Source organism: Metallosphaera yellowstonensis MK1 (assembly GCF_000243315.1).
GTDB lineage: Archaea > Thermoproteota > Thermoprotei_A > Sulfolobales > Sulfolobaceae > Metallosphaera > Metallosphaera yellowstonensis.
This window is the reverse complement of sequence record NZ_JH597770.1, coordinates 471281-691333: the sequence shown is the minus strand read 5'-3', so window position 1 is coordinate 691333 and position 220053 is coordinate 471281. Positions and strand designations below refer to the sequence as shown.

The following is a 220053-nucleotide window of genomic DNA, read 5'->3' as shown; positions in this document are numbered from 1 at the left end:
GACCCACACTACTCTATCCTTCTTCGGCGTGCTGAACATCTTAGGTCTCCCTCCTACTGTGGGCTTGGTGAGCGAGGCACTCCTATTGTTCTCTACTGGTCAGCTCATACAGACCGTCGGCCTGGGTTGGTTCTCGTTGCTGGCCTTAGGACTCTTCATAGCCATAGGCCTATCCTCAGCGTACGCCACCTACCTGTTCAAGAACGTGTACGCAGGTAGGCCTAAGGGAGAGACTGACCTGGATAAGGCGAAGGAATACACCCTACCCATGCTGTCTATCGCTGTCGTCAGCGTACTGCTGTTCCTTTTCCCCCAGGCTGCCGTGAGCTCCCTGAACAACTTCATCACCGTAGTCACAGGACACGCCCTACTCCTCCCCCTCATAGTCCTATTGCCCGCCCTCGGCTCACTGGTGACTTTGGCGACTCCCAGCAAATTGAATCAAGACGTTAGGGGAGGAATATTGGTGGGAACCTTGGCCTTGAGTATGCTCCTATCCTGGCTCAACCTATCACAATCTCTGTCTCAGCCTTCAAGGCTTTTCTTCATTCCATCATACACTTACCAACTCTTCACGTATTTTTCCTTCAGTTCCTCTCTGTTGCAAGCTATCCTGGCAGTTTTCGTCTCGACACTCTCCTTCTTCATCGGTTTGTACAGCGTGGGCTACATGAAGGAGGACAACGTCCTGAGGAGGTATTGGGGTTTCTTCGGATTCTTCGTGAGTTCCATGTTGGCAGTAGTGTTGGCAGACAATGCCCTTCTCTTCATAAGCGGGTGGGAGGGAACTAGCCTGGCGTCATACGGTTTGATAAGCTACTGGCTAGACGATAACGAGAGAAACGTTGTGGGCGATTTCGGGAGGAGGATCTTGGGTGTGGAGTTCCTATCTAAGCCTACGACCTCCGGAATAAGGGCCATGGTGTTCACCAGGGTGGGAGACGTCGGTCTCCTCTTGGGAATGGGCTATCTAATATATCTCACCACAGGAACTCAATATTTTGGTTCCACCCTCCTCTACTCTGGACACGGAGTCTTCGGAGCCCTTCCCTTCATGGTGTCCTCGCCCTTCGGCCTAGCCATGCTCATCCTCTTCTTCCTGGGGGGACTATCCAAGAGCGCTCAGTTCCCCTTCACCCAATGGTTGGTCACGGCCATGACTGGTCCAACTCCAGTGAGCGCCCTGATCCACGCCGCCACGATGGTTAACCTAGGAGCCATGTTGACATTCCTGACCTATCCTTACATCTTCATCCAGATGAATAGTCTCTCCTCGGACGTGTTCTCAGCGAGCTACGGAACCACCCTAATAGCCTTCTTTTCGGTGATGGTCGGCGTGACAATCCTCACAGCCCTCTTTACGAGCCTGAACGCGTTGGTCTCCAACGAGCAAAAGGTGATCTTGGCTAACTCCACTGCTGATCAAATATCGCTCATGATACTCTCTTCATCTTTAGGTGGGCTGTTGGCCATAATAGACGGGAACCTTATCTACCTCTTTTCAGGCATAGCAATAGGCCTCTTCCAGATGGTAGCCCACGGCATATACAAGGCGAGCCTCTTCATGAATGCCGGCTCAGTTATACACTACACCGAGAATAGATACGTAGGCTCCACTCCATGGCTTTACAGGAAGCTATGGTTAGTGTTCGTCCTCCAGTTAATAGCTGCACTCAACCTAGCTAACGTTCCTCCGCTCATAGGCTTCTGGGCCCACTCCTTCATATCCTATCTCACCTCTTGGAACCTCTCCCTAGACTACCTTTACCTGGTGTTGGAATTCCTCGGAGCTATTTACATCGTCAGGTACGTGGTCAAGACGTTCCTCTGGGGATCCAAGGGAGAGGAAGGGGAGCACGGACACGGAGTTCACCCCCTGATGTATCTATCTCCCTTGGTGTTAGTACTGGCCTCAGTCCTAATGGGCGTCGTGAGCCCAAGTTTAGTAGTCTTCCTCTCCACTCACTTCTTTGCCAAGGGATTCCAGTTCGACACCACAGAACTGATCCTCTCGGTGATAGGAATACTCATAGCCTTCGCAGTCTTTCTCAGGGGGACAGACTTGGGGAAAGTTCAGGCACTCAGACCAGTCATAGATTTCCTGTACTACGGGTGGTATATCTATCCACTCCTAGATAGGCTAGGCGTCGAGCTGTATAACGGTTCCTGGGCAGTTTATAGGGGGTTTGAGCACGGAGTCATAGATGTGGGACTCAACGTGAAGTTACCCTCCGCGTTAATAAACGGCGGAACCAAGTTCTTCAAGGACGTCCAGACAGGCCTCCTGAGGGATTACGTGGGGCTCTACGTTGTTGGGCTCATACTCCTCATGGTAATTGCCCTAGTGATAATAGGGGTGATCTGATGTTACCTCAGTTCTACTTACCTGTAGTAGTCCCCTCGCTCCTGTTGGTGTTTTCTTCCATTGCTGTGCTCTACATGGATAGAGGCACACAGTCCAGTTATAACCACGCCCTTTACCTCACTTACGCCTCCCTGTCCGTGTCACTCCTGTCCTCTGTGCTGTTCCTAACCTTGGGCTTCTACGGCTATTCGCTATTCTCCAACTCCCTGTACCTGGACAAGATAGGATACCTCCTGACGATAGTGGCCCTGGTCGGCTCGCTCATAGCCCTTAGGGGTATGAGCAATCACATGGAAACGTGGAGAACTAGGTCGTCTGTACTATCCCTTGTAATGCTTACAGACCTGGGAATAATGTATATGGCGTTTGCCCTCAACGTGCTGGTAATAATCACAGGCTGGGGAATTTCCTCAGCAGCTACGTACGCCATAACCATGCTCAGGAAGGACAGGAGATCAGTGGAAGCAGGCATTAAGTACCTGATATTGGGATTGATATCCTCTTCGTTCATGATCCTCGGCTTCGCCTCGTACGTCGTTGGAACTGGGTCACTCTCCCTGAGTTACTCCTCTCCGCTCTACCCTGACCTTTTGGTCCTAGGAGTGGCTCTGCTAGCCATAGCGTTCCTGTTCAAGCTGGGGGCATTCCCATTTCAGGGATGGTTACCTGACGTCTATACCATGGCCGACAGGGAGTCTATTTCCTTCGTCTCCAGCGTGGGCAAATTGATAGGCGCAGTGCCATTGCTGAGGATTCTAACTCTAGGGGATCCTACCACCCAGGAGGTCCTGAGCGTCCTAGCGGTATTTTCGATCATCTCCATTCTGAGCATGATAATCGGCAATATTGTTGCGTTCTCGAGGACGGATGTGAGTTCCATCCTATCCTTCAGTAGCATTGCTCAAGCAGGCTTCATCCTGATAGGTTTCGCCGTGATCCAGATAAACGTCAAGGTCGCTGAGGTAGGTATATTCACTCAACTGCTCGCCTACGTTCTGGCTCAAGCAGGCCTCTTCAACTTCCTGGGACACGTAGAGAAGGTATCAGGCACCACGGACCTCAAGGGGCTAAGGGGGATATCCAAGGCTGACAGGACGCTGGCCTTCTCATCCACCATTCTTCTCTTGAGTTTGTTGGGGTTACCCCCTATCCTGGGATTTTGGGGGAAGCTCTTCCTCTTTGAGGCGGCGTACTCCCTACCCTGGTTGGTGGTTATAGGCGTCATAAACAGTGCAGCCTCAGCAGGTTATTACATCCCGGTGATAAGGGAGATGTTCAGGGAGGGAGAGTTCACCAAGGTAGTGTCTGGTGAGAGGGACAGTGTTATATTCTCAGCGATACTCAGTATAATCGTGGGTGTCTTGGCTCCCCTGATACTGGTGATGTTCGGTTGATAAGGGTAGCAGTGGTAGGTGTAGGTAACGTAGCCTCTGCGTTGTTGCAGTCATTGGAGTACTTGAAACAGGGAGGAAAGATATCTGGTCTCCTCGACCTCCCCATCAGGCCTGAGGAGATAGAGGTCGTAGCCGCTTTCGATATTGACGAGAGGAAGGTGGGAAAGAAGCTATCCGACGCCATATTTGAGCCTCCTAATGTCGTGGAAAGGTATGTGAATGTTAAGTCAGACGTGAGGGTCCAGCGTGGCCCCACGAAGGACGGAATGAACGGCTTGCTGGGGACAGTGATTAGGGAGTCCAGAGAACCTCCAGTAGACGTTCCCTCGGTTTTGAGGTCCGAGGGGGTTGAAGTGCTAATTAACCTCTTACCCACGGGGGTAGAGGAGGCAAGCGAGTATTACGCTGAGAGCGCTCTAACGGCTAGGTCGTCTCTAATTAACGCCTCTCCTGCTCCGCTGGTTGAGAAGATGTCAAATAAGTTCGCCTCGTCTGGTCTCCCACTCCTGGGTGATGACCTCATAAGCCAGATAGGAGGGTCGGCCCTTCACGCTGGTCTCATAGACTTCCTCAATAGGAGAGGAGTGAAAGTCATCAGGTCCTATCAGGTCGACATCTCTGGAAGTACGGAAACCCTCATAACCTTAGAGGAGTGGAGGAAAGACCTGAAGAAGAGGATAAAGTCCTTCTATATCTCCAGTACAACGGACGGAATAGAGGTTGTCGCTGGAACCTCGGACTACGTTCCTTTCCTTGGAGACAGGAGGTTCAGTTACATAACAATAGAGGGTGAATACGCCATGGGGGCTAGAGTGAAGATAGATATATCCATGAAGAGCCTGGATGGTCCCAACGCAGTCCAGCCTTTACTCGATCTCATAAGGATAGCCAAACTCATGAGGGATAAGGGATTAGGAGGATCGCCCCAGGAGGTGTGCTCCCATTACTTTAAGGGTTATCCTAGAAGGTTATCTGGGGACACCAAGTCCCTCCTGTTTTCTTACTTAGAGGGGCTAAAGTGATGAGTGAACCCCGGCCTGATCTGTGATGGTTCCGTGTGAGGGCTGATTGCACTGCTTTCCTAGATCGAAAATTTGGGTAAATCCTTTTAAAAGGGGGTAAGTTAGGTGCCGTTAGATGTGATATGGACGGTAAGACAGTTGGATTCTCCGTGGCCATAATCATCCTATTGGTCGCATCAGTAGTAGGTTTTTATGAATATACAACAACCTCATCATCCCTTTCGTCAATACAGAGCTCATACATGAATCTTCAGTCACAGGTAGCTCAACAGAACAAGACCATACAGTCCCTAAACGCCACATTACAGATGTATAAAGCTCAGCTCTCTTCGGCAGAGGGCAATGCCTCAAACTACCAGAAGCTCTACAACATGTATCTAGCTATGTTCCAACAGGCAGAGCAGAATTATACCATGTACAAGGCACTGTATCAGGCTCTTCTGCAACAACAGGCAACTGGGGGAGCGTCCTATAAGGAAGGGGCTGCCCTGGACACGGTGTTCAAGTTCTGGGACGGTATAGCGATAGAAAACCCGAGTGACGTAACTCCGTTCCTTTCTACGAACTTCTCGGCCCAGGTCGAGGGAGTTCCCTTCCCTGGCTCGTACAGCTTTAGTACCTTCAACACCACGTGGTTAGCTCAGTTCTTCGGAAACTACGAGACGGTCTACTTCTATACCACTGCTCTTCCTACAGTGACTTCCGTGAACAACAACACCTATCAAGTCAACGCAGTCGTTCAGTACTTCGTTGCTCCCACTAACGATCCCATACTCCTGCAAGTTTTTAACGCATCAGTTACTCTAACTGTGCAGTTTATTCAAGGACAACCACTGATCACTAAGATGGTCTGGATGGGTAACGAGGTACCACCCTCTGCGGTGATAGCTGGGTATCCTTCACAACACTCGCTGGCCGAGTGGACAGTCCTCTCCGAGTTCCTATCTGAGGTTAACGGTATGGGCGCCGAGTTTCCTCCCTCTACCATAGCTCAGTACTTCTCTCCCTCCGCGACCCTCCAGATAGAGGGACAACTGCCGCCTGTGTTCAAGCCAGGGAACTACACTGGAATCTCTAATATAGAGAGCGTCTTCAACACCTGGGACAGCTACTTCATATTCGCATTGACCTATTCCCAGAACCTCTTGCCCAACGGAACTGCTGTGCCCCCAGGAGTGAAGGTAGTGATGAACCCCACCAGTCCAGGGACGGCTATGGTCGTAGCCAACGTAACTCCATTCTTCGGTTTCGTCAATCAAGGTCAGCCTGGTTTCCCCAACATATATGACCTACACATAGCCATGACGACCTATTTCACGTATAACGCTACCACAAGTATGTGGCAGATAACCAAACAGGTTTGGAACGTCAGCGAAGTCCCTACACTCAGCGACACCATGTTCTATAACCTCAACACCCCCACCTTCAAGGTCATAGGAGAGCAGACAGTGACCGTGAACGCGTCCAAGGGAGCTATCCTACAGGTAGGCCCGGTCACTACCATATTGAGGCCAGGCACGTATGCAGAGTTGCCCTCAGGCAACTTAAGCTCGCTGTACAACTTCTCCTTGATACTCTTCAGCGTACAGGCGGTCCCCTCGCCCGCTCCAGATTACAACAACTTGACCCCAACATACGCCTTCGCATTTGCCATAAATGGTCAAATATCTCCAGCCTACTCCCTCGTGAACAATTCCAAGGGCGCAGATCCGGCCATAACAGTCGTGTGGGCCCCTGACACATGGACGAGCTGGACCTGGTTCGGCGGGAGCTTCAACGGTACTACATACGTGGGTGGAAGCTACAAGTTCGTTGACCATTGGCTATACGGAAACGGTGTTATGGTCAACCTCCAATTCTTCAAGCCTGTGCTATGGGTGTTTGAGGCAGGGATGACTCCACAGGGGACTCCTGCTCCCGCCTCTACCGTAATGCAGTCCACAGTGTATGGACTGACCCCAGTTAATGCCTACTCTGAGGTCATAAATTCTCAACAGGGAGGTGTGATAGTTGCGGGAGACATGGTCGTAGTAGTTCAGCCTGGTACTACCATAAGCACCCCAGTGGGAATACTCAACCAGTACAACTTCTCGGTCGTGTTCTACGATCCGCAGAACGTGACCTCTCCAGCTCCTGGTCAGGTACCCTTCCTAGTCTTCGCCTATGCGGTCAATGGTAACGTTACCTTCTCCTACACTGCCTCCAAACCTTTCATTACTATCATCATGACACCTAGCCAGGGAGCACAGATGTGGACGTGGGGAAGCAGGAACGGTATGAACACCTACCTGTTCCATGATCCAATACTAGTGGGCAACGGGATAGTGATCAACCTGTCGTTCTTGAAGCCTGTGCCCTGGGTGTTAACTCTACCTGAGATGGTGAGCATACCCTCTTCTGGGACAAGTTCTGGAGGCTATGGAGGCTATTACTAGAGATAAGGGATTTTTTAGCCCTTTTCAAGTTACCTCATTTTTATTAACTAGTGTAAGAATCTCTAATTATGAGTTTTAGAGAGGAATCCGATAGTTTCCTGATTGAGGTACCTGGGTTCCCCTCTCCAGTGAAAGTTAGGAAATCGGACGTGGTGGAGATTAAGGAGGAGATGCCTCCTGGAGACCTGTGTAGGCTCGTGGAAGAGCTCCACTCCAAAGGTGTAATAGTTGCCGGTTCCACATTGGACGGCAAGGTCACCTTCTATAAGGTGAAGAGCGGCAAGAAGTGTATCAAGCTCACCTTGAGGGACGGTAGAGTAATGTATGTAGGGAAAGATTAGCGGAGCAAGGGAAACGGATGAGGGAAAGTGGTATAACTGATGACCAATAACCACTACCCTATGATTTCAATGAGGATAATGATCAGGAGCGGGCATTAGGTTACGTACCAGGAGTATCCTTACTATTCGGTGGATCCTTATCCCCGAACTAGGTACGGAACTGGGGCTAACGCTTTTTGTAGTAAGGTCTTATAGCTCTCTAGTAACATCCCGCTCTCCTCCCCCTTTTAGTTCTTCAGGGAGTACGTTAGGTAGACGTACTCCTCCTCTGGTGTAAAGTTTCTAAGTCTTAATTTCCTCGACGCACTTCCTCACCTTCTCATACTTGTGACTCCCCATTCCTTGCAATTTCTCGCTGAACGATACCAAGATGGAGGTTAGGTCCTCTATCAACTCTTGTTCTGGTGTTTTGTCTTCCTTGTTTAGCGCGACTATTTCACAATTGTGTGCTCTGCATACTTCCTCCACTATCTCGAAGCCGAACCTCACCAGCCTGTCCGGGTAGGCTATGATCACTTTTGATACCTCGTTGTTAAGTATCATTCTCAGCAACTTGAGGAACCCCCTCCTCTTCACGTTCAATCCAGATCCTACATCAGTTATCACTTGGTCGTATTCCTTTACTTGCTCCTCAAGGTACTTAACTTGGTTTGCCAACTCGTCCTTTTGCGATGACACTCTAGCGTATAATACTACTTTCCTCTTCCTAACAATCCCCATTAACTTTTCCACGTCCTCCTCCCTGAACCTCCACTTCCCAGTTTCTAGTACTACTGGTTTTATGTATCCCTTCTTAACATATTCTCTGAGTGTTGCATAGGATATTCCTAAGCGTTGGCAGACTTCCTTAGGTCTTAGCATCGTATAAAAGCTTGTGATGAAATAATATAAACTTTACGGTCTATCGGAAACTGTTGACAACGGCGTGAGTTTTTAGTTAGCGAAGAATTCCTCAAATCGCTTTGAATTTTTCGTATAAATGAGGAATCTTTGCCGTCTTATTTCAATTCGACATGAATCATGGCAAAAACTGACGGGTTGCCAACGCTTATAAACGCGTTTTGGCAACTATAATACTAAGCGGTAAAATGGGCGATAAGCAACGTAGATATAAGTTCGGAGATTATATATTGAGGGAAAGAAAAGGTCGGTATTATGTCTATAAGTTGGAAGCGATAAACGGTGAGGTAAAAGAGCGTTACGTAGGGCCTTTAGCTGACGTAGTCGAAACTTACGAAAAATTGAAAAATAGCAGTGGGGGTGTGGGGGTAACCCCCACTACGGACCCGCCGGGATTCGAACCCGGGACCACGGGCTCCGCAGGCCCGCACTCTATCCTGGCTGAGCCACGGGTCCTCTCCCTCTCTCGGCTACTCTGAATTTAAATTTAAGAGCTTCATCTGATAGTCCTTTCCCCGACTATAATCTTCTCTATATCAAGATAGCCTCAAGGTTTAAAGAATTTTACCCATAATCTATTGGTATATGGCCAGACAGCTAACCCTAGGCGACTTTTCAGCTTTAAAACTAGAGCATAGACAGGAGCAGGGGAGGGAAAAGGAAGAGGAGCAGCCTCAGAAGGGGAGCGTGGAGGTGAGGAGAGCTAAGCCCAGAGTGGAGCTCAGACAGGCCCAGGAGGGAAGGAGATATTTCCTGCTGGCAGTGGACTATGACGGGAAGGCCGGAAAGGCGGTGTGTAAACTTTACGATCCTGAGAATCAAGAGCTGGCCGTCCATTACGATAACACCGGACACAAGTCTTACTTCCTGGTGGATCTGGAGCCAGAGCAAGTTAGGAAGAACCCGAAGATCGTGAAGCACGAGTCCTTTGAGAGGATCGAGACCGTAATCAAGGTCGACCCTTATACTGGGAGGAAGATCAAGCTGACCAAGATAGTGGTGAAGGACCCTTTGGCGGTGAGGACTCTCAGGGAACTTGTCCCGAGAGCTTACGAGGCCCACATTAAGTACTTCAACAATTACATATACGACTTCAATCTGATCCCAGGGATGCCATATACCATCTCCAAGGGGAGACTCGTTCCCCTAAACCCACAGGTCGACGTGAAGGAGGTAACCGAGGCCTTCAATGATTCTGACGAGTTAACCCGTGAGATGGCCGTCGATTGGGCACCCCTCTTCGAGTCAGAGATACCCTCAGTTAAGAGGGTGGCCCTAGACATAGAGGTTTACACTCCCATGATGGGAAGAGTTCCAGATCCGATTAAAGCCGAGTTCCCCATAATCAGCGTCGCCCTCGCTGGAACTGATGGATTGAAAAAGGTCTTGGTCCTCACCAGGGAGGGTTTCTCCCACGGGAAGAACATGGGAGAAGTGGAGGTGGAATCGTTTGACTCCGAAAGGGAACTTCTCCGGAGGCTCTTTGAGATCATCTCCAATTACCCCCTCGTGTTGACCTTCAACGGAGACGATTTTGACGTGCCTTATCTATATTACAGGTCCCTCAAACTAGGCCTCATGCCCGAGGATGTTCCGTTCGACTTGGGGTCTAGGGACACCAAATTCCTGCACGGATTTCACGTAGATCTCTACAGGTTCTTCTTTAATAAGGCCGTGAGGAACTACGCCTTTGAGGGTAGGTACAGCGAGTATAACCTGGATACTGTGGCTCAGGCTCTCCTTGGGATCTCTAAGGTAAAGCTGGACGATTCCATAGGGGCAATAGACACCGCGAAGTTGATTGAGTATAACTTCAGGGACTCTGAGATAACGCTGAACCTCACTACTTTCCAAGGAGAACTTGTCTGGAAGTTAATAGTACTGTTTTCCAGGATATCCAAGTTGGGGATAGAGGAGCTAACCAGGACTGAGATATCAGCTTGGGTGAAGAACCTATACTATTGGGAACACAGAAAGAGGGGCTGGCTGATCCCCCTGAAGGAGGAGATAACGGAGAGGACCTCTAAACTGAAGACCTCAGCTGTCATAAAGGGGAAGGGGTACAAGGGGGCAATGGTAATAGACCCACCAGTCGGGGTTTTCTTCGACGTTACTGTCCTGGATTTCGCCTCCCTGTATCCCTCCATCATAAGGAACTGGAACCTGAGCTATGAGACCGTGGACGTAAAGGAGTGTAAAAAGTCGGACGAGGTGAAGGACGAGGAAGGTAACGTGCTCCACACCGTGTGCAAGGATAGGCCAGGAATAACGGCTGTCATCACTGGATTACTCAGGGACTTCAGAGTCAAGATATACAAAAAGAAGGCCAAGCAGAAAGGAATAGAGGAGGAAAGAAGGACGCTATACGACGTCGTTCAGAGGGGTATGAAGGTGTTCATCAATGCCACTTACGGAGTCTTCGGTGCCGAGACTTTCCCCCTCTACGCTCCTGCGGTCGCTGAGAGCGTAACGGCTCTAGGGAGGTTCGTCATCACCTCCACGGTTAAGAAGGCCGAGGAGATGGGGCTCAAGGTGTTGTACGGCGACACAGACTCGCTCTTCATTTATAAGCCGAGGAGTGAAGTGCTCAAGAAACTCGTGGATTGGGTCAAGGAAGCCTTCGGACTTGACCTGGAGGTGGACAAGAGCTATAGGTACATTGCATTCTCAGGACTGAAGAAGAACTATTTCGGTGTGTTGGAGAACGACAAGGTTGACATAAAGGGCATGTTGGCCAAGAAGAGGAATACACCGGAGTTCCTGAAGGAGGCCTTCAAGGAGGCGAGGGATCTCATGGCTAAGGTTAGGACACCTGAGGAGATGGAGAAGGCCAAGCAGGATCTGACTGTGAAGGTAAAGGAGGTCTACGCTAAGCTAAGGAACAAGGAGTATAACTTGGACGAACTGGCGTTCAGGGTGATGTTAGCCAAAGACCCGAACTCCTATGAAAAGAACACGCCTCAACACGTGAAAGCTGCTAGATTGCTCAGGGAGTTCAACGTACAAGTTCTACCCAGGGACGTGATAAGCTTCGTCAAGGTCAAGGGGAGGGAAGGAGTGAAACCCGTTCAACTGGCCAAGTTGCCTGAGGTGGACGTGGAGAAGTACTACGACAGCGTGAAGAGTACGTTCGAGCAACTCCTAAAGAGCCTTGGAGTGAGTTGGGAGAAAATAGAGTCCACGACGTCCATCGAGTCCTTCTTCTCCAGGTGAGCTCTTCACTCTTCCTCCTCCTCTTCCTCCTCCTCTTCCGTCTCCTCCAACTTTTCCTCCGATGTTACCTCAGAGGCGTAATCTATGAGTTCTTTCTTCAATTCCTCTGTCACGTAATAGGAGACAACGTACACTTTCTTGTCCTGAAAGTTCTCTTCCTTCCATTGATTGTCGAAACTGATGATGAACACTGGTAACTTCAGTATTGCGGACGTCTTGTCTTTTCCTGAGAGGAAGTTCTTTACCTTCTCATACAAGTCAGGTTTAAGGGGTAAAGGCAGCTTAGCCTCCTGTGAGTCCCTCATTATGATGAAGTCCGAGGAAAACTCGTTCCACTCCTTCAGGGCCTTCTCTGCAGTCTTCCTCACAACTTCCCCTATGTTCCCGTCTTCAAGGTAATCGGAGGTCACTTTTCCCGATTCGCTCTTGAGTACCAATACCTTCACGTGTGCTCACCTATCACGTATAGGTAGACTAAGTGATGCATGTTTCCGTCCTCCACCTTCACAACCTCCTTGGGTTTCCAACCGCGCATCTCGAACTCGTGGGAGACGACCCTGGTGCCTGGTTTAAGTTCCTTCTCGAACTTGGGTTTCAGTAGATCGTTGGCATTGGTCAAAAGGAACAGTGTGACAACCGTGGCCTCGGATACGTCTTCATCTAAGAAGTTGTTCTTCTTCAGTACTATCTTGTCTCTAACTCCCCTGGCTAAAGCGTTCTGTTCTGCCTCCTTGAGCCTCTCGTCACTTAAGTCCACTCCCACAGCCTTCTTGGCGTTGAAGTCAGCTACAGCAGATATTATTATCCTCCCATCTCCACATCCCAGGTCGTAAACCACATCCTCTTTGCCCACCTTCGCTATCTCCAGCATCTTCTTCACTACCTTATCTGGGGTAGGGACATACGGTACGTGAGGAACTTCACGATGAGGTATGCTCAATTATCCCACACTTGACTAGTTAAGAAACCAGATTTTTAATTTTGTTAAGGGCTTCCTGCTTCCCAGCATCAGGGTCTGGCTTCAGATCTTTCCCGAAAGGCATCTGGGTTAATATCGGATATATCCTCCCGTCCTCCAGTTGGAGCAGAAGTTGAGGGATCCAGCTCATTCCAAACTCGTCCTTCTCACCATAATCTGAGAGGAAGGCGTAATCTTCTATCTTGATCTCCTTCTCTACCCCAAGCTCCTTAGACAACGCCTCGGCGATATTGAGGAATCCCTTGTGGTTGGGATGGGATTCCGAGGTCACGAGGATGAGTTTTTTAGCCTTCACTGCCATTCACACCCAGACTCATCACATCCCTAAGGTTTAAAACGGTAGTGGTGTCCATGATCACCAACTTCAGGTCAGCTTCTAAGAAGGTTCTGAGGCCTCTCGCGTACGCCTTAGTTAGGGCGGGCCTCACAGGAAATCAGGTGACCGCTTTGGGACTGCTCACCTCCTTTATCTACCTGCTCGTGATCCTGCTCACCAAGAACGTCTTACTCTCTGCGGTGCTGTTGAGTATATCGTCCCTCCTGGACGCCCTCGACGGTGAGGTGGCCAGGATGAGAGGGTCAGCGGGACCTAGAGGAAGTTTCCTGGACTCGACCTTTGATAGGATTGAGGATACCGTCTTCATCTCCTCACTCGTCTTGTTGGGTTTCCACCCTCTTCTGACCTCCCTTTTGGTTGGAGTTACACTGACCATATCATATCTCAGGGCCAAGGCTGAGTCCCTGGGGATCAAGGCGGAAGGAAGGGGACTGGTGGAGAGGGGAGAGAGGTTGATATTAGTGTTTCTGATTCTGGTGCTCTACCCGTTCTTCTTTGATGCGTCGTTGGCGCTCTATTACCTCCTCTTGCTGGGTTCCCTAGCTACGGTGGTTCAGAGGTTTCACCTGATATTCTCGGCCGTTCCGAAATAATGCTGTAGGGGACTCTTAGTGCCACACTGTTCCACGCAGAGGCCCAGTTCCTTCATCTTGGAACAGGAGTAGACTACGAACTTCTTCCTGTAGATTTCCTTCACCGTTTCAACCGGTCTCTCGAAGCCCGCTCTCTCCAGGACCGACGCTATGGCGTCTAAACTGGACCCAACGTTGGCCATATACGTGGAGAGAACTACGGCCTCCTCCCTGCTCCAACTACCCTTAGCCTGAATGGCCCTAATGCAGGGTGGAGTTCGCCCTCCCCTGATGCCTATCACGTCCAAGAGGGTCTTGGGGACCTGATCCATGGGGACCGGCCTCACCATTCCTCTAAACGCGTTGAGTAAGGCGGACTTTAGCAGGACAATCAGGATACGCCTGCTCACGTACACGTAACCGGCCCTCAATATCATCCTGGACAGGGAAAGTTTCTCGTCATTGATCCCCTTCGCCACCCTCAAGTACTCTAGGAAGTGCAACCTGAAGTTCAGCGTGATAGTCCTCTTACCGTCGTGGTACTGAATGGGGGATCTCTCCACTCTCATTCCAGCCCACGAGGCCACGTGAATCAGGACATCTTCATCCTCGTCCTCTAGCTCCTTGAGGAATCCACTCACCTCCCCCCTTATGACCCTCTCGGTCACTCTAGGATCATTGATTATCCCCAGGATTAACAGCACGGAATAGAAGACTAGGCTAGGGTAAATGTACTCCATGTAGGAGGGCAACCTCTTTCCTGACAAGACGTCCTTTATTCTCTCCTTGGCTTGCGTGACTACGTTTCCCTCCGTCGTTATTATCGTGTAGAGATCCACCCCTTGATGTTTCTTCAGAACCTCTTCCAAGGGAGTTAGGAAAGGATATTTGTTGGGATTCAGAATCCCCATGAGATCTAATAATTACTAGATCCTCTCCTTTTATAAGTGAGCTTGAGCATTGCTGAAGAGGTGATCCCTTGAAGGTCTTTGTGGCCTCAGCCTGGCCTTACGTACAGTCAGTTCCTCACCTAGGAAACTTAATAGGTTCCATACTTTCAGCCGACGTTTTCGCCAGGTACGCCAGGCTCAAGTACGGCAAGGAGAACGTTATCCTGGTCAGCGGAAGCGACGAACATGGAACTCCCATCGAGGTTGAGGCCGTAAAAAGGGGGGTCAATCCTAAACTCCTAACAGATCAGGCCCACGAATACGACAGGAAGCTATTCCTTGATGTATGGGAGGCGAGTTTCGACAATTACACCAGGACTGAATCGGAGGTTCATAAGACCTTCGTCCGCGAGTTCATGCTCAAGGTCAGCAAGTATGTGAAGGTAGAGGAAGAGGAAATACCGTATTGTGAGAGGGATAAACTCTTCCTACCTGATAGGTTCGTCAAGGGGACCTGTCCTTACTGTGGGTTCGAGGACGCTAGGGGTGACCAATGCGACAGGTGCGGAAGGCTACTCACCCCTTCTTCCTTGATAAACCCCAAGTGTGCCATATGCGGTTCCACTCCTGTCATGAGGAAGACGAAGCACTGGTTCTTTGACCTGAGGGAGTTCTCGGAGCCTCTCAGGGAGTGGCTCACCTCTTCAGGGGACATGCCAGATAACGTTAAGTCCACCGCACTAGGCTGGATAAACGAGGGACTCAAGCCTAGGAGCTTGACCAGGGACAACTCTTGGGGTATACCTGCTCCGTTCCCGGGTGCAGAGGGAAAGACCATATACGTGTGGTTTGAGGCTCTACTAGGCTACCTCTCCGCTACAAAGGAGTACTTTAAACTCAAGGGAGAGGAGCACAAATGGAGGGAATTCTGGGAGGAGGGAAGGGTTAAGAGTTTCTACTTTATAGGGAAGGACAACATTCCGTTCCATGCCGTAATACTTCCAGCCATGTTGATGGCCTCTGGTGAGAACTACGCTCTGCCGACAGTTATAGCTGCTACGGAATACCTGCTCTATGAGGGACAGAAGTTCAGCAAGAGTAGGAGGATAGGCATATGGATAGATGAGGCCCCCAGGATAATGGACGTGGAGTACTGGAGGTTCGTCCTCATAAGGCTGAGGCCAGAGGAGAGGGATATGAACTTCCTGTGGAGAGAAGCGATTAGGATAGTGAACAATGAGCTCAACGATGACATAGGCAACTTAGTCAATAGGGTAGTAACCATGTTGAACAGGTACTTCCAGGGAGTTGTCCCCCAGTACAGTGATTTAAGGGAGGAGGATGTTAGACTGTTGGAGCTGGCCAAAACGTCAGCTGAGAGGATGTCTCAACAGTTTGAGAGGGGAAAACTGAAGGCAGGTTCAGAGGAAATTCTTAACTTAGCGAGGGAGGCCAACGCCTACATTAACTTGAAGGCCCCTTGGGATAGGATCAAGACTGATGTGAAGGATGTGGGCAATTCGTTGTATACGGCAGCTAACGTGGTGAGGACTATAGCCGTTCTCCTTTATCCCATAATGCCTAAGCACGCTCAGGTCATCTTCTCGCAGCTAAACTTAGGTAATATTGACGATGAGAGGTGGGACTCCGCAGGAGAGCCTAAGGTAAAACCAGGTCACAAGGTAGGTAAACCTAACCCAGTGTTCAAGAAGCTGCCTCAAGACTTTGAGGTCAAGATCGAGGAGATAGTGAGTAGGGTGAGGGAAGAAGTTGAGAAGGACAGGCCAGAGCTCCTGAAGTAAAGGCCTTTTAAAACTTCACGTCACAAAGTTACGTCACAAATCACCTCAGTTCTTGCAACCTGGAAATGGGAGGGATAAAAATTAGCTAGGGTTTTAATAGGAACAGATATTTCTCTAGTTAGCATACGAAAAATGAAAAATTATTACTTATAACTTCAGGTTAACTCCACAGATGCCATGAGTGGTTCGAACTTCTTTCCCCTACCTTCGTAGAATTTGCTGAACATTTCATAGAAGTGTAGCCTCATGTCCTGTATGAAGACCACTAGTCCTTCTAGGCCGATGGCCAGTAGGTTACCTATTATCAGGATCACAATGGACGCTGGATTTAGGGCTAGGGCCAGGAGGTCTGGTCTACCTACGGCTAAGTACGCCATATAGGAGAAGGCATATAGTAGGTAGTAGTGGGCGAGAGCGAACACTAAAATTCTTATGAAGGATATAGTGTTGGAGAGAAGCAGAATTGCCGCCTCAAATCCTCCTTCTATGAAACCCATGGCTAAGGCGCTACCGGTGGATAGGCTGTCGTGTCTCTTGAGCACTATTGCCTTGGCTATCCAATTGTAAATGAGACCGAGCTCTACCCAGAGGAGGAGGACGTAGGCTAGTATGGCGGTTGAAGAATTGAGGTCTGGGTGGAAGGAGTTCAGCAGGTTAACTAACAGGAAATTCAATAGTTCACCGACCTTCCCGAAGTAATCCTTAGGATCTACCATACCATAACCGAAAATGATCATGGGGACTGTGTAGAGGACCAGGAGAGGTAACTTCTCAAAAACCAAGAACTCTGGATCCCTCTTCTTCACGGCATTGATGACTCCCAACACTGTACTCACGAACAGGGCAATGGCCCCCAGGAAGACCGAGAGTATTATGGTGTTTTCGATGGAGGTACTTGTGCTGTACTGGCCGAAGGGGAGTAGTGGAGAAAGGGCCTGGGTTACGGATACTGGAACTGGCCACACGCTGTCCAGAGGTCCGGACACGTTAGCTATCCCCATCTCCTTCAGACCTCCCACCGGGAGAGGGCCGAAAAAGTCCCTAGCTAAGAAGCCAGTTACCATGGACACTACAGAGGAGTAGCCCAGGATCAGCGATAGGTTCTTGATGTTAGAGCTACCCTTCTTCTTGCCATATTTGTAAAAGAAGTATGCAAAGATTAGGAGTACCAGGGCATTACCTACGTCAGGGAACATGAGCCCAAAGAGGAGAGGGAAAGTAACTATCAGGAAAACCAGTGGCGAGATCTCCCAATAGGACGGTGTTCCGTATATCTCAACTACTGATTCTATAGGCTTTATGCTCCTAGGTAGCTTCACGTAGGTGGGAGGTTCCTCCCTTTCTCCAAACCTCCTGGGTGTTACCCCTACTACGTAAGCCAACCTGTTCAGTGAGGACTTCAACCTATTCAGAGACTTCTCAGGAACGTATCCCTCAACCTGGAAGAAGTGCTCCGATAACCTCCCCTTGGAGAGTATTGCCAATGCGTCCCTGACGGTGAGAAGTTTCCCGTAGAGTTCGCTGAACTCTGACTCGCTCTCCCTTATTTTCCTGGCCAACTCCCCCCTCGTCTCTTCAAGAACCTTCTTCAGTTCCTCGATTCTCCCCTGTAGGTAAGAATATAATTCGTGCGGGGATCGGCCGTCCGGTGTCTCGAACTTCTTGGCCCCAACTGATCTGAGGACATCATCAATTGTTCCCTTAGTCCCTGAGACGAGTAACGTGGCGTAAGTTCCCTTCCTCACCTCCCTGTGTACAACGACCAGGTTCCCCCTTTCCTTGATCTTACGTAATTGCTCCTCGTTAAGTATTGTCAGTCCCGCGTCTAAGGTGTCAAGTGAATACAACCTGCTGAGCTCAACAGCCACATCGCTGAACGGCTCAATATCTCTCAGTTGAAGGTTAAAGAGATCTATTTCACCCTTGAGCTTACCAATCTCCTCCAGTAGTTCCTTATACCTATTCTCGTTTCCCATAGCTTGCTCGCTTACCTTCTTTGCGACCTCTGTCCAGTTAGAGTCCACTCTCATTTTTCCCCTGGGCTCTATGACTACGCCAGCTATCTCCATGATCAGCCTTATCTTACTCGCGTGTTCTTGGACTGCCGTCAGTTCTCTCCTTGCCTCCTCAACCCTGTCATCAGAGATGGGATGCGATGGCTCCACAGGCTCCATCTCTCCAAACTTGAGTAGCTCTTTGACTACCTCATCCTTATCTTGGGCGGAGCTTATGACCTCAACCTTTACCATGTTTTCAGGGAAGATCAATACAGGCTCGCGGTAAGTATGAGCTATATCTTAAAAATATTTAATCTTCATAACAAATGGAGACGTCATGGGAAAAATACTTTTGCTGGGTGATAGGTACACAGTTTCTCTTTTCAAATTGATGGGGACGGAAGGAAAGAGCTTGGAGGATCCTTACCAACTAGAAAAGGAGTTGGAGGCTGTCAGGAGGAGGGAGGACATAGACCTGGTTCTAATAACCAGGGACCTCTACGAGCCAGTCAGGGAGAAGGTAGACGTTCTCATGGCCAACCAGGGAAAACCCCTCATTACGGTCATCCCATCACCCTTCTCCGAGTCGAAGCCTATCGATGTCAAGAAGATGGTTTTAAAGGCTTTGGGTTTCGGGTGATCACAACATGGTTTCCATGGATGAGCTTCTGGGTCAGGTTCTGGACAGGGAGTTCAACTACATAAGGGAGGAAATGAGCAAGGCATTGGAGGAGAGCCTCAGGTTGATCGAGCAGAGATACGACGAGGTACTAAGGACTTACAGTAGTAAGATTCAAGACCTAGTAACTAAGGCCAAGGAAGAGGTAGAAGGAGAGAAGGCAAAATTGGACATAGAGAACAAAAGGGCAGTCCTCGGTGAGAAGAACTATTGGATTAGCAAGGTATATGATCAGGTTCTGAGGCAGATCTCTAAGGTGAAGGAGTCTGCTTCCTATCAGCAGGGTATAGCGGCAGTACTCAAGAGGGAAGTGAAGGAGGGGGCGATAGTTTACTGCGCTCCTGACGAAGCGGACAAGATCTCTAAGATATTGAGGGGCCTCAAGGTTAAAGCTGAGATAAGGGAGGATCAGAGGATGATTGGAGGAGTTAGAATAGAGTACAAGGATGTAGGTCTAGTCAGGGACTACTCCCTCGATCTCGTCTTGGGTCAAGTTTTTGAGTCACTGAAGCCAAAGATAGCCGAGATTCTATTCGGTGAGATCTGATGGCAAAGGGGAAGGTTGCAAGGGTTAACGGCCCATTGGTCGTCGCGGAAGGGATGAAGGACGCACAGATGTTCGAAGTAGTAGAGGTAGGAGAGCCCAGACTAGTTGGGGAGATAACCAGGATAGAGGGAGACAGGGCCTACATCCAGGTCTACGAGGACACCAGCGGCATAAGACCGGGAGAACCTGTCATAGGTAGCGGAGCTCCCTTATCAGTGGAACTGGGACCAGGTTTGCTGGGGCAACTATTCGACGGCCTTTTGAGACCATTGGGCGAGATTTACAATCTAACTAAGTCACCGTTCGTCAAGAGGGGGGTGAAGCTCCCCTCCCTTAATAGGGAGAAGAAGTGGCACTTCGTCCCTAAGGTAAAGAAGGGAGATAAGGTGAGCCCTGGAGACATCTTAGGTACGGTTCAGGAGACCGGTCTGGTGGAACACAGGGTGATGGTTCCTCCCTATCATCACGGAACTATTAAGGAGGTTGTCCCTGAGGGAGACTACACAGTAGAAGACACCGTTGGAGTCCTTGACATGAACGGAGACGAAATACCTCTGAAGATGTTACAGAGGTGGCCCGTGAGGGTTCCAAGACCATTTAAGGAGAAGCTAGATCCCAGGGAACCTTTACTCACTGGTATAAGGATATTGGATACGATATTTCCCATAGCCAAGGGAGGTACTGCGGCCATCCCAGGCCCCTTCGGTAGTGGGAAGACAGTGACTCTACAGAGTTTGGCCAAGTGGAGCGAAGCTAAGATTGTCATCTTCGTGGGTTGTGGGGAGAGGGGAAACGAGATGACAGACGAGCTCAGGAGTTTCCCCAAGCTCAAGGATCCCTGGACAGGGAGACCTCTCCTGGAGAGGACAGTCTTGGTGGCCAACACCAGCAACATGCCAGTAGCTGCCAGAGAGGCGAGTATCTACGTGGGAGTGACCCTAGCTGAGTATTTCAGGGATCAGGGATACGACGTGTTAGCAGTGGCAGACTCCACGTCAAGGTGGGCTGAGGCTCTGAGGGATCTGGGAGGAAGGATGGAGGAGATGCCAGCTGAGGAGGGTTTCCCCAGTTACCTCTCCTCTAGAATCGCAGAATACTATGAGAGGGCGGGCAGGGTGAGGACTTTGGGCAACCCAGAGAGGTACGGCTCTGTGACACTAGCCTCCGCAGTCTCACCTCCAGGAGGAGACTTCACTGAGCCAGTGACCAGCACTACCCTAAGGTTCGTGAGGGTCTTCTGGCCCCTCGATGTGTCGCTGGCCCAGGCCAGGCACTACCCTGCCATAAACTGGCTACAGGGTTTCTCATCGTACGTGGACCTGGTAGCTGACTGGTGGACTAGGAACGTAGACCCTGATTGGAAGAGCATAAGGGACTTTATGGTCAGGACTCTCATAAGGGAGGACGAACTCAGGCAGATAGTCAGGCTTGTAGGTCCTGAATCTCTGGCTGAGAAGGACAAGCTGGCCCTCGAGACGGCTAGGTTGATAAAGGAGGCCTTCCTTAAGCAGAACGCATACGACGATGTTGACGCGTTCTCCTCCCCACAAAAACAGATGAGGATCATGAAACTCATCTACCACTTCTATCAATACGGCTACTCCGCAGTTGAGAAGGGAGTACTCGTCAAGAGGATAACCGAGAAAGTCACAGTGGTACCAGACATAATAAGATCAAAGGCAACGATCAAGAATAACGAATTGGAGAAGTATGACGAGCTGGAGAGCAAATTAAAGGCACAGTTTGACGAATTAATGAAGGAGGTAGGTGCATGATGGAGACGTCCATGAACGTGAGGGAGTACTCCAACATATCCATGATAAAGGGCCCCCTGGTGGTAGTTCAAGGGGTTGAGGATTCGGCCTACAACGAGCTGGTCGAGGTGGAGATGCCCAACGGCGAGAGGAGGAGGGGCATAGTCGTAGATACTCAGAGGGGCGTATCCATAGTTCAGGTTTTCGAAGGCACTAGGGGCATTTCTCCCACCGGAACTAGGATAAGGTATCTAGGAAGAGGCCTGGAGGTAAAGATCTCGGAGGAGATGTTGGGAAGGATCTTCAATCCCCTCGGAGACCCCCTCGACAACGGCCCCCCCATAATAAAGGGAGAGAAGAGGGACATAAACGGTGAGCCCATCAACCCGGCCACGAGGGACTACCCAGAGGAGTTCATCCAAACCGGTATCTCAGCCATAGATGGTTTGAACTCCCTGCTCAGAGGACAGAAGCTTCCCATCTTCAGTGGTAGTGGTCTGCCGGCTAACGTTCTAGCTGCCCAGATAGCCAAACAAGCGACCGTGAGAGGTGAGGAGAGTAATTTCGCTGTGGTGTTCGGGGCCATAGGTGTCAGATACGATGAAGCCCTGTTCTTCAAGAAGTTCTTCGAGGAGACCGGGGCGATCAACAGGGTGGGATTGATCATGAGTCTCGCCAACGAACCGCCGGTGATGAAGACCCTCACGCCGAAGACTGCCCTCACTCTCGCGGAGTACTTGGCCTTTGAACAGGACATGCACGTCCTTGCCATACTGATAGACATGACCAACTACTGTGAGGCACTCAGGGAGATCAGTGCCTCCAAGGAGGAGGTACCAGGCAGGGGAGGTTACCCAGGTTACATGTACACCGATCTGGCCCAGACCTACGAGAGGGCAGGAAAGGTCGTGGGGAAAAAGGGTTCCATAACCCAGATGCCTATCCTAACCATGCCCAACGACGACATCACACACCCAATCCCAGACCTGACAGGATACATCACAGAAGGGCAAATAACGTTAGACAGGAATCTGTACAATAAGGGTATCTATCCTCCCATCAATGTCCTCATGTCCCTGTCCAGGCTGGCTAAGGACGGCATAGGAGAGGGCAAGACCAGAGACGATCACAAGGAGGTATCGAACCAGCTTTTCGCAGCGTACGCTAAGGCTGTGGACACCAGGGGACTAGCAGCGATCATAGGTGAAGACAGCCTCTCCGACACTGACAAGAAATACCTCATGTTCGGCGACGCCTTCGAGAGGAGGTTTGTCAGTCAAGGGGTTAACGAGAACAGGGACATAGAGACTACGCTGGACATAGGGTGGGAAGTCCTATCGATCCTTCCAGAGAAGGAACTAACCAACATAAAGACCGACTTCATCAAGAAGTACCACCCAGCATATCGTGGTAAGAGATGAGCTCCAGAAAAGTACTTCCCACTAAGATCAACCTGATCAGCTTCAGAAATCAATTGAAGCTCATCAGAGTGATAAAGAGGCTCTTGGAGAACAAGAGGGAAGTACTCCTCATTTACCTGAGGACATATGTGAACGAATACGAAAAGATTTACAACGAGGTCAACAAGGAGCTGTCCGTCGTCTACGAAAGCTTCATGAAGGCCGTGGTGGATGAAGGGATAAGTTCCATCGAGATGATAGCTAACTCTCAATCCAGTTCCATGGAGCTCAAGAGCTTCACCAAGGTTATATTCGGAGTTAAAATACCCATCACGGAGATATCCGAGGACGCCATTCCGGCCAAGCCCTTCAGTGAAGTCGAGACATCACCCCACCTCTCCGAAGCCTATGAGGAAATGAGGAAGACAATGGTTAAGGTGATCAAATTAGTGGAACTGGAGTCAACCATCAGATCTCTAGTCTCAGAGCTGAGGAGGACCCAGAGATTGATTAACGCCATAGACACTTCGATTCTCCCCTTCTACAATAACTCAGTTAAGTACATCAGGTCCATCTTGAACGACAGGAGCAGGGAAGAGTTCGTAAGACTTAAAGTTACTAGGAGAATCCTTCAGAGGAGGAGGACAAGTGGAGTCTAACCCCTTCATTTCTAACCTGAGGGCCAAACTCGAAGAAAAGAAGAAGGAACTTACGGAGATCTTGAACAAGGAGTATCAGTCTATCCTTGAGCAGAAGAGGAAGGAGATGGAGGAGATAAAGAGAAAGGCTTTAAAGGAATTATCGAAGTAGAGTGTGGTGAAGTTTAACATGATCAATTTAAACAAGATAAAATATATAATTCTCCTCCTACCCCTTTTCTTAGGCTCGTTGACAGCCATAGGCCAGACAGCTGCTGAGACAGGCACCGGTTTTTCTGGGATAAACATAGGTGCGGGTTTGGCAGTGGGATTGGCTGCAATAGGTGCAGGAATGGCAGTGGGGATGGCAGCTGCTGCGGGAATAGGTGTCCTCACAGAGAAAAGGGAAATGTTCGGTACAGTGCTCATCTTCGTCGCCATAGGTGAAGGGATAGCTGTATACGGGATCCTGTTCGCTGTGCTGATGCTCTTCGGAAAGTTCTAAGTCCTAAACATTTTTTAGTTCCTCCTTTATTGCAATAACCCGTCATGAAGGTAAGTAGGCAGAAATGGTCGTCTAATTTTAGTGAGTGGTTTGACCGAGTCCTGTCTGAAGCAGAAATATACGATTACGGTCGTTATCCGGTCAAGGGAGTAGGGGTGTGGATGCCCTATGGTTTCAAGATAAGGCAGAACATCATCAACCTCATCAGGAGGCTCTTGGATGAGACCGGACACGAGGAAGTCCTCTTCCCGCTTCTCGTGCCCGAGGATCTATTGAGGAAGGAATCCGAGCACGTCAAGGGGTTCGAGAGAGAGGTCTTCTGGGTGACCAAGGGAGGGGAGGAGGAATTGGAACTTAAGTTGGCCCTGAGGCCCACGTCGGAGGTGGCAATAACCTTCATGGAGTCGCTCTGGTTGAAGGGATATTCACAGCTACCTAAGAAGTTCTATCAGATAGTGAGCGTCTTCAGATACGAGACCAAGGCCACAAGACCCATGATAAGGGTGAGGGAGCTGACCACCTTTAAGGAGGCACACACGGTTCACATGACCTACGAAGAGGCAGCAAAGCAGGTTGAGGAGGCAGTTCAGATATATAGCAAGTTCTTCGACACTCTCGGGATACCCTACCTCATCTCCAGGAGACCAGAGTGGGACAAATTCGCCGGGGCGGAGTATACCATCGCCTTCGACACACTGATGCCGGACGGGAGGGCCCTTCAAATAGGTACTGCTCACCACCTGGGTCAGCACTTCACCAAGGCTATGGACTACAAGGTAACTAAGGCCGACAACACCTCAGATTACCCCCATCAGACCAGTTACGGAATATCGGACAGGGTTGTAGCTACAGTGATCGCCTTGCACGGAGACGATCACGGCCCAGTCCTACCCCCCTCGATAGCGCCAGTGCTTGTTGTCATTATACCTATTCCAGCTAAGGACGAACAGACACAAGCTAAGTTGCTCGAGTTCGCTAGGCAGATCAACTCCACGTTAAACTCCGCTGGAATAAGCTCGGTATTGGACGGGAGCGATGAGAGGACTCCCGGGGAGAAGTATTACTATTGGGAGATGAGAGGAGTTCCCATCAGGGCAGAGATAGGCCCAAGAGAACTGGACAACGACACGGTCTTCCTCAAGAGGAGGGACACGCTGGAGGGTAAGTCGGTTAAGAGGGATGAGTTGGTGCCGGCAATTAGGGAGACACTCGCAACGATACAGAAGGATCTCGCCGAGAGGGCCTGGAGAGACTTCAAGGAGAGGGTGAAGAGGTTCGAGGACATTCAGGGGGTCAAGAAGTACCTCTCGGAGAGAGGGGGGATAGCTGAGGTTCCGTGGTGCGGTTCCGAGACTTGCGGACTTAAGGTGGAGGAAGAGGTCCAAGCTAGAGTACTGGGATCTCCCTTAATCCCAAACGGAGAGGGAAAATGTGTGATTTGTGGAAGGGGAGCTAAGAATTCTCTTAGAGTGGCAAAAACTTATTAGATATTGGTGGTAAGTGTCAGGAGGTGTAAAGTTATTGCCTAAGAAGAGAGAGAATAGGGGCAGGAGAAAGGGCGACAAAGGCCACGTAGGTACTATAATGTGCGACAACTGTGGTGCCAGGGTTCCAGAGGACAAGGCCATTTGTGTAACTAGGACGTACAGCCCAGTCGATGCAGCTCTAGCAAACGAGCTAGAGAAGAAGGGGGCAATAATAACGAGATATCCTGTCACGAAGTGCTATTGTGTGAACTGTGCAGTCCACTACGGACTCATTAAGATAAGGGCCGAGGATGAGAGGAAGTCTAGAGCAAGGATATACTGACGTTGAAGTCACTCGCCTCAGCCGTGGCCTTCGCTAATTTTGTCATCATTTCGTGTTACCTTTGGGGTTTAAGTTGAGGGCTCTTTTCTCAGCTTCGTTTTAGACCTCTGGTTCCATCCTGGAGGGAGTTCAATCATAACATTCGTGACATTTCCAAAAACTCTCAATTTCATCTGCTTGATTTTACCCTTCAACTGGTCCCTATATCTGTAAACTTGGTCAGTGATTTCGTAATACCCTGGCGTAAGCTTATAACTTAAATTTGTCTACGATTTACTTATGAGACTTTATGAGCTATCCTTTCACGAAATCGAGGAGTTCTTCTATAGGTTAGCCGAAGTGAGGGACGTACTTAAAGGAGATGGGTATCTCTCCTTCCTGCCTGAGCTTAGAACAGACCTTTCACCTATCCAAGGCACCACTTATGTAAAGCACGCCTTCCCCATATTCCAGAAGGGAGGGGTAGTTATGGACGTGACTAACGTGGAGCAGGCGGGGATAGCCGAGGAGGCTGGGGCAGTATCGGTGATGGTTCTCGACAAATTACCCTACGACGTTAGGAAGGCTGGAGGAGTGGCGAGAATGGCTGACCCTAAGGTGATAGAAGAGGTCATGAACTCCATCACCATACCAGTGATGGCCAAAGTCAGGATAGGCCACTATTATGAGGCCAAAGTCTTGGAGGCCTTAGGAGTGGATATGATAGATGAGAGCGAAGTCCTCACTCCAGCTGACGAGGAGCATCACATCAACAAGTGGGAGTTCAAAGTTCCCTTCGTCAACGGTGCAAGAAACCTGGGAGAAGCCCTAAGGAGGATATCGGAAGGAGGATCCATGATAAGGACTAAGGGGGAACCTGGAACCGGAAACGTCAGTGAGGCGGTAAAGCACATGAAGATAGTCAACTCGGAGATCAGGGCCGTCAAGTTCATGAGTGAGGAGGACAGGGTCAAGAAGGCCAGAGAGATGCAAGTGCCCTACCAGCTTCTGGAGCTAACAGCCAAGCTCAATAGGCTTCCCGTTGTGAACTTTGCAGCCGGAGGTATCGCTACTCCAGCAGACGCAGCACTCATGATGTGGCTCGGCTCGGATGGAATATTCGTCGGTTCTGGAATATTTAAGAGCCAAGATCCCTTGGAGAGAGCTAAGGCGATAGTCCTGGCCACCTCCTGTTGGGAGGACCCTGAGGTCGTACTAGAGGCGCAGAAAATGATAAGCGAACATAAGTCCATGATGGGGATGGACATAAGAACGCTTAAGCCAGAGGAGTTAATGCAGGTGAGGGGAGTATGAAGGTCGGTGTACTGGCGTACCAGGGAAGCTTTGAGGAGCACTACCTAATGATGAAGAGGGTCCTCCAGGAGAGGGGAGGAGGAGAGGTAATACAAGTGAAGAGAGCTAAGGACTTAGATGTTGACGCTATCATCATCCCTGGGGGAGAGAGTACAACGATTGGTATGATAGCCTCTAGGTTGGGATTGTTGGAACCACTTAAGGAGAAGATCACGCAAGGTCTTCCCGTGATGGGAACTTGTGCCGGTGCCATAATGCTCTCCAAGGACGTAGTTGATGCGAAGGTTGGAAAGAAGAATCAGCCTCTAATAGGCTCCATGAACTCCTCTGTGGTGAGAAACTACTATGGAAGGCAGAGGGAGAGTTTCGAGGCCACGGTGGATCTCTCAGAGATAGATGGAGAAAAGGAGAGGTTCGTATTCATCAGGGCCCCGGCAATAACTAAGGTTTGGGGAAAGGCGAGGGCCCTGGCTACACTCAACGATGTTATAGTCATGGCTCAGGAGGGAGGTATGCTAGCCACGACCTTCCATCCTGAACTCTCTGGGACCACTAAGGTTCACAGCTATTTCGTGGAGATAGCTAAGAAGTAGTTTTTTTACTTCCTAGAACGTAAATTGCTCAGAAGGGGAAAGATCTTTTGCCCAGTGAGTTCATGCTGGATAAGAGTTCCCTATTGCAGGGAATCTCTAGATACGTGGAAAGAAACATGATAAACGGGTCCTTCTTGATTCACAGGGCCTTGTTGAGACAACTGGAGGAGGAGTCTAGACAGGGGCTGGTGACCAGTGATATAGCCCTGGAAGAGATAAATAGGCTCAAGGAGCTCTCCGAGAGATATCTCTTCCCCGTGGAAATAGTAGGGTCTCCAGGAGGCTCTGTCGAGCAGGAGCTCAGGGACTACTGTGCCGAGAGGGGTTGTGAGCTCCTCACCGCCGACGAGGTGCAGAGGAAGGTGAGCGAGATATTGGGTATCAAAGTGAAATTTCTGGAACCCCTCATGGAGCCATTGACCATAGAGAAGTTCTTTGACGGAAGCACCATGAGCGTTCACCTTAAGGAAGATGCCGTACCGAAGGCCAAGAAGGGAAGACCTGGGGATTGGGAGTTCATAGTCCTTCAGGACTCTCCATTATCCAGTCAGGAGATAAAGAAGATAGTCTCAGAGATACTCAACTCCATAAGGTGGATGAAGGGTTCGTTCATAGAGATTGAGAGGAAGGGGTCCACTATAGTACAACTAAGTAACTACAGGATCGTCATAACCAGACCCCCGCTCTCTGACGGATGGGAGATCACCGCGACCAGGCCAGTGGCTAAGAAGAAACTGGAGGAGTACTCCCTAAACCCAGAACTCATCAGGAGACTTGAGTCGAGGGCAGAAGGTATACTGATAGCTGGCTCTCCAGGCATGGGTAAGACGACTTTTGCTCAGGCCTTAGCCGAACATTACATGAAGTTAGGCAAGATAGTCAAGACCATAGAGTCCCCTAGAGACATGCACCTTCCGCCTGATATTACGCAGTACTCCAAGAACTATGCGGAGATAGGCGAGCTTCACGACATACTCCTACTGAGTAGACCCGACTACACTGTCTATGACGAGATGAGAAATGACGAGGACTTCAGGCTTTACATAGACCTCAGGCTAGCCGGTATAGGCATGATCGGCGTAGTTCACGCCACAACTCCCATAGATGCTATCCACAGGTTCCTCAACAGGGTAGACCTAGGCACTATTCCAGGCATACTGGACACAGTCCTGTTCATAAATAAGGGATCGGTGGAGAAGGTTTACAGCCTGGAGATGACGGTTAAGGTTCCTGAGGGCCTCAGGGAAGCGGACTTGGCTAGACCAGTGGTTCAGATAAAGGATTTCCTTAACGACAAGGTTGAGTATGAGATCTACGTGTTCGGGGAGCAAACCATGATAGTACCTGTGGGAAGGTTGAGTTTGAACACGGTGGAGAACAGGATATCAAGGGCTATAACGAGCGTTATCCCAGGGGCCACTGTGAAGAGCGAGAGAGGCGAATATGTAGTAGAGATACCTAAGGGTGAAATCTCTAAGTTCAATAGGAAGGTAAACTCGAAGTTAAGGAGGATAGAGAAGAAACATGGGGTGAAGATAAGGATAAAGTTACAGGATGAGGAATCACAGGAATGAGTCCAAGGGTTTACTGAACTTGGACTCCACGTAACGAACTAGCGCGTCCAGGTCCAACCCGGCTCTAATGGCGTCCTCCGTGGCCACGAAGTTTCCTCCATCTGTTCTCCTGAGCTCTGAGAACTTAAGGAATCTGAGTTCCCTGGGTCTCTTCACTGCTAAGAAGAGCTCTCCCCCACTCTTGTGGGCGAACTCCAGTATTCCCTCCGCCTGATCCCTCTTCACATAAACCTGCTTTCCGTTTCTCCTGCTCTTGACTTCTATCAAGAGTATGACCCCGTCCTTCATCGCCACGATGTCGGGCACCGGATCTTTCCTTTTACTTCCGCTGGCAGGGGATCTTATAACTGCAAACCCCCTATCCCTCAGGAGGGTGAGGATCCTTCTCTCCTCTTCCGTTCCCCTTCTCTTCCTGTAATTCACGAGAGTTTTATACAAAGGGAGAGTTATAAAAATGAGTAGTTTTGTCCCTGCCCATAGAAGGGGGCAGGATTCTTCACGTCTAAACCTAGAACCGTATAAATCCCAATAATTTTACAATCCAAACTTAAAAAGTGTCAGGACTTAGGCTTGCCCCTCTCTATTATTTCCTTCAATCTTCTCCCAACTTGCTCCTCAAGGCTCTTCTCCGCTTCCTCCATTCCCTTCTTGAGGGTAGGACTTCCTCTCCCGTACTCCTCTATCCACTCCTCAGCGAATTTTCCGCTCCTCACTCTCTCTGCAGCCTCCCTAATCCTCTTCCTGGTCTCCTCATTGATAACCCTCTTGCCTACGGTGAAACCTCCGTATTTCGCGGTATCTGAGACAGCGTTAAGCATACCCGTGAATCCCTTCTCGTAGATCAAATCCACAATCATCTTAAGTTCGTTTATGGCCTCAAAGTACGCCACTTCGGGCTGATACCCTAGTTCAACTAGGGTCTCGAAAGCGGCCTTCATTAACTCCATGACTCCCCCAACTAAGATCGTCTGCTCTCCCACAAGGTCTGTCTCAGTTTCCTCCTTAAATGTCGTTTCTATGGCTCCAGCCCTGGTTCCTCCTAAGGCCTTAGCTATGGCCAGCGCCTTTTCCATGGCCCTTCCGGAATAGTTTTGATGAACTGCAACTAGAACTGGAACACCTCCACCTTTTACGAAGAAGTCCCTCACTATAGGCCCTGGTCCCTTAGGGGCTACCATGTAAACGTCTACGTTTTGGGGGGGCTCAATGAGTCTGTAGTGTATGTTGAAACCGTGGGCAAATACCAAGTCCATACCGGGCTTGAGGTTAGGCTGCACGTGCTCCCTATATATAAACCTCTGAACCATATCAGGAACCAAGAAGATCACGACGTCTGCTCCCTTCACGGCGTCCTCTGTTTTCTTCGGATGAAAACCATCGGCCTGAGCCTGTTGCCAGCTCTTGCCTTCCCTTTCGAGTCCCACGGTCACGTCGAGACCTGAATCCCTGAGGTTTAGGGCCCAAGCCCTACCTTGGCTTCCATATCCTAACACGGCGATCTTCTTTCCCTTTAAAGGATCGAGTCTTACTTCCGAATCAACGTATATCTTTGCTATACGACTCACCCCAACTGTAGCCAGTAACCTTAGAGAAAACTGGTACATAAATTATGATAACCCTCCCATCGTTTGAGTCAGACTGAGACGGATTTCCAGTATTGTCGAAAGAGTGAGAGATCACTTTAGCGTCCTCAAGAATCTCAACTCGGTCCACGTCCACCATTTTGCTCAGGTTTAGTATAGCCAGATAAGTGTTCTTGGTCTCCTTTAACTCCATGAGTACCTCATAAAGCCCATCATCGTTGACCCTCCTTGCCTGTATCCATTCGACGTCCACCCACAGCTTCCTCAGCGCCCCCATAACTCTCTCGAGGAACCCAGGATCCCTGTAGTAGCCGTACACTCTAACTACCTTTCCTTGGGTCACGCACTATCACCTGCTTCAGTTTTCCTCCTGGTGGAAGGGTTGGGAGAGCCAGCTCTTCCTTATCTATAGGTACCCTGATCACTGCAGGAACGTTCTCCTTAATGGCTATGTTTATGGATCTCGAGATCTCGTCGTAGCTAGTGGCGTTGAAGCCTAAAGCTCCGTAGGCCTCAGCTAACTTAACGAAGTCTGGAGATGGACCGTAGTCGACACCCACTACCCTCTTGCTCTGGAATAGATCTTGGACCTGTCTGACCAGTCCCAGTGTCCTGTTGTCGAATATCACAGCGATGACTGGGATGTGCTCATCCACAGCCGTGGCTAAGTTATTTCCTGTCATCAGGAAAGAACCATCTCCGTCCAGATCCACCACTACCTTGTCAGGCCTCGCCATCTTAGCTCCCATGGCGGCAGGTAAACCGAAACCCATGGTTCCCATCCCTGTGGAGGAAAGGAAGGTCCTAGGTTCTAAGACTTCCCAAAACACCTCTGACCACATCTGGTGCTGTCCCACGCCCGTGGTGACTATGGCGTCTCTCGGAATGGCGTTCCTTATGGTCTTGAGTATCTTCCACGGTTTCAGCTTTCCGTCCTCTTCGTGATAGTAATACTGAGAGTAATAATCCCTAAGCTCTTTGACTCTTCTGATCCACGCCGTGTTATCTTTCTTTCTGCCGACCAAGCGAACTGCACTTATTATCTCCCTCAGTAAGACCTTGGCATCTCCATACAGTGGGACGTCTATCTTAAAGGCCCTCTCTGAGTCCGTGGGATCTATGTTTATCATTATGAATTTCTTTCTAGTCTCCACCATCTCGTCGTAGGAGGTGAAAGTTCTATCGCTCAGCCTCGCCCCAACGATGAGCATGGCATCAGACTCCAGTGCCGCCATAGAGGCCTCTGCCCTCCCGTAGTAGCCCATGGCCCCAAGGAACAGGGGATGATCGTGAGGTATGGCCGACTTCCCAGGTAGAGTTGAGACCATGGGGATTCCCAGAAGCTCGGAGAGCTCTAGGATCTCTGGGGTCGAGTTAGACCAAACCGCACCGGTCCCGGCGAGAATTATGGGCCTCTCTGCCTCAATTAAAATCTCTGCTGCCCTCTTTATCTTAACCGTATCTATTATCGTTCTGAAAGGTCTATAGCCTTTGACGTTGGGCTTCTCTGGCCACTTCACATCATCTACCTTCTCCAACTGGACATCCCTCGGGATATCTACCACTACCGGTCCAGGTCTCCCTGTGGTGGCGATGAAGAAGGCGTTCTTGATCCAGAGAGGTATTTCGTGGATGTTCTTGACCTGGACCACATACTTCGTGGCGTTAGCGAATATACCTGGTGTGTCAGCCTCTTGGAACGCCATCTTTCCTATTACAGACCTAACTACTTGTCCGGTTATTGCAACGACCGGGGAACTGTCCCAATAAGCCGTGACCATCCCTGTCACGAGGTTAGTGGCACCGGGTCCAGAAGTCGCCGTACATACGCCGGGTTTCCCTGAGGCTCTAGCGTAACCGTCTGCAGCGTGAGCTGCTGCCTGTTCATGTCTCATTAGTACATGTCTCAACTCACCATTTTGAAGGTCCTCCAGGAAGGCGTCATAGATGGGCATATTCGTGAGTCCGGGGATACCGAATATGGTACTTACTCCTTCCCTTTTGAGAGCGTCAACTACTAGCCTAGCTCCGCTGGGCAACATAGAACACCTCTTCCATAGTGTATAGATGCCTGGTATAACTTGCCTTCATTTTTTGAAAAAGTTTCAGACTTGGAGGGTATAACCACCTATCATCCTTTTCACGAGCATAAAGGATTGAGAGGTGGTTTTTAAACTTTCTTATTTCATTTTAACCTAATGAAGGTTATAAAATGTTAAAACTCATATTTATTAGTGAGGATAAGTTGGGTCACAGGTATTCCTGGAAATATTTGCTACAGGATTTTTTCCTGGGGCATCCAGAGGCCCTATCGATCCGTGTCGATCCTCTTCAGGATCTCCAAGTGATCGTTCACTTCCCTCCACATCTCTAGGCATTTGACCTTTCCTAGATAAAGCCAGACGTTTCCGAAGTGAACCCTCCTGTCGTCCACAAAGAGTATCTCCTCCGGTCTGATCGTCTTTCCCCTCCTCCTCATTTCAAGGATAAAGTCACCCAACATGAGGAACTTATAGGGAAAGTCCCTCGAAACCACGACGTCGAAGAACTGCTCTAGCTCTAAGGCCTTGAGGACTAGGCTGGTCTTGTGGGAGAAATTCCATGTGGCCATCCCTATTATGATCCCCCTCTCCCTAAGCTCCTTGAGGGTTCTCCTCACGTTTTGGAACACCTTCAGTTTCCTGCCCTTCGCGTCCACCAGGCTGTTCCCTTCTATTACGGTAAAAGGCTCTTCAAACTCTGAGATGTTGTAGTGATCCCAGAGAGTCTTGTCAGCATCGAACACGACAGCCTTAATCATGCCCACAACCCTTCGGGAGTATATAGTATGTGATCTTCCCCTCATGATAGTCCCTTATAAGCTGAACTGCCGCCTGATCCACGATAGGTTCTCCATTACTCCTGTAGATCCACCCCCTCTTTCTGGCTATCTTCTCTAAGAGGTCTAGGGGAGAGGTGTAATCTACCTTGTAGACTTTCCCGAGGGAACCTCTACTGAACTCCTCTATTCTTTCAATGAGAGCTAGGGCAACCTTAACCGGATCCTCGAGATCCTCCGGTCTGCTCCCCCTTATGGCCCTCTCCAGCGGGTTACCGTCTGGGGGTATCAATCCTGGAGAGTCTATTGCGTAAAGCTTCGAGTCTATCCTGAACAGTTGCAGGGACTTAGTGTATCCAGGTGAGAAGGGGTGGGGAGACGTTGTGGCCGAATGTCTTCCCTTTAGGGCATTTATTATGGAAGATTTACCGGTCTTGGGATAGCCCACAAAACCGACTATGCCTCCCCTCCCTCTCATCGCCTCCTTAATGGAGGTTCTCAACAACTTTGTGCCCATGTGTTGTGTTGCCGCGATATAAACTGTGGGGTGTCCCTCGAGCTCAAAACACCTCTTCCAGGACTCCAGGACCCCTCTGGGAACCAAGTCTCCTTTGTTTAGAACCAGGAGCAGGGGCTTCCCCAACCTCTCCACGAGGCTCTCCATACTCCTGGACCTGGTCAGTCGAGGTTCCCTAGCATCCAGTACCTCTACTATTAGGTCGGCCCTGCGAATTACATCTTTCACCAGTTGTAACATTTATTTTATTTGGGATGTACCCCTCAATATAATATATGTCAGTACATCAGTTACATCAATTCGACCAAGGGAGCGTTGACGGCTTCCTCGACTATCAGAGTTCCACTAAGACAGTGGTGTTGGGACCCACGGTTAAGGAAACCGTATTTAACTTCTACGTAGAGGGAAGGCCGGAGAAAACTTTCATTCTGATAGTAAGTGAAACTCCCGCAAACTTCATTAAGTGGAGGCTTTGGCTAAACAATTTCTCTCTAACTAAGGAGTTTAAACCAAATGATTCCGCCAACCTCGAGGGTAGATCACTCCACATGCACCTTTTCGATATAACTCACATTGTAGCTAAAGGTAAGAACGAGTTCATGATAACATATTCAGGTGTTAGGCCCCTCAGTATACACCTGATAAACGTGGTGTCAATCTTTAAGGAAGAGGGGTTCAAGACCTTTTACTCCCTGAGGGCTGGATTAGCTCTCCTGAGACCTGGGGAGGAGATAGCCCTGGAGGGCAGCGGGAAGAACTATCTGGTAGTGAAGGGAGGAGGGAAGAACAGGTTGAGGATAGTCAACGGGAGGGAGATCGAGGAGACTGAACTTGGATACGAATGTGAGGAGTACGAGTACACGTCCCACGGGGTCCTCAGGTTGATCAATGAGATCTCTGGGAAGAACGCCTTGGTTTTCCTTCACTATCTCACCTCTACCGTCTCGCCGAAGATGGACTTTGACGTTGAACTCAAGCTTCAAGGAAACACCTTAGAGGTGAGGATAATCAACACCGGAGAGGTCACGCTCGACAAGGTGTCACTAAACGTTATGATCAACGGAGTTATAGTTAACTTCAAGTTACTTGGTTCACTGAAGCCGAGCGAGTCGATCAGCCACGTCGTCCAGTTACCTCCCAATAAGAAGGGGAACGTCCTGGTGAGGGCGGTTGGGATCAAGGCTGGTATCAGAAAGGTTGTGGACAGAAACCTAGAGGTGAAGTAGGGAGAGAGGTAGACTTCCCAGGGAGAAGGCCAGCATACCTATGAAGGCCGAGCCCTTAAGTAAGGCCCTAGCCTTCGACGCACCCTGTTCACTGGTTTCAGCCGTGATCGCACGTGCTGTGAAGTAGAGGAAGGGCACCAGAAGGACGCCGTAGAGGAGGTTGAAGCCCAGGAGCAGAGGTAGAGGTGAGATCAAGCTGGTCGAGATCAGGGACGCTCTGGCTATCGTCCAAGCCCTCTCTACCCCCATCCTAGTAGCGACAGTCCTGACGCCATGTATGAGATCACCCCTATAATCTTCGATCCCCTTTATCACCTCCCTGGAAAGGGTTAGGAGAAAGGTGTACACCACAGGTATCCATATCTTGTCCAACCACGTGCCAGACCCGTAGGATATCCCTCCGTAAAATATGGAGAGCGCTGTAGTGGTGGCTACGAGCAGGTTCCCGTAAAACCCTGTCTTCTTTAAATCCCTTGCGTACAGGACTAAGGCCGCGGCTGTTAGGAGGGCCACAGCGGCCTGGGCTCCTCCCTGAATTACCGCGATCATCACTCCTAAACCCATGAGCGAATACGAGAGATAAGTTGCCCTCCTCAACGATATGGCCCCGGAGGGGAGAGGACGATCTGGCTTATTGATCCTGTCTATCTCCAAATCGTAAACGTCGTTAATGGAATATCCTCCGGCGGCAACAAGGGAGACAACGAGTAACGCTTCTACTAGCGACAGAGGCCTTATTTCCCACCCTGCACCCACTACGTATCCGGTGAATGCCCCAAACGCTGCACCAAGGACGTTGTGTATCCTGACGAGTCTGAAGTAAGGATTCACGAAAGAATAAATTCCCTAAAATAAAATAAGGTTGCCGTGGACAAGGATCTGGAGATAGCCATTAAGTATTTCAAAACGAACATCTCGGTTGGAGAGATAATAGTCCTGAGGGACTTGAAGTCTCTCGGTATCAGGGAGCCCGAGAAAGTCATAGCCGAACTCCTGAGAGAGGGGATAATAACCAGAGGGGAAGGCTGTTATAACTTAGTAAGGGAGAAAAGAAGGGAGTGAAAATCGAACTCCTCTCTAACCCTCACGGTCTTTCCGTCCAGGAACCTAAAAGCCAGAAGGACTAACCTCCAGGACCTCTCTAGGAGTTCGGTGATCAAGTATTGCCTCCTTATTTCCCTCTCAAGTTTCTCACGGGGCGTGTCGGAGAGGATCTCCGCTATGCTGAACAGTCCACCACCTGTAAAAGTCTTTATCAAGCCGGTTCTATCTCCTATGGAGGGGACATTAGTTTTGATGGGCTTCACCCTAGGAATGGCTCCCCCATGCACCTTCAATATTCTCTTTCCAACGCGTGGGATGAAAGGCCTGGGATCCCCATAAGAGAGTGCCCCTACTAAGGCCCTGTCAGGCAGAGGGACTACCCAACCGAAGCCTGCCTTATTCCTTGAATCCAGCGTGACCAATATTTCCTCTTGTTCCAAGGGTTCTGTGACCAGCTCAACAGCCTTCACCCACTTGGCCCTCCCCTTCCACCCTGAGGCATCGAACACTTTTCCTGTAAACCTCTCCGTGCCCACTAATACCTCCTCCTCTCCCTTTATTACTGCATCCACTGGTCTCCTGGTCCTCAACTCCCTATCTAGCCAGACTTCCACTCTCTCCCTGTTCAATCTCAGCACGTTAGTCTCAATGACTACGTCATGTCTCCCGTCTGTGACCCTAATCACCTTGAACTCCCTGTCCACGAACTCCCTAGGCAAGGAGAGCTTGGTGAAGGTCGAGGTACTTACTATTCCAGTACACTCCTTCCCAGGGAACCTCCTCCTATCGAAGATTATAGGATCCCTGTCCTTCAGTTTTAAACCCAAAAGAAGACCTGCTATGCCGCCCCCTACTATTAAAACTCCGATGATCTATCAGCCTCTCTTACATTAAACCGCTTCGCCTTCAATTGCTCTACAATATAGTAGAAAGCCCTCTTGGGATCGGTGTGGCTTCCGCAGGAGTAAACATCAACTGTGGCGAAGTTGTGCTCTGGCCAGGTGTGGATTGTCACGTGGCTCTCCAATACTATGGCTACTACACTGACCCCTTCGCCAATCTTCCATGCCTTAACGTCCAAGAGAGTCATGTTCCCGACCTTGGTAGCTTCGACAGCTATCTCCTTTAACCTCTCGTCGTCTCTCAACACGTCAGCATCACAGTCGTAGAGGTTTCCAAAGACTTCCCTTCCTATTACTTTCGGGACTCCCCTTACTTCTGCCCCCATCATTTGTGACCCCCCGTTTATATACCCCTGTACGCAGTTATATTTAAGGTTATCCAGTCTATCTCCTTGATGTTAATAAAGGGTACTACGTGATTTTTAATAAACACTTATTAACCTCACAAAGTTTTTCACGGCAGTTCCTTCGACCTGTGAGGATTGTAGTCAGAAATTTAACGGTGAGTCTTTTGAATTAGTGTATTGATGCAATTTGACCATAAGGCGTATAGTTCTGGACGTTCTGAAACCCATCAGGGGTTCCTCCATAGTTGACTTGGCAAATAGGATAGATAAACTGGAAGGGATAGAGGGTGTCAACATAAGTGTTTCAGACATGGACGTGGAGACCATGGGACTCATAGTGGTCATTGAGGGTGAGGACATAAGGTTCGACGAGATTAAGAGGGTATTGGAAGAGGAGGGATGCGCCATACATAGTATCGATGAGGTCGTAGGAGGGAAAAGGGTGGTGGAGGGAAGACGGCCCAGGTGAAGTGTGACATCTGTGGTTCCAGAAATGCGAGAGTATATCAGAAACACACCGGGAGGAGGTTATGCGACAGCTGTTTCCTGGAGAACGTAAGGAATAGGGTGAGGCTCGAGGCCATCCGTTTGGGTCTCGGTAACGCTAAGAAGATATTGCTAGCAGTATCTGGAGGTAAGGACAGTCTAGTCCTGGCAGACACCATCTCCTCGTTTCTAGATCCAGGGAGGTTAGTAGCGTTCAACATAATGGAGGGTATAGAGGGATATAACAGGGAATCTCAGGTTAAGGAACTCGAGAGATATCTAAGGGATCTAGGAGTGGAACTCATCGGTACGTCCTTCAAGGACGGAGTCGGTTACTCCTTGGATGAGATTGTTAGGGCATCTCAGGGAAGGGGACTCAAGATCTCTGCCTGCACCTTCTGTGGAGGGTTCAGGAGAAAGCTCATAAACCAGGCAGGTAGGGATGTTGGGGCAGACCTCGTGGCTACTGGTCACAATCTGGACGACGAAGTTCAGACCATAATAATCAATTTGCTAAGGGGTGATGTGAAGAAATTGGTTAGGGTTGGGGACTTGCCTGTGAAACTCAGCGACAAGTTCGTCACGAGAGTTAAGCCACTTCGGAAGATTTACGAGTGGGAGACCACAATGTATGCCTATTTCAAGGGATTCAAGTTTCAAGAGACCGAGTGCCCCTACATCTCATCTAGACCTACCATGAGGTCTAAGGTTAGGGATCTCATGTACGCCATCGAGGACGAGTCACCAGGATCCCTCCTGAGAATATTGGAAACCTACGATAAGATAGCTGAGACCGTTAGGAGGTCCTCGTCCCTTGGAGAGCTACCAACCTGTAGGATATGTGGAGAGCCTACGAGTTTCGGCAGAGAAATATGTAAGAATTGCGAGTTACTGATCTCCTCTGGCCTGCTGAAGAGTGACCTTTGAACTCTCAAAAGAACTTACCTATCTCGTAGTATCTCTCCTGTCTACCCTTCCTTTTGTTGGCGACAACAGCCATGGCGAACAGGAGGGATGACAGTCTGTTTAAATACACTATGGTCCACTTGTTCTTAAGTTCCACCTCTTTGGAGTGCTTCACCGCGTTCCTCTCTAACCTCCGTACTATCGTTCTCGCTACGTGAAGGAACGCAGCCTCCTCGCTTCCCCCAGGGATGATGAACAGCTTCACTGGTCCGCTCTCCTTCCTGTATTCCACTGTTCTCGCTTCTAGCCACTTTACCCTGTCCTCCCCAATCCTTTCCTTCTCAGTGCTCCAATCTTCTCCAACAGCGAAGAGGTCCACTTGAACGACCTCCAAATCCCTTCTCATATCTTCCCAAGGGAGTTTAGTCAGAGCCAGCCCGATGAAGGAGTTGACCTCATCGATGTCCCCAAGAAGGTTCACCAAAGGTGAGTCCTTCCCAACTCTGCCTCGAGGAACTGTGGTTTCTCCCTTATCTCCCTCTCTTGTGAACATTTAAAAAACTTAAAAAAGGCACTCTTAAATTGGTTTTGGTGATTACAATTCCTTCTCAGGACTTCGTAGCGTTCCTCAATGAGATTTCTAAGAAATGGCAGGACGAGTGGAACAGGAACAAGTTATTCGAAGCGGAACCCAAGGAAGGTAAGAAGTTCTTCACCACGGTAGCTTTCCCTTATCCCAATAGTCCCTTCCATTTGGGCCACGGTAGGACATACGTGACAGGAGATGTTTACGCTAGGTTCATGAGGATGAGAGGATACAACGTCCTGTTCCCCATGGGTTTCCATTTCACAGGAACCCCCATTATAACGATGGCGGACGATGTGGCAAAGGGGGATAAGGACCTCTTGGACATTTTCCAAAACATTTACGAGATACCTTCGGACGTGATACCTAGACTCTCGGACCCACTTTTCATGGCTAATTATTTCAAGGAAGAGATAAAGATGGCCATGAGGGAGTTAGGTCTATCCATTGACTGGAGGAGGGAGTTTACAACCATCGATCCACAATTCTCGTCTTTCATAGTTTGGCAGTTCTCCAAGCTCCAGGAGAGAGGGTTCGTGGTAAAGGATACACACCCTGTGGGATGGTGTCCAGTCCATAACCTCCCCGTGGGCATGCATGACACTAAGGGAGACGTCGAGCCGGAGATTGGAGAGTATGTAGTGATATTCTTTGATACGCCCTTAGGTAGGTTAGCCGCTGCCACACTCAGGCCTGAGACCGTTTTTGGCGCCGTGGCCGTATGGGTCAACCCTAAGGCGAGTTACGTGATTGCGGAAGCGTGGGGTTCTAAGATTATCATTTCAGAGAAGGCCGCGGATAAACTGAAGTTCCAGATGGATGGAGTGAACGTGATCCAAAGGGTCAGCCCCTCTGACCTCCAGAAAATGAACGCAACGAACCCGGTCACTGGAAGAGAGATTCCAGTCCTACCTGCAGATTTCGTGGATCCAAACACGGCTACAGGTGTCGTGATGAGTGTCCCGGCCCACGCTCCCTTTGATTACTTTTACCTCAAGAGGAGCCGGGTAAACCTGGAGATAGTGCCAGTGATCTCCCTGGAAGGTTACTCAGACGCCCCAGCCAAGGAGCTGGTTGAAAGCACTCAAGTTAAGAACGACGCCGATCTCAAGAAGCTCACGGAACAGTTGTACAAGTCTGAGTATAATAAGGGAGTCATGAGGGCCGACATACTGTCCAGGGTCAGGGATCAGCTCAAGGAGTCCCTCTCAAAGGTTCCGGGCTCGTCAGTACCGGAGGCAAGGAAACTGGTAACTGAGGTTCTCTCTGAGAGGGGGATGGCCTCGAAGGTCCTTGAGATCCTGAACAAGCCCGTGTACTGCAGGTGTGGAAACGAGGTGGTAGTAAAGCTGTTGAAGGACCAGTGGTTCTTGGATTACGGTAACCCAGAATGGAAGAGGTTGGCCAAGAAGCTTCTGGCCAACATGAGGGTAGTGCCTGATGAGGTGAGGAAGGACTTCGAGTACTCGCTGGACTGGCTCCAGAAGAGGGCGTGTGCGAGAACTAGAGGCTTAGGTACCCCACTACCTTGGGATAAGAGGTGGATAATAGAGAGCCTGTCAGACTCCACAATTTACATGGCCTATTACACGGTCGCCCATAGGATAAAGGCTCTGAACCTCCACGCAACTCAGCTTAGCGAAGAGTTTTGGGACTATGTGTTATTAGGAAAGGGAGATCCAGCTAAGGTAGCCGAGAAATCGGGTGTCGCTCTCGAGACTCTTCAGGACTTGAGGCGAAACTTCACCTTTTGGTACCCATTGGACATGAGACACAGCGGTCCTGATTTAATACCGAACCATCTGAGCTTCTTCATCTTCAACCACGCCGGAATATTCCCAGAAGAACTGTGGCCTAAGGGAGTAGCCATTAACGGCTTCATCCTCTATGAAGGAAAGAAGATGAGTAAGTCGTTGAGGAACATAATTCCTCTGAGGAAGGCCGTTAAGAATTATGGGGCAGATGTAGTGAGAATTTCGCTCACCTCTCTTGTTGACATGGCTACAGATGTAAACTTCACAGACAGTGGAGCTAGGGCGATAGCGGAGACGCTCAAGAAGTTCTTCGACATGCTCGACATGAAGTCCGGGTCCAGAATAGTTGGGATTCCAGAGAGGTGGATACAATCAAAGCTCCACAGGATTGTGAAGGATTCGGTACCACTCATGACCGATATGAAGTTCAGGGAATTCATTAACGAGATCCTCTTCAATATGTCGTCCTACGTTAATGAGTACCTGGAAATGGTCAGGTCTGAATCGAGGGAGTATAATCCTGATGTCATAAGGGAGGTATTGGAAATATGGACCAGGCTCATAGCCCCCTTCGCTCCTCACTTGGCTGAGGAGATGTGGCATAGACTAGGCCACACCACATTCGTCTCCACAGAGGGTTGGCCATCACATGACGAATCAAAGATAAATGACGTGTTGGAACTGGAGCACGAGTATCATAAGCAACTGGTCGAAGACATAAGGGCCATCCTAAACGTCTACAAAGGCAAACCGTCCCTGGTTATGATATATGTTCATGATGGAACCCTCACACCTCTTCTTAGGGAGGCAGTGGAAATAGTGACCAAGGGAGGAAATCTCAAGGATTTCATGAGCTCTAAGAGGCCCTCCTCAAAGGAGGAGGCCAAGACGTACCAAAGGCTGTTCCAATACGTGACGGAGATGGGAGAGAATAACAAGAGGTTAGCTCTCCTTGGAGTGAACGAGTTGGAAGTCCTCAGGAAAGGAGTCTCGTATATAAGGTACAAATTGAACCTTGACGTTGAGGTCGAACCCTTCACCAATGAGGTAAAGACCAAGTTTAACAAGGAGGCCCTACCCCTCAGACCAGCCATAATCGTTCAGTAGCCTAACCTTACCCCCTCTTATCTCTATTTTTCCGAGCCTGGCCAAGAGACCCAACTCTTCCCTAACTTTTTCCCTCCCCTTTCCGCTCCTGTGTGAGTATATGTTCACTAAATCCTTGAGGGTAGCCTCTCCTCCGAGCTCCCTTAGGATATCCACCAGGAGGTCCCCTTGGGAGAGCTCGTAGTCCTCTACCCTACCCTGGTTAACTTTAAAGTAGTATGTCGCCTCTCCCTCCGCTCTGTAGATATTCCCTTGCACTTTTTTTATTTTATATCGTTTAACGCCCTCTAAATTCAGGTTCATAGTTGAGGTCACCAGTAAGTAATCCTGTGGTACTTCACTTTCACTCTCCGCATCAAAGACCAGTACTCTAGCTCCTGGCTCGCACTTCACCTCGACCCTTTCCCAAAATCTCATCTTCTCTAAGTTTACAATACATACCGAAAACCCTCTCCTGCTCAATTCCCTAGCTATCGATGAGATTATCGCTACGTTTACAGAGTAATAATAGGAGACGAGTAGATGTCTGCCCGTCAGCAGTTCCTCCAAGAACATGATAAGGAAAAACTTTTAGGAAAATATAAACGATGTAGGTGGAGGGATTCTTATTGCACCAACCGACTTGAAGGAAGTAATATATCCTTGGCTAAAGGGGGCCAAGGAGTACGATTTCACGGACATAAAGGAGGGATTGAGGCTTCATCTCAACGAGTCTCCTTACCCTCCACCTGATTTCGTGTTGGAGGCAGTCACCAGATATCTTAAGGCCGGAAACAGGTATCAGCACCCAGATCTGTCCAAGAGATTCAGGGAGCTCGCGGCTGAATATAATGGCGTTGAACCGGATGAGATATTCCCTACTACTGGAGGGGACGGTGCAATAAGGTCAGTGTTCTACAACTTCACCCAACCCGGTGATGTTGTCCTGTCCAATTACCCTGGATACAGCATGTACTCTGTTTACTCTTCCTTCAGGGGACTTAGGGAGGAGAGGGTGAATTTAAGGGAGGCTGGTGACTGGTGGCAGGAGGACATGGATTCCCTACTCAGCAAGGCTGATAGGTCTAGGCTGGTCGTGATCGACGACCCAAACAACCCGACTGGATCCCCTATGCTTCAGGCCAACGAGGATAAGATAAAGGCCTTGGCGGAGAGAGTCAAGGGTATAGTGTTATTGGATGAGGCATATTATGAATTCTCCGGCTACACGGCGTCGAAGTTAGTCAGCAAATACCCCAATCTCGTCATTGTGAGGACTTTGAGCAAGGCATTCTCTCTGGCCTCCTTTAGAGTGGGTTATCTAATAGCTGACAGAGAAATAGTGAAAGTCTTAGAGAAGGGATCCACTCCCTTCGACGTCCCCTTACCGTCCCTTATAGCCGGGATAACGGCGTTGGAGAGACCTTCCTATGCCAGGGAGATAGCGTCTGAAATATCTGGGAACAGGGAATATCTGTACAGGGCTTTAAAGTCCGTGGGACTCAAGGTGTATAAGTCTGTGACCAATTTCCTCTTCTTTAAATATGGGGGAGATCTGCTAAGCCCCTTGCTTAAGAGAGGGATAGCCATAAGGAACCCCATAAAAGACTTCTATAGGGTCACCGTGGGGACTAAGGAACAATGTGACATATTCGTGAAGGAATTGGGTGAGATAATTGAAGATAGCAATACCGAACAAAGGTAGGTTACAGACTCCTACTATTCAGTTCTTGAACTCCGTGGGAATCAAGCCCACCGCTAATGACGATAGGGCTCTGATGGTTCCAACGAGCTGGGACGGAGTGCAATTGGTGACCATAAGGACTGAGGACATACCCAACATAGTAGAGGCGGGAGCTGCTGAGTTGGGCATCACTGGGCTGGACTACGTCATGGAATCCGGGGCAGACGTAGAGGAATTAATAAAATTGGATTTCGGTAGATCGAGAATAGTGCTGGCCGTCCCTCAAGCTTGGAATATAGACGATCCTGAAGAGATAAAGGGGGAGATTAGGATTGCCACCAAGTACTTTAACCTTGCCACTAGATACCTGGAAAGGAAGGGAATAAGAGCTAAACTAGTAAAGATAAGCGGTGCAGCGGAGATCATGCCCTCGCTAGGTGCTGCAGACGCCATAATTGACGTCACGAGTACGGGAACGACTCTCAAGCTCCACGGGCTCAAACCCATAGACACTGTGGCTGAGAGCTATGCTTTGGTCATAGGTAATAAGGATTGGATGAGAAGCGAGGAAGCAGATAGGATAAACCTTGTGCTCACCATGATGAAGGGAGCTCTAAATGCAAGGGGGAAGAAAATGATATTCATGAACGTTGACGACAACTCCCTCAAGAACGTGATATCATCTCTCCCGGCCATGTTGGCTCCAGCCGTCTCCAGACTCAGCGGAACGGAGGCATGGGAAGTGGTGACAGTGGCCGACGAGGATGACCTACCGGAGGTGATAGCTAAGGCTAAGACTGCAGGGGCCAGAGACATAGTAGTAGTCAACATAGAGAAGGTGATAAAGTGAAGGTAGTTCCAAGCGTTGACATCAGTGGAGGAAAGGCTGTGAAGAGGATCAAAGGTAAGAGGGACACCGGGCTACAACTCGGGGACCCAGTTGCAGTAGCGTCAGAGCTCAGGAAGATGGGTTACGATTCGATCCATGTGGTGGATCTAGACGCTGCAGAGGGTATTGGGAACAATTGGAGGCATGTTCTTGACATAATAAAGGTGGGTTTCTTAAGAGTGACCGTGGGTGGAGGAATAAGGGATAGGGAAAGGCTAAACAGTATCTTGAAAGAGAGTTCAACAATAGCGGTCATGTCCACTCTACCCTTCACGGAACCGGAGAAATTCAGGGAAGCTGTTAGGGGAGTTGAGGACAGAGTCATGATATCAGTGGACTATTGCGGGGATCATATCTTCGTGAAGGGATGGAACGAGGGTGTCAAGGCATCGGTTGCGATTGATAAACTCAATGGATTCAAGGTTAGGGGGTTCATATTCACCTATGTGTGTAATGAGGGTACAAAAGGCGGAATAGACGAACGTATAGGAGGGTGGCTGAAGCTGATATGTGGGGAGAAGGGCTATGCCGGAGGGATAGCTTCAACTGAAGACTTGAGGAGGTTAAAGGAAATGGGCTTCGACTTCGCCATTGTAGGTATGGCTCTATACACTGGGGCCATAAGGGGGGTTCTAAATGTCTAGAAGCGTTAGGAAGGTCAGGGAGACTAAGGAGACGAAAGTCTTAGTGGAACTGAACTTGGACGAGAAGGGAGAAGTGAAAGTCAGAACTCCAGTACCTTTCTTCAATCATATGCTCAATACCATGTTATTCTATATGGGTATCTCGGCTGTAGTAGAGGCTGAGGATAAGCAGAATTACGATGATCATCACGTTGTCGAAGACGTGGGGATAACCTTAGGTCAGGCGTTGAGGGAAGCTTTGGGAGACAGAGCTGGTATAAAGAGGTTTGCACATGCCATCGTACCTATGGACGAAGCTTTGGTTCTGGTGGCTGTAGACATCTCTGGGAGAGGGATGGCAGAGATAGGCCTCAGGGTTAAGAGGGAATCTATAGGCGGTTTGTCGACAGAGAACGTACCCCACTTCTTCAAGACTTTCGCCATCAATTCTGGGATAACACTTCACGTGAGACAGCTCTCTGGGGAGAATGAGCATCACGTCATAGAGGCGTCGTTTAAGGGAGTCGGGCTGTCGCTTGAGGAGGCTGTTTCCGTGATTGGAAAGGACGTCAGGAGCACGAAGGGATCACTATGACGGCCAAAAGGATAATCGCCTGCCTTGACGTAAAGGACGGGAAAGTAGTCAAGGGTGTGAGATTCGTGAATTTGAAGGAAAAGGGAGATCCAGCCATACTGGCTAGCAAATACGAGGAGGAGGGGGCGGACGAAATAGTCTTCTTGGATATCTCGGCAACGGTGGAGGGGAGGAAGACTCTGTTACAGAAGGTCAGGGAGACGGCGGAGATCCTGTCGATTCCGTTGACTGTAGGAGGGGGAGTGAGGACAGTGGACGACGTCTCTAGACTACTCTCAAATGGTGCAGATAAGGTGAGTATCAACACAGCAGCCGTGGAGAACCCAGAGTTGATTGAACTTGCCTCAAGGGAGTTCGGTGCCCAGGCAGTGGTGGTAGCCATAGATGTCAAGAGACTCAATGATTCGTGGGCAGTGTTCATCAGGTCTGGTACAGAGAACACAGGGCTTGACGCACTGAGGTGGGCTAAGAAGGTGCAAGAATTAGGTGCGGGCGAGATCTTACTGACTAGCATTGACAGGGATGGAACTAGGGACGGTTATGACATTGAGGTGACGAAGTTTGTGTCGGAGAACGTCACAATACCGGTAATAGCGAGTGGCGGGGCAGGGAAACCAGAACATTTCTTAGAGGCCTTTCTGAAAGGTAAGGCTGATGCAGCTCTTGCAGCTGGCGTGTTTCATGATGGGGTGATCAGGATCAGAGCCCTGAAGGAATACTTGAGGGAAAACGGCGTTGAGGTGAGAACTTGATAAGGAGAGAAATACCTACAAGGAGACTCGAAACGTTAACTGACGTTTTGAGCAAAGTGGAGGAAATATTACGCAGGGTCAGGAATGAAGGAGATAATGCGCTCACTCAACTAGCCCTTCAGTTCGATGGAGTGGAGCTCAACAACCTTGAGGCAGAGAGATGGGAACTGGAAGAGGGCGCAGAGAGACTAGATCCTGAAGTCAGGAGATCCATAGATATGGTGTGGAATCAATTGGAGTCTTTTCACTCGCTCATGAAGCCCCCCAGCATGGGAGGTGGGAGAGGTGGAATCGAGTACGGAGTTAATTGGGTACCTATAGATAGGGTGGGGATTTACGTTCCAGGAGGGAGAAAGACGTATCCCTCAACACTCATGATGACCGGGATCCCCGCTAGAGTGGCAGGAGTTAAGGAGATCTACGTGTGTACTCCAGTCAAGACATCGGTGGATCCCGCCATAGCTTACATAGCCCTAAAGCTCAACGTCGACGGTGTCTACAAGGTCGGCGGAGCCCAGGCAATAGGAGCCCTAGCATACGGAACTCAGACAATTAAGAAGGTGGACAAGATAGTGGGACCTGGAAACGTCTTCGTCCAGGCAGCTAAATATTTGGTTAGCGCGGAAGTGGGGATCGACGGTGTAGAGGGGCCCACAGAGCTAGTTGTCATTGCAGATGAGATTGCGAATCCGACGAGAGTTGCCTTAGACTTAATGGCACAAGGTGAACATGGTCCTGGAAGTGTTCTAGTTCTCATCTCTCCCTCTGAGGCTCTCCTAAACAAGGTGGAGGAACTCCTACCTCAGGAGGGAACATTTTATTTGATTAAATCCAGTGACCTAGAGGAGGCAGTGAACGTAGCAAACGAGCTGGCTCCAGAGCACCTCTCACTCTACGTGAGGAACGCTGATGAATTGCTCAGGCAGGTGAGGAACGCAGGTGCTATTACCGTAGGAGACACACCACCAGCCCTACTGGACTACTCAGCCGGTCCGGATCACGTGTTGCCCACCAATGGATGGGCTAGGTTTAGGGGAGGTCTTACGGTATACGACTTCCTGAAAGGTATAGCATACGTGAGGTCTAAGAATCCAGATAGAGAGTTGATAAGGGCTGCCATGAAACTGGCAGAATATGAGGGATTTACCGTTCACTCCAGGAGTATGGGTGTGAGATATGAGTGAAGTCATGGATCAACTGTATAGGATAATAGACTCAAGGCTCAAGGAGATGCCGGAAGGGAGCTACACTGCCTCTCTAGCCAAGAGAGGAAAGGGGTACGTAGCTAGAAAGGTGGGAGAAGAGGCGGTTGAGGTAGTAGTTGCTTCCCTAACGGAGGGCAAGGAGAGGGTAATTAGCGAGACTGCGGATCTCATATACCACCTCTTGGTTCTCATGGCACTGGAGGGGGTAAAACCCGAGGAGGTGTACGAGGAGTTGAGGAGGAGAATGAAATGAAGGTAATAATACTCAATTATGGTGTAGGTAACCTCTTCAGCATCTCCTCCGCCTTCAAGAGGCTAGGTGCCGAAGTGGAGATAAGAGCCGAGCCGGCTGAGGCGGATCTTATAGTCCTACCTGGCGTGGGGGCCTTCTCTTCTGTCGGATCGTTTCTCGCAAAGTGGAGGGGAAGACTAGAGGAGTTGAGGAGGAGTGGGTCGAAGTTCTTAGGAGTCTGCCTAGGCATGCAACTGTTCTTCGAAGAGGGGTACGAAGGTGGGAGGACTAAGGGACTCGGGTGGCTGAAGGGTTACGTTGATCTCCTACGGGATGCCCCAAAGCTACCTCACATAGGATGGGACGTTCTCATGGAGAAGGGGTCCTGTGATCTAAGCGAGGGACTCAAAGGGAGGTATGCTTACTTCGTGCACAGCTATGTTGCCTATACTCCCATGAGGCCAGCGATGACTTCAGTCTATGGAATGGAGTTCCCAGCACTGGTGTGCACCGATGAATTGGTGGGCACGCAATTTCACCCTGAGAAGAGCGGGGAGACTGGGGGAATCTTCTTGAGGAATCTAATCGAGTGGGTGAAGAGATGAGGGTCGAAGAGGCTGAAGTCTTAGCTTCTAAACTTAACTTTCGCCATGAAGAGGGCACTGTGATTGCAGTGGTTCAACATTTTGAGACCAAGGAAGTACTCATGGTGGGGAACATGAACAAGGAGGCGTTCATCAAGACGTTAACCACAGGCCTTCTTCACTTCTGGTCCCTATCTAGGAAGAGAATATGGCTCAAGGGTGAGACCAGTGGAAATTTTCAAGAGGTAGTACAAGTGAAGGTGGACTGCGACGAGGATAGCGTAGTTGTGCTAGTGAGGCCCCGAGGACCCATATGCCATACCGGGAATAGGACCTGTTTTTATAGAGAACTCAGTGACTTGAAGGGACCGTAATTCCTCAAGTACATACAAAAGGATAAATTCTATCGTTGACAGAGTCATCTCCTGATAATAATGAGTTCTCAGGTTGTGAATAAGGAAGAGTGGTCGAGAAAATTAATGGAGGCCCTTAAGGACGTCTACGATCCCGAAATACCGGTAGATATCGTTAATTTGGGCTTAATTTACGATCTTAAGATATCAGACGACGGAGAGGTTTACGTGAGACTTGGACTCACTGCACCCGGTTGCCCAGTTGTGGATGATCTGGTCTATACCGTAGAGGAAGTGATCAAAGAGACCGTGCCTGCCAAGAAAGTTGAGGTTGACATTGACATGGAGACGCAATGGTCTCCCCTCAAGATGAGTCCAGAAGGGAGAGAGAAGTTCAAAAAACTCTACGGTTACGATATAGTGGAGATGTGGATCCAGACCTACGGTCTCCCCACCGAGGATCAGAAGGCATAAAATCCTGGAACTTTTTGTCTAGTTATGTCTTGGAGTCTACTTGAATTAATAAGGTCGAACCCTCAGAGACTGATGGATAGTCTGAGAAAGAGGGGCATAGACGCGTCTGTAGTTGACAAGGCTGTAGAGCTGGACAGAAAGTGGAGGAGCGTGCTGCAGGAGGTCGAGAAACTGAGACATGAGCACAACTTAGTGAGCTCCCAGATTCCGAAGCTCCAGCCTGAAGATAGAAAGAAAAAGATAGAGGAGGCTAGAAACCTCCTGAGGATAATCGATGCGAGAGAGAGGGAGTTAAAGGAGATAGAGGAAGAACGTGATAACCTCCTGAAAAGTCTCCCTAATTTAGTTCACGAGTCTGTACCTGAAGGTCCTGATGATTCTTATAACGTTCCCATAAGGGTTTGGGGCAAGTTCAGAGTCTATGAAAAGGATGTGCAGAGCTTCCTTGACCAAGTTAGGGGACTGGAGGCCCAATATGAAGTATTATCTTTCAAACCGATAGGGCATGCAGATGCCCTGGAACAGGTGTTAAGGCAAGGTAATACAACCAAGGCAGCGGAAGTTGCTGGTTCCAGGTTTTACTATTTATTCCAGGACGTAGCCTGGTTGGAGCTTGCCCTCATAATGTACGCAGTGGACGTAGTGACATCAAAGGGTTACACTCTCATCATCCCTCCCTACATGTTGAGGGGAGAGGTCATCAAGTCTGTGATAGATCTTGAAACATTTAAGGATGCGATCTACAAGATCGAGGAGGAAGACCTTTACCTCATAGCTACAGCTGAGCATGCCATAGCTGCCCTTTATTACAAGGAGGAGATCGATGCGACCAGATTACCTTTGAGATATGTTGGGCTTAGCCCTGCCTTCAGGAAAGAGGCTGGGGCCGCCAATAAGGACCTTAAGGGAATATTTAGAGTTCACCAGTTCAATAAGGTGGAACAATTCATTTTCTCCCTCCCTGAAGACAGTTGGAAACTTCACGAGGAGTTAATCAGTAACGCAGAGGAGATATTTAGGGGGCTTGAGTTACCATACAGAGTCGTCAATATAGCCTCTGGAGATCTAGGGGCCTGCGCAGCCAAGAAGTATGACCTTGAGGTATGGATGCCTGCCCAGGCCAAGTTCAGGGAAATGGTGAGTTGTAGTAACTGTACCGACTGGCAAGCCTTCAGAATGAGAATAAGATACGTGGATAGGAAGAACAACAGAAAGGGTTACGTTCACACCCTGAACAGTACCGCCATAGCCACAACCAGAGCCATAACGGCAATACTGGAGAATAACCAGATGGAGGACGGCACCGTAGTGATACCAAAAGTTCTCAGGAAGTACCTAGAACTATTCCCTTCAGCACCTAAGGACGTCATTTTGCCGAAAAAGGTCTAATTTTTCATCTGGGCCTGTAGCCAAGCCTCGACTTCCTTCATTCTCTTCTTGGCTACTCTAAGGAACAATTTCAGTAACATCCTCACGGGATAATATACAGGGCCCTTCATATAGAACCTGTTCAGTATATCCTCAGCCCAGTATACGTCATGCCAGAACACTTTCTTATATAGTTCTATGTGAGAGTCGCTCAACTTGATCTTGGTGAACCAATCCTTGTTCTTGAAGTAGCCCATAGGCACAAAGAACATCGGAACTAGTATACTCCTATAGGGCCTTAAGCTATCCACGAGATCTATAGTCCTTAGTACATCATCTTCCTTTTCTTCGGGGAGTCCCACGATCATAGTCCCGGCAGGTATTATGTTATGTTCGTGCATTATCTTAAACGCCTCCTCCACAGTTTCGGGATAGCTCTCTGGTTTGTACGGTGACGATTTGGCGGGCATTATCTCCTTTGCAAGCCTCGGAGAGCCAGTCTCGATTCCTACCTCCACTCCTAAATAGCTCTGAGACTCGTTTGCATATACGATCTCAGTAAGTTTAGATATAAGTCCGTACTTTTCCTGAGAGTATCTGATGGCAGCCAAGCTGGCGTGACTCCAGGCGATCGTCTTATAATATCTCTTCACGAGCTTGTGTAACTTTATTAGAGGTTCTGGACGGGGGAGGATACCAACAGCACCATAAAATAGCACGTCGTCACTGTGAATAACTCCGTGTCTGACTCCGGCCCTTACGTTGGCCTGGAGTTCTCTCTCGATCTTCTCGAGAGGATAGTACCTGGTGGGCCTCAAGGTGACGGAGCAAAACCTACAGGATCTGGCACACCCCCTCATTATCTCTATGAGGCCGTTGACACTGGCACCCTTGATGTCAGGTATGTCCTCTATACCTGGTACGTCCTCACCGCTGATGTAGTAATATCTGGGTAATTCCTCCCCATCCAATATCATTTGGGCGATCTTACCTATCACCTTCTCAGCCTCTCCGTCGATTAGGGAGTCTATTCCGACCTTCTCTATCATGTCCTCCCTCCAGAGCCACTGCCAGACTGATGGGCCTCCAGCGATCATCTTCACACCTCTCTTTCTGGCTTCCTGCACCTCGGGCTTATTCACGAGTTCCTGGAAGCTCTTGTAGTTGATAGGTTCCTTCTTCGTTATTCCCCACCAGGTCGATGAGGGAGGCCCGAAAGCAAAGTAGTCGTGGTGAGAGAACATCAGGGCCTTAGCGTTCTTGAGGTGTGGAGCTAAGTGGTCTGGATCTATTATTGCTGCCTTGAATCCTTCATCTATCAGTTTCGCTTCCACTTTCCTCATTCCGTAAGGCGCCTGGTGAGGCCTACCTACATTGTCAGTCTTTATTTTGGGACACGCTAACCACTTCCACGCGGACTCCGGTACTCCTATGGCCGGACCTGTTCCCAGAAAGCCTAAGAACTCCTTCCCGTGATGGTTGGTCATGAGGCACCGATCTGTTGTTATCACGAAGTCGAAGGTCTCCATGGAGATCACCTCAGATCCCGATAACCTTTAGGAACTTCTTCAGCTCAGGATCAAGGTTTTTCCTGTCCAAAGGTTTGACATTTGAGGTATCGGCCAACCACTCCTTATCATCTAGAGTGGTAGCATAGATGGTTTGAAGAATAGAGAATATTTTTTCGCCTCTCTCATTCTTCAATTCCTCTATCAACAGGTTCCTTCTTCCCACCTTCAGCGAATATCTGTTCGTGGTTTCGTTGATTCTCATAAGGGAATGATAATAGAACTGACAATATAATATTTGCGGTGTTAAAGACAATTTATTTAGAAGATCCTTACTCCTCCTCGTGTTCCTCTGTACCTTCCAACTCCTCCCTCAATAACTCAAGGCCTACCTCCTTGTAGTACTCCTCCCTCTCCTGTTGCCACTCATCGTCCTCCCTCCTCCTGCCCTCATTTTCGCTCACTATGGAAGTAGTGAGAACTTTACCCGACTTGCCCCTGTTCTCCTTTATCTCGTAGGCCTTCTTGGCTTTCTTGTCCAGGGGCATTTCGTACCCACACTTGTTACACTTCAGAATCTCCTTGTTCCCCTTCTTAGTGGGTACCATGAGACCTCCGTCTTTAGGACAAAACTGCATCCTAAAACACCATATATATGCTAAGCCCATGGTTTCATATATAAAGGTTTTGGATCAGAATTTAGATGTCAACGCAAAAATAATAGCAAAACGTTATATTTTAACTCTTGGATCCTCTTTGACCGCGTTAAGGACTATGCTGGTATACGTTCTCTCCACCTTGCTGTTTTTGAGCAATTGTTTCAGGAAAACGTCCAGATCTTCGACACTCCTGAACTTGGCAATGAGCACAACGTCATATTCTCCCACAACGTCGTAAACTGCCACGATGTTGTCCGTGTTGGCTATTTCCCTCTCGAACTCAACCAGGTATTTTCCATTCACCTTGACCATGATGATGGCTGAGAGGGAGTAACCCAACTTCGTATAATCCACGAGGGCTGTGAAACCCTTTATCACACCCTCTTGGACGAGTTTGGTGAGCCTGTTGTGAAGAGTGGCAGGAGAGACGTTCATTTCCTCTGAAAGTCTCCTTAGGCTCACCCTCGAGTCCCTGAGTAATTCTATGAGGAGTCTTCTGTCTATTGTGTCTAAATCTACCCTCCTTTTGCCATCACTTGTCATTTGTCCCGATATGACTTCTCCTTCGGGATTAAAAATTTTTTAGTTAGTCCTGGGATTCTCACGCCAATTTAACTTGAGATATTCCACTAATAATTAGCTGAACCCCGAAGGCTGCTATGATGATGGCTGTAAACCTTCCCGCTGCCACGGTTCCCGTCCTTCCTAGTACCTTGATCAGGAGAGGCCCACTCAGTAGAACGAGATAAGTGAGAAATGCTGCCACTAGGCTACCCAAAACTAGGTCTATAACACTGTTCTGAACCGATAGCGATATAAGCGCCGTCATGGTTCCAGGACCTACTATGAGGGGAGTAGCTATTGGTGTAACTACAGCCTCTTCAAGCCTCTTCGACACGAACTTCAGTTGCTGAAACCCTCCTAGGGTATCTATTCCTAGATAGAGAAGAAGTATCCCTCCCCCGATTTCAAGGGAGTATGGTTGCAACCCCAAGAAGTTTAGTAGTGGTCGCCCCATGAGGGAGAAGATTAGGACTAAAATGATTACTGCGACCTCAACCTTATTCACAAGGGCTGTCCACCTCATCTTTTCATCGCCCTGTGTGGCCTCCTCAAATATGGAGAGAATATACGGGATTATGGAGAACGGGTCCATGACCGCGAAAACTTTCACTGCTATTATTAATACAGACTCAAGACTCATTATCTAACACGGCAAGGATCTCCCTTAGTATTTTAGACTTTTCGGCCTGATCTGAGGCAGTCGACAGCCTAAGGGAGTGTTTCAGGAGTTCGTAAAGCGTCGAGATTTCTTTCCTGTACTTTTCGTTCTGCTCCTCGAGCTCTTGAACTCTGGCCTGAAGGTTCTGATAATTGGCGTAAAGTTCTCCTATTATTGACTCTAACTCTTCCTCACCGTGATGGTGATGTTCGTGCTCGTGGGAGTGTGTGGATTCTACCTCCCTCTGTATTTCCTCCAAGTCCTCGTCGCTCTTGGGAAGTTTATCGATCCTGAACTTCATCTTCTCCTCCCTCCGTATCCACGTTACCGCTGACCTTATCATTGGTGATTATATATTTTCCTACTCCCAACCTAAGGTAGTGTTTCATTACCGTGGAGATCTTCCCAGCTGCCCTGGTGGGGATACACTCCGTTTCGACCTCTTCCTCGGTGTCCAGTTTAGCCACAACCTTGGCCATAGTCTTGGAATCGTTACAGAACTCAACGTTCACGGCCTTAACCCTACCCAGGAACACTAAAGTCTCCATATCCCTGCCCTTCATGCTTATCCTCATCGTTTCACTGCCCTTCCTATAATGTCTTCGAGTTTTAATCCCTTCCTCTGTAGGTAAAGGGAGAGAGAGGCCCTTAACTTAGGAATTGCCTCAAATCCGCTCTCTATTATAAGACTAGCTATACCTACAGCCTTTGCACCCACAGATAAGAGCTCTAACGCATCGTCGAGGGTGAAAACTCCTCCAACACCTATTATATCTGGGTTGTACTCTCTGTACACCTCATAAATTATTCTCACAGCCAGGTTGTGTATACACCTACCTGAAATTCCTCCAGTACCGTAACTCAGGATTGGCTTGAATTCCTCTACATCTACTACCATTCCCTTCATCGTGTTGATTAACGTCAGCCCGTCTGCTCCCGCGTCTAGCGCTTTCCCTGCTAGGGAGAGGACATTGTCCCATGGTCCCAGTTTTACCAAGACCGGCCTCTTCACGCTCGACTTCACTGCAGAAACTATATCAGAAACTAGGCTGGCTGTGTCAGCTCCGTACCCTCTCCTATTTGGACTGCTCAGATTCAGCTCTATGGCATTGGCGTATCTCTCCCCCTCCAAGGAGGCCTGGACCATTTCCTCTAGGGAACTCCCACCTATGCTCACTATCTGGACGCACTCGTTGGGTTCCAACGCCCTGATTCCAGGATTCCCTAGACCTATGGCGTTGATGTAACAGCCTTCTCCAACTTTAACGATTGTGGGGGAGTGATGAGATTCTACGGGATACAGTGTGAAAGTCTTGGTCGTTATGGCTGCGGGTCTGTATTGGTGGCAAACTCTCCTCATGAGTCCAGGTACTTCTGGGATAACACCAGAAGCGATGACGAATGGGTCGTTCAAATTAAGTCCTGCCACTCTTGTCGAATACATTGGATCCCCTCACCGGGAAAACGTTTCCGTCCTGATAAGCTACCTTACCTTCCACTATGGTCGCATAAACTGTGGCATCCAAGGGAAAGCCGTCTAATGGTGTGTGTGTCATCTTGCTGAAGGTAGTGGAGTATCTCCATCTCTCCCTCCTTATGATCACGAAGTTTGCTAAGTTCCCCACAGCTATCTCCCCCGCGGGGATCCCAAGAATCCTGGAGGGGTTTGTGGAGATTAGTTCCACTGCCCTACCCAATGTTATAGCACCCCTGAGAGCTAGGGTGAAGATAAAGGGTAGGGTGAAGGACACGGCTGCAATCCCTGGAGGACATAACTCAATGGGGAAGGACTTCTCCTTTACTGAGTGAGGCGCGTGGTCACTAGCTACCGCATCAGCCTCGGTTAGAGCTATGAGGAGACTGTTCCTCTCACTCTTGCCCCTTATGGGCGGGTTGACCTTAGACAGGCAATCCGTCTCTCCTGGAACTAGAAGGTGATGGGGAGTGAAATCGGTCGAGAAGCCCATCCTTTTTGCTAGCTTAATGGTATCCAAACTAGTGGTGTGAGTCACGTGAAAGTTCCCTCTGACAAGGTAGAGGGACGCCAATTCCTGCCATAACCTCCTATTGTGTCTCCCAGGCCTCAGGGACATAGGTATCTCTGGGTGCAAGACCTTGACCATCGGAGATTCCAATATCCACTGTATGTCTCTCTCAAGGTCCTCTGGGAATACCTTGAATCCGGCTATGGGCATTTTAGCGACTCCCTTATCCTGAGTCACCCCGGAGTAAATTCCGTAGTCGCACCTGGAGTAGTTCCCTAACTCTGAGAGTCTCAATCTAATGGTCTCCACGCTGTTGATTATTGGAACAGTGTTAGGCATGTCCACCACCACCCCAATCCCCCCATAGACGGCCTCTGACGTCCCTGAGGCTATAGTCTCCTTATAGGAGAGCTCGAGTCCCCTGAGGTGAACGTGCATATCTACACCTGCTGGGAACACGTAAGAGTCTGAGGGAAGCTTAAGGTCTGGTCTGCACTCCTTCCTGATCTCCTTAATCCTCCTATCGAATGACACGCAGGCCTCCTCTAGACCCCTCAGGTAAATCTTACCCTTTATCCACAACTTTTTCCACCTCCATGAAGGGTCCCTCCACACAGGGAAGGAACCCCTTCACATTACAGACCCCACATACTCCCATCATACAGTTCATCTTGACCCACCTGACGTAAACTAACGTGTTACGGGGAAGAGTCTTAATGAACTCCAAGGGAACTGAGGCTAGGATTAGATCCCATCTCACCTCTTGACTGGGCCTCTGGAACTCGTCCGTGCAAGACTCGCAGTTCAAGGAGGCCTGGTACCCTTTCCTCTTGGCAATCCTCAGGGGATAGAGGAGGTCATGATATAACCTCCCTACAGCTATCCCCATGACGTTCCCTCGAATCTCAACTGGCTTTCCAAAAGGCCCTTCCACTATCACCCTGCTCATCTTACGAAGATACTGGACCAACCTCTCCGAATCCACGTACAGCTCCAACTCGCCTTCCTTGTAATCGGTTACCCCTAGCGGTATCTCACTCTCGCCTGGGAACACGAGCCCAACGAATTGGCCAGGTGACGGTTCCTTACCGTAATACTCCAGGAGAACTCTCGTACTTTCCCTGGTTGGCTCAACCCTGAGTACTTTAGAATACATCATTCCAAGATCTGCCTCAATACCTCCTGTTCGGTTATTCTGGTCTCGCAATACTCGCAGACGAGCTCTATTGGTGACTTCCTAAGTGTCTTGAATTTTGTGGCCGCTTCAGGATCGTTATTTGTTATACAGGAGGGGTTAGTACACCTTAGTAGACCTGTTATCTTATCTGGAACCTTCTGCTTTCTCTTCTCCACTACCTCATAATCCTTTACGATGTTTATAGTTGCCTCAGGGGCTATCAACGTTATGAGCTCAGCCTCCCTCTCCTCAATGGCCCTTTCCTCAATCTTGAGGATGTCCTTTCTCCCCATCTTGCTACTCTCCACATTCATGACCAACGCTATTCTATAGCCTTCCTGCCCCCTTATTCCTAAGACCCTCAGCACTGCCAACGCCCTACCTGCAGGTATGTGATCTATTACAGTGCCGTTCTTGATCTTGCTCACTATCAGTCCGTTCTTCAAGCCTCAACGCCTCCCACGACTTCGTGGAGCAGGACAGACCTTAAGGGCACAGCCAAGGATGCCTGGAGGAAGTATTTGGCTTGTGGATAGGAATCTATCCTTCTATCTATTTCCGTGACTCTAGGGAGTGGATGGAGGATTACGCTGTCCTTCCTCATCTCCTCTACTAGCCTTACGTCAACTCTGTAGCTTTCCTTCACCTTCTCGTATTCCGACTCGTCTGGAAACCTCTCCTTCTGAATTCTGGTGACGTAGAGTACGTCAATATCACCTATCACGTCTCTAGGATCGACTCTCTCCTCAGTCGGGTAGTCAAGTTCGTTTCTGATCTCCTCCCTGAGTCTCAGTTGTGGTGGGGAGATCAAATAGACCTTCTTAGGCCTAAAGAACTTCAGACCCCTTACTAGACTGTTCACTGTCCTGGCGTATCTCAGGTCCCCCAAGAGACCAAAGGTTAGACCTTCAGGAGTTCCAAAGATCCTCTTGATGGTGTAAAGATCTATGAGCGTTTGAGTGGGATGTTCATGCTTGCCATCTCCCGCGTTTATCACCGGCTTCTGTGCTATCTCTGATGCGAATTTCGCTGCTCCATCGAACTTGTGCCTTATCACTATGCAATCCGAGTAATTGTCTAGCATCCTCACAGTGTCTGCTAGATTTTCCCCTTTGGCCACTGATATAGATTCCTCTGAGGTGAAACCGAGGACTCGTCCTCCCATGGAGAGAGCAGCACTCTCGAAGCTCAAGGCGGTCCTCGTGCTCGGTTCGAAGAAGGCCAGTGACACTATCTTCCCGTCAAGCCTCAGCCTGATCTTCCCTCGAAGAAGAGCGTCGGTTTTCTCGAAAATTTCCAGGACCTCCTCCTTAGCGAGGTCGAGGATCGATATCAAGTCTTGCAATAAAGCCCTTCTACACCTTTAACGAAAACCGTATTTAAACTCTTTTCCGCTATTGAGGTTGTGAACAACATGAATATAGGAAGTGTACTCATGGAGAGAAAGCTCCTCATGATAGGGAACTTCGTCCTGACCTCTGGGAAGACTAGTCCCTATTACCTAGACCTGAGGAAACTGCCTAGCTATCCAGAATTCTTTAAGATCGTAGAGGAGGCAATGGAAAGAGTCAAGGATATCGATTATGACGTGATTTTAGGGGTAGCTACAGGAGGGGTTCCCTTGGCTTCCTTTATGGCGTGTAAGTTGGGGAAACCCATGGGTTATGTCAGGATAGAGAAGAAGGGTCACGGGACCGATAGGTTAATTGAGGCTGAAGTGTCAGACAAGAAGGTCCTAGTAGTGGACGACGTTGCCACAACCGGAGGCTCATTGGAGAGGGCGTCCTTGGAGGTATTTAGAAATGGGGGGAGGGTAGTAGGGGCTCTAGTCATAGTTGATAGAGAGGAAGGGGCCGAGAGGAAGTTAAGGGAGATGGGAATGGAGTTCAGGGCTATATATAGGATATCGGAGATCTTGAGATCGATCTTGGACAAGTTGAGCGAGACCGATAGAGCCCAGATTCTTGAGTATATGAGGGGAAACGTATGAGTAGGGTAATACTCTCCTTAGATGTGCCCATGGACAGGGAGAGACTTAAGGAGTTGTCCCATCACCTGGCGGGAGTTAAGGTAGGGTGGCCTCTCCTCTTGGATTTGGGTCCCTCTAAGGTCAGCGAGCTGACCAAGGGATTAGGCCTCAAGGTCATCCTGGACCTCAAGTTAGCCGACATCGACTCCACGATGGTCTCTATAGCCTCAAAGCTGAAGAGTCTGGGTGACGGTTTCATTGCTCACTCCTTCGTCGGTATCGATGGAGCCTTAGATTCTTTAAGAAGAGAGCTGAAGGACAGGGAACTCTATCTGGTCATTTCCATGTCCCATCCTGGGTGGAGCGATGAAGTGTACCAGTACCTCCTTCAAGTGACCAAGGGAGTGAATCCAGAGGGACTGGTCGCACCTGCCACTAGGCACTCAGTCGTGAGAAGAGCGCGAGCCGACTTTCCCGATAAGATCATCATCTCCCCAGGAGTAGGAGCCCAGGGAGCTAGACCGGGCTCTGCCCTTTGTGCTGGAGCTGATTTCGAGATAGTGGGAAGGTCTGTTTATTTATCACATTCACCCCTTGACTCGCTATTGAAAATCGTTAAAGAACAGGAGGTAGCTATCAATGAGTGCAAAGGAGGAATGGCTAGGGAGACATGAGAGCTCAGAGAGGATATCTAGGCTTTACTCACTCTTAATCAGGGCAGAGGAGATACACGAGGAGTATGAGGAACCCCCAACTACTGACCTGAAATACCTGTTCACTGTTGGAGGAATGGAGGGCACGGTTAAGGGGAGGGGACCTCAGCCATACACCCAGATTTACTTCGAAATAGCGAGAGAGCACTTACGTTTTCTAAAGGAGGTTCTCTTGCCCTTCTCCAGGAAGACCATGGAGACTGGGATCGAGTTCTTAGCGTTCACGACCGATGAGGGAGAGTACGCCATTTTTGAAGGGGAAGAGAATAGGGTTACACTTCCCATGCCTCACGGCGTTACCTCGGCTCACACCCACCCGGGTATATGTCTCTTCTCTAAGCCAGATTTAGAGACAGCCGACTCCCTGTTCATTAGGGGCTACGTTAGTGTGGCCGTGATGAATCCGACGTGCGCTCTCCTTTTGTTTAAGTCCGGTCCTTACACCCTGGAGGACAGGGAGGCCCTGAGCGATCTAGCTAAAAGGGTTAAAAAAGCGAAGGACGTAAGGGAATTGGCTCAGGCCTACGCGGACTTCAAGGCGGGTAACCTGCAGATTTGGTCAACTCCCCTGGATCGGTGAGTCCTTATTCTTAGCAAGGAGATTTATTGTAGTTTCAGCCAAGTCCACTGAGTACCTGCTAATTCGTCTGAAGGAGTCTAGAACGAACAGGATTGGTGCTCTAAGCTCTCCCAACTCCTTGAGCAGAGACGACATGACAGTCCTGTGTAACTCAGCTATCTCCCTGTCCTCCTCTATTATCCTGTTTGCTGTTTCCCTCTTGCCATTAATGAAAGAACTTGAGGCCTCCTTGTAGAGCTCGAGAACTCTTTCCCCCACCTTAACTACAGACTCCGGTACTGCACCGCCGATCTCAGGGATCAGACTCGAAATCCTATGGGCGTGATCTGCAATCCTCTCCACGGACTTCGCTGCCGAGTATATATCCACTATCTGCGTGGCGTTATATCCCTCTTCCTCAAGGATCTCAAAGGAGGTTATACTGAGGGTTAGCTGTCTAGCTACATAGAAGTAAAACCTGTCCACCTCATCGTCCCTCTCCTGGACCTCCCTAGCTACCTCTATATCCCCAGTCCTCAGGGCATCAAGGGTGTCCTTCAACATGTTCTGTGATATCGCGGCTGCCCTATTAATGGCCCTCGATATAGGTAGATCCTTCTCGTTCACTAAGAATTGAACCGTTAGGTTAGTGCTATCCTCTTCCACCACTTCAGCTCCAAGTAGTCTCTTCCTTACCGTGTCCTTAATTGCAGTCCTATCCTCAGCTTTCATCTTGGCACAGATCAGGGAAACTATTGTATAACCTGCCATGTAGTATGCAATGAACTCTCTAACGGCGAAGTTAGGTCTGAGGTTTTCACATGTTATTACAGCCCTGTTCTGTCTTCCGTCCTGGGATGTACCTTTTGGTACCAGCAATAGCCTTAGATTACTGTCCTGGATAACATCCACTTCGTCACCTGGCTTAAGGGACAGTTGTCTGACCCAGTTTTTGGGGAGAGAGATGATGTAAGTGGAGCCCCCTGTGAGCTGTATTCTCCTTGTTGTCTTTGACTGCACAAGTTATATAGGCTATATATTTTTTAAGTCTTTATACTACTCTTCCCTTCCTTTTCCCTAGCTCGTATGAGTTGGTCGGCCTCTTGAAGTACCTCAACCGCCTTCTCCCTCGCCTGTATTATCACCGGTTCGGGGACCTTGAAGGACGTATAAAAGCTTGTATATAGTTCATCTAAAAGCATTGTGAGTTCAGCACCCAGGAACGGAGTTTCCTTTTTGAACTCCCTGAGTGCCTCAACTACATTTACTAGCTCTTGAGCTATATAGTCAATATAGAGCGCGGTCTCGACTTTCATCTCTAACATCTCCAAGAGGACGTCCATCCTTTCAAGGTGTTGCGATATCTTCTCTAATTGTTCTGACTCCTTAGCGTACTGTTGTGCAATAGCGGAGAACCTGGTGGCGTTAACGGCAGAGAGGTTCCTGTAATGCTCTGCTCTGTTCCTTAGCTTACCCTGCCAAAGCCTTATCTTTCCCCTGAAAGTCCTAGTCTGCACTAGAAATCTATGTAGCTCTTTGTTCATACGAATGTTATTGGGAAAGAGACTTTAAGAGGGTTTAGGGTTCTCAACGTCAGGCTTTTTTTACAGGTTTGAAATTACCAACTATCTCTTGGTAGATGTCAAAGTGAAGCTTAAGGAAACTCGAGGGCCTATAAAGGGCACCATATCCTTCTCCCTCCTTGACTACCAAGGAGTTCTCCGTTAGCACTTCCAAGTGATGGATGACCGTTTTATAATCTAGGTTCAAGGCGCGACTGAGTTGATTAGCGTTCATGGGAGAGGACAAGAGTGCCGTGATGATCCTCACTCTGGTAATCCCTCCCCTTGACGTGAGGAAAAGGAGCTTGAATAGCTTCCTTATCTCCCTCCTCTCCCTCTCATTACTCATTTCATGTTAATGAGATGGGAAGCCTAATATAGTTCACCGTGAGTTAGCCTCTGTACTGCTTCCCCTACGATTTCAGAGACCGTTGGGTGGGCAAATGTAACAGCGTAGAGTTGTTGGATGCTAACTCCCAATTCCATGGCCATACTCACGGTATTCACGACTTCGGTAGCTCCCTCTCCTATCATGTGGGCCCCCTCTATCTTATCGTTTGCCACAACTAATTTTAAGAAACCTTCAGTCTCATTTGTAGTCCACGCCCTGGGGATAACTTTCATGGGCACGATTATTTCCCTGGCATCCAGTCCCAACTTCTTGGCATCATCTAAGGTCCTTCCTACTACTCCTATCTCTAGATCAGCAAATATTGAGGTGGGTATGAATCTTGGCATTTTAGATGCCCTTCCTCCTAGATTATCTCCAGCCACTACTCCTTGCCTCCAGGCCTTAGTGGCAGATAGGGGTATTCCGGCCACATCGCCTGCAGCGAATACCCTAGGGTTGCTAGTCCTTGCATTTTCATCTACCTTTATGTATCCCCTAGGATCCGTTTCCACGCTAATATCCCTGAGGTTCACGTATTCCGTGCTAGCTTTCCTCCCTATGGTGATCACTGCCATATCGCCTACCACTTCCTCTGACGAGTTGGGAAGATTGACTAAGAACCTCACCTTCCCCTCAGAGCTCACGATCTTAGACTTAGCGTTTAGATAGATCCTGATCCCCTTCTCCTCCATTCTCTTCTTTGTAGCTGACGCTATGTCCTTGTCAAACCCTGGAAGCAGTTGAGGCATGAGTTCAAGGATAGTTACCTCCTTCCCTAGTGCTCTAAAGAGCGTCGCGAGCTCCACACCAGCAACTCCTCCCCCTACTATCACTATTTCTTCTGGTAGTTCCCTCAGATTCATGGCTGTCCACGGATCCAGGACATTTTTTCCGTTCAGAGGGAAGTCAGGGAGAGATAGAGGTACTGATCCGGTAGCTAGAACTAACGAGTCGGTGGTTATCACGTTTCCTCCTACCTCAACTTCACCTGATGTTCTCACCTTAGCCTGACCCTTCACGATCTTCACTCCCTTGGAATTGAGGTTCGCCTCCATCCTTTCCTTTATTGACTTGATGATGATTGTTTTGTACTCGTTCAGCTTAGGGTAATCCAGCCTCGCTGCTGATTGTATCCACGGGGAACTCCTCGCTTTATTCACGACCTTTACGGCGTCAATTAGCGTCTTGGAAGGGATGCAGGCCCTATTTATGCATTCTCCTCCCATTTCATCTCTCTCAACTATAGCCACTCTCTTCCCTAATTCTGAAGCTCTTAGGGCCGCTGCGACCCCCGCGACTCCGCCTCCGATAACTACTACATCAAAGTCCATGGGCTTTACTCTCTCGAGAGAGTATATAGGTTTTGAGCTTCCGCATTGTAGCCTGTGCATCCTTATCCCTTATCATGTGGAGGCAATGAAGGGCTACGAACTCCAGTTCAGTGTAAACCCCGTGCCTTCTCTTAATCTCTTCTAGAGAGATGCTCATGTCCAAGTAATCCTTAGCGAACTCCGGACTGCACTCATAGGCGATCTTCAGGAAGCCCAGGAGGACAAGTCTGGCTCTCCCTTTGCTCCTCACAAGGATCCTGACTTCCAGGGGGACTTCCTGGAGTTCACCGAGACTATCGTACTCTATCTCCTCCTGGAGTTCCAGCTGGAACTCCTCCTCTTCCAGATACCTCCTCAGGACCTCTGAGGCTCTCACAAAACCCTTTTTAAGTTAGGGAAGTTAAAATCGGCGATGGACTCGTGGGAAGAGGCTAAGCGACAAGCCATGGAGAGGTTAATTAGGGATAGAGAAATAGGTTATCTGGATCCGGATATCTGGGATCTACTTTGGGCGTTCTTTAAGAGGGGGAAGTCGTTCACTTACAGTAGCTGTAGTGGAAGGATAACCGTGATTGACGCGGACTATCCTTGGTCGAGGAGGGGGTCGGCGGTGGTCTTCAAGAACCATTTGGGTATTACCGAAGAGGATCTGACTGGAGTACTGAGTAAAGGGGCGCTACACAGGTTGTGGTTAGTCGTTCAGGGGCCGATCCTTCACGTTTACACTAAGGACATGGGGGAAGCCTGGGAGATACTCAGGATAGCCAGGCTGGCCGGTTTCAAACACAGCGGGATAATGACAGTAAATTCCAAGGGAATCCTGGTGGAGCTGCGGACCGGGATAAAGTTGACTCACCTCCTCAAGGGAGAGGAAACTGAAGATCCTGAGGTGAGACCGCTAGTCAAGCTGGCCAATGAGGTACTGACCAGAGGAAAGGAAAAGATGGAGATGTTGAGAATCCAGGTTGAGTCATCTGTAAGAAATGATCCTGTGAAGTTGGGGCAAAACCCTAAAGGGTAGCCTCATCTCCATTACCTTGTCCGCTAGTTCCTTCAGAGCCTGAAGGTAATCTCTCCTGTTACCGTCAGGTTGGACTATGACCTTCTCTTTCCTTATTCCTTGAGACTCCACGAAGTCCTTAACTTCCCTGAGGTCTACCTCTGGGTTGACTATCACGAACTTGTAATATGTCGCCCAATCGTCGCTGAAGTCGTACCTCAGTTTATAGCCGGAGTTGGATAGCTTAGGAGACACGGAGAACACGTCAACTACCTTCCTCACCTCCTCTCTGGGCTTCACCGTACCGTTGGTTTCAACTGCCACCTTAAATCCCTTGTTCTTCAGAGCATCCGCAAGGGGGAAGATGTCCTGGAGTAGTGGCTCCCCTCCTGTCACGGTGGTCCATTGCGGAGTGGTGTCCAGGGAGTCCAGTATCTGCTCTAGAGTCATGGGTCTCCCGTCAGATCTTATCCAGGAATATTTGGTATCGCACCATGTGCACCTCAAATTACAACCGGCTAATCTGATGAAGTTGGAGGGCGAGCCTATTAGAAGTCCCTCCCCTTGTATGGAGGAGAATATTTCAACAATCCAGTAGATCACTTATATCAGGGGAAACTTCCTTCAAGCGAATAAAAATTTCCCTCTTGAGTTCTACCATACCCTCACCCTTTTCTGCGCTCAGCTTCAGCACTCTCTCCTGGTTCAACTTCTGGGCCAACGCGTCGAAGAGCTCCTGATTTACGTCGTCCACCTTGTTGAAGACCGTGACTACAGGTCTTCCCATCCCGGTGACTTCCCTGTATATGGAGAGCTGTTCCCCAGCATCGTAAAGGGATGAGTTGGAGACATCGAACATGAAGATCACTATCCCCCTAAGGTTCCTTATGGCGTTCACGGCCTTCCTCTCTATGACGTTCCTCTCACTGTCCGGTCTGTCCAATATACCTGGAGTATCTAACACTTGGATCTTGACCCCACAGTTCATGTGTCCCACATGTACTTCCTTGGTGGTGAACGGAAAACTGGCTATCCTGGGTTTGGCCGATGAGATCTTGGAGACCAATGTGGATTTTCCAACGTTAGGCGGACCTGCAATTATTATTGTGGGAAGGTCTGGGTCTACGGACTTTGCCTTAGAGAGTTCCCTCGTGACCTCGGCTAACCAAGTTATACACTCCCTACCGTCCCTCAGTACTGAGGCGGCCCTTCCGAAACCTGTCCTCATGAGGGTGTTCGCTCTCGCCTCTGGGCTCCTCTTGATTTGTTCCACGTAATTCTCCAGGAGCCTGCTCGCCACGTTCACCTTCCTCCTCACCTGTGCCAGGCACCTCTTGACCTTGTCCAATGACCCAGCGGTTATCTCAAGTGAGGTGAGATAAAAGGGATGGAGCCGGTCTAACTTGGGGAAAGAGTTCAGGAACCTATTGTATGTCTGTAAAGCGTCCCTGAAGTGTATCAGCCTCCTTATCTCCCTGTCCTTCACTGTTACTCCTTGAACGTCCCTAAGCCTCCTCAACTCCCTTCTTATCAGCTCCTCGGGATCGGGAGGTAGTGTGACGCCCTCAAAAGGATTTAACATACCCTAGTTCCCGGAGGTACTTCATCGTTAACCGTCAGGACGGAAGGTTTAACTCCCCTCTCCTCATCTTCCTTGCAACCTGCAGCCAATATCATCCCTTGACTTTCGTATCCCCTTATCACCCTAGGTTTGAGGTTGACCAAGACGATCACTCTCTTACCTACTAAGCTCTCCGGATTGTAATACGGAGCTATACCTGAGATTATTTGCCTAGTTCCCGACCCCACGTCTACCAGGAGCTTGAGGAGTTTGGTTCCCTCTATCCTCTCTGCCTGTTTGACTATCCCCACCCTCATCTCCACCTCTTGGAATTCGTCAATGGTGATCTCCATGGGCATTCAGGAGGAACCTCTAATTTAATATGTGTGTTTACTTAAACAAGTAAATGTTTCACGGAGATGAAGATGCATTTTTAAGCTAGTTGTGTTAACAAGCAATATGGAGAAGTTAGGGGAGGGAAAGACCAAGGAGGTCTACCTTCTGGACGGTCAACACGTTCTGTTGAGGTTCAAGGACTCAATAACTGCTGGGGACGGGGCTAAGTCTGACGTGTTACCAGGGAAGGGAGTCCTCAACGCTCAGACTTCAGCCATACTCTTCAGGTTGTTGGAGAGACACGGCGTGGAGACACACTACGTAGGGATGGAGGACGAGAGGACCATGATCGTAAAAAGGCTTAAAATGGTCCCTGTGGAGGTGGTGCTGAGGAACGTAGCTACGGGTAGCATAGTGAAGAGGCTACCCATAGGGGAGGGAGAGGTATTCCAACCCCCCATAGTGGAGTTCTTCCTGAAGGACGATACTAGACATGATCCTCTCCTCAATTATCATCACATGAGATACCTCAAGTTGTTCTCAGAGGAAGAGGCCAGAAAAGTGGAGGACTTAGCGGTCAAGGTAAACGAAGTCCTGAAGAAGGTGGTTGAAGAGGCAGGCTTTGTCCTCTACGACTTTAAGCTCGAGTTCGGGAGGCTGGACAACAGGTTGATATTGGGAGATGAACTGTCCCTGGACTCCATGAGAGTTAGGGACAGGAGCGGGAGGATCTTAGATAAGGACTTGTATAGGAGAGGCTTCCCTCTAGAGGTCGTGAGGGACTCCTACTCCGAGTTCCTGGATAAACTCAGGAGAGTGGTTTAGATGTACGCAGTGGAGCTAATAATAGTGAACAAGGACGGCGTCAGGGATCCGGAGGGGGAGACCATAAAGAGGTTCGTCATCGAGGAGCAGTACTCTGGGATTATAGGCGAGGTGAAGGCAGGAAAGTACGTGAGGTTCCTGGTGGAGGCTAAGTCCAAGGATGAGGCTGAATCCTTGGTCAAGAGGATAGCTGAAGAGAAGAGACTGTTCAACCCTATCGTTCACAAGATCATCGTGAGGAGTGAGAGGGTTGAGGACGGCAGTCCTTAAGTTTCCAGGCACGACCTGCGAGGAAGACGTAGTCAAGGCACTGAGGCTGGTGAAAGCTGAGGCCGAGGTGGTCAAGTTCAATTCCTTCGACCCAGACAGGTATCAGGGGGTGGTGATACCTGGTGGTTTCAGTTTCGGAGACTACCTCAGGGCCGGAACCATAGCAGCCAACAGCGAGGCCATGAAGGGGGTGAGGGAGATGGCAGACCAGGGCAAGTTGGTCCTCGGGATTTGTAACGGCTTCCAAATACTTGTAGAGTCTGGAATACTGAAGGGAGCCCTCCTCCCCAATCTGAAACTCAGGTTCATCACCAAATGGACTTACGTGAGGGTGAGCAGAAAGGACACGCCATTCACCAGAGGTATCAAGGACGTACTACTGATGCCCATAGCACACGCTGAGGGGAGATATTATCTGGAGGACGAAGAGGAGGCCAGAGAGCTGGCGGTCTTCCAGTACTCTAATCCCTCCGGGCTGGTGGTGGAGGAGGTGAACCCTAACGGTTCCGTGCAAAACGTGGCAGGCATCGCAAATCAAGCTGGGAACGTGATAGGGCTTATGCCACACCCAGAGAGAGCGTCTTTCTCTAAACTAACTCCAGACGGGTCTACAGATGGTCTAGAGATCCTCAGGGTGTTTGGGAAATGATGCTTACTTTGTCCTCAAAGGAAATGGAACTGGTTAGATCCACTCTGGACAGGGAACCCAACGAGGCTGAGTGGAAGGTCGTAGATGCGCTTTGGTCGGAACATTGTTCCTACAAGAGTTCCAAGACTTTCCTCAGGAGCTTGCCCACTACTGGGCAAGGAGTTATAATGAGCGTGGAGGATTGGCAAGACGCAGGTGCGGTGGACGTCGGTGACGGATGGGCTCTGGTCCTGAAGGTGGAGAGCCACAACCACCCTTCGGCTGTGGATCCTTACAACGGTGCAGCCACTGGTGTGGGCGGAATCTTGAGGGATATAATAAGCAAGGGAGCCAGGCCCATAGCACTGTTGGACATGATAAGGGTTGGAGGACTGGACGCCAAGGGGAAGTGGCTCCTAAAGAACATCATAGCTGGAATAGCTTCCTACGGTAATAGCGTGGGAGTTCCAGTGGTTGGAGGAGAACTATCCTTCGACCCCACCTACACCGATAACCCTTTGGTGGACGTGGCTTGTGTGGGCGTGGTGAAGGCTAGCGAGATCGTACCCAGCGTCGTGAGAACTCCTGGACTTAAGCTAGTGCTCGTGGGTTTCACTGGGTTAGATGGCATTGGAGGGGCGTCCTTCGCGTCAAGGAAACTCAGCGGGATGGATGAGATAGGGGCTGTCCAGATAGCAGACCCCTTTGCAGGTAAGATCCTGATCGACGCGACGCTGGAGGTTAGAGGAAAGGTGGAGGCCATGAAGGATCTGGGTGGGGGAGGTTTGGCCGTGGCCGTGACAGAAATGGCCAACGGTCTCGGGGCAAGGGTGCAACTGGAGAGGGTCCCCCTCAGAGTGAAGGGCATGAGCCCCGAAGAGATCATCATTTCAGAGACGCAGGAGAGGATGCTCTTCGCCGTTAAATCTGAGAATGTCCAAGAAGTGTGCAGAGCCTTTGAGGACTACAACTATCCATGTGAGGTCATCGGGGAGATCGTGAGTGAACCCAGAATTACCTTCACTTACGAGGGTAAAGTTGTAGTTGACCTTCCTTCCCAACTCTTACTGTCACCTCCCCTCTTCGTCTGGCCCATGAACAGGAAGGTCAGGACTGAGGAGGTGAAAGAGGTCTCCGTGAGGGAAGCCCTATCGACCATACTCCTTCATCCTGACTTGGGCAACAAGGAGTGGGCCTACTCGCAGTTTGACTATGAGGTCGGAGTATCTACACTGGTTAAGCCAGGCCAGGCTGACAGTGCGGTGATCGAGTTGCCCAACGGGAGGCAAATCGCCGTCAAAGGGGACGCCAATCAAGACCTTTGCGAAGTCGACGCGTACGAGTGCGGAAAGGCCATAGTCGCTGAGGCGTTCAGGAATTTAGCTTCAGTGGGAGCTAGAGGGATCGCCGCAGTGGATCACCTTCAGTTCGGGGATCCGAGGAAGCCGGAGGTCTACCAAGACTTCGTTGATAGTATCAGGGGGATATCAGAGGCAGCTAAGTTCTTCTCCGTCCCCATAGTTGGAGGGAAGGTATCGTTCCACAATGAGGACAAGAATGGGAACCCCATAAAACCTACACCTCTCATAGTAATGGCTGGACTGGTAGAGGGAAAGTACCTGAAACCACGAGTAGAAGAGGGATGGTTAGTCCTGCTGGGAATTACGAGGAATGAGCTGAGGGGTACGCTCTTCTCGAGACTCTTTGGAGGGAGAGGGGAGGTAGCCAGGGCCAGGCTCATGGAGGACCTCCTAGCAAGTGAGTTGATAATCAAGGCCATCAATGAGTCCAAGCTAACCTGGAATAAGGACATCAATAAGGGAGGTCTGGCAGGATCACTATTGCCCATTCTGGCGTCAGGGCACGCAGTACACATCAATACTAAAGCTGTTATTGGCACCAGGGACCTGCTCTCCATATTGTTCTCTGAGAGTGGGGGAAGATTCCTGGTGCTGACCGACGACCCACATTGGTTCCACATTCAGGCGTCCAGGAAGGGGATTGTGGCCTCTACCATAGGCAAGGTCACGAAGGGCAAGGCTTCACTGTTCCTTGACGACGTCGAACTTCCGTTGGAGAGGGAAGTAGAAAGATACCTGAACATGCTTGAGGAGGAGCTAAGTTGATCAGGGAGCATTGTGGGGTATTTGGCGCAGTAGGGGAGGGGTCAGTGAAGCTCACCTATGAAGGGCTGAAGCTACTTCAGCACAGGGGACAGGAGTCAGCTGGAATCTCCTGGACAAAGGATGGTAGGGTTAAGCTAGTGAAGGGGCTAGGTCTGGTGGGTGAGGCCATAGATCCGGAGAGGTTGGAGGAATCAGAGGCGTCCATAGGCCACGTCAGGTACTCCACCACCGGTTCAACCACACTGGAGGAGGCTCAGCCCTTGGGAAACGATAGAATCTCCGTGTCCTTTAACGGCACCATAACCAACTACTTCATGCATGGGGATTACCCCACTGACACTGAATTCATTCTGACCTTCCTGGAGAGGGAAATGAAGGGGGGAAAGCCCCTGAAGGAGTCGTTAAAGGGTTTCATGGACGTGGCAGACGGGGCGTACTCACTGCTCGTGCTAGCCCGTGACGGTACTGTGTTGGCTGTGAGGGACCCTAGAGGGTTCAGGCCTCTGGTGCTGGGAAAGATCAATGGGGCGTGGGTAGTCTCCTCCGAAGACTCGGTGATAAGACAACTCGGTGGACAGGTCATAGGTTCTGTTCATCCTGGAGAGTTGGTAGTAATTCAAAGGGGTGGAATTAAGAGGGAACAGGTATTTCACATGTTGGGAACCACGTGTGCCTTTGAGTACATCTATTTCGCAAGAAGTGACTCCGTGATAGACGGGGTGTCGGTCTACTCTGCCAGGATTAAGCTGGGCGAGATCCTTGCGGAGAGACATCCGGCCAGGGCCGACGTCGTAGTCCCTGTCCCTGAATCGTCTCGGCCAATTGCCTTGGGTTTCTCCAGGAGGAGTGGGATTCCACTGGAGGAAGCCTTGGTCAGGACCGTATATTCCAAGAGGTCTTTCATTATGCCCTCCAACGAGAAGAGAAACGAAGTCCTTAAGGAAAAGTTTGGCCTCGTGGACGTGGCGGTGAGGGACAAGAGGGTGGTACTGGTGGACGATTCCATAGTCAGAGGGAATACCATGAACAGGATAGTGAGCTCCTTGAGAGGTGCGGGAGCGAGGGAGATACACGTCAGAATAGGATCTCCCATGATAAGATATCCGTGTTATATGGGAATAGATTTCCCCAAGAGATCCGACCTGTTGGCCAGATCCGGAGACTTAAGACGAATAGCCGAGGAAATAGGTGCAGACAGCGTGGAGTACCTTACAGTTGAGGAAATGGAGCTGGCCATAGGCAAGAGAACCATCTGTGAGGCATGCTTCACCGGTGACTACCCCCTGAGGGGAAAATATGACCTCTCCTCACTGGAGAGGGTCTTCTCTAGGTGATAAATATGGCTGGAATAGTAGGCATATTAGCCTTCGATCAAGTATGGAACGTCTCTAAGTTCCTCTACTACTCCCTAGTGGGTCTTCAACACAGGGGATACGCGACCAGCGGAGTCGCTCTACTGGACGGAAAAATCAGAGAGAAAATCAATGACGTACCGCCGGAGGACTTGGAGGTGGACATAGGAGGATGGGCTGGACTGGGATACGCGGGAACCAGGAGAGGATACCCAGTGGTCACAGACGACGCTGCCCTCGTGATAGACGGCGTAATAAAGGTGGACTTGAACGAGTTCTCCAAGAGACTAGTCACCGATCCAGAGTCAGCCATACTTAGTGCCAAGGGAGCATTCTCGCTCATAGCCTTGACTAGGGATGGAAACCTGATAGCATATAGAGATGAGACCGGATTGAGGCCGTTGGCCTTAGGAGGCTTCGGCTTCGACATGGGTATTATTGCCTCGGAACCTGTGGCTATGTGGGTTATTGGGGGAGAGTTCAGGCGAGAGGTCAAACCTGGAGAGATGATCCTCATGTCAAGACTCAACGTTTCAACCAAGCAGTTGAGGGAGCCCAGGAAGGCCTACTGCTCCATAGAGTACGTATATCAGGCTAGAATTGACAGTTACGTTAACGAAAGTGAGGTGTATCAAGTTAGGGTGAGGATAGGAGAACTGCTGGCAGAGGAGAGGCCTCTTGAGGCCGACGTAGTGATAGGGGTTCCGGACACCGCGCTCCCCTTCGCCCTGGGATACTCGAGGAGGCTGAATATACCGCTAGAACTGGGTTTCACCAGGACAGGAAGTCCCATAAGGACCATGTTGGCCTCGGACGATTTCCTCAAAATTGTGGGAGTTCAATTGAAACTCAATCCGGTCAGAGGAGCAGTTCATAGTAAGAGAGTCGTCCTCATTGACGATTCCATGGTCACAGGTACTACATTAAAGAACACCATAGCTAGCCTGAGAAGATTGGGAGCCAAGGAGGTTCACGTTCTCATCGGGAGTCCGAAGTTGGTCTCCCCTTGTCCTTACGGGGTGGAGGTGCCAGAAGAGAAAGAGCTCATAGCAGCTAACCTGCGGGAGGAGGAGATAGCCAAGGTATTAGGCGCTGACTCGATACATTGGCTCTCCCTGGAGGGTTTAAGGAGAGCTCTGACCTCTTCCTCCCTTTGCATGGGATGCATGACCAGGAGTTACCCGAAGGTGATTCAATAATGAAGGTACTCTTAATAGGAGAAGGTGCCAGGGAACATGTCCTGGCTGAGTCCCTGGGTAACTCATCGGAGTCCTACAGGGTGTATGCCTTATCCTCTTACATTAACCCAGGTATCATGGAGGTGGTGAGGAAGACAGGCGGAGAGTACCTGAGAGGAAACGTAAGTTCCCAAGAGGACGTGAGAGAGGCCATAAGGACGGTGGGGCCGGATTTCGGAGTGGTGGGTCCTGAAGATCCATTATTTCACGGTGTAGCGGACGAGTTCAGGAAAGAGGGGCTTCCAGTCATAGGTCCCTCTAAGACTTGCTCCCAGATCGAGAAGTCAAAGGTATGGATGAGAGAACTGATGTGGAAGTACCAAATAGACGGGAGGCTGAGGTTTAGGGCATTCACCAGCCTGGAGGAGGCCTCAAAGTTCATCATGGAGTATGGCGGATCTGTGGCCGTGAAACCGTCAGAGCAGGTAGGGGGGAAGGGAGTCAAGGTAGTAGCTGATCTACAGGCCTATCTATCTAAAGAGAAAAGGAGTGCCCTGAGCAGGAGCGTGGACGAGATAGGTTCCCTGGTCAAAAGCGAGGTGAAGATAATCATAGAGGAGAAAGTGGATGGACCCGAGTATACTCTGCACGTGTTGACAGACGGGTATTCATACCTCCCTCTTCCCCTGGCTCAGGATTACAAACACGCATACCAGGACGGAATAGGTCCTGAGACTGGCGGGATGGGTTCAATATCAGGACCTGGTAACCTATTACCTTTCATCACGCGGGAGGAATATGAGAAGACCTTTGAGATAGTGAAGAGAACCGCTGAGTCCATATCGAAGGAGACCGGGGATACGTATAGAGGTTTCATCTCTGGACAGATGATGCTTACGGAGCTCTGGGGGCCTACAGTCATAGAGTTTTACTCCAGGATGGGGGATCCAGAGACCTCCGCCATAATTCCCAGGATAAGCTCGGACTTCGGCAGAATCCTTCAGTTAGCTGCTGAGGGAAGGTTAGCAAAAGCCATGTTAGAAGTCGTTCCAGAACCCGCTGTGGTGTGGGCAGTAGCTCCCCTGGGTTATCCCCTAAGGAGAGACCTGGCCTCTGGAAAGGAGTTTCAACTTGATCTAGAGAGAATGAGAGAGAAGGGTTGCAAGGTGTACTTCGGTTCCATCGCTTACGAAGGAGGGAAACTGATAAGCAAAGGCTCAAGAGCCTTAGAGTTAGTGTCCATAGGGGACTTCGAGGAGTCGAGCAGGAGACTGGAGTCCTGTGTCAAGCTGATCAACTCTAACACGGAGCTCATATATAGGACTGACATAGGGAGAGGGATCTGGGAACAGCAGGACAAAGCGGAGATAGTGAGGTACTCCTATCTTAATAGGGTGAAGAGAGGCACCTTGGGGGTCTCCAAGGATTGGTCGCCTAACGGTGGTCTCTGGTGAACGAGTACAGGGACTCCGGTGTCAATCTGGATAAATTGAGGGAATATCACGAGGGAATAAGGAGCCTGATATCCTCCACCTACAGGAGAACCATAGTGGGGGCAGGTCACTACGCCGGCGTAGTGAACATAAATGGGATAAACCTTGCAATACACACCGACGGTGTCGGCACCAAGACACTGTTGGCTCTGAGGACCAGGAAATTCAAACCCATAGGGATAGACTGCGTGGCCATGAACGTTAACGACCTAGTGTGTGTTGGAGCCAGACCAGTAGCTCTGGTGGACTACCTGGCCTTGGAGAGCGAGGACGATGAACTGGTGAAGGAAATCATTGAGGGTATCGTGGAGGGTGCCAAGGTCTCGGACTCCGAAGTTGTTGGGGGAGAGACCGCCATAATGAAGGGAGTGGTCAACGGTTTCGACGTCGCTTGCACTGCGTTGGGTGTAGTGGAGAAGACCAAATTAGGTAATGAGGTAAGACCTGGAGACGTCCTACTAGGTTTGGCCAGCGACGGGATACACGCGAATGGATATTCCCTCGTAAGGAAACTCATTGATGAAGGAAAACTGTCCCTCGAGGATTGGGAGGATGAGTTGATGAGACCGACCAGAATATACGTAAGAGAGGTGCTCTCGGTACTGGACTTGATAAAGGGCGCTGCCCACATAACCGGAGGAGCCTTCGCTAAGTTGAGGAGGATAACCGAGTACTCGTTAGAGATCAATCTTCCCGACCCTCCTGATGTCTTTAAGGAGATAGAGAGGGCTGGGGTGAGCCACAGAGAGATGCATAGAGTCTTCAATATGGGAATTGGGATGATACTCTTCGTCCCTGAGGATACCGTAGAGGAGGTTGAGAATAAACTGTCGAACAGAGTGAAGACCTACAGGTTAGGGAAAGTAAGGGGAGATCAAGGCAAGATAAAGCTGAGGTCGTACAAAAATCAAATTCTTGATATATAGAATTTTATCAATTCCTTTTAAACTCTAAATCTCTAAGCAGTGTTTAGTGGCTAGTATGAAGCCAGTTGATATAAAGTCTCTCGTAAATTACGTATCTCTAAAAATCCTAGGAGGTAGCGACTATCTATTGGACGCTCTAGAGGAGTACTTAGTGGACGGAGAAGGTCCAGCCATAGTGGCTCACAAGTACAACATCTCCAAACATCAGCTTAGGGGGTATGCACAGAGGATCATCGAGAAGAGCGGAAGCGAGATAAGAGCAAAGAAGGTCATTCCGATCCTCAAATACATTTCAAAAGGCGTCGAACCCATAATCACAAGAAATGACAGCGGCGCATACACATGCAAGATCTGCAACACCGTTGTTGCTAGAGAGGACACTGAAGAGCACGTTAGAAAATATCACAAGGATCAGCTGACGTTGGCAGTAAAATCCATGATGGAGAGATTGGAGGAGTATAGGGCCAAGAAGGAGAAGGCAGTGGCTGTGGCCACCACATAACTTTATAAGGTTTTCCCACCTTCTCCTGCCTATTCTGAATTTAATTTTAGTAGTGGCCTAAAGAGTTTCTTATCAATCTTTTCAACTTGGTTACAGGGTCTAAACGTTTTATATTACCTTTTACAAAGTATTACTGGATGACGCATGCGTAAGGTCGTAAGCGTAAGATTGAAAGAAGAAGTAATAAAGGAAATAGATGCTCACCTTCAGGATGTGGGTGCCGAAAACAGGACGGACTTCATCCTCAAGGCAATAGATTTCTTTCTCAACAAAGTGGGAAAGGTCTAAAGGATTCCTTCAACATACTATGTCTAGAGAAATACGTTAGTCTGATTTTCTCCATAGCTTATAACTCAGGTAGTTTCGCATTCAGTGAAATGAAAATAGTGCTCGCGTACTCTGGCGGTCTAGATACTACTGTGGCCATAAGGTGGTTAAAGGAAACCTATAGTGCAGAGGTCGTCAGCGTGAGTGTGGATGTGGGTCAAAGAGATGACTTCAAGAAGATAGAGGAGAGAGCGTACGTAGCTGGTGCCGTTAGGCATTACCTGGTTGACGCCAAAAGGGAGTTCGCTGAAAAGTTCGCGTTTAGGGACGTAATGATGAATGGCCTCTATGAGGAAGTATACCCGCTCTCAACTGCTCTGGCCAGGCCTCTAATTGCACAAAAGGTCATTGAGGTAGCAAAGAAAGAGGGAACAAACTATGTGGCTCACGGCTCAACGTCCAAGGGTAACGATCAGGTCAGATTCGATCTAACCCTAATGAGTCTCATGGAAGACGCGAAGATAATTGCACCTGCAAGAATATGGAAAATGACGAGGGAGGATGAGATCAAATACGCCAAGGAGAAGGGAATCCCCATAAAGACGGAAAGTAGTAAGTATAGCATAGACGAGAACCTCTGGGGAAGGAGTATAGAGGGTGACGTTATTTCCGACCCAGCAGTAGAGGTCCCAGAGGACGCTTTCGAGTGGACCGTCCCAAGAAAGAACGACAAGTTGAAGCTCGAGATAGAGTTTGAGAGGGGTATTCCGGTCAAGGTAAATGGGGAGAGGATGGATACAGTACAACTGATCTCCAGGTTGAACGAGGAAATTGGAGCTAGAGGTTTTGGAAGAGTAGAGCACTTGGAGAACAGGGTCGTAGGCTTTAAGTCCAGGGAAGTCTACGAGGCCCCAGCAGCGCTCACCTTAGTTTACGCTCATCGGGACCTGGAGAAGACAGTCCTGACCCCCGAGGAGTTTAGGTTTAAGAGAATGATAGATTCCCTTTGGTCGGATTTAGTCTATCGAGGCCTTTGGCTCGAGCCTTTGAGGGAAGTGTTAGATCATGCCGGCGACGATCTCAACAGGTGGGTTAATGGAGAGGTTAAGGTGGAGGTAGAGGGGAAGGCCATGAGGATCTTGGGTAGGAGCTCTCCCTACTCCCCATACTCTGAAAAAATTTCCAGTTACAATAGGGGGTGGTACCCCTCAGATGAGATGGCAAGAGGGTTCATCGAGATCTGGGGTATGCACTCCATCCTGGCCAGGAAGGCGAGGTACGGGTAGATGCTCTACAGGAAGTGGGGAACGGAAAAAGATCCAGTGCTTTGGTACACGTCGTCGTACCAAGACGATACCGAAATATTAGAACAAGTGAAGTTGGTGATGAAGGCACACGTCGTTGAGTTATTTCTCTCAGGTTACATATCGAGAGAGGCCTGCAGGATCCTCATTCAGGGGATAAACGCGTTTAAGGAGATCGGGAAGAACTACGAGGATATACATGAGGCACTGGAAGATCACCTCCTCAAGTTTGCCGGGGACTTTGGGGGTATGGTGGGATTTGGGAGGAGCAGGAACGACCATGTGGCAACAGCCCTGAGGTTGAAGATGAGGGAGGAACTCATCTCGCTACTTGAGGAACTGTTGCAACTGAGAGGGACTCTGATCAGGAGGGCCCAGGATGAGACCACTACGCTATTTCCTTCCTTCACACACTTCCAGCCTGCCCAACCCACGAGCTTTGGTCATTATCTCCTTTACGTAGAGGAGGAACTAGCTCAACGCTGGGAAATGATATTCTCAGCCCTCAGACTGGTGAACAGATCTCCCTTGGGGAGCGGTGCCGTTGTTGGCACCTCAGTGGCCTTAAACAGGGAGAGAGAGGCCAATATTCTGGGATTTGAGGGGGTCATAACTAACACGATCTCTGCCACGTCCTCGAGGGCTGACCTTATCTCTGCAAGCATGGAAGTAGGAGTGCTCATGTTGGTACTCAGCAGGGTTGCTGAGGACTTGATACTGCTATCCTCCAAGCTGACTAACATTATCCAGTTGCCTGACGAGCATGTAAGTACAAGTTCTTTGATGCCACAGAAGAGAAATGCCGTCACCATGGAGATACTCAGGGCTAAAACCTCAGAGGTGTTGGGGGCCTTGATGACCCTCTCCTCCATCTATAAGTCCCTACCCTCGGGGTACAATCTAGACCTCCAGGAGATGAACCCAGAATACTGGGCGATATTGAGCGAGGCCAGGAAGGCCGTCTATATTCTGCACGATTTGCTAAGTAAATTAAGGGTGAGGGACCCGAAGCTTGACGTCGAAACTTTATCCACGGATGAGGCTGAGTCTAGAGTTAAGGGGGATGTGAGTTATAGGACTGCCTACTTCGAAGTGGCGAAGTCCTTGAGGGAAGGGTCATTCCGTCCCTCCCTCACCTTCGAAGATTCCCTGGCCAGGAAAGCCGTGAAGGGTTCTCCCAATCCCTCCAAAATGAGGGAGAGTATTATGGAAGTGAAGAACAGACTGGAAACTCACGAAAGGGTGTTGAATGAGTATAAAAACCTGATTCTCAAAGGAATCGGGGAATTGAGGTCGATGGAAGATGACATACTGCAAGAGGGGTCTTGAGGGGTTCCTCTATACGGAGGACGGAACACTCCTCAGGGGGTGTGGCTTTGGGGCTAAGGGCATCAGATATGGGGAGGTGGTGTTCACTACCGCCATGAACGGCTATCCAGAGAGCCTCACCGACCCTTCATATAGGGGGCAGATACTGGTTATAACTCACCCGCTCGTGGGAAACTATGGTGTTCCGACCCCTCAGGTTGAGAACGGAATATTGAAGAACTTTGAGTCGGAGAGACTCCAAATTGAGGGCCTAGTGGTCACGGAAGAGACAGACCCTTACAAGTGGAATTCCTCCAGGAGTCTCCACCAGTGGTTGGAGGAAGGAGGCGTCCCAGGTGTGTCCAATGTGGACACAAGGATGATAGTGAAGAGGGTGAGGTCCTTGGGTTCCATGATGGGAGTCATTTCGTCGGGAGTGGAGGTAGAGGATCCAAGAAGTTACATACTCTCCAAGTACGACGAAATAGACTTCACCCAGTTCACCTCACCCAAATCCCCCATCGTGCATCATAACCAGGGAGATCTTCTGGTAGTCGTCGATTGCGGGATCAAACACGGCATCTTGGAGGAGATATACAAGAGGGGATTCACCGTGGTTAGGCTACCTTGCAAGTCCAGTGCAGACCAGATCATGGACTACTCGCCAAAGGGTGTAGTCTTCAGTAACGGTCCAGGGAATCCTAACCTGCTCACCGGGTTAGCCAAGACCTTCCTCGACGTAAAGGAGTACGGCATACCCATACTTGGAATCTGTTTAGGTCACCAGATAGCCACTGTGGCCCTTGGAGGCAAAGTTAAGAAGATGAAGTTTGGTCACAGGGCCATAAATAAGCCAGTCAAGGACCTGAGCGATGGAAGATGTTACATCTCCACTCACAATCACGGCTATGGGGTGTTCAAGGAGGATATACCCCCAGAGACACAGGTCTGGTTCGTAAACCCTGACGACGGAGTTGTGGAGGGATTACTTCATAGAAAACTTCCCATAATAACTACCCAGTTTCATCCAGAGGCTAGACCTGGTCCCATGGATACCACGTGGGTGTTTGACAAGTTCAAGAGGATGGTGAATAAGAATGCCTGACGTCAAGAAGGTCATCGTGGTGGGCTCCGGTCCCATCAAGATAGCTGAGGCTGCGGAGTTTGACTATAGCGGTTCTCAATCCCTAAAGGCCTTCAGGGAGGAGGGGATCGAGACCGTCCTAGTCAACTCTAATGTAGCCACAGTGCAGACCAGCTACAAAGTAGCTGACAAAATATACATGGTTCCCGTCACCTGGTGGGCCGTAGAGAAGGTGATAGAGCAGGAGAGACCTGACGCCATAGCCATAGGCTTCGGTGGACAGACCGCCCTAAACGTGGGAGTGGATCTCTTCAAGAAAGGAATCCTCCAGAAGTACGGGATCAAGGTATTGGGCACTCCCATAGAGGGAATAGAGAGGGCTCTGAGTAGAGAGAAGTTCAGAGAGACTATGATAGATGTCAAAATACCCGTCCCACCCAGCTTTTCTGCAAGATCGTCGGAGGAGGCCCTGGAGAAGGCAGAAAAGATAGGCTACCCAGTAATGGTGAGGGTCAGCTTCAACCTCGGAGGGAGAGGATCAACTGTAGCCTGGGATAGGGAGTCCCTGAGGAGTAGTATTGACAGGGCACTCTCCCAGAGCTATATAGGAGAGGTACTCGTCGAGAAATACCTCCACCATTGGAAGGAGTTGGAGTTCGAAGTGATGAGAGATTCAAAGGGCAACTCTGCAGTGATAGCCTGTGTGGAGAACCTAGACCCAATGGGAGTTCACACTGGGGAGTCCATAGTTATCACCCCGTGTCAGACCTTGGACAACAAAGAACTTCAGGAGATGAGGAGTCTTTCCACCATGGTCGCTAAGTCCATCGATCTCGTAGGGGAGTGCAACGTTCAGTTCGCCCTGAGTCCTAAGGATTACACGACCTACGTTATAGAGACTAACCCCAGGATGTCCAGGTCGAGTGCACTGGCCAGTAAGGCAACAGGTTATCCTCTCGCCTACGTCTCAGCAAAACTCGCCTTAGGCTACACGCTGGACGAAGTGTTAAACAAGGTGTCTGGTGCCACCTGTGCCTGCTTTGAGCCAAGCTTGGACTACGTGGTAATCAAAATACCCAGGTGGGACCTTCAGAAGTTTGAGGAAGTTGAGACCAGTCTTGGAACGGAAATGAAGAGCGTAGGCGAAGTCATGAGTATAGGCAGGTCCTTCGAGGAGGCTCTCCAGAAGGCAGTCAGGATGTTGGACTTGGGAGAACCGGGAGTAGTCGGAGGCAGAACATATCACTCGACCCTGAGCAAAGAACAGGCACTTGAGTTACTGAGGACAAGGAAACCCTACTGGCCTCTCTACGCAGCTAAGGCCTTTAAGGAGGGGGCGAGCTTGGAGGAAGTATATAACTCCACCGGGATAGATAAATTCTTCCTTAAGAAATTGGAAAACCTGGTCAAAACTTACGAAAGCCTGAAGGGCTCCAGGTTGGACAGCAGAAAGCTTCTCGAACTGAAAAAGTTGGGCTTCAGCGACGAGCAGATATCCAAGGGTATCGGAGTTTCGGAAGACAAAGTGTTTAAGACGAGGCTAGAACACGGTGTACTCCCGAAGGTCAAATTAATCGATACCTTAGCTGGGGAGTGGCCCGCTGTAACCAATTATCTCTACATGACTTACGTGGGCCAAGAGGACGACATAGAGCTCTCGTCTACGGGAAACAGGTTGCTAATAGTTGGTGCGGGGGGCTTCAGAATAGGGGTATCCGTGGAGTTCGACTGGGGAGTGGTATCGCTCATGCAGGCTGCCCTAAAGTACTTCGATGATGTGACGATCTTAAACTACAACCCAGAGACCGTCTCCACTGATTGGGACGTAGCCAGAAAGCTATACTTTGACGAAATATCTGTGGAGAGGGTCCTAGACATTGTAAACAAGGAGAGGTATACCTACGTGGCCACTTTCGCGGGTGGACAATTGGGAAATAACATTGCAAGGGAACTTGAGGAGAAAGGTGTGAGGCTCTTGGGATCCTCTGGCAAGAGTGTAGATAAGGCAGAGGATAGGGAGAAGTTCTCGTCACTCTTGGATTCCCTGGGAATAAAGCAACCGCCTTGGGTTTCAGCTACTGATATGGATCAGGTTAGGAAATTCGTGGAGAGCGTTGGGTTCCCTGTGTTACTGAGACCGAGCTATGTTCTCAGTGGGTCATCCATGAGGGTTATATGGAACTGGAAGGAGCTGGAGGAATTCGTAAAGGTCGCGAGACTCTCCACCAAGTATCCCATTGTGGTGAGCAAGTTCTTGGAGAACGCTTACGAGGCCGAGGTGGACGGAGTGAGTGACGGTAAAGGCGTTTTCGGGGTTGTCATAGAGCACGTGGAGGAAGCAGGGGTTCACAGCGGAGACAGCACCATGAGTATACCAACCAGGAAGATCCCCGAGTACACGGTTAGGGAGATGAGAAAGATCGCTCTATCCCTGGCAAGAGAAATAGAAATTAAAGGGCCCTTCAACTTGCAGTTCGTCGTGAAAGACGGTCTGCCATACGTCATCGAGCTCAACCTGAGGGCTAGCAGATCTATGCCCTTCACCAGCAAGGCCAAAGGTATAAACCTCATGGATGTGGCCATGAAGGCACTGATGGAGGGACTAGGGGTTGAGGATTTCGTGGAGCCAGAGAGCAAATCCTGGGCTGTTAAGTCGCCGCAGTTTTCCTGGACGCAGTTAAAGGGATCATATCCGTTTCTAGGGCCAGAGATGAGGAGTACTGGGGAGTCAGCGTCGCTGGGAGTCACTTTCCAGGACGCCCTACTGAAGAGTTGGCTCTCCTGCTCTCCCAACAGGATTCCTCAAAAGGGTAAGACAGCGTTGGTGTATGGGAAGGGCAACGAGGAGTACTTACAGATTGCAGCTAAGAACCTGGAGAACTTCGGCTTGACAGTGAAGACGCTGTCTGAGTATTCTGTCCCAGGGTACGACTGGGTGGAGCCCCAACTAGCACAAGAGCTCATTCACAAGGGTGAAATTGGGTTAGTGATAACCAATGGTTATCTGAAACGGTTGGATTATTCGGTGAGGAGGAGTGCGGTGGACTTTAACGTACCCCTAATCTTGAACGGTATATTAGGGGCAGAGATAGCTGCCGCCCTGGATACAGAGATGACATTTTTCGAGATGAGGAAATACGGGGGAGGGGTCTCGTGAAAGTAGCTCTGGTAGTAGACATAGTTAGACAAGAGGAGAAGTTACTGGTTAAGGCGCTAAATGATAGTGCCATCAGCTACGACGTCCTCAACGTCGCTCAGGAACCACTGCCCTTCAATAAGGCGCTCGCCCGATATGACGTGGCCATAATCAGGGCCGTGAGTATGTACAGGTCCCTGTATGCAGCTGCCGTGCTGGAGGGAGCGGGAGTACATACAATAAACTCTCCCGATGTCATAAGTGTGGCAGGAGACAAGATATTGACTTATTCCAAACTGTTTAAGGCAGGAATACAGATACCCCACTCTATCATAGCCATGTCTGCGGACTCGGTACTCAAGGCATATGAGCAGATGGGATTTCCAGTCATAGATAAGCCCCCCATAGGTAGTTGGGGGAGGATGGTCTCACTTATCAGAGACATCTTGGAGGGAAAAACTATAATCGAACATAGAGAGATGATGGGAAACTCTGCCCTCAAGGTTCACATCGTTCAGGAGTATATAACGGGGAAGAACAGGGACATAAGGTGTATAGTCTTGGGAGACGAGCTACTTGGATGTTACGCTAGGAATATACCCTCCAACGAGTGGAGGGCCAACGTAGCCCTAGGTGGAACGCCTTCCCCATTGGAGGTAGACGATAGCTTACGTGAAATAGCCCTCAAAGCAGTGAAAGTAGTAGGGGGAGAGTTTGTGTCCATAGACGTTTTAGAACATCAAACAAAAGGTTATGTAATAAATGAGCTCAACGACGTGCCTGAGTTCAAAGGCTTCATGCTAGCCACAGGGATAGACGTGGCGTCCAAGTTAGTGCAACACGTAAAGGAGAAGTTCTCCTAGTCCTCTTTTTCCCTTGTACCCATAACTTCAGCCAAGAACAGGTCGTGCCTGGTGTCCTCCACCAGCTTCCTGAGTGCGTCTATCTTCTGTCTAAGACCTGGGACCAGGGATTTAGGGTACTCCAACTTCCACAACTCCTCATATATCGTTTCCATCTCCTCCATGATCTCTCTTCCCTTGGCCTTATCGCCTTTTCGCAGGCTCTCAAGTACAGCTCTCCTCATCTCTCCCACGGCGTCAGCGATCCCAGTGATGTAATAGATGTCTGGTATTCCGAGCTCTTTGGGGAAGGACAACTGTACTCCAAAGTATAGGGAGAGGACTATTGTAGCCTCGCTCACCTCTTGGAACGCTGTCCCCACATCTCCTGCTAAGAGTTCCGGAAAGCTGTCCACTATGTTCCTGATCTCGGCTACCTTAGTTACAGCTTCAGAATATTTCCTCAGGGCCTCCTCTCTCCTCCCCCTGTGCGAAAGTGAGATAGTCTCGCCAGACAACCTGATTACCTCCCTTGCCATTAGGAGCAACTTCTCCCTACTCTCAAACCTAGATCTTAGCCTAGCTTCCACTGAAAGAATATACTCAGATATCTTATCTGACAGCATAAGAGGTAAGGTCTCGTCTCTTATAAAAGCCTTGTTAATGCTTATATTGTTTGAACTGTATAAGCACACATGATAAGACGAGCCGCAGTAGTGGGGGCTGGAGTGATAGGAGCCGGGTGGACAACCCTCCTGGCCTCAAAGGGATACGAAGTATCCTTCTACACCGAGAAGGAGGAGACTCTAACCAAGGGCTTAGCTAAGGTGAGAGGGTACCTGGAAGTGATGAAGACCAACTCCTTGATTCAGGAGGACGTAGAAAATGTGATGAAGAGGATTTCCACATTTAACGATCTTGAGAGCTCAGTTAAGGGCGCAGACATAGTAATAGAGGCTATCATAGAGGACTATGGAGCCAAAAAGGCCCTATTCTCGAAGTTAGATAAGATGTTGCACGGTGACGTAATACTAGCCAGCAGCACCTCTGGGCTCCTGATGACAGAAATTCAAAAGGCCATGGAGAGACATCCAGAGAGGGGGGTGATAGCCCATCCGTGGAATCCACCTCATCTCCTTCCCCTTGTGGAGGTAGTACCGGGTGAGAAGACGTCACAAGAGACGCTGGATAGAACTAAAGACTTCATGGAAAAACTAGACAGGGTAGTAGTGGTCCTCAAAAAGGAGGTTCCAGGATTTCTCGGGAACAGGCTAGCCTTCGCCTTGTTCAGGGAGGCCGTGCACCTGGTAGATGAAGGAGTAGCAACGGTGGAGGACATAGACAAGGTCATGACAGCGGCAATAGGCCTCAGGTGGGCTTTCATGGGTCCGTTCTTAACCTACCACCTGGGGGGTGGGGAGGGCGGATTAGAGTACTTCTTCAGTAGAGGCTTTGGGTACGGAGCTAACGAGTGGATGCACACTCTAGCTAAGTTCGATAAGTTTCCTTACACCGCAGTGAAGAAGGCAGTAGAACAGATGAAGGAGTATGCCTTCATCAAGGATAAGAGTTTCCAGGAACTGTCCCGTTGGAGGGACAAAAAACTTCTGGATGTATACCGCGTAGTATGGAGCAAGTGACCTAATTCTTCTCACGACTGAAGGAAGGTGAAAGTTTTTCCTGCATCGGGCTCACGTTTTCGCTACCAATTCACTTTCATGCTTTCATCTTTTGACACCTGAGACCCCGTCCATGAGGACGGGGAGCTAAGTATAAATGTGAATCAAAATATAAAAAAGATTGGGACGTTCCCTGAGGGCAGAAGTTAAAGTAGCAGTACAGGGGAAGATTCTGAACCCTAACAAAGAGAAGAGACACAAACTGAACGTCGTTCTAGAGAAGTACCTAAAAGCTGTGAAGTTCTTCGCTTCCTTTAAGATCAAGGATAAGAATCTTCTCCAACAGAAAGCGTACAAGGAGGCGAGAAGAAGGTTCGGTCTATCTTCCACTCTCACGCAGACTGCTAGGGACAAAGCAGTAGAACTGGTTAAGGCTAATGAGGGAAGAGAATTTCACGTGCATGAAGTATCAATGCGAGTGAACTACCGTGCTTTCAAGCTCGTGAGGAGGGACACTAAGTTAACACCTTATTGGTTGTACCTCAAGCTGGACGGTGATGGTGTGTGGTATCCAGTACAGTTCGGGGAAAGACAAAGACAGATGATAGTTGACGCCCTCTCTGACGACGGCGAGTGGTCTTTGCAACAGGTTGAACTCGTAAAGAGAGACGGAGAGTGGTACGCCTACTTCACCCTTGAAAAACCATTCAAGGATTTTGAACCACAAACACCTATAGGGATAGACCTGGGTGAAAAGAACTTAGCCACAGTAGTGGCACTAGTCGGTAAACCGACAAAGGGCACCTTCTTCAAGGGATCTAGAATCAAGGAAGTCAGGCACAGGCACTTCAACATCAGGAGGAAACTACAGGAAAAGAGAAGGTTGGACGTGTTCAAGAGGCTGAGAGGTAGAGAGAGAAGGATTGTGAACCACGAGCTTCACGTTATCTCCAAGGAGATTGTGGAATACGTAAAACAGTTCCCTTCTCCTGTGATAGTGATGGAGAAGCTCACGGGTATTAGAGAGAACTTCAAGAAGGGTAAGAAACTCAATAGGAGGTTTCACTCCTTACCCTTCAGGAAACTGCAGAAGATGGTGGAGTACAAGGCTAAGATACAAGGAATCAAGGTGGTATACATAGACCCTAAGAATACGTCCAAGACTTGCCACAGGTGTGGGTACGTTACCCACGTTGAAGGAAGGGAATATCGCTGTCCTAAGTGCGGTCTCAAGTACAACCGTGACCTGAACGCATCTATTAACGTAGCCCGTGCCTTAACGAGAGGTACGGGTCGGGGGTACGTAAACACCCCGAAGGGGACATGAAGGTGCGTCGTGAAGGCCACTGGAAACCCCAAAGCCCCGTCCGTGAGGGCGGGGTAGTTTACCTACATAGTAGGGATAGAGTGTTACAGAGAACTCCTCTCACTGGAGTCAGAACCCGCTGATCCTTCACATGAAAGGTTTAGGATAAGGGACAGCGGACACTAATCCTACGGTTCCTTTAAGCATCCATGAAGGAGTACCATTGATTTAACTAAAGAGTTTGGGAAAAAGTGTTTAAGCTCAGGTAGTCCATCTTTATCCTTTAAGGAACTTCTCCTCTCTAAAATGGAAAAATTGAAGCTCTCACGGCTCACCTGTAATGCCTTAAACCCCTTTTCCGTTCACTTCTTGACCTCACTCATCTCTTGCCTGAACTCCAATATCCCCATGTTCTCCAATAATCCTGAGTCTGTAACATCGAACAGTATAGCCTCCTCCTGCCCCTCATTCATATGACTATGCTCAATGTTGGCTGGGACTACAAAGACGTCTCCCTCACTCCAGCTGAAGACTTCTCCTCCTATTATGGAACTTCCCTCTCCTTTCACCACAATGTATATCGAGGCCATGTTATGAGAGTGAGGTTCAGTTCTTGCACCAGGGGCCAGATACTGGAAACCTGCCATCATGGTTGGTGTCAGTCCCCTAGACCTCCCCGTACTGGGGGAATAGAACATTACCTTTGCTACTCCTTTCTCAACTCTACCCATCTCAGCTAATCTCCTCAGTAACGGTAGCACATTAGAAAATTTGATGATCTTAGGCTTAACCGGAGGGGAAGGTTCGGTATATTCCATGAAAGTGACTACTCTTAAATCCTCGCCCTCTATCTCCTTTATCATGCCCTCTAATCCTTTTCTGATTTCCTCCTGTCTATCACGCCTGGATAGGAGTTTCGACATGGGTATAAATTGTTTAAGAAGTTTAAAAAGTGATCTCCAATGAATGTAGAATGCTACATCAAATTGAGCGACAGGACCTGTGTGGAAATATGTGGCTCTCTCGTATGTGACGAACTCACCGTGAGCGACTACGGCAGCTTATGTGAGAGATGTAAGTCTGGAGATGGGAGAGCATGTATGACGCTTTTCTCCAGGTATGGTTGCGATGGAGTAACACCGTGGTGACTTGAGAGCCGTTGTCAACTTCCGATAAACCGCGAGGTTTACGTACTCTATAGGCAAATAAAAATACAGTCACACCGGATGAGGTGGGAATATCCCGATAGGTGTGACGGCAAGTGCGTCAGGGATGTGCGGGTTTCCCAAAGGGCGGTAACACTGCGTTGAATGGGGTCATCCCGCTGGGGGGTAGGGTGAACGGGCCAGCCCTGACTCCGGTGAAGCTCAAGGCCTAGGATTGATACAAATTCATGAAAATTCAAAGAAGCCCAAACCCTATCGACGAGAACCAATGAGGGGAAGTGTCTCTATACTCGTCGAACTCAACTTTAGGATCTTCTGAGAGCGTCACATCATCATCACCTTGCCAACAGTACGGAGATGACTAGAGTCATGACTCCTCCAAGAGCTATGAATAGACCGGAACGTATCTTATCGCTGGTATTACCCTCGTAGGCGAACCCTAGCCCCAGGAGTTCCACTAGGGAGATCGCCGCACTGTATACTGTGCTCCCTGTTAAGTGGAAAGCTAAGAGCGATAACAGTCCTAGGAACGGCGAGACGCCGTGAGCCAGGACTGAGAGGACTACTGTCATCCTCATTCCGTAATCATAAATGGATCCCCTCAGACTCTTCATCATCTGCTTTTCCAGCCTGGCGAACTCCAGCCTTCTCTCCTTGAGTTCGACGATGAGTGAGTTCCAAGCGGAAGAGATGGCTACTGCCACCAGCGCGGTCACAATGGAGATGGTTATGACTTTGTCCGAAGCGCCAGCAAACGATGACGATACGAGTATGCCCAGTGAGACGAGTACTCCGTCGAAGGCCCCTAGAATCAGGTACCTCCTAAGTATGGGTCTCTCGTTCCTGAGGGAGTATCTTAGACCATCCAAGAACCTATCGAACACGTCCGATATATTGATTCAACTTAAATATTAGTCTTCTCAATTCCCCCTATCATGAGGAAAGGTCTCCTCCTAGTTGCCATGGCGGTCGTGCTCCTTCTGACGATAGGCGGAGTAGTGGTAGCCTCCTCCTACAAAACTCAAGTGGATGTCCAGCCACTCGGGGGAAGCAGTAATGGGGGGTACTACACCCTAAAGGTGAAGGTTCTCATCAATTACGGCTATTTTGGCGGGACGCAGCCCCTTGGAGACGCAGTAGTTTGGGTCTACGGTAACGGATTTCATCAAAACTTCACTGCACCTGACGGCGTAGCTATGTTCCTCTTACCCGCTGGTAATTACACCGTCTTCGTAACACAACTCCATTACAAGATACACGTCGAGGTTAACCAGAATGAGGAGATCGTGCTTAATTACGCTTACCTGGTCAGCTAAACTTTAATTTTGAAAATTTGTAACTGAGTGCATGGTAAAGCTTGACGTGGTTAGGATAGACATCCCTGAAGGAACTAACGTCATTCTTGGTCAGTCACACTTCATAAAGACGGTTGAAGACATATATGAGGCTCTAGCGTCCTCCTCTCCCGCGTTAAAGTTCGGGTTGGCCTTCTCCGAGGCCAGCGGTAAGAGACTCATCAGATACGATGGCAATGATAAGGAGCTCATAGATCTTGCAATAGAGGCGTGCAAGAGGATAGGAGCAGGTCACACATTCGTCATATACCTAAAACAAGGTTATCCCATAAACGTTCTGAACAGAGTTAAGGCTGTGGAGGAGGTAGTTAAAATTCATGCGGCCACAGCAAACCCACTTCAGGTCATAGTGGCGGAGACTGAACAGGGGAGGGGAGTACTGGGAGTGGTAGACGGAATGTCTCCCCTAGGTGTTGAGACCGAGGCGGACGTAAAGGAGAGGAAGGAGATCCTCAGGAAGTTCGGATATAAGAGATAGAGCTCTCTCTAGGATCTCGTCAGACACTCTCCAGCTTTTCCTGAACTTTATCATGGAGGCCATGAGAAGTATGAGAGCCTGGAGGTACTTCTTTTCGTAACCTTGAGACCTCCTCCACACTTCTTCCAGGAGCTCGTGTGCCTCCCAAAACCTGCATTGATTGAGGAGGTCCCAGAGCGATTCTTTAGTCTTCCCCACCTCTATCACGAACAGCGGATCCCCCAAAGACTTCTTCGCTTCCTCGAGGTCACCTATCACGTCCACTTCCTTGTACAGGCACTCCCTCACCTCCACTATCTTGAATCCTACTGAGGACTGGAGAGTGACCTGTTTGTCCAGGGGGTAGAACAACAGAAACCTGGTCATATAGCCTTTTATGTCACAAAGATAAGGTAAATATTTGATGTCAAAAGAAGCCGTACTTTACTCTGTACAGGGCAGTAGGATAAGGTGTGACGCATGTGCTAGGCGATGTTTAGTTGGGGAAGGCCAGACGGGATTCTGTGGAGTGAGGTCTGTCAGGAACGGGAAACTCTACCTCGACGTATATGGAAAGATAGCTGCAGCACACATAGATCCCATAGAGAAAAAACCACTAGTCCACTTCTACCCAGGATCTAGAGTCTTCTCCTTCTCCACCTTCGGATGTAACTGGATGTGCATGTACTGTCAGAACTTCGATATTAGTCAAAGGAGAAGAGCTGAAGGTGCTGAGGTATCGCCAGAGGAGGTAGTTGAGATGGCGAGGGCCTACGAGGTGGACGGCATCACGTACACCTATAACGAACCCGCAATATTTGCGGAATTTGCCCACGATACTGGAGTGATAGCCAAGAGGTACAATCTCTTCAACACGATGGTTACGAACGGTTATTGGACACAAGAACTAGTGGACTACGCCAAGAGTTTCCTGGACGCCGTGACTGTGGACTTTAAGGGTAATGGGGAGCCCAGGTTCATGAGAAGGTATACTGGAGCGAGCGGGCCGGAGCCCATATTTGAGACAATTGAGGGACTAATCAAGAGGGGAGTGCACGTAGAAATAACGGACTTAGTGATTCCCTCCATAGGCGACGATCTAGGTTGGGCTGAAGTGTTCTTGAAGAAGCTCTATGATGTGGTGGGACCTGAAGTTCCGATTCATTTCCTCAGGTTCCACCCCGACTATAAATTGAACAACCTACCCTGGACTCCAGTTGAGACTTTGGAGAAACATCACGCTCTCGCTAAGAAGATAGGTTTCAAGTATGCATACATAGGCAACGTTCCTGGGCATCCACTTGAGAACACCTACTGTCCAGCCTGCGGGAACGTAATTGTAGAGAGGGAGGGGTTCAGAATTCTCGACTGGAAGTTAACTGAGGATATGAGGTGCAGGTTCTGCGGATACAAGTTGCCCATAAAAGGAAGGCTTTCAAAGAACTTCAGAGAAGAGAGATTTCAGCCAGTGTTTATCTAATCTGTCTTGTAACAACTAGTTTGAAGGGGAGGAAAACTTTAGCCACTCACGAATGAGATCTCCTTAGACATTCCTATCAAGCTCTATTGTGAGCTACGGCCACTGACAGAGTTGCGTTACCAAAGAGTCTGGGTTAAACGGGGTACAAGAGCTTAACCGCTGATAGTCGAACCCCGTCAACTGTTGGAGTCGATGAGGTCACACCTAATCCCATTAATGGTTCGTATAGGCGCGAAAGTCCCATTACACTCCATATCCTCGGGGCGGGGCAACCGTCAGAACTCATGTTACCACACCCCCTCACTTCAAGCAGGGTGCAAGGAGGCCTCCTTCAAGAGGATGTGACTCGCTTAATAGGAGATAGACACTTTCATGTCCGCTATATCATTATTAGAGATTATCACTTCCACTGTAATATCTCCACAGCGTCTCCTTAATGTTATCTTGTTCTCAGATAGGTTTACCTTCAGGTTGGAACAGTTTCCCAACGACTTGAGCTTATAGTGATAGTAGGGGTTCCTTATCCTTCTCACAGCCTTATTGACCACCTTTTCGAACAGAGCGTTTGGGTCGATTACGTTATCGGTTAAAAGGGGAACCTTAAGTTTCACCTCGATGTAATACTCGTTGACATTAATTTGCATCGAGTCATATTTCTTAGAATAAATAAAGGTAAACAGGAGAGGGGAAACTAGGGAATAAATGAGTGCAATCATAAGCAAATTTTTCATATATATAGCTGTGAACGCTATAGTCGATGCGAAGGAGAGAGGTGTAATGTAAAGGAGATAGGGGGCTGAGTTCCAGAAGTCTCTCATTCTCCTAACTAGCAATAGTGTTGAGACACTGGGGCCGACCCAAGGGATCAGCACCGTCATCGTCTGAAGTGTTGTTCCCCTCTCAAAATTGACCATAACTTAATCTTGTGAGAACCGGAATTAAAGCATTAATATTACGTCTTTTAATGAGATACCGGCGTAAAAGCAATGGAATTTGAAACATTAGAATTAAAGAAGGAAGGCCACTTGGCGTGGATTATCCTAAACAGACCGGAAAGACTAAACTCCATAAATGGGAAGTTATTGGAGGAACTTCAACGAGCTCTCACTGAGCTGGAAGCCGACAGGAAAGTTAAGGTTTTGTTAATAACAGGTAAAGGTAAGGCATTCTGTGCAGGGGCGGACATAACCCAGTTCACCGAACTTAATCCCACTGAAGCCTGGAAGTTCGCCAAGATGGGGAGGGAAGTCATGACCAGAATTGAAAACTTAATGAAACCTGTGATAGCGGTGATAAACGGGTACGCCCTAGGAGGGGGATTGGAGCTCGCCCTGGCGTGTGATATTAGGATAGCATCTGAGGAGGCACAGTTAGGTCTCCCTGAGATTAACCTGGGAATCTTCCCTGGATTCGGGGGGACTCAAAGACTGACCAAGCTGGTTGGTAAGGGAAGAGCAGTAGAGATCATGATGACCGGTGATAGAATAGGCGCGAAAGACGCCGAGAAGATGGGACTAGTAAATAGAGTCGTTCCTGGCTCAGCTTTACAGGAGGAAGCAACCAAGCTCGCTGAGAAGATAGCCAAGAAGTCCGCAGTAGCCCTGGCCTTGATAAAGGAGGTAGTAAACAGGGGCGTGGACGCACCTTTACAGTCCGGCCTTGCCATGGAAAGCATAGGATGGGGAGTAGCGTTCTCCACAGAGGACAAACAGGAGGGTGTAAAGGCGTTCCTGGAGAAGAGGGAACCTAACTTCAAAGACAGGTAGGTTTTTCTTAACTAAGGTCAGCAGTTATGGGATTTTAACGTAACTTAAAGATTTTCATCAGCCCAGGTGGTCCGCCTAAATGACGTTCAAGAACATGAGGAACGCCTCCACGCTCCTCAGGTTCGGCTCCCCCACCAGCTCCCTGACGACGTTGTTGATGGTGAAGATCGTGAGGTAACCCTGAAGCCTCTCCCTCCTCCAGAATGAGGAGTCCTCCAGTCCCAGGGCCTTGACGTCCCTGTGGAGCTCCTCGATCTCCCACACAACAGGCCTCCTCGACTTCCTCGCTGAGCGAGAGGTCGGTGGTGTAGAGGTACCTGGCGTGTGTCCCAGAGTCACGTTTATGTTCCCGGACTAGCAACTTCACCGTAATGGGTCGGCCTCCCAGGGTCAGGTCGGCGTAGTAGACTCCAGGGGGTCTCCCACTCGGAGGTGTCCCTCCACCTCCTCGAGGGTCCCCCGGGCCGACCCTGAGTTCGGTTGGACTTGAGCTCAGACACCACGTTGTCCGTCACGAGCTTCTCGGACAGTACTGGGGTCGAAGACGACCCTGGCTACCGGAAGGGCTCCTTGAGCACGTCCAACATCTGGCCACGTCGATCTTGGTCTTGAACTCGGTGACCCTCACAAATTCAACATCTTCCTCACGGCGTAGGGGAAAGCTCCCACCATGAACGTCCTGCCCGAGGTCCACTATGGCGACCGTGAGGAGCTTGGCCCTCTCGAACCTCCCGTGGGTGTGGCAGTAGGTCCAGTAGTTCTCAGGGGCTCACGTCCTCCCGGAGCGTCGTGGTCCACTGTGTCGTCCACGATGACGACCTGACCCTTCACCAGCCTGACAGGACCTCCACGCGTCGTCAAGTTCTCCCAACGCCCCATCAATTCACGTTCCAACCCGAACGTCTCGGCCCCGTTCCTCACGCTGGCCCTCCCACCTACCAGGACCATGAGGACTAGCGCCAGTTAACCTTCCTGCTCCTCCCCTTCCCCCTCACCACGCCCAGCCTGTTGATCTCCCTGACAGCCTCTCCCTAGCGAACTCGATCTGTCTCTTTCCGCACCTTTTCAGCGGGACGACGTCGAAAAACTTCTCACCAATACCGGATTTTTCGTATTACCTCCCTAAGATTCCCATAACTGCTGTAAGGTTATCTCTTAACTAGGGCTACCGTGACGTTAAAACCCTAAAGAGAAAACCGGAAAGTGTCCCCAATGACCTGGGTCATATTATCCTACTGAGAACTATCAGGATAAGTAGGATAGCCAGATACGGTGAAGAGAACTTAAACGACCTCCAAGCTTCCTCTCCTGTGGGATTCCTCATGAGTCTTATACTGAAGTACATTTGGATGATAGATAGAAGCACAGCCACGACCATGTACATCGTCCCAGCGTAAAGGGATAGTACCAGTGCAAAGGGAATCATGAGGGCGTTGGAGAGTGCTATCATCTTGGCTGAGAAGTTTTCATTCATTATCACGGGTAGCATTGGAATTCCTGCCCTCCCGTAGTCCTCCTTAAATCTCAGGGCCAGTGCCCAGAAGTGGCCTGGAGTCCACATGAAGATGAGCAAACCCAAAAACAATGATGCCAAGGTGAAAGAGTTAGTGGAGGAAGCGTATCCAGCCCAAGCTGCAGCACTCCCAGCCAGCCCTCCGATCACTATGTTCAGTGGTGTCCTTGGTTTGAGCCAAACAGTGTACACTAGAATATAGACCAGCCCACCTAAGAGGATAAAGAAAGCTGTCCACACATTATCGACCAACCCGAAGAGCGTACCTGCGGTCAACATGACAGTCCCGACGTATATTGCCTCCTTCCTAGTGACATAGCCCATGACTGTGGGCCTCTTGGACGTCCTTCTCATAACTTTGTCTCTGTCTATCTCTATACCTTCGTTCACTATCATTGAACCAGCAGAGGCCAATGTACCACCGACTAATACTAAAAGTAAGTTCATGGGGAGAAACCTGCCTGACAGGAACGCCCCAGATAAGGCAGCTAAATCCAGTAACCAGATTATTCTGGGTTTACTCAGTTTGGCGTAATAGATCAATCTTGCCTTTATGTTAGTCTGCAAAATATCACTATTTTCTATGTTACCTCAGCGTTTATAAATATAAGAGAGAACGTTGGAGTTAGTATAGTCCCTTACTCATGAGTACAATATCGGAGAAGACCCCGAATGCTGCGTTCAGTGGACCTGCCCCAGGACCTATCACCGTGATCTCCTGAACGTCAGAGCTGATGTGCAGAGCGTTAGTTACCCCGTCGATATTATAGAGAGGATCTTCTGGCCCTATCTCCCTAGGCTCAACGGTTAGGGAGTTGCCGTAGGCCTCAGCTACCAGTTTCACCTTTTTGCCCTGTCTCTTAAGAGCAATTATCCTCTCCTGAGACAACTCCTTGATTCCCTTAAAATGTACAGAGTTTATGTTGGCCCTACTTCCCAGTCCGTAGTTAGCCAATATGACCAGTTTAGCCGCAGCATCGAAGCCGTTGACATCATGCTCTGGATTCGACTCAGCGTATCCGAGCTCTTGGGCCTCTTTAAGGGCCTCTTCGTAACTGAGCCCCTGGTACATTTTGCTCAGGATGTAGTTAGTGGTACCGTTGAGGATTCCCCTTATCCTCGTTATCTTGAGCCCAGGCATGACTCTAATTAAGTTAACAGAGGGCACGCCACTCATCACGGTTGCCTGGAAGCCCAACTTGCCTCCATGCCTTCTGGAGGTATCCATTATTTCCCAGAACTTAAGGGCCAAAGGTGCCTTATTGGAAGTCACTACGTGAACTCCTCTCCTGAGGGCCTCGATGTACAGGGAAAGAGATGGCTCTCCTGTCTGATAGTTTGCTGAGCTCACATCTATGACCAGGTCAGGTCCTATCAAATTGAGGGCGTCCATAGCTGTTCCGTCCCTAGTTTTTCTGAATTCTTCTCCGTCGCCTATCATGATCCCCCTCCTAGTCACAACAGCCTCTATCTCGACCTCGACGCCCAACTCCTTAGCCCTTCCCTGAAGGAGAGTCCTCAGGCTTCTCCCCACTTGCCCAAAACCAACCATGATGGCCTTCATTCTAGCGTCACCTCATGTGATACTCTGCCGCCTAGCCCCTCGAGTAAACTAGCTGTCATCTTCACCGCCTTCATAACTAAAGGAGGCTCTATACCTGGAACCCCTGCACCTACCACCAACACGTTCCTGGTATCGATCCTCACACTAGTGAGGACGGAGTCACGGTGAGGGAATATGTGCATCACTGTACCCAGTTCATCAACCATAATGGGGACTCCCCTCTGCAACTCCTCGATTTTATTTCCAAGTCCTTGGAACAGTTCTCCTCCCCGGCTCAAAACAATCCAAGGCTCTCCCTTAAACTTTTCCAAATCGTATAACCCGATCGATATAAGAGTCTCTAAGCTCACTAGATTTCCCGCGTCGACCACATCGTTTATCCTCGGTAGGCTGTCCCCCCTTACTACTCTTCTCCTCAAAGCCTCTCCAGACGGTCTGGTCTTCGTGGGATCTATCCCTATCTTCCAGTAGAAGTCTCTGTAGGCCCGCACCACGGGTTCAATCTTCAGAGATTCTGTGTCTCCCTTTCTGAACTTTTCCTCAGTCTCATTCATAAGTTCGTGAAACTTTCCTCTACCGTTAGTTACGCCAAGAACCTCAGTGTGAGCCACGAAGATTCCCAATTCCTTACACTCTTTGGCTATCTTGATCCTCATCCTCAATCTGTGTTGAAATAACGAGCTTGGACTTTTTAACTCCCCTAGTCTTGGACAGAAGGGATAGAAGTTCCACCAACTCCTTCCTCTTACCCCTGACTGCTATAGCCTCCATACAGACCTTCTCGTTCACGTGCACGTGGAGGGTGGAAATTATGAGGTGATGCAGGCTGTGCTGAAGTTCCGTCAACGCGTTTTTGGCTAGACTCTCCTCATAGACTATGCTTATTATGCCTAGGACGTCCTCCTCACCGAGGCCCCTTTCGTCGAGGAAGTCCCTTAGGGCCAGCTGTACCACCCTGGATCTGTCCCCTAACCCTGTGCGAGACATGTACTCCTCCAGTCTCTTGAGGAGTTCCTTGTCCACTGATACGCTAATCTTTTCAACGTTCATTGAGACAATTGTACCCAGGCGAGGTTTTATATCATGCTTGAACTTCTGAAGAGGGCCGAAGGCTTAGGAGCTATCTTCGCAGACCTCAGGACTTACGACGTTGATGAAACCTCAGTGTACGTAACTGAAACCACTAAACAAGTGACTTCGTTAGGGAGAGAAGCGGGGAGTTCGCTGAGAGTCCTAGTCAACGGGAATTGGGGGTATTACAGTTTCTCTAAAAGTACAGGCGATGAGGCGGAAAGGGCTGTGAACAGCGCTTACGGAGACGAGAGGATCAATATCGTTTTCCTTCCTCCAAAGAGAGACAGGGTGAAGGTACTCCCTAAGAAAGAGGTAAACAAGAGCGTGGAAGAAATCATGAGGGATGCCGAGAAAATTAAGGAAGCTGTGATGAGATCTCACCCCAGCGTGAAGAGCGTGAACGTTAGAATATTCATCTCAAAAATTAACAAGGGCTACTTCAGTACAGAAGAGAGGGAGATAGAGATGAGCTACAGCATCAGTGGAGTCTCCATTAGAGCGACAGCCAGAGAGGGGGAGGTGACAGCGTCAGCTAGTGCGTCCCTCTCCACGCACTTGGGTTACCCTTTGGAAGTCTTCGACGTGAACCAAACGGTGGAAGTTGTAAGGAAGAGGCTGGAGAACCAACTCAAGGGTAGGCCTCCAAGGGGGGGAGATGCAGACGTGGTTTTAGCCCCCGACGTCGTGGGCGTCTTCTCCCATGAGGCGTTGGGACATCTGGCTGAGGCAGACCTAGCCGTCAACGGCATCCTGGGCGAGCTCAGAGGAAAGAAGATAGCAGAAGACTTCGTGACAGTTGTGGATTCAGGTGTGCTGGACCATCCCATGGCTCACGGCTTCACCCCCTATGACGACGAAGGCGTAGAGTCCAGGGAAGTGAAAATAGTGGATAGGGGACTCGTATCGGAAATGTTAGTGGACAGGTTTTACTCAGCTTATCTTGGTGAGAGACCTACAGGGAATGGCAGAGCTGAGGATTTCAGGAGCCCCTTGCTCATAAGAATGAGGAATACCTACATGAAACCAGGTTCCTGGAGCAAAGAGGAGCTACTAAAGGACGTCAAGAGTGGTTACCTCTTGGTGTCCCCTCTGGGAGGACAAACTAGCCCTGACGGTACGTTTCAGTTTGGAATTCAGGAAGGTTATGTCATAGAGAATGGCGAAATTCAGGGTACTTTACGTAACACGGCCATCTCAGGTTACACCATAGAGACCTTGGGTAAGATCACTGCGGTCTCCAAGGACTTCGATGTGTGGCCCGGTCATTGCGGAAAGGGCGGTCAGAGTGTACCAGTGAGTACTGGGGGGCCTTATATCAGGGTGAAGGTGAAGGTGGGATGACCGACGTATTCAAGGTTTTAGAGAGAGCTAAGACTATGGGGGTCTCAGCGGAACTCTACTCGATAAGGAGAAGGGAAGGTGGTGTGAGGAGGGAGAACCAGTATTACGCCAGATCCTTACAGGAGGAAGGTTACGGACTCAGGGTTTTTAAGGACGGTAAGGTTGGTTTCGCCTTCTCGACGATACTTACTGACGATCTACTGGAGAAGGCTATGAGTTCCATAAGGGCCAGCGAGGAGGACGTGGATAATGTCCCGCCACCTCCCTCTAGACCTAGGCATCTTAACCTCCGTGACGAGCTCGATCTACAGGAACTGCCCAAGGAGTTGATGAGGACGTTGGAGGACTTGAGGGAAAAGGTCAACTTGGTCAGCATCGACGTTGACGTGGAGGAGAGCACCATTAAAATAGTGAGTACTGAGGGGGTAGACGCCGAGGAGACCAGGACGGGGATTTACGTTAGCGTGATGGCGAACTATAAGGAGTCAGGGACTGTGAGTCCTGAAGTCTGGGAGAGTGCCTCCTCGAGGTTCAGGAGAGGAATAGACGTAGATCTGATTAAGCGAGAGGTGATAGAGAAGGTAAAAATATCCGCAAAGAGGGAGAAGCTAGGGAGGAAACCCAAGGTTATAGCCTTCACTCCTAAGGCTGCAGCTGAACTCCTGGGTCCCATTATCTCCTCCGCCATTAACGGGGAGAACGTCTTTAGGGGAAGATCTCCGCTTAAGCTAAAGGAGAAGTACGGAAGTTTGACCGTTGTGGACAATCCTGAGGACGAGATGTCTCCTTACAGCAGATCATTCGACGGAGAGGGCCAACAAACTTCCAGGAAAGTCGTATTGGAAGAAGGAGTTTTCTCCAGGCCCCTCACCAACTGGTACTGGTCCAGAAAATTAAAGATAGAAAATTCATGCTCTGCAATCAGATCCTTCGCAAGCACACCGTCAATTGGGGTCTCAAACTTAGAACTAGAACATCCTGGGAGGGCAGAGGAGACCCCAGGAACGTTGGTGATAGACCAAGTCCAGGGCGTCCACACCAGTAACTGGGAGACAGGTGAGTTTGGCGTGGTAGCTCCAGTGAGCTGGTATGTAGAGAATAACCAAATCAAGGGTGTGAGAGAGGTAGTGATCTCTGGAAACTTGAGGTCTCTCCTTGAAGGGATAGTTGGAACATATGGAGAGAAACGGAGATACATGTACTTGAGAGCTGGACACCTAGTGACGGAGGGGCTCAACGTAGTTTACTGATCTTTTAACCTTGTTAACATACGGTTAGGGTATTGAAAGTGCTAATATTTAATTACTATCTTGATGAAGTGTATTTGAGAACCATGTTCAAACATATGCTTGTGGCGTTCGATGGTTCGGAGAACGCCAAAAGGGCCCTAAACGTAGCGATAGACTTAGCTAAGAGATATGAGGCTAAGTTGGACATTATAGAGGTCGTAGACACGTCAATAATCTTGGGAGCCGGAATAGGTCCGGTACCCCCAGATGTCATTGAGTCGCTCTATAATAAGGCCAAGGCCGACGTGGAGGGAGCTAAGAAACAGGCCAGCGATGCAGGTATCAAGGTGGAAGGTGTGATAGTTGAGGGGGATCCTGCTACCGCTGTTATGGATTATGCCTCAAAGAACGGCGTGGATCTGATAGTGACTGGTAGTAGAGGACTGTCTACCATAAAGAGGATGTTCCTAGGTAGCGTCTCTTCAAGGATAATCCATGAGGCAAAGATCCCAGTCCTAGTTGTGAAGTGAATTTTATTTTAGCTAGCCGAATAGAATTATCATGAAGGTCACCATTATAGGTTCTGGGCCAGCAGGGCTTTACGCTGCTCTAGTAGCCCAAAGAAACGGGGCTAAGGTAACCCTGGTGGAGAAGTCTGAGAGACTGGGAGGAACTTGTGTGCTCTACGGTTGCATTCCGTCCAAGGCGATGTTAGCCCCTCTAGGCTTGGCCTACTCTCTTAATAGGTTGGGGAGGGAGGTCAAGTTCACTTTTCAGGAACTGAGATCCCTTTCAATGAGCACCGTAGACAGGGTGAGTAAGGCTGTCTCACTCACCCTTGAGTCCGCAGGAATCGATATAGTTCACGGAAATGCAGAATTAAGGAGCGGCAAGGTTCACGTGGGTGGCGAACAGATACCTTCAGACGCCGTGATAGTCGCTACTGGAACTAGAAAACCTGACATAAAGTACACCGTGGCCTCAGATGACCTGCCGTACTATGAGACCGACTTCAACAAGGTAGTCCTGATAGGCGGTGGAGTGGGAGGGGTAGAATACGGCTGGTTACTTAGAATGGCAGGAAAGGAGGTAACTATCGTGGAAAAGGATTCACTTCTCCTTCCCGGTCACGATCAAGATCTGAGAACCAGTGTGACCTCGTACTTCCGGAGAATGGGTGTCAACCTGATGCTGAACTCTATTGCGAAGCTTGAGAACGGATCAGTCACGGTGAACGGGGAGAAGCTTGACGCTGATCTGGTAGTCATGACATTTGGGAGGAAGTTTGAGACGTTCGGGTTCGATGAATTGACCAGTGAGGGAAAGATAGAAGTGGATGAATTCATGAGAACGAAGGTCAACGGAATATATGCAGCTGGGGACGTGACTGGTTCCTACACGGCACACGAGGCGATTCACAAAGGATTTGTGGCTGGAATCAACGCCACTGGAGGCAGGAAGAAATACGAAGGGAACGCGATACCTAAGGTGATTTACACAGAACCACAAATAGCCTATGTCGGGAGGACTGAGGGAATATGTCGTAAGACCAACATGACGGAGATCGTGAGGGCAGTAGCTGAGAAGAGGACTGAGGGCTTTGTGAAAATCTGTAGAGATGAGCAGGGAAGAATAACGGGTGGCGTGGCGTTCAGTGAGAGGGGTGAGGAAATTATCACGTTTGTTTCCACACTTATGAGGATAGGTGTCAAAGTCTCCGATGCCATAGACGTCGTCCTTCCTCATCCTTCTTACCTAGAGGCTGTGTGGGAGACCTTACTTAGACTCCAACCTTAGGACATCCTCAACCTCAAAGATACCGCATTCAGTCACAAGTCTTCCAAATTTATCGACGAACAGGGACGTGCAAGTCTTTTCCCAGTCCCTTCCCCTTATAACTACTTCCCTTTCCTTTATCGAGAGGAACTTGTTCAGTTCCTCTATTACCCTCACCTGATCCAACGAAGCGTACTTCTCAACTTCCCTGAGTATTTCCCATAAGAGCTGATCGTTATCCACCTTCTTTCCAGTCTCCAAAAGGATCGACGTAGCCTTGATTTCGGGAGGGAACGCCTCTACGTTGGTGTTCACTCCAAACCCTATGAAACCCGTTGCACAATTCCCTTCTACCAACGCCTCTAGTAAAACCCCTGAGATTTTCTTGTCGTTCACAACCAGGTCGTTGGGCCATCTAATCATAGCCTCGACGTAATTTGAAATGGAAGCCCTTATGGCCAAAGATACCCTGAGCGTCCATACGTTTATCTCCTCCACTCCGAACCCTTTCTTTACGTACGTCACCCAGAGGCCTCCTCTAGGGGAGTACCAATCCCTCCCATATCTCCCCCTAGCCCTAGTCTGCTCCTCGGCAGTGACCACGAAGTCTCCAGGGATCATGTGGTGTATTGCCTCAGCTAAGTCCTGCGTCGAGGTGACTACGTCAAGCTTGATCCTTTGCAAACCTCTCTGCCTCCTCCAGGGAAATCACGGAGTTGCCTGAAGCCTTTCTTGCCCTGTTCATTATTGCTAAACCTACTCCCCTTTCCGGAAAAGGTTCCATGAGCCCAACATCTACGTCCAACTGATCCAGTAACCTGAAGGACTTGAACAAGTTCCGTGCAACAGAGTAGAGGTTCTCTCTAGTCCCAAGGATTATCTTGGGATCATGAACTTCCCTACAGGTCTCTTCCGAACACAGGGCTGCAACTTTCATTCTCTTCCTCAGTACCTCCAGAGTGGGAACGAATTCCTCTGTTCTCCTAGCTATGTAGAGTCTCTTATTGGGAGCGTAATGGCGGTACTTCATTCCAGGAGCCAAGGCCTCCTTGAACTCCGATCCCTCAAGCAACTCCTTGGGTATAACTATCTCCCCCACCAATTGTCTCAGTTCCTCCACCGTCAGAGGACCAGGTCTGAGGAGAACTGGAGGTGACACAGTGGCGTTGATTATAGTGGACTCGACACCAAAGAAGGTCTCCCCCCCATCCAGGATTACGTCCACACTGTCGCCCAGATCTTGGATGACATGTTCTGCCAGAGTTGGACTAGGCCTTCCAGCCAAGTTTGCACTGGGAGCCCCAATAGGTACTCCACTCTCCCTTATCAATTGAAGAGCCACCGGATGCGCGGGCATCCTCACAGCCACTGTGTTGAGCCCACCAGTCGTCTCCAGGGGCACCCCCTCAGCCTTCTTCAGGACTAAAGTCAACGGACCTGGCCAAACCCTTTGGCAGAGGTCGAGAATCTCGTCAGGAACATCTTTGGCCACATCGTACAATTGCTCCATATCAGCTATGTGAACTATGAGCGGATTATCCATGGGTCTTCTCTTTGCCTTGAAGACCTTAGTGGCAGCAATTGGATCAAAGGCGTTTGCCCCAAGGCCGTAAACTGTCTCAGTAGGGAAGGCCACTAGTCCACCTTCTCTTATTACCTTGGCTGCCCTCTTTATGACGTCAAGCTCTGGGTTCAACGGATCTACCTTGAGCACGATCATGTTGCTTTTTAATCCTTCCTATACCTTTATGTTTTTAAGTGATGAAGAACCTCCGATGCTATCTATGGCATGGGTGCTCTATGCTGAAGGATGATTGGTGATTAGTGAGGTGATCGCTGACGTATGATGAATTTGAATTGGTTTACATATATTGATAACAAATGCTTATAAGTCACCAGGAGAATTCCCATTGGGTCAAATATGAGTGAGCAGCTCATTCTTACGGGAAACTTGGAAGAGGCAGCTAGGAAGGCTGCCCAATGGCTGGTGAACAGGAAACCCATCAGAAGTCTCAGGGACTGGGCAGTAGCCTTCTCATTGTGGCCCCCGCACTTCACCACCAGTTGTTGTGGAACCGAGTTCGGGGCGTTCGCTGCAGCTAGGTTTGACGCCGAGAGGTACGGAATGCTACCCTTTGCCTCATCAAGACAGTCCAATATTCTTACTATAGAGGGTACTCTGACCAGGAAAATGGCTAGGGCAGCTAGGATAGTTTACGACCAAATGCCTGAGCCCAAGTACGTGATCGCCTTGGGAGCCTGTATACTCGAGGGAGGTATATTCTGGAATTCCTATAACACAGTTCTTCCCTCAGACGTGGGAATACCAGTTGACCTTTATCTTCCAGGTTGTCCCACTAGACCGGAGGCTATAGCTAGGGGATTATTGATGTTGCAGAAGAAGATAAGGAGTCAAGGCGCCGTCAAGACGTAGACGTTGTTAACGTTTGTTCCTGTAGGCCCAGTCTTGACTGTCACTCCTATCCTCTCGAGAAGTTCGTATGAGGAGTGATCTCTCAAGGCTCTCCTTATATCTCCCTTGTCTAGCTTAGTCGTATCGCCCACTATACACCCTGCATATTCGCTGTTCCCATCTACGCCATCGGTCGCTATGGCGTGAAACTTAAACCGGCCACCTGATACCCAGAGAAGAAGGGAAAGACACACTTCTCCGTTCCTCCCCCCTTTCCCAGCCGGACCCTTTATGGTAACCTCGGGTTCGCCTCCCAGGAGGAGTGTGTAAGGTCTCTTAAGGGATGTGGAGGAGTTATAGATGGACGCGATAATTGAGCCTACATCCTTAGCCTCGCCTCTCAGCTCCGAGGTGAGGATGAAGGGATTTGTGGTGGAGGAAGAGAGTTTACTTAACAGTTCACCGTTATCAAGGACTTTGAATGCCCATGAATTCCTAAGGTTCTTCGGGGTCTCGGGCAGGGCAAATTTCAGATCAAAGCCGAGAGTTTTGAGCACTGACATGGCGTCCTCCACAGTAGTAGGATCAGCTATTGTTGGTCCACTACCCACACTACTCAGGTCATTACCGGGAACGTCACTAATGATCAATGTGAGGACAGGTGACTTAGCTTCCTCTGCCAACCTTCCTCCCTTTATCTTGGATACGTGTTTCCTCACAGCGTTGATCTCCTGGATCGTGAGGCCCGATCTCACCAACGTCTCATTCAACCTTATGTAGATCTCCTCATCTATCAGAGGGTACTCCATCAACGCAGAGGCTCCCCCAGAGACCAGGAATAACAGGAGGTCGTAGTCCTCACTTTTGACTGCATTTAATATCACCCTACCGGCCTTGAAGCTGTCCCGATCAGGGTTGGGATGACCTGAAGATATCACCTCAGCGTCCCCTTGTACTTGCCCCTCATCTCCCTTAGGCTTAACGACTATGGTCTTCGTAGGTTCAATCCTCTTTAAGAAGAAGTTGGCCATCTTCACTGATGCCTTTCCCACAGAGATCAAGAGTGGCCTGGAAAAGGTGAATTCCCTTCCATTTACTTCGATTACCCCTCTCCTTATACTCACCTTCTCCTCTAAGGCTCGCTCGGGATCCGCAAGGTCTAGGATCCTCTTAACTATCTCGTCCATTAATCTTAGTTTGCAAACCGTCATAGAAAACCTATTTGGCGCATCAGTTCTTCCGCGTATGTTGTGGAGATCTTGTACTTTACGAGCAGAGGAGAGCCTGGTATCTGATGTTCACAAGTTGCATTACTAAAATCGATCTCAACTCAGAAGTTATGGGAATCTTAGGGAGGACTGGTAAGTCGGTATTAGCGAGAAGTTTTTATTTTCCAGGGCTACCTCAGGATCTTCATCGTGGTCACCGTAGTCAGCCGATCAGGGAGCTGAACCTGAGGGGCGTGGAGGGGTTCCTGAGATTCCCGAAAGTCGTTTAGGTAGAACCTGGGTTGATGAAAACTTCAGCTACGTTGAAGTCCCATAACTGCTGAACGTGCGTCGAGGCTAGGAATCCAGGATTCCTAGACCCTCAAGGATATTATATGGGCGACCGCAAGGAATTAGTATATTGCTGAAAGAGAAGGTTCAGCTTCTCATAGACTTGTAGATTGTTGAGGCCATCTTTCTTCCTTCTTTCGTCAGTTCGTAGTAGACCCCAGATGGCTTATGATCTAGTTCCCTTGCCTTAACCTTTAGCCAAGGCTTAATTGAGGAAGTCACGGACCTCTTTAAGGATCCTTTGTATCTCATCAGAAGCCCCACTTTCTCCAGCTCTTGGCACGCCCTCTCCACATCGCTTTCATTGTACTTTGGGGCCCAACCGCTGGTACCCATGAGTCTCCTGGCCATGTACCATGGGCTGTCCGGACCAAACTTGTAAATGTGAACTAGGACGAGTCTACACAGCTCATCTAATTCCACTCACTACCACCTGCTCCGCTATCTCTATGGGGACCTTCATCCCCTTACCATCAACCTCAACCCTAACATCTCTTCCTTCCATTCCCTCAACTTTTACCCTCTTACCGGGAATCAAACCTAGATCCTCCACGGCTCTGAGGATCCATTCCCTTTCCTTCACTATCATGACAACCCGATATTCTCCTGGTTGAACGTTGTCCAGCGTCGTACCTTTAATTCCTTCCTTTTGAATCCTTCCAGGTATAGGATGACCGTGTGGACACGTGGCTGGGTTCCCAAGGACCCTATCCATTTTCTCCAGAACATCTTCAGGCCAAATATGCTCTAGCCTGTGGGCTAACTCGTGAGCTCTGATCCAGTCCACTTCTAATATGTCAGTGAGGAGTCTTTCTGAAAGCCTATGTGCCCTTATCAGCCTCTCGGCAACCTTCCTTCCATCCTCAGTTAGCCTTATCCTCTTGGTACTCCTATCAATGAAACCTAGGGATTCCAGTCTCTCTAAAGCCTTACTTATTGTACCTGGAGAGATGGAGAATGCCTCTATAAGGTCAACCACCTTAGCCTGACCCTTAGTTTCCTCCAATTCATAGATCTCCTTCAGGTAGTTCTCTAGGGGTTCCGATAGTTCTGACATCATGAATAATGAGTCAGGCCTTAATTTTAGTCTTTATACTCTCTATCAACCTAGCCACAGATTCCTCTTTGGCGAAGACCTCGATCTGAGCGTTAAATTTTCCAATTATACCCTGATCCCTGAGGTAATTTCTAACATTATTTAGAACTTCATCCACAGCCGAGGAGATATGATCGTGCAGACCGGTCTTGGATATAACTTCGGGAACCTCCAAGTTATCCACCTTCACAACCGCGTAGAACTTCTTCTTTTCCGAGGGCACAGGGATCGCCTACTTAACAGAGGCCTTCGACAGTAAAAAGATTAAGGTACGAATCTCGAAATGACAAAAATATAAAAGTTGTGAATATGATGCTTACATAATGTATAAGATCGTGTTTAAGGTAACCTCTCCCTTTAGGGATGCCAGGGGACTCAGGGCAGTAAAGAGAGCAGGTTTTGTGCCTTATATGAGCAAGAGGAACGGAGACGTAGAGATCTACGCCACGTTGTTCAAAAGTAATGACATGGAGGAATTGAGGGAAGCACTAACTGAGGTGGCCTACTTCTTAGGTAAAGAGGGGAGATCCGGTGGACAGGATTTCGCCACCGTGTTCAAGGTTAATGATAGCTATTTGGGAAAGGGAGTTGGGGGAGTTCTAGGGGCCACCATAGGGTTCAAGATAGGGGGGCTTCCCGGACTGTTCCTAGGAGCCTTAGGGGGTTTGCTCCTTGGAGAGTTTCTAGACATCGAGATGAACGAGTCTTACGTTGGTGTGTACCCATGGCCAATATCGATAGAGGTCTAAAGAGAAGAGTCGTGAGCATACTTATAGGTTCCATAATGTTTTTCTCCTCTCTTTATCTAGTGGACAAAGTGCCTTTCAATTTGTTCGAGATGATAGCTACCTTCAACCCCTATATCCTCTATTACGTGGGACTGATACTCGGGGCCGAGAGAATGGTCTACGGAATTACCGGTAACAAGAGGCTTTATTACCTGTTGATGGGTGAAGGGGATCTTGCGGCCTATGTGCTCTTCAGTATGTTCTTCTTCGGAGTATTCATGGGAATCTATATAGGTGTTTATGCCCTCTTCTTACAAGGAACCCTAGTGAAAATAGCCGAAGTGGCCAACGGGTTTTCCTACATACTCTTTGCAGTGGCCCTTTGGATGCTTCCCTAAAGCTTTTCACACTTGATGAAGGCCCAAGGGCCTATCCTTTCCATGTGAACAACCTTTAGGCCATGACCCTCAAGAGCTTTCTCATAATATTCCTGTGTTCTAGGCCTTAGTTTCCACCAAGAAGATAGAAAAGACGACAAGAAGCCACCCTCAACTAGTACTCCAACGGAACATCTACCTCCCTTAACCAGAACCCGCGAGATCTCAGATATCCCTACCGCGGGTTCGTTGAGCATATGCAACACAAGCATGGAATTAACCCCTTGGAAGCTTTCGCTTGGAAAGGGCAACGAAGTGGCGTCTCCCCTAATTACCCTAACCTTTGACCTCTTAGATTTCAGTATTTCTAGGAAACGTAAGGATAGGTCCAACCCTACACAATCGCTACATGGGACGTAATCGAAGATCTTCCCAGTCCCTGTACCTATGTCTAAGTAGGTATCTGCCTTAGTGAAGCTTCCAGCCTCCTTTAGGATGGAAGAGTAAGTCCTCCTGGCGGTAACTAACATCCCGAGAGGTGCCCAAAGACTCTCATAGAATGGAGCCACCCTCTCTAGGAGATCTGGGACGTTGGGAGTTCCGACAAAGTCTGGTATACCATTCACAAAAGTATATCTATGACCGGCTGGACATTTCAGGTCACTCGAGAGAATCGTTCGATGAACTGGACAGACTAAAGGAATCACAAGAGCTCATTCAGATACCTCCTATAAATATATTTAATAAGATCTTTAAATGTAACAATATATAACCCACTTTCCTCCCTGAAAACAAGGCTCCCAACCCCTCTCGATAACATCACCTCTACCGCCTCCCTTAATGAGTGGTCCTTCTGTCCGAAAACCAGAAAGGGGACCATGATCTGTTTAACGTCCTCTGATAAAGTGAGTTTCTCAGAGTATCTATACACCAAGTCTCTGGATGAGAGCATACCTAATGGAACCTCCTCAACCACTGGTAAGTGCCTTATACCGTGCCTCGCCATTATCTCGGCCGCAGTGAGGGCCTTAGTGAAACCCTCGACTGTAACAGCCTTTCTTGAAAGAGGATAGATCTTATCCTCGTAGCTCCACGCATATGATGAGACCACGTCCTTCTCTGTGATGATCTTGTCTCTGAAGAGGACAGCATCTACTGAGTTCTCGACTATTTTTCTAACTACTTCCTTAACGTCGTTGTCAGATACGTAAACAGCCCTCTTGAGTTCTGAATCCCTCAACGTTGTCTCAACCGATCTCTCCAAGATCCTCTTAATGGCCTCATCTACAGTGAAGAGGCCTGCAACCTTACTGTCACACGTTACAACTATCCTCCTTATTTTATTTCTCCTCATAAAGAAGATAGTGTCCAAGACCGTAGCACTACACTCCAGTGAAATTACGTCTGAACCTTCAGGTCTCAAGTAATTTGACCTCTTTTACTCCCCACTTTTTCATGAGTTTGTAAAATATTAGTTTCTTACGTTTCTCAGGGTTAACACCCCTAATCATGAGAGGAATGTCACTGGAACAGCTTTCGGCTCTATTCACAATCTCTCTGGCTATGCTCTCAGCGTCCTCAGGCCTCTCTATAACAAATTTGTTTCCCAGATTCACACTTTCGAATCCCTCAATGAGCACAACGTCAGCAGGGATTAGGTCTAAGTATTCGGTTTCCTTGCACTCCCAGAACCACATACAATCATTACTGTGGAGTATGACCACGTCGGCTCCAGAACGCATGAATCTTGCTGTGTCCTTAGAGTCTGGATTGATTACGTGGTGTGTATGCTTAACCACTGCGACCGTGTAGCCCATTTCCTTCAATTTTCTTGCTGCAATCTCTATAGTTAAGGTCTTTCCGCTGTCTTTCCTTCCCACGACCTGGTAAACGCAATTCATATATTACCTTCATACTAGTTTGTGAATAACAGGTTATCAATGCTTATACCAATTGATGAGGCTAGAAGGCTCATAGACTCCAGCAAGATCGTTGAGGCAAAAAGCGTAGAAACCGAACCCTTCAACGGTGTGGGGATGATATTGGCCCAGGATGTCTACGCAATGAAGGACTTGCCCGAAAGAGACGTATCTGCCATGGACGGTTTCGCCTTCAGATACTCAGACATAAGCACGTCACGGAGACTGAAAATAGTGTCCAAGCTATACCCCAACAGTGCCCAGGTACCCAAGCTTTCAGCGGGAGAGGCTTGCTATGTGACTACTGGTGCCCCCTTACCTGAAGGGGCTGACGTAGTAGCCAGAGTCGAGTCCTGTAGGGTTGAAGGGGAGTTCGTTACTGTTGGCGGGGACTTAAAACCGTGGAAGGATGTGAGGAAAAGGGGAGAAGATGTAAGGACAGGAGACCTGCTTCTAGCTAAAGGTACGATCCTCACCCCCTATCATCTTTCCCTCCTAGAGCAACAGAGAATAAGGAGAGTAAAGGTGTTCCAAGTGGGCTTCTGTATCTTCGCCAACGGAGATGAAATAGTTCCTTGGGGAGAGGAGAGAGAAGGCGTCCCTGATTCCATCACTCCAGTTTTCGTTCATCTCCTTAAAAGGTTTGGAACTGTACACTATGCTGGAGTAGCTTCTGATAATTTGGAGAGCGTCGAGAGACACCTGACGGAATGCGTCAGAAGTCACGATTTCGTCATTTCCGTCGGCGGATCCTCAATGGGGGATAAAGATTACGTTAAGAAGGCTGTGGCCTCGATGGGGAACCTAATTTTTGAGGGTGTGTCAACTAATGTAATAAAGAGGGCAGGCTTCGGGGTGATCGAAGGAAAGCCTGTGCTCATTCTTCCAGGGCAGATAGTATCTGCAGTTACTTCCTTTCACGAGCACGGACTTCATGTCCTGACCAAAATGACAGGAGTGGAGCTCAGGGAGTTCCACGAGGTTGAGCTAGGGTGTGACTTGTTTGTAGATCACAGGATGGACTCGATATACCTGGTAAAGGAAGTATCAGGAAAGGCATTTCCCTTGAGGTGGGGAGTGGGACTATATAGCGAACTCGGAAGAGCTTCCGGGTTTACCCTACTGAAGAGAGGTACACTCTATAGGGAAGGCGAGAGGATAATTGTCCAGAGATTCCTTTGACAGTATAATCCTGGCAGGAGGGAGATCGTCGAGGTTTGGCGACGACAAATGCGCGTTCGAGATAGATAATAGAACCATGCTTGAGAGGGTATTGGACGCATTAGAAGACCCAGTTGTAGTGTCTGATAGGCAAAGGAAGATAAGCAAGGGTAGACTAATCCTAGATAGAGAGCTTAGGGGCCCAGTAAGGGCTATTGCACAAGCCCTTCCTCTCCTTAAGGCAAATAGGGTGTTCATAACTGGCTGCGATTTCCCTTTCCTGAAGCCAGAGATACCGTGGAGACTCTGTACCAGGCCAGAAAAGATAGCTTTAGTCCTGTCCTGTGGGAAACCTCAACCACTAATGGCGTGCTATGAACTGTCCTTACTCTCCGAAACCTTAGGTATGGTTGCCTCACTCCAGGAATTGATAACAGTGTCCCCCTCAATCTACCTCTTAGGCTATAGAGAGCTGGAGATGCTGGATCCAACTTTCCTCTCACTCGTTAACGTCAACTCCATAAAAGACCTGTTTAGGCCTAAGGTAAGAGAGTTCTGGCATACCAGGATTTATAGTAATACTGAGAATTTTATTGTTCTCTAAATCAGAAGGGCAGGGGAGCAATTGAGACATATATTAGCAAACTCCATTCTTTAGCTATAGAATATTGAAAAAGATTTACTATTTCCGGATGATAAATCATCATAGAAGTTAATTTAAGTCCCAATATACCTGTTAATTAAGTACCTTTTTAATCACAGTCTTACATAAGTTTTTAGAGGAGAATATGTGGATAATGTTTAAAATACTTCGCATTCAGTATTTTAACAGATCCCTAATGGCAAAGGGAAAGGGCAAGAAAGAGCAAGGCCAGCAGCAGGCTCAGGGCGGCGAACAGAAGAAGAAGTAAACGCGAACTGATTCCTCACAGCTTTAAAGTTAATTCCTTTTTTACAGACAATCGGTTATGGAAGTTTGTTCTCTCTTCTCCGGCGGAAAGGACAGCACGTTCGCGCTCCACGTGTCCATACTCCACGGATTCAGGGTGAAGTGTCTGATAACAGTCCTTCCAAAGAGAAGGGATTCCTGGATGTTCCAGTCGCAGAACGTTGACTTCACCTCTTATCAGGCTGATGCCATGGGGTTACCCTTAGTTAGGGTGGAGAGCTCAGGAGAGAAAGAGCGAGAGTTGGAGGACCTAAGGGAGGCATTTAAGATTGCCAAATCCATGGGGGCGAAGGGAATAGTTAGTGGGGCCCTCCTCTCTGATTACCAGAGAATTAACATAAACTCTGTGGCTCACGACGTGGGTCTGAAGACCTTCTCCCCCTTGTGGAGAAAAGATCAAGAGCGTTATCTGAGAGAACTGATCAAGTTTGGCGTAAAGTTCATCATAACTTCAGCTTCAGCTTACGGATTTCCATTTCACCTTGTTGGAAAGGTAATAGAGGAAGAGGACGTGGAACTCATAGTGGAGAGGGCGAGAAAATATGGTTTCAATCCTGCATTCGAAGGGGGAGAGGCCGAGACTTTCGTCGTAGAAGCTCCCCTTTTCAGAAGAAAATTAAATGTGGAAGGGGTGGTCAGGAAAATAGGAGAGTTCGAGTGGATATTCCAGATAGAACGTATACATTAGTCAGGTGCCATCAAGTGGTGGACTATCGAGGAGTTAGGGAACGAGTGAACGTGACAATTGAGGATGGGACAATAACCAGAGTGGGAGGAGAAGTGGAGGGGGACGAGATAGACTGCTCTGACCTTGTCGTGATGCCAGGCTTGGTCAACTCCCACACTCATGCGTCCATGCTAGCCCTGAGGGGGTATTTTGACGATGGGGAACTGGAGGATTGGTTAAAGAGGATGTGGGAAGCTGAGGATAAATTCACCGATGAACTCATGTACGTCTCGGCAGAGCTGGCCGTAATTGAGATGCTCTCCTCCGGCACCACTGCGTTCGTTGACATGTATTTTAATCCCAACCAGATTAAAGATCTAAGTGAGAAATACGGTATCAGGGCCTCAGCAGGTTACACAGTCCTGAGGGGATTGGACCCTGAAGAGGCAGTAAAGAAGACTAGATCCTTGGGTAAGTCGGATCTTTTCACCCCCGTAGTAAACGTCCACAGCATTTACGCAGTTGGATTAGATGCCCTAACGAGAGTTAGAGACCTGTTGACTGGAGGGGAGAGAATTCACATTCACGTGTCAGAGACTAGGGCAGAGATATTCTCCGTGAAGAAGAGATACGGACTCTTCCCAGTGGAGCTGTTGTGGAGAGAGGGGCTGATTCCCCACATACAGGCTGTTCACCTGGGCTGGGTGACCTCTTGGGAAATTGAACTCCTCAAATCCTCTCCTGGAGTGACACACTGCCCCACATCCAACATGAAGTTGGCCACTGGTGGCTCTTTCCCATTCAAGGAAATGTGGGAGGCAGGAGTGAACATAACTCTAGGAACTGACGGTCCGGCTAGCAACAACTCCTTGGACATGTTTAGGGAGATGAGAACAGCGGTACTACTCCAGAGACACTCCTACTGGAACACGTGGGTTAAGGCCCAACACGTTTTGAGGGCATCCACCATGAATGGTTATAGACTGTTTAAAGTAAACGGGGGGTTGATCGAACCGGGTCACGTTGCAGATTTGGTGCTCTTGAACAGATATGATCTAGTTCCAGCTCTCAATAACAGAACAATCTCTCACCTGGTTTATCACCTGACTGGAAACTCTGTCGAGAGAGTTATAGTACGTGGAAGGATGGTTTACCGGAGGGGAATGTTTGAAGAAAGGAAAAGAAAACTAGTAGAAAAATTAGAGGAAATCCTAGCTGGACGCCTTAGAGAGGTTTGAATTCCTGGTTAACCAGCTCTGCCATCTTGTCGGAGCAAGACTTGATGTCGTCCAACATCTTGCTCTTAAGCTCGGCATAGTCCTTTGCCTTATAGAGATACCTAGGTCTTCCAGCCTTGTTACCAGGTTCCTTGATCCTCATTACTAAAGTCATTTCAAGCAACTTGTTTAAACTCCTGTTTATGGATGCCTTGGATAACTTGAGTTCAGTTTCAAGTTCTTCTGTACCCCTGGCATCTCCCCTCATCAACGCCATGAGGACTTGTACGTCAGTCTCGGAAAGTCCGTAACAAAAGGACAGTATATCAACTAGCCCTGCATCTTTTCCTGAGGGTAGTTTTATTCTGGCTCCAGATATCTGAGTTTGGGACATTATGACCACAAATAAAGAATCTAACCACGAGCTATATATATTTTTTCGTCATCCTTTATAGAGAACATTTCAACATGCTGAAACTGTAAATCTTTTATACAAAAAGGACGTGAATAGAAGTTAATATAATTGGTGCAAATTCTTCCCCTGAAGACCAGTAACTCACTTAAAAGGCACAATCATATTTAATAGTCTTTCAAAAAGTTTTATATACTACGGTCTATTAATGGGTAACTTAGTGACCTAAATGGAAGTGGAAGAGATAGTAAAAGTCAGCAGGAATTATCAGGTCACCATACCTGCCAAGATAAGGCAGAAGTTTCAGATAAAGGAAGGTGACCTGGTGAAAGTCATCTACGATGAGAAGGAAAACGCAGTGAAGATATCCATAATGAAGGAACCCTGGAAATAATTTTTAAGTGTTACTGTTTTTATTTTTTTAATGCTCGTTGATGTCCACGCTCATCTGGATGTGGAGGAGTTTGACAAGGATAGAGAGGAAGTTCTCAGGAAATGTAGGATAGTTGTAGTTAACGCTGGGGTTGACCTCAAGAGCAGTATGGCCAGTTTAAATATGGCGAGGAGTTATCCCAACGTTGTACCTGCAGTAGGACTCCATCCAGAGTTCGTGGAAAAAGCGGATCTGGAACTGGAGAAAGTCCTTGAGTTGATTAAGGAGGCACCAATAATTAGTGAAGTGGGGTTAGACTTTTACTGGATAAAAGAAGAAAAATTGAGAAAAAAACAAGTGGAAATGCTGGGACGGTTCATGGAAGAAGGGGAGAGACAGAGAAAGGCCCTAGTGATACACTCGAGGGGAGGATTGAGAGATATCCTTGAGATGGTTACGAGCTACAAGGTGAAGTTCGTCATACACGCTTACGAGGGTAGCATAAAGGACGCCATTAGAGTGCACGAGCTTGGAGGTTTTGTTTCCATTCCACCAATAATAGTTAGAGATAAGGTTAGAAGAACAGTTGCGGAAAAGATACCCCTGGAGTCCATCCTCACCGAGACCGACTCACCGTTCATGGGGCCGGACAGGTACAGGAATGAGCCTTGTAACGTCGCGATAACCCTCATGGAGCTAGCGAAGTTGAGAAAACAAGATGTGAGGGAGATCGAGGAAAAAATCCAGGATAACTTCAAGGGAATTATGGAGCCCTACTTCTCGCTCTCAGGGGCGAACCTTACGAACAAGTAGAACGCTAGGAAGCCGATCAGTGCCATGGCAGTGAACAGCCCCGTATAAGGCGCTGCAGCTGCGTGTAAGGTTATGTCAACCAGTTCCCATATTAGCAGTAGAATGGCAAGTACGTAACCTATACCTAATAATTTAAAGAAACTCACCATCTCAGCTCCCCTCCACCAGTATGGTCCCCCAGGCTCCCATGACATACCCTTTATCCTGGCCTATCAAATTGTTGGACATGCCGTCCGGGTTATAGACGTTATACACGGGACTTATTATGCCGTACACATACGCGGGAGCTGTAGCGTTAAAAGTGAAGATCATAGGTTTTCCGTACGATATGGGCTGTTGTGCCACTAAGCTCACAGTACCGTTCCACCATACTGCGTAAACGCCGACCTCAATCCCTTGTACGGGAGATGGAACCCCTGCTGCACTGTAATTATAGAGATAATTGTGATCACTAGCTGGGGTAGTGAAGATCATATTTAGTGTTACCTGGTCTCCTAACCTGGTGATTAAGGTAGGACCTGGTACACTACCGTTGAAGAGCCCATACTTATCGGTTACAACTGTGAACTGAGACGAAGGGCCTATCATCTGAGTGTTGTAGGGATCTCCCACCAAACCGCTGCTTTGTGCCCTGAGGTTTTGAGCCTGCAGAAGAGATAGATCCTGCGAGTCGAAGTATCCAGAACTGGGGAGAACCAGCAATTCTCCCACCTGGTAACTGAACCAAGGTCCGTTATACTCTCCATTCAAGAACACGAAAGGTCCAGTGAGATTTGGAACCCTAAGTGCGTCATATGTAACTAAGCCTGGTACTATTTGGTCATCCACTACCGTGTCTGCATAGTCGGGGAAGTAAAAGTTCGCAGTCACGTCAGCGGACCTCATGGTCATATTAAGCCACTCTCCAGGGTGAGCTATAATGAGATTATAGAGGTACGGAGAACCCATCTCGTTAGAGTTCACCGGACCCGCCTCCTTAACTAAGAAGACGTACTGCTCGGAGATCACCGTGGTCTGTATAACATCTGAGGGTGGATCATTTCTCAATATGGATAGGGAATTGGGAACTCCCCCTACAACAAAATCTTGGGGCAGGGTTCCCACTATGACCACTGCAAAGAGGACTATGACGAACAGGGCCCACGCAATCTCGTACTTCTCCTTTTTATCCATTTATCTCACCTCAACTAAAAACGGAAGAAAATAAAAAATTCTTGATCATAAACTTTTGGCACCCCTTAATATGGGATAGGCAATTAGCACTATCCCCAACGTCAGGAGGGTTATCCATATCCACGGGAGGTCGTTATAGGTATTTCCAGACATGGCTAGGGGAAACATACTCACAACAATGATTATGGAGCCCAGTATGCCCAGTGCCCACATTGAGGAGATAGCTTTCTTTATCATGATTTTACTGAATAAAGTAGAGATATTAATGCTTTCCCCCTCCCAACCGAGAGACGATGCGACGGTATTGATAAGTTGCCCTACACTTAAACCCTCAAGCCTGGCTGTCCTACCCTTTACCAAGGTCAGGACTAGATTAAGGAACCAAACTAGTGTGGCTACCTGTGCTATTAATGCCCCCACAGTGGACAGAACCTCCGCGTCTACGAGGGATGGAATCCTGGGATATATTTCGGCCCTCCTTATTAGTCCCTCGAGACCCTGTAGCTCATAGCCCACCACAAATAGCACGGAACCGATAACGTAACCTAACCAGTGGAACCAGGCCATCTTGCTGGAAAACCATTGTCTTCCAGTCATCATTGGTATCATGAAATATAGCACAGCCATGGCAGCGGGCACAATGGAGAGGAGTATCATGGCATGGAAGTGGGATACTACCCAGTCTGTGTTGTGCACAATGGCGTCGAAGGCTATAGTAGCGTTGGAGATTCCAGTGACCCCTGCAGCTATGGCCCCTGTAAAGGCAGTTACAGTAAAGGCCGTGATAACGTTAAACTTGACTTGAGCACCCTTAACTGTAGCCCAAAGGTTCAGGAAGGTCATCATAGACGGAATAACTACGGCATAAGTGAGGACCTCCTGGAGTACCTTGATGGTGACAGGGAGATTGACCATATAGAGATGGTGAATAGGTACGTTATTGGAGAAGATGAGGTAAAGAAGCGCTGATATTCTCCCCATCCTATCGCTGAAGAGAGGTCTATTGGCCAGCGTGGGTATTAGGAGGTAAAGGGCACCTATTGCAGGTAGCCAAGCCATGTAAACCACAGCGTGACCAAATATCCAGAACGCTATTTGATTGGCTATGGGATTCATGGGGATAACGTTATAAAAGGATAGTAGATCCCACACGTTAGCTGCAGTGACCCCACTGTACCCTATCATGAAGAGAAGCGTGTCCATGAGGAAGAAAACTAGTGGAACCGGAAGTTTCTCCTTGAGTTGTCTGGACGCTATGTAGTAGTGATAGACTATCCATATCCCTGCCATATAGGTGAATGCGTCAAGCAGGAGCCAGCCTATGAAGAAAAGTGGTGAGACTACGTAGTTGGAGTAGTTAGGTAAACCTATCGGTGAGATGTAGTACCAGATGGTTGCACTGAAATAATTATCATTAAAGTTTGGAACGAGTACTACGGGACCCTCCATGAACATCATCGAGATATTAATGAGAATGAAAGAAACGTTAAGGAGCCACTTGGCCCTAGGTTGGAGATTAAGCAATTTTATTGTAAAAAAAATAAATATTGCATATATAACCTGTTGTGCAAAACCGAACAGATCCCTTTCGGCGTGTAGGGTGATACTAGCAAAGTATTCTTGTGGGGTGAACACAAGTACGCCTGAGACCCCCCAAATGGTTTCCTGAAGCCTCACCATCAGGGAGTCTATGACTCCCAAGAGCCCCCATATGACGCCCATGACCAACATACCCATGACGATCCTAGTGGTCCAGTCCTTGTCTAATTGGAACAAAGCTGTCACAAATTCCTTAAATCCCATATCGATTCCCATGTGACTATAAAACTACGATTTTATTTCTCTTTATTCTATAAGAGTACCAATATACACTTTAACTAGGTTTATTTCATGTAAACTAATTAAGTTAACCGAGATAATGAAGCGCCGGGAGCGGGATTTGAACCCGCGCGGGGTTTCCCCCAACGGCTGCCCGCCATGTTAGCAGGCCGCCGCCCTAACCAGGCTAGGCGATCCCGGCATAAGGAGATTCACAACTGGTCTAAAAAACGTTTCCCCGCCAGCTATGAGACAGGAAAGGAATTAATCTAGGCCTTCAAGATCCAATTGGTGCTAGACAATTCCCATTGAAAAGGGGACTCTCTTAAATAGAGCCCTTCAGGTGGTGAAGGAAGGGAAGGAAAGAGGTATCACTATAAGGCTAATCGGCGGTGCTGCAATAGCCTCCATAGCTCCCCGAGGGAGCGAGATATTCTCCAGGTACTACAAGGATGCGGACTACTTCGGTCTATCCACTGAGAGAAAAGCGATACAGACGCTTATGGAAGAGATGGGAATGGAACCCAACAGGAGGTTTAATGCTCTTCACGGTTACAATAGACTGATGTTTTTCGATAAAGTCCTGGGGACTAACGTAGATGTATTTCTAGACGAGTTTATAATGTGCCATAAATTGATCCTGAAGGACAGACTTAAAAACTATTACCCGTCGATACCTCCTTCAGACCTACTGCTCACTAAGATGCAAATAATCAATCTCACCGAGAACGATAGAAAGGACATAGCAGCTTTACTCTACGATTTCAATCTGTCCACAAGGGATGACATCAATGAAATTGATGTGGGAAGAATAGTGAGCGTGCTCTCAGACGATTGGGGATTCTATAAGACTTTCAGTATAAATCACTCCAGGATGCTAGAGTTCCTGGCTGGCAGAGAGGAAGGAAAACAAATAATTGAAAAACTTAACACTCTTTGGAATAAAGTTGAAAATAGTCCCAAGAGTCTGAGATGGAAGCTGAGAGCCAAGGTTGGTGAAAAGGTAAGGTGGTATGAGGAGCCAGAGGAGGTGAATGCGGGGGGCGGGATTTGAACCCGCGCAGGACTACTCCAGTAGGGCCTAAGCCTACCCCCTTTGGCCTAGCTCGGGCACCCCCGCACACTACTTTCTTCAACTCCCCACTTTTAAAAAACTAGTCCCTTATCGTTTCTAGAATGGAGACGACATTCCATATGGAAATCCTTGTTTGAGATGGCATATTGGGGTCTTGACTTATTTCGTCCAAAATCGCCGTAGCGTTAGCTGCCCTCACGGCTGGACTGAGTGCAGGATCCTGGAGGCTCCTTATGGCATCGCTGGCAGCTCTCCTTATGTTCCTGGGAACACTTGTGTCGTTGACGACTTTCTGCAGAAGCACCACGGCTTGTTTGATCTTTGCCTCATTATCATAAAGTGTGGCCAGAGTTCTTCACCCGGTATACTTTTTATGTTAGCAATTTTAGGTTTATGTAGATTTCCTCATGGTAGACCAGAGCGTTAGAAAGGCGGCTGAGTTGCTCAAGCAAGGAGCATCAATGCTCAGCGAGTCGTGCCCCGTTTGTAATAACCCACTCTATAAACTTAGGAATGGGGAGATAGTATGTCCGATACACGGTAAGGTGATAATAGCAAAGGACGAAGAGGAGGAGAAGAGACTGAAGAGGGATCTCCTCTTGGATTCATTGGAGGAGACGCTCATAGAATCCATGACATCCATCTCTAAGAGGGTAAAAGAAGATCCCATGGACAGCGATGCTCTCCTTCAGGTTATCAGGTATTTAGACTCCCTTGAAAGGCTCAGGAAGATAAGGTCTGGAGGACGTGGGTCAGAGCCTGCTCGGTGAGCTCTCGAAGGTCTCTCTTTCCGTCCAATATTATCATATTATACTTCCTCGCTAGGCTCAGATAATTCTCTCTAACCTTAGAGAGGGTTTCTCTCTTTTCCTTAAAGTCCAAGGAGTCACGTTTTCTGCTCAGTCTCATGAGGGCAAACTCAACGGGAAGATCTATAAGTAAGACGAGATCAGGTTTAGGGAACACAGAACTCACTGTCTCTAACCACTTCAAATCAAGTCCTAAAGCGGCTTGATATGCCATTGTTGAATAATAGTATCTATCCATGATGATTATTCCCTTCCCAGCATCTCTTAACCAGTTCACATGAATAGCCCTATCTGCTGAGAAGAGGAAAGTAAGAACTAAGGGGTCCTTCCACCCTACATTCTCCAGTAACATCTTTATTTCATCTGTGAAGGGCTCGTGAGTGACTATGGCGTCATATCCCAGTTCAACTAGTCTCTCTGCCAACAGGTTAGAGAGGGTAGTCTTTCCAGCCCCGTCTATACCTTCAATCACTATGAGTTTCATTTCAGCGTTTTACTCAGGTGAGGTAATAACTCTGAGCCTCGAATGTAGGTCGCAATCTTTGTAGAGTCTCTTAACCTTCACAGATCTACCATGAATTTCTCATCGCTAGGAGATCAGGCGTTACCTTCCGTCCCTGACGGACTACGGGATTTCCCGTTGAAGGGGAGCTCATTTCGCCAACGTTGGGTTTAGCCTCCTTTCCCTCATATCTATCCCTAGAGCTATGAAGCCCATGATATAGTTGTCAAACGTGCGACACGGAGTTAGGATGGACTGAGAGGAGACTGAGAGGAGACCCGCCCCCACAATTCTTCCGTTATTCTCGAGTCCTACCAACAGCCCGTCGAGCCAATCCATAGGCAAGCAGGAGCTACCCCTTATTCCTAACCTCCTCCCCTCTAAGAGCACATTGTACTTTTCGGCATTTTGAAAGTAATAGGCAAACAACTTTCTCCTCCTCTCAGCCCTCTTTTCCCTTGATTTAAAGAGAGATCTCGGTGTTGTCCTCAATCTTATCGTTCTCTCTTCATAGCCTGGAGGAACGTGAACTCCTCTCCCCATCGAGATGATGAAATCCGGATCCAGTAGGTTTATGAGTTCTTCCTTATGTTTCCTTCCGTAGCCGTTTAACCAACCGTCAGTGTCAACCACCGTCAGATCTTCCCTCTTCTTTACTAATTTCAGAGCGAGTTCTAGGTGAAGCTTAGGATTAATGGACGGTGTTATGTCCCCAAAGAACTGGGACTCCGCAAAACGCAACGGGTTGTTAAGCCAGAGGCTAGACCCGGAGAAGGTAGAAAGAAATCCAGGGAGAAACACGGTAGACTGGCCCACGTCCATGTCCACAAACTTCCCCTTCCTTGAGGCGTTATAAATACTCTTAGAGAGATAAGTCTTCCCAGAATCCTCCTTGCCTAGCACAATGGCTATCCCGCCTGTGGAAGCTATGGCCTCAATAACGCCCTCCCAACCTAGTGACGGGAATGATGTTATAAACTCGCAATTTGTTATAATATCTGCACCCTTGTCAGAACTAACACTGAAGGTATCGTCAGAAGTTATGGAGAATTCTTCCCCCTCTAACCCCAGGATCTTTATTTCTCCCTGGATTGCTCTTATATTGCAGGGCCCCTTAAAGACCAGATACTCCCCTTTGGGAACCTTCATATGGCTGACCTAATGGCTATGGCGTAGGCTGCCCTGACGTCACGATCCTTAACCTCTATGTAAGGATTCCTGGAACTGGTGCCTCTCTCGTCGACCATCTTTACGAAAGGAATCTCCTTTCTCAGCATCTCGTACACTTGCCTTCCGTGAAGGTTGCCCACTCCAACACCTATGCGAAGCCTCCTGTGTGGATACTCCGAAATCACTTCCTCCAAATACCTGGTCGTTTCCTCTATTCTCAGCTCCTTGGTCTCAAAGATTTGACCGTCGGCTAGAATCACCACGGTCAATCTATCCTTGTTAGTATCTATACCTATGAGTAGCTCGTTGAAAGCCTCTTTCCCCTTGGAGGCCAAGTAGAGTCTATTTACGACGCTCCTTACACTCTCTTCCGACCCCTTGAGTTTGAAGACTTGGTCCCCAGTCCCCTCTGCAGAACCTACGTCCACACCAAGGCTCCTAAGCCTCTTGAAAATCTCAACGTACATTCGTGGGTCCTCTATGTCTAAAACAATCTTTTTATTCCCCACGAGATTATAAACGACTGGTGGAATATAAGCGTTCATCTCTCGCTCGTTTCCTGTTCGACAAAAGGGATATGGTTTCTCTGTTTGGACCATCAGGAACCGGAAAGACTTCCATAGCACTTCAGGTTATCAGGGATTTGGGTAGAGGGGTTTTCATTTCCACTACCGGTGAGAGCTATAAGAGTAGAGTGAAAGGTGAATGGGATGTGCTATTCATGGATGTCAGGGGTTCCTACGAATTGGTCGAAGCTATAGTGGAGGCTATGAGCTTGCAACCGAAAATCATAGCAATAGATACGATCAACAGGTTTTACTCCATAGATAGAAAGTACAGGGACCTTCTCATACAGCTGAACTTGTTAGTGACCTTCAGGGGTAAAGTCCTCTTGACGTGGGATATGGCCTCCAACAACAAGGTGTACGGTCACAAAATAATGAGGTTTTACTCTCAATCTGTGTTCAGAGCAACTGGAAAATATTTAATAGGTGACGGAGAGAGATGTAAAATAAATATAGACAGTGCCGGTGTAAGAGGTTGCAGTTGAACCTTATAGAATTAGGCCTCGCTGTGATCTACTACTTGCCAGCCTTCATGGCAAACGGCTCAGGTCCCCTGGTTAGAAACGGCACTCCTATTGACGGTGGGAGGGTCACATGGGACGGCAGACGAGTACTGGGAGATGGAAAGACTTACGAGGGTCTCATATTGGCACTTACTTACGGCACTACTGTGGGTGTGGTCATTTCTAGCTTTCTTGGGAGCGAGTGGATCTTGATCTCCTTTTTGGAGTCGGTTGGGGCCATGTTGGGAGACATGCTCGGAGCGTTCATAAAGCGGAGACTCAGTATACCTCGAGGAGGTAGGGCCATAGGTTTGGATCAGCTAGACTTCATATTAGGTTCGACCGTGCTGGGATATGCAGGGGGGCTAAGAGTGTCGCTCATCCAGTTCCTCTTCATCTGTCTTTTCGCTTTCGTGATGCATCTGGGCACTAATTTCCTTGCCTACCGATTAAAAATAAAAAGTGTCCCGTGGTAGAGTTATCATGCCCAACCCTCAAAGGACTTTCAGCCAAATATTGGAGACGTATCTGACGATCATTCTGGTCATTATAATGATGATGGGGATAATAGGAGTCTTGGCCATACCTTACTACATCTCCCCAATAACATACTCTGAGGGAGGACCCAGTAATGGAGGTTACCTGGTATTAGGGGTTATTCTGCTAGCCATGATCCTCGCAGGAATCTACCTAGTGGAAAGAAAACAGGTAGAAGTAGGATCCTTTGCCATCATATTTTCACTGATCATTCTGACAGTCCTAGTGTGGGAGCTTTACGGCATATCTAGTGTTAACAACATAATCCACAACATATGAAATATATGAGGATGAAAGGGTAGAAAATTATTTTTAATCGTGGTGGTTGTAAAGCTTATGGACAACATCAAGGTTAAACTATCCACTGGGAAAGAGATCGAGGTAAACGAAGATGTCGTGAGGATACTCAATAAGTATGCTAGGACTCAGTTGACCCTTGAAGGATTGGCAGCGGAACTGAATCTAAGCAGCTGGGAGGAAGCATACGAATTGGTGAAAGTGGTACCATCGTGGGTGATGTGGACTCCTCTCCAGGTCATGAGGAGAGCGAAATAACCTACGTTACTTTTTTATAACACTCGGGATTGGCCTCATAAATCAGCCCGCTCTTTCTCATATCAGAGACTATTTTTTCAGATGATGAGGGTTCTATCCCCTCTCTTTCTGCTTCTTTTATGATCTCTTTAAGTTTGGCACATCCCTTGTCAGAGGCCAGAGTGTCTATTATCTCAATTAACTTCACCATTTTCTCCCTTGCGCTCTTGGGTTTGCCAGTCATGATAGTGTCTATATCAATTGACCCAGACTCAACGTCTATACCTACTCTTTCAAGGAACACTCTCATTATGTTAATGGCTCTCTCAGCGTCTTCTCTGCTTGCTTCATTCCTGAGAGCCATCCTAGCATAGGCTTCTGTTAACCTTATCAAGGCCTCCAACTGTCTGGGTGTTATCAATATGGGGCTGCTGGGATTCTCACTACTTTTCTTCCTCATCTCCACATAGAAATCAGCCAACAGGCTCTTTGCCTCCTCGGTGAGAGTGGGGAACACAAATTTCCTAGCGAAGGCTATATACTTTTTCAGTAACTCCACGGGTAAGAAATTCTTTACTTCCTTTCCCCCATGCATATCCAGGATATGTAGCGCTAAGTTTTGATCCTCGGCTCCAGGTTTATCCACGAGAATGAATATCAAGTCAAACCTGGATAGGATGGTGGGAGGTAATTCGATGTTGTCTGATACCCCCCTCTCTGGGATGTATCTCCCGAACTTGGGATTTCCCGCAGCTATTATGGTAGTCCTGGCGTTAAGCTTGGCCAGAATGCCAGCCTTAGCTATCGAGACGGTTTGTTGCTCCATGGCCTCGTGAATAGCAACTCTGTCTTCATCCCTCATCTTGTCTATCTCGTCAATTACTGCTATTCCGCCGTCTGCTAAAACTAGGGCACCTGCCTCTAGGTAATAATCCCCAGTGTTTTTCTCACGAACCACTGCAGCAGTTAGACCTGCTGCTGTTGCTCCCTTACCCGTGGTGTATACGGACCTAGGAGATACCCTGGCTGCAAACTGTAGCAACTGGGACTTTGCAGTACCTGGGTCTCCAATGACGAGAACATGTATATCTCCCCTAGTTCTAGTCCCGTCAGCCATAGTCCTCGATACGCCTCCAAACAGCGCTAGAGCTATAGCTTCCTTTATTTCCCAATGATCGAAGATGGAGGGCGCTATGGAAGATATTATGGCTTCCCTTATCCACGGATTCCTGGCCAGCTCTTCGATTTTCCTCTTATCTTCCTCAGTTATCTGAACTTCGTCCAATACTTTCTGGGATATCTCAACACTGAGGGTCTTTAGGTACACATCGAAAATTGATCTACTGCCTCTCCTGAGTAGGGAGTCTTGCTTTATCATGAGGATCCCAGTGAGTCTCACCCTATCTCCGGGCCTAGCTGAGTCCACCAGGTCGTCTTCGAAAACAGCCTCCAACTGTCTCGGTATCTGTCCCGGTGGAACTTCCTCAGGCCTCTCCTGAATTATCACCCTCTGCCAATCCACTAACTCGGATTTGTGGGGAATTATATCGAACTGGCCCGCCTTACCACAGATAGGACAGACAGAGGGCATCTTAATTGTCTCTTCTATCTCCTCGCCCTCAGGCCAACTAAATTCCTCATTACAGTCAGGGCTCACGTGTTTCAATGTTATCCTGTAAGCTCTCTCCTTTATGGGAGTCTGTTTGGTCAGTATTCCCTCAACTACAACAACCTTATTCACATCACTACTCCTTATCTTTCTAAGTTCGATTAACTTCGGAACATTTGTGAGCCTCAAGTGGATCTTCTTAACTTCCGTAGTAAACTGAGGGTCTAGCTCCCCCACTATCTTCATGAGGGTTTGCTCTAGGAGAGGGAGGATCTCCAAAGGCGAGTTGATTATTTGCGTAGCCAAACTCTCATCGAAACGATAGAGTTCGTTAAAGTCTACTAACAGGCTTCTCCTTCTAAACGCTATCATTTCGTTTATCTGAGCTAAGTACTTATGTCCTGAGGAGTCCTCGAATGTCCTGATGAACTCCTCTAACCTAGCTCCTAGATCTACCTCACGAGTTTCCACTGATGTCACCAACGAATGTGTTGATTATATTTCTCAATTCTCGGTATACCAAATATTCCTCCGTTGTCATCTTATTAATAAGCGATTGATCAGATACGTTTAAACTCGCCAACTGTACGATCTTTCTTCCTCGAGTTCGCTTTAGTTCGTCCAACATCTGTGAAGCCTTCTTTAAACTTTCCAGTTGGGTGATATTATTGCCAGCTTTAGACAATTCTCTCAGTAGATGGTTGGCCCTGAAATAAAAGTCGTTGGATATCTGCACGAGAGAGGCCGGAATCGAAGAATTCTGTTTCTCCTGGTATAAGTACCTGGCTATCTCGTCAATCGTTATAGGAGTAGCACCTATTATACCTTCAGGTTCTAGAATGTCTATGAGCCACGAGGGCAAATCTGGATCGTTTCCCTTAACAAGCTTTACTTCTTCTAACCCAAGATCCAAGGATCTAAGCTCGTCATGAATGATGACCTTTCTCCTATAGGTTCTAGCAAGTCTGCGTAATGCCTTGTACTTAATGCTGAACACGTATTTGCCCCACACATATTATTGTCTAGCTTTCCTTAAAAACTAAGGAGTCTAATAGACGCTGTGCAGTCACAACTCAAACCTGCTCTTCTAGTCACCACCGCGCCAAATAAGGGAACTTTATGTGCAATCGAAATAGCAAACAGAATAATGATAAGGGATCCTTTAGTGAAGATAACTGAAGAAGTTCAGAACGTTCTCGTTGTCTACTCTGTATTACAAAGCAGAATATGCTACGGACTCGTGGTCTCTGCACCTCCCGCATGTGCAAGAAAGATATTTCCAATCCATGCGGTAGCGAGACCAGATTACGGAGCTGTGATCAGTGAGGCTAAGAGGCTGCTCAATGAAACCAACGCTAGGACTCTCTATGTGGACTGTTATAATAGAGGGGGTAGATTGAGTTGTAGGACACTAGAAATGGCAATTGGAGGTAGTGTGAGTGGAATTGCGAAGATAGATTCTAGAACTCCCGAGGTTAGATGTGTGGTTAACGTGCTCAAGGACTCGGTTCTGATCTCCATCCTCAAGAAGGATGAAGAAAAACTTTCGGTTAGGTCTCTCCCCTAAAATATAAGATACTACTGCACAATTAATGGTAAGGGTGAAAGTTACGTCCAGCATTGAGGACATCATAGAGAGCGGTCTTACAGGAAGTTTGATATTCAAGAAGCCAAACGTATTGACTCCAGAGCACATACCACCTAGACTACCCCACAGGGAAGAGAAGCTAAGAGAACTCACGCTAGCCTTTAGGGATGTAGTGGAGGACCCTGGAGGAACGTCTGTCAGGGTAGTGATCTTCGGCCCAACCGGAACTGGAAAAACTGTGACTACTAAGTCATTCGGTTATGCATTTAAGGAGAAACTCAAAGTCAGAGGAATAAAATTGGAATATGTTCACGTGAATTGTCATAGACAGAGAACCTTATACCTCCTTACAATGGAGGTAGCTTCGAGTCTAAAATTACCCATTCCGACTAGAGGACTCTCCTCACAGGAGGTCTTCAAGGTAATTCATGACTATTTGGAGAAAAGGAACATGTATCTAGTCATAACGCTGGATGAGTTCGATTACTTTATAAACACATCGTCACAGGAGGACATTTACTTTCTGGTGAGGCTCTATGACGAATTCTCGTCGGTGGTTAGGAGGGTCAGCTATATCTTCATCTTAAGGGATCTCGTGACTGTTTCTGCTCTTGATAAGAGCGTTAAAGATCATATAATGAGAAACGTGATAAAATTTGAACCATATAGGGCCTTTGAGCTTAACGATATACTCAATGACAGGGTGAGGGATGCCTTCCAACCTAACGTAGTTCCAGATGAGACCATAACCTTTATCTCTGATATCTATGGCTATGACAAGGGAGGCACGGGTAACGCCAGGTTGGCCATAGAGACCTTGGAGTTGGCAGGAAAGATAGCGGAATTGAGAAATTCCCCTCTAGTGTTAATAGAGCATGCTAAGGAAGCTAATTCAAAGATAAACCAAGAGGCCGGAGAAATTCTAGACTCAATAACCAACTTGGAATTACATCCCTTACTCCTGCTGAAAGCATTGCTCAATCTTAACAACAGGTTTAGGATAGACACCGTGTCTATGGGAAAACTAGAACAAGAATACGCGGGGATCTGTAGTGAGATAGGTGAGGAACCTAGGCGACACACTCAAGTCTATGAATACGTGAGGAGAATGAAACTGATGGGGATAATAAATACGAAACAAAGTGGTAAGGGAACTAGGGGAAGGACCACATTAGTGTCGCTTAACGTACCTGTCACACCGCAGCTAGAGAATCTTATCAACAGGATCTTGAGGATGAGGCTTGATAACAGAGAGGAGTCTGATTAGATTAAAGCTACTTTATGTTCTCCTCAGACAGGGCGAAATGTCATTAACTAAGTTGGCTCAGGAAGCTGGGGTACGCTATTGGACAGCGAGGAGTGAGGTGGAGCAATTGGAGAGGAATGGGTACGTGGAGGTATTCTCCTCTGGTAGAGTGCGAATAGTTAGGGTAAACCTCGAAAATAGAAAGGTTATTATTGTAAAAAACCTTCTAGAGGAGTTAGAGGATATATGAGCAATGCTGTAATGGTAGACATCTCAGGGAAGGCGTATTCCTTAAGGGAGGCTGAGGCTGAAGGGTTCATAAGGCTGAGGTCAGATACTGTGAGGCTAATAAGGGAAGGGAAGATAGAAAAAGGAGATGTGATAACTGTGGCTAAGACTGCCGGAATTCTAGCTGCTAAGAGGACTCCAGAGTTACTCCCACTCTGCCATCCCATACCTTTAGAATCGGTTGAGGTAAAGATAGAAGTTGAGAACGAGGGGGTCAGAGTCAGGACAAGGATTAAGGCGCACTACAAAACTGGAGTAGAGATGGAGGCCTTGACAGCCACTTCCGTGGCACTTCTGACGGTGTGGGATATGGTGAAGAAATATGAGAAGGACGATAAAGGACAATACCCTAGTACTGCCATAGAAGGAGTTAGGGTTGTTGAAAAGATCAAGATTTAGCTCTCCTGGCATTTCTCTTGAGCTTACTTTCCCTTTTCTTCTCGATGTGCTGTCTCACATCTTCATTCTCGTGAATCGTTAGAGATTTGGCGAAATTTATCTCCTCTGGAGAGAGATCAATATTTTTCATCATTTCTGGTTCCTTAGACAAATAAACAAGAGCGAAGGGGAGTACATCGCTGTAAACTTTACCGGAGGAGGTGTGGAGATGTAGACCTATCTTCCTTACTATCTGATCCCTAAGATCCCTGGTCCTTTTGGTTCTATACAACTGCGTTACCAACTGAGGAAATTGATAATTTTTCCACTTGGCCTTCCAGTTCTGAGTCTTCTTAGCTACCTCTGCCATGGCGACTCCAGGTCCCATCAGGTCGAAGGTGTAACTGAGCATGTCCCAACTAGCCTTTTTGGCTCGGGAAAGGAAGACTGAGGCCCTTGAGAGGGCATCGTAGGCTCTCCACATATCATTTAGGCTCTCATATTGAACAGGTATGTTCTCCGAAAACCATCTCATGAGGAGGTCGTAGTCGATTTGTGAATTAGAAACTGCCTGCCTTGCTTGCCAACCGTACTTAGCCCAGAAGGTATTCCTGAGCGTCTCAAAAGGGTTAAGCTCCCGTTCCTTTCTTCTTAACACTTCGTTTACGAGATCCTCTTTCACTTCCCTGTATCCCTCAGCGATGCTCTCCAGGAAGTTTATGGCATATCTGGCATCCCCGTCAGAAGCATCTATTATACTATCTATCGCCCCGTCTTCACACTTTATCCTCTCCTCTGTGCATATCCTCTTGAGCAATCTCCTCAACGGAACCTTCCCTAGTCTCTTCACTTCAATCATCTTCACAGCCTCCCGAAGGTCACGAAGGTTAGGATCCCAGGGATCGTTGGCAGCCATGAGGATGGGATATTTTGTGTTTCTCAATATCTCTAGGATCGCCGAGATCGCCCCGAAATCTTGTCTCGGCTGAATCCCGTCCACCTCATCAAGGAAGATGAGCTTTCCTCTCTCGTTGAAGAGCGATCCTGCCATGGAGGCTCTCTCCACTATATTTCTCAGGGAGGTCATATTCCTGCTATCACTAGCGTTCGTCTCAATAATCTCCAGCCCGTAAGTTCTTGCTAGGGCATAGGCTAACGTAGTCTTTCCAGTTCCAGGCGGACCATAGAGTAACAGACCCTTGGTTTCTGGTTTTCTGCCGAGCCAGGACTCGATCCATTCCCTCAGCTGTTTCTTCACATCCTCTTGGTTCTCGACCTCGTCCAAGACCTTAGGTCTGTACTTTATCGTCCAGGGTACTCTGCTCATTTACGTTCCCCAACATATTTCTGTCCCAAGAGGCTTATCCTAGCCAACATAGCGGAAAGTTGAATCTCGTCGTCAGCCCCCTCAATTATCCTATACTCAACCTCTCCCACATAGTCTGCCATAATTACCCTTAGTTCCTCAGGAATCTGGAACTCATTGGAAAATATGTCCCTGTGAACTTGTTTGACTATGTCCTCCCCTGAAAGACCGTAGTTGATCATGAGAGAAAGTAGCTTTGATCTGGCCTCTGTGAACCTTCCCTGAAGGGCAGATTTGACCATTTCTCTGATTTCCTTGGGCTGAGCCATACCAAGAACTTTATAAACGGCCTCAGTGGTTACCTTTCCATAAGCAGATGACGCTTGAAGTATGTTTATTGCCTTCCTCATGTCACCTGAGGTGATTTCGTATATTGTATCGAGGGCCTTTGGGTCATACTCCACTTTTTCATTCTTGGCAATGAACTCGAGCCTTGATATGACGTCCTCCTTTTTCAGAGGATAGAACCTGAAGAGAGCTGTCCTAGATTGAATTGGATCTATGATTTTACTAAGGTAATTGCATGCGAGAATGAATCTAGTAGTCTCAGTGTAGAGCTCCATTGTTCTCCTTAAAGCCTGTTGAGCATCTGCAGTCATATTATCAGCTTCATCCAAAAGCACTGTCTTAAAAGGGACGTCTTGTGGTGTCACGGTTCTGGCAAAGTCCTTCACCTTGTTCCTGATAACATCGATTCCTCTCTCGTCACTGGCGTTTAACTCTAGGAAGTATTGACGGTAGTTCTCACCATAAAGGTCATAGACCAGTGCCAATGCTGACGTGGTCTTCCCAGTTCCAGGTGGACCTGCAAACAACAGGTGAGGCATGTTTTTCTCTTTCACAAATTTCTTGAGCCTCTCTACAATATCCTTCTGATTTACTATATCATCAAGCGACTTAGGCCTGTACTTCTCAGCCCACAATACCTCAAATTCCATGAGTTATCCATGAGTAAAGTATCTAACAAAGATTAAAAAATCGGACTATCTCTTGAATTTACCCATCAAAGTTCCTACCGCGATAACATATCCTTCCATAGCGTCCTTAAGACTCTCTGCAGTAACCTTCCTCACCGACTTCAGAGAAAGCTCGGTACTCAGGGCGTAGATGTTGAAATAGTACCTGTGGTAACCATGCCCCCTTGGAGGACAGGGACCGTTATACCCTATCCTACCGAAATCGTTCAGGCCTTGAAGACCGTAGGAGGTTCTCTCCCTCTTCTCTACGTTCTCCGGTAGTTCGTTCACCTTGACGTTGTACATGACCCAATGGATGAAGGTACCACCGGGAGCATCTGGATCCTCTACGATGACCGCATAACTCACGGCATTGGGCACCTTCTCCCACTTTAAGGGAGGAGATACGTCTACCCCTTCACAAGTGTACTTGACGGGTATTACGTCTTCGTTCTTGAAGACTGATGACACAAACATAGAATAAAATGTCATGATACGATATAAAACCTTTACATTACTCTTTCCCTTGAGGGAACACCTCTTTTTCTTGGTGGCCGTCCTTAGTTATTTTGGTAACTATTACCCCGGTTCCAGTAAACGAGTCCCTCTTGATGGCTGAGAGCACAGCCCTAGTAGCTAGTTCTACAGCTTCATCAGGAGTCATACTTGGTCTGTATCCATCTTCAAGTACCCCCATAGCAACAGGTGAACCTGAGCCTGTGGCTACGTAAGTTTCCTCAGTCATGTCGCCTAGGTAGTCAAGGTTAAACAACCTGGGCTGGACGTCATAACCTCCAATGAGGATCTGGACTAGGTAAGGGAAGTACTTGCTCTGGGAAAGTATGTTAGTGAGATAAGTGGCTAGAGCCTTAACCGTCACAGGTCTATTTCCTGAGATGTAATTATAGTGATAGATGTTTTTCAGATAGTTATAGATGAACTGCAGATCCGCAACGCTACCTGCAGTAGTTATGCCTATCCTCTCATCTATGTAAAGAATCTTTCTCACCATCTTATTGGCCACGAAGAAACCTGCACTAGCCCTCCTATCTGCAGCCAACACAACTGCGTCTTTCACTACTAATCCCACGGTAGTTGTTCCCTTAAGGATCTTTATCTTCTGTTTGTTTTGGCCTTGAAACAGGTCTTCCATTTTCTTCCAAGAATATAGGGGTGCAATACATATTTGAAACTTTGTTTAACAACGGGAATTTGCGAACCAGTGCTTCTAGCTAATTTTTTGGGAATGAAAGAAAACATGGATATGTGAGGGTACTCATAAACGGAGGGTTACCCTACGATTCAGGCAAAACGCGTTTCGGACTAGCCCTTATCTCAGCTATGGCTGAGGTGGGAGTGAAACTTACGCCTCTTAAACCTGTAGCAGGTCATAATGCATGGTACAGCTACTCTACGCTCCTGAGGAGTGTCGAACTGAACGTTCTGGTAGGAAATGATGCCCTCTCCTATTACGAGATCACAGGCATAAAGCCAGAGAAGATAAACCCTTTTGACGTTCTCTTGGCTCCAGTTGAACTGGAAAAACTGGACTACAGCACGACTAGCTATAACATTCTCATGGAGAGAGGGGTCCCTGTGATGATGAGAATAACTAGAGAGGGTAATTCGAGCTATTTCACTAGTATACCAGAATACGTATTGGATTCGCTTAAGGAGAGCCTTGACAAGCTGAGGGAAATATTTCGTCCCACTATCGTCACAACAGACCAACTGAGGCAGATTGTGGACGAGTCTGGTTACATAGTGGACGAGGAAGTTAGAAGAACTATCTCTGAGAACGATAACGTCGTGATCGAGTCCTACAATAACGCGTCCTCTCCCTGTTTTTCATGCTCCGAAGTAGACTATGTCTTCACGGTATTTCCAGGTAGAGCATTTCTCGTTAAAGGTCAAGAGTTTCGAAAGTTCTTGAGTCTGAGTAGCTTGCCCCCCTGGACCATTAGCTCGGAAAAGATCTTCAAGTATTTAAGGCCTCTTAGCTTCTGTCTAGATCCAGTAACTTCTAAAAACGGAAAAATCCTCGATTTACTCCTCAGTGAGGAGCGTTCTTCTCCTTAGCCATCTTTCCCAATTCCTTAATGACACTGAAGAGGAATCCCAAACCGTTCTGTATATCAGGATCCTTAAGGCTCCTAAGGATGTCGAAGACTGATCGAATCGGTTTATAATTGACGTCGTTTATCGCTTTTCCTGCAGCATTTATTATATCAACATATCCCTTAAATCCTGTGAGATCTAAGGAAGAGAGATGTTTGGCTATATCGCTCCAATTGCTCACTAGACCTAGCGTGAAGTCGTTGACTAGAGCTGAGATTATTTTGCCCAAGGTCTCCTCATCCTTCAGTAGACCCCTTATGGGATCTAAGATCCCAGAAGTCCTCAACTCATTGAGAAAACTTAGGAAATACTCTAAACTCTCACTCGTCTCTCTCTTCGTCAACATGAGAGTTATGTTCAGTAAATTTTCCCAATTTTGCATTAGCTCGAGGGTCTTATCGTTAACCAACGCGGATATTATCCTTCCCATAACATCTTCGTCCTTGAGCATCCCTAACAGGGGTTCAACCACGCCCGAGTGCTGCAGAGTTCCGGCTAGTTCCAGGAGAAACTTGAGTTTATCCTGAGTTTTCTCATTGAGTACTAGATCTGCTAACTCTCCAAGGTTCTTGTAGTTTATGAGGAGAGATAATGCCTTATCGTTGAGTATCCCGCTGAACAGTTTGGTCATTAACTCCTCGTCATTGATGGCTCCTTGTATTACGTCCAAGAGGCCTAGTTTGTCCAAAGTTGAGAGAATATCTAGAAATTTATTCACTGTGAGTAGTTTCTCCTCTTTCAATATGTTATCTAGTGCGTGCCGCTCTATTGACTCCATGTGATAAAATCACCAGCTGGCGAGGAATTTCTCCAATGCCATATCTCCTTTCGTCCACATAAAGTATTTTGTGAACAGTTCTTTCTTGAGGTGGTTGACCGCTGCCGGCTGAGCCACAGACACCTGACCCCCATACCACGTGTCATCCTTTACAGACACAGCGTATCCCTCGAGGGGATTATCTGCCACGCAAACTATGGTTGGATAGTACTGCTCTACTTTTACCCTTTCACCTAGTCTATTAGCCAGGTGTTCAGCCGCTATTCTACCAGTTTGGACTGCTAAGTATCCTAGCTTAGGTACAGTCAAGGAGTTAGAATCCCCTACAGCATAGACGTTATCGTATGTTATGGACTGCATATTGAGGTCCGTAGGTACAAATCCTCCATCGTCTATCAGATCCTTGGTTGAGGCCTTAAGAGCCGGGTTGCCAGTGTAGGGAGGAAGAAGTATACTTAGGTCCGACTCTAACTTCTTTCCCTTCTCATCAACCACCTCATTTTCCCTCAGTTCATTCAATCTAAAGTTATGTACCAACTCTATTCCGAGGCCTTTGTAAATTTCAGCGACCGCTTTCCTCGAAGCAGGAGAGAGGTCTGAGAGGTACTCTCCCGGGGAGTAGACTGTAATTTTAACCTTGTCTAGAATACCCTTCCTCTTAAAATAGCCATGGAGCATGAGAGACATCTCAAAGACTGGTCCCTCACAGGCCGAGTCTGCCTGTGGGACGAAGTTCTCGGGCACCTTAGGCTTCGGCGCCTTTCCCTGATAAAATGGACCCGATCCTATGGTTATTTTACCACCCTTGAAATTAGCTAAACGATCTCTCAGCTTCAGTGCAAACTCCGGCTCGCAGACGCTATAGCCGTACTTATCCCATCCCTTGATCATCTCAGTGCCCAGGTGAGCTCCTATACCAATCATCAGGTAGTCATACTCTTCCTCCTTCTTGGAACCATCAGGAGCAGTGTAGTACACTGTCCTAGATTTAGCGTCTATTTTTTCCACATCTCCTTCAGTAAAGCCTATCCCCTTTTCGGGCAGGGCACTAGCCAAATCTATGGCAAGATCTTCCACGTCCTTCACTCCTATGGACACGTGAGGCAACGCAGGCCTAAAGTAAGTGAACCTGGACTTGTTGATCAGTTTAACTTCGGCCTTACTCCCTGCTAGCCTTTTTAGCGAGTATGCCGCCGTAAGCCCGCCGAACCTCCCTCCTAAGACTAACACTTTTGTCATATATGATCTCGGTTCATCTTAACCTACGACTTTAAAAAGTTTATTTCAAATATTCTTTCTATAATATTATATAGATCTTCTTTTTTTGCGATATTAGAGTGTTATTGTTATAAAAGTTTATAACCGTTTAAATTAGGCTTACAATTAATGAGCTTTACTCACGCCTACGTGAATGTAGACGGAAGCAGAATATACGTTATAGAGAACTCTGGTAAGTCAGAACCCAATGTAGTGCTATTTCATGGAGCCCGCTTCAATGCTGAAACCTGGTTGGGTGTAGGTACACTGGAGGCACTAGAGAAGAACGATATAAGGGGAATTTCTGTGGATTTCCCAGGTTACGGTAAATCGGAGAAAGGCAAGTGGAGCGATTTAGCCGATTTCGTCTCAGATTTCTTACGTGTCAGCGGCCTTCAGGGAAGTATCCTCCTGGGACCTTCCATGGGCGGTAAAGCTGTATTGAGATATGTAATAAAGGGAGGTAGACCGAGAGGTCTTATTCTGGTCGGGGCAGTGGGAATTGATGAGGTCCTGAGCCATGTGAGCTCGCTGAGTGGGATTCCTTTACTCCTGATATGGGGTAGGGAGGACTCTGTATCCCCAGTGGAGGACGCAAGGGAACTTGAGAGGAGAGTGAGTTCTGCCAAGTTGATATTTATAGGTAAGCAACACGCCTGTTATCTTGACGATCCTGAAGCCTTCAACGAAGCAGTGGTAGAGTTCGCTAAGAACTTGAAGGAAGATTGAGTCCTGGGGAGAAGACTGTTATGGAAGATGCTAATGATAGCTTGAAGAAGATACTGGAAGATCAAAGGTATCTCAAGATCCTCTACCACTTGAAGAAGGCGAACGTGGATTACGGAAAATCCATCATGCTTAACACGAAGATACCGCTTTCTGAAATCGTGAATATCCTAGATGACCTGGAGAGAATGGGACTGATCGAGAGAGTCATGGGAGCCACGCTGAAGAACACAGAGGCCAAGTTTAAGTTGAGCTCAGAAGTTCACAAACATCACACATATTATTCACTCACGAGAGCTGGGGACCACTTGCTGAGACACTTAACACAAGAGGATCTGATCAATAATTATATAGAGTTACTTAAAAATGATCAAAAGAGCACTAAGATCCTGCAGTTAGCGGAGGAATTGAACGCTGATCATGCCCTCACGTACGCGAAGCTAATCAGGTCGAGTTTAGAGGAGGCTATAACTCTGCTTGAGAAGTTGATGAGAATGGGACTTCTTGAAGAGAAGAACGCCAGGATAATAAAGTTCAGGGATAGGAAGGCTAAGCCTAAAAAAGAGACTAGGACTCACCACAAGTATTACGGACTCAGTAGGCTAGGTGAGTTGGTAGTGAGAGAGATGAAGAGAAAGGGCATTATAGCTAAGTGAACGACATGAGTCGACATAAAGGAGTGAGGAATGACCACTTGCAGTAACCGAATGACGTTTCACGCCAACCACGTAACGTGTAACCAGATGGCCTTAGAAGGGATACACAGAATCGCCTCAGTCCACGCGGGGAAGAGGGTAAACATACTTCAAGCCTCGCCTTAAAGGTCCTCATCACGGCCGTACAAGAATGAAATTTAGCGGAGAAGACTGTGACGCTTCTACGTAACTACTCGTTATTTTTAATCACTTCTAAATATCGTTTTGACAAGTTGTGTTTACATAGTATCACCGAAGTAGTTTTCATTGATGATCCCCCCAACTGATGACGGGCACTGCTCACGAGGTTTGGGGAGTGATAAAAGTGTGGATGGGAGGGTAGTGGTGTTTCCCTCGACTAGCCCCAATGAGTTAAGGGTGACCGTGTATGATCCCTCAAGAGGGGTGCCCGTGGTGGAATTAGAAGTAATTAAAAGTAAGGAAAAGTGACGCCACGGGTAAACACGTACTTCGTAGCCTCATGAGCTTTCTCCCAAATTTTGCTTTAATTCAAGTACAATCCAGAGTCATCCTGAGCTCTACAACTCGTCTTTTACCGACGAGTAAAGGGAATCGATTAAGGTAGCCAATTCCCCCTTAACTAGCATTTCACTTATGTACGCTGAATTGGACTCAAGAACCCTCGTAACCACTTCATTCACTTTTCTCCTTAGAATTAGTTCTATCATTTTTCTCCTCCGAGAGTTAACCCTGGTCTCGAATAGGCCTTTCTTTTTCAAGAATTCGGAGTGAATCTCAAGGGCATCCACTAGTTCGCCTATACCCACCTTTTTAAGTGCGCTTACCTTCAACACTAGAGGCTTCCAGCCATCCCTCCACGACATCTCACCGCTTTCCACTGCAAACCTCACTGCGTCATATACCATATCTGCCTCAGGCCTATCAGCCTTGTTGACTACGTAAATATCACCTATTTCCATTATGCCGGCCTTGAGGGCCTGTATTTCGTCTCCAGCACCAGGGATAGTCAGCACTACCACAGAATGAACGGATGACATTACGTCAGTGTCAGTTTGGCCTGCTCCTACGGTCTCGACCAATATCCTATCAAATCCCAGGCCGTCCATGGCTTCCATTAACATGAGTGCTTCGGAGGAAAATCCACCAAGGTGTCCCCTGGATGCAGTACTCCTTATGAAGACGTTACTCAGGAGCGTCTTATCTTGCATCCTAATCCTGTTACCCATGAAAGAACCCATGGATATTGGGCTAGATGGGTCTATCATTATGACCCCAACCCTGAAGCCCTTGGATACATAGGTCTCAATCAGATCGGATAGGAGAGTACTCTTACCAGCTCCAGGTATCCCAGTAACACCGATGGTGTGAGCCTTACCTGAGAGTTTGGTGAGCTCCTGCAGATACTTAAGCCCGTCACTGGTTGTGTACTCTATGTTAGTTAATACCTTGGATATGGCGAGCTCGTCCCCAGAGAGGGCCTTCTTAAGGAGCTCATTGTTCAACCTTGATACCTCTTTTCTTTCCGGCAACTGAAGATACCTTGGCTATTATTTCCTTCAGGCCAGTTCCAGGTAGAAACACCTCGTCTACACCCATCGACTTTAGCTTAGATATGTCCTCAGGGGGTATTACACCACCCACGACTAATCCCACGTCATTGAGGCCGGCGTTTCTCATTGCCTCAACTATCTGAGGAACGAGTTCCAAGTGAGCACCACTCAATATGCTCACACCTATTACGTCTGCATCCTCCTGGATAGCAGTCTTAACAATTTGCTGAGGTGTTTGCCTCAGGCCTGTATAAACGACTTCCATGCCAGCGTCCTTTAGGGCCCTAGCTATCACTTTAGCTCCTCTATCGTGACCATCGAGGCCCAGCTTAGCGACTATGACCTTTATTCTCTTATCCATAGCTACCTATAGACCTTACGAAATTTAAAGAGTTTAAACTTTTGCTCAAGTGTAAATGAAGGGATCGTGCAGGGCAGTAATCAGTTGCAAGTTTGACCTCCTTCCCGCCCTGACGATGGACGCAAAATCACCTCCTTGAAAATAAGTCAGAATAAAGTCAAAATAATTCTAATAATTCAATAGATGAAATGTCGAGATAATCTATTATCTTCTTAATGAAGAGCACAGTAAGGAGGAACCTGAATCTCTCCACGCCCTTGAAGGGCACGAGGACGGAGCAGAAGGGAGTCCAGCGTGAAGGTGAGAGGTCTGAGCTCCGCTTAGTGGAGCTCATAAAGAGCAGGAAGGTCTTGCTCCTCGGAAGCCTTAGGAGGTCCTGACCTCGTTGTAGAGCCTGAGGACCTCCACGTAATTACCCGGAACTTCACGCCCGAACAGTCCAGTGACACTTGGACCTCCTCAACTCCCCCGCAGTCTCACGCTTACCTCCCTCAGCATCTCTTGGGCTACTACCTCTCCTGCGTAATTCCTCACGGTCTGGGACGAGACTGGTCCGAGTGATCCTCTCCGCCGACGCGTTCAACAGCCAGGGCGAGACCAAGGTCTCGGCCATCTCCCTCACCCTCCCAGAAAGTTCAGCTAGGACTCTATTTTACGTACAGTCAGCCGAAGTTCCTGGCGGGAGATCGATCGTCTCACCCCCTTCACTCTGCTCATGAGTATTACTGTGACTCCGCCTTAGATCTTTACCTCTGCCCATAATTGAGATACTAGATCAAATATTTTTAGAAGACTGATTTCGGTCTACCCAGAAGAGGTGAGGTTCTCTGCCCCTTTGATCCCTTTCCTTTATAAAGTATCATTACGTAAACTCATGACTCTCTCGTAGATGAAGTTTAACCTCATAATTAAGTTAAAGAGAAAAGTTTAAGATCGTTTCTTCCTATCCGTTGTCGTGGAAATCCTATACGGCACGAGGAGGAAGATCTACTACTATTTACTGAGGCAGAGAGAGCCAGTTTCTTTGAGGAAGATCCAAAGGGAATTGAACCTGAGCTCTCCTTCTCTGGCTCTGTATCATTTGAGGAAGTTGGAGGAGATGGGACTTGTAAAGGAGACATCGGAAGGCTATACAGTGAAGAAGTTGGTTCTGGGAGATTACATAAAGGTAGCCAATATTCTGATCCCTAGGTCTGCGTTCCTGGCTTCCTTCTTTATCACTTCTCTTATCCTGCTTTGGATTTTAACTAGCCTTAATCCCTTTGCAGTTCCTCTCTTCAGCTCCGTGATTATAGCTGTACCAGCTTCCATATATATCGTGGACGTTGTAAGAAAGTATTTTGAACTACACAGTGGAAGAAGTAGAGAAGATTGACGTAACGAAGTTAGAACTAACCTTAACGAGTTAGTATCTTGTAATATAGTAATAAAGGAGAATTATTATCGCTGATGAAAGAGCTGCCATAACTAGGGATGGATATACATATAACGGGTTTCTTTCATTGCTCCACATCATGAAAGAGGCCACGTATGTCACGCTTTGAATTACAAATAGGGTACTTAGACTTGACATGAGTGCAACTATCCTGGTGCCGAATGACTGCCTGATTCTGAGAAATTCGATCAGTATAAGGATTGAAAATATTGAGGTTAGCACAGACAAGGATATAGTGACGTACCATATCTCAAACATCTAATCTCTTGAAGATCTTCACATTAACCAGTTTTAATAAGTCTTTACCCAAATCACGTAGTGAACACTTTTTGATGGTTACGAGGAGGAATTAGGACAAGTTTGGATTAAGTATATATTTGTAGCAGAAGAAGATGCTACCGTGAAAACTGCCGTCCTGGTGCTGGCTGGAGTCGTTCTTGCCTTGTCCTTGGCCTATCTCTCTCTCGTGCTGTCGTTTGCGCCCGTTTATCCCTTTCACGACAAGTTCAGGGACGTAGAGAACGGTATTGAGCTAGAGCCAACGGCCAATCCTCCCTTATTTTATCCGACCCATTACGGCTCAACAATATCCAACCAGACTTTTGTATATAATGGGCCCGCCTCATTCGGAGCTGAATTTGAAATCTGCCGAGGGGACTTCTCAGTGTATCCTTCATCTATGAGGGTCTCAGGTAACAGTACGATCAACTTCACTATTGTTATAAGGGGAAATGATATCGTTCACATAAACGGCGACAACAGGTTTTACATACTAGAGGGATTAGAGGAGAACTTCACGCCCTCCTCAACCACAGTGGAGGTGATACTGAGACTAAACAACATTTCCCAAGGAACTCTGCTCGTCCCGATCTGGGACAGGTGCAACGTAGTTTATGTAAACGTGACAGTCTTCTGATCAGCCGGGAATAATTATCTCACCTTTCGATCTACATCGAGTTCATCACAGACCCAGCTCCTTTAACTTGGAGTATATCACGGCTTCCTGGTTTATATCCTCTTGAAGTGGAGCCCTTGCTCTCCCAACCCAGACGCCCCTATATCTCAGCGCTATCTTGACACCTGTGGGATAATCTCCAGCTCCGACCGCAAAGCCCAGCTTGGAAACCATGAGCTGGTACTCAATGGCCTTTCTCCAGTCCCCTGACTCATAGGAGTCTACCAGCGCCCTCACCAACTCTGGAGCGAAGTTGGCTACTGCGGTTACTGCACCGTCACTTCCGTACATGAAGGAGGGAAGGATGAGGTGTTCTGAGCCTATAAATAGCTTGAAGTCCCTAGCCTCCTCCTTCGCGGTTGAGAACTGATAGAACGATACGAGATCGTTAGTGGTGTATTTCATGCCTTGGATTATGCCCTCCCTGGCTAACTTCTTGGTCAGCTCGAGGGGGAAAAGATAGCCTGTATAACTGGGGATGTTATACACATAGAGTGGTACTCCAGGCTTAGAGAGTGCCTCGAAAAATCTAAATAGACCTTGTTCAGAAGGCCTGTGATAGATGGGAGGAAGAGAGAAAATGGCGGTGGCCCCCATGTCTGTATACTCCTTAGCTAGTCTGAGGGCGAGATAGGTAGAGTCCTCATTTATTCCCAGAATCATCTTGTCACCTGCAGTCTCTACACTGACCTTCGCAATTTTGAGTTTCTCCTCATGGCTTAACATGTTGAGCTCTCCTGTAGTACCCATGACCCAAAAACCGGTTACTCCCCTCTTAAGGTCGAACTCATAAAGTGTCTTAAGTGCGTTCAGATCCACTTCCCCCTTCTCGTCGAAGGGTGTTACGTTTGCAACTATGATGTGTTTCATGACTTAAATATAATCCCTCTACCTAATTAGGCTTGTTCCCTGATCCAATCTAAGGAGACGCAAGGATCCTGAGCAATTCACGTTCATATATGATACCAATGACCCTGTGATCGCGATCTATCACTGCAATCACTGCCGTTCCTGTGGACTTGAACTTTCTCAGGACATCAATGATTCTCGCGTCAACATCTACTGATTCGGTCTCGTTTAGTGGCAGGTCTGCTGCCTTAAGTGCCTCGTACTGAGCTGGATCTATCTCAAGTAACTGCTGAACGGTTATATGACCTACCAGGTGCATTTGGTCGTCCACAATCACTATGGCCCTAGCTCCCCTTTCTGTAATCTTGTTGATTATTTCCCTGAGGGTTTCATCCTTCTTCGCGAACAAGGGAGGAAGTAAGTAACTTAAGGAGCCCACCTTTTCGTTCATTCGAGGCCTCCTTATGTCCGTTCCTATTTTCCCTTTAAACTTTAGTTTAAAGAGAAGAGGAACTGCAACAGCTAGGACTGTCAAGGAGAGGGCTGAAAAGGAGTATTCATGGTAGTTCAACTTATGAACTACGAGAGCTGTTATCAGTAAGGAGGCGTCCACTCCCCCCTTTGTTGATGTTCCTAGTCCATTAACTATCGGATTTTCCTTCACGATAAAGGATGCGAGGAATCCAGCAATGAATTTTGAAAGCAACACGACAGATGCGAGAAGGAGTCCTATTCCAGCTATGAGCGGGGTTATCCTAACGAAGTAGAGACCGATACTTACAAAGAAGAGAGGCTCGAAGAAACCATAAGTCAATCCTCTAAGCTTCTCAACTAAATCTGGTCTATCTCTTAGATATCCCCTGAGGAGGAACCCTAAGAAGAGGGCAGCTATGGCTGAATTGAAGTTCAGAACCTCGGCAACGTATCCTGTTATCAGTATGAAGGAAACAACGGAGGCTAACTCAATCTCCCTTACCTTCACGTAACCCTCTAAGGTCTCCAGAACCCTGGCTATCTTAGGGCCTGCTACAAGTATGAGTAGAAAGACCAACACAATCTCTATTCCTATCTTTAACAGACTTTCGAGATTAACAGCATTTAAAAATATAGCAAAAAGGATAACTGAAATTATTTCAACAGTTGTACCCTGATAAAAGATCTTCCTACCTAGAGTAGACTTCGACATCCCGGTGTCCATGAGAAGTCGTGTCAACGGTCCTACGCTAGTCATAACTAAGGGGAACAAGAGAACGGTTGCTTCAGCCATATGTAGGAAATATAAAACGTAAAAGACGAAAATTGATGGAAGTAGAAGTAGGAAAACGGAGGACCATACTATCTTGCCGTCTACCTCCAGCCCTCCCCCTATCTCTTCTGCTCCCGCGAGGAAAAGGAGAAAGATTATGCCTAGGGAGGTGATGAAGCTGACGATATCGTTCACAGTTATAACTCCCAAAACGCCGTTGCCCAACACTATCCCTATGATGACGGCTCCGACGAAGGGTGTTAGTCCTATCCTAGAAAAACCTTCTTCTGCTAGCTTAGCTAAAATTAGCATAATCCCTATGTAAAGAAGAGTTACCACTGCGACGTTCATGTAAAGACTTATTAACAGATCGGCCATCTTTAAATATGATGGGAATTTCGCCCAGAGAGATAGATTATCTCAGTGCGATAAAGAGACTCAACGACGGGGGGAAGCCTGCTAGGTTGAGTGCACTCGCGAAGGAAATTGAGGTGAGTCCAGCAAGTGCCTTTGAAGAACTAAGGCATCTAGAGAGGAAGGGCCTTATTAGGAAACAGGACAACGATATATTCATAACGGAAGAGGGAAGAAAGAGCCTGATTAGGGCGAAAAGGGCCCACAGAGTCATAGAGTCCCTCCTAGTTAAGACCGGCTTAGACCCTTCTTCAGCCTGCAATTACTCCAAGAAGTTTGAGCTTGACGTTCCTGAAGAGATAATAGAAAAATTATATGAGTTCCTTGGGAGGCCGGAGAAGTGTCCACACGGTGAGGAGATTCCGTGATCAATGTCCCACCATCCTACGTCTATATCTTCGCCCTAATGATACTTGAAGGGATGTCACTTCCCATCCCTAGCGAGGTAGTGATGCCGTTAGTAGGCTATTACTCCACTAAGGGTCTCATAGATCCCCTGGTGGGGCTATTGGTAGGAACTGTGGGCAGTCTCATCGGTTCGATCATAGATTACATGGTAGCCTTGAAGCTTGGCGTCCCGTTCCTCAGGAAATACGGATGGGCATTCAAGCTTAACGATGAGAAGTTAGATGCGTTAAATAAGTGGTTCTCCAAATATGGGCTTCAGTCGGTATTTCTCTTTAGGTTTGTTCCCGTCTTCAGAGCCTTGATCTCCTTTCCAGCAGGACTTAGTAGGATGAACGTAAGTCTCTTCATTATTGCTACCTTCTTAGGTCATTTGATCTGGGACAGTGCACTTGTTTACATAGGAATAAGATTCGCTTCAACTTGGGAGACCTTAATAGCCTTAATTGATCAGTATCTGTACATAGTTGCAGTAGTAATTTCAATCGTTATAGTGGCCTACATTTTGATCAAAGGAAACTTTTTAAAGTTTTAACGAAACTTACTTTTATGATAGAGATTGTAATTACCCCAATGCAATACTTGCTAGCTGTAATATCCGGCCTTTTGGTTGGTTTCAGTCTAGGACTAATAGGTGGAGGGGGTTCTATCCTCGCTGTACCCCTCTTATTATACTTCGTGGGTCTAGCAGTAGTTCCGCCCCAATACGCTTCCAACCCAGAACTAGCCTATGAATACTCTAACTTCATCGATCATGTTGCAGTAGGTACTACGGCCTTGGCGGTGGGACTGAATGCTTACATCAATAGCTTCATTCATTTCAAGAAAGGTAACGTGAGACTAACTGAGGGAATAATATTTACGGTTCCAGGTATCCTCGGAGCTACGCTGGGAGGATACGTAAGTCACATAACGCCAGGTCAATCCCTTCTATTCTTCTTCGGAATATTAATGGTGGTTGTGGCACTACTCATGCTCAGACAGAAGTCCCTGGACGTAAAGACCACATCGGTATCTCAAGGAGGATTAGCGCACCTCTCTTTATTTAGGGTCATTCCTACCGGGTTAGCGGTGGGGTTTGCTTCTGGATACTTCGGTATAGGAGGAGGATTTCTGATAGTCCCAGGACTTTTGTTCAGCTCAGGGTTGTGTATGATTAAGGCAGTGGGCACATCATTAATAGCTGTGGGAACGTTTGGAATAACTACTGCTGCTGTCGATTCCATATATGGTTACGTATACCCTCTCATTAGTTTACTTTATCTCGCAGGTGGAGTTGTGGGTGGATATGCAGGGGTCTCAGTTGCCACGAGGTTACCTAGGGGAATCCTGAGAAAGGCATTTGCCTTCATTATAATCCTTGTAGCTGTTTATATCATGATCCTGAACTATAAGGGGCTTTTGCTCGTCATTCATTAGAACTCATTTCCCTATATTTTTCCTCTATTTCCATCTTGAACCTCTCTAAACATAGGTTCACCTGATTAAGGAGAACCTGCCAGTTTTCCAGCTGAATTGCTCCGTACACAGCCTCGACCTCACAACCGTACTTGCTACCCTTCCTTAGAAATTCCTTTAACTCCTCCATGACCCACCTGTACACCGTCTTTTCCTTTCTAGAATCTACGTGTAACCTGACCTTCTCAAGGGAGGTCCTAAGGAGTATCATGTCTTGTAGCTCCAGGAATTTCTTGGAGTCACTCATGGCTGTATCAGTTCCAAAGTACTTTGGAATGAGAATAAATAATTCTAGTTTTAAACTATACTCTTAGGAGAAAGGCCAGGTGATGACTTTGGGCTCAAAGGCATACCATGAGGTAAGTACTAAGGAATATGTGCTCTATTCACTTGCAGGTGCTGTGGGCTTCGTGATTCTGACGCTTCCCCTAGCAGGATTAGCTCCGTTGGACGAACCTAAAGTCTATGCGTATGGTAACGCATATTATAACTTAGGAATTCCAGTAGGGATCTCCTTTTCTGCATTCATAAACCTCATGATCTTCATAGTGGGGGTTCTCTTGTTTTGGGGAAGTGGCAGTCTAGCTAAGAACCTCGTTATAGACTCCTCTGCGTTATCTTTTGCTTCTCTTAATTATCTCAACTATTATCTCATTTGGTACGTTTGGCACCCACAGATGACTTTCCTGCCATTATTTGTTGAGACAAGATACAATGGAGTATCGGCTCTTCAACTAGACTTGGGACAAGTAGTTCTTATAATCCTGGTGTATAGACTAATAAAGAGAGCGAGAAGGCCCCGCCCCCAATCGGGACTGGACTCGGTTAACCCGGTAAATGAAAGTCCTCAGCCGGGCGGGGTACAAAAGTGATGATGCCGACATAACCTGAACGGTGAAGTCAGGGTCGATAATCTGAATGTGATTAGTGGTTAAAACCCAATAGAGCTAAAAGCCGTTGACAACAGTTTCAGATAAATCGTAAAATTTATATTATTTCATCATAAACTTTTATACAATGCTGAAACCTAAAGAAGTGTGCCAACGCTTAGGAATTTCATACGCAACACTCAGAGAATACGTAAAGAAAGGCTACATCAACCCGTGATATTACAGAGCGGAAAGTGGAGGTTCAGAGAAGAGGACGTAGAATTGATGGGAATTGTCAAGAGGAGGAAAGTGGCATTATACGCTAGGGTATCGAACACACAGGAAAAGACGATTTAGTAAACCAAGTGAAGTACCTAGAGGAGAACGTTAAAGACGACCAAGTGATAACAGACGTGGGATCTTCGTTGAACGTGAGGAAGAAGGGATTCACCAAGTTGTTAAGGATGATGCTGAATAACGAAGTATCAAAAGTAATCATAGCCTACCCAGACAGACCGGTGAGGTTCGGCTTCGAGATAGTAGAGGAAGTGTGCAAATCACACAACTGCGAGATAGTCGTTCTAAATAGGGAGACAAAACACCCGAGCAAGAGCTAATAGAAGAAATCTCTATATTGGTATTCAGCGGAAAACTCTACGGAATGAGAAGTCATAAATACGAAAAGGTGAGGGAGTGCGTCGAGGAAATTGAGGCTTAAATAGTTTCAGCCAGAGGAGGAGTACGTCTACCTAACTTACTCCCTGAAGAACGATAAGGGGGAGGAGAGCAGGGTACTGCTGGAGAACTACAGAGTCCTACTGCAGAGGGCTTTAGACTGGTTGTGGGAGAGGATCAAGGTTGAGAGGAGAGAGATCAGGAGGGGTAAGAAAGTCCTCACGAAGGTCAAGATAACCCTCCCCGAGAAGAAGGGGTTTACAGGACGTTGAGGGATGAACTGGAGGAGGTCAACGTCCTAGCTTCCCACTACGTGGATAAGGCAATAAGCGACGCTTACTCCGTGTTGAGGAGCTGGAAGAGGAGGGCTGAAAAGGGGAGAGCTTCACTGAGGAAACCTATAACTGAAGAGAGTTTACGTAAGGGTTAAGTCTACTCTGAGGAAGGTTGAGGGTGAGAGTGTGAGGATTACTGTAAGACCGTATGAGTACATTACCTTCTCATGATCCCACTCCTGGTTTTCACGGAGGGTCAAAGGGTTAGAACTGGGTGAGCCCGTGATAAAGGAGGACAAGGTTCACCTACCATTCCGTTACAAATTACCCTGGTTTACTCCCCTAGACTATCTAGCAATCGACAGTAACCTCTACACGCTGGACATTTACGACGGCGAGAAGTTCGTCACGTTTTTCATGAGGGAGTTGTACAGCCTTAAGTTTGGGATGGAGTTGAAGAGGGGTAGAATCAAGTCCTTCGCTTCAAAGCACGGTAGGAAGGGGAAAGTGTTGTCGAGGAAGTACTCCCACCGCGAAAGAAATCGCGTGCTGGATTACGTTCACAAGTTCGTGAATAAGTTGCTGGAGATGTATCCTGTGACGACTTTTGCTGTTGAAAAGTTGAATAAGCAAGAGATGTTTGAGGATGCTGATGACAAGCTGTCTAAGAAGATTTCTAGGACCGTTTGGAGGACTGTTCATCGCGTTCTAAAATATAAGGCTCCCATTTATGGTTCCTTCGTGAAGGAGGTGAACCCTCACCTCACATCCAAGTCCTGCCCCAGATGTGGACGGGTTTCCCGAAAGGTCGGCAGGACTTTCAGGTGTGAGAGGTGCGGGTTCACCCTAGATAGGCAATTGAACGCATCTCTCAACATATACCTCAAGGTGTGCGGGTTTCCCCACCTCTTTCTCACTCCCACTGGGAGTAGGTGGGTTGGGGTTACCCTGTTAAGGGGGCGGAGGGGTATGAATGGGGCAATGCCCCGTGACCCCGGTGAAGCCCAACGGCTGAGGATTGATATTAAATATTATGAAATCCTATGAAGCCCAAACCCCTTACGAATGATAAACTTAAACTTTTAAACAAATTAAGATATATCGTTAGGAGTTCTGATGGAAGTTCCAAAGCCTCCAATGGGGGACTCACGAGGCCACGACGGATACGACATCAAGTACGCCTATAAGGCGTTAGCTGTTCTTGCCCCACTCTCCATCGTAGTTATGTATACTGAAGGCATGTTAATACCCTCACTTGTGAAGATTGAGGAGGATTTTGGTGTTACGGCATCTCAGGTGAGTTGGGTTTTAACTGTTTACCTTTTGACCGGTGCAGTCATGAACCCAATAGCGGGAAAGCTAGGCGACATTTATGGGAAGAAGAGAGTTCTGGGAATCATCATCTGGATCTATGCCCTAGGAGTCACCTTAACTGGATTCTCTCCCAACTTCGATTTCCTAGTTTTCTCCAGGGCAATACAGGGACTGGGTCTGGCTATGTTCCCCTTAGCTTTCAGCCTGATAAGGGAGGAATTTCCTCCCAATATGGTACCAACTGCCCAAGGAATTGTCAGTGCTATGTTTGGGGCTGGAACTGCAATTTCTTTACCAATAGGAGCATACATCTCACAAAACTTCGGATGGCAGTACACCTATCATAGTGTGATACCATTCGTTGTACTCATGGCTATACTCACTTCCACCCAAGTTAGGGAGTCCAGGTATAGGAACCCTAACGTAAAGATAGACTACTTAGGTGCAATAGTCCTTGGGACGTCGTTGGCCTTAATGATCATAGGTTTCAGTGAAGCTCCCTCTTGGGGATGGTCGTCTCCTGAGACCTTGGCCTTCCTCATTGGGGCAGGAGCTACTTTCTCTTTCTTCATATACCTCGAGGCAAGGAGTCCTTTCCCCTTGATAGCAGTTAAGCTACTTAAGAGGAGAAATGTCTTAGTTGCAAATCTGGCTGCTATAATAGCAGGGTTTGCCATATTCATGGGGTCTCAGACCCTGACTTATCTCTTAGAGGAACCAAACCCTATAGGGTACTCTATGGATATACAGGCTACTGGAATAGCGTTACTTCCAACTGCGCTCGTACAACTAGTTACTGGTCCAATTGCGGGCAAGATGATAACCAGGAGTGGGGCTAAGAACGTTATGTTGCTTGGCTCTCTAATCCTTGTTCCCATATACCTGGCTTTATCGTTCCTAACTCTCGGGGGCTCATCTGAGGCAATCTCAACTGTGATACTCTTTGGAAGCCTCGCCATGTTGGGTGCAACTCTATTAAACGTCAGCCTAATCAACATCCTCACTTTCTCGGTAGAGAGACAAGTCATGGGGACGGCGACATCCATAAACACGGTGTTCAGGCTCATCGGAGGAACCATCGGTCCTTCTGTCGCTGGAGCTATAATGGGGACTTACCAGGCAAGCATAGTGGAGTACATTCCCTTAGGTGGAAACTCGATTTACTATCCAATCATGCTTCCCTCTGACCATGCCTTCTCGCTCATATACCTAGTTGCTACTGCCCTTGCAGTGACGATGACCGTGGTATCTTCCTTCGCAAAGGACATAAATGTGAGGAGTCCCAGTTTACAGAAGAATGAAATCGTGGGAGGACATTGAGAGGGAGATACTAAATTGTACTAAGTGTAAATTGAGCTCAACCAGAACTCATGCTGTTCCTGGAGAGGGCAATAGAGAAAGTAAGATAGTGTTTGTCGGAGAGGCTCCAGGAGCCAGAGAGGATGAGTTGGGAAGGCCATTCGTCGGAGCAGCCGGGAACCTACTAACAAAGCTTATCGATAAATACTTGAATTTAAAGAGAGAGCAAGTATATATTACAAATCTAGTTAAATGTAGACCTCCAAACAACAGGGATCCTGAGGAGGACGAAATTCGGGCATGTTCTCCTTATCTGCTCATTCAGTTGGAGATGATCAGGCCTAAGGTAGTGGTTACTCTGGGGAGGCATTCCACTGCGTTCTTCCTTACACTCGCGGGAAACGAGAAAGCTAGTATATCCAAGGTGAGGGGAAGGCCATTCAAGCTAAAGACTGGTTTCGGAGAACTATTGATATATCCTACATATCATCCCGCTGCTGCGCTCTATAACCCATCACTCATGAGAGAGTTGGAGTCCGACTTCTCGAAACTTAAGGAACTCCTTGGAGGATCGATAGCCTCAAAAGCCATCACCCTTGATAACTTCTTTGATGGGAATGAGTCTAGGTCTTGAAAACAAGAGAGTAATAGTCACGGCGTCCAGTAGGGGGATAGGTTACGCTACTGCCAAAAGGTTCCTTGAGGAAGGAGCCTCAGTTGTCATTTCATCCGAGAATCCCTCTTCGCTCAAGAGAGCGCACGAGTCGCTATCGGGGTTTGGCAGAGTATATAGTGTCCAGGCAGATCTCACTAAGCCTGAGGAAGTAAAGGCTTTGATCGAAAGGGGACGGTCTCTTCTAGGTGGTCTCGACGTATTAGCCTACGTCACTGGAAGTCCTAAGCCTGGAAACTTTCTAGAACTCTCCGATGAGGATTGGTATAAGGCTTACAATCTCCTGCTCATGAGTGCTGTTGTCGCTGTTAGGGAGGCCTCTAAACACATGGAAAGTGGAGGAAGAATAATACTGACCACATCCGTAACTCTGAAGCAACCCATAGATAACCTTGACCTCTCTAATGTGGTCAGACTATCCCTTGCAGGTCTGATAAAGTCTGCATCTAGAATGTTGGGCAAGAAGGGAATCCTCGTGAACGGAATAATGCAGGGTTGGACTCTGACGGAGAGGGTGACGCAATTAGCCAAGGATAGGGCTAAAAGGGAGGGCAAAAGCGAGGAACAGGTCATCTCAGAGATAGTAAGCGATGTACCCTTAGGTAGGATCGCAAAGCCCGAAGAAATAGCCAATGTGGTCATCTTCCTTGCCTCTAATCTGGCTACCTATGTTAACGGTGCAATAATCCCGGTTGACGGCGGATGGATAAGGGCAGCTCTTTAAAGTTGTTTGGCTGATAATACTCCCTTTTTTCTCTATCTTAGAACAAGACGGAAATTAAGGGCCTAACTGTTATATGAATTCTGATAAGTAATACACTTCAAGTGATACTATTGAGACTGACCGAGTTCTACACCAGTAACTTCAGGAGTCTGGAGATGGTCAGCCTTAGGGAGCTTGGAGGCTTTAACGTAGTAGTTGGCTTCAATGGTTACGGAAAGACCAACTTGCTATCAGCGATATACCTCTTTGTCAAGAACTTGACGGCAGGTTTGGAGAAGAGATCTGTAGAGGATAGGAATCAAGAATATCTCCTTATGTGGAATGGTTACGATACTTCGAGAACCATTATCCTCGGTGGGAGGATTCAGTTCGTGGAACAGGAGGTCGAGAAGGTTCTTGGAAAGTCTCAGACTTTCTCCATTGAGGTGGTGAACAAGCTCAGGTACGTGAACGGCTACTTGGAGTGGGATCTTGACCTTCTTAGGGTAAACGGCTCGGTGCCTTCTAGAGACGAGATGGAACAGGCGAGGAAGCTCTTAGACTACGCCTCGGGACAGATTGAATATGTGCCCATATTTGATCAAAATTACTTTGATGATGTCCTTAAGAGGATCGTTGGGCTGAATAGGTCACCCATAAACTTACGTAAGTATTGGTACGACTTCGCTAACCTGGTCAGTAACACTATACCTGAGGTTAGGGGAATAGAGATTTGGGACTCCAAGAAACTGGTGCTCAACGTCTACAACCTTCCAATCTACATCGACCTTGCTGCCAGCGGTTTTCAGAGAATAATCCTCATCTTATTCGTGATTTGGTTGAGCGGAAACAAGGTACTCTTGGTTGAGGAACCGGAAGTAAACATGCATCCGATAATGCAATACAAGATAGCTAAACTCCTCAAGTCCTGGACTGACAGTAATATACTCCAGGTGTTTATGACCACTCACTCGCCCTTCATAGTTTCCTCGGAGGTGGATAACTACATCGTATTGAAGAGGGGTCAAACAGCGTCCAAGACCATAAGCTTTCAGCCAACTGACGAAATCAGAGCATCCCTATCCTTACTGGGTGTCAGCCTAGGAGATCTACTCTTCAACAAGACCATAATAGTAGCCAGTGAGATGGCTGAGCCCAAAGTAATCCTTAATTGGCTAAGGAAATTGAACGTTAGTCCAGAGCACAACGGTATCGTGATCTTCAACGTTAAGAGCGACTTGGAGCTCCAAACGTGGCTGAGGTTGAGGGACACACTTAAACTGGACATCTTGCTCCTGGGACTCTGCGACAAGGTGGACAATGAACTAAGAGACTTATGTCTTCCCCTGAGCAAAGAGGTAGAGTCTTTCTACAGCAAGAGCGGTATGCTGGAGGCCCTAAAGAGAATAGGTATATATCCCGACGATAAGGAGATGAGGGACCTATCTAGAGAAGATAATTTGAGATGGCTTGTGAATGTCCTAAAGAGAAGGGGAATAGACTACGGTAGTATGCGTGCCTCCATAGGCGAAATAATATCGAGAATCGATTCCATAGAAATACCGAAAGAGTTGGAGATCCTTGTGAATAAGATTAAAACGGCACAGGTAGCATAACTTTTATGGATCTAGTAGGTCTAGCCTTACTTCTCATCTTCGTGGGGTTTCTATTAGTGTTCTTTGACGTACTGATCACAGCATTTAGGGCAATCAGGAGATCTGGAGGAGAGAGTGAAGAAGGGAGAGAGGAAAAAGAAAGAACCGAGGCAGGGGGTGTCATATTTATAGGTCCTATCCCCATAATATTTGGGACGTCCAGGAGGATAGAAAAATGGATGATGATAGTTGCTTTAATTATCACATTAATTCTCGTCGTCTTGTTCCTATTGCCGCTGTTATATTAGTCCCCTGATCTTCATGGCTCTGACTACCCTCTCGACAGCTACTACCATGGCTGCGGTCCTAAGGTCTTGATCTCCCAGGCTATTATATTTGTTATAGACAGCGTTGAAGGCCATTTCCATCCTATTGAGTATGAGCTTCTTTGCCTCCTCTTCTCCTATTATTTCGCCCATCCTATTGTTAGCCCACTCAACGTAACTACCTACAACTCCTCCAGAGTTTGCCAAGATGTCAGGAACGACAGGAATATTACGCTCCTTGAGCATGCTATCTGCATCTGCAGTTAGAGGCCCGTTCGCCCCTTCAACAATTAATTTAGCCTTGACTTTCGGGGCATTATACTTGTGTATTACATTCTCGAGGGCAGCTGGCACTAGTATGTCACAGTCTGAGATCAACAACTCGTCGTTGCTCACCTTCTTCCCTTCGGGATAGTTTATTACAGATCCTGTGGCCTTCTTCACTTCTTCAAGCTTCTTAACGTCTAGCCCCTTAGGATCTATCACTCCCCCCTTGGAATCGCTGACGCCTATCACCTCAGCGCCATTCTCTACAAAGAATTTGGCGGCATAGCTACCAAGGTTTCCGAATCCCTGTATGATCACTCTCCTCCCCTCTATTCCTCCTAGGAACTTATCTGCAGCTAACTTCGCTGTATGGGTAACTCCAAGACCAGTACTGTACTCCCTCACGGCGAGGCCTCCCAACTCCACTGGTTTACCCGTGAACGTTGCTGGATCTATCTTTCCAGATATTTTGGTGTACTCATCTAGAAACCACGACATTATCTGGGAGTCCGTATTTACATCAGGAGCAGGGATGTCGATATTGCTACCTATGTACTTATAAATAGCGTCAATGAAGTTCCTAGACAATTGCTCGAGCTCCTCCCTACTTAGTGCCTTCGGATCAACCCTTATCCCTCCCTTACCTCCCCCATAGGGCAATTGGAGTAAGGAGTTCTTCCACGTCATTATCATGGAGAGAGCGATCACTTCGTCTTGAGTGACGTTAGGATGATATCTTACTCCACCCTTGTAAGGACCTAATGCACTATTGTGTTGAGACCTCCAGCCCGTGAAGGTCTTTATTACTCCTCCGTCGCCTCTAATTTGAACCTTTACCTGGATGACTCTCTCAGGTGTGGAGAGGGCGGCTAGCTGGTCCTCATGGAGACCTAGGATCTCGCCTATTTTATATAATTTTTTAGTCTGTTGTGTATATAAGTTCGAAGTTAAAACTTCTTCTACCGAGGTCATTAATAATTTCTTGGAACGATTTATTAAAAAATTTTTCTGATCCTACACTTTAATTGTTTAAGTGATTTCAAAGTCTCCTGTGTAGAATCACAAGAATTGCGACGATGATCAGGGTGGCCACTACAGTATAGACGAAGGCGGAAGTAGGGTGTACAGGTTTATATGGAAGCGTATCGTTGGAGTAACCGGTTACGTCGGGGAAGTGTTGGTTAGGGTCTATATAGCCGTTGGGGATCAGGACAAGTTTAAAGGCGTAACCCCCAGGATAGCTCTGATTGTACTCTTCCTCCACCAGAAGGCCGTTAGCAACGTAAATATATGTGGTAGATGCCGTGATGTTACCTATCGTCTCCACGTGCTTGTAGACTGAGACTTGAACGGTACCATTACTTAAGTTCAGAAGCGTGTTACCCACGAGTGTGTAGGCCACCCCGTTCCATGTTGCGGAACTCCCGTTTACAATGACGAAATTGCTTGGAATTTGAGTCATGTTACCAACGTTCAAAACGAAGTTCACAAACATGTTGTGAAAGCTCGTGAAACCGCCTAAGGGAAATGCTTGGAATGGTTCCACTTGATATACTGCAGATGCTAGTAAACCTCCTGGAAACTCAGCGGGGTACACGTATTCCAGGTAACCTGAGGGCTGAAAAGTTCTGGAGAAACTAGAATACGTGAGGTTGGAGTAGAGGTATCCCTGGGTTTGGGTTACATTCAGTGTCTGTATATCCTGAGATAGGGAGAAGTTACGTAACGTTAGGACGTAGTTGAGGCTACCGTGAGTCTGATTCTCCTGATAAAGGACACCGTCTTCTAGGACTGTCAGGGACATCAACGATGGACTGAGTTCACGATAGATGAACGCCCTGTAGTAGTTACCCATCAACGTGACGTTAGTGGCATTCACGTAACTTAAAATCAGGTAAGAGTTTGGAGTAGATATTGCGTACGAAGTGGAGTTTGAGAGAAAACCAGGGTATATGTAGGGATAGAGCGGACTCAGGGGAGACAGGACGTAGCTTAGGTTGTATGCTCCTGACCTCACTGGAGTGAAGTTCTCCAACGGGGTGAAATTGGAGTTGACGTGGACCTGAATTAGCGTGCCCTTTAGGAGTTGTGCCTGGTACATTATCAGGGCTTCCTCCACTAGCTTAGTGACAGTGTGGTTACCTGAGGTAGATTGATTGTAGACCTTTAGTGAATATTCTAAGGACAAAGGTACCTGATATGGTAGGGCCTGATTTCCGGTGGGATAGAATACTAGAGAACCAACAACAGGTGAGACAAGACCCACAACCATGACTATGAGAATCGTGACGGGAATCAGCGTATGACGTGACATCAGTATAGAAGACTGAGTTGATTTAATAACTTTTATCCTTACTGCCTCATGTGAGCAGGCCACTGGTCGCAGTTGGAGGAGTGGTGTTCAGAGGAGAAAAGGTCCTCCTGGTCAGGAGAAAACATCCGCCCAACCAGGATAGGTGGGCCATACCTGGTGGGAAGGTGGAATTTGGGGAGACGCTCAGGGACGCATTGAGGAGGGAAATGAAAGAGGAGACTAACCTAGATGTTGAACCTAGGGTATTGATGGCTGTAGTGGAGGTGTTAGCTGAGGGTTATCACTACGTTATTTTGGACTTTCTCTGTGAGGAGATCGGAGGATCGCTCACGCCTTCCTCAGATGCCAAGGAGGCCAAGTTCCTCAGCACTGAGGAGTGGAGGAGTCTGGATCTCTCCCCAACAACTAGAGAGATGCTGGAGAGATTCTTTAGAGGGGAGAAAATACCTCTCTTCCTCACTGAAATCTCCAAGTAGATTTTTCCTTCCCGTCTAAGACTTTAACCCCGCCCTGGGCTAATATTTGTCTAATCTGATCCGAAAGATCATACATTTGGTTTTTCCTCAGGTAGTTCCTGATCTCAACCACCGCATCTATGACTCTCGTCAGTCTCTCCAGCTCTACAGCGAACTCCTCGTCCATAACTCCGAACACCTCATTGAATTGCCTAAAAGCGTCCAATGCTATCGACGCACCCAACGCGTCCTCTGAGTATTGTAGCTTAGAAAATACCAGAGTGGCCACTTCGTGTATGGCAGAAAGTGCCGAAGCAGTATCAAAATCGTTATTTAGGGCTGTTCTAAATTGGGAAACCCTCTGAACCAACTCCGCCTGTACTTGGATATCCTCGTCCCTGGAGAAGTGCTTAGGGCCCTCCTGAATTATCTTCCTGAGGATAGACAAGGCATCTCTCAATCTGTCTAAGGCCCTCGAACTTTGCTCCATCGCCTCTTCGCTGTACTCCACGGTCGACCTATACTGAGAGGACAGGAACCAGTATCTTAACGCTGAGGGCCCATATTTGCTCACCGCCTCCTTTAGTGGAACTATGTTACCTTTGGACTTGGACATCTTCTCCTTCCTGATGTTAAGGAAGGCCACATGCATCCAGTATTTAACCCACCTGTTTCCTGTGAGTGCCTCGGTCTGGGCCCTCTCGTTCTCATGGTGAGGAAATACTAAGTCCATTCCTCCCCCGTGAATATCTATGTTTAGACCCAGATACCTGGTAGACATTGTGGAACACTCGATGTGCCAACCTGGCCTGCCCTTCCCCCAAGGGGACTCCCAGAATGGCTCTCCAGGCTTGTATGCCTTCCATAAAGCGAAGTCATAGGGATGTCTCTTCTCCTTAAGGAACTCCTCACCTTGATTCCACTCCTCCCTCTTAATGTTTGAGAGTTCCCCGTATTGAGGGAACGTATCCACGTCAAAATAGACGCTCCCGTTGGAGACATAAGCGTGCCCCTTGTCAATGAGTTTTTGTATGAAATCTATGATGTGAGAGATATGGGTGGTCACCTTAGGGTGGAGGTCTATCTTGACCTTTAACCTTTCCATCATTTCGAGGTAACTTTTAGCGTATTTATCCGCTACCTCCTCCCATGAGGTTCCGGTTTCCTGAGCCTTCTTTATTATCTTGTCGTCGATATCGGTTATGTTCTGAACCCTTATCACATTGAATCCACTCAACCGGAGATACCTACTGATAGCGTCAAATGCGACGAAGGTCCTTCCGTGACCTATGTGGACCTCATCTTGGACTGTGGGACCACAGACATACATCTTCACTAGATTGGGATCGTAGGGGCTAAACTCTTCCACTCTCCTTCCGAACGTGTTGTACACGGTTATCAAAGCGGTTACCTCTGAGTTATTTCGGCGTATTCCTAGATCATAGATTCACACTCTTAAAAATTATGAATGGAACGCACGGCAGGCATTCCAGGGTTATAGGAGGGATGACTAATCGAGATGAGGTTATTTAAGGCCTTTAAAATACTAAGAGAAGAAAACTGATACTCCGAGACTCCGCAAGTGTTTACCCGTGGCGTAACTTATCTTCTTTAATCACTTCTAATTCCGCCACGGGCACCCCTGCTGAGGGATCATACACAGTCACCCTTAAGTCATTGGGGCTAGTCGAGGGAAACATCACTACCCTCCCATCCACCTTTCTTGCCAAGTTAAGAGGAGCAACTGAATCCCTCTCCAATAGTCCTTGATTACTCTCCAAATACCTAGCATTTACCTTCAGTACTCTAATTCCCCCACCCTCGTGAGCAGTGCCCGTCATCAGGTAGGGGTTAAAAACCTTGGTAATCATCTCCTTGATTTGCTTCCCCTTCCTCAACTTCTTACCGTCAAAGGGATTGATCGACGAGGTATAAGCCTCAGAAAACTCCTCAACGTCAACTGGCTGAGTTTTCAACATTTCCGAGAATTTCACAACACTCCACTGATGAATCCTATGCCTAAGCCTAGAATCTTTGTTACCCTCCATCCTATCCTTAGCCTTGAAGGAAAACTTACCGACAATAACCTTAGCCTTCAATTCATTAGCCAGCTCGAATATCCTCTTAACAGTCTTCCTCAGAATATCAAGCTTCCTCTCCCTTTCCCTCAGTCTCCTCAACTTCTTCTTTATTAACTCGCCTTTCGTTGAATACCCCTTAGTAATCTCCTCCCTCCTTAAAGAGTAGTTAAGGACTATCCTCCCTAACCCAGTCTCATAACGCCTCAACTCCTTGAGTTTGAAACCCTCAAAAACTGCTAAGGTGACGTTATTCTCGTTAACGTCCATTGAGATATAATTACCCTCCTCGGTCTCTACCTCAACCTCCTTCTCAAATCCTAACCAAACTAGGGCTTTCCTACCCACTAACCTTAACTTTAACTCTTGCGAAACCCTCCAGCCATCGTACAAATAGTGGGTAAATTGCTTAGTTATTCTGAGTGGAATCTCAACCCAACCCTTGTGAGTTAAAACGCTGACAGAAACTTTGTTAAACCTCCAGTTAATCGTGTTGGGTATTGTGATCACGACTCTCTTGTACTCCGGTTTATCCTTCCTAGTTAGCCCTTTCTTCCTCCTTTCTCTGAAGCTCTTAACAATCCTACTTGCAACAATGTAAGCACCTTCAATAACCCTAGAAGGTAGGAAAAGGTACTTCTCCTTATAGTGATTGTAAAACCTCTCGTGTAACTTCTTCCTAGTAGTTGGCAAGCTCTCTGAGAGTATAGTGTCATCCTAAGAGTTTCTTTAAACCTCTCCTATCTTCTTTCAATCCAGAGCCTATATCCTTGATTTCTATTACACTCGCCTTGCCAAAAGTTCTCTTAACCCATTCCTTCAACGCGTTTAATTGCCTCTCCAAGTCGTCTTTCTGTGTATTTGATGAAACTCTTGTATAAATTGCTACTTGTTTAACCCTTTCACTGCTTAGTAACCTCTCGACCTCACTGTAAGGAATTCTCCACCTACCGTTAACCTCAACACCCTTGATTTTCCCTTCCCTAATCCACTTAATAACACCACTCCTACTCATGCTGAATATCTCAGCGACCTCACTAGGAGTTAGATATCTTTCACAGTAATTAAAAGTAGCTAGAAGTATTTAAAAGTCATGCATAAGTGTTATAGTCTTTCCTTCTGCACGTAGTAATAGTCACTAGTCTCTGGGCTTCGCCAAGGTCACACGAGTTCCACTCAGCCCTTCCTCTAGCTAAAGTGTCTTTTTCCGTTCACTTCCAGATGTTTTGACCGTTAACGTGGAAATTTCACGACTTGACCGAAAACTCCTCGAGGAAACGTTTCGGAAGAAGGTTAATAATGCAGTAGTCAGGTACCCTTCATCACAATAGATATATTGAAAGATGGGGGTGACGAGTTAAGATTAGCACTTATGCTCTCGATACCCATCTCCTTTTGTTTACCCTTTAATCTCGTCAAAGCCTCTCCGAGGGTCAGGGATATAGTATCGAGAGTTTCCTCAGCTGTCTCTCCTATTCTACTAGTAACCAGAGTGCTCAGTACAGACGGTTGCATCAGATAAGAGTAGAGGAGGTTGGCCTTCTGTACCATGGTGAGGAACGCTACCAATGCATTGTCCCATCTCCCTTCCGTCATCTCCTTGTTGAAATGCGTCAAATGAAGTGACATCTTCTTGAGTTCCAACTTCACGAAATTCACTATCCCTTGTTCTGCCACACTCAAACCCACTGCAGTAGTTCCTTCAAGGCTCGAGATCAGCTCTTCTATCCTACCTTTTGAGGTCATGGTGTAAAATATCCATCAACACATAAAAGTCTTGAGGGAGAACTCACTTCATGGTCGAAAGACTCCTCGTTGTAGGTGGCGGAGCTGCTGGTATGTCTGCAGCCTCGAGAGCTAGGAAATTCAGGCCTGAAATGGAGATCACGGTTCTAGAAGAGACAAAGATGGTCAGTCACGCTCCCTGTGGTATACCCTATTATGTGGAGGGTCTCTTCCACGAGGAATCACTCTTCATGACATACACGCCGGAATTCTTTAGGAAAGAGAGAAAAATAGACGTGAGGATAGGTTCGAGGGTCACCGAGTTAGACCTGGACTCAAGAGTTGCGAGCACGTCTGGGGGAGAGAAGTACGAGTATGATTATCTAGTAATAGCCACGGGAGCTGTTCCCAAGGACTTCCATAGGATCGAGGGAAGTAGGGAGAGGGTCTTCTTTGTTCATCATCCGGCACACGCGAAGGAACTTCGGGAAAGGTTGTGGTCTTTAAATAAGATAGCAGTGATCGGGGGAGGTATCTTAGGCGTGGAAATGGCTGAAGCTTTGACAGAAGTAGGTAAGAAAGTGACGCTAATTCATAGAGGAAATTATGTACTTAACAAGTTGCTTGACGAAGACCTCGGCAAGGTAGTCACGGATGTTATGTCCCGGAAGGTGGATCTGAGACTCTCTGAGGAGATAGAGGAAATAAGGGACGGGAGACTGGTCAAAACGAACTGGGGAAAATATGAGGTTGACGGTGTGATATTAGCTCTCGGAGTGAGACCTAACGTGGAATTAGTCGAAGGTAGGATCAAGCTGGGCGAGACTGGTGCTATCTATACGAACGAGTTCATGGAGACCAACAGGAAAAACGTGTTCGCCGCTGGAGACGTTGCGGAGACTACGCATATAGTCTCCGGCACAAGAGTCTGGATGCCCTTTGCACCAGTAGCAAACAAGATGGGATTTGTGGCCGGAAGTAATATCGGGGGAGTGAGAACAGCATTCCCAGGAACTACGGGAAACATGATCACAAAGTTTGAGGAGTGGTTCGTGGGAAAGGTCGGTCTGAGCGAGAGAGAAGCCAAAACCGTTGGCCTCAAGACTATAGGCAAAACCATAAAGGCAAAGACTAGGGCTAGATATTATCCTGGAGGGAAGGACATTTACGTTAGGCTAGTCGCAGAGGTTGACACTAACAGGCTCCTGGGAGCCCAAATCGTTGGAGGAGAGGAAGTCTTAGGAAGACTTGACGCAGTAAGCGTGGCATTGCAGAAGCGAGTTACCGTGGAAGAACTCTTCTTCGCTGAAATGGGGTATTTGCCGGCTATATCGCAGGTGTGGGATCCCCTGACTGTGGCAGCACGACAATTGCTGAAGGACTAGTAATACGGCATATTTAAATATTTCTATAATTAATAATTATCCTAAAATGAGTGCTAGGGGAGGGTTAAGCGAATTACTTAGCGGTCTGGTGGCAAAATATATCGCCTTCCAGTTCGATAGTTTACCCCTAGATGGGCAGCCGACGATCCTGGAAGAGTCTAAATTACTAAACAACTTGGACGAGGCCCTAGGCGAACTTGATCCGCAGGTACAAGATCCCGGAGAAATTCTTGCCATGGACGGGAGTAGCAGAAGTTTCCTCTCTTCGAGAGGCTTAGTTTCAGTAAGCTCTGTGGCATTAGTCTCTAACATCAAGGGAGTCATAGGTTTGTTTCCCTCCTTTGAACAGTCTAGAACGTTAGACCTTTCAGATCCCTTCATAGCCGTAGTCGGTGGCTTCAGATCCAGTTCGAGAATAGAGGACTTCTTAGGCTCTCCCTTCGTGGCTAACTACTCTACAGATGGAACCACTCTCTCTCCAGAGGTCATAAGGACATTGGAGTCAGAGCTCCGCTTTGGTCTTGAGACGTCCTTCATGTCTAGAGTAAAAGGAGACAGACTGGTCCTAGTGGACGGACCACTCTTCCCTAACTTGTTGTTCCTCCCCAAGTCTCACAGGGAGAAACTCATAGATGCAAGAAAAAGAGCAGTTAGGAAGAACTTTGTTGGAATTGTGAAAAGGCTGAATGCCTCCAAGATTCTAGTCAGCGCTTTAGGAGATCCTGAAGTGATCAGGGATTTTAGATCAAAATTTGGCGTAAATCCCTTGGTCTTCTCCTCAGACGAAGGACTTCTAACTTACTTGGCTATGAAAAATTTGAAGCCTCCATTTCGTGTCATGAAGATAGGCCCAATCCAGAGGACGCTTTACGACACGAAGGTTTACTCAGGTTATCTCATCATTCCATTTCATCCGTACGTTAAGAAATTCTCCATCCTGAGGATAGAGAGCCTCCAGGAAGGTGATTTGTGGGAGAAGGTAGGTACACTCCCCATAACTGGAGACGGTATACCTAAAGTTCTGGCCATGTCAGACAAAGCTGCCAAAGAGATGTCAAACGCTATATATTCCCTCCTCATAAGTAGCTTGACGTTAAACGGTATCCAAGAGAGCTTCTACAGCAGGCTAGAAGGTGCTCCCAGTTGACCACTGACGAACTATATCAGGGTATGAGGGACAGGATAGGTCGAGCTAGAACCCTAGCCGTGAGCTTGGGTAAGTTGGTCGGAAGAGTGTCTAAGTACGTTCCCAACAAGATCGATGAGGAAAACTTGTACGTATACGTTGTAATAGATCCGGAGACCTATTACTCAGCGGACTATCTAGGAAAGATGGGCATACTTTTGGGATCCGTCGACATAAGGACTTTACAGTTGGTCTTACTCAGGGTGGTAGGCTACGAGAGGAGCGACGTTTCCTCTTCCCTTTTCAATACGAACGACCTGCTCCCCAAATTGGTGGAGGACGAGGATCCTGGAACCCTGATAAGTAACGTTATATTGAAATGCGAGATGCTCACTAGGCTTGATCCACTCTCTAAGGAAGAGGCTGTGCCTGCAGACATAGTCATAGAGCCTCAATCTCCTGTGATAATTCCTGCCTCCGAGATAATTGAAAGGGCCCTGGGAATCAATAGGGGAGCATTAAAATTGGGCTACCTGGATTACGCGAATTCTGAGGCCAAAGTCGGAATAGGACCAGAGGAGTTGAATTTTCACTCCTTGGTCGTGGGAACCACAGGAGCCGGGAAGACCTCTTTCATTAAGAACCTCATATCATCGATTCTGCTCCTCTTGAAGGAGGATCAGGTAATGGTACTTGATGCGACAGGCGATTATTATCATTCCTTCCTTCCACCAGACTTAACCTCTGAACACGTCAGGAACAGTATGAAGGAGTTCTCCAAGCTCTCTGCACCAATCGAGTCCCTGGAAATGGATGTGATCTTTCCAATAACTCGGCGATGGTTATGGAAAAATCTCAGGAAAAATGGATCAGAGGAGGAACTGTCCAGAGTTTACTATAGACTTTACCTTCAACCGCTAGTCAACTATCTGGAGAACAAGGGGATGAAACTGAACGTTAGCTTCGAAAACCTCAAAATAAGCGTAGAGACAGAGGGTTGGAGGTCCTCCCTGAACCTTCATCCTTTCTTCTTCAGCTTTAAGGAGGTAAAGAGGATCCTCCACAGGCTCAACCCTTATTTCAGTGAGCAGGCGTCTCATTTCTTAAAGATTCTAACCAGAGAGTTCAATGACAGTAATACACTCGATGAGCTGATACACGCCCTTGACGAATCCACATTCGAGAAGCTACAGATACATAAGAGCACGAGGGAGAACATCCTGAGGGGATTATATCTGTTAAGAGAGACAGGACTCTTTGACCTCAGGGCTCCCAGGAGTCCCTTCTCAACGACGTTGAAATCGGGCAGGTTCTTAGTTGTCGACCTCTACAATCAAGAGCCAGACGATTTCTCCCAAAAGATTTTGGCCTACTACTTCCTAGATAGAACCTTTCAGATCAGGGAGACTATGATGAAGAAGGGAGAAGTCAAGAACAGACTTCTAATCGTGATAGATGAGGCCCACAGGTTCTTCCCCTCTAACCATGGGTGGGAGGAAGATAGCAATTACGTGAGGAGAGTAGCGAGCAAGATCTCCACTATGATGAGACTAGGGAGAAGGAGGAAGATAGGCTTTCTGTTTTCCACACACAACCCTTCAGATCTGAGCGACATAGTAGTACAGTTGGCCAACACCAAGCTAGTCTTTAGGACGTCAGCGGAGATAGGGGAGAGCTTGGGCCTCACCAAAAGCGAGGCAAAACTATTAAGCTGGGAGAAGAACGGTGTAGCTTATATGATTTCACCGTGGCTGAGACAGGGAAAACTCAAGCTCAGGATACCTATACCTCCACCCATTGGGCACTACGATCTATCCAGAACCTAGGTGATCCGGTTGGGCGAGGAACTATTACGCCTGAAGGAGACGACTTCCATCCTACGGAGCCAGGGATCTAAGGAGAATACAATAGCCTTTCTTATGGCTATCTCGCAGCTCTTACCTCCGTCTGACGACTTAGCTCTCTCCTTGGGAAAGAAGGGGACACATGAGTACGTGGTGGATAGAAGGGGTGTGGCTGTCATAACCACGTCTCAAGACGAATACTTGCCCTTCTTCTCCGCCATGGAGAAGAGGATAAACTATGAGTCCATACCTCCCGACATCCTAATAAAGGTTGCAAGAGAACCAAAGGAATTACTTGTACAATTGGCTAAAATATTGAAGGATTTCTCCAAGACACATCCTAAATATTCTAACCTAGCCTCAGAGGTAGAGGTCCTTGCTAAGGGTTAGGGACACGGTTACTACGACAATCAATATGGTTCATTACCAACAGACTAACTTCATGGGTAGACTTCATGGAGGGGATATGCTGAAGTTCCTGGCTGATTCAGGGATGCTGGCCTCTATGAGGGTAGCTAAAGGATTTACGGTTTTGGCCTCATTAGATCAGGTCCTCTTCAAGAAGGGAGGTAGACTAGGGGACATAATAGAAGTTGAGGCTAAGGTGCTATACGTCGGTAAAAGTTCCATGGAAGTGGAGATGTCTGCAAGGAGGGGAGAGGAGATTATAGTTACAGCTACTGGAACCTACGTAAAGGTTGATCAGGAGTTTAGACCAGTTGAGATAGATGAAAAGGTGATCCCAGAGACGAGGGAGGAACAAGTCAAGGTAGAGGAGGCTATGAAGAGGAGAGAGGCTAGGCTGGAAAAACTTGCCAACAGGAACTCCATGAGAGAATGCTCTGCTGATCCCACTAACTTCCTGAGATATAGAATTTCCAATAGTCTGTTCGTGGGACCTGGTATGACCTATGATGGAAGAGTAGCTTCAGCGGGGATGCTCCTCAAGGCTATGGATGATCTTGGGGGAACATTAGCTCTGAGATTCAACGGGATTGAAAATTACTCTCCAGACTCGGACGGTGTCGTTACAGTGGCTGTATCCGACATCTTTTTCTACTCTCCCATAAGGTTAGGCGACGTAGTAGAAATGAACGCTGGATTGACTTACGTAGGGAAAACCTCTGCAGACATACTGATCAATGTAAACAGGTTGGACCCGAAGAGTGGTGGCTGCTCACATGTTACCACTGCCTTCTTCACTTACGTGAGGATAGATCCACAAGGCAACAAAAAAGAGATGCCTGAATATGTTCCAGCGACGGAACAGGAGAGGGAGTTGTGGTTAAATTCACTGAGGAGGAGACAACGACCTCTTTGATACGGCAGTGAGGAACCTATGAAGAGTGAGTATTGAGAGGGAGATGGAATAAAAGGCCATAAGATAATCCGAGGCCAACTCGTTTCCCATGAAGCTCACTGCAGCACTCCCTAGAATGTTGGCAACGTCCTCCACGGAATTAAAGAGGCCTATAATGGATGCCCTATTTTTCTTGAGCCCTCTAAATATCAATGAGAAGAACGAGAGACTGTACGCTGGATAAAGTGAACCGAAAGAAACGAATAAAGGAAGAGTGAACGCTCCTAAATTCAGTCCTGCCTCAAGGGCGACCGAAGTTAACAATAGTATCAATGCCCTCAAATACGTTACAGTGAAGATCGTCATCTCGTGCCTTCTCTTGACTCTCGTAGACGATAAGTAATACACGAGCTCGTCTGCTCCGTAAAGTATTGTGTACCCTGCGTAAATTAGAAACCTTGAGTTCCCGAATCTATAATTGAGCGGAACAAAGGCTGTAAAGAATATTTCTGCACCGAAGTTAAACGCTGCGAAGGAGAGCAGGGCCAGCCTCAGCTCGCCTATGGCCCTAATTCGCTCCTTAACATCGATGTTCTCTTTGCCCTTAAGATCTTTAACCGCGACCAATGAGATCAGTAGTCCAGCCGTAGAGCATATAAGTGGAAACTTTACGTCTCCCAGGAGACCAGCTGCTAGACTTCCAGTGGCGTTACCTGCTAGATTAAGTTGAGAGAGCCTAGAGTTTATTCTAGGCACTTCCTCAAAATCATAATTCTCTAACAGAATTACAGAATAGAGGGGAGAGCTCAGGGATGATGAGAATCCAACGAGTCCGTAACCTATTAAACCCTCCTGTAAGTTTCCTTCGAGGAGCAGCACTGATAAGGAAAGCATTGTCGGAATGGCTATGACGAACTCTGTCCTCCTATGCGTCCTGTCAATTATATCCCCCCATAGGTAGGATCCGAGACCATTTGTGGCATTATAAACAGTGGTAGCCAACCCCAAAAGGAACACCGATTTGGTGGACGAATATAATTCCACAGGGAACCATATCCCGAGGAAGGATACAGAAGCCGTTATGAAGGGCAAGGCTAAGAAACGTCTCATCAATCAGTGGCTCTATATCTGAAACTCCTTTAAACCAACCAGCTCTATCCCAATTCATGAACTATCTCGCCCTCATGATCACCCTCCTGACTTACTCTCTGATAGTAACCAGGGGAGTGACCAAGATTCCGCCTTGGGCGTCCATGTTCTTAGGAGGAGTACTCATGGTTACCTTAGGAGTGCTAAGCCCTCAACAGGCTCTCCAATCAATCAACATGGACGTCATCCTCTTTCTCGTAACCCTCTTCATCTTCGCCTCAGCATTGGAAGTTTCAGGCTTTCTGAAGTTCCTCGCCGCATACATAGTGGAGAAGCTGAGAGAACCCAAGAGAGTTCTCTTGGGCGTCCTGGTACTATCTGGAATACTCTCCAATCTGGTTACAAACGACGGTATATCTGCTAGTTGGACCCCAGTGATCCTGGAGAGCAGTAGGAGACTGGGAACGGAGGAGAAACCTTTCCTCTACGCCTTAGCCTTCGGAGTCACCATAGGGAGCGTCATGTTGCCCACGGGAAACCCTCAAAACCTCTTGATAGCCCTAAATGGTGGCATCAGGGATCCTTTCCTTACCTTCATGATGTATTTAGCAATACCTACATTAATCAACTTACTTTTGAGCTATCCCATTTTACTTATGATGTTCAGAAATAAACTCTCTTCCTACAGCGCGAGAGACAAGGAGGTTATAAGACTGGATGATCCGAAACTGGCCTATCTGTCAATAATACTACTTACTATCACAGTAGGAGGTTTCTTCCTCCTAAGTATTCTAGGCGTAGATATACTCATTGCCTCTCTTACGACCTCTTCCCTCCTTTTGCTCCTGACACACAAGAGGAGAGAGATAGTCAGGAGAATGGACTGGTCAACAATCATATTCTTTATGGGGCTTTTTATGTTCACTCAGGGAATGATCCAGGGAGGTGTCCTTGAGACATTATTTAAATATCTTCCTCAGCCCTCCTCAGTACTCGCCATCATGGTAGTGAGTGTCGCACTCAGCCAGGTGATTAGTAACGTCCCACTAGTAGCTATCTATATTCCGTTCATGTTAGCTCACGGTGACGTCTCCGTGTCTGATATGTTAAGTCTAGCAGCAGGTAGTACAATAGCGGGCAACCTAACCTTAATAGGTGCTGCCAGTAACGTGATTATCTCAGAAGCCTCTGAGAGTAGGGGAGGAAAAGGTTTTGGGTTTTTTGAGTTTATCAAATATTCTCTTCCAATACTAGCGGTTAATTTCATCGTATTATACCTATTTCTTGGGCTGTAACGCCCTAGACACCGCCAAGAGTTGCATCTCATTCGTGCCCTCCGCTATTTCCATAATCTTGGAATCTCTGTAGAGTCTCTCTACCTTTGACCCGCGGTTTAGACCATGACCTCCAAATATATGGAGTGCAGTCCTTGACACTTCAGCGGCTGTGACTGCTGCCGCGTATTTCGCCATACTTGCCTCAGTTAAAGCTTCTATACCTCTATCTAACATCTCTGCGGCCCTTAACGTGAGTAGCCTCGCTGACTCGACCTTAACTAGCGCGTCTGCGAGATTGAAGGCTATCCACTCCTGTTCCAAAAGGGACTTGCCAAACTGTTTTCTAGAAGCTGCCCTATTCACTGCCTCTTCAAGGGCTCCCCGTGCAATACCAACAGCTATACCTGCGTAACCGTTCCTACTAACCATTAAGGCTTTTATCGCTCCCCTAAATGCATCCCCTTCCTTACCTATAATTGCATCCTTAGGTACTCTAGCGTTATTGAACTTCACATAAGAGACTCCAGCACCCCTTATACCCATAAGGTCGAGTTTATGTATTTCCACTCCTGGAGTTTTGCTATCTACAAGTAAAAGGGAAATTCCTTGTCTGTCCCCAACATTTCCACTTGTCCTGGCTAAAACTACCATCTTCGTAGAGAAGGACGCTGCACTAGTGAATATCTTTTCTCCGTTTATAAGTAGCTCGTCTCCCTCCGGTCTTGCAGTTGTCTGTAAAGCTCCTAAGTCGGAGCCTGCACCTGGTTCAGTGAGGGCAACTGCATAGATCTCTTTAGCCTTTATGCCCTTCTCTATCCAATCTCTTGCAGACTCCCCGCCAACTGATAGGAGCAGTTGAAGAGCGTTGAGTTGTGTATGTAAACTATGTGAAGCCCCTCCACTTTCTGTTCCCAATTCTTCGGTGGCTATAGCGAAAGCCACCTCTCCTAGGCCTAGACCTCCAAACTGAGTAGGGATCTTCATTCCCAGTAGCCCCATCTCACCGAAGTCCCTGACTATCTTCTCTCCTCCCTCATTTTTGTCATCCATTAACTTCGCATAGTCTCTGACCACTTTTTGAGTGTAATCCCTTACTTTCTCTTTATATTCCTGGTGTTCCTTTGAAAGCTGGAACATGATTATCGGAATTCGTAGAGTATAAGCTATATTAAACTTTACCTTTCTGACATTTTAGATCTAGCTAATTATTATTTTAATTATTATTTAACAAATCAATACCTTAGGTAATAGTCATTGAAAGGTTGATTCGTTGCCTTTGGGCATTACAGGGGTTATGATCCAATTCTCTTGATCTCTATAAATATTGTTAAAATAGCTGAATTATCTCCATTGAAGTTCTGGCGTCACCTTACTTAGGCTTTTCTTTGTCGAGAAAAAACTAAAGCAAATTTACAATAAGGAGTCCTGAAACGCTCTCGACTGTGTCTAAATGCTTAAAAGTCAGACTTCACTACTGATTTTTGGGTATCTGGCCCCAGACTCCCCCGTAGAGGGACGGGATGAAGAGGGTTTCCTGCCGTGTATTACAATAATCTCGTTTACCTGGTACAAGTCGTGGCGTCATCGCTGATGCTTGTACATACCTCTATACTTGATATTCGGACAAGGGAAGTCGATCCTAAGATTTGGCTCCTCTATTCCCCCTTAATATTGTTTTTCCTATTACAATTCCATTTTCTTAATTTATTCATTTTTACTTACTCCTTTCTCTCAACAATTATGATTTTCTTTGCATTCTATAAACTATCGATGATGGGAGGAGCTGATCTTTTCGCTCTACTCATATTGGGTCTGGCGAATGCCAGAGTACAACCCTTATTATTTGGGGGTCTCTCTGAAGTTGGACTGGAACCACTAGTCGTAGTTCTCTACGCCTCGGTCTCAATAGTTATCACCGGTGTGCTTAACCTCATACGTAATCTAAGACACACCAAGGGTCTACCGTTCAGCGTAAGACTCCTACTCTCCATGACCGGAAAGAGGATAAAGGTTCGTGATTTCGTCAATTCTAAATTCCTGTTCCCGCTAACTGAGGTCGATAGTCAGGGGGAAAAGAGGATAAGGTTATCCTTCTCCATTGACGAAGATGATAGAGAGTGGAGAGATAAATACAGGGAGTTAATGATGGAGGGGAAATTAAGCGGGGAGGACATAATTTGGGTAGCGTGGGGTGTTCCAGTCCTCCCTTTCATCTTCCTAGGATACTTATTAAGCATTATAATAGGTATACCGATCTCATGAGCACTAATAAATCAGTTTTGTGTGAGAGTAACCGGGTTGTATGTTTCTAAGATAAAGATACTGGCAGACGTTGATAACAAGTTAGCTCAGGTACTGAAGACCTCAATGGAGGAACTGGGATACATTAATGTGACCGATAATCCTGAGGTCTACATAATGTTCCTGCCCCTTGAGGAAGCTATAAAGGAGGTCGCAAGCTCGTGGATCAGTGGTGGGCATCGGTCAGTGATGATAGATGTGACCAACGATGGAAACTATGTGATACCGATTTTGAATGAGACTCGTGGAGGATCGATAATAGGAGGTCTCGTGGCCGACTTAATGGGAGCTCAACTGATCCTCACTTCAAGGACGGCACAGCTAGGCCTAGCTAGCATTTACGAGTTCGCATGGATCAACGGGCTGGAGGTAATTAGTTACGATGACATTGATGAGTTGGATAAGAGACTGATTTCTAAAGGAAAACTGAGTGTATTTTTAGACGTGGAGATGCCACTAAGACTCTTAGATGGCTATCATCAGGTCTCCTCACCTAAGGAAGCAGACATCGTGATTGGAGATCCAGAAACCGATGGAGTTAACATGAGGCCGTTAGATATTACGGTGGGTCTCGTTCACGACTCTGGAGTTCCGGAGGAAGTTATATATTTCTCTGTAACCAATACGTTAAAATCGTTGAACCTTAACGAGAGGAGAATCAACTTTGTTGTTGTTCCAGGCCTGGACAAAAACCGAGACACACGGGGCTCACTGGGGAGGAAATTGGGGGCCTCTACCATCTTCGTTGAGGATCCTGAAGTTTTAGGCTCTGCTAATAAAGTAGAGGGTTACTCCAAAACAACGATATGTGAGTCGCTTTTACAATATATGGGTACGAGGGTGGTGTTAAGGGGAGCCAGGAGGGCATATGGAGTAGTGACGTGTCTAGGTGTCAAGTGAGTTTCCGTTTGTCCTATTAGCAGCAGTTATTAGATTTCGCCTCGACTTCAAGGCTACACCTAACGAGAAATCCCATAACTGCTGTAGCCCTGAAGGGGAAGGAGTTGTCGTTCTCTTTATCACCTACATTGCACAGAAAATGAAGAAGAGAGATTTTATAGTATTAACTCGTCTCTCTGGTCATGAAAAAGAGGTTCTATAACGATGTTCTGGACGCATTTATTGAGATAGAGTATCCTCCCAGAAAGATAGTCAGTCTAGATCCTGCATCCACAGAAACCATATTCATGCTAGGGGGAGGAGACAGTATTATAGCGACAGACGCGTTCAGTTATAGACCAGAAGAAGCGAGAAAGAAAAAGAAGATAGGTAGCTACACCCACGTAGTGAAAAAAGAACTAAGGGAGCTGAGCCCAGACCTCTTAGTAACGACGCTGGGGGCACAAAAACCTCTTACGAGAGAACTGGTAAACGAAGGTTATCCAGTCTATCCCATGAGGGTGGCAACCTCGGTATCAGTAATACTCAATAACGTTCTCCTAATTGGCAACTTGATAGGGAGACAAGAAGAGGCCAGGGAATTATATTCTTCTCTGCTCAGGAGACTAAATTTTGAGGCACCAGCAGAAAGACCTGTGGTTTACGTAGAGTTCGATTTAGGCGGTCCTATATCCCCTGGATATCCTACTCACGTAAGTGACGCACTGTGGCTTGTGGGAGCTAAGAACGCACTAGATTTTATGGCAGATGCCTATGTTAGTCCTGACCCCTCCGTTCTTAGGGGTATCAGGCCCGATTTAATCATATACGAACCCAAGAGAAACTCCGCAGAAGAGCTGGAGAGGTTTAAGAGATCTCTTATTGACAGGGGTCTAGAACAACTACTAGACACACCTATCGTTCTCACGAGGGGAGATTTCATAGCCCATCAAGGTCCAAGTTTCGTGACTGAGGCGATTCCCTGGCTGAGAGGGGTCATTTCCTCCTTGAGAAAATTTTAGTCAATATCTGCCAACCTACGATCCCTATTCCAATAACTATAATGAACTCTAATATCGTCTCGAGAACTTGTAGATTATAGTAGAAATTGGAGATAAATTGAGCATTGAACACCCCATAGGTCAGTGAGACAGTCTGTGTTGAGTTGGTCGTATTAATAAGGGAAACGTTGTAATAGCCTGCGGGTAGGCTGACTGAGGCCTCTCCCTGTTCCTGAAAAGTATGCCCAGACGCTCCTTCTATAGATACGTTCACTCTAGACTCATTGGTGACTACTATTACAGCTGAAGAATTGTTTCCGATGCTTAACTGCGTAATTATCCGAGATTCTTCAGGCCTCAATGTGAGGACCTTGTGGTTCTGCTTCAACTGGGAACTCACGGTGGAATACCCAGGGAAATAAAGAGGGATTGTTAGGTAGGCTATTATCCCGGTAACAATAAGAAACAACCCTATTATTAAAGTAATTCTCACATCACACCAGGCATACTAGCTCAGGCATTACCTTTAAAGCATTCCCATAAATTATGCTTTGTTGATTCGTTCAATTTATTTCAATAAAACGATATCGTATAACAGGAATCTTTCAGTAATTAATATTCAGCAGTTATGGGAATCTTAGGGAGGTAATACGAAGAAGTCGGTATTAGCGAGAAGTTTTTATTTTTCGACGTCGTCCCGCTGAAAAGGTGCGGAAAGGGACCGATCGAGTTCGCTAGGGAGATACTGGTCAGGGAGGTCAACAGGCTGGGAGTGGTGAGGGGGAACGGGAGGAGCAGGAAGGTTAACTGGCCTGATCCTCATGGTCCTGGTAGGTGGGAGGGCCAGCGTGAATGACGCTGCCGAGACGTTCGGGTTGGACTACGCAAACCTGCTGGAGGCGTTGGGAGAACTCGACGACGCGTGGAGGTCCTGTCAGGCCGGTGAAGGGTCAGGTCGTCATCGTGGACGACACCGTGGACCACGACGCTCTGGGAGGACGTGAGCCCCCGAGAACTACTGGACCTGCTGCCACACCCACGGGAGGTTCGAGAGGGCCGAGCTCCTCACGGTCGCCGTAGTGGACCTAGGGCAGGACGTTCACGGTTCCCCTACGCCGTGAGGAAGATGTGGGATTTGTGAGGGTCACCGAGTTCAAGACCAAGATCGAGGTGGCGAGATGTTGGACGTGCTCAAGGAGCGCTTCCGGTAGCCAGGGTCGTCTTCGACTCCCGTACTGTCCGAGAGGCTCGTGACGGACAACGTGGTGTCTGAGCTCAAGTCCAACCGAACTCAGGGTCTGCCCAGGGAACCCTCGAGGAGGGGCACCTCCCAGTGGGATACCCCCTGGAGTCTACTACGCCGACCTGACCCTGGGAGGCCGAGTGGTCACGGTGAAGTTGCTCGCAGGAACACGACTCCGGGACACAGGCCAGGTACCTCTACACGACCGACCTCTCGCTCAGCGGGGAGGAGGCCTGCCTGGCCGGAGATCGAGTACCTCCAAGGGACGTCAAGGCCCTGAGACTCCTCATTCTGGAGGAGGGAGAGGCTTCAGGGTTACCTCACGATCTTCACCATCAACAACGTCGTCGGGGAGCTGGTGGGGGAGCCGAACCTGAGGAGCGTGGAGGCGTTCCTCAGGTTCGTTGAACGTTATTTAGGCTGACCGCCGGGGCTGATGAAAATCTTTAAGTTACGTTAAAGTCCCATAACTACTGTAAGTTATTAACGCCTAATCCCCGTCTCGTCTACAACGTAAACATCGCTTAAAGAAGGGGGAGAAGTAAACTTATCCAACCTCCTCTAATAGCACTGAACGACACTCTTCAGTACGTGAAAAATTGCCTCAACCTTCCTCAATGAAAGGCCGAAGTAATAAGCTGATGATGCTTTGGCAACCTCATCCCTAGTGTAAAAACGAGGAGAAATGGTTAAAGCTGAAAAACATATCTCAACATTAGGGCAGTGAGGCGTTCCAACTTAGTACTCATACTAACCGCCCAATATTACCACCTCACTGCCCTACTAAAATTTTATACAAAAAACAAAAATAGTTGGATACACTCCTGCAGGCATACTGAAAGCTTTTATATTTGCTCACAATGCCATACACCATGGCCGGTGGTCAAGAAATCCATACAAATTCTTGATACTACTTTACGTGACGGGGCTCAAGCTGCCCTGGTTTCTTTCACCCTAAGAGACAAGGTGAAGATTGCCTTAATGTTGGACGAGTTAGGTGTCGACTATATAGAAGGAGGTTGGCCTGGATCAAATCCTAAGGACTTCGAATTCTTTAAAGAGATAAAGAACTACTCCCTGAGGAAGTCAAAGATTGCGGCATTTGGAAGCACAAGAAGAAAGGAGAATAAACCAGAGGAGGATCCAAGTCTTAATTCGATAATAGATGCCGACGTTAAGGTGGCTGTGATCTTCGGGAAGACTTGGCCCCTTCACGTGAAGGAGGTACTTAAAACTACTCTGGAGGACAACCTGTCCATAATCAGTGACAGCATAGAGTTCCTTAGGGATCACGGAATGGAAGTTATCTTCGATGCTGAACACTTCTATCAAGGCTTCAAGGAGAACCCAGATTATGCGACGAGGGTAGTCGAAACTGCTTGGAGATCCAGAGCTAGCGTGGTTGTTTTAGCGGATACAAACGGCGGTACACCGCCTCACGAAATCCTAGAGATTACTAGGAAAGTTAGAGAGGCCAGTAGTGCCAAGCTGGGAGTTCATATGCATAACGACATAGGTTGTGCTGTTGCAAATTCACTAATGGGGGTAGTTGGAGGGGCAACACATGTACAGGGTACCATAAACGGTATAGGGGAGAGGACAGGAAACGCCGATCTGGTTCAAATTATTCCTACCTTAGTTTTGAAGATGGGATACAGGGTGTTGGAGGGTTCAGAGAGTCTCAAGAAACTCAAGGAAGTCTCTACCATGGTGTATGAACTAGCAGGGATGCATCCCAATCCTTACCAGCCCTACGTAGGAGATAATGCCTTCACGCATAAGGCAGGTGTTCATGCAGATGCTGTCATGAAAAATACGAGGGCATATGAGCACATAGATCCGTCACTTGTCGGAAACAGGAGGAGGATAGTGATTTCAGAACTCTCGGGCACCGCAAACTTAGTGAGCTATCTAGACAGAGTAGGGATAAAGGTTGAGAAGAAGGAGGAAAAATTGAAAGTAGCCCTCAACAAGATAAAGGAAATGGAAATGAGGGGCTACAGCTTTGACATAGCACCCGAGTCTGCCCTACTAGTGGTCCTAAAGGAACTGGGCCTTTACACCAGGTACGTGAACCTTAGGTATTGGAAGGTTATCAATGAAAATGGATTATCACTAGCTGTTGTCAAAGTGAATGATCAAATAGAGGCTTCAGAGGGTTTAGGGCCAGTTCATGCAGTGGATTTGGCATTGAGGAGGGCACTCTCGAGAGAGTTCCCTGAGATCCAGAAAGTTACGCTTACCGACTATAGGGTTATATTACCTGGACAGGTCAAGAACACAGAGAGCGTGGTTAGGGTTACAATAGAGTTCACCGACGGGAACGATAGTTGGAGGACGGAGGGTGTATCTACTAGTGTGATAGAAGCTTCCATCATGGCCCTTGTGGATGGGCTAGATTACTACTTACAGATAAATAAGAAATTAAAACCGATGCTGACTAAACAGACATCGTGAGCTGGGATCCTGGAGGAACAACGGCCAACAGGGGAAAACTTTACATTTATCTTAAATTCCTTAGAATAGAGCAGACTTTCTTCAGCCTCCCAATGGCGTATCTAGGGGCCTTCGTGGCTATAAGGGGTATACCTTCGCCAGCTACCATGTTACTGATTTTTTTCGCCCTATTTTTCCTTAGAATAGCTGGGATGACAAACGATAATCTAGCCGATAGGGAAATCGATTCAAGGAATCCGAGAACGAGAACTAGACCTTTAGTCACCGGAGCAATAACGACCAAAGAAGCGAAGATCCTAATAGCTATAGGTCTGATTGGGTTCTTTACAAGTGCTTATTTCATTAACAAGTGGGCCCTCCTATTATCGCCGTTGGTGGCCATAGTTACCATGACGTACCCGTATATGAAGAGGTTCACGTCATTTGCCAACTATCAGATAGCCACGGTCCAGGGATTAGCTGTCTTCAGTGGTGCTGTAGCGAGTGCAGGAATAGAATATGATTCATTGATACAAGTTCTCAGGTCAGTTCCTTGGCTCTTCGTGATAGCTACCATATTTTGGGCCGTAGGGTTCGATCTATACAATCACATTCCAGATGCAGAGTTCGACCGGAAAATGGGTCTTCATAGCTTTGCTGTACTATTAGGCAAGAAAGCCTTGATCTTTGCGGGCCTGAACCAACTGATGTCTGTTATCCTTGACTTTTTGGCAGACTTTCAATATTCTCTCGGTCCTATATCCTATGTGTCCACGGTACTACACGGGGTCATAATGGCATATGCATTTTACCTCGCTATGCATGACAACTTCGGGAAGGCCTTCTATTATAACATTTACTCCTCGGTAGTATTAGGGCTCGGTATAGATCTGGACGTATTACTGGGTATTCCTCCTCTCTGACATTTAGATGTTACTGGAAGTGGACATTACAATATATTCCCCGTTCTACTTTTTATTTATAAAAAGTGACCTACAAAGATAAGATTGCCCCTCGCGAATAATTTATCGACAGCGAGGACAAGATCACGCTAATCTTGGGAAGGGAGTGGCCAACCTAGCTTGCCTCCTCGATGTTAATATCATCCACGATAGTCTCCATTAGGTCATATCAAGGATTACCTCAAATCGGCATAAATTCTCCATAGGATAGTAAGGGTTATGAAGGATGAAATTTTGGTTCTCCTCTCGATAATCCTCATTCCAGTAATGAGGAGCAACGTATTGGATATTATACTTTACCTGCTGGGAATCTACTTAATAATTAGAATAAGTCGGACTTTAATTTATTATAGGAAAAATTACAATAAATAATATTCTGGTTTGATGCAAAGGCCTGCTTCAGAACACCGCTTAATGAAACATTCTAAGGCCTGTCTTCCCCTTAATCCCAGCTCCTTAGATAGGACGTCCACGTCTCCTCTGCCCTGCGCCATCGACGCAGATTCTCTCACGGCAACCTTCACCTTGGCCAATGTATCGTCATTTAAGGTAACTGTTCCAAGCAGCTTAACTACAAAGGGTAAATCGCCACACGCATCTGACCAGAACGGGGTCAGCTCTACTACGCTTCCTCCCTCTGCCATTCTACATCCACACTCCTGATTCAGCGACACTGACAATTTCCCCCTGTAGAACATCTTTAAAAAGTAAAACTCTGTAGAATTAGAACCTTGCACGCAAATCTTTCCCTCGTTACAGTTGCCCTCAATCCCTATACTCTTCCATACTTTAGCGCCGTTGGTTAGGAATCTGATGCCCCGCACGTGGTTTATGAGGGGTATTGGGGAATAGAAAAGGTCATAATTATGATGATTGAACTTTAGGTCGTCTTCCTTAACCTTCACAACGTCTAAAGTTATCCCCTTATTGACCTTGCTCTCCAAAAGAGGCTTGAGGGGCTTCAGGTCATCCTCTTGCGAGTAAGCTACAGTTATCCTCACGATTACACATTTAGAAGTCCGACTAGTATTAAGCTTACATGAATATGGAGACCAAAGTAAACCTGATAGTAGGTGCTGGTTACGCCGGTTTAAACGCGTATTATTCTTTAGATAGCGCTATCATCCTCTCTCGCACGTCAGTGTTCAAATATTGGACAGCGGAACTCAGGCGAGTAATAGATCCGTCAGTGAGAGGGGAGGTGAAGATACCCTTCGTTAGAGTCGAAGAAGTGAACGATTTAGACATAGGTTCTAGGACGGTAAGAACCAACCTGGGGACTTACGTCGCTGAGAACCTAATATTGGCCCCAGGCTGTATAAGGCCAAATTTAACTCAATTAATTCAGGAATCCCTCAAGAGGAAGGAAGTCAGTTTAGGCGTAGAGGACGAAAAGGATGAGTACTTGATTCTTCAGCTAGGTTTCTATCTCAAGAGACTAGGAAAAGATGTTAAGATCGCTGGAAACTTCCTAAGATTTTTAGGAACCGAGGTGGAAAATAAGGTATTAGAATTAACTACGAGGTATGGACTAAAGTCCACTGAGAGTCCTGAATTAGTTCTTGACGAATGTAAAGTCCAGGAACCATTTCAAGCCTACACCGTGAATCAGTACCTCGAAATTAAGGGGGGAGTTTACGCTGCTGGAGACGTTGTAAAGGGCTGGCCCAAACTGGGAGAGTTAGCCATGAGGTCTGGAGTTTACATAGGAGAGAGAGTGAAAGGGAGGAACAGGGGTAGTTTTAAGCCAATTTTTATTTTTATACTGGATACAGGACACGGCATAGGACTTCACGTTAGATCCACTAAACCTTGGGGCGAAGACAATGTCTCGTTAAGAGTTTCTAGATTAAGGCCACTCATGAAGAGGTTCTTAGAGCGATACTATATATGGAGGAGAGGAAAAATGGGTTTTCTAATTAATCTCTAGGGGATGCCCAGGGACCTGGGGGGTGTCAGGGGGAAAGCCTCCTCATTCTTGAGGTCCCTGAGTATCCCGTGTTTCTCTATAAATTCGGGGTTAATGTAGTTTTAGCTGATTGAGTTAACTTTCACCTGAAGTTGAACTTCTCCACAAGTTTTCCTAGCTGACCCCCCTCCTTGCCCTGAGGGCGGGAATTACCCGAGTTGAGGGTTACACCCCCTTAAGTTACTACTTGGAAGTGGTTCACCAGGAAGGAGAGCGGCCTCTTCATCGTGGAGATTACTACGTTGGTGTATTTCCTGAGGACGTTCAGCGAACGGTTCAGGAGGAGTGCGGTCTGTGCCCCAGGGGGATTGGACTATTCCTCTAGTTCGTCTCTCAAATTCAACCCCGTGGCGGGCGCAGTACTTGGGGTTGTTGTACTGGACGACTTAGAACACCTTCACGTGTAGTCCTTGGACTCCAACGCGATGGTATCCAACAGTTTGTGGTAAGACCACAGGTCTGACGTGAACTTGTTGCCCTTGTCCTGTGCCACGTTTAAGGGTGCCCCAAGTAGATCGTCGGTATTCTTAGCTCGTGGAGGGTCTCGACCAGGTGGGACGCGAAGTTCCTGACAGGTGATGGTCTCCTCATAAACCTCTTGAACCTCCTCTTCTCACTGGAAAGCTCATCGAAAGTATCGGTTCACCTATGTCCTTGGTCCTGTCTGCGAGCTATTGTACCTCGGAGACCCTCTTCTCCAGGAAGTGTAAGGTTTATCATTCTTGTTATCGCTTGAGGTCTCCTCTCAGTCCAGCTATCACGAAATCCTGAGAATCATGGATCCACGAGAAATACCTGGTTATCTTATCACCGACTTGGAAATCTGTATAACCGCGTGATCCGTGAAGTCTCGTTTTAACTATCAGGTCGTTATAAGGCTCGAGTAAAACTTCTCCCTCCTCTGGAAATATGGAACAAGTGGAGAAGACAGCATATTCGAAATTAGATTCCATGAGTGAATTAAGCATTTTACTTTGTAGCCGTGCGTATTCCCCGACGCGAGTGTAATCTCTTAAGGAGAGAAGAACCGAGGGATCCGAAGAGATTGTTCCTGAGGAACTGCACGGGGCGTCCAATAGAACCTTATTTCCTCGGCTTAACGTATTGAATGTAGAATCTTGGGAAACGAAATGTGTTTTTTCCTCCTTAACCCCCAACTCCTTGAGGAGCTTTCGTTCTTTTTCCATCCGCTGTATATCGACCTCAGCAAGGAATAGTTCAACCTTCCCTTCAGTCAACTCATACATGAGTTCAGCCTTTAGTCCAGGAGCTGAAGCTAGCTCAACTATCCTATCTCCTGGGGATGGTTCTAACGCCTCTACAACTGCAACACTCGCCTTGTCCTGGATTATGATTAAATGCTCTTGAAACAGTTTAGTCCTGGTCAGATCTCCCTTCCTCACTTTGAAGAGGAACGTGAACTCCTTATCTTGCTCAGCCTCTATATCGCTTAACTCGAGTGACCTAATTATCTTCTCCTCGTTTTGGGTCTTAGATCTGTTAACTCTAAACCAGACATTTCTCTTTAAAAGAGACTCCTTGTATTTCTCTAAAGGTATTCGTTTCTCGAGAGATCTGTTCATCCAGTCAGGAAGGACTATGCTCAGTTCCTTCCTGGAGAGAAACTCCTCGACCTTTTTTCTCCTGGATCTCCCTTCTAGAGAGAAATAGCTCAAAACTAAGGCACGTCCAATTTCATATGCCTTTTCGTAGTCATTGTACTTGAGCTTCTTAATGTCCTTGGCTCTCTTGAAACTGACAGGATAAGGATACCCTTTCTCGACGTAAAAGAGGAGTGCTGATAAAAAATCCTTGATCTCTCTTGATTTCTTCTCAAGAGATTTTCCTGAATTCAATAACTCTCACCATCTACCATAAAATACTAGCTTCACGAAAATCACGCTCACCTTATTTTACATTTTTGATCCTCTCCCCCCAATATAAGAAAGTTTTGGATGAATGTGAAGCTTCCTAGGATAGAAAACGTTTATAGACTCGACATTCCCAGGGGACTCCAGTTGTCAGTAAGGAGGGTCAAGAACACATTTCAGCTCGCTACCACAGCTATTGAACAACCTAAGGTTGAGTTATATCCAAGCCTCAGAGTAGAGGGCGATCTCTGGCGCTATCAATCTGGTAATAACCTTGTGGAGGTTGAAGGAGGAAAGGAGAGGATCATCAAATGTAATCTTTTCGAGTGCGAGAAGGCCTGGGAGGTTTTCTACGCAAAGGTTGATGACAGCATAGAACCTATCCTGAGGTTAGGTAATAAGTACGTCTTTGACCGGAGAGTTTATTCCAAGGTGATTAGAAGGGACTCATCGTTCCTCCTCATCAACGGTAAGGATAGTCTTGTTCTAATGGGAGGCAAGGAAATACCAGTAGAACCCCCTCTTTCTGCCCGTTTTAGCCTTGCCGGTATCTCGCTCCTGTACCAAGATGAAACCTTATTCATAGATTGGGGCGGGCGAAGAACAAATTTCAATATCAGAGGAACAGTGCTACATTTTCAGGACGGAGACCTAGTTTACAAGAACGAAGAGGGTGCATTAATTAGGAATGGTAAGGCCATAGGCATATGCAGAGAGGAAGCGGAGGTCGTTTTCCTATCACGAGACAGGGCTATTCTCAGTTGCGGAAAGAACTTAATGATTTATTATAATTCTGGCTGGATTAATTTATCTCGCGATTTCGACATTAGAAGATCGAGTGCAAGCGAGAATTACATCGTTGTTACGGACAACGGAAAAACAGCAGTTTACGATATGGACCTGTTCCAGCTTTTCGGCTTCAAACCTTGTACTACGGGTGTAGGTCTTAGGAAGGGCATTTTCATTAACGAGAGCCTAATTACGTCTGTCATAGACCTAGGTGAGTTGGAGACTATGACCCTGGAAGTAATGAGTGAAGGAGAAGGTAAACTGAAGCTCCCTAAAGGTTACGAGATTTCCACTCTAGGTTCAGTGACAGCCCTGGATTACTCTAGGGATCATGAATATTCGAACTATTTAATAGAAAATTTAGGACGTGATAGTATAATAGACCTGACAATAAGGTCTCCGTTCCTGGAACAGACGTTCAAGTTTGAGCTCCCCTCAGCTAACATAACAGTGTCATTTGAAGGTATCCTGCAATGTGCTAAAGATGGCGGTAAAGTGAAGGTTGGGGAAGGGAACTGTGTGTTACTAGGATCAGCGATGCTATCTAAGGCCCTAAAGTCAGCCTCCCTTCTTAGGATCGACATAGAGGGTCATAAATTCATTCTCAAATTAGAACCTAATCAACGATACTTAAAAGTATTTTTAAGTTTGTTTTTATATAATATCAAAAATATATTCCCCCTGAAACTCACACTAGAGGTGGACACGAAGGAAGTGTATACAACGGAGCTAATACTCACTAGAACATTCGTTGATCCTCCAAGGGAATGGAGATCGGAGATAAGGGATTTAGGTCACGTTAAGGTCAGAATATGGAGGTCTGAGAACGATTTATTTGTTTGGGAGAGGAAATGGTATACACCTACTTACGATCAAAAGTTGGTAATCAATAAATTCACACAGGAAACTAAAGGCTCTAAAGTTTCCCTTGTGAAGGTCCCAGGAAAACCCCCTTTTATATCACTTGGTCTAGAAAATGTGATTGAGAACGTAGTTCTAAAGGTTGAAGGAAATTACCTAATTGTCGAACCGATAGTGAGGACCCTGATTCCTCTCCAAGTTTATTACGGGACATCGGTTTATACCGGATTTCCAGTAAAAATATTGTTGCCTTTAGATCCAGTGTATAATAGAGTTATAATAAGATCCTTTGTGGGTAATATTATCTTTGAGAAAGAACTTGAGATGAACTCTTTAAATATTGCTTTAAATAATGCGATTAAGGTGGCTACTGCCATAAAGGATCGATTAGAAAGTATCGGTGTACTCTGACTATTTTTATGCCCTACAGAGTAATGATGTCATCCAACGTTATCGAAACCTACTCGGTGGCTGGAGCGAAGGTCTACATTCAGGATATTGATGGTAAGGGTTTCTATATAGTCGAGGAACCGCTCTTACTGGACGACGAAAAAAGCGTCGTGGATGAGATACTTACAGAAGCGATAGTTTCGAAGGATCTCAACGATCCAGAGGGAGTAATAATAAATCTGTTATCCAAAAGGAACATGGACGCACAGAAAGTCTCTAGAATCCATTATTGGGTTCGAAGAAGGCTATTATACGATGAAATGACCGTTCCCCTGCTTGATCCAGAGATCGAAGAGATAGAGTGCATGGGGCCTGGTACTCCCATAACAGTCATCCATAGAAAGTATTCCAATTATATCCGACTCTATACCAATTTAATTATGACGAGAGACGAGGAAATAATAAGTATTATAGAAAAATTAGCTACAAAATCAAATAAATCCGTTAATATCGCTAAACCTTTCCTCGAGTTCTCTTTGCCAGAGGGCCATAGAGTAGCAGCCACAATTTCCTCAGAGATCTCTAGTCCTGGATCCACTTTCGACATCAGGAAATTTCCTATCTCCCCCATATCCCTAGTGAAACTAATTATAAACGGTTCCATAAGCAAGGAACTAGCGGCATACATCTGGTTAATGATGGACTACAAACCTTTCTACTTGATAGTAGGATCTACAGGGTCTGGCAAGACTACATTGCTCAGCGCGTTGCTAAACTTCACTCACCCAGACTCAAAGATAGTCAGTATAGAAGATACTCCGGAACTGAATTTATCTGGTAGAAATTGGATAAGTCTCTTCTCTAGGAGTAATGTGAACTCCTACTACGACGTATCGATAGCTGACCTCTCAAGGTTAGCATTAAGGTATAGGCCAGATTATTTAATAATAGGGGAGGTCAGGGGAAGAGAGATAGAGACCCTCATCCACGCGTCAGCATCTGGACACGGATCTTTGAGTACTTTCCATGGAGGAAAACCCAGTGACGTGATAACCAGAATAGTTAGCCTTGTCCCTAGGGACTTGGCCATAATGTTCATCAATAACCTCTGGGGGATAATAATGGTATCTAGGAGAATAACAGACGAAGGTAAGTTCATCAAAGCTGTCAGTGCTCTTTATGAAATAAAAAGAACGAAGGGGAAGCCAGTTTTCAAAAAAGTTAGTTGGTGGTCAAATACGGAGAAGAAATATATTCCAGGCAATCTAGAAAAATTAGTAGAAAGATCAGAGAAATTAAGATATATCAGTGAGTTATACGAAATACCTATAGCAGATCTCGTTTCCGATCTTAGGAGAAGGGAAGAATTTCTTACATATCTACAAAAACAAAATATTATAGATAATTCATTAATAGTAAAAAATATAGCTAATTTTTATAGAAAGGTGAAAATTAATGTTGAGCAAATATAGAGATAGAAAGTTGAACTCCATAAGATTAGAATATCCTTTACTGTATTTTAAGAAATTGATAGGTTTAATAAATAAGATTATATCAAATGGAGGTTTCTTCGCCAAAGTAAGTGTTTATAGACTATTTTATAAAAAAATCAAGACAAATAGCGAAATAAGTGGACAAGACCTTGAGAGGATAAGGTACCTCTCAGCCGTAACCCCCTTCTGGAGTATAGTGACCTGTGTGGGTGTTTTCTCAACCATCTTACTGTTAAAGAATTTGTATATCTCTACATTATTCGTCATCCCTATTATAATTTATGTCTATCCTCTGCTCATTTCCGAGCTAAAGAGAGCGGAGTACCTAAAGGGTCTAGAGAGCGAAATGTTTCCGTTTTCGATCTTACTTTATCTAAACTCGCTCCTGGGGAAGGGAATCGGCACCGTTCTCTCCGACGTAAAATCGTCCAATCTCTTTAACAATTTAAAAAGAGAAGTGGAACTTGTGGAGAGGGATAGTTTAATTAACGGTAAGAGTCTCAGCATGACAATAAAGAGTAGGAGCAGGTTACTCGCCCGTCATATCCTAGCTGATATGTACATGAAGGTAATCACGTCGGAATTCACAGGGGTCTCTCTCAAAGAGAGGACACGAGATATAGTAAAGGAACTTAGCACTAGTTTGAGTGAGCTATACAAGGACTATGTGGAACGGGCCACGGAGATTACTGAGGTCATTTTCGCTTTATTTTTGCTATTTCCTCTAACAGCCCTTGGCTTTCAATTTCTGGGTAATGGCAATAATATATTGATTTTATTACTTCCGCTTGGTTTAGCACCTCCGATAATTTTGTGGATATCCATAATTCAACCGAACATGGGTTACAGAGTAAAGCTGAAGGGTTGGCAATGGACAGCCCTAGTATGTAGCACTGCCTTATTGGTTATCCCCATCTCAAACTTGGAGTATAGAGTAATTGGACTTGTATTGGTTTCACAGTTAATTTTGTATCCATCATACTCCGAAATAAAAAATAGTGACAAGATATTCAAGGATTTTCTAAATATCCTGGCGTTGGTGTCTGACTACACTAGATTGGGCAGAGGTATCAGACAATCTCTTCTAAATATAGATCTTGATAACTTCAGCGGACCTACATTTAAATTCCTAATGAAGCTGAAGAGTCTGATAAGGGAGTCGAAACCTCTATCAATGGCTGAAACTGGGAACACGTTCCTGAACCAGCTCCTTGGGGTTCTCGACATACTGGATCGGAAGGGGAGCGATAGCCTCATGGTTATCCATGAAACCATGAACATCATAAGTGAATTACACGATTCTAGAAGACGACTATCGTTACAATTAAGAAGTTTCTCAGTACTAGCATTACTGACCCCACTTCTGTTATGGTTCACTACTACCTCCCTATCCTTTATCTCATCTACCCCTGCTGGCTGGATAAACAATTTAAATCTAACATATTCTCTGGTTATTGCAGCAGTTTATTCAAAAATATATAAATTTACACTCATTAATCCACCGCTTTACTTGACAGTTGTACTGTTATCACTAACACTTTCGATGATCCCTCATCCTATTTTATAGACCCGATGGCTGTAGGGTGAACAGGAGTGAAAAACAAAAGGAAAGGAATATCTTCGATAATGGGAACAATATTAATTTTATCTATCACTTTAGCCCTAGGAGGTCTCCTATACGGCTACTCCAAAGGGCTATTCGATAATCTAACATCAAACGTCCAAGTTGAAGACCAATTTAACCTAGTAGTTACGCCCTCTGGACAGGGTTTTATTCAATATAATATTAAAAACGCTGGAAATGTGGCTCTTCACTTAGAGACCATTCAAGTTAATGGTCAGAACGTAACATTGAACTATATCCTCCAGCCAGGTCAGAGTGTCCAGGGAGTAAGGGAAATAAATAATCTAACTGCAGGTAATTATTATCCAGTTATAGTTTACGCCTTGACCACCAACGGCCAAAGTTACACTTCGGTCTCAACAGTCCTAGCTGAGGAGTAGTGAGAAGATGAAGAAAGCCATTTCTGAAATTTTTTCTGCGCTTCTTGTCACAGTAGTTATCTTGGCCTTGGCAGGCCCGCTCATGTATTACTTCAATCAAACATCCTCTCAGCAAAGGCATCAGATCGAAAATTCGGCTAACTCCGAAGTTCTGAACCTAATGTCAAAGATAACTGTTATTGAGTTAAGTAACAATACCCAGGACGTATTTATCTATAATTACGGCTCCGTAGACGCAGTGATTCAAGAGATAATTTTAGGTCAACATTATTACGAGGTGGACTTCCATCTACCCCCAGGTGACCTAGTAAGATTATCTCAGATTATGGGGAACGCTACAGTAAATGGTACATTAATTTTGAAAATAAATGGCAATTATTATTACTACTAATACTTCGAACGTGTACACTGAGAATTAAGCCACAGATTCTACCGTCTTTATTTTCACTTCTAAAGTACCACCTTTAGAAAGGCCTTCTAATACTTCTTCCCCCCTTTGAGTCAGAGTATATACCTTGTGTGAACCCTTAGAATAGATCGTTTCAATTAACCCTAAACCTTCTAGGACGTGAAATATTGCTAGTACCTCATATCTAGGAAGACGTGTTCTTAACACAACTTCCCCTGGATTCAAAGCCCCTTCAGAGATAGCCTGTAGGACAATTTTAAGCTCGTGCATCAAACGTCACTTTAATGAAAATGGCTTTTAAGGAGTCCAGCTCATGAATATTAGTGGAACCTATCGTCAGTGAAGGTCCAGAATGCGACCTTGAGGAGATGATTGACAGATTACGCAATAAGTACATGATACAGATCGAAGATTTTCTTGCGCCGCTTGTCTGGGAAAGGAGTAGAGATGCCTTTAAGGTATTAGTAGCTACCTTACTAACCCAGAATTCTACAGATAAATCCGCAATGGTGGCATTTGAAAATTTAGAGAAAGAAATAGGAATATCGCCTGATAAGTTAGCTAGTGCAAGCATTGAGGAAATAGCAAAAGCTATTAGACCTGCTGGTCTTCATAATAACAAAGCAAAAAATATCAGAGAAATAAGCAAAATTATTCATGAATCCTTTCACGATTTGCTGGAAGACATTCTTAATCAATCCCCAGATAAAGCTAGGGAAATTTTAGTTTCTATGCCTGGTATAGGAACCAAGACGGCAGACGTGGTGTTGTTGATTTGTAAAGGATATAGAACTTTTCCTGTTGATACGCATATTTTTAGAATTTCTAGGAGACTAGGTATAGAGGGAAGGAACTACTCTGAGATCAGTAGTGTTTGGGTAAGGCATGTAAAGGATCCTCTCAACGCACACCTATTGCTTATAACTCATGGGAGAAAAACGTGTAAAGCAGTGAAACCAAAGTGTCAGGAGTGTGTACTCATTGACTGTTGCCAATATTACCTTGGAGTACTTAGATCCGAGAGACACGATACCACACGAGGACGTGGTGCTAAATAAAGTGAAGGATGCGATCATATCCGTAAAGGAGACTAAATCTATCATGCCTCCCATAGTCGACCTGAGAACACTTATTGTGATCGACGGTCACCATAGGAGAGAGGCAGTTATATCAATGAATTTCAGAAAAATCCCATTTTACCTTGTGGACTACTCAAAAGATGAAATTATAGTAGGAAAGTGGTTCAGAAAGGTCCTCCACTCTAAGCTATCATCATTGTTCGTCAGCTCATTGAAGAGGGTGGGGGATGGGGATCTATGTATGAGATTTCAGTCTATATCCATTTGTTCACGTAACGTATATTCCCTGTATTGGAGACTGGAATGGCTGGAAGAAAGACTTAGAGGCTTAGGTGCCAAGGTCGATAGAGACCCGGTCTCAGGTGAAGAACCGCCTGAATTGACTAAAGCCGAGATAATACGCGTGGCAAAAACCGGCTTGAGATTCCCTCCTAAGACTACAAGACACCTCTATAATTTTATAATTCCTAAACTCAGGGTGAAGTTATAATGAATCTCCTGGCAGAATTGATGCTACAGCTCGCAATATTTGGTGTCCCTAGCTTCCTGCTAATCTATCAGTACATCTTCTTTAGGGCAGGCGTGTCACTGAAAGAAGACCTACAATTATCTGTGGGAGAGTTGCCTAAAGTTTCCATCATAGTTCCTACCAAGGGCGAGAGAATCGAGAACATCCAGGGACTCCTAGATAACATAAACGAAGTGGAGTGGGACAAGAGTAAGCTCGAGGTGATAATTGTCTCAGATGACTCCTCCTCATATTATGAGGAGATGTTGAACCATCTTAAGGTTCCTAAGGACCTCAAAGTAAAAATATTAAGACGTGAGAAACCCATAGGGTATAAGAGTGGAGCCCTTCGAGAAGGTTTCGAGTATTCAGATGGGGACCTGATTTTAACGCTAGATGTAGACGCTAGATTACAAAAGGATTCCCTACTCAAGGCCTTTCGTCATATGCTGAAGTTCGGATGCGACGCTGTCACTATGAACTGGGTCGGTTACACAGGGAATAGATATTCTACCCTAGCTAAGGCCTTAATGGTTTCTACAATCATAGCTGACATTTCCCTGCTTAAGGGGAGGGACTCCAAGAAAATGAGAATATTCCCAGTGGGGTGTGGCACAATGTTCAAAAGGACAGCTATCGAGGAAGTAGGCCCTTGGGATCCCTCCATGATACAGGATGACCTTGAGATAGGAGCTAGGTTAATAAATAAAGGCAAGAGGATATGCGCGTCCTCTTCCTCGGTCTTCGTGGAAGTCCCTGATAATCTAGTTTCTTTCTATATACAACAGACCAGATGGGCAATGGGTAGTATAGAAGTCCTCGTACATAGACGAAAGGAGATTTTCTCTAAAAATCTATCATTAAGGGAGAAACTGGATATCATTGTATTTCTTCTTCAATACGTTCCCATTGCTCTCACCTTTCTGGCAGCATTAGTTTTGGTTCCTCTAGCTCTCTTTGGAGTCGATGTACTTAGGACCCCACTTCTGGTACTGTGGCTCGGTGCCTTAGGAATATATGGTTTTAACTTCATTAAAACTGCGAAGAAGACTGGTTTAAATCTCCTGGAATCGATGAGGGCCTTAGGTAAAATATCATCCTATACGGTAGCAATATCGCCTTTCATCCTTTTGGGCCTGATTTCAGGACTTAGAAAGGAAAGAAAATACATTGTCACTCCTAAGGGGAAAAAAGTAACTACAAGGATTCAATATCCTATATCAGCATTTGGAGTTTTGTTCTTAATGACTTCTATCATCTACCTACTTCATGCATCGTGGGTAACTGGCTTATGGCTCCTTTATTACTCCATTGGATACGTTTTTACCGTTCTGACTTTTAAGAGGGAGTTATAGAATCCAACTTTTTTACTCAGATAGGTTTCAAGAACTCATGAGCATCCCCTCTGATGGTTCCTCTGATGAGGAAGTGCTGAGGCTGTTGAGGCCTTATGTAGCCCAGTGGTTTGTTGAAAAATATGGAGCTTTGACCCCACCACAGAGGTCCTCCATTCCCGCAATTAAAATGGGTAAAAATGTACTGATCTCCAGCCCCACTGGGAGCGGTAAAACGCTTGCGGCTTTTCTAGGTATACTTGACACTCTCCTAGAATTAGCGGAAAGAGGGGAACTAGAGGACAAGATATACGCTGTTTACATTTCTCCCCTCAGGGCACTCAACAATGACATGTATAAGAATCTGATTCAGCCCCTTAATGAGATTAAGGGGAGGATAAACCTCCAGAAAGAGATAAGAGTAGGTGTTAGAACTAGTGACACGTCACAATACGACAAACAGAAAATGCTCAGACATCCTCCTCATATTCTGATTACTACTCCGGAGTCCTTTGCGATCTCTTTGGTATCGCCGAAGTTCGGCAAATTACTGAAAGGAGTGAAATGGATTATTATAGACGAAATTCACGAGCTGGCAAGTAGTAAGAGAGGTTCCTTCCTTTCCTCCTTCCTTGAGTTGTTTGAAGGCTTGATAGCCGATAGTCCTCCTGTCAGGATAGGTTTGAGTGCAACGATCTCACCTTTAGAGGAAGTAGCCAAGTTTCTTGTTGGAGTAGGAAGGGAGTGCCAAATAGTAGACGCTAGATTCATGAAGGGACTAGATCTAAAAGTAATCTCCCCGGTAAAGGATCTAGTCGACGCTACAGAGGATGAGGTGAATGAAGGAATATACGACACGATCTTGGAGGAGGTTAAGAAGCACAGGACTACATTAATCTTCACTAACACCAGGAGTGCAGCAGAAAGAGTCTCATATAAGCTTAGAAAATTGATTGAAAAAGAAAAATTATTCGATGCAGATCTAGTGGGAGCTCACCACAGCAGTCTAAGTAGAGATGTCAGATTAGAAATTGAGAACAAGTTGAAAAATGGCGAGCTTAAGGTAGTTGTGTCCTCTACTAGCTTAGAACTGGGTATTGACATAGGCTACATTGACCTCGTGCTCCTTTTGAGTAGTCCAAAGAGCGTGAGTAGGTTGTTACAGAGGATTGGAAGAGCAGGTCATCACATACGTCAAACCAGTAAAGGCAGGGTTATAGTTGTTGACAGGGATGACCTTGTTGAATGCTCTGTCCTGACTAAGTTAGCCAAGGAGAGAAAAATAGATAATATTCATATACCCCTTAAACCTCTGGACGTCCTAGTTCAAGCAATTTTAGCTGCTACTCTAATAAAGGAGATCAACCGAGAGGAATTATTCACAGTTATTAAAAGATCATATACCTTCTCAAGCTTGACCGTTGAGGAATTTGACCAGGTAGTAGACTATCTCCTGGGCAAGTACGGCCTGGACTCCAGGAACATATATCCAAAGATAAGGGATACAGACGGGAAGCTAAGACCTAAGAGAGGGGCCAGGATGATCTTCTATATGAATAGTGGGACGATACCCGATGAGTCCATGATTCCAGTCTTTACTGATAACAATAAATATGTAGGAAATTTGGAAGAAGAGTTTGTGGAGATACTAGGACCAGGTGACGTGTTCATTCTCGGTGGGAAAACATTTGAATTTTTATATTCAAAGGGAAATAAAATAGTGGTTAGGCCTGCTGAGGGACAAAGACCTACGGTGCCCAGCTGGTTCTCAGAGATGCTCCCGTTGGCTATAGAGTCCGCCAAAGAGATCTCCAAGTTCAGAGGCAAGGTCGCTAACATGATTAGATTGGGAAAAAATGAGAGGGAAGTTGTGGAGTGGATAGCTCGAGAGCTAGGTGTAGCACAACATGCTGCTAGATCGATTTACAAATATATCCTAGAAGAGTTTCTGTTCACAGGGGGAGTGATCCCCAACGAGAGACTTATCCTCGTGGAGATATACGACGATGAGGAAGACAGAAGGAATTTCATATTTCATGCCCTTTTCGGGCGAAGGGCCCTCGATGCGTTATCAAGAGTTGTAGCGTGGAAAGTTGGAAACGATCTTAAGGTTGATGTAAAGACTTCAATAACCGATAACGGATTTGTCCTAACTATTCCTGGATTGGTGGATTACAACATCGTAGAGGCATTTCTAAGTATAGATCCTAGCGAGATGTATCCCATATTAGAGGACGTAACTCTAAGGACTGAGATGATAAAGAGGCGATTTAGACATACAGCTGAAAGATCACTCATGTTGTTAAGGAGATATAAGGGAAGGGAGACCAGTATAGATAGGAGACAACTCAACTCTGAGACTCTCCTCAATGTCGTGAAAGAGATAGAAGGTTTTCCGATTTTAAGGGAGACTTTTAGAGAAATTTTGGAGGACTATATGGACATAAGGAGTGCCACGGAGATCCTCAAAGACGTGAGAGAGGGAAGGATAGAGGTGAAGGCCATAGGGCCCAATAGGGTGCCAAGTCCATTCGCTCATTCCATTCTAGCTAAGGAGTACAGCGACATTGTGCACGCCAGCGATAAGAGGGAATTCTTAAAACGGATGCATGAGAAGGTCATGGAGTTCCTTAAGGAGAGAGGCGTGGATCTTAACCTCAGTTACACCGAGGTCTGACCACATGTAGGACTTTATACACTCTCTGCTGACTATAATCCATGGTACTCTCCAATTTTTCATACCTTCCAAATCAAGAGGACTTGGAACACATGAGCGGTCATGTGTATGCACTATTCCTGTTATCCCGTCAACATATGAATAAATCTCCTCTGGATCCATAAGAAACTCGCTTTCTTCTCCGGAAATATTTCTTATGGCAACTATTCTATCTTTATAGACAATCCAGCATCTTTCCTTCACGAACTTGGAATCCCTCCTACCACAAAGCTTCTAATCCAGCAATAGATTTCAGTATGTCGGTCCTAGTCACAATACCTACTACCCTGCCCATGGCATCTAAAACCAGAAGTCTGCCTACATTATATGTTATCATCTTTTTAACAGCCTCCAGAATGTCATCTTCGTCCCTGATTGTTATGACATCCTTTTTCATGTACTCTGATACTTTGGCATCAAATCTCCCCTCATAAAACGCCTTCATTATGTCTGCTGTGGTTATTATCCCCTGAACCTTCTCACCTTCGTCTAGCACAGGTGCTCCCCTTATGCCTTCCTTATACAGGACTCTTGAGGCTTCTTGTAAGTTCATTGTCGGTTTAAGGGAGATCAGTTTCTTTCCTATGATATTCTTTACCTTTTCCTTAGGTATGCTCACCATCCTTTTGACGTCAATGACTATCTCTCTTCTTTCCTCATCCAAGTGAATGACCACACCCTCTATCACCAGTCTACTGTATGGGGTGGGTCCAAGTCTTACCGAGTCACCTGACCTGATTTTCTTTATATCCCCAGACACTTTTAGAATAACCTTATTTCCCGAGGGGTTGGTAATATCGAGTAGCTCAATGTTTTCAACCTTAACGTCGGTCTCTATATTACCTCTGTACAGGCTCAACTTATCTAAGATGGGGAGCAAAGTAGGATTCTTTATGAACTCATAGGCCTTAAGGGTGGGTAAATAACCTCCATTTGGTCCAGGCTTAGAATCCACCAAACCTAGTACCTTAAGGCTCAGTATTATGTTCCTTACGGTACCTTCGTCCTTACTTATCATGTCAGCAACTTCCTTGCTCTTTATCATCTTCTTCTGCCTATTGTACAATTCCACCAGCGCAAGCAAGATCTCTCTTTGAGTAGATGACAGATTCTGCATACTAAATTATCATTTCCTCAATGTTTAAAAAGATCTATGGTGACGTAGAAACCTCTAAGACTTTCCTTATGAGTTTCTGGTTGACGTTGAAAACTTCTTTTGATATAAGTGCAACATAGCTTGATTTAGGCAATGGATAATCTATTCCTATATTTATGGCTATTGCTTTCTTCATGGCTATGTAATTCATCTTATCCCTTATCAAGCCTTCAGCTATACTCTCAGCAAGCCTAAAGGCGGTGTAGAATCTTGAGAAACTTTTTGCTGTGTGCTTTATGGCGTCATTTGTGGAACTGTGGAGTATCCTCAATGACTGAATTAGCTTAGCCTCATCAGAGAACGAGAAGATGACCTCAGTAAAAATGAGTCTTAGGGCCCTGGCCAACACATCCTTATCACTACCCGCCTCCAGGTAAGCCTCTTCTGCTCCTTTCTCGAATATTATCTTGGCCACTTGATTATATTTCTCCTCATTGGGTAAAAGCTTCTCAAAGACCTGCCTATAATCCTCATAGAGGCCCAGTCCTTCTTTCCCCACCACATAGAGGGTAATGAGTTCCTTCTCATATAAATTAGTGGACTTAAAACCTCTAAACGGTCTAATCTCGTTTTTTTCATAATACTCCTGGACTAGCGAGAGAAGCGAGTCTCTGGTTAGACTCTCCCATTCGTTAAGTATATGTCCCCATAGGTCAGTAAGTATTTTCATTCTCTCTCTGTAGAGCTCCTTAACCATGCCTTGCCACGCAGTTTTAATATGTGTTCTTCCTTAAAAAGGATAATAGACAAGTTCTCTGTCATGAGCGTTGAAGATAATCTCAAACCTAGTATAGCTATCATATCTCCCTCAGACGTAGAAGTAGAGGTTAAGAAAATAGAAGAGGAACTACACGCACATCAGCAACTAGAAGGAGAGAAAATAAAGAGCATTTTAGATGACGTGAAGAAGTTATGGGACTTCATAAGTTGGTTGAGAATAGCTGAGGCTCAGGGAGTTTGGAAGGCAAAGACTTGCAGACACTCCATTAACGACAGGTGTCAAGCGTGGAACATAAGTGATCCAGATAGAGTTGGCCTTCCTCCTGATGTTGTACAAGTTAACCAGGACGGCACTAAGAACGTGTGGGTAGGAAAGTACCCCCACTTTTGTATAGCCTGCCCATTATACGAAGCCAAGAGAAGTTAAAATCCTCCTTTTCTCTTTCTCCTCTAATATCTTTTTCAATTCGTCCAGTTTGCTGGATTCCACATCCGGATACGTCTCCAGCAGCTCTATGACTCCATCCACTAGATCGTCTATGAACAGACGAACGATCTCCCTTCTCTCCTCATCAGAAGCCACCTCAAGAACCCTAGATATTGTGATATCGCTTGGGTGCGTATAGCCCTTGAAGAACTTTACTATTGACGCTGGGGAGAGCCCCAACTGCTCCGCAAGTTCTTTCTTGGATCTCTTCTCCAATAATACTTCAATTGCCCTCTGCCTAGTCTCCTTACTGAGATTATGGACAGCCCTCACATGTCTAGTAAGACTTTAAATCTATTAACTGAATCAGATCTTTGCCCGTAAATGAAGTCAATAGTTTTCAACCAGGGTATTATTCAGAAGGATGTCCCAGAGAGACCCGTGGAACAAGACCATGTGGAGGTAGAGGCAGAGAAGGTGTTACTAAATGGGATAGAGAACGCGATTTATCTAGGCTTCCTTTGGGTTCAGCCTAACCTAATCCTTGGAGGGACAGGGACAGCCAAGGTCACTGCGACCGCCCTAAATGTTGATCCGTCTCTTTCTGGAAAGAGAGTCCTAGTTCTTCCTTTCTCTCCGTCAAGGGGAGGCATCGGATCAGAGATAGATGGAATCCTAGCTGAGAGATCAATTGTCCCCCAGGACTCCATCGTGCAAATAAGCGAAGGACTGGGTGACAATGTACTCTTGTATCCCTTTATATCTGTGGCCCTCGATATTAAGGACTTAATATCAGACGGCTCTACTCTGATAATAGGTTCCGGGCTAACTGCACTAATTACTACCGCATTGCTAGAAGAAGTGGAGGTCTACGTGGGTGAAGGTGATTTGAAGCCTGCTGGGGCTCGAACCATCAGGAGCCTAGACGGAAAATGGGACAACGTTGTTATAACCACACTGAGAGGGTGGGCCAGATACGTGGCAGAGAAGATTGTAAATGAGAAAGGGAAAATAGTCATTCCAAGATTTCTGAAGAGCTGGCCTCCATCCTTTCCTAGAAATACATTATTCGTTGAACCCAGGAAAAGACAAGATGTACTTCAGTATTTAAATTCACAAAAAGTTATAGAAATCATGAGGACCTACGTTGGATTTTCAGAGGATGTTCTAGCGTCAATACCAACACCCAGACCTGGAGTTATAGTAGATATCAAGAAATACTTTACTACAAAGAAATAATACATTTAAAATGTCAAAATACAGGACTGATTGATCATTGCAACTTCTCTTTTATCAGGGATCCCAGGATCTGGATTCCTCTCTCTATTTCCTCCTTTCTTGGGAAACTGTAGTTTATCCTCATGGTATTCCTTCCGCCGTAGTCATAGTAGAAACTGCTCCCAGGGACGTAGGCGACCCCTCTCCTCATAGAGTCCTCAAGCATTTTTGTCGTGTCGATTTTATCGGGCAACCACGAGAACACAAACATTCCACCCACAGGCTTACTCCATTTCACCTGAGAAGGGAAATGAGTTTCAATTGAGGCCAACATATAATCCCTTTTTTGTCTATATAGAGATCTTATCTTAGGTAAATTATTTTGGATTATCCCTCTCTTTAACGCCTCAGCGGCAATATATTGATTTAAACTTGGGGTGTGGAGATCAACGTTTTGTTTGAATAACTCTACCTCCTTTATTATCTCGTCGTCCGCTACGATCCAGCCCAATCTTAATCCAGGAGAGAGAATCTTACTGAACGTACCCAAGTAAATCACTCTCCCTTCCTTATCTAGTGCCTTCAGAGGCGGTGGGCTTTCTCCCTCGAATACCAAAAAACCGTACGCATCGTCCTCCACCACCAGTAGGTCGTACTGAGTCGCCAATTCCAGAACGCGTTTCCTATCATCTAAATTCATTGTTGTACCTGCAGGGTTCTGTGCCGTGGGGATAACGTATAGAAGCTTAGGTTTACCCTGCTCTTTGCTCACTTTCTTTAGCTCCTCTTCCAATTGAAGAACGTTCGGACCTTTCTCACTAACCTCCATGCCGTGAAAGATCGGCTTCCTTGTTCTCAACACGTTGAGAGCGGTCAAATAAGTAGGTCTTTCCACAAAAACGTGATCTCCAGGATCAACTAGTATATTAAATAACATAAAGAGGGCTTCCTGACTACCTACCGTCACAAATACATTGTCGTCCCTGATTCCGGTTATTCCCCGTAGAGCGGAAAAATTAACCAACTCTTTTCTTAGTTCGGCCACACCAGCGGTTGCGGAGTACTGTAAGGCCGAAGAGGCCTTTGATCTTAAAACATCTTCTGTTATTCTCGATATATCTTCTGCAGGAAATGTGGAAGGGTCAGGAAGACCTCCAGCGAAGCTTATAACGCTTTTGCCTTCAGTGAGCTTCAGCAAGTCCCTTATCTCTGAGGACTTTAGTGACTTGGTGTCCGTAGAGAAGAAGGAGGACCATTTACCCATAATTCCTTATTACCCTCTCACTCCATTTTATTACTTTGTGTACGAGTGGAGTGCGGAAGTGATCGCTGTAGGCAACGAGATATTAACTGGCAGGACTGTTAACACCAACTCCGCATTCATAGCCGCTAGGCTTACATCTCTAGGATTCCAAGTAAGGAGAGTGACTGTTGTAGGCGACGAAGTGGAGGAGATAAGGGAATGTTTCCTGGAAGCTCTGGGCAGGAATCCTAAGTTGATCATCTCCTCTGGCGGCCTAGGGCCAACATATGACGATAGAACAGTTGAGGGCCTAGCTGCTGCCCTTGGGAGAAAATTGGTATATAATCAGGAAGCACTCAACGAAGTGACTAGAAAATACAAGGAAAAAGGGCTCGAGCTCACAGAGGAGAGGTTGAAGATGGCCCTTTTTCCTGAAGGCGCTACTCCGATTCCTAATGAAGCAGGAATAGCACCTGGGGTATATGTGGAGGTGAATAACACGGAAATTCTACTGGCACCAGGCGTTCCTAAAGAAATGGAGGAGGTTACTGAAACGTTTTTGAGATCTTACTTAAAACGACGTCCTAACGTTTTCTATTACGAGGAAAGTTTAACCGTGAGGGGGGTGATGGAGTCAGCCCTCGCTCCTCATATCAAGAGAGTGGTCAGAGAGTATGGTCTATACATCAAGACTCACCCAAAGGGTCATGAGATCAATGACCCCTATTTGGAGGTTCAGATAGCCGGAAGTTCCTATGATAAGGATGAGATTACTAGGAAGGTGAAGAACGTGAGAGAAATAATCTCTAGGATTGCTATGTCTTTAGGAGGAAAACTCACCTAGAAACATGGTCAATGAACGGCTTCATGGTTTCTAATAACTGTTCTGGAGCCTCTATATTTAAGAAATGTCCAGCCCCCGGTATCTCATGGTAGTCCGCTTTCCTGAGACCTGCTAGGAAGATGTCCTTATTTTGCTTCAACCTGTCCTCACTTCCGTATATTACGAGTGTATTGGTGTCGATCTCGCTGAGTAGCTCACTGTGGTCCTTCGCCTTGAGGAGACCCATCACAGTATTAATATAACCTCTAGGGTTGCTCATTCTGTAGACTTCAAGTAGATCATTCCATGCCCTAGGGTTTTCGGTGAGAAGTTTGGAGAACTCTCCCATATTACGACGATAGTATGCTAACGCTTCCATTCCGAAGTTCGCCACGATGGAAACGTATTTCATATAATTCATAGGATCTGGGGCTTTGTAGATAGCCCCTAACAGCACCAGTCCTCTGACAGGATACCTTAGAGCATAGCCCATAGCTATAAGGGAACCTATAGAGTGACCTATCAATATTGGGTCGGATACCTGAAGATAATCGAGAAGGTTCTTGAGATCATCCACATGATCTTCAATGAGATAATCGTGAGGAGGAATGGAAGATAGACCGTGTCCCCTGAGATCATACGTCACTGTCATGTACTCATCTGTAATTACAGGGTATACATACTTCCAACTCCTGGTGGATCCTGCCAAATGATGTATCAAAACTACCGCCCGACCTAATCCCGTTCTCTGGAAGTACAAATTCACGTCTTCCAATACAACGTGAGGCATTAAATCACCTCCAGTAACGCATCCACGTCTAACTCAGCTAAGGCCACAGGGTAGAGTAGTTGAAATTTATTTAACATAACTGGACTTATCTCTCCTATTACGCCAACGCTTCTCCCCTTCAACAGAATTTCAGCGGTTCTACCTCTCATGAACACGTCGTTGACTGTTCTCTTATACTCTGGTTTTTCTCCACTTAAGGCTAGGAGGATCTCGTGAACTGGCGCCTGAATAGACTCGTAGCTTACCTTACTGTCCATTACTCCGATAGATACTCGGAAGAAATTCCTGTAACCAGTATCAGTAGTTGAATCCCTTAATACTACCTCTCCTATCTCAAACACTCTGACTGGAAATCTAGCGTGTTGATTATTGGACATAAAGGTGAGCATGTTCCAGATTAATGAGTTCCTTACAGAATCATACTCTTGAGATATAGGATTTTCAATTTGGACAATCTCTCCAACTTGTCTAGTTGATTTGGTGAGAATTAAAGTATAAATCTCTTGAAATCCCGCACCGATAATCAACGTCCTCAACTTCCTGTAGAGACTACTCTTCGGCGCTAAGGAACCTACCCTGTAAACTTTCACTTCGTTCAGAGCGAAGTTCTCGTACCCGTAGGCCATCGCAATGTCTTCAGCGACATCAGTTACGTTCATTATATCCACTCTGTATGGAGGAATTACTACCTCCAACACACCATCCCCTATAACGACGTCTTCCCTCATCATCTCTAGGAACCTCTTGGCGTCCTCTTGGCTTAATTTAATTCCTAGAATACTCTCTATCTCCTTTAGACTAACCCTAAGCCTATTATGAGTCAGCAAAGGTGATTTCCTTATCGTACCTTCGCTCTCCTTGATCATCACTGCCCCTATCTCTGCACCCAATTCTGCGAAGTTAGTAGCTAGAATATCAAGAGTCTGTGACACGGCGTCTAAGCTGGTTCCAGTTACATCTACAAATAAAGAATTCGTGTTGGGTTCGAGCCTAGTTTCTTCAGAATTTATTACTGGAGGCAAACTAAGAATATTATAATCGGAATCCATTATTGCTGGCATCCTACCCTCCCTTAGCGATATTTCCCCGTACTTTCTCCCCTGCTCCGTCTCTCTTAACACCTCGCTTAACGTCATAGGTACTGTAGATCCTAGTGGGACGATCTTATCGTTAGTACTGACGAGAGAATACCTTATGGTCTTACTCTTTATCTTCCTCAGGTCATGGATACCAATTGCTACTTTCTTTCTTTTCCTACCTATAGTCTCATGAAGTTTCTCTTGGAACTGAATCATCTCCTTCAGATAAGCCTCAGGGGAGAGCTTTACGTTATGAATGACACAGGCCAAGGCGTAAGGCCTTTGTGGTACCTTGTCTATTACTAACATATAATCGGTCTCCTTCACAGTATACTTGGGCTCTCCCAACTCCTTTCCGCTTATACCCTTGAGGGCCCTCACTACACCGCCAAGCCCCAACATGTCTACACGATCTGCATTTATTTCCACCGAGTATTCATCGTCACTCACGGGTGAGACCTCAGACTTCAATTTAAAAAGGAACTCCTTCAATTGCCCCTCACTGAGGCTCACTTTCTCTAATAGGATCCATTTGTTCAGATTAATGGTAGGCATTCACACCACCCTCCTGTGTCTTAAGTACTCAATATCGCTGGAGTAGAGATCCCTAATGTCCTTTACACCTAGGAAAAGCATGGCCAACCTATCTATACCTATCCCCCACGCACCTGCAGGTTCACTTACACCAGCCGGAGATGTAACTTCCCTCCTGAGGAGCCCTGCACCTGCCATCTCTACCCATCCTAATGGGTCTACGTAACCGTAGACTTCTACACTGGGCTCCGTAAAGGGAAAGTACCCAGGTTTAAATTTAACCTCCTTGACCCCCAACCCTCTGAATATTTCTCTTAATATAGAGAGGAGGCTTCTGAAGTTAAACCCTTCTTCAATTACAAGACCATCCATTTGATGGAACTCTATTAGATGGGTTGCGTCGATGGCGTCAGGCCTGAAAACCTTTCCTATAGTAAAAACTCTTAGAGGGGATCCAGGAGATCTCGAGAGCACTCTCGACGTAGTAGCGGTGGTCTGACTCCTCATGACGAGGTTTGAGGCCACCTCAGGGCTCCACCTATATTTCCACCACGTCTCATGTGTTTTCTTTACTTCCTCTACAAGTCTCCCAGGTGGGAGACGACCTTTGCCTTTCACCACGAAGGAGTCATGTATCTCCCTAGCTGGGTGATCCTGAGGTTGAAACAATACATCAAAATTAAAGAACTCGAGTTCCACATAATCACTGGAGACCTCACTGAAACCCAGACTTACCATCAGGTCCTTCACCCTTTCTATGAAGTCCCTAAAATAGTGAGTCCTCCCTATGGGGAGGAAGGGAGGGTCAGCTTCGACATTATACTCTTTGAACTCCCTCTTCTCCCAATCTCCACTCACCAACATTTCATGGGTTAGATAGATTTCCACTGGTTTGGCTTCCACGTCTTTGATTAACTCGACCTCGAGGATCTTATCCTCTCGTCGTTCAACTAGTTTCCTTTTTAGGAGGAGTTCTACAGATGCGTGATCGATGCCCTGACCCTTGCTCAAGGCCCTTAGGGAGTCTCTTTCAGGAGCCTGAATTTCTTTTACTATAGGCTTGATCAGATCTCCATCTATCTCTATCCACCCTCTTTTCCTTGCCCATCCTAAAGCTATCTCAAAATCTTCCTTCATCTTCTCTTTGACCTCTTCTATCTTCCTGGGCTGACCTCCTAATACCATCATCAACTTCTCCTCAGGCAGCCCCTCAACTAGCCTCTTCCTCCCCTCCTCCGTCAGAAATAGCAGTTTCTTCCTCTCCTCCTTAAGTATTTTAACTAGGCCTTTACTCTCAAGTAGCTTCAGGTTACTGAACACAGTACTCGGAGGCAGACCAGTAGCGGACGAGATTTCCTGAGAGTTACTGACGCCTTTAGTCTTGAGGAACGAGATTATCTTCTGTTCATTTTCGCTTAGCATCATACTACAACTCTATGCTCTGTCCCGGCTGGAGGATTATAGGTGTATAACCTTTCTCTTTCACTCCCTTGGCGAAATCCTGTGGATCCACCTTGATCATGTCCCACGTATTGAAGTGTATTGGGATGGCTCCCTTCCTAGGCCTCAACATCTCCACAGCCATGACTGCCTGTTTAGGATCCATGGTAAACCTTCCTCCTATTGGGAGGAGGACGTAGTCTGGTCTAAATATTTCTCCGATTAACCTCATGTCCTCGAACAATCCTGTGTCCCCTGCATGATAAACCGTTATATCGTCTCCGTTCACGACGATCCCTGTGGGGTCACTGTGCTTGCTGGAATGCACCGCTTTCGTGAGTGCCAACCTCAATCCCGAGTACTCCACGTAACCTCCAACGTTGGCTGGAATAACCCTGTTCCAATCCAACTTGTGCTCCGACACTAGGTATTCCTCCAAATCGTATGTAGCAAATAGGACAGACTTGTCGTTATGCTTCATTATCTCCACTGCGTCCCCGAGATGATCGTAATGATCGTGTGTAACTCCTATCACGTCCACTCCAGAGAAGTAACTTAGCTTGACTGGAGACAGCGGATTTTCCTTAATCAAGGGATCTATCACCACTCTCCTGCCCGAAAGACCTAATTCCACTGCTGCGTGACCAAACCACCTTAGGTGAGCCATGAGTCATCAGATCCCTTTATGGACTAAAAATAAAAATTTCATTCATGTAGACATGAGTGATGAGTGAGGACGAGCTAAAGTTAGTTAAGGCTGCAGGAGTCATATCTGCTAAGGCTAGAGACGCTGGGGCTAAACTCATAAAACCTGGTGCAAGGGTGATTGATGTCTGTGAAACTGTAGAGAAGATCATTATCGAGAGTGGAGCTCGGCCTGCCTTCCCCTGTAACCTGTCCATCAACAACGAGGCTGCCCATTATAGTCCGGTCATTGGTGACGAAAAAATAATTCCAGATGGCGCTATAGTTAAGTTAGACGTTGGAGCTCACATAGAAGGCTACATCACTGATACTGCGATAACAGTCTTTCTAGACGAGAAACTAGAGAGATTGGCTACCGCCTCTAGGGACGCCCTAACCGCTGCCATATCTAACTTTAGGCCTGGAGTTTCACTAGCTGACATAGGAAAAATAATAGAGAGGGTAATAAAAATGAATGGTTTTAAACCAATTAGAAACTTGGGAGGACATCTGATCAGGAGGTTCGAACTTCATGCCGGAGTCTTTGTACCCAACATATACGAGAGAACCAGTGGGAGGATAGCCTCTGGGAGCACTTACGCCATAGAACCCTTCGCCACGGATGGAGGTGGTGAGGTAATAGAAGGTAAGGAGACGACTATCTATGCGTTGAGGAATCCAAACTCGAGAGGTCTAACCGAATTCGAGAAGAGGATAGTCGACGAAATACAGAGAAGATTTAAAACTCTACCCTTTAGTGAAAGGTGGCTCTCTGACCTAGGTACTAAAGAGGAGATAAGACAGGCCCTGAAGTCTCTATCTAGGAAAGGCGTTCTTCACGGGTATCCTATCCTAGTTGAAGTTAAGGGCGGACTTGTAAGCCAAGCAGAGCACACTGTCTACGTGGACTCTCAGGGAGCAACAATTCTAACTTAGGGATTTTAGGTAGTTTGATAAAAGTTTAATTTCTCTTAAGCCTTGACTATACCAATGGATTAAGATGAGCTTAATAATAGTTCTTGCTCAGGCGAGCAGTCAAGGTTCTCAAAATGGGGCAGCTCTAGCATTCTCGTACATCTTCTATATCTTTTTCATTGCCCTACTTGCTCTTTCGTTCTTCCCAGGAGTTCAACAGAAGACCCAAATAATGTTCCTTAGTAGAGATGTTGAACAGAAGTTACAAATGATCGAAAACTATCTGAAGGATTCTAAAAGCATCACTGAGAAACTTCTGAAGGAGAAGGGTTTTCCAGATCCCAAGGCATTCTTAGATAGAGTTATAGACAGATTCGTAATAGATCCGGTCTCCATTGAACCTACGGACATCATAAACAGGATGAAGCTACTCATGAGATCAAATGAGGATACAGTAAGGGAAATGATCATGTCTGCTAATCCCAACCTAGATCCCATGACGAGAAGTCAAATAGAGATATCAGCAGAAGTTGTAAACGCGCTGAACTTAATCTTCAAAGTAATAAGACATTATCTGATAATGGCCAAGAAATTGAACAGCATAATGATAATGTATCAGTTACAGATGGTGGCCCCTATATACGTAAAATACGCAGAGGCCTACTCGAAGGCCCAGAAGGTATTCCTTCAAGGCATACCCATAGGTGATGGATTGGGTCCCTTGGTAGCCTCCAAGTTCCTGATGAAGTCTAGTCAAAAGTTCACTGTAAGCAAAGATACTATTGCGGGAACCCTGGAATTCGAGGGAAGAAAGTTGGTGGTAGTGAAGGCCGAAGGTCCTATGGCTACGGTGGGAACACCTGGAGAGGGTGTACAAAATGTAATAGAAAGGGAAGGTGGGAAGGTGTCAAGGATAATAACAGTAGATGCGGCACTAAAACTTGAAGGCGAGGAAACAGGAACGATAGCTGAAGGAATGGGTGTGGCAATGGGAGATCCAGGGCCTGAAAAGATAGCTATAGAGAGGGTTGCCGTAAAGTACGGGATACCTATAGACGCTGTAATAGTCAAGATGAGCATGGAAGAGGCAATAACTGAGATGAGAAAGGAGGTATACCAAGCCGCTGACAAAGTGATAGACTACGTTAAGAGGATAATTCTAGAGAGGACAAAGCCTGGAAGTACAGTAGTACTAGTGGGAGTCGGAAATACAGCGGGAATAGCCCAGTGATGTGACATGGCCATAAGTGCGGATTCTAAGCAGGTCTTGAAAGTGAAAACTGTAGTGAAATGTATGCAGTGTGACTATACTCAGGAAAGGGATTTTCAGGTGGGAGACTTCGTACTTAAGTTAGTAGGTAATTGTCCCAAGGACAACGGACCACTTTACATAGCTGGCATCTATGCTGAGACGCTAAACCAGAAGAAATAATTTTTTAAGATAGTTGAGGTCTCTATTAGTTGTCCACCCGGCCATAGCAGGGGGGCAACACCCGGTCTCATCTCGAACCCGGAAGTTAAGTCCCCTGCGTTGGCGGTGCGGTGGGATCCGAAAGGGCCCGCAGCGCCACCAAGCTGGGATGGACTTATATTTAATATTGGTTCTATTGTAGAACATGAAGAGGATCTTTGATGAGATCCACGGAAATATAGAGTTAGACGATATAGCAGTTAAGATCTTAGACACCCCAGTAATGCAAAGGCTGAGAAGAATTAGACAGACGAGTTTAGCATTTATTGTGTATCCAGGTGCTACTCACACTAGGTTCAGTCATTCTCTCGGGACGTATCAGTTGGCCAATAAAATAGGTTCCCGACTAGTCAACGAAGGAGTTCTCAGCCAAGAAGAATTAGAGTTAGTTAAGGTAACCTCACTCATCCATGATATAGGCCAGTTCCCCTTCAGCCATGCTGTGGAGGGGTACTATATTAAGAAGGGACTTAGTAACAAGGATGTGAGAGCGTATATACTTCACAGCTCTCTGGGAGACGAGATCGAAGATGCAGGGATAGACCCAAAAAGACTCAGAACCATATTCGACGGAAATGGTTTAATGACTTCTATAGTAGATGGAGAAGTGGACGTGGACAGGATGGATTACCTAGTGAGGGACTCAAGGCATAGCGGCGTTCAGCTGGGACACATCGATTTGGACAGGCTAATTTTCACTGTCAATTATCGGGAGGACGGTATCTCCGTCCTGGATAAAGGCATGATAAGCCTTGAAAACTTTTACATTGCGAGACTTCATATGTACCAGGCAGTATATTACCACAAGACGATATTGGGTTACGAGCTTCTTCTGAGGAGCATTTACTCCAGGCTAGTGGAGGAGTGTGAGACGGAAATGAGAGATCCTAGCTCCGTCGTGGAGATGATCTCATCGAACTCTTTTCCTTATTGGGACGATGAGTGGCTCTTCGGTGCTCTATACAGATGTTATTCCGAAAATCCAAATTCGGATCTAGGGCAAATGATAAAGGACTTTTTGGACCGGAGGGGACCCAAAGTAATTTATGAGGAGATAAACTATGACGGCGGTTCCCCTGGAAATCTAGAAGAGATAACTGAAAGGTTGGAGAGGGGAGGAATTCCAAGGGAATCAATCTACCCCTTTGAGGAGACTATCTCCATCATGAACAAGGACAAGATAAAGGTTATCTCCAAGGGCAAGGAAATAGGACTCCAATCTTACCCCTCCCTCCTGAACAGGATACCCTCTTCCTTAACGCTTAGGAGAGTTTATGTAGACAGGGAATTTGTGAAAAGGGCAAGGGAACTAGTTTGAAGGTTCGTGTTATTCTAACGGATCTAGACGGTACTCTGACAGAAGACAGAGGTAGTTACCTATTAAACCTAGAGGCTATTGAGGCCCTTAGAAAGGCCGAAGCTAAGGGAATAAAGGTAGCACTAGTGAGCGGAAATTCGTATCCTGTATTAAGGGGGCTGTACAACTATCTGGGTTTCTCTGGGGGAGTCGTTGCGGAAAACGGTTGCCTCGTGTATTATCAAGGTAATATCTTCCCGGTCTGTACTCCATTACCCAAGGTACTTGTTGAGGAATTCAGAGATAAGTTCAAACTAAAGGAAAGTTGGCAAAACGAGTACAGAAGATATGACTTTGGTTTCACGCCACCGGTGATAACGGACGACATGAGAAAGTGGGCAGAAGAAAAAGGAGTGAGTATTCAGTCCAGCGGTTACGCTCTCCACATCTCTGGGAGACCTGGAGGTAAAGGTGCGGGGGTCAAAAAACTGCTCAACGTATTGGGAGTTAAGAGTGAGGACGTCGCGGCCATAGGCGACTCTGCTACAGATATAGAAATGCTGGAGATTGCTGGTGTGAGAGTAGCTGTAGCTAACGCAGATGAGAACTTGAAAAGAGTAGCTAACTTCACGCTAAAGTTAAAGAGTGGTGATGGGGTAAAGGAGTTCATAGACAGTCTGACGAGGGAGTGAAAGTTGGAATTAGAGGAGATAATCTATAAACACGCATTAGCTAATGCGGTGAAACATGAAGGCAGAGCTCAAGTGGGTCCAGTGGTGAGTAAAGTTCTGGCTGAGAGGCCTGATCTCAAGGCTAAAGTTAAGGAAGTCGTTGAAATGGCCAAGAAAGTAGTGGAAAGGGTAAATTCCATGCCCCTTGAAGATCAGATGAGGGAAATTCAAAGATATCCTGAAGTCATGGAGGAGAAAAAAGAAGAGAAAAAGAAGATCCTCCCCCCCTTACCGAACGTTAAGGGAACAGTAACAACTAGATTCGCTCCTAATCCAGACGGACCTATCCATTTAGGGAACGCCAGGGCTGCAGTCCTTTCCCACGAATACGCTAAGATGTATGGAGGTAAGTTCATACTTCGCTTCGACGACACAGATCCTAAGGTAAAGAAACCACTGCTGGAGGCTTATCAATGGATAAGGGAGGATCTTAAGTGGTTAGGGATAAATTGGGACATGGAGTTCTCCGCCTCGAGCAGAATGGAGAGATACTACGAGATCGCCAAGGTTTTACTGGAAAAGGGATACGCCTACGTGGATCTGGGAACTGAGGACGACTTCAGGAGTTGGAGAGAGAAGAGGATAAATCAGAGTTATCCCCATAGGGAAAGGCCCCCTGAGGAAAACCTTAACCTTTGGGAGAAGATGCTTCAGGGAGAATTTAACGAGGGCGAGGCCGTGGTGAGAATAAAGACCGATCCCAAAAGTCCTGATCCCTCACAAGTGGACTGGGTAATGCTAAGGATAATAGATACTATGAAGAATCCTCATCCTATCACTGGGGATAAGTATAGGGTCTGGCCGACCTACAACTTCGCCACGGTGGTAGACGATCACGACTTCAACGTATCCCACATCTTGAGAGCCAAGGAGCACATGAGCAACTCCCTCAAACAGAGGTGGATATACAGTTACATGGGATGGGAGGTCCCTACAATTCTCGAATTCGGTAGACTCAAACTAGAAGGGTTCATGATGAGCAAATCTAAGATAAGGGGTCTGATGGAAACTGGCTCAGGAAGGGACGACCCAAGGTTACCCACACTCGCTGGGCTTAGGAGGAGGGGTATTCTCCCCGAAACTGTGAGATCACTGATGATAGAAGTAGGTCTCAAGGTGACTGACGCTACCATTAGCTTTGATAATCTAGCCTCAATGAATAGGAAACTACTAGATCCCTCAGCGAAGAGACTGATGTTCGTGAGGGATAAGAAGTCCTTCAAGTTACTTATCCCAAAGGATATGGAAGCTAACATCCCACTAACGCCTAGCAAGAAGGAGTATAGGAAAATCAGAGTCTCTCCAGGGGATGAGATATTTCTGGACCCAGAAGACGCATTGGAAGGAAGGGTACTTAGACTCCTGGAGTTATGCAACGTGAGAGTGGAGGGAGATGTCCTGAGGTTCTTGGATGAGAGTCTAGAGACCGCCAAGAGGTTTAACGCACCAATAGTTCAATGGGTGAAAAAGTCTGAAGCAGTACCAGTTACGGTGCTAAAGGCAATATCAAATCAAGAGCTTGTAACAGAGGACGGCTTTGGTGAAGGGTATATGAGTTCTTTACATGAGGGAGAAGTAGTACAACTTATCAGATACGGATTCTGCAGAGTCGATAGGAATGATGGTAAACTCCTGATGGTTTATGCCCATGATTAACTTTATTATTTGTACCATGCTAAGTGACCTAGCGTGACGATACAAGAGGAGGATGAACGCAATGGCCAAGCCTTCATATGTTAAGTTTGACGTACCGCCTGAGTTGGCGGAGAAAGCCCTTGAAGCCCTCAAGAAAGCAAAGGAGACAGGCAAAATAAGGAAAGGTACCAATGAGGCTACCAAAGCTGTGGAGAGGGGACAAGCTAAACTGGTGCTGATAGCTGAGGATGTACAACCCGAAGAGATCGTGGCCCACTTACCTCCACTATGTGAGGAGAAAAAAATACCATACATCTACGTTCCATCCAAGAAAGGTATCGGAGAGGCCTGCGGTCTTCAAGTGGGGGCAGCTGCAGCTGCTGTGATAGATCCTGGACAGGGAAAGGATGTACTGGACGAGGTTCTCAAGAGGCTATCCGAAATAGTAGGCAAGACATAAATTAATTTTTATATCTACAATTTGTACCTAGTCCCTAAATTTATTGTTGCTCTTACTTTATGTCCTATAGGGTATGAGAAAGTTTTAAATGGTTCATCTTGGTTTATCTCTTGCCTCGTGCCGCGGTAGCTCAGCTGGCAGAGCGCCGGGCTGTTAACCCGGTGGTCGGAGGTTCGAGTCCTCCCCGCGGCGCTAACTTTTCAGCTACAGGATAAGCTATCCTACACCCTCACATCAAAATTCGCGCCAGAGCAAAGTGAGGGACAGCGGTTGTTGCAGTTTGCCTTGACTCTAAGGCTATACTTAACAAAGGCCATGATTGCTGTGAGGGAGATTAAGGAAGGAAATCAGGAAGAACATGCTTGCATAACACTTAGTGTAGCGGTTATTGGATTTCCCTTGATGACAGGGCGATAGTTAGGGGATAGTCGCATAACTGCTATTAGTGTTAAAGACCGAGTCCAGCTGCAGAAAGAGACTCAAAGGAAGGAGAATGGGGCCGGCGGGATTTGAACCCGCGATCACTAGGGCCCAAGCCTAGCATCTTAGTCCAGGCTAGACGACGGCCCCTCTGACACCTTAAATTATCATTAGATAAAAATCTTATCTAGCTCATCCATGTACTCTGATTACAAATTTAATGATCTTACGAGGGCTTGGACACTGCATCTATATTAATTTATATCCTTATGACGGTGCTCTGAAGTACTACCGCACCTATTGCAAACACTAGTTCCATCCCCCAGAGTACCGCTACCACTTGATACTCCCTCATTCTCCCCATTTTCATGACCACGTGAGTCAACGAATTAGGAAAAGAGTCCCAATGCATGTAACCGTCATTATCCACTTGCCCGAATGAGATTCCCTTAAACTTAGTCCTAGCCTTCAGTACGAACTCAATGACATAGGGTATAAAGAGGACAGCTAAGGCGGTCAGCATATATCCAGAAATACCTATGGATCCTATCACCGAGCCGATGAAATAGGTCCCTACGTTTCCCAGGAAGATCTTAGCTGGATACTTGTTAAAGTAAAGGAATGCGATCAGACTTATTGCCAGTATTATGGCTAAATCCCCCGCCTCTGATGTGACTCCATTCCCCCTGAGCCCTATGTAAGCCAGGGCTGCGGCCATTATCACTCCCATCCCCGTTCCCAGTCCGTTTAGGCCCTCCAGCATGTTAAATGCATTTGAGGTTATGGTTAACGCTGCGGGAACTATTATAACGTAATAGAGAAGTCCAAAGTTTACCAGACCTACGAAAGGAATGGATATAACTGAGTGACCCACGCTATAAACAGCCAGCGGCACCGAAGCGAAAACGGGCATTATGGCCCTCACAGATTGCTTCAGGTTAAGTACGTCGTCTAAGAGACCTAAGAGACCTATTATAAGAGATGATAACATGACTGCCGAAACTATAGTTTCAAACGCTGGATCCTCAACTAGTAAAGTGAAGCTACCGGCTATGAAGCCACTCAGTATCCCTAGACCTCCCAGAGACGGTACCTCAGGCCTATCCGGTTTATTTACGTCCTTGCCCACGAAGCCTCTTTCCCTTGAAACTTTGAGTATCCATGGAGTGGAAAAAAGGGTGACAACCAAGGCTACTATCGAAGGAACAAGTACATCTAACAACTTACTTCCGCCTTTTAGTAACTAATTCCGCTACCTCCATCAGGAGCTTCTTAACTTCCTCGTTATCACTCTTGACGAGAGAGAGGGCCTGTAGAGCTTCGGTCTTATAGCTCTCTGAAAGTCTTGTGGCATACTCTAAGGAAATGGTGAGGACCAGTGACGCTGCGTCTCTGAGTTTACCTTGGTCATTACTTTTCACACCGGCTAGTATTCTCTTCCGCTCTTCCTCGCTGGCGTCCCTAAGGGCCTTTATTAATAAGATGGTCTTCTTTCCTTCCCTCAGATCACTATAGACGGGTTTCCCCAACTCTCTTTCATCGGCAGTAAGTCCTAATATATCATCGACTATTTGGAACGATATCCCTATCTTTTCTCCATACAGGAAAAGGTTCTTCACATCCTTTTCAGTACCTCCTCCTATAATACCTCCGAGAGAAGCGGAGCAGGCGAAAAGTTGAGCTGTTTTCTTCCTCACCATTTCTATGTACTCCCTCTCCGTCACGTCCCATCGTTCTTCAAACTGCATGTCTAAGGCTTGTCCTTCCGATAGTTCTATCACTGACTTAGCGAAAAGCCTAAGAGCGTCATTGGCTCTCGCTTCATCCAGTCCACTCACGGAATCTATGAGCATCTCGAAAGCCTTAGCGTGCAACAAATCCCCAGCCAAGATGGCCATTGGGACTCCCCACTTCACGTGCACTGTAGGCCTTCCCCTTCTTAGGGTGTCCTGATCCATTATATCGTCGTGTATTAACGTGAAATTATGCAGTACCTCAACTGCACTTCCCGCCAAATAGGATCTTTTCCTATCTCCGTGAAAGAGATCAGAAGAGGCGACCAACATCAAGGGTCTTAACCTTTTACCACCTGCCTCAATTAGATACCTAGAGGCTTCGTAAAGTTCGTGTACATCTCCGGAAAGATACTGTCTTATTCTCTTTTCTACCTCCTCAATTACTTGCCTGGAGTACTCCTCTAGCACCTTATCCTCCTCTTCTTATCCTTTCATAGTCTGATAAGGTTATTCCCCTACTCTCCATCCATTCCCTCAGCTTTCCCCATATAACCACGGGTCTTCTCTTGAGCTCTACTAGATTCTTGGCCCCAGTTAACATCATGGCCGCCCTCAGCTGAAAGATGACCTCATCGAAGAAGCGTTTGAGGGAGTCAATTCCACTCACAGCCTTAGCCAGTACTGGATTGGCCATCCCGCTCATGTTTGCTCCCAGCACGATGGACTTAGCAACGTCAAGCCCATTCCTTATCCCTCCGCTAGATATCAAGAACCCATCCGGTACTGCGAATCTGGTCTCCACTACCGACGCGGCTGTGGGTATTCCCCATTTGATGAAAGGCTCCGAAGCGTTAGCTTTCCAGTGTCCCCTCCTCCTGTCCCTAACTGTCTCCACGGCGATCCAGCTAGTTCCTCCCTGTCCAGAGACGTCAAAATACGTGAAGCCGTTCTCCCTGAACAGTCTTGCCGTCTCCATAGATATACCAGAACCGGTCTCCTTTATGATTACAGGAACTCCGAGCTCCTTAGAAATATCCCTCAGTTTTCCTAAGGCGTCCATGGGATACTCTGGTTCTCCTTCAGGCTGAAAGAGTTCTTGGGCAGGATTAAGGTGAATCGCTATGGCGTCAGCTTCTATCATCTCCACGGCTCTTCTCAGGTGATCTAAACCGTAACCCCTCACCAGTTGAGGAAGGCCCAGATTGGCAATGAGAGGAGCGTTGGGGGCCACTTTTCTCGTCACCTTGAAGCTCTCTGCAGCCTCGGTCTTCTCCAAGGCTACCCTCTGGCTTCCTACCCCCATGGCCAACCCCTTCTCCTCTACCACTTGGGCTATAACGGAGTTTATCTTTCCAAGCTCTTGACTACCTCCCGTCATTCCAGTGACCATGAGGGGAGCAGACAATCTCTTCCTTAGAAAGATGAGTGACGTATCTACGTCCTTGAATGTCACCCCAGGCATGGCCTGATGAATGAGCTCCACGTTCTCTAAGAGTGTCGTCGTTAAACCCTGCACGTCCTCAAAGAGACAGATCTCCACGTGTTCCAATTTCCTGTTAACTAGGCTCATTTCTTCACCTTTATGAATGTGCCAACCCTTTCTCCCTTCAATGCGTTAAAAACGTTTCCTTCTCTCTTTCCATTAAATATCATAGCGTCAACACCGAAGGAAAAGATCTTCCTCAGCTTCTCGGCCATCCCCCCTGTAACATTATATCCGTGAGTGATCCCGAACTCCACATCTGCAAAGGATCTCAACTCTGGTACTGGTCTTCCGTGTAGTAGAACCCCATCCACATCCGTTGAGAAGAGCGCGATCAAGGAAAAGGACTTAGCTACCTTTAAGGTCAGATCGTCACCAGAGATTATCTCACCCCTCTCGTTAATATCACCGTAGATAACTGGTGTCATCCCCTCACCTAAAATTCTCAGGAGGTTGTCCTCACTGTAGTACCTTCCTGGAACTGGGAAACCGTGAATTCCAGAGGAGTAAAGTTCTCGAAGGAGTAAACTGTTGAGCTCTTGCATCGCTGCAGCTATCAAGGGCCTCCTTTTGCTAATTCCCATAGAAGCCTCAAAGTGACCAAAGCTGCCTCCTCCGTGGACTATGACCAAGCCCTCTTTGAAGGGGATGATCTCCCTTACTATTCTCCTTATCACCTTCAAGTCTGGACAGTGGGGCACAGTCCTACATGTGATCACACTCCCTCCTAGTTTGAGTACTCTAGTAGGGAAGCCCACTCTAGATCCCATGTCCATTTCCACCTATCTACTTTGGGAATAGGTAGTCCGAAGAGGGAGAACCACAATCCGTTTTCCATCCTAACTGAATCACTGTCTGGGTTCTGTGCTACTCTCACAGGAGTTATTCCAGCTAAATGTATTATAGAGCTGTCCACACTTCCAACTTCAGTGAGAGGGAAGTACGCCAGAACCTTGATCTCCACGGCTGGGAACTCCACATAGATAGGATCTTCCCCGTCCCTGAAGAGCAGAGATTTGCCTTTATCTTGAGATATCCTCAATGCCTTAAGGACGGGCACTCCGAACATAGCCTCATCCAACATCTCTAAAGTTTGAGACACCTCTTCTGAACTTAGACCGACCAGTTTGGCTATATAGTCCATGGCTAGTTTAGAACCTAAGACATACTGGCTTGAAAGGGGCATACATGCAGGGACTCTCATTGGTTTTGGTGAGAAACCCGTAGCCTCCCTCACCAGCACCTTAAATTTATCCCACCAATAGGGAATCTCCTGTGACTCACAGTTGAAACGTGCTACGATTATTAGGAATGGGTTGTCTGTACCCTTAAGGGGAAGTCCTGAAAATATGAGCGGGACCTTAATCCCCGAATCTGGCTGCAAGATAACCCACTACCGATGACTTGTCACCTGAGGTATCACCTGAGGTTGCGTGTTTCAAAATGTAGGGCTTCTTTCCAGCCTTTCTAGCCAATATCATTGAGACCATAACTGGAGCATAACCACACATGGTCACGTCTTCCTCTTCCACAACCCTATAAAGACCTCTATAATCTAGTTCTATAATCTTCTTGATGGCCTTCTCATCTTTTTCTATAGTCATCTCATGAGGATCATAATGATTCATGTCAGAGCTAGCCAAAACCACGATATCTAGATCCTTGTGTCTCCCCATGAAACGCCATATACCTTCAGCTACAAACTCCGCTGTCTCGGGAGTTTGTAAAAGGATGGTTATGGGAATTATAGGAATCTCAGTGAAAAAGTACTGGAGGAAAGGGACCTGAACCTCTAAGGAATGCTCATAAAGATGAGCTCGTTCTTCTGGATCCAACACCTCACTTAATGAGACTATTTCCTTTACAAATTCAATAGGTACAGGAACCTTCCCCAAGGGAGTTTCCCAGTGCCCTCCAGGCCATACAGAGACGCTAGAGCCGTAACCCGTATGATTTGGACCTACCATTATCACCAGATCGGGCCTTCCTTCCCTTACTAAATGATAATAGGAGTGAGCGGCTACAGGTCCACTATAGATGTACCCAGCGTGAGGGACGATAAAAAAGGGGCTAGTCCTCCTGGCTGCATTAGAAGGTTCAGGGAGCCTTCCAGGACCTACATGATGCAAGAAAGACCATTCAATTCTCTTTCGTAATTCCTTGGGATCATCTTCATAGAAGGAACCCGCTACGGCGGGTCTCCTTATCATTGAGATAGTTTCACCTCAAACTCTTCAACCTTCACTGGGATGTCAGCGTCTGGGGCAATTTCCTTCCTTTCCCTCAGAACCTGTCTTGCGAGGGCCCAGTATAGAAGTGCAAGAGACTTCCTCCCCTTATTGTTTGACGGAATGATCAAGTCAACGTAGTCTACCTTGGCATCAGTATCAGAGAAGGCCGCTACTGGAATTCCCATGTCTGCTGCCTCTTTGATTGCCTGTAAGTCGGTTCTAGGGTCTGAAACCAGAAGAACCTCAGGCTCAATGAACCCCTCCAAATATGGGTTAGTTAATATTCCTGGGACCATTCTTCCTACTATGGCCCTTGCACCTACAACATCTGCGAACTTCTGAACAGGAGTGAACGCATATGGTCTCGAAGCTACAGCCAAGATGGATGAGGGCTGATATCTTGCCAAGAACTTCGCTGCAATCCTCAGTCTCTCGTCTATCTTCCTTACATCAAGGACGTAAAGACCCTCTGGTCTTACCCTGTAGATAAACTTCTCCATGTACCTGGTACAGGTGTGTGTGCCAATGTGAACGCCTGCAGATAAATAACTCTCAAGGGGAACTAGGAGCTCTATTACGGCCCCTTTCTCCCCCCTCTGAAGTTCTGCCTTCTCCTCATCGGTTAACTGCGTTCCTCTCTCGTTCTCGCTCATCTATACCACCTAAATTGGTCTCGTGTAATTAACTACTTCCCTTATAATGTCTACGTGAGTGAGGAGAGTTCTCCTGCAACATAGTTTTCTGACCTTGAGGTCATCCAAGACCTTTCCTGGGTCTTCTCCTGCTCCTACCCTGGTACTATATATCTCCCACTTGTCTGCGAGTAACGAACCGCACGTAAAACATCTTATTGGTATTATCATTTGAAAATCACCTGTACGATTTTTGCCTCCACCTTCTAGCGCTATATCTCATCCATTTCTCTGATTCCGTCTGCCTTGGATCTCCTGCCAACATCGTCCTATCGTATTGTTTGTAGAGGTCCTTTAACTCCTGGCTTCCTGTATACCTCACCATTGCCTTGGCTATAGCCATCCTCGCAGCATCTGCCTGACCCATGATTCCTCCTCCAGAAACAAAGATCTTAGCGTCGATCTTAGACACTACCCCTTCTCCTGCAAGCAGGAGGGGTTCGATCACCTTGAGTCTTATCACTTCTATAGGGATCAATTCGACTGGAACTCCGTTCACAAATACCTTACCTTTCCCTGGGTACAAGTAGCACTTTGCCCTGGCCATCTTCCTTCTCGCGTAAGTTATAATGACCTTACTCTCACTTGACACTGGACCTCCACCCCATCACTCTAGCTAGCTCACCTACTGTCACGTACTTACCTTTAAGCCTTTTCACGTCTGCTGCCTGAAACTTAATAGCCTCCTTCCCTTGTAGCGCTGCGGGAACCCCGACGTAAACCCTTACTCTCTTTAGCATGTTCTCGCCCTTAGGCGTCTTGGGTAACATACCCCTTATTGTCCTCTTGACTAAATTTATTGGTGATCTGGGTCTTCTTATACCCTGTCTATAGGGGTTGAACAGCGTACCTACCCTGAAAAGTAACATGTAACCAGCAACCACCCTCTCCCGCGGACCACTAATGACTATCTTCTCTGCATTTATTATATCAACCCTCTTTCCCTCCTTCAGTAGTCTCACTACTTCGCTCGACAACCTGCCTAGTATCTGTCCTTCACCGTCCACTATCACAGTATCTTGACTCATCCCTTCATCAACCTCACAGTAGCTCCCTTGTTAATAGCGTTGATCCCCTCCGTCAAAGGTAAAGCGTTGCTCCCACTTTTTCGGATCTTATTCAGGGCTGAGGCGGAGAAGTCCAGAGCTATAACAGTGACCTTATGTGACAACTTCCCTATACCCAATACTTTCCCTGGAACGACGACTATATCACCATCGTTGGTGTACTTGTCTATCTTGTAAAGGTTGACGTGTGGTCTTTTCCTGGAAGGTCCTTCTAGCTCCTCCGCAACGGCATGCCATAGGGGTCTTTCCTGTTTCTTGAGTAGACTTATCAACTTCCTGAGGTGAGAGTTCGTACTGCCTGTCCTCTTCATAGAGATTCCACCTTCTTCTTCAACTCCTCAACCTTGGAAAGTATACTCTTTGTTGCCTCTATTAAAATTCTCCTCGCGTCTAATGTCCCCACTGATTCTACTTCAAGTATATATTCCCCAGGAACAGCAGAAACCTTGATTCCCTGACAGTACTTGAGGCACTCCTCGCATAAAGTACAAGCAAGTTCATTCTCTACAGTAAGCTTGCCATCTACCAGTTTAAATACACCTTCAGGGCATACCTCAACGGCTTTCTCACAGTTCTTCTCTACCTCCACTTTTGGCCTATATCTGCTAACGGCCTTGGACACAGGCATGAATTTAGCATGTTCTTTACCGTAGCCTAGCCTAACCTTAGCCTCTAATGAAACCTTCTGATTCTTTCCTAAAAGGACTATTGGAATGTCTCTTGAGATGGGAACAACGTGTGGATCCTCAGTCTTTATATCTCTAGAGTATACCATTTTTTGCGTCTCTTCTGCAGAGACGTCAATGTAGATCTTTGTAAAACATCTCTCGCAGTTCTCCGTGCAATTCTCACACTCCTCAGGTCTCCTGTAATAATCTATTGCATCGTTGCTCTCGAAGGGGATTAGAGCGAGCCTGTGGGCAAGAACCTCATCGTAAAGAGGACTGTTGTTCTCTATGACGTAAACCTCATCAACCGCCATCACTGGGACAAAAAGCATACATGCCCTCCTAACCGAATTAACAAACTCCAAGGGATATCCATGTATGAGGAGGTTAATGTGACCCTTTTCCTCCTCAATTACCTTTATTGGCATTCAGACTCTCCTTCCTCTCCTTCCTCCTGGCCTCCTTATCGTGTCGTGCGGTATAGGTGTGACGTCCTCGATTCTCCCTATTATAAAACCAGATCTAGCGAGCGATCTTATTGCTGGCTGGGCTCCTGGGCCAGGAGTCTTTGGGCCAGCCCCACCAGGGGCTCTCACCTTAATATGAATGGCCATGAGACCCTTATCTAGCGCCTCTGAAGCCGCTCTGCCGGCTGCCAGCATGGCAGCGTAGGGAGAAGGCTTCTCCCTGTCTGCTTTAACTACCATTCCCCCAGAAGCTCTTGAAATTATCTCGGCCCCCGTTATGTCAGTTATAGTAATGATTGTGTTATTCTGGGAGGCGTATATCCTCGCCAGCCCCCACCTAATTTCCCTTCTGCTCGACATTTACCTCACCTTTGCTCACTGTGGGCGGATTTGTTTTGAATGGAGAAGTGGGATAAAAGTCTATGGAATCTTCCTCTTCCTTTTTGACAATGTACCCTGGAGATGTTACCTTTCTTCCGCCTACCGCTATGTGACCGTGAACTATAAGCTGGCGGGCCTGATATATTGTCCTCGCCAGCCCCTTCTTAAATACAACTGTCTGTAACCTCCTCTCCAGCAAATCCTCCTCCCTTAGTCCCAACACATCGTCAATTGTAGCGTTCTCAGACTTCAGTAATCCTATTCTGTATAACCTCGTCAACAACTGCTTTTCCCTCATGGCTCTCTCTGCTGGAGGAAGGGCAAGTAGAGACCTTGCCATATGCCTAAATCCAGTGACTATGGTCCTTGCTAACCAAAGTTCCCTCTTGTTTCTCAGGCCGAACTTGCCCACAAGCTCCTGCTCCATTCTCAAGGATTGTGATATCCAAGGCATTCCAGGGCCTTCCCATTTCCTCCTGCTCTTCTTAGGATCACCCATCCTGGCTCACCTCACTTCTTCTGCTGAGATTGCTGTCCCCCTCCCTGGGGTTGGGCTGCCTTAGATCTCTTGACGCCTATTGTAGTTCCTGTCCTACCTGTGGTCCTTGTGCGCTGACCCCTCACCTTAAGTCCTAACGAGTGCCTCACTCCTCTCCAGCTCTTTGTCTTCTTCTCTCTCTCTATATCATTTCTCACCAAGAAGACCAGTTCTGACGTAACATAGTGAAGATCTCTTCCAGTCTCTAAATCCTTCCTCCTGTTGAACATCCATGTGGGAAGAGCCTCTATCCTCTTAGAAGCTAGCATTTCCTCAACCTTCTTTAGCTCGTGATCAGTTAACTCCCCGAGTCTCTTGTCCTTGTCAATATTGAGCTTCATCAGTATGGCCCTAGCGGTGTTATAACCTATTCCCTTCACCATGGCCAGGCCATACGGTGCTTTCATGGTCCCATCTACGTCCTGCCCAAATAACCTTACTATGTACCTGAACTGCTGTTCCGACATTAATACCGACTAGTGCTCTATCTGTTTGTCACTTTTAAATTTTTCAACACCCACTCCTTCTTCTTCAGCGATGCCTCTAACGCTTCGTTCAGCCTCGTCTCGATCTCCCCCAAAGTGTAGGGGGTAGAATTACCTATAACTGCTTTCACAGGGGTATAAGGGGTCTCTCGGAAACTCGGTCTCATTTCCTTACCACTGTAGGTAAGGATGGGATAGCCTCTCCATTCAGTCACCTCGCCTATTACGTCTGACCTTATATTCTCCTTAACAAGAGTCCCTATAACCGCGTCAGGATCATCAGTGAAGATCAGAATAGAGTCTATGGAGAGTCCGAAAACGTCTGCCTTCATTTCCTCCATGGCCTTCACAATCTTAGGATTAACGAGGTTCACGAACCTGCTCTCATCAATCACGAACGATACGCTGCTCACCTGAGATATTTCCAAGGCATCCCCCCTTATACCTCCATTTGTGACGTCTGTCATGGACTTCACCACGTGAT

246 protein-coding genes, 5 tRNA genes, 1 rRNA gene and 8 pseudogenes (2 of these 260 only partly in view) are annotated in these 220053 nt (G+C 47.2%); 142 read left to right on the top strand and 118 right to left on the bottom strand.

Annotated elements, in window-relative coordinates; genetic code table 11:
• The 5 genes from METMK1DRAFT_RS14625 to METMK1DRAFT_RS14605 form a co-directional block, all read left to right on the top strand.
• Positions 1-2365: the 3' portion of a proton-conducting transporter transmembrane domain-containing protein gene (locus METMK1DRAFT_RS14625; protein WP_009075602.1), read on the top strand. It extends 1112 nt beyond the left edge of the window; the window shows 2365 of its 3477 coding nt (coding positions 1113-3477); the start codon falls outside the window, past its left edge; it ends in the stop codon at positions 2363-2365.
• Positions 2365-3759: an NADH-quinone oxidoreductase subunit NuoN gene (nuoN, locus tag METMK1DRAFT_RS14620; protein ID WP_009075601.1), complete on the top strand. Its 1395-nt coding sequence runs from the start codon at positions 2365-2367 to the stop codon at positions 3757-3759. The genes METMK1DRAFT_RS14625 and nuoN overlap by 1 nt, the downstream gene beginning before the upstream one ends.
• Positions 3756-4781: an inositol-3-phosphate synthase gene (locus METMK1DRAFT_RS14615; RefSeq protein WP_009075599.1), complete on the top strand. Its 1026-nt coding sequence runs from the start codon at positions 3756-3758 to the stop codon at positions 4779-4781. The genes nuoN and METMK1DRAFT_RS14615 overlap by 4 nt, the downstream gene beginning before the upstream one ends.
• A 122-nt stretch (positions 4782-4903) precedes the next feature.
• Positions 4904-7216 carry an HlyD family secretion protein gene (locus METMK1DRAFT_RS14610; protein WP_009075597.1) on the top strand — a complete coding sequence of 771 codons (2313 nt, stop codon included), beginning with the start codon at positions 4904-4906 and terminating at the stop codon, positions 7214-7216.
• A gap of 68 nt (positions 7217-7284) precedes the next feature.
• Positions 7285-7557 carry a hypothetical protein gene (locus METMK1DRAFT_RS14605; protein WP_009075595.1) on the top strand — a complete coding sequence of 91 codons (273 nt, stop codon included), beginning with the start codon at positions 7285-7287 and terminating at the stop codon, positions 7555-7557.
• 282 nt (positions 7558-7839) lie between these two features.
• Here the strand turns inward: METMK1DRAFT_RS14605 and METMK1DRAFT_RS14600 are convergent, their stop codons facing one another.
• Positions 7840-8418 carry an IS607 family transposase gene (locus METMK1DRAFT_RS14600; protein WP_009075593.1) on the bottom strand — a complete coding sequence of 193 codons (579 nt, stop codon included), beginning with the start codon at positions 8416-8418 and terminating at the stop codon, positions 7840-7842.
• 227 nt (positions 8419-8645) lie between these two features.
• Between METMK1DRAFT_RS14600 and METMK1DRAFT_RS16830 the strand changes: the two are divergent.
• Positions 8646-8810 (top strand): annotated as a pseudogene (locus METMK1DRAFT_RS16830) (putative integrase); the annotation flags it as partial.
• A 28-nt stretch (positions 8811-8838) separates the two neighbouring features.
• Here METMK1DRAFT_RS16830 and METMK1DRAFT_RS14595 read toward each other — a convergent pair.
• A tRNA-Arg gene (locus tag METMK1DRAFT_RS14595) sits at positions 8839-8913 on the bottom strand.
• Between the two features lie 129 nt (positions 8914-9042).
• On the opposite strand from METMK1DRAFT_RS14595, the gene METMK1DRAFT_RS14590 reads away from it, so the two are divergent.
• Complete coding sequence (locus METMK1DRAFT_RS14590; RefSeq protein WP_009075591.1) at positions 9043-11670, top strand: DNA-directed DNA polymerase I; 2628 nt, start codon at positions 9043-9045, stop codon at positions 11668-11670.
• Positions 11671-11675: 5 nt separating this feature from the next.
• On the opposite strand, the gene METMK1DRAFT_RS14585 is transcribed toward METMK1DRAFT_RS14590, so the two are convergent.
• The 3 genes from METMK1DRAFT_RS14585 to METMK1DRAFT_RS14575 form a co-directional block, all read right to left on the bottom strand.
• Complete coding sequence (locus METMK1DRAFT_RS14585; RefSeq protein ID WP_009075589.1) at positions 11676-12116, bottom strand: DUF2286 domain-containing protein; 441 nt, start codon at positions 12114-12116, stop codon at positions 11676-11678.
• A complete protein-coding gene (locus METMK1DRAFT_RS14580; protein WP_048088150.1) occupies positions 12113-12541 on the bottom strand; it encodes a protein-lysine N-methyltransferase in 429 nt (142 codons plus the stop codon). The genes METMK1DRAFT_RS14585 and METMK1DRAFT_RS14580 overlap by 4 nt, the downstream gene beginning before the upstream one ends.
• Before the next feature lie 88 nt (positions 12542-12629).
• A complete protein-coding gene (locus METMK1DRAFT_RS14575; RefSeq protein ID WP_048088149.1) occupies positions 12630-12944 on the bottom strand; it encodes a hypothetical protein in 315 nt (104 codons plus the stop codon).
• Between the two features lie 56 nt (positions 12945-13000).
• Between METMK1DRAFT_RS14575 and pgsA the strand changes: the two genes are divergently transcribed.
• Positions 13001-13579, top strand: coding sequence for an archaetidylinositol phosphate synthase (pgsA, locus tag METMK1DRAFT_RS14570; RefSeq protein ID WP_009075583.1), 579 nt, complete (start codon positions 13001-13003; stop codon positions 13577-13579).
• On the opposite strand, the gene METMK1DRAFT_RS14565 is transcribed toward pgsA, so the two are convergent.
• A complete protein-coding gene (locus METMK1DRAFT_RS14565) occupies positions 13549-14469 on the bottom strand; it encodes a DNA primase (protein WP_009075582.1) in 921 nt (306 codons plus the stop codon). The genes pgsA and METMK1DRAFT_RS14565 overlap by 31 nt on opposite strands.
• Positions 14470-14537: 68 nt before the next feature.
• On the opposite strand from METMK1DRAFT_RS14565, the gene metG (METMK1DRAFT_RS14560) reads away from it, so the two are divergent.
• Positions 14538-16250 (top strand): methionine--tRNA ligase, encoded by a 1713-nt coding sequence (metG, locus tag METMK1DRAFT_RS14560; RefSeq protein WP_009075580.1) that lies wholly within the window; start codon positions 14538-14540, stop codon positions 16248-16250.
• 155 nt (positions 16251-16405) lie between these two features.
• On the opposite strand, the gene METMK1DRAFT_RS14555 is transcribed toward metG (METMK1DRAFT_RS14560), so the two are convergent.
• Positions 16406-18517, bottom strand: a complete 2112-nt coding sequence (locus tag METMK1DRAFT_RS14555; protein WP_009075578.1) for a V-type ATP synthase subunit I — start codon at positions 18515-18517, stop codon at positions 16406-16408.
• A 67-nt stretch (positions 18518-18584) separates the two neighbouring features.
• Here METMK1DRAFT_RS14555 and METMK1DRAFT_RS14550 point away from each other — a divergent pair, with 67 nt between their 5' ends.
• The 12 genes from METMK1DRAFT_RS14550 to METMK1DRAFT_RS14495 all read left to right on the top strand — a co-directional run bounded on the left by METMK1DRAFT_RS14550 (position 18585) and on the right by METMK1DRAFT_RS14495 (position 29039).
• Positions 18585-18887 carry a V-type ATP synthase subunit F gene (locus METMK1DRAFT_RS14550; RefSeq protein ID WP_009075576.1) on the top strand — a complete coding sequence of 101 codons (303 nt, stop codon included), beginning with the start codon at positions 18585-18587 and terminating at the stop codon, positions 18885-18887.
• 7 nt (positions 18888-18894) lie between these two features.
• Positions 18895-19473 (top strand): V-type ATP synthase subunit E, encoded by a 579-nt coding sequence (locus METMK1DRAFT_RS14545; protein ID WP_009075574.1) that lies wholly within the window; start codon positions 18895-18897, stop codon positions 19471-19473.
• Complete coding sequence (locus METMK1DRAFT_RS14540) at positions 19473-21248, top strand: ATP synthase subunit A (protein WP_009075572.1); 1776 nt, start codon at positions 19473-19475, stop codon at positions 21246-21248. Before METMK1DRAFT_RS14545 ends, METMK1DRAFT_RS14540 begins: the two co-directional genes overlap by 1 nt.
• The gene (locus METMK1DRAFT_RS14535; protein ID WP_048088146.1) at positions 21248-22648 is read left to right on the top strand and encodes a V-type ATP synthase subunit B; all 1401 of its coding nucleotides are present in this window, start codon (positions 21248-21250) and stop codon (positions 22646-22648) included. Before METMK1DRAFT_RS14540 ends, METMK1DRAFT_RS14535 begins: the two co-directional genes overlap by 1 nt.
• The gene (locus tag METMK1DRAFT_RS14530; protein ID WP_009075567.1) at positions 22645-23286 is read left to right on the top strand and encodes a V-type ATP synthase subunit D; all 642 of its coding nucleotides are present in this window, start codon (positions 22645-22647) and stop codon (positions 23284-23286) included. The genes METMK1DRAFT_RS14535 and METMK1DRAFT_RS14530 overlap by 4 nt, the downstream gene beginning before the upstream one ends.
• Positions 23276-23437 (top strand): hypothetical protein, encoded by a 162-nt coding sequence (locus METMK1DRAFT_RS17905; protein WP_009075565.1) that lies wholly within the window; start codon positions 23276-23278, stop codon positions 23435-23437. Before METMK1DRAFT_RS14530 ends, METMK1DRAFT_RS17905 begins: the two co-directional genes overlap by 11 nt.
• A gap of 18 nt (positions 23438-23455) precedes the next feature.
• Entirely contained in the window at positions 23456-23770 is a 315-nt protein-coding gene (locus METMK1DRAFT_RS14520; protein ID WP_009075563.1) for an ATP synthase subunit c family protein, read from the top strand.
• A gap of 44 nt (positions 23771-23814) precedes the next feature.
• Positions 23815-25257 carry a proline--tRNA ligase gene (gene proS / locus METMK1DRAFT_RS14515; RefSeq protein ID WP_009075561.1) on the top strand — a complete coding sequence of 481 codons (1443 nt, stop codon included), beginning with the start codon at positions 23815-23817 and terminating at the stop codon, positions 25255-25257.
• A 34-nt stretch (positions 25258-25291) separates the two neighbouring features.
• Complete coding sequence (locus tag METMK1DRAFT_RS14510; RefSeq protein ID WP_009075559.1) at positions 25292-25579, top strand: 30S ribosomal protein S26e; 288 nt, start codon at positions 25292-25294, stop codon at positions 25577-25579.
• A 279-nt stretch (positions 25580-25858) separates the two neighbouring features.
• A complete protein-coding gene (gene pdxS, locus METMK1DRAFT_RS14505; RefSeq protein ID WP_009075556.1) occupies positions 25859-26872 on the top strand; it encodes a pyridoxal 5'-phosphate synthase lyase subunit PdxS in 1014 nt (337 codons plus the stop codon).
• Positions 26869-27465: a pyridoxal 5'-phosphate synthase glutaminase subunit PdxT gene (gene pdxT, locus METMK1DRAFT_RS14500; protein WP_009075554.1), complete on the top strand. Its 597-nt coding sequence runs from the start codon at positions 26869-26871 to the stop codon at positions 27463-27465. Before pdxS ends, pdxT begins: the two co-directional genes overlap by 4 nt.
• 62 nt (positions 27466-27527) lie before the next feature.
• A complete protein-coding gene (locus METMK1DRAFT_RS14495) occupies positions 27528-29039 on the top strand; it encodes a holliday junction branch migration ATPase PINA (RefSeq protein WP_009075551.1) in 1512 nt (503 codons plus the stop codon).
• On the opposite strand, the gene hjc is transcribed toward METMK1DRAFT_RS14495, so the two are convergent.
• From hjc to METMK1DRAFT_RS14465, 6 genes are all read right to left on the bottom strand, one after another.
• Complete coding sequence (gene hjc, locus METMK1DRAFT_RS14490) at positions 29028-29462, bottom strand: Holliday junction resolvase Hjc (protein WP_048088045.1); 435 nt, start codon at positions 29460-29462, stop codon at positions 29028-29030. The two genes, METMK1DRAFT_RS14495 and hjc, sit on opposite strands and share 12 nt — an antisense overlap.
• Before the next feature lie 134 nt (positions 29463-29596).
• Positions 29597-30604, bottom strand: a complete 1008-nt coding sequence (gene ilvC / locus METMK1DRAFT_RS14485; protein WP_009075547.1) for a ketol-acid reductoisomerase — start codon at positions 30602-30604, stop codon at positions 29597-29599.
• A complete protein-coding gene (locus tag METMK1DRAFT_RS14480; protein ID WP_009075544.1) occupies positions 30576-30965 on the bottom strand; it encodes an ACT domain-containing protein in 390 nt (129 codons plus the stop codon). The genes ilvC and METMK1DRAFT_RS14480 overlap by 29 nt, the downstream gene beginning before the upstream one ends.
• On the bottom strand, positions 30943-32661 hold the full coding sequence (locus METMK1DRAFT_RS14475; RefSeq protein WP_048088145.1) for an acetolactate synthase large subunit: 1719 nt from the start codon (positions 32659-32661) through the stop codon (positions 30943-30945). The genes METMK1DRAFT_RS14480 and METMK1DRAFT_RS14475 overlap by 23 nt, the downstream gene beginning before the upstream one ends.
• Positions 32662-32930: 269 nt before the next feature.
• Positions 32931-33422, bottom strand: coding sequence for a magnesium-dependent phosphatase-1 (locus METMK1DRAFT_RS14470; protein ID WP_009075540.1), 492 nt, complete (start codon positions 33420-33422; stop codon positions 32931-32933).
• Positions 33415-34197, bottom strand: a complete 783-nt coding sequence (locus METMK1DRAFT_RS14465; RefSeq protein WP_009075538.1) for a GTPase — start codon at positions 34195-34197, stop codon at positions 33415-33417. The genes METMK1DRAFT_RS14470 and METMK1DRAFT_RS14465 overlap by 8 nt, the downstream gene beginning before the upstream one ends.
• 35 nt (positions 34198-34232) lie before the next feature.
• On the opposite strand from METMK1DRAFT_RS14465, the gene METMK1DRAFT_RS14460 reads away from it, so the two are divergent.
• Complete coding sequence (locus METMK1DRAFT_RS14460) at positions 34233-35183, top strand: CARDB domain-containing protein (protein ID WP_009075536.1); 951 nt, start codon at positions 34233-34235, stop codon at positions 35181-35183.
• Here the strand turns inward: METMK1DRAFT_RS14460 and METMK1DRAFT_RS14455 are convergent.
• Complete coding sequence (locus tag METMK1DRAFT_RS14455; protein ID WP_009075534.1) at positions 35169-36014, bottom strand: UbiA family prenyltransferase; 846 nt, start codon at positions 36012-36014, stop codon at positions 35169-35171. The two genes, METMK1DRAFT_RS14460 and METMK1DRAFT_RS14455, sit on opposite strands and share 15 nt — an antisense overlap.
• A gap of 36 nt (positions 36015-36050) precedes the next feature.
• Between METMK1DRAFT_RS14455 and METMK1DRAFT_RS14450 the strand changes: the two genes are divergently transcribed.
• Entirely contained in the window at positions 36051-36245 is a 195-nt protein-coding gene (locus METMK1DRAFT_RS14450) for a PolB1-binding protein PBP2 family protein (RefSeq protein ID WP_009075532.1), read from the top strand.
• Here the strand turns inward: METMK1DRAFT_RS14450 and METMK1DRAFT_RS14445 are convergent.
• Complete coding sequence (locus METMK1DRAFT_RS14445) at positions 36212-37054, bottom strand: NAD(P)/FAD-dependent oxidoreductase (RefSeq protein ID WP_009075531.1); 843 nt, start codon at positions 37052-37054, stop codon at positions 36212-36214. The genes METMK1DRAFT_RS14450 and METMK1DRAFT_RS14445 overlap by 34 nt on opposite strands.
• Positions 37055-37083: 29 nt before the next feature.
• Positions 37084-37458 carry an adenosylmethionine decarboxylase gene (gene speD, locus METMK1DRAFT_RS14440; RefSeq protein WP_009075529.1) on the bottom strand — a complete coding sequence of 125 codons (375 nt, stop codon included), beginning with the start codon at positions 37456-37458 and terminating at the stop codon, positions 37084-37086.
• Between the two features lie 205 nt (positions 37459-37663).
• Here speD and METMK1DRAFT_RS14435 point away from each other — a divergent pair, with 205 nt between their 5' ends.
• Complete coding sequence (locus tag METMK1DRAFT_RS14435; protein WP_009075527.1) at positions 37664-37945, top strand: DUF211 domain-containing protein; 282 nt, start codon at positions 37664-37666, stop codon at positions 37943-37945.
• Positions 37942-38889, top strand: coding sequence for a TIGR00269 family protein (locus tag METMK1DRAFT_RS14430; RefSeq protein WP_009075526.1), 948 nt, complete (start codon positions 37942-37944; stop codon positions 38887-38889). Before METMK1DRAFT_RS14435 ends, METMK1DRAFT_RS14430 begins: the two co-directional genes overlap by 4 nt.
• Positions 38890-38893: 4 nt before the next feature.
• On the opposite strand, the gene METMK1DRAFT_RS14425 is transcribed toward METMK1DRAFT_RS14430, so the two are convergent.
• Entirely contained in the window at positions 38894-39421 is a 528-nt protein-coding gene (locus METMK1DRAFT_RS14425; protein WP_009075524.1) for a cob(I)yrinic acid a,c-diamide adenosyltransferase, read from the bottom strand.
• A gap of 29 nt (positions 39422-39450) precedes the next feature.
• Here METMK1DRAFT_RS14425 and leuS point away from each other — a divergent pair, with 29 nt between their 5' ends.
• A complete protein-coding gene (leuS, locus tag METMK1DRAFT_RS14420) occupies positions 39451-42315 on the top strand; it encodes a leucine--tRNA ligase (protein ID WP_009075521.1) in 2865 nt (954 codons plus the stop codon).
• Here leuS and METMK1DRAFT_RS14415 read toward each other — a convergent pair.
• Entirely contained in the window at positions 42283-42870 is a 588-nt protein-coding gene (locus METMK1DRAFT_RS14415) for a hypothetical protein (RefSeq protein WP_009075519.1), read from the bottom strand. The two genes, leuS and METMK1DRAFT_RS14415, sit on opposite strands and share 33 nt — an antisense overlap.
• 25 nt (positions 42871-42895) lie before the next feature.
• Between METMK1DRAFT_RS14415 and hisC the strand changes: the two genes are divergently transcribed.
• The 11 genes from hisC to serS are packed head-to-tail and all read left to right on the top strand — an operon-like array spanning position 42896 to position 51074.
• Positions 42896-43999 carry a histidinol-phosphate transaminase gene (hisC, locus tag METMK1DRAFT_RS14410; protein WP_048088043.1) on the top strand — a complete coding sequence of 368 codons (1104 nt, stop codon included), beginning with the start codon at positions 42896-42898 and terminating at the stop codon, positions 43997-43999.
• Positions 43971-44828 carry an ATP phosphoribosyltransferase gene (gene hisG / locus METMK1DRAFT_RS14405; protein WP_009075515.1) on the top strand — a complete coding sequence of 286 codons (858 nt, stop codon included), beginning with the start codon at positions 43971-43973 and terminating at the stop codon, positions 44826-44828. The genes hisC and hisG overlap by 29 nt, the downstream gene beginning before the upstream one ends.
• A complete protein-coding gene (gene hisA, locus METMK1DRAFT_RS14400; RefSeq protein WP_009075513.1) occupies positions 44825-45511 on the top strand; it encodes a 1-(5-phosphoribosyl)-5-((5-phosphoribosylamino)methylideneamino)imidazole-4-carboxamide isomerase in 687 nt (228 codons plus the stop codon). The genes hisG and hisA overlap by 4 nt, the downstream gene beginning before the upstream one ends.
• The gene (gene hisBd / locus METMK1DRAFT_RS14395) at positions 45504-46085 is read left to right on the top strand and encodes an imidazoleglycerol-phosphate dehydratase (RefSeq protein ID WP_009075511.1); all 582 of its coding nucleotides are present in this window, start codon (positions 45504-45506) and stop codon (positions 46083-46085) included. Before hisA ends, hisBd begins: the two co-directional genes overlap by 8 nt.
• A complete protein-coding gene (gene hisF / locus METMK1DRAFT_RS14390; RefSeq protein ID WP_009075509.1) occupies positions 46082-46837 on the top strand; it encodes an imidazole glycerol phosphate synthase subunit HisF in 756 nt (251 codons plus the stop codon). The genes hisBd and hisF overlap by 4 nt, the downstream gene beginning before the upstream one ends.
• Positions 46834-48021: a histidinol dehydrogenase gene (hisD, locus tag METMK1DRAFT_RS14385; RefSeq protein ID WP_009075507.1), complete on the top strand. Its 1188-nt coding sequence runs from the start codon at positions 46834-46836 to the stop codon at positions 48019-48021. Before hisF ends, hisD begins: the two co-directional genes overlap by 4 nt.
• On the top strand, positions 48014-48295 hold the full coding sequence (gene hisE, locus METMK1DRAFT_RS14380) for a phosphoribosyl-ATP diphosphatase (protein WP_009075503.1): 282 nt from the start codon (positions 48014-48016) through the stop codon (positions 48293-48295). Before hisD ends, hisE begins: the two co-directional genes overlap by 8 nt.
• Positions 48292-48879, top strand: coding sequence for an imidazole glycerol phosphate synthase subunit HisH (gene hisH / locus METMK1DRAFT_RS14375; protein ID WP_009075501.1), 588 nt, complete (start codon positions 48292-48294; stop codon positions 48877-48879). Before hisE ends, hisH begins: the two co-directional genes overlap by 4 nt.
• Positions 48876-49232 carry a phosphoribosyl-AMP cyclohydrolase gene (gene hisI, locus METMK1DRAFT_RS14370; RefSeq protein ID WP_009075499.1) on the top strand — a complete coding sequence of 119 codons (357 nt, stop codon included), beginning with the start codon at positions 48876-48878 and terminating at the stop codon, positions 49230-49232. Before hisH ends, hisI begins: the two co-directional genes overlap by 4 nt.
• A 60-nt stretch (positions 49233-49292) precedes the next feature.
• Positions 49293-49685 carry a metal-sulfur cluster assembly factor gene (locus tag METMK1DRAFT_RS14365; RefSeq protein WP_009075497.1) on the top strand — a complete coding sequence of 131 codons (393 nt, stop codon included), beginning with the start codon at positions 49293-49295 and terminating at the stop codon, positions 49683-49685.
• Positions 49686-49709: 24 nt separating this feature from the next.
• Positions 49710-51074: a serine--tRNA ligase gene (gene serS, locus METMK1DRAFT_RS14360; protein WP_009075495.1), complete on the top strand. Its 1365-nt coding sequence runs from the start codon at positions 49710-49712 to the stop codon at positions 51072-51074.
• Here serS and METMK1DRAFT_RS14355 read toward each other — a convergent pair.
• From METMK1DRAFT_RS14355 to pyrB, 12 genes are all read right to left on the bottom strand, one after another.
• The gene (locus METMK1DRAFT_RS14355) at positions 51071-52582 is read right to left on the bottom strand and encodes a B12-binding domain-containing radical SAM protein (RefSeq protein WP_009075493.1); all 1512 of its coding nucleotides are present in this window, start codon (positions 52580-52582) and stop codon (positions 51071-51073) included. The genes serS and METMK1DRAFT_RS14355 overlap by 4 nt on opposite strands.
• 10 nt (positions 52583-52592) lie before the next feature.
• Positions 52593-52826: a hypothetical protein gene (locus tag METMK1DRAFT_RS14350; protein WP_009075491.1), complete on the bottom strand. Its 234-nt coding sequence runs from the start codon at positions 52824-52826 to the stop codon at positions 52593-52595.
• Between the two features lie 67 nt (positions 52827-52893).
• The gene (locus METMK1DRAFT_RS14345) at positions 52894-53199 is read right to left on the bottom strand and encodes a DNA-directed RNA polymerase subunit M (protein WP_009075489.1); all 306 of its coding nucleotides are present in this window, start codon (positions 53197-53199) and stop codon (positions 52894-52896) included.
• Between the two features lie 93 nt (positions 53200-53292).
• Positions 53293-53763: an Lrp/AsnC family transcriptional regulator gene (locus METMK1DRAFT_RS14340; RefSeq protein ID WP_009075487.1), complete on the bottom strand. Its 471-nt coding sequence runs from the start codon at positions 53761-53763 to the stop codon at positions 53293-53295.
• Between the two features lie 58 nt (positions 53764-53821).
• The gene (locus tag METMK1DRAFT_RS14335) at positions 53822-54427 is read right to left on the bottom strand and encodes a MarC family protein (protein WP_155812447.1); all 606 of its coding nucleotides are present in this window, start codon (positions 54425-54427) and stop codon (positions 53822-53824) included.
• Positions 54414-54743, bottom strand: a complete 330-nt coding sequence (locus METMK1DRAFT_RS14330; RefSeq protein ID WP_048088042.1) for a hypothetical protein — start codon at positions 54741-54743, stop codon at positions 54414-54416. The genes METMK1DRAFT_RS14335 and METMK1DRAFT_RS14330 overlap by 14 nt, the downstream gene beginning before the upstream one ends.
• Positions 54724-55017 (bottom strand): hypothetical protein, encoded by a 294-nt coding sequence (locus tag METMK1DRAFT_RS14325; protein ID WP_009075482.1) that lies wholly within the window; start codon positions 55015-55017, stop codon positions 54724-54726. The genes METMK1DRAFT_RS14330 and METMK1DRAFT_RS14325 overlap by 20 nt, the downstream gene beginning before the upstream one ends.
• The gene (pyrD, locus tag METMK1DRAFT_RS14320; RefSeq protein WP_009075480.1) at positions 55014-55886 is read right to left on the bottom strand and encodes a dihydroorotate dehydrogenase PyrD; all 873 of its coding nucleotides are present in this window, start codon (positions 55884-55886) and stop codon (positions 55014-55016) included. The genes METMK1DRAFT_RS14325 and pyrD overlap by 4 nt, the downstream gene beginning before the upstream one ends.
• Entirely contained in the window at positions 55858-57009 is a 1152-nt protein-coding gene (gene pyrC / locus METMK1DRAFT_RS14315; RefSeq protein ID WP_009075478.1) for a dihydroorotase, read from the bottom strand. The genes pyrD and pyrC overlap by 29 nt, the downstream gene beginning before the upstream one ends.
• Positions 56993-57583: a ferredoxin reductase domain-containing protein gene (locus tag METMK1DRAFT_RS14310; protein WP_052300233.1), complete on the bottom strand. Its 591-nt coding sequence runs from the start codon at positions 57581-57583 to the stop codon at positions 56993-56995. The genes pyrC and METMK1DRAFT_RS14310 overlap by 17 nt, the downstream gene beginning before the upstream one ends.
• A complete protein-coding gene (pyrI, locus tag METMK1DRAFT_RS14305; RefSeq protein ID WP_009075474.1) occupies positions 57583-58050 on the bottom strand; it encodes an aspartate carbamoyltransferase regulatory subunit in 468 nt (155 codons plus the stop codon). The genes METMK1DRAFT_RS14310 and pyrI overlap by 1 nt, the downstream gene beginning before the upstream one ends.
• A complete protein-coding gene (gene pyrB, locus METMK1DRAFT_RS14300; protein WP_009075472.1) occupies positions 58047-58949 on the bottom strand; it encodes an aspartate carbamoyltransferase in 903 nt (300 codons plus the stop codon). Before pyrB ends, pyrI begins: the two co-directional genes overlap by 4 nt.
• Before the next feature lie 69 nt (positions 58950-59018).
• On the opposite strand from pyrB, the gene pyrE reads away from it, so the two are divergent.
• The 3 genes from pyrE to METMK1DRAFT_RS14285 are packed head-to-tail and all read left to right on the top strand — an operon-like array spanning position 59019 to position 60866.
• On the top strand, positions 59019-59594 hold the full coding sequence (pyrE, locus tag METMK1DRAFT_RS14295; protein ID WP_009075470.1) for an orotate phosphoribosyltransferase: 576 nt from the start codon (positions 59019-59021) through the stop codon (positions 59592-59594).
• Complete coding sequence (locus METMK1DRAFT_RS14290) at positions 59591-60247, top strand: orotidine 5'-phosphate decarboxylase / HUMPS family protein (RefSeq protein ID WP_009075468.1); 657 nt, start codon at positions 59591-59593, stop codon at positions 60245-60247. The genes pyrE and METMK1DRAFT_RS14290 overlap by 4 nt, the downstream gene beginning before the upstream one ends.
• Positions 60213-60866, top strand: a complete 654-nt coding sequence (locus METMK1DRAFT_RS14285; RefSeq protein WP_009075467.1) for a hypothetical protein — start codon at positions 60213-60215, stop codon at positions 60864-60866. Before METMK1DRAFT_RS14290 ends, METMK1DRAFT_RS14285 begins: the two co-directional genes overlap by 35 nt.
• Here METMK1DRAFT_RS14285 and METMK1DRAFT_RS14280 read toward each other — a convergent pair.
• From METMK1DRAFT_RS14280 to METMK1DRAFT_RS14260, 5 genes are read right to left on the bottom strand one after another with little or no spacing between them, the layout of a single operon-like run.
• Positions 60846-61865 carry a phosphate uptake regulator PhoU gene (locus METMK1DRAFT_RS14280; protein ID WP_009075464.1) on the bottom strand — a complete coding sequence of 340 codons (1020 nt, stop codon included), beginning with the start codon at positions 61863-61865 and terminating at the stop codon, positions 60846-60848. The genes METMK1DRAFT_RS14285 and METMK1DRAFT_RS14280 overlap by 21 nt on opposite strands.
• Positions 61866-61888: 23 nt before the next feature.
• Positions 61889-62389: a cell division protein CdvB3 gene (gene cdvB3, locus METMK1DRAFT_RS14275; protein ID WP_009075463.1), complete on the bottom strand. Its 501-nt coding sequence runs from the start codon at positions 62387-62389 to the stop codon at positions 61889-61891.
• Between the two features lie 49 nt (positions 62390-62438).
• Positions 62439-62756 carry a winged helix-turn-helix domain-containing protein gene (locus METMK1DRAFT_RS14270; RefSeq protein WP_009075461.1) on the bottom strand — a complete coding sequence of 106 codons (318 nt, stop codon included), beginning with the start codon at positions 62754-62756 and terminating at the stop codon, positions 62439-62441.
• Between the two features lie 23 nt (positions 62757-62779).
• Positions 62780-64129 carry a dihydrolipoyl dehydrogenase family protein gene (locus tag METMK1DRAFT_RS14265; RefSeq protein ID WP_009075458.1) on the bottom strand — a complete coding sequence of 450 codons (1350 nt, stop codon included), beginning with the start codon at positions 64127-64129 and terminating at the stop codon, positions 62780-62782.
• The gene (locus METMK1DRAFT_RS14260) at positions 64119-64505 is read right to left on the bottom strand and encodes a hypothetical protein (protein ID WP_009075456.1); all 387 of its coding nucleotides are present in this window, start codon (positions 64503-64505) and stop codon (positions 64119-64121) included. The genes METMK1DRAFT_RS14265 and METMK1DRAFT_RS14260 overlap by 11 nt, the downstream gene beginning before the upstream one ends.
• A gap of 36 nt (positions 64506-64541) precedes the next feature.
• Between METMK1DRAFT_RS14260 and METMK1DRAFT_RS14255 the strand changes: the two genes are divergently transcribed.
• Entirely contained in the window at positions 64542-65150 is a 609-nt protein-coding gene (locus tag METMK1DRAFT_RS14255; RefSeq protein ID WP_009075454.1) for a tRNA(Phe) 7-((3-amino-3-carboxypropyl)-4-demethylwyosine(37)-N(4))-methyltransferase, read from the top strand.
• Here the strand turns inward: METMK1DRAFT_RS14255 and METMK1DRAFT_RS14250 are convergent.
• From METMK1DRAFT_RS14250 to metG (METMK1DRAFT_RS14240), 3 genes are read right to left on the bottom strand one after another with little or no spacing between them, the layout of a single operon-like run.
• Complete coding sequence (locus tag METMK1DRAFT_RS14250; RefSeq protein WP_009075452.1) at positions 65100-65732, bottom strand: 7-carboxy-7-deazaguanine synthase QueE; 633 nt, start codon at positions 65730-65732, stop codon at positions 65100-65102. The genes METMK1DRAFT_RS14255 and METMK1DRAFT_RS14250 overlap by 51 nt on opposite strands.
• The gene (locus METMK1DRAFT_RS14245) at positions 65713-66711 is read right to left on the bottom strand and encodes an NOG1 family protein (protein ID WP_009075450.1); all 999 of its coding nucleotides are present in this window, start codon (positions 66709-66711) and stop codon (positions 65713-65715) included. The genes METMK1DRAFT_RS14250 and METMK1DRAFT_RS14245 overlap by 20 nt, the downstream gene beginning before the upstream one ends.
• Entirely contained in the window at positions 66705-67049 is a 345-nt protein-coding gene (gene metG / locus METMK1DRAFT_RS14240) for a methionine--tRNA ligase subunit beta (protein ID WP_009075447.1), read from the bottom strand. Before metG (METMK1DRAFT_RS14240) ends, METMK1DRAFT_RS14245 begins: the two co-directional genes overlap by 7 nt.
• 100 nt (positions 67050-67149) lie before the next feature.
• On the opposite strand from metG (METMK1DRAFT_RS14240), the gene purC reads away from it, so the two are divergent.
• From purC to lysX, 15 genes are all read left to right on the top strand, one after another.
• Positions 67150-67851, top strand: coding sequence for a phosphoribosylaminoimidazolesuccinocarboxamide synthase (gene purC / locus METMK1DRAFT_RS14235; RefSeq protein WP_009075445.1), 702 nt, complete (start codon positions 67150-67152; stop codon positions 67849-67851).
• A complete protein-coding gene (locus tag METMK1DRAFT_RS14230) occupies positions 67852-68121 on the top strand; it encodes a phosphoribosylformylglycinamidine synthase subunit PurS (protein ID WP_009075443.1) in 270 nt (89 codons plus the stop codon).
• A complete protein-coding gene (purQ, locus tag METMK1DRAFT_RS14225; protein WP_009075440.1) occupies positions 68102-68770 on the top strand; it encodes a phosphoribosylformylglycinamidine synthase I in 669 nt (222 codons plus the stop codon). The genes METMK1DRAFT_RS14230 and purQ overlap by 20 nt, the downstream gene beginning before the upstream one ends.
• Positions 68767-70875 (top strand): phosphoribosylformylglycinamidine synthase subunit PurL, encoded by a 2109-nt coding sequence (gene purL / locus METMK1DRAFT_RS14220; RefSeq protein WP_009075438.1) that lies wholly within the window; start codon positions 68767-68769, stop codon positions 70873-70875. The genes purQ and purL overlap by 4 nt, the downstream gene beginning before the upstream one ends.
• Positions 70872-72209 carry an amidophosphoribosyltransferase gene (purF, locus tag METMK1DRAFT_RS14215; RefSeq protein ID WP_009075436.1) on the top strand — a complete coding sequence of 446 codons (1338 nt, stop codon included), beginning with the start codon at positions 70872-70874 and terminating at the stop codon, positions 72207-72209. Before purL ends, purF begins: the two co-directional genes overlap by 4 nt.
• Before the next feature lie 5 nt (positions 72210-72214).
• On the top strand, positions 72215-73426 hold the full coding sequence (locus tag METMK1DRAFT_RS14210) for an amidophosphoribosyltransferase (protein WP_009075434.1): 1212 nt from the start codon (positions 72215-72217) through the stop codon (positions 73424-73426).
• Complete coding sequence (purD, locus tag METMK1DRAFT_RS14205) at positions 73426-74859, top strand: phosphoribosylamine--glycine ligase (RefSeq protein ID WP_009075433.1); 1434 nt, start codon at positions 73426-73428, stop codon at positions 74857-74859. The genes METMK1DRAFT_RS14210 and purD overlap by 1 nt, the downstream gene beginning before the upstream one ends.
• The gene (gene purM / locus METMK1DRAFT_RS14200) at positions 74853-75824 is read left to right on the top strand and encodes a phosphoribosylformylglycinamidine cyclo-ligase (protein WP_048088040.1); all 972 of its coding nucleotides are present in this window, start codon (positions 74853-74855) and stop codon (positions 75822-75824) included. The genes purD and purM overlap by 7 nt, the downstream gene beginning before the upstream one ends.
• A 55-nt stretch (positions 75825-75879) precedes the next feature.
• A complete protein-coding gene (locus tag METMK1DRAFT_RS14195) occupies positions 75880-76326 on the top strand; it encodes a PRP11 family protein (protein WP_009075430.1) in 447 nt (148 codons plus the stop codon).
• 144 nt (positions 76327-76470) lie between these two features.
• Positions 76471-76614 (top strand): ribbon-helix-helix domain-containing protein, encoded by a 144-nt coding sequence (locus tag METMK1DRAFT_RS14190; protein ID WP_009075428.1) that lies wholly within the window; start codon positions 76471-76473, stop codon positions 76612-76614.
• 89 nt (positions 76615-76703) lie between these two features.
• A complete protein-coding gene (locus METMK1DRAFT_RS14185; RefSeq protein WP_009075425.1) occupies positions 76704-77879 on the top strand; it encodes an argininosuccinate synthase in 1176 nt (391 codons plus the stop codon).
• A complete protein-coding gene (gene argH / locus METMK1DRAFT_RS14180; RefSeq protein ID WP_009075424.1) occupies positions 77880-79226 on the top strand; it encodes an argininosuccinate lyase in 1347 nt (448 codons plus the stop codon). It abuts the gene before it with no gap.
• On the top strand, positions 79201-80310 hold the full coding sequence (gene carA, locus METMK1DRAFT_RS14175; RefSeq protein WP_009075421.1) for a glutamine-hydrolyzing carbamoyl-phosphate synthase small subunit: 1110 nt from the start codon (positions 79201-79203) through the stop codon (positions 80308-80310). Before argH ends, carA begins: the two co-directional genes overlap by 26 nt.
• Positions 80303-83446 (top strand): carbamoyl-phosphate synthase (glutamine-hydrolyzing) large subunit, encoded by a 3144-nt coding sequence (gene carB / locus METMK1DRAFT_RS14170; protein ID WP_009075419.1) that lies wholly within the window; start codon positions 80303-80305, stop codon positions 83444-83446. Before carA ends, carB begins: the two co-directional genes overlap by 8 nt.
• Entirely contained in the window at positions 83443-84288 is an 846-nt protein-coding gene (lysX, locus tag METMK1DRAFT_RS14165) for a lysine biosynthesis protein LysX (protein ID WP_009075418.1), read from the top strand. Before carB ends, lysX begins: the two co-directional genes overlap by 4 nt.
• Here lysX and METMK1DRAFT_RS14160 read toward each other — a convergent pair.
• Positions 84285-84893, bottom strand: a complete 609-nt coding sequence (locus METMK1DRAFT_RS14160) for a translin family protein (RefSeq protein ID WP_009075417.1) — start codon at positions 84891-84893, stop codon at positions 84285-84287. The two genes, lysX and METMK1DRAFT_RS14160, sit on opposite strands and share 4 nt — an antisense overlap.
• A gap of 69 nt (positions 84894-84962) precedes the next feature.
• Here METMK1DRAFT_RS14160 and METMK1DRAFT_RS14155 point away from each other — a divergent pair, with 69 nt between their 5' ends.
• A complete protein-coding gene (locus METMK1DRAFT_RS14155) occupies positions 84963-85907 on the top strand; it encodes a 3-hydroxyacyl-CoA dehydrogenase family protein (RefSeq protein WP_009075415.1) in 945 nt (314 codons plus the stop codon).
• 160 nt (positions 85908-86067) lie between these two features.
• Positions 86068-87213: an RNA-guided endonuclease InsQ/TnpB family protein gene (locus METMK1DRAFT_RS14150; protein ID WP_009075413.1), complete on the top strand. Its 1146-nt coding sequence runs from the start codon at positions 86068-86070 to the stop codon at positions 87211-87213.
• 341 nt (positions 87214-87554) lie between these two features.
• Here METMK1DRAFT_RS14150 and METMK1DRAFT_RS14145 read toward each other — a convergent pair whose 3' ends face one another.
• Positions 87555-88115 carry a cupin domain-containing protein gene (locus METMK1DRAFT_RS14145; protein ID WP_009075411.1) on the bottom strand — a complete coding sequence of 187 codons (561 nt, stop codon included), beginning with the start codon at positions 88113-88115 and terminating at the stop codon, positions 87555-87557.
• A 39-nt stretch (positions 88116-88154) separates the two neighbouring features.
• Between METMK1DRAFT_RS14145 and METMK1DRAFT_RS16825 the strand changes: the two genes are divergently transcribed.
• Complete coding sequence (locus METMK1DRAFT_RS16825) at positions 88155-88340, top strand: hypothetical protein (RefSeq protein WP_009075409.1); 186 nt, start codon at positions 88155-88157, stop codon at positions 88338-88340.
• A 353-nt stretch (positions 88341-88693) separates the two neighbouring features.
• Here the strand turns inward: METMK1DRAFT_RS16825 and METMK1DRAFT_RS14140 are convergent, their stop codons facing one another.
• Positions 88694-89242 (bottom strand): VIT1/CCC1 transporter family protein, encoded by a 549-nt coding sequence (locus METMK1DRAFT_RS14140; protein ID WP_048088039.1) that lies wholly within the window; start codon positions 89240-89242, stop codon positions 88694-88696.
• A gap of 51 nt (positions 89243-89293) precedes the next feature.
• Between METMK1DRAFT_RS14140 and METMK1DRAFT_RS14135 the strand changes: the two genes are divergently transcribed.
• Both METMK1DRAFT_RS14135 and METMK1DRAFT_RS14130 read left to right on the top strand, forming a co-directional pair.
• Entirely contained in the window at positions 89294-89674 is a 381-nt protein-coding gene (locus tag METMK1DRAFT_RS14135) for a hypothetical protein (protein ID WP_009075405.1), read from the top strand.
• Positions 89675-89705: 31 nt separating this feature from the next.
• Complete coding sequence (locus tag METMK1DRAFT_RS14130) at positions 89706-90191, top strand: adenosine-specific kinase (RefSeq protein ID WP_009075404.1); 486 nt, start codon at positions 89706-89708, stop codon at positions 90189-90191.
• Here METMK1DRAFT_RS14130 and METMK1DRAFT_RS14125 read toward each other — a convergent pair.
• On the bottom strand, positions 90120-90557 hold the full coding sequence (locus METMK1DRAFT_RS14125) for a DUF309 domain-containing protein (RefSeq protein WP_009075402.1): 438 nt from the start codon (positions 90555-90557) through the stop codon (positions 90120-90122). The two genes, METMK1DRAFT_RS14130 and METMK1DRAFT_RS14125, sit on opposite strands and share 72 nt — an antisense overlap.
• A gap of 37 nt (positions 90558-90594) precedes the next feature.
• On the opposite strand from METMK1DRAFT_RS14125, the gene amrS reads away from it, so the two are divergent.
• Entirely contained in the window at positions 90595-91650 is a 1056-nt protein-coding gene (gene amrS, locus METMK1DRAFT_RS14120; RefSeq protein ID WP_009075400.1) for an AmmeMemoRadiSam system radical SAM enzyme, read from the top strand.
• A 350-nt stretch (positions 91651-92000) separates the two neighbouring features.
• Here the strand turns inward: amrS and METMK1DRAFT_RS14115 are convergent, their stop codons facing one another.
• Entirely contained in the window at positions 92001-92564 is a 564-nt protein-coding gene (locus tag METMK1DRAFT_RS14115) for a hypothetical protein (RefSeq protein ID WP_009075398.1), read from the bottom strand.
• Positions 92565-92636: 72 nt separating this feature from the next.
• Here METMK1DRAFT_RS14115 and METMK1DRAFT_RS14110 point away from each other — a divergent pair, with 72 nt between their 5' ends.
• On the top strand, positions 92637-93416 hold the full coding sequence (locus METMK1DRAFT_RS14110; protein WP_009075396.1) for an enoyl-CoA hydratase/isomerase family protein: 780 nt from the start codon (positions 92637-92639) through the stop codon (positions 93414-93416).
• Positions 93417-93450: 34 nt separating this feature from the next.
• Here METMK1DRAFT_RS14110 and METMK1DRAFT_RS16820 read toward each other — a convergent pair.
• The 5 genes and pseudogenes from METMK1DRAFT_RS16820 to METMK1DRAFT_RS14085 form a co-directional block, all read right to left on the bottom strand.
• Positions 93451-94429, bottom strand: a pseudogene (locus METMK1DRAFT_RS16820) (IS701 family transposase).
• A 209-nt stretch (positions 94430-94638) separates the two neighbouring features.
• Positions 94639-95496 (bottom strand): heme o synthase, encoded by an 858-nt coding sequence (cyoE, locus tag METMK1DRAFT_RS14100; protein ID WP_009075390.1) that lies wholly within the window; start codon positions 95494-95496, stop codon positions 94639-94641.
• 58 nt (positions 95497-95554) lie between these two features.
• On the bottom strand, positions 95555-96493 hold the full coding sequence (locus tag METMK1DRAFT_RS14095; RefSeq protein ID WP_009075388.1) for a homoserine dehydrogenase: 939 nt from the start codon (positions 96491-96493) through the stop codon (positions 95555-95557).
• Positions 96490-97149: a B3/B4 domain-containing protein gene (locus METMK1DRAFT_RS14090; protein ID WP_009075386.1), complete on the bottom strand. Its 660-nt coding sequence runs from the start codon at positions 97147-97149 to the stop codon at positions 96490-96492. Before METMK1DRAFT_RS14090 ends, METMK1DRAFT_RS14095 begins: the two co-directional genes overlap by 4 nt.
• Positions 97121-97543, bottom strand: coding sequence for a CopG family ribbon-helix-helix protein (locus METMK1DRAFT_RS14085; RefSeq protein WP_009075385.1), 423 nt, complete (start codon positions 97541-97543; stop codon positions 97121-97123). The genes METMK1DRAFT_RS14090 and METMK1DRAFT_RS14085 overlap by 29 nt, the downstream gene beginning before the upstream one ends.
• Before the next feature lie 33 nt (positions 97544-97576).
• Between METMK1DRAFT_RS14085 and tldD the strand changes: the two genes are divergently transcribed.
• The 4 genes from tldD (at position 97577) to METMK1DRAFT_RS14065 (ending at position 101934) form a co-directional block, all read left to right on the top strand.
• On the top strand, positions 97577-98908 hold the full coding sequence (gene tldD / locus METMK1DRAFT_RS14080) for a zinc metalloprotease TldD (RefSeq protein WP_009075383.1): 1332 nt from the start codon (positions 97577-97579) through the stop codon (positions 98906-98908).
• Positions 98905-100158, top strand: coding sequence for a TldD/PmbA family protein (locus METMK1DRAFT_RS14075; RefSeq protein WP_009075381.1), 1254 nt, complete (start codon positions 98905-98907; stop codon positions 100156-100158). The genes tldD and METMK1DRAFT_RS14075 overlap by 4 nt, the downstream gene beginning before the upstream one ends.
• Positions 100159-100241: 83 nt before the next feature.
• The gene (locus METMK1DRAFT_RS14070; protein ID WP_048088141.1) at positions 100242-100667 is read left to right on the top strand and encodes a universal stress protein; all 426 of its coding nucleotides are present in this window, start codon (positions 100242-100244) and stop codon (positions 100665-100667) included.
• A 31-nt stretch (positions 100668-100698) separates the two neighbouring features.
• Complete coding sequence (locus tag METMK1DRAFT_RS14065) at positions 100699-101934, top strand: FAD-dependent oxidoreductase (protein WP_009075378.1); 1236 nt, start codon at positions 100699-100701, stop codon at positions 101932-101934.
• Here METMK1DRAFT_RS14065 and METMK1DRAFT_RS14060 read toward each other — a convergent pair.
• Entirely contained in the window at positions 101914-102597 is a 684-nt protein-coding gene (locus METMK1DRAFT_RS14060; RefSeq protein WP_009075376.1) for a biotin--[acetyl-CoA-carboxylase] ligase, read from the bottom strand. The genes METMK1DRAFT_RS14065 and METMK1DRAFT_RS14060 overlap by 21 nt on opposite strands.
• Entirely contained in the window at positions 102578-103633 is a 1056-nt protein-coding gene (locus METMK1DRAFT_RS14055; RefSeq protein ID WP_009075374.1) for an L-threonylcarbamoyladenylate synthase, read from the bottom strand. Before METMK1DRAFT_RS14055 ends, METMK1DRAFT_RS14060 begins: the two co-directional genes overlap by 20 nt.
• Before the next feature lie 201 nt (positions 103634-103834).
• Between METMK1DRAFT_RS14055 and METMK1DRAFT_RS14050 the strand changes: the two genes are divergently transcribed.
• Positions 103835-104347, top strand: coding sequence for an NADH-quinone oxidoreductase subunit B (locus tag METMK1DRAFT_RS14050; RefSeq protein WP_009075372.1), 513 nt, complete (start codon positions 103835-103837; stop codon positions 104345-104347).
• Here the strand turns inward: METMK1DRAFT_RS14050 and METMK1DRAFT_RS14045 are convergent.
• From METMK1DRAFT_RS14045 to METMK1DRAFT_RS14030, 4 genes are all read right to left on the bottom strand, one after another.
• A complete protein-coding gene (locus tag METMK1DRAFT_RS14045; protein ID WP_009075370.1) occupies positions 104326-105513 on the bottom strand; it encodes a glycerate 2-kinase in 1188 nt (395 codons plus the stop codon). The two genes, METMK1DRAFT_RS14050 and METMK1DRAFT_RS14045, sit on opposite strands and share 22 nt — an antisense overlap.
• Positions 105514-105972: 459 nt before the next feature.
• Positions 105973-106308, bottom strand: a complete 336-nt coding sequence (locus METMK1DRAFT_RS14040) for a hypothetical protein (RefSeq protein WP_009075368.1) — start codon at positions 106306-106308, stop codon at positions 105973-105975.
• Positions 106295-106942, bottom strand: a complete 648-nt coding sequence (locus METMK1DRAFT_RS14035) for a metal-dependent transcriptional regulator (protein WP_048088038.1) — start codon at positions 106940-106942, stop codon at positions 106295-106297. Before METMK1DRAFT_RS14035 ends, METMK1DRAFT_RS14040 begins: the two co-directional genes overlap by 14 nt.
• A 13-nt stretch (positions 106943-106955) precedes the next feature.
• Positions 106956-107204 (bottom strand): hypothetical protein, encoded by a 249-nt coding sequence (locus METMK1DRAFT_RS14030; protein ID WP_009075364.1) that lies wholly within the window; start codon positions 107202-107204, stop codon positions 106956-106958.
• 100 nt (positions 107205-107304) lie between these two features.
• Between METMK1DRAFT_RS14030 and METMK1DRAFT_RS14025 the strand changes: the two genes are divergently transcribed.
• Positions 107305-107730, top strand: a complete 426-nt coding sequence (locus METMK1DRAFT_RS14025; RefSeq protein ID WP_009075363.1) for a hypothetical protein — start codon at positions 107305-107307, stop codon at positions 107728-107730.
• Positions 107706-108107 carry a hypothetical protein gene (locus tag METMK1DRAFT_RS14020; RefSeq protein ID WP_009075361.1) on the top strand — a complete coding sequence of 134 codons (402 nt, stop codon included), beginning with the start codon at positions 107706-107708 and terminating at the stop codon, positions 108105-108107. The genes METMK1DRAFT_RS14025 and METMK1DRAFT_RS14020 overlap by 25 nt, the downstream gene beginning before the upstream one ends.
• Here METMK1DRAFT_RS14020 and METMK1DRAFT_RS14015 read toward each other — a convergent pair.
• From METMK1DRAFT_RS14015 to mobB, 3 genes are all read right to left on the bottom strand, one after another.
• Complete coding sequence (locus METMK1DRAFT_RS14015) at positions 108104-108712, bottom strand: class I SAM-dependent methyltransferase (RefSeq protein ID WP_245544656.1); 609 nt, start codon at positions 108710-108712, stop codon at positions 108104-108106. The two genes, METMK1DRAFT_RS14020 and METMK1DRAFT_RS14015, sit on opposite strands and share 4 nt — an antisense overlap.
• 77 nt (positions 108713-108789) lie before the next feature.
• On the bottom strand, positions 108790-109509 hold the full coding sequence (locus tag METMK1DRAFT_RS14010; RefSeq protein ID WP_048088037.1) for a CBS domain-containing protein: 720 nt from the start codon (positions 109507-109509) through the stop codon (positions 108790-108792).
• Entirely contained in the window at positions 109499-109966 is a 468-nt protein-coding gene (mobB, locus tag METMK1DRAFT_RS14005) for a molybdopterin-guanine dinucleotide biosynthesis protein B (protein WP_245544655.1), read from the bottom strand. Before mobB ends, METMK1DRAFT_RS14010 begins: the two co-directional genes overlap by 11 nt.
• A gap of 60 nt (positions 109967-110026) precedes the next feature.
• Here mobB and METMK1DRAFT_RS14000 point away from each other — a divergent pair, with 60 nt between their 5' ends.
• The 5 genes from METMK1DRAFT_RS14000 (at position 110027) to METMK1DRAFT_RS13985 (ending at position 114020) form a co-directional block, all read left to right on the top strand.
• The gene (locus METMK1DRAFT_RS14000; protein WP_009075353.1) at positions 110027-111187 is read left to right on the top strand and encodes a molybdopterin molybdotransferase MoeA; all 1161 of its coding nucleotides are present in this window, start codon (positions 110027-110029) and stop codon (positions 111185-111187) included.
• The gene (mobA, locus tag METMK1DRAFT_RS13995) at positions 111168-111770 is read left to right on the top strand and encodes a molybdenum cofactor guanylyltransferase (RefSeq protein WP_009075351.1); all 603 of its coding nucleotides are present in this window, start codon (positions 111168-111170) and stop codon (positions 111768-111770) included. The genes METMK1DRAFT_RS14000 and mobA overlap by 20 nt, the downstream gene beginning before the upstream one ends.
• 184 nt (positions 111771-111954) lie before the next feature.
• Positions 111955-112077, top strand: a complete 123-nt coding sequence (locus METMK1DRAFT_RS19595; RefSeq protein ID WP_281034121.1) for a hypothetical protein — start codon at positions 111955-111957, stop codon at positions 112075-112077.
• A gap of 57 nt (positions 112078-112134) precedes the next feature.
• Positions 112135-112803 carry a diphthine--ammonia ligase gene (locus METMK1DRAFT_RS13990; protein ID WP_009075349.1) on the top strand — a complete coding sequence of 223 codons (669 nt, stop codon included), beginning with the start codon at positions 112135-112137 and terminating at the stop codon, positions 112801-112803.
• On the top strand, positions 112773-114020 hold the full coding sequence (locus METMK1DRAFT_RS13985) for an amidohydrolase (RefSeq protein ID WP_048088036.1): 1248 nt from the start codon (positions 112773-112775) through the stop codon (positions 114018-114020). The genes METMK1DRAFT_RS13990 and METMK1DRAFT_RS13985 overlap by 31 nt, the downstream gene beginning before the upstream one ends.
• Here METMK1DRAFT_RS13985 and lrs14 read toward each other — a convergent pair.
• Entirely contained in the window at positions 114007-114393 is a 387-nt protein-coding gene (gene lrs14, locus METMK1DRAFT_RS13980) for an Lrs14 family HTH-type transcriptional regulator (RefSeq protein ID WP_009075346.1), read from the bottom strand. The genes METMK1DRAFT_RS13985 and lrs14 overlap by 14 nt on opposite strands.
• A gap of 247 nt (positions 114394-114640) precedes the next feature.
• On the opposite strand from lrs14, the gene METMK1DRAFT_RS13975 reads away from it, so the two are divergent.
• Together METMK1DRAFT_RS13975 and METMK1DRAFT_RS13970 are read left to right on the top strand one after the other, a co-directional pair.
• Positions 114641-114805, top strand: coding sequence for an AbrB/MazE/SpoVT family DNA-binding domain-containing protein (locus tag METMK1DRAFT_RS13975; RefSeq protein ID WP_009075344.1), 165 nt, complete (start codon positions 114641-114643; stop codon positions 114803-114805).
• A gap of 30 nt (positions 114806-114835) precedes the next feature.
• Positions 114836-115597, top strand: coding sequence for a TatD family hydrolase (locus METMK1DRAFT_RS13970; RefSeq protein WP_009075340.1), 762 nt, complete (start codon positions 114836-114838; stop codon positions 115595-115597).
• Here METMK1DRAFT_RS13970 and METMK1DRAFT_RS13965 read toward each other — a convergent pair.
• From METMK1DRAFT_RS13965 to METMK1DRAFT_RS13950, 4 genes are all read right to left on the bottom strand, one after another.
• Positions 115558-115746, bottom strand: a complete 189-nt coding sequence (locus METMK1DRAFT_RS13965) for a hypothetical protein (protein WP_082230070.1) — start codon at positions 115744-115746, stop codon at positions 115558-115560. The genes METMK1DRAFT_RS13970 and METMK1DRAFT_RS13965 overlap by 40 nt on opposite strands.
• Before the next feature lies 1 nt (position 115747).
• Positions 115748-116770, bottom strand: a complete 1023-nt coding sequence (locus METMK1DRAFT_RS13960; protein WP_009075336.1) for a cupredoxin domain-containing protein — start codon at positions 116768-116770, stop codon at positions 115748-115750.
• A gap of 45 nt (positions 116771-116815) precedes the next feature.
• The gene (locus METMK1DRAFT_RS13955; RefSeq protein WP_048088139.1) at positions 116816-118573 is read right to left on the bottom strand and encodes a cbb3-type cytochrome c oxidase subunit I; all 1758 of its coding nucleotides are present in this window, start codon (positions 118571-118573) and stop codon (positions 116816-116818) included.
• 121 nt (positions 118574-118694) lie between these two features.
• Positions 118695-118790 (bottom strand) — tRNA-Ser (locus METMK1DRAFT_RS13950).
• Positions 118791-118889: 99 nt separating this feature from the next.
• On the opposite strand from METMK1DRAFT_RS13950, the gene METMK1DRAFT_RS13945 reads away from it, so the two are divergent.
• Positions 118890-119642, top strand: coding sequence for a hypothetical protein (locus METMK1DRAFT_RS13945; protein ID WP_048088138.1), 753 nt, complete (start codon positions 118890-118892; stop codon positions 119640-119642).
• Here METMK1DRAFT_RS13945 and METMK1DRAFT_RS13940 read toward each other — a convergent pair.
• Both METMK1DRAFT_RS13940 and METMK1DRAFT_RS13935 read right to left on the bottom strand, forming a co-directional pair.
• Positions 119624-119708, bottom strand: a tRNA-Leu gene (locus METMK1DRAFT_RS13940). The two genes, METMK1DRAFT_RS13945 and METMK1DRAFT_RS13940, sit on opposite strands and share 19 nt — an antisense overlap.
• Positions 119709-119742: 34 nt before the next feature.
• On the bottom strand, positions 119743-120012 hold the full coding sequence (locus tag METMK1DRAFT_RS13935) for a stationary phase-response protein (RefSeq protein WP_048088035.1): 270 nt from the start codon (positions 120010-120012) through the stop codon (positions 119743-119745).
• Between the two features lie 58 nt (positions 120013-120070).
• On the opposite strand from METMK1DRAFT_RS13935, the gene METMK1DRAFT_RS13930 reads away from it, so the two are divergent.
• The gene (locus tag METMK1DRAFT_RS13930; protein WP_009075332.1) at positions 120071-120433 is read left to right on the top strand and encodes an Sjogren's syndrome/scleroderma autoantigen 1 family protein; all 363 of its coding nucleotides are present in this window, start codon (positions 120071-120073) and stop codon (positions 120431-120433) included.
• Here METMK1DRAFT_RS13930 and tmk read toward each other — a convergent pair.
• The 3 genes from tmk to METMK1DRAFT_RS13915 form a co-directional block, all read right to left on the bottom strand.
• Positions 120387-120956 (bottom strand): dTMP kinase, encoded by a 570-nt coding sequence (tmk, locus tag METMK1DRAFT_RS13925; RefSeq protein WP_009075330.1) that lies wholly within the window; start codon positions 120954-120956, stop codon positions 120387-120389. The two genes, METMK1DRAFT_RS13930 and tmk, sit on opposite strands and share 47 nt — an antisense overlap.
• Before the next feature lie 168 nt (positions 120957-121124).
• Positions 121125-122123, bottom strand: a complete 999-nt coding sequence (locus METMK1DRAFT_RS13920) for a Clp1/GlmU family protein (RefSeq protein WP_009075327.1) — start codon at positions 122121-122123, stop codon at positions 121125-121127.
• Positions 122120-122611, bottom strand: a complete 492-nt coding sequence (locus METMK1DRAFT_RS13915) for a hypothetical protein (protein ID WP_245544653.1) — start codon at positions 122609-122611, stop codon at positions 122120-122122. Before METMK1DRAFT_RS13915 ends, METMK1DRAFT_RS13920 begins: the two co-directional genes overlap by 4 nt.
• A gap of 110 nt (positions 122612-122721) precedes the next feature.
• On the opposite strand from METMK1DRAFT_RS13915, the gene METMK1DRAFT_RS13910 reads away from it, so the two are divergent.
• From METMK1DRAFT_RS13910 to METMK1DRAFT_RS13895, 4 genes are read left to right on the top strand one after another with little or no spacing between them, the layout of a single operon-like run.
• Complete coding sequence (locus METMK1DRAFT_RS13910; RefSeq protein ID WP_009075323.1) at positions 122722-123195, top strand: ATP-binding protein; 474 nt, start codon at positions 122722-122724, stop codon at positions 123193-123195.
• A 47-nt stretch (positions 123196-123242) separates the two neighbouring features.
• Positions 123243-123689: a CDP-2,3-bis-(O-geranylgeranyl)-sn-glycerol synthase gene (locus METMK1DRAFT_RS13905; RefSeq protein ID WP_048088137.1), complete on the top strand. Its 447-nt coding sequence runs from the start codon at positions 123243-123245 to the stop codon at positions 123687-123689.
• Between the two features lie 7 nt (positions 123690-123696).
• The gene (locus METMK1DRAFT_RS13900; protein ID WP_009075318.1) at positions 123697-124029 is read left to right on the top strand and encodes a hypothetical protein; all 333 of its coding nucleotides are present in this window, start codon (positions 123697-123699) and stop codon (positions 124027-124029) included.
• 57 nt (positions 124030-124086) lie between these two features.
• Positions 124087-124305 (top strand): hypothetical protein, encoded by a 219-nt coding sequence (locus METMK1DRAFT_RS13895; RefSeq protein ID WP_009075316.1) that lies wholly within the window; start codon positions 124087-124089, stop codon positions 124303-124305.
• Between the two features lies 1 nt (position 124306).
• On the opposite strand, the gene mcm is transcribed toward METMK1DRAFT_RS13895, so the two are convergent.
• The gene (gene mcm, locus METMK1DRAFT_RS13890) at positions 124307-126364 is read right to left on the bottom strand and encodes a minichromosome maintenance protein MCM (protein WP_009075314.1); all 2058 of its coding nucleotides are present in this window, start codon (positions 126362-126364) and stop codon (positions 124307-124309) included.
• On the bottom strand, positions 126351-126890 hold the full coding sequence (gene gins23 / locus METMK1DRAFT_RS13885) for a DNA replication protein Gins23 (protein ID WP_009075311.1): 540 nt from the start codon (positions 126888-126890) through the stop codon (positions 126351-126353). The genes mcm and gins23 overlap by 14 nt, the downstream gene beginning before the upstream one ends.
• A 150-nt stretch (positions 126891-127040) precedes the next feature.
• On the opposite strand from gins23, the gene METMK1DRAFT_RS13880 reads away from it, so the two are divergent.
• Genes METMK1DRAFT_RS13880 through moaC form a run of 4 tightly spaced genes read left to right on the top strand, consistent with a single transcriptional unit; the run spans position 127041 to position 129414 of the window.
• The gene (locus METMK1DRAFT_RS13880) at positions 127041-127460 is read left to right on the top strand and encodes a THUMP domain-containing protein (protein WP_155812445.1); all 420 of its coding nucleotides are present in this window, start codon (positions 127041-127043) and stop codon (positions 127458-127460) included.
• A gap of 25 nt (positions 127461-127485) precedes the next feature.
• Complete coding sequence (locus METMK1DRAFT_RS13875) at positions 127486-128748, top strand: ORC1-type DNA replication protein (protein ID WP_009075307.1); 1263 nt, start codon at positions 127486-127488, stop codon at positions 128746-128748.
• Entirely contained in the window at positions 128723-128977 is a 255-nt protein-coding gene (locus METMK1DRAFT_RS13870; protein WP_052300232.1) for a helix-turn-helix domain-containing protein, read from the top strand. Before METMK1DRAFT_RS13875 ends, METMK1DRAFT_RS13870 begins: the two co-directional genes overlap by 26 nt.
• Positions 128974-129414: a cyclic pyranopterin monophosphate synthase MoaC gene (moaC, locus tag METMK1DRAFT_RS13865; protein WP_009075301.1), complete on the top strand. Its 441-nt coding sequence runs from the start codon at positions 128974-128976 to the stop codon at positions 129412-129414. Before METMK1DRAFT_RS13870 ends, moaC begins: the two co-directional genes overlap by 4 nt.
• On the opposite strand, the gene METMK1DRAFT_RS13860 is transcribed toward moaC, so the two are convergent.
• Genes METMK1DRAFT_RS13860 through psmB form a run of 4 tightly spaced genes read right to left on the bottom strand, consistent with a single transcriptional unit; the run spans position 129404 to position 132868 of the window.
• Positions 129404-130720 carry a replication factor C large subunit gene (locus tag METMK1DRAFT_RS13860; protein ID WP_009075299.1) on the bottom strand — a complete coding sequence of 439 codons (1317 nt, stop codon included), beginning with the start codon at positions 130718-130720 and terminating at the stop codon, positions 129404-129406. The two genes, moaC and METMK1DRAFT_RS13860, sit on opposite strands and share 11 nt — an antisense overlap.
• A complete protein-coding gene (locus METMK1DRAFT_RS13855) occupies positions 130717-131697 on the bottom strand; it encodes a replication factor C small subunit (protein WP_009075297.1) in 981 nt (326 codons plus the stop codon). Before METMK1DRAFT_RS13855 ends, METMK1DRAFT_RS13860 begins: the two co-directional genes overlap by 4 nt.
• Positions 131698-131742: 45 nt before the next feature.
• A complete protein-coding gene (locus METMK1DRAFT_RS13850) occupies positions 131743-132192 on the bottom strand; it encodes a YbhB/YbcL family Raf kinase inhibitor-like protein (RefSeq protein WP_009075295.1) in 450 nt (149 codons plus the stop codon).
• Positions 132193-132229: 37 nt separating this feature from the next.
• Complete coding sequence (gene psmB / locus METMK1DRAFT_RS13845) at positions 132230-132868, bottom strand: archaeal proteasome endopeptidase complex subunit beta (RefSeq protein WP_009075293.1); 639 nt, start codon at positions 132866-132868, stop codon at positions 132230-132232.
• A gap of 113 nt (positions 132869-132981) precedes the next feature.
• On the opposite strand from psmB, the gene METMK1DRAFT_RS13840 reads away from it, so the two are divergent.
• On the top strand, positions 132982-133794 hold the full coding sequence (locus METMK1DRAFT_RS13840; RefSeq protein ID WP_009075291.1) for an ATPase: 813 nt from the start codon (positions 132982-132984) through the stop codon (positions 133792-133794).
• Here the strand turns inward: METMK1DRAFT_RS13840 and METMK1DRAFT_RS13835 are convergent.
• Both METMK1DRAFT_RS13835 and METMK1DRAFT_RS13830 read right to left on the bottom strand, forming a co-directional pair.
• Positions 133769-134611, bottom strand: coding sequence for a helical membrane plugin domain-containing protein (locus METMK1DRAFT_RS13835; RefSeq protein WP_009075289.1), 843 nt, complete (start codon positions 134609-134611; stop codon positions 133769-133771). The two genes, METMK1DRAFT_RS13840 and METMK1DRAFT_RS13835, sit on opposite strands and share 26 nt — an antisense overlap.
• Before the next feature lie 9 nt (positions 134612-134620).
• A complete protein-coding gene (locus METMK1DRAFT_RS13830) occupies positions 134621-135850 on the bottom strand; it encodes an NAD(P)/FAD-dependent oxidoreductase (RefSeq protein ID WP_009075287.1) in 1230 nt (409 codons plus the stop codon).
• Between the two features lie 147 nt (positions 135851-135997).
• Between METMK1DRAFT_RS13830 and METMK1DRAFT_RS13825 the strand changes: the two genes are divergently transcribed.
• The 3 genes from METMK1DRAFT_RS13825 to METMK1DRAFT_RS13815 all read left to right on the top strand — a co-directional run bounded on the left by METMK1DRAFT_RS13825 (position 135998) and on the right by METMK1DRAFT_RS13815 (position 137739).
• Positions 135998-136597: an alpha/beta fold hydrolase gene (locus tag METMK1DRAFT_RS13825; protein WP_009075285.1), complete on the top strand. Its 600-nt coding sequence runs from the start codon at positions 135998-136000 to the stop codon at positions 136595-136597.
• A 20-nt stretch (positions 136598-136617) separates the two neighbouring features.
• Positions 136618-137250 (top strand): DUF2250 domain-containing protein, encoded by a 633-nt coding sequence (locus METMK1DRAFT_RS13820; RefSeq protein WP_009075283.1) that lies wholly within the window; start codon positions 136618-136620, stop codon positions 137248-137250.
• A 309-nt stretch (positions 137251-137559) separates the two neighbouring features.
• A complete protein-coding gene (locus tag METMK1DRAFT_RS13815; protein ID WP_009075278.1) occupies positions 137560-137739 on the top strand; it encodes a hypothetical protein in 180 nt (59 codons plus the stop codon).
• An 89-nt stretch (positions 137740-137828) separates the two neighbouring features.
• Here the strand turns inward: METMK1DRAFT_RS13815 and meaB are convergent, their stop codons facing one another.
• Together meaB and METMK1DRAFT_RS13805 are read right to left on the bottom strand one after the other, a co-directional pair.
• The gene (gene meaB, locus METMK1DRAFT_RS13810; protein ID WP_048088034.1) at positions 137829-138773 is read right to left on the bottom strand and encodes a methylmalonyl Co-A mutase-associated GTPase MeaB; all 945 of its coding nucleotides are present in this window, start codon (positions 138771-138773) and stop codon (positions 137829-137831) included.
• Positions 138763-139182 (bottom strand): cobalamin B12-binding domain-containing protein, encoded by a 420-nt coding sequence (locus METMK1DRAFT_RS13805; RefSeq protein WP_009075274.1) that lies wholly within the window; start codon positions 139180-139182, stop codon positions 138763-138765. The genes meaB and METMK1DRAFT_RS13805 overlap by 11 nt, the downstream gene beginning before the upstream one ends.
• A 215-nt stretch (positions 139183-139397) precedes the next feature.
• Between METMK1DRAFT_RS13805 and METMK1DRAFT_RS17900 the strand changes: the two genes are divergently transcribed.
• The 4 genes from METMK1DRAFT_RS17900 (at position 139398) to METMK1DRAFT_RS13795 (ending at position 141533) form a co-directional block, all read left to right on the top strand.
• Entirely contained in the window at positions 139398-139562 is a 165-nt protein-coding gene (locus METMK1DRAFT_RS17900; RefSeq protein ID WP_009075271.1) for a hypothetical protein, read from the top strand.
• A 177-nt stretch (positions 139563-139739) separates the two neighbouring features.
• Entirely contained in the window at positions 139740-139901 is a 162-nt protein-coding gene (locus METMK1DRAFT_RS17895; protein ID WP_155812444.1) for a hypothetical protein, read from the top strand.
• 236 nt (positions 139902-140137) lie between these two features.
• Complete coding sequence (locus METMK1DRAFT_RS13800; protein ID WP_009075269.1) at positions 140138-140557, top strand: winged helix-turn-helix domain-containing protein; 420 nt, start codon at positions 140138-140140, stop codon at positions 140555-140557.
• A 460-nt stretch (positions 140558-141017) separates the two neighbouring features.
• Positions 141018-141533, top strand: coding sequence for a hypothetical protein (locus METMK1DRAFT_RS13795; protein WP_009075266.1), 516 nt, complete (start codon positions 141018-141020; stop codon positions 141531-141533).
• A gap of 45 nt (positions 141534-141578) precedes the next feature.
• Here the strand turns inward: METMK1DRAFT_RS13795 and METMK1DRAFT_RS13790 are convergent, their stop codons facing one another.
• The gene (locus METMK1DRAFT_RS13790) at positions 141579-142442 is read right to left on the bottom strand and encodes a dihydrodipicolinate synthase family protein (RefSeq protein WP_009075264.1); all 864 of its coding nucleotides are present in this window, start codon (positions 142440-142442) and stop codon (positions 141579-141581) included.
• A 49-nt stretch (positions 142443-142491) separates the two neighbouring features.
• Positions 142492-144045, bottom strand: coding sequence for a cation:proton antiporter domain-containing protein (locus METMK1DRAFT_RS13785; RefSeq protein WP_009075262.1), 1554 nt, complete (start codon positions 144043-144045; stop codon positions 142492-142494).
• A gap of 11 nt (positions 144046-144056) precedes the next feature.
• Between METMK1DRAFT_RS13785 and METMK1DRAFT_RS13780 the strand changes: the two genes are divergently transcribed.
• From METMK1DRAFT_RS13780 to METMK1DRAFT_RS13770, 3 genes are read left to right on the top strand one after another with little or no spacing between them, the layout of a single operon-like run.
• A complete protein-coding gene (locus METMK1DRAFT_RS13780) occupies positions 144057-144449 on the top strand; it encodes a metal-dependent transcriptional regulator (RefSeq protein ID WP_009075259.1) in 393 nt (130 codons plus the stop codon).
• Entirely contained in the window at positions 144446-145021 is a 576-nt protein-coding gene (locus tag METMK1DRAFT_RS13775) for a DedA family protein (protein WP_009075257.1), read from the top strand. The genes METMK1DRAFT_RS13780 and METMK1DRAFT_RS13775 overlap by 4 nt, the downstream gene beginning before the upstream one ends.
• A gap of 14 nt (positions 145022-145035) precedes the next feature.
• Positions 145036-145905, top strand: coding sequence for a sulfite exporter TauE/SafE family protein (locus METMK1DRAFT_RS13770; RefSeq protein ID WP_009075255.1), 870 nt, complete (start codon positions 145036-145038; stop codon positions 145903-145905).
• On the opposite strand, the gene METMK1DRAFT_RS13765 is transcribed toward METMK1DRAFT_RS13770, so the two are convergent.
• Entirely contained in the window at positions 145895-146191 is a 297-nt protein-coding gene (locus METMK1DRAFT_RS13765) for a hypothetical protein (protein WP_009075253.1), read from the bottom strand. The two genes, METMK1DRAFT_RS13770 and METMK1DRAFT_RS13765, sit on opposite strands and share 11 nt — an antisense overlap.
• Before the next feature lie 82 nt (positions 146192-146273).
• On the opposite strand from METMK1DRAFT_RS13765, the gene METMK1DRAFT_RS13760 reads away from it, so the two are divergent.
• The 8 genes and pseudogenes from METMK1DRAFT_RS13760 (at position 146274) to METMK1DRAFT_RS13725 (ending at position 153655) form a co-directional block, all read left to right on the top strand.
• On the top strand, positions 146274-146816 hold the full coding sequence (locus METMK1DRAFT_RS13760; protein WP_009075250.1) for a hypothetical protein: 543 nt from the start codon (positions 146274-146276) through the stop codon (positions 146814-146816).
• Positions 146817-146961: 145 nt separating this feature from the next.
• Positions 146962-147531, top strand: a pseudogene (locus tag METMK1DRAFT_RS13755) (IS607 family transposase).
• 43 nt (positions 147532-147574) lie between these two features.
• Positions 147575-148810, top strand: a pseudogene (locus METMK1DRAFT_RS13750) (RNA-guided endonuclease InsQ/TnpB family protein).
• A 69-nt stretch (positions 148811-148879) separates the two neighbouring features.
• Positions 148880-150397: an MFS transporter gene (locus tag METMK1DRAFT_RS13745; protein ID WP_009075240.1), complete on the top strand. Its 1518-nt coding sequence runs from the start codon at positions 148880-148882 to the stop codon at positions 150395-150397.
• Positions 150375-151010, top strand: a complete 636-nt coding sequence (udg, locus tag METMK1DRAFT_RS13740; RefSeq protein WP_009075238.1) for a type-4 uracil-DNA glycosylase — start codon at positions 150375-150377, stop codon at positions 151008-151010. Before METMK1DRAFT_RS13745 ends, udg begins: the two co-directional genes overlap by 23 nt.
• Positions 150994-151773, top strand: a complete 780-nt coding sequence (locus METMK1DRAFT_RS13735; protein WP_009075236.1) for an SDR family oxidoreductase — start codon at positions 150994-150996, stop codon at positions 151771-151773. Before udg ends, METMK1DRAFT_RS13735 begins: the two co-directional genes overlap by 17 nt.
• 110 nt (positions 151774-151883) lie before the next feature.
• Entirely contained in the window at positions 151884-153368 is a 1485-nt protein-coding gene (locus METMK1DRAFT_RS13730; protein ID WP_009075234.1) for an ATP-dependent nuclease, read from the top strand.
• Between the two features lie 5 nt (positions 153369-153373).
• The gene (locus METMK1DRAFT_RS13725; RefSeq protein ID WP_009075232.1) at positions 153374-153655 is read left to right on the top strand and encodes a TIGR00304 family membrane protein; all 282 of its coding nucleotides are present in this window, start codon (positions 153374-153376) and stop codon (positions 153653-153655) included.
• On the opposite strand, the gene METMK1DRAFT_RS13720 is transcribed toward METMK1DRAFT_RS13725, so the two are convergent.
• Both METMK1DRAFT_RS13720 and METMK1DRAFT_RS13715 read right to left on the bottom strand, forming a co-directional pair.
• Entirely contained in the window at positions 153647-154912 is a 1266-nt protein-coding gene (locus METMK1DRAFT_RS13720) for a Glu/Leu/Phe/Val family dehydrogenase (protein ID WP_009075228.1), read from the bottom strand. The genes METMK1DRAFT_RS13725 and METMK1DRAFT_RS13720 overlap by 9 nt on opposite strands.
• Before the next feature lie 67 nt (positions 154913-154979).
• Positions 154980-156254, bottom strand: a complete 1275-nt coding sequence (locus tag METMK1DRAFT_RS13715; RefSeq protein WP_009075226.1) for a hypothetical protein — start codon at positions 156252-156254, stop codon at positions 154980-154982.
• A gap of 50 nt (positions 156255-156304) precedes the next feature.
• On the opposite strand from METMK1DRAFT_RS13715, the gene METMK1DRAFT_RS13710 reads away from it, so the two are divergent.
• Positions 156305-156730, top strand: a complete 426-nt coding sequence (locus METMK1DRAFT_RS13710; RefSeq protein ID WP_009075224.1) for an NUDIX hydrolase — start codon at positions 156305-156307, stop codon at positions 156728-156730.
• Here the strand turns inward: METMK1DRAFT_RS13710 and cysS are convergent.
• The 4 genes and pseudogenes from cysS to METMK1DRAFT_RS13690 form a co-directional block, all read right to left on the bottom strand.
• Positions 156711-158111, bottom strand: coding sequence for a cysteine--tRNA ligase (cysS, locus tag METMK1DRAFT_RS13705; RefSeq protein ID WP_009075221.1), 1401 nt, complete (start codon positions 158109-158111; stop codon positions 156711-156713). The genes METMK1DRAFT_RS13710 and cysS overlap by 20 nt on opposite strands.
• A gap of 184 nt (positions 158112-158295) precedes the next feature.
• Positions 158296-159495 (bottom strand): annotated as a pseudogene (locus tag METMK1DRAFT_RS13700) (IS200/IS605 family accessory protein TnpB-related protein); the annotation flags it as partial.
• 10 nt (positions 159496-159505) lie between these two features.
• A pseudogene (locus METMK1DRAFT_RS13695) lies at positions 159506-159871 on the bottom strand (helix-turn-helix domain-containing protein); the annotation flags it as partial.
• 224 nt (positions 159872-160095) lie between these two features.
• Positions 160096-160533: a hypothetical protein gene (locus tag METMK1DRAFT_RS13690; protein ID WP_009075215.1), complete on the bottom strand. Its 438-nt coding sequence runs from the start codon at positions 160531-160533 to the stop codon at positions 160096-160098.
• A 50-nt stretch (positions 160534-160583) separates the two neighbouring features.
• Here METMK1DRAFT_RS13690 and METMK1DRAFT_RS13685 point away from each other — a divergent pair, with 50 nt between their 5' ends.
• Genes METMK1DRAFT_RS13685 through METMK1DRAFT_RS13665 form a run of 5 tightly spaced genes read left to right on the top strand, consistent with a single transcriptional unit; the run spans position 160584 to position 166188 of the window.
• Complete coding sequence (locus METMK1DRAFT_RS13685) at positions 160584-161897, top strand: FAD-dependent oxidoreductase (RefSeq protein ID WP_009075212.1); 1314 nt, start codon at positions 160584-160586, stop codon at positions 161895-161897.
• Between the two features lie 46 nt (positions 161898-161943).
• Entirely contained in the window at positions 161944-163044 is a 1101-nt protein-coding gene (locus METMK1DRAFT_RS13680) for a DNA double-strand break repair nuclease NurA (protein ID WP_009075210.1), read from the top strand.
• On the top strand, positions 163041-164849 hold the full coding sequence (locus METMK1DRAFT_RS13675; RefSeq protein WP_009075208.1) for an ATP-binding protein: 1809 nt from the start codon (positions 163041-163043) through the stop codon (positions 164847-164849). Before METMK1DRAFT_RS13680 ends, METMK1DRAFT_RS13675 begins: the two co-directional genes overlap by 4 nt.
• Positions 164850-164858: 9 nt before the next feature.
• Positions 164859-165257 (top strand): hypothetical protein, encoded by a 399-nt coding sequence (locus tag METMK1DRAFT_RS13670; protein WP_009075206.1) that lies wholly within the window; start codon positions 164859-164861, stop codon positions 165255-165257.
• A 25-nt stretch (positions 165258-165282) separates the two neighbouring features.
• Positions 165283-166188 (top strand): acyl-CoA thioesterase, encoded by a 906-nt coding sequence (locus tag METMK1DRAFT_RS13665; RefSeq protein ID WP_048088132.1) that lies wholly within the window; start codon positions 165283-165285, stop codon positions 166186-166188.
• On the opposite strand, the gene METMK1DRAFT_RS13660 is transcribed toward METMK1DRAFT_RS13665, so the two are convergent.
• Positions 166159-167277 carry an MFS transporter gene (locus tag METMK1DRAFT_RS13660; RefSeq protein ID WP_009075202.1) on the bottom strand — a complete coding sequence of 373 codons (1119 nt, stop codon included), beginning with the start codon at positions 167275-167277 and terminating at the stop codon, positions 166159-166161. The two genes, METMK1DRAFT_RS13665 and METMK1DRAFT_RS13660, sit on opposite strands and share 30 nt — an antisense overlap.
• Before the next feature lie 56 nt (positions 167278-167333).
• Between METMK1DRAFT_RS13660 and METMK1DRAFT_RS13655 the strand changes: the two genes are divergently transcribed.
• Entirely contained in the window at positions 167334-168551 is a 1218-nt protein-coding gene (locus METMK1DRAFT_RS13655; protein ID WP_009075200.1) for an SLC13 family permease, read from the top strand.
• On the opposite strand, the gene METMK1DRAFT_RS13650 is transcribed toward METMK1DRAFT_RS13655, so the two are convergent.
• Complete coding sequence (locus tag METMK1DRAFT_RS13650) at positions 168534-169670, bottom strand: acyl-CoA dehydrogenase family protein (RefSeq protein WP_009075198.1); 1137 nt, start codon at positions 169668-169670, stop codon at positions 168534-168536. The two genes, METMK1DRAFT_RS13655 and METMK1DRAFT_RS13650, sit on opposite strands and share 18 nt — an antisense overlap.
• 453 nt (positions 169671-170123) lie before the next feature.
• On the opposite strand from METMK1DRAFT_RS13650, the gene METMK1DRAFT_RS13645 reads away from it, so the two are divergent.
• The 3 genes from METMK1DRAFT_RS13645 (at position 170124) to METMK1DRAFT_RS13635 (ending at position 172735) form a co-directional block, all read left to right on the top strand.
• Complete coding sequence (locus tag METMK1DRAFT_RS13645; protein WP_048088031.1) at positions 170124-170795, top strand: A24 family peptidase C-terminal domain-containing protein; 672 nt, start codon at positions 170124-170126, stop codon at positions 170793-170795.
• Between the two features lie 21 nt (positions 170796-170816).
• Positions 170817-171734: a hypothetical protein gene (locus METMK1DRAFT_RS13640; RefSeq protein ID WP_052300231.1), complete on the top strand. Its 918-nt coding sequence runs from the start codon at positions 170817-170819 to the stop codon at positions 171732-171734.
• A gap of 182 nt (positions 171735-171916) precedes the next feature.
• Positions 171917-172735 (top strand): ABC transporter substrate-binding protein, encoded by an 819-nt coding sequence (locus tag METMK1DRAFT_RS13635; RefSeq protein WP_009075191.1) that lies wholly within the window; start codon positions 171917-171919, stop codon positions 172733-172735.
• Here METMK1DRAFT_RS13635 and METMK1DRAFT_RS13630 read toward each other — a convergent pair.
• Complete coding sequence (locus METMK1DRAFT_RS13630) at positions 172710-173114, bottom strand: hypothetical protein (protein ID WP_155812443.1); 405 nt, start codon at positions 173112-173114, stop codon at positions 172710-172712. The genes METMK1DRAFT_RS13635 and METMK1DRAFT_RS13630 overlap by 26 nt on opposite strands.
• A 324-nt stretch (positions 173115-173438) precedes the next feature.
• Here METMK1DRAFT_RS13630 and METMK1DRAFT_RS17890 point away from each other — a divergent pair.
• A pseudogene (locus METMK1DRAFT_RS17890) lies at positions 173439-174381 on the top strand (IS701 family transposase).
• Between the two features lie 65 nt (positions 174382-174446).
• On the opposite strand, the pseudogene METMK1DRAFT_RS19275 reads toward METMK1DRAFT_RS17890, so the two are convergent.
• Positions 174447-174706: pseudogene (locus METMK1DRAFT_RS19275) on the bottom strand (IS6 family transposase); the annotation flags it as partial.
• Positions 174707-174836: 130 nt separating this feature from the next.
• On the opposite strand from METMK1DRAFT_RS19275, the gene cimA reads away from it, so the two are divergent.
• Both cimA and METMK1DRAFT_RS13620 read left to right on the top strand, forming a co-directional pair.
• Complete coding sequence (cimA, locus tag METMK1DRAFT_RS13625; RefSeq protein ID WP_009075188.1) at positions 174837-176414, top strand: citramalate synthase; 1578 nt, start codon at positions 174837-174839, stop codon at positions 176412-176414.
• Positions 176411-177316 carry a 4-hydroxybenzoate octaprenyltransferase gene (locus tag METMK1DRAFT_RS13620; RefSeq protein WP_009075186.1) on the top strand — a complete coding sequence of 302 codons (906 nt, stop codon included), beginning with the start codon at positions 176411-176413 and terminating at the stop codon, positions 177314-177316. The genes cimA and METMK1DRAFT_RS13620 overlap by 4 nt, the downstream gene beginning before the upstream one ends.
• 398 nt (positions 177317-177714) lie before the next feature.
• Here METMK1DRAFT_RS13620 and METMK1DRAFT_RS13615 read toward each other — a convergent pair whose 3' ends face one another.
• Entirely contained in the window at positions 177715-178356 is a 642-nt protein-coding gene (locus METMK1DRAFT_RS13615) for a hypothetical protein (RefSeq protein WP_009075182.1), read from the bottom strand.
• Positions 178357-178394: 38 nt separating this feature from the next.
• Between METMK1DRAFT_RS13615 and METMK1DRAFT_RS13610 the strand changes: the two genes are divergently transcribed.
• Both METMK1DRAFT_RS13610 and METMK1DRAFT_RS15760 read left to right on the top strand, forming a co-directional pair.
• The gene (locus tag METMK1DRAFT_RS13610; RefSeq protein ID WP_009075180.1) at positions 178395-179285 is read left to right on the top strand and encodes an NAD(P)/FAD-dependent oxidoreductase; all 891 of its coding nucleotides are present in this window, start codon (positions 178395-178397) and stop codon (positions 179283-179285) included.
• Positions 179286-179551: 266 nt separating this feature from the next.
• Complete coding sequence (locus tag METMK1DRAFT_RS15760) at positions 179552-179731, top strand: hypothetical protein (RefSeq protein ID WP_052300230.1); 180 nt, start codon at positions 179552-179554, stop codon at positions 179729-179731.
• 318 nt (positions 179732-180049) lie between these two features.
• Here METMK1DRAFT_RS15760 and METMK1DRAFT_RS13600 read toward each other — a convergent pair whose 3' ends face one another.
• Positions 180050-181180: an RsmB/NOP family class I SAM-dependent RNA methyltransferase gene (locus METMK1DRAFT_RS13600; RefSeq protein WP_009075178.1), complete on the bottom strand. Its 1131-nt coding sequence runs from the start codon at positions 181178-181180 to the stop codon at positions 180050-180052.
• Positions 181181-181285: 105 nt separating this feature from the next.
• Here METMK1DRAFT_RS13600 and upsX point away from each other — a divergent pair, with 105 nt between their 5' ends.
• Genes upsX through upsB form a run of 5 tightly spaced genes read left to right on the top strand, consistent with a single transcriptional unit; the run spans position 181286 to position 187123 of the window.
• Complete coding sequence (gene upsX, locus METMK1DRAFT_RS13595) at positions 181286-183256, top strand: protein UpsX (protein WP_172634148.1); 1971 nt, start codon at positions 181286-181288, stop codon at positions 183254-183256.
• Between the two features lie 8 nt (positions 183257-183264).
• Complete coding sequence (locus tag METMK1DRAFT_RS13590) at positions 183265-184707, top strand: type II/IV secretion system ATPase subunit (protein WP_009075174.1); 1443 nt, start codon at positions 183265-183267, stop codon at positions 184705-184707.
• Positions 184691-186295, top strand: coding sequence for a membrane pilin protein UpsF (gene upsF, locus METMK1DRAFT_RS13585; RefSeq protein WP_009075172.1), 1605 nt, complete (start codon positions 184691-184693; stop codon positions 186293-186295). The genes METMK1DRAFT_RS13590 and upsF overlap by 17 nt, the downstream gene beginning before the upstream one ends.
• Before the next feature lie 26 nt (positions 186296-186321).
• Positions 186322-186732 carry a pilin subunit UpsA gene (gene upsA / locus METMK1DRAFT_RS13580; RefSeq protein ID WP_245544651.1) on the top strand — a complete coding sequence of 137 codons (411 nt, stop codon included), beginning with the start codon at positions 186322-186324 and terminating at the stop codon, positions 186730-186732.
• A 7-nt stretch (positions 186733-186739) separates the two neighbouring features.
• Positions 186740-187123: a pilin subunit UpsB gene (upsB, locus tag METMK1DRAFT_RS13575; RefSeq protein ID WP_009075168.1), complete on the top strand. Its 384-nt coding sequence runs from the start codon at positions 186740-186742 to the stop codon at positions 187121-187123.
• 24 nt (positions 187124-187147) lie between these two features.
• Here upsB and METMK1DRAFT_RS13570 read toward each other — a convergent pair whose 3' ends face one another.
• Positions 187148-187411 carry an SSO5209 family protein gene (locus METMK1DRAFT_RS13570; protein WP_009075166.1) on the bottom strand — a complete coding sequence of 88 codons (264 nt, stop codon included), beginning with the start codon at positions 187409-187411 and terminating at the stop codon, positions 187148-187150.
• 98 nt (positions 187412-187509) lie between these two features.
• Here METMK1DRAFT_RS13570 and METMK1DRAFT_RS13565 point away from each other — a divergent pair, with 98 nt between their 5' ends.
• The 4 genes from METMK1DRAFT_RS13565 to METMK1DRAFT_RS13550 are packed head-to-tail and all read left to right on the top strand — an operon-like array spanning position 187510 to position 192739.
• Positions 187510-188199 carry an endonuclease III domain-containing protein gene (locus tag METMK1DRAFT_RS13565; protein WP_009075165.1) on the top strand — a complete coding sequence of 230 codons (690 nt, stop codon included), beginning with the start codon at positions 187510-187512 and terminating at the stop codon, positions 188197-188199.
• A 1-nt stretch (position 188200) separates the two neighbouring features.
• Positions 188201-188710: a ParB N-terminal domain-containing protein gene (locus tag METMK1DRAFT_RS13560; protein ID WP_342632968.1), complete on the top strand. Its 510-nt coding sequence runs from the start codon at positions 188201-188203 to the stop codon at positions 188708-188710.
• The gene (locus METMK1DRAFT_RS13555) at positions 188710-190083 is read left to right on the top strand and encodes a glycosyltransferase family 2 protein (RefSeq protein WP_009075159.1); all 1374 of its coding nucleotides are present in this window, start codon (positions 188710-188712) and stop codon (positions 190081-190083) included. The genes METMK1DRAFT_RS13560 and METMK1DRAFT_RS13555 overlap by 1 nt, the downstream gene beginning before the upstream one ends.
• A 37-nt stretch (positions 190084-190120) precedes the next feature.
• The gene (locus tag METMK1DRAFT_RS13550) at positions 190121-192739 is read left to right on the top strand and encodes an ATP-dependent helicase (protein WP_009075157.1); all 2619 of its coding nucleotides are present in this window, start codon (positions 190121-190123) and stop codon (positions 192737-192739) included.
• 259 nt (positions 192740-192998) lie between these two features.
• Here METMK1DRAFT_RS13550 and METMK1DRAFT_RS13545 read toward each other — a convergent pair whose 3' ends face one another.
• Positions 192999-193895 (bottom strand): CBS domain-containing protein, encoded by an 897-nt coding sequence (locus METMK1DRAFT_RS13545; protein WP_009075152.1) that lies wholly within the window; start codon positions 193893-193895, stop codon positions 192999-193001.
• A 34-nt stretch (positions 193896-193929) separates the two neighbouring features.
• Positions 193930-194631, bottom strand: a complete 702-nt coding sequence (locus METMK1DRAFT_RS13540; RefSeq protein WP_009075150.1) for a DUF2192 domain-containing protein — start codon at positions 194629-194631, stop codon at positions 193930-193932.
• A 21-nt stretch (positions 194632-194652) separates the two neighbouring features.
• On the opposite strand from METMK1DRAFT_RS13540, the gene METMK1DRAFT_RS13535 reads away from it, so the two are divergent.
• Positions 194653-195081, top strand: a complete 429-nt coding sequence (locus tag METMK1DRAFT_RS13535) for a hypothetical protein (protein ID WP_009075148.1) — start codon at positions 194653-194655, stop codon at positions 195079-195081.
• Here the strand turns inward: METMK1DRAFT_RS13535 and METMK1DRAFT_RS13530 are convergent.
• On the bottom strand, positions 195058-195414 hold the full coding sequence (locus METMK1DRAFT_RS13530; RefSeq protein WP_009075146.1) for a helix-turn-helix domain-containing protein: 357 nt from the start codon (positions 195412-195414) through the stop codon (positions 195058-195060). The two genes, METMK1DRAFT_RS13535 and METMK1DRAFT_RS13530, sit on opposite strands and share 24 nt — an antisense overlap.
• A gap of 51 nt (positions 195415-195465) precedes the next feature.
• Here METMK1DRAFT_RS13530 and METMK1DRAFT_RS13525 point away from each other — a divergent pair, with 51 nt between their 5' ends.
• Positions 195466-196320, top strand: a complete 855-nt coding sequence (locus METMK1DRAFT_RS13525; RefSeq protein ID WP_009075144.1) for an MDR/zinc-dependent alcohol dehydrogenase-like family protein — start codon at positions 195466-195468, stop codon at positions 196318-196320.
• Positions 196321-196354: 34 nt separating this feature from the next.
• On the opposite strand, the gene METMK1DRAFT_RS13520 is transcribed toward METMK1DRAFT_RS13525, so the two are convergent.
• Positions 196355-197563 carry an aminotransferase-like domain-containing protein gene (locus tag METMK1DRAFT_RS13520; protein ID WP_009075143.1) on the bottom strand — a complete coding sequence of 403 codons (1209 nt, stop codon included), beginning with the start codon at positions 197561-197563 and terminating at the stop codon, positions 196355-196357.
• 37 nt (positions 197564-197600) lie between these two features.
• Between METMK1DRAFT_RS13520 and METMK1DRAFT_RS13515 the strand changes: the two genes are divergently transcribed.
• On the top strand, positions 197601-198386 hold the full coding sequence (locus tag METMK1DRAFT_RS13515) for a nicotinamide mononucleotide deamidase-related protein (protein ID WP_009075141.1): 786 nt from the start codon (positions 197601-197603) through the stop codon (positions 198384-198386).
• On the opposite strand, the gene METMK1DRAFT_RS13510 is transcribed toward METMK1DRAFT_RS13515, so the two are convergent.
• From METMK1DRAFT_RS13510 to METMK1DRAFT_RS13495, 4 genes are read right to left on the bottom strand one after another with little or no spacing between them, the layout of a single operon-like run.
• Entirely contained in the window at positions 198379-199155 is a 777-nt protein-coding gene (locus METMK1DRAFT_RS13510) for an alpha/beta fold hydrolase (protein ID WP_009075139.1), read from the bottom strand. The two genes, METMK1DRAFT_RS13515 and METMK1DRAFT_RS13510, sit on opposite strands and share 8 nt — an antisense overlap.
• Positions 199155-200789 carry a phenylalanine--tRNA ligase subunit beta gene (pheT, locus tag METMK1DRAFT_RS13505; protein WP_009075137.1) on the bottom strand — a complete coding sequence of 545 codons (1635 nt, stop codon included), beginning with the start codon at positions 200787-200789 and terminating at the stop codon, positions 199155-199157. The genes METMK1DRAFT_RS13510 and pheT overlap by 1 nt, the downstream gene beginning before the upstream one ends.
• On the bottom strand, positions 200790-202190 hold the full coding sequence (gene pheS / locus METMK1DRAFT_RS13500; RefSeq protein WP_048088128.1) for a phenylalanine--tRNA ligase subunit alpha: 1401 nt from the start codon (positions 202188-202190) through the stop codon (positions 200790-200792).
• 4 nt (positions 202191-202194) lie between these two features.
• Complete coding sequence (locus METMK1DRAFT_RS13495) at positions 202195-202875, bottom strand: metal-dependent hydrolase (protein ID WP_009075132.1); 681 nt, start codon at positions 202873-202875, stop codon at positions 202195-202197.
• A gap of 59 nt (positions 202876-202934) precedes the next feature.
• Between METMK1DRAFT_RS13495 and map the strand changes: the two genes are divergently transcribed.
• The 9 genes from map to METMK1DRAFT_RS13450 all read left to right on the top strand — a co-directional run bounded on the left by map (position 202935) and on the right by METMK1DRAFT_RS13450 (position 209593).
• The gene (map, locus tag METMK1DRAFT_RS13490; RefSeq protein ID WP_009075131.1) at positions 202935-203828 is read left to right on the top strand and encodes a type II methionyl aminopeptidase; all 894 of its coding nucleotides are present in this window, start codon (positions 202935-202937) and stop codon (positions 203826-203828) included.
• Positions 203829-203892: 64 nt separating this feature from the next.
• On the top strand, positions 203893-205038 hold the full coding sequence (locus tag METMK1DRAFT_RS13485) for a DUF1512 domain-containing protein (protein ID WP_009075129.1): 1146 nt from the start codon (positions 203893-203895) through the stop codon (positions 205036-205038).
• Positions 205039-205101: 63 nt separating this feature from the next.
• On the top strand, positions 205102-205239 hold the full coding sequence (locus METMK1DRAFT_RS13480) for a hypothetical protein (protein ID WP_245544649.1): 138 nt from the start codon (positions 205102-205104) through the stop codon (positions 205237-205239).
• Between the two features lie 40 nt (positions 205240-205279).
• Positions 205280-205383, top strand: a 5S ribosomal RNA gene (gene rrf, locus METMK1DRAFT_RS13475).
• A 40-nt stretch (positions 205384-205423) separates the two neighbouring features.
• On the top strand, positions 205424-206596 hold the full coding sequence (locus tag METMK1DRAFT_RS13470; protein ID WP_009075126.1) for an HD domain-containing protein: 1173 nt from the start codon (positions 205424-205426) through the stop codon (positions 206594-206596).
• On the top strand, positions 206593-207267 hold the full coding sequence (locus METMK1DRAFT_RS13465; RefSeq protein WP_009075124.1) for a phosphoglycolate phosphatase: 675 nt from the start codon (positions 206593-206595) through the stop codon (positions 207265-207267). Before METMK1DRAFT_RS13470 ends, METMK1DRAFT_RS13465 begins: the two co-directional genes overlap by 4 nt.
• A gap of 3 nt (positions 207268-207270) precedes the next feature.
• Complete coding sequence (locus tag METMK1DRAFT_RS13460; RefSeq protein ID WP_009075122.1) at positions 207271-208962, top strand: glutamate--tRNA ligase; 1692 nt, start codon at positions 207271-207273, stop codon at positions 208960-208962.
• 61 nt (positions 208963-209023) lie between these two features.
• The gene (gene rpl7ae, locus METMK1DRAFT_RS13455; protein ID WP_048088126.1) at positions 209024-209401 is read left to right on the top strand and encodes a 50S ribosomal protein L7Ae; all 378 of its coding nucleotides are present in this window, start codon (positions 209024-209026) and stop codon (positions 209399-209401) included.
• Between the two features lie 119 nt (positions 209402-209520).
• A tRNA-Asn gene (locus METMK1DRAFT_RS13450) sits at positions 209521-209593 on the top strand.
• A gap of 302 nt (positions 209594-209895) precedes the next feature.
• On the opposite strand, the gene METMK1DRAFT_RS13440 is transcribed toward METMK1DRAFT_RS13450, so the two are convergent.
• From METMK1DRAFT_RS13440 to METMK1DRAFT_RS13360, 17 genes are all read right to left on the bottom strand, one after another.
• Positions 209896-209971 (bottom strand) — tRNA-Pro (locus tag METMK1DRAFT_RS13440).
• Positions 209972-210080: 109 nt separating this feature from the next.
• Positions 210081-211043, bottom strand: a complete 963-nt coding sequence (locus METMK1DRAFT_RS13435) for an MraY family glycosyltransferase (RefSeq protein WP_009075117.1) — start codon at positions 211041-211043, stop codon at positions 210081-210083.
• A gap of 1 nt (position 211044) precedes the next feature.
• Positions 211045-212025 carry a geranylgeranyl diphosphate synthase gene (gene gds / locus METMK1DRAFT_RS13430; protein ID WP_009075116.1) on the bottom strand — a complete coding sequence of 327 codons (981 nt, stop codon included), beginning with the start codon at positions 212023-212025 and terminating at the stop codon, positions 211045-211047.
• Position 212026: 1 nt separating this feature from the next.
• A complete protein-coding gene (fni, locus tag METMK1DRAFT_RS13425) occupies positions 212027-213127 on the bottom strand; it encodes a type 2 isopentenyl-diphosphate Delta-isomerase (protein ID WP_009075113.1) in 1101 nt (366 codons plus the stop codon).
• The gene (locus METMK1DRAFT_RS13420) at positions 213124-213810 is read right to left on the bottom strand and encodes an amino acid kinase family protein (protein WP_009075110.1); all 687 of its coding nucleotides are present in this window, start codon (positions 213808-213810) and stop codon (positions 213124-213126) included. The genes fni and METMK1DRAFT_RS13420 overlap by 4 nt, the downstream gene beginning before the upstream one ends.
• Positions 213768-214277 (bottom strand): hypothetical protein, encoded by a 510-nt coding sequence (locus METMK1DRAFT_RS13415; RefSeq protein WP_216586108.1) that lies wholly within the window; start codon positions 214275-214277, stop codon positions 213768-213770. The genes METMK1DRAFT_RS13420 and METMK1DRAFT_RS13415 overlap by 43 nt, the downstream gene beginning before the upstream one ends.
• A 124-nt stretch (positions 214278-214401) precedes the next feature.
• Positions 214402-215250, bottom strand: coding sequence for an AmmeMemoRadiSam system protein B (gene amrB / locus METMK1DRAFT_RS13410; protein ID WP_009075104.1), 849 nt, complete (start codon positions 215248-215250; stop codon positions 214402-214404).
• Positions 215247-215924 carry a 30S ribosomal protein S2 gene (rpsB, locus tag METMK1DRAFT_RS13405; protein WP_009075102.1) on the bottom strand — a complete coding sequence of 226 codons (678 nt, stop codon included), beginning with the start codon at positions 215922-215924 and terminating at the stop codon, positions 215247-215249. Before rpsB ends, amrB begins: the two co-directional genes overlap by 4 nt.
• A 9-nt stretch (positions 215925-215933) precedes the next feature.
• Entirely contained in the window at positions 215934-216134 is a 201-nt protein-coding gene (locus METMK1DRAFT_RS13400; protein ID WP_009075100.1) for a DNA-directed RNA polymerase subunit N, read from the bottom strand.
• 7 nt (positions 216135-216141) lie between these two features.
• Positions 216142-216555: a 30S ribosomal protein S9 gene (locus tag METMK1DRAFT_RS13395; protein ID WP_009075098.1), complete on the bottom strand. Its 414-nt coding sequence runs from the start codon at positions 216553-216555 to the stop codon at positions 216142-216144.
• Positions 216545-216991, bottom strand: a complete 447-nt coding sequence (locus METMK1DRAFT_RS13390) for a 50S ribosomal protein L13 (RefSeq protein WP_009075096.1) — start codon at positions 216989-216991, stop codon at positions 216545-216547. Before METMK1DRAFT_RS13390 ends, METMK1DRAFT_RS13395 begins: the two co-directional genes overlap by 11 nt.
• The gene (locus METMK1DRAFT_RS13385; protein ID WP_009075094.1) at positions 216988-217341 is read right to left on the bottom strand and encodes a 50S ribosomal protein L18e; all 354 of its coding nucleotides are present in this window, start codon (positions 217339-217341) and stop codon (positions 216988-216990) included. The genes METMK1DRAFT_RS13390 and METMK1DRAFT_RS13385 overlap by 4 nt, the downstream gene beginning before the upstream one ends.
• Positions 217338-218126 carry a DNA-directed RNA polymerase subunit D gene (locus tag METMK1DRAFT_RS13380; RefSeq protein ID WP_009075092.1) on the bottom strand — a complete coding sequence of 263 codons (789 nt, stop codon included), beginning with the start codon at positions 218124-218126 and terminating at the stop codon, positions 217338-217340. Before METMK1DRAFT_RS13380 ends, METMK1DRAFT_RS13385 begins: the two co-directional genes overlap by 4 nt.
• On the bottom strand, positions 218127-218525 hold the full coding sequence (locus tag METMK1DRAFT_RS13375) for a 30S ribosomal protein S11 (protein WP_009075090.1): 399 nt from the start codon (positions 218523-218525) through the stop codon (positions 218127-218129).
• Positions 218503-219045, bottom strand: a complete 543-nt coding sequence (locus METMK1DRAFT_RS13370; protein ID WP_009075088.1) for a 30S ribosomal protein S4 — start codon at positions 219043-219045, stop codon at positions 218503-218505. The genes METMK1DRAFT_RS13375 and METMK1DRAFT_RS13370 overlap by 23 nt, the downstream gene beginning before the upstream one ends.
• 11 nt (positions 219046-219056) lie before the next feature.
• A complete protein-coding gene (locus tag METMK1DRAFT_RS13365) occupies positions 219057-219551 on the bottom strand; it encodes a 30S ribosomal protein S13 (protein ID WP_009075086.1) in 495 nt (164 codons plus the stop codon).
• Positions 219552-219568: 17 nt separating this feature from the next.
• Positions 219569-220053 carry the 3' portion of an AIR synthase-related protein gene (locus METMK1DRAFT_RS13360; RefSeq protein ID WP_009075083.1) on the bottom strand. Its footprint extends 787 nt past the window's final position, so only the last 485 of its 1272 coding nucleotides appear in the window; its start codon lies off the right edge, out of view; the stop codon is at positions 219569-219571.

Coding starts and splice junctions, on each gene's coding strand:
- METMK1DRAFT_RS13735 (WP_009075236.1), top strand. CDS start 150,994: ATGAGTCTAGGTCTTGAAAACAAGAGAGTAATAGTCACGGCGTCCAGT.
- speD (WP_009075529.1), bottom strand. CDS start 37,458: ATGATGGGGGCAGAAGTAAGGGGAGTCCCGAAAGTAATAGGAAGGGAA.
- METMK1DRAFT_RS14210 (WP_009075434.1), top strand. CDS start 72,215: ATGGCTGGAATAGTAGGCATATTAGCCTTCGATCAAGTATGGAACGTC.
- METMK1DRAFT_RS13525 (WP_009075144.1), top strand. CDS start 195,466: ATGAAGTCAATAGTTTTCAACCAGGGTATTATTCAGAAGGATGTCCCA.
- METMK1DRAFT_RS13825 (WP_009075285.1), top strand. CDS start 135,998: ATGAGCTTTACTCACGCCTACGTGAATGTAGACGGAAGCAGAATATAC.
- METMK1DRAFT_RS14085 (WP_009075385.1), bottom strand. CDS start 97,543: ATGAACGTTGAAAAGATTAGCGTATCAGTGGACAAGGAACTCCTCAAG.
- METMK1DRAFT_RS13540 (WP_009075150.1), bottom strand. CDS start 194,631: ATGGTTAAGGAGCTCTACAGAGAGAGAATGAAAATACTTACTGACCTA.
- METMK1DRAFT_RS14070 (WP_048088141.1), top strand. CDS start 100,242: ATGTTCAAACATATGCTTGTGGCGTTCGATGGTTCGGAGAACGCCAAA.
- upsB (WP_009075168.1), top strand. CDS start 186,740: ATGAAGAAAGCCATTTCTGAAATTTTTTCTGCGCTTCTTGTCACAGTA.
- hisBd (WP_009075511.1), top strand. CDS start 45,504: ATGTCTAGAAGCGTTAGGAAGGTCAGGGAGACTAAGGAGACGAAAGTC.
- pdxS (WP_009075556.1), top strand. CDS start 25,859: ATGAGACTTTATGAGCTATCCTTTCACGAAATCGAGGAGTTCTTCTAT.
- METMK1DRAFT_RS13390 (WP_009075096.1), bottom strand. CDS start 216,991: ATGAGTCAAGATACTGTGATAGTGGACGGTGAAGGACAGATACTAGGC.
- METMK1DRAFT_RS14160 (WP_009075417.1), bottom strand. CDS start 84,893: ATGCTGTCAGATAAGATATCTGAGTATATTCTTTCAGTGGAAGCTAGG.
- METMK1DRAFT_RS13400 (WP_009075100.1), bottom strand. CDS start 216,134: ATGATAATACCAATAAGATGTTTTACGTGCGGTTCGTTACTCGCAGAC.
- METMK1DRAFT_RS14230 (WP_009075443.1), top strand. CDS start 67,852: ATGTACGCAGTGGAGCTAATAATAGTGAACAAGGACGGCGTCAGGGAT.
- METMK1DRAFT_RS13900 (WP_009075318.1), top strand. CDS start 123,697: ATGCCCAACCCTCAAAGGACTTTCAGCCAAATATTGGAGACGTATCTG.
- METMK1DRAFT_RS13915 (WP_245544653.1), bottom strand. CDS start 122,611: ATGTACGTTGAGATTTTCAAGAGGCTTAGGAGCCTTGGTGTGGACGTA.
- METMK1DRAFT_RS14045 (WP_009075370.1), bottom strand. CDS start 105,513: ATGGACGAGATAGTTAAGAGGATCCTAGACCTTGCGGATCCCGAGCGA.
- METMK1DRAFT_RS14580 (WP_048088150.1), bottom strand. CDS start 12,541: ATGCTGGAGATAGCGAAGGTGGGCAAAGAGGATGTGGTTTACGACCTG.
- METMK1DRAFT_RS14125 (WP_009075402.1), bottom strand. CDS start 90,557: ATGACCAGGTTTCTGTTGTTCTACCCCCTGGACAAACAGGTCACTCTC.
- METMK1DRAFT_RS13905 (WP_048088137.1), top strand. CDS start 123,243: ATGGCAAACGGCTCAGGTCCCCTGGTTAGAAACGGCACTCCTATTGAC.
- METMK1DRAFT_RS13470 (WP_009075126.1), top strand. CDS start 205,424: ATGAAGAGGATCTTTGATGAGATCCACGGAAATATAGAGTTAGACGAT.
- udg (WP_009075238.1), top strand. CDS start 150,375: ATGAAATCGTGGGAGGACATTGAGAGGGAGATACTAAATTGTACTAAG.
- tmk (WP_009075330.1), bottom strand. CDS start 120,956: ATGAAACTCATAGTGATTGAAGGTATAGACGGGGCTGGAAAGACTACC.
- METMK1DRAFT_RS14290 (WP_009075468.1), top strand. CDS start 59,591: ATGAGTAGGGTAATACTCTCCTTAGATGTGCCCATGGACAGGGAGAGA.
- METMK1DRAFT_RS13545 (WP_009075152.1), bottom strand. CDS start 193,895: ATGCAGAATCTGTCATCTACTCAAAGAGAGATCTTGCTTGCGCTGGTG.
- METMK1DRAFT_RS14255 (WP_009075454.1), top strand. CDS start 64,542: ATGGACTCGTGGGAAGAGGCTAAGCGACAAGCCATGGAGAGGTTAATT.
- METMK1DRAFT_RS13725 (WP_009075232.1), top strand. CDS start 153,374: ATGGATCTAGTAGGTCTAGCCTTACTTCTCATCTTCGTGGGGTTTCTA.
- METMK1DRAFT_RS13895 (WP_009075316.1), top strand. CDS start 124,087: ATGGACAACATCAAGGTTAAACTATCCACTGGGAAAGAGATCGAGGTA.
- METMK1DRAFT_RS13960 (WP_009075336.1), bottom strand. CDS start 116,770: ATGGATAAAAAGGAGAAGTACGAGATTGCGTGGGCCCTGTTCGTCATA.
- METMK1DRAFT_RS14245 (WP_009075450.1), bottom strand. CDS start 66,711: ATGTTAAATCCTTTTGAGGGCGTCACACTACCTCCCGATCCCGAGGAG.
- tldD (WP_009075383.1), top strand. CDS start 97,577: ATGCTTGAACTTCTGAAGAGGGCCGAAGGCTTAGGAGCTATCTTCGCA.
- pheT (WP_009075137.1), bottom strand. CDS start 200,789: ATGCCTACCATTAATCTGAACAAATGGATCCTATTAGAGAAAGTGAGC.
- pheS (WP_048088128.1), bottom strand. CDS start 202,190: ATGCTAAGCGAAAATGAACAGAAGATAATCTCGTTCCTCAAGACTAAA.
- METMK1DRAFT_RS14590 (WP_009075591.1), top strand. CDS start 9,043: ATGGCCAGACAGCTAACCCTAGGCGACTTTTCAGCTTTAAAACTAGAG.
- moaC (WP_009075301.1), top strand. CDS start 128,974: ATGAGCAATGCTGTAATGGTAGACATCTCAGGGAAGGCGTATTCCTTA.
- fni (WP_009075113.1), bottom strand. CDS start 213,127: ATGAGCCTAGTTAACAGGAAATTGGAACACGTGGAGATCTGTCTCTTT.
- argH (WP_009075424.1), top strand. CDS start 77,880: ATGCTCTACAGGAAGTGGGGAACGGAAAAAGATCCAGTGCTTTGGTAC.
- METMK1DRAFT_RS13715 (WP_009075226.1), bottom strand. CDS start 156,254: ATGTCACGTCATACGCTGATTCCCGTCACGATTCTCATAGTCATGGTT.
- METMK1DRAFT_RS13815 (WP_009075278.1), top strand. CDS start 137,560: ATGATCCCCCCAACTGATGACGGGCACTGCTCACGAGGTTTGGGGAGT.
- METMK1DRAFT_RS14425 (WP_009075524.1), bottom strand. CDS start 39,421: ATGTTCACAAGAGAGGGAGATAAGGGAGAAACCACAGTTCCTCGAGGC.
- METMK1DRAFT_RS13780 (WP_009075259.1), top strand. CDS start 144,057: ATGGGAATTTCGCCCAGAGAGATAGATTATCTCAGTGCGATAAAGAGA.
- amrB (WP_009075104.1), bottom strand. CDS start 215,250: ATGATAAGGAGACCCGCCGTAGCGGGTTCCTTCTATGAAGATGATCCC.
- METMK1DRAFT_RS14330 (WP_048088042.1), bottom strand. CDS start 54,743: ATGAAGTTCAGGATCGATAAACTTCCCAAGAGCGACGAGGACTTGGAG.
- METMK1DRAFT_RS13720 (WP_009075228.1), bottom strand. CDS start 154,912: ATGACCTCGGTAGAAGAAGTTTTAACTTCGAACTTATATACACAACAG.
- METMK1DRAFT_RS14090 (WP_009075386.1), bottom strand. CDS start 97,149: ATGAGGATCAAGATAGCCAAAGAGTGTAAGGAATTGGGAATCTTCGTG.
- map (WP_009075131.1), top strand. CDS start 202,935: ATGAGTGAGGACGAGCTAAAGTTAGTTAAGGCTGCAGGAGTCATATCT.
- METMK1DRAFT_RS13375 (WP_009075090.1), bottom strand. CDS start 218,525: ATGTCGAGCAGAAGGGAAATTAGGTGGGGGCTGGCGAGGATATACGCC.
- METMK1DRAFT_RS13785 (WP_009075262.1), bottom strand. CDS start 144,045: ATGGCCGATCTGTTAATAAGTCTTTACATGAACGTCGCAGTGGTAACT.
- proS (WP_009075561.1), top strand. CDS start 23,815: ATGAAGGTAAGTAGGCAGAAATGGTCGTCTAATTTTAGTGAGTGGTTT.
- METMK1DRAFT_RS14535 (WP_048088146.1), top strand. CDS start 21,248: ATGGAGACGTCCATGAACGTGAGGGAGTACTCCAACATATCCATGATA.
- METMK1DRAFT_RS14145 (WP_009075411.1), bottom strand. CDS start 88,115: ATGTCGAAACTCCTATCCAGGCGTGATAGACAGGAGGAAATCAGAAAA.
- METMK1DRAFT_RS13555 (WP_009075159.1), top strand. CDS start 188,710: ATGAATCTCCTGGCAGAATTGATGCTACAGCTCGCAATATTTGGTGTC.
- METMK1DRAFT_RS14605 (WP_009075595.1), top strand. CDS start 7,285: ATGAGTTTTAGAGAGGAATCCGATAGTTTCCTGATTGAGGTACCTGGG.
- METMK1DRAFT_RS13875 (WP_009075307.1), top strand. CDS start 127,486: ATGGTAAGGGTGAAAGTTACGTCCAGCATTGAGGACATCATAGAGAGC.
- METMK1DRAFT_RS14355 (WP_009075493.1), bottom strand. CDS start 52,582: ATGGAGACCTTCGACTTCGTGATAACAACAGATCGGTGCCTCATGACC.
- METMK1DRAFT_RS13970 (WP_009075340.1), top strand. CDS start 114,836: ATGCTCGTTGATGTCCACGCTCATCTGGATGTGGAGGAGTTTGACAAG.
- pdxT (WP_009075554.1), top strand. CDS start 26,869: ATGAAGGTCGGTGTACTGGCGTACCAGGGAAGCTTTGAGGAGCACTAC.
- METMK1DRAFT_RS13665 (WP_048088132.1), top strand. CDS start 165,283: ATGGTTCATTACCAACAGACTAACTTCATGGGTAGACTTCATGGAGGG.
- hisI (WP_009075499.1), top strand. CDS start 48,876: ATGAGGGTCGAAGAGGCTGAAGTCTTAGCTTCTAAACTTAACTTTCGC.
- METMK1DRAFT_RS14000 (WP_009075353.1), top strand. CDS start 110,027: ATGCTTATACCAATTGATGAGGCTAGAAGGCTCATAGACTCCAGCAAG.
- METMK1DRAFT_RS14155 (WP_009075415.1), top strand. CDS start 84,963: ATGATAAGACGAGCCGCAGTAGTGGGGGCTGGAGTGATAGGAGCCGGG.
- METMK1DRAFT_RS13745 (WP_009075240.1), top strand. CDS start 148,880: ATGGAAGTTCCAAAGCCTCCAATGGGGGACTCACGAGGCCACGACGGA.
- METMK1DRAFT_RS14530 (WP_009075567.1), top strand. CDS start 22,645: ATGAGCTCCAGAAAAGTACTTCCCACTAAGATCAACCTGATCAGCTTC.
- upsF (WP_009075172.1), top strand. CDS start 184,691: ATGTTGAGCAAATATAGAGATAGAAAGTTGAACTCCATAAGATTAGAA.
- pyrD (WP_009075480.1), bottom strand. CDS start 55,886: ATGTATTCGACAAGAGTGGCAGGACTTAATTTGAACGACCCATTCGTC.
- METMK1DRAFT_RS14055 (WP_009075374.1), bottom strand. CDS start 103,633: ATGATCGTGCTCAAGGTAGATCCGTTGAACCCAGAGCTTGACGTCATA.
- METMK1DRAFT_RS14285 (WP_009075467.1), top strand. CDS start 60,213: ATGAGTGCAAAGGAGGAATGGCTAGGGAGACATGAGAGCTCAGAGAGG.
- METMK1DRAFT_RS14350 (WP_009075491.1), bottom strand. CDS start 52,826: ATGAGAATCAACGAAACCACGAACAGATATTCGCTGAAGGTGGGAAGA.
- METMK1DRAFT_RS13680 (WP_009075210.1), top strand. CDS start 161,944: ATGAGTGCTAGGGGAGGGTTAAGCGAATTACTTAGCGGTCTGGTGGCA.
- METMK1DRAFT_RS14340 (WP_009075487.1), bottom strand. CDS start 53,763: ATGACAAGTGATGGCAAAAGGAGGGTAGATTTAGACACAATAGACAGA.
- METMK1DRAFT_RS16825 (WP_009075409.1), top strand. CDS start 88,155: ATGAATGTAGAATGCTACATCAAATTGAGCGACAGGACCTGTGTGGAA.
- METMK1DRAFT_RS14415 (WP_009075519.1), bottom strand. CDS start 42,870: ATGTTCTTGGAGGAACTGCTGACGGGCAGACATCTACTCGTCTCCTAT.
- METMK1DRAFT_RS13480 (WP_245544649.1), top strand. CDS start 205,102: ATGCAGTGTGACTATACTCAGGAAAGGGATTTTCAGGTGGGAGACTTC.
- METMK1DRAFT_RS14545 (WP_009075574.1), top strand. CDS start 18,895: ATGGTTTCCATGGATGAGCTTCTGGGTCAGGTTCTGGACAGGGAGTTC.
- METMK1DRAFT_RS13930 (WP_009075332.1), top strand. CDS start 120,071: ATGGTAGACCAGAGCGTTAGAAAGGCGGCTGAGTTGCTCAAGCAAGGA.
- METMK1DRAFT_RS14460 (WP_009075536.1), top strand. CDS start 34,233: ATGTCAGTACATCAGTTACATCAATTCGACCAAGGGAGCGTTGACGGC.
- METMK1DRAFT_RS14565 (WP_009075582.1), bottom strand. CDS start 14,469: ATGGGGATTCTGAATCCCAACAAATATCCTTTCCTAACTCCCTTGGAA.
- METMK1DRAFT_RS14345 (WP_009075489.1), bottom strand. CDS start 53,199: ATGCAGTTTTGTCCTAAAGACGGAGGTCTCATGGTACCCACTAAGAAG.
- METMK1DRAFT_RS14520 (WP_009075563.1), top strand. CDS start 23,456: ATGATCAATTTAAACAAGATAAAATATATAATTCTCCTCCTACCCCTT.
- METMK1DRAFT_RS13650 (WP_009075198.1), bottom strand. CDS start 169,670: ATGTTCCAGCTTTCAAAGGAACACCAGGAATATAAAGAGAAAGTAAGG.
- METMK1DRAFT_RS19595 (WP_281034121.1), top strand. CDS start 111,955: ATGTGGATAATGTTTAAAATACTTCGCATTCAGTATTTTAACAGATCC.
- metG (WP_009075447.1), bottom strand. CDS start 67,049: ATGCCCATGGAGATCACCATTGACGAATTCCAAGAGGTGGAGATGAGG.
- serS (WP_009075495.1), top strand. CDS start 49,710: ATGTCTTGGAGTCTACTTGAATTAATAAGGTCGAACCCTCAGAGACTG.
- METMK1DRAFT_RS13485 (WP_009075129.1), top strand. CDS start 203,893: ATGAGCTTAATAATAGTTCTTGCTCAGGCGAGCAGTCAAGGTTCTCAA.
- METMK1DRAFT_RS14130 (WP_009075404.1), top strand. CDS start 89,706: ATGGTAAAGCTTGACGTGGTTAGGATAGACATCCCTGAAGGAACTAAC.
- METMK1DRAFT_RS13385 (WP_009075094.1), bottom strand. CDS start 217,341: ATGAAGAGGACAGGCAGTACGAACTCTCACCTCAGGAAGTTGATAAGT.
- METMK1DRAFT_RS14135 (WP_009075405.1), top strand. CDS start 89,294: ATGAGGAAAGGTCTCCTCCTAGTTGCCATGGCGGTCGTGCTCCTTCTG.
- METMK1DRAFT_RS13685 (WP_009075212.1), top strand. CDS start 160,584: ATGGTCGAAAGACTCCTCGTTGTAGGTGGCGGAGCTGCTGGTATGTCT.
- METMK1DRAFT_RS14470 (WP_009075540.1), bottom strand. CDS start 33,422: ATGATTAAGGCTGTCGTGTTCGATGCTGACAAGACTCTCTGGGATCAC.
- METMK1DRAFT_RS14185 (WP_009075425.1), top strand. CDS start 76,704: ATGAAAATAGTGCTCGCGTACTCTGGCGGTCTAGATACTACTGTGGCC.
- METMK1DRAFT_RS13955 (WP_048088139.1), bottom strand. CDS start 118,573: ATGGGATTTAAGGAATTTGTGACAGCTTTGTTCCAATTAGACAAGGAC.
- cdvB3 (WP_009075463.1), bottom strand. CDS start 62,389: ATGAACAAAGAGCTACATAGATTTCTAGTGCAGACTAGGACTTTCAGG.
- METMK1DRAFT_RS13850 (WP_009075295.1), bottom strand. CDS start 132,192: ATGTTTGTGTCATCAGTCTTCAAGAACGAAGACGTAATACCCGTCAAG.
- METMK1DRAFT_RS13495 (WP_009075132.1), bottom strand. CDS start 202,875: ATGGCTCACCTAAGGTGGTTTGGTCACGCAGCAGTGGAATTAGGTCTT.
- rpsB (WP_009075102.1), bottom strand. CDS start 215,924: ATGAGCGAGAACGAGAGAGGAACGCAGTTAACCGATGAGGAGAAGGCA.
- METMK1DRAFT_RS13965 (WP_082230070.1), bottom strand. CDS start 115,746: ATGGTGAGTTTCTTTAAATTATTAGGTATAGGTTACGTACTTGCCATT.
- METMK1DRAFT_RS13690 (WP_009075215.1), bottom strand. CDS start 160,533: ATGACCTCAAAAGGTAGGATAGAAGAGCTGATCTCGAGCCTTGAAGGA.
- METMK1DRAFT_RS13655 (WP_009075200.1), top strand. CDS start 167,334: ATGAACTATCTCGCCCTCATGATCACCCTCCTGACTTACTCTCTGATA.
- METMK1DRAFT_RS13510 (WP_009075139.1), bottom strand. CDS start 199,155: ATGCCTCACGTTGTATTGGAAGACGTGAATTTGTACTTCCAGAGAACG.
- METMK1DRAFT_RS14075 (WP_009075381.1), top strand. CDS start 98,905: ATGACCGACGTATTCAAGGTTTTAGAGAGAGCTAAGACTATGGGGGTC.
- METMK1DRAFT_RS14495 (WP_009075551.1), top strand. CDS start 27,528: ATGCTGGATAAGAGTTCCCTATTGCAGGGAATCTCTAGATACGTGGAA.
- METMK1DRAFT_RS13610 (WP_009075180.1), top strand. CDS start 178,395: ATGAATATGGAGACCAAAGTAAACCTGATAGTAGGTGCTGGTTACGCC.
- METMK1DRAFT_RS13770 (WP_009075255.1), top strand. CDS start 145,036: ATGATAGAGATTGTAATTACCCCAATGCAATACTTGCTAGCTGTAATA.
- METMK1DRAFT_RS14195 (WP_009075430.1), top strand. CDS start 75,880: ATGAAGCCAGTTGATATAAAGTCTCTCGTAAATTACGTATCTCTAAAA.
- METMK1DRAFT_RS14035 (WP_048088038.1), bottom strand. CDS start 106,942: ATGTCAGAACTATCGGAACCCCTAGAGAACTACCTGAAGGAGATCTAT.
- METMK1DRAFT_RS13880 (WP_155812445.1), top strand. CDS start 127,041: ATGATAAGGGATCCTTTAGTGAAGATAACTGAAGAAGTTCAGAACGTT.
- METMK1DRAFT_RS14110 (WP_009075396.1), top strand. CDS start 92,637: ATGGAATTTGAAACATTAGAATTAAAGAAGGAAGGCCACTTGGCGTGG.
- METMK1DRAFT_RS14365 (WP_009075497.1), top strand. CDS start 49,293: ATGAGTTCTCAGGTTGTGAATAAGGAAGAGTGGTCGAGAAAATTAATG.
- METMK1DRAFT_RS13590 (WP_009075174.1), top strand. CDS start 183,265: ATGCCCTACAGAGTAATGATGTCATCCAACGTTATCGAAACCTACTCG.
- METMK1DRAFT_RS14025 (WP_009075363.1), top strand. CDS start 107,305: ATGTATAAGATCGTGTTTAAGGTAACCTCTCCCTTTAGGGATGCCAGG.
- METMK1DRAFT_RS14095 (WP_009075388.1), bottom strand. CDS start 96,493: ATGAAGGCCATCATGGTTGGTTTTGGGCAAGTGGGGAGAAGCCTGAGG.
- METMK1DRAFT_RS13660 (WP_009075202.1), bottom strand. CDS start 167,277: ATGAGACGTTTCTTAGCCTTGCCCTTCATAACGGCTTCTGTATCCTTC.
- METMK1DRAFT_RS13420 (WP_009075110.1), bottom strand. CDS start 213,810: ATGGGATCTAGAGTGGGCTTCCCTACTAGAGTACTCAAACTAGGAGGG.
- pyrE (WP_009075470.1), top strand. CDS start 59,019: ATGAATATAGGAAGTGTACTCATGGAGAGAAAGCTCCTCATGATAGGG.
- carA (WP_009075421.1), top strand. CDS start 79,201: ATGACATACTGCAAGAGGGGTCTTGAGGGGTTCCTCTATACGGAGGAC.
- METMK1DRAFT_RS17900 (WP_009075271.1), top strand. CDS start 139,398: ATGAAGAGCACAGTAAGGAGGAACCTGAATCTCTCCACGCCCTTGAAG.
- lrs14 (WP_009075346.1), bottom strand. CDS start 114,393: ATGTCCCAAACTCAGATATCTGGAGCCAGAATAAAACTACCCTCAGGA.
- METMK1DRAFT_RS13635 (WP_009075191.1), top strand. CDS start 171,917: ATGAAAAAGAGGTTCTATAACGATGTTCTGGACGCATTTATTGAGATA.
- METMK1DRAFT_RS13820 (WP_009075283.1), top strand. CDS start 136,618: ATGGAAGATGCTAATGATAGCTTGAAGAAGATACTGGAAGATCAAAGG.
- METMK1DRAFT_RS13790 (WP_009075264.1), bottom strand. CDS start 142,442: ATGAAACACATCATAGTTGCAAACGTAACACCCTTCGACGAGAAGGGG.
- hisF (WP_009075509.1), top strand. CDS start 46,082: ATGACGGCCAAAAGGATAATCGCCTGCCTTGACGTAAAGGACGGGAAA.
- METMK1DRAFT_RS14115 (WP_009075398.1), bottom strand. CDS start 92,564: ATGGTCAATTTTGAGAGGGGAACAACACTTCAGACGATGACGGTGCTG.
- purD (WP_009075433.1), top strand. CDS start 73,426: ATGAAGGTACTCTTAATAGGAGAAGGTGCCAGGGAACATGTCCTGGCT.
- METMK1DRAFT_RS14550 (WP_009075576.1), top strand. CDS start 18,585: ATGGGAAAAATACTTTTGCTGGGTGATAGGTACACAGTTTCTCTTTTC.
- amrS (WP_009075400.1), top strand. CDS start 90,595: ATGTCAAAAGAAGCCGTACTTTACTCTGTACAGGGCAGTAGGATAAGG.
- METMK1DRAFT_RS14310 (WP_052300233.1), bottom strand. CDS start 57,583: ATGTATTCTAAAGTACTCAGGGTTGAGCCAACCAGGGAAAGTACGAGA.
- METMK1DRAFT_RS14610 (WP_009075597.1), top strand. CDS start 4,904: ATGGACGGTAAGACAGTTGGATTCTCCGTGGCCATAATCATCCTATTG.
- METMK1DRAFT_RS14465 (WP_009075538.1), bottom strand. CDS start 34,197: ATGTTACAACTGGTGAAAGATGTAATTCGCAGGGCCGACCTAATAGTA.
- METMK1DRAFT_RS14325 (WP_009075482.1), bottom strand. CDS start 55,017: ATGAGGATAAGCATGAAGGGCAGGGATATGGAGACTTTAGTGTTCCTG.
- nuoN (WP_009075601.1), top strand. CDS start 2,365: ATGTTACCTCAGTTCTACTTACCTGTAGTAGTCCCCTCGCTCCTGTTG.
- psmB (WP_009075293.1), bottom strand. CDS start 132,868: ATGGAAGACCTGTTTCAAGGCCAAAACAAACAGAAGATAAAGATCCTT.
- METMK1DRAFT_RS13535 (WP_009075148.1), top strand. CDS start 194,653: ATGTGTTCTTCCTTAAAAAGGATAATAGACAAGTTCTCTGTCATGAGC.
- METMK1DRAFT_RS13835 (WP_009075289.1), bottom strand. CDS start 134,611: ATGGAGTCAATAGAGCGGCACGCACTAGATAACATATTGAAAGAGGAG.
- METMK1DRAFT_RS13910 (WP_009075323.1), top strand. CDS start 122,722: ATGGTTTCTCTGTTTGGACCATCAGGAACCGGAAAGACTTCCATAGCA.
- METMK1DRAFT_RS13830 (WP_009075287.1), bottom strand. CDS start 135,850: ATGACAAAAGTGTTAGTCTTAGGAGGGAGGTTCGGCGGGCTTACGGCG.
- METMK1DRAFT_RS14050 (WP_009075372.1), top strand. CDS start 103,835: ATGAGTGAGCAGCTCATTCTTACGGGAAACTTGGAAGAGGCAGCTAGG.
- METMK1DRAFT_RS13920 (WP_009075327.1), bottom strand. CDS start 122,123: ATGAAGGTTCCCAAAGGGGAGTATCTGGTCTTTAAGGGGCCCTGCAAT.
- METMK1DRAFT_RS13860 (WP_009075299.1), bottom strand. CDS start 130,720: ATGAGCAGAGTACCCTGGACGATAAAGTACAGACCTAAGGTCTTGGAC.
- purC (WP_009075445.1), top strand. CDS start 67,150: ATGGAGAAGTTAGGGGAGGGAAAGACCAAGGAGGTCTACCTTCTGGAC.
- METMK1DRAFT_RS13550 (WP_009075157.1), top strand. CDS start 190,121: ATGAGCATCCCCTCTGATGGTTCCTCTGATGAGGAAGTGCTGAGGCTG.
- METMK1DRAFT_RS14540 (WP_009075572.1), top strand. CDS start 19,473: ATGGCAAAGGGGAAGGTTGCAAGGGTTAACGGCCCATTGGTCGTCGCG.
- METMK1DRAFT_RS14600 (WP_009075593.1), bottom strand. CDS start 8,418: ATGCTAAGACCTAAGGAAGTCTGCCAACGCTTAGGAATATCCTATGCA.
- METMK1DRAFT_RS13570 (WP_009075166.1), bottom strand. CDS start 187,411: ATGCACGAGCTTAAAATTGTCCTACAGGCTATCTCTGAAGGGGCTTTG.
- METMK1DRAFT_RS13645 (WP_048088031.1), top strand. CDS start 170,124: ATGCTTGTACATACCTCTATACTTGATATTCGGACAAGGGAAGTCGAT.
- hisH (WP_009075501.1), top strand. CDS start 48,292: ATGAAGGTAATAATACTCAATTATGGTGTAGGTAACCTCTTCAGCATC.
- METMK1DRAFT_RS14265 (WP_009075458.1), bottom strand. CDS start 64,129: ATGGACTTTGATGTAGTAGTTATCGGAGGCGGAGTCGCGGGGGTCGCA.
- hisE (WP_009075503.1), top strand. CDS start 48,014: ATGAGTGAAGTCATGGATCAACTGTATAGGATAATAGACTCAAGGCTC.
- METMK1DRAFT_RS13805 (WP_009075274.1), bottom strand. CDS start 139,182: ATGGATAAGAGAATAAAGGTCATAGTCGCTAAGCTGGGCCTCGATGGT.
- rpl7ae (WP_048088126.1), top strand. CDS start 209,024: ATGGCCAAGCCTTCATATGTTAAGTTTGACGTACCGCCTGAGTTGGCG.
- pgsA (WP_009075583.1), top strand. CDS start 13,001: ATGATCACCAACTTCAGGTCAGCTTCTAAGAAGGTTCTGAGGCCTCTC.
- METMK1DRAFT_RS13380 (WP_009075092.1), bottom strand. CDS start 218,126: ATGCCAATAAAGGTAATTGAGGAGGAAAAGGGTCACATTAACCTCCTC.
- METMK1DRAFT_RS13855 (WP_009075297.1), bottom strand. CDS start 131,697: ATGGAATTTGAGGTATTGTGGGCTGAGAAGTACAGGCCTAAGTCGCTT.
- METMK1DRAFT_RS13565 (WP_009075165.1), top strand. CDS start 187,510: ATGATTGACAGATTACGCAATAAGTACATGATACAGATCGAAGATTTT.
- METMK1DRAFT_RS13520 (WP_009075143.1), bottom strand. CDS start 197,563: ATGGGTAAATGGTCCTCCTTCTTCTCTACGGACACCAAGTCACTAAAG.
- METMK1DRAFT_RS13365 (WP_009075086.1), bottom strand. CDS start 219,551: ATGTCGGAACAGCAGTTCAGGTACATAGTAAGGTTATTTGGGCAGGAC.
- METMK1DRAFT_RS14270 (WP_009075461.1), bottom strand. CDS start 62,756: ATGAGTAATGAGAGGGAGAGGAGGGAGATAAGGAAGCTATTCAAGCTC.
- METMK1DRAFT_RS13370 (WP_009075088.1), bottom strand. CDS start 219,045: ATGGGTGATCCTAAGAAGAGCAGGAGGAAATGGGAAGGCCCTGGAATG.
- METMK1DRAFT_RS14065 (WP_009075378.1), top strand. CDS start 100,699: ATGAAGGTCACCATTATAGGTTCTGGGCCAGCAGGGCTTTACGCTGCT.
- carB (WP_009075419.1), top strand. CDS start 80,303: ATGCCTGACGTCAAGAAGGTCATCGTGGTGGGCTCCGGTCCCATCAAG.
- METMK1DRAFT_RS14020 (WP_009075361.1), top strand. CDS start 107,706: ATGGCCAATATCGATAGAGGTCTAAAGAGAAGAGTCGTGAGCATACTT.
- purL (WP_009075438.1), top strand. CDS start 68,767: ATGATGCTTACTTTGTCCTCAAAGGAAATGGAACTGGTTAGATCCACT.
- METMK1DRAFT_RS13765 (WP_009075253.1), bottom strand. CDS start 146,191: ATGAGTGACTCCAAGAAATTCCTGGAGCTACAAGACATGATACTCCTT.
- METMK1DRAFT_RS13760 (WP_009075250.1), top strand. CDS start 146,274: ATGACTTTGGGCTCAAAGGCATACCATGAGGTAAGTACTAAGGAATAT.
- METMK1DRAFT_RS13990 (WP_009075349.1), top strand. CDS start 112,135: ATGGAAGTTTGTTCTCTCTTCTCCGGCGGAAAGGACAGCACGTTCGCG.
- METMK1DRAFT_RS14190 (WP_009075428.1), top strand. CDS start 76,471: ATGCGTAAGGTCGTAAGCGTAAGATTGAAAGAAGAAGTAATAAAGGAA.
- METMK1DRAFT_RS13975 (WP_009075344.1), top strand. CDS start 114,641: ATGGAAGTGGAAGAGATAGTAAAAGTCAGCAGGAATTATCAGGTCACC.